Below are 223,445 nucleotides of genomic sequence, written 5' to 3' on the forward strand. Positions count from 1 at the left end.
TGAAACAGTTCTATCTCGAAACCTTCGGCTGCCAGATGAACGTGGTCGATTCGGAGCGCATCGTCGCTCTGCTCGAAGAGATCGGCTACCGGCAGACCGACAGCGCCGAACAGGCCGACCTGATCCTGCTCAACACCTGCTCGGTGCGCGACAAGGCCGAACGCAAGGTGATCGGCCATCTCGGCCGCTTCAAGCCGCTCAAGGATGCCCGTCCCGAGCTGATCATCGGCGTCGGCGGCTGCGTGGCCCAGCAGGAAGGGGCCGCCTTTCTCGACCGCATTCCCTACCTCGACCTGGTTTTCGGCACCCACAACATCCATCGGCTGCCGGAGATGGTGGCGAAGGTCGAGCGGGATCGCCAGCGCTGTCATGCCGTCGATTTTCTCGACCGCGAGACCCGGCTGCGCCTCTTTCCGAAGCGCAGCGACACCGACAGCGTCACCCGCTTCGTCACCGTCATGCAGGGCTGCGACAACTTCTGCTCCTACTGCATTGTTCCCCATGTCCGGGGACGGGAGGTCAGCCGTCCGAGCGGCGAGATACTGGCCGAAATCCGTGAGCTGGCGGCCGCCGGCGTACGCGAGGTGACCCTGATCGGGCAGAATGTCAATTCCTACGGTCTCGGGACAGAAGGCGAGGTCAGTTTCGCCGGTCTGTTGCGCCAGGTCGCCGCCGTCGAAGGAATCGAGCGGATCCGCTTCACCACTTCGCACCCCAAGGACCTGTCGGACGAGCTGATCGACTGCTTCGGCGAACTGGACAAGCTCTGCCACCACCTGCAGCTGCCGCTGCAGAGCGGTTCCGACCGCATCCTGCGCCGGATGAACCGCGGCTACAGCGCCGACGACTATCTGCGCCGGGTCGAGCGGCTGAAGAAGGTCTGCCCGGACATCCGGCTGACCACCGACATCATCGTCGGTTTTCCCGGCGAGACCGAGGAGGATTTTCGCGCCACGCTCGAAATGGTCGAGCGGGTGCGCTACGCCGATGCCTATACCTTTCTCTACTCGCCGCGGCCGGGGACGGCGGCGGCCGAGCTCGAGGATGACACCCCGGCCGAGGTCAAGCAGGAGCGTTTCGACCGGCTGCTCGAGGTGCAGAACGCGATCAGCGAGCAGACCTGGCAGGCCGATGTCGGGCGCGTACTGCCGGTTCTGGTCGAGGGACGCAGCAGGCAGGGGCGGGGCCAGCTTTTCGGCCGCACCACCTGGAACCGGATCGTCAATTTCGCCGGCGACGAGAGCCTGATCGGCCGCATCGTCGATGTCCGGGTGGTCCGTTCCTTCCGCAACAGCCAGCTGGGGGAACGGGTTGCCGGTGACGGCGACGCCGGGGCATCGGTCAGTTTCGGCTGATTTCTTCTCCCGACAGAGGGACGCCATGGCCAGGGGCCGCATCCTCACCATCGACAGCGAGGACTTCTACCGACGCTTCTATCACGATGTCCTTACCGACGAGGGCTACCTGGTCAGCGGTGCGTCCAGCCTTGACGAGGGGCTCGACTGGCTGCGGCGCGAAGAGTTCGATCTCGTCATCGTCGATCTCGGTCTGGCCGGCGGTGGTGCGGTAGCGGCGGCCATCCGGCAGTTCAATCCCGACCAGGAAATCATGGTCGTCACCGGTCGGGAGGAGGTTGCCCTGGCGGTCGAGGCGATGAAGCAGGGCGTGTCGGATTATCTGCTCAAGCCGATCAACCCCGAAGAGTTCCTCCTGGTGGTCAACCGCACCATGTTCCGTCTCAGTCTGGGGATGGAACACAAGCGGCTGATGAACGAAAACATCGAGTTCGTCTCGATGCTCGCCTGTTACCGCAAGTGCCTTGCCTTTCTGCGGGTCCACGATCTCGACCGCCTTGGCGATCTCGTCCTCGACACCCTGATGGAACTTCTGCGGGCCGAAGGCGGCCTGCTCTGGCTGGTTGGCTACGCCGGTCGCAGCTACCGTCTGCGCTGCCGGCGCGGCCTGGTCCGGTTGCAGCCGGGAGAGGAGGTGCTGGAGCCGGATGCCGCCCTGGAAAAGCTGCTGCACGGCGGATTGCCAGTGCTGCAGAACCGGGACAAGGCCATCCTGCTGCCGCTGCAGGTGGAGAGGCGGACGGTGGCGCTGGTGCGGCTGGAGGCGCCGACCGGGCGGGAAAGCTTCAACCGGCACGACCTCAAGGTGGCCGAACTGGTCGCCGAATTCGCGGCCGCGGCCCTGGACAACGTTCTGGCACGGCGCGCCCTGGAACACGACAGCCTGCGTCTGCCGGCAAGCCAGGCCTACAAGATGGCCTACTTTCGTGATCACGTCACCCGCGAGCTGTACAAGGCGCGCCGGTACGGCCGCAACCTCTCCTTCATCAAGCTCGACATCACCAACTATCGGCCGCTGGCCGACCGCGTGCGCGACCGCGACATGCAGGAGGCGGTGAACCGGCTGGTCGGGATCGTCAACACCGCCCTGCGCGATGCCGACATCATGGCCCAGGCCGCTCCGGGCAGTTACATCATCATGCTGCCGGAAACCGACTACTGGGGATCGCTGGTGGCGCAGCAGCGCATCCGGCGGGCGCTTGACGGTACGGTGGCGGTCAGCGACGGCAGGCGCAGCCAGGCCCTGCAGGTTCTCATGCGTTCGGCGTCCTTTCCGGTCGACGGCGACAGTTTCGACGACCTGGTCGCGGTGGCGGAGCGTCGGCAGGAACGGCTTCGGCAAAGCCTCTACCACCGCGCCGGCATGGAGCGGGAATCCTTCTGGGCCATCGTCGGCCGTCTGCTCGGAACGGCGGCCGATTACCGGCTCGAGGGGCGGACGCTGCGGGTCAGCGAGCGATTGCGCGGCTTCGAGGACCGGCGCAGCAGTCGTTATGTGCGCATGCCGGCCAGCCGGCGGGAGGAGTTGCTCACCTCCTTTTGCCGCGATCTGGTCGAATCCCGCAGAATCCGGGGTATCATCTACCTGGGAAGCGAGGATTTCCAGCGGGAGAGGGACAACCTGCCGCTGCTGGAGGAGATCGAGCACTCGGCCACCAACCTCTTTCTGCTCGGCGGCCGCCGCCGGGTCGGCTGGGATCTGCAGCGGGTGGTGCCGATCCATATCGATGACGAGCAGTTCCGCCGGCTGACCCTGCTCCTCTACCTGAACGAGGATTACGCCTACGCCCTGTTCGCCCGGCGCTTCGGGGAGGAACTGGTCGGTTTTCATACCTCCGATTTCTATTTCGTCGAAAACATGATCGCCAAGCTGCAGCAGCAGTACCGGCTGCAGCCGAAGATCTAGGAAGGTCCATGCAGCAGAGGAAGCATCGCATCGTCATCGCCAGCGGCCGGCACGACCTGGCGCAGCTGGTCCCGGCCCTCGAGGAGGAGGGTTACGAGGTCCTGGTCTGCGACGAGGGGGCGCGGGCCCTGGAACTGGCCCTGGCCAGGCCGCCGGTGATGATGGTTGTCGAAACCTCGCTCTCGCTGCTGCCGACGGAGAGGCTGGTGCAGATTCTGCGCGCCAATCCCCGGACCGAGAGGATCGCCTTCTGTTTCATCGGCCGCGAAGGGGAGGAGGTCGAAGGCTTCCGGCGTCATCGCGACCAGTTCTTTGTCCGTCCTTTCAACTGCGAGCAGCTGCTCGGCGACGTGCTCGGCTACCTGCACCGGCTCGAGCGAACTCGCCGGGTCGGGCGCCAGGACCGGGAGGTCGAGGGGGCGCTGGACCAGATTTCCCTGGTCGACCTGCTGCAGATCTTCAGTCTCAACCGCAAGGACGGATTGCTCACCCTGCGTCGCCGCGACGGGCAGACCGGCACCATCACCCTGCTCGGCGGGCTGGTGACCAATGCCCGCCTGGGGCAGATGCAGGGCGAAAAGGCCTTTTTCCGGCTGCTCGGCTGGAGCGAAGGGAGCTTCAGCTTCGTGCCCGGAGGCCGCCGGGAGGATGAGGCCCGCATCAGCCTGCCTACCGATCACCTGATCATGGAAGGGCTGCGCCAGCAGGACGAGCTGGCGGCGCTTTGCGGGCAACTGCCGGCGGCCGATGACGAACTGGTGCTGAGGGTGCCCCGCGACCATCTGCCGCCGGGGCTGCGTCCCGCCACCCAGGAAATTCTGCTGCTGCTGCAGTATTACCGGCGGGTGCGGGACATCCTCGATCACAGCAGTAGGCCCGACCTGGAGGTGCTGCAGATCCTGCAGGTGCTGCTCGACAAGGGGATTCTCGAGCTGGCGCCTGCGGCGGCCGAGTCGGCAGAGGGGAACGGTTCCCTGCTCGATTCGGAAGAGGTCATCGCCATCAAGGAGGCCTTCGGCGAGGGGGACAGCCTGTTCGAGGCGGCCTCGGTGAAGCTGGTTCTGCTGCCGGCCTCGCGGGCTGACCTGGATGCCTTCGTCGCCTGCCTGCAGGGGGTGCGCGAGTTCGAACCGGATGCCGGACTGCTGCGGACGGCGGAGGATTTTCCTCTTGGCGACGTCGGCCGGCTGAAGGTGGCCGACAGCTTTGCCATCCGCCTGTTCTGCCTGCCGACCACGCCGGACGCCGTTCCCCTGTGGCGGCCGTTCTGCCGCCGCCTGCTCGGCGTGTTGGTCCTGGGCGAGGGGGAGCATCTGGACGCGGCCGAAGAGTTTTTCCGGCTGAACAGCCGGACGCCCATCATTCCGCTGGCGGGGACCGGAAAACGCCCGGGATGCATCCCGCTGGCCCCCGGCGACCGCCAGGGGCTGAAGCAGCTGCTCAGCGCCCTGGCCGAGCCTTACCGGCGACCGGCGGAACTTGACCTGGAGACCTGAACCGCCATCACGGCCGGTTTGGAAGACCGCAACCGAAAGGTGAAAGAACGATGATCGATCTGCATACCCACACCATTTTCAGCGACGGAGAGCTGATTCCGGCCGAACTGGCCCGACGTGCGGCGGTGGCCGGGTACGAGGCCCTGGCCATGACCGACCATGGCGACCGTTCCAATCTCGACCTGATCATTCCCCGCCTGGCCCGGGTGGCCGCCGAGCTGGGTGAAGCCTGGGGGCTGACCGTCCTGCCGGGTATCGAGCTGACCCATGTGCCGCCGGCGCAGATTGCCGCCGCCGCGGCCGAGGCGCGGCAGCTGGGGGCGAAGATCATCATCGTTCACGGCGAGACCCTGGTCGAGCCGGTGGCTGTCGGCACCAACCGGGCGGCCCTGGAGGCCGATATCGACATTCTGGCCCATCCCGGCCTGATCGGCGAGGACGAGGCACGCCTGGCGGCGGAGCGGGGCATCTGCCTGGAGCTGACCACCCGCAAGGGACACAGCCTGAGCAACGGTCATGTTGCCCGCATGGCCCTCGTCGCCGGCGCCCGGCTGATCGTCAACAACGACGCCCATGCGCCGGGGGATCTGCTGTCGCCGGCGCTGATGCGGCAGGTGGTCCGCGGCGCCGGGCTGGACGAGGTGCAGGCCGACGCGGTGCTGGCCAATGCCAGGCATCTGGTGCAAAAGGCGCTGGCGGGGAGGGGCTGATGGACGCGAACGATTTCGCCTTTCTGCGCCAGCTGCTCGAAGCGCCGAGCCCGTCCGGTTACGAGGCGCCGGCGCGGCGGATTTTGCGGCAGAGACTTCAGGGGGTGGCCGACAGCATCGAGGTCGACATGCTCGGCAATCTCGTCGTCCGTCTTGAGGGGCGCGGCGAGCGACGGGCGCGGCTGATGCTGACTGCCCACTGCGACGAGATCGGTTTTATCATCCGGCATATCGACGAGAAGGGTTTTCTCTGGTTTGCCCCCATCGGCGGGGTTGACGCGCATCTTTCGCCGGGACAGCGGGTGAGCGTGCAGACCGCTTCCGGACCGGTTCCGGGCGTGGTCGGCAAGAAGCCGATCCATCAGCAGGACGGAGCGGAGAAGGAGCGGGTGGTCCCCTTTCACGAGCAGTTCATCGACATCGGTTGTTCCGACGGCGACGAGGCGCGCCGGTTGGTCGCCGTCGGCGACCCGGTGGTTTTTGCCGCCGGCCTGCAGCGTCTGCAGGGCAACCGCATCGCCTGTCGCGCCCTGGATGACAAAATGGGGGCCTTTCTCGTCAGCCATGTTTTCATCGAACTGGCCCGTAACGAGCGACCGCCCTGCGATATCGTCGCCGTCTTTTCGGTGCAGGAGGAGGTCGGACTGCGCGGCGCCGGACCGGCGGCTTTCGACGCTGATCCCGATGTCGCCCTGGTGGTGGAGATCGGACACGGTACCGATACGCCGGCCCACGACCCGCGGCGGACGGGCGAGGTGAAGCTGGGCGGCGGACCGCTGCTGTCGCGCGGTCCCAACATCAATCATGCCCTGTTCGACCTGCTCTGCCGGACCGCCGGCGAGCTGGACCTGCCGCTGCAGTTCATTGGCGAGCCGGGCGGAACGGGAACCGATGCCAGGGTGATCCAGCTCAGCCGCCGGGGAGTGGCGACAGCCCTGGTCCGGGTGCCGACCCGCTACGTGCACACGCCCTCCGAGGTGCTCGACCTGACGGATCTGGAACAGGCCCGGCGGCTGCTGGTGGCGACGGCGCGCAAGATCGTTTCGCGGTGCGATTTTCTGCCGTCCTGACGCCGGTGTTTGCGGGCGCTGGTTGCATCTTGACTCGCGCCTGCAGCTGCCCTAGTATTCCTGCTTATTTTTCCGTACCTTTCTTCCGCAGTAAGGAGTTCACCATGCTCGACGCCGAAATTCCCGAAGGATTGACATTCGATGACGTGCTGCTGGTCCCGGACCATTCCGCGGTGCTGCCCAAGGAGGCTGACATCAGCACCTGGCTGACGCCGGAGATACGACTCAACATGCCGTTGCTGTCGGCGGCCATGGACACCGTCACCGAGGCGCGGGCGGCCATCACCATGGCGCGCGAGGGGGGCATGGGCATCATCCACAAGAACATGACGCCCGAAGAGCAGGCTCTCGAGGTCGACCAGGTGAAGAAATCGGAAAGCGGCATGATCGTCGATCCGATCACCATGGAGCCGGAGCAGAAGATCTACGAGGCCCTGGCGCTGATGAAGAAATACCGCATCTCCGGGGTTCCCATCTGCCGGGAGGGGAAGCTGGTCGGCATTCTGACCAACCGGGACCTGCGCTTCGAGACCCAGCTCGACCAGCCGATCGCCAATGTCATGACCAAGGAGAACCTGGTGACGGTTCCTCCCGGCACCACCCTCGAGGAAGCCAAGAAACATCTGCACGAGCATCGCATCGAAAAGCTGCTGGTGGTCGATGACGGCGGGGCCCTGAAGGGACTGATCACCATCAAGGATATCGAAAAAGTTCGCAAGTATCCCAATGCCTGCAAGGACGATATCGGCCGGCTGCGGGTCGGCGCCGCCGTCGGCGTCGGACCCGACCGTGAGGCGAGGATCGAGGCGCTGGTCCGTGCTGGCGTCGATGTCATCGTCATCGACACCGCCCACGGGCATTCCCAGGGGGTGATCGACGCGGTGATCGACACCCGCCGGCAGTATCCCGATCTGCAGCTCATTGCCGGCAACATCGCCACCGGCGAGGCGGCAGAGGCCCTGATTCGGGCCGGAGCCAACGCCGTCAAGGTCGGCATCGGTCCCGGATCGATCTGCACCACCCGCGTGATCGCCGGCGTCGGTGTGCCGCAGATCACCGCCATCGCCAACGTTGCCCGGGTCGTTCGCAAACACGGCGTTCCCCTGATCGCCGACGGCGGCATCAAGTATTCGGGCGAGATCGCCAAGGCGATCGCCGCCGGCGCCGACGTGGTGATGATCGGTTCCCTCTTTGCCGGAACCGAGGAGTCGCCGGGCGAGACTATCCTTTACCAGGGCCGTACCTACAAGGCCTACCGCGGCATGGGCAGCCTCGGCGCCATGAAGCTGGGGAGCAAAGACCGCTATTTTCAGGCGGATGTCGACAGTGATGTCAAACTTGTTCCGGAAGGGATCGAGGGCCGGGTCCCTTACCGTGGTCCTCTATCCGACAATATTCACCAGCTGCTCGGCGGCCTCCGTTCCGGTATGGGCTATACTGGTTGCAAGACCATTCGCGACCTGCAGGAAAAAGCCCGCTTCATGCGCATCACCAATGCCGGTCTGCGCGAATCGCACGTCCACGATGTCAGCATCACCCATGAAGCCCCCAACTACCGGATCGAGCGGAACTGAGTCATGAGCGACATTCATCAGGAACGGATACTGATTCTCGATTTCGGTTCCCAGTACACCCAGCTGATCGCCCGCCGGGTGCGGGAGGCGCATGTCTACTGCGAGCTGCACCCCTTCGACATGGAGCTGGAGGCGATACGTTCCTTTCGCCCCAACGGCATCATCCTGTCGGGCGGTCCCAAGTCGGTCTACGAGGAGGGGGCGCCGTCGATTCCCGGCGAGCTGTTCGACCTGGGCATCCCGGTTCTCGGCATCTGCTACGGCATGCAGCTGATGTGCGACCATTTCGGCGGCCGGGTCGTGCCGGCCGGCAAGCGGGAATACGGTCATGCCGAACTGCACGCCAAGGGACGGCCCGGTCCTCTGTTCGAAGGTTTTTTCCTTGATGGCAAAAGCCCGGTCTGGATGAGCCACGGCGATCACGTCGAGCAGGTGCCGGACGGCTTCGAGGTGGTTGCCGGCACCGACAACGCGCCGGTCTGCGCCATTCAGGACGTGGCGCGAAACCTCTACGGGGTGCAGTTCCATCCGGAGGTGAACCACACCCCGCGCGGCGAAATCCTGATCGATATCTTCGTCCGTTCCATCTGTGGCTGCACCGGCCAGTGGACCCCCGGCCAGATCATCGAGGACGCCGTCGCCCGCATCCGGCGCCAGGTCGGCCGCGAGCATGTCATCCTCGGTCTTTCCGGCGGCGTCGATTCCTCCGTCGCCGCCAGCCTGATCCATCGCGCCATCGGCGACCAGCTGACCTGCGTCTTCGTCAACAACGGCCTGCTGCGCCTGGGCGAGCCGGAGCAGGTTCTTGCCACCTTCGCCGAGAACATGGGGGTGAAGGTGGTTTACGTCGACGCCGAGGACCGGTTTCTGAAGGCCCTGAAGGGGGTGGCCGATCCGGAACGGAAGCGCAAGATCATCGGCAACCTCTTTGTCGATATCTTCGAGGAGGAGGCGACCAAGCTGCCGGACGCCCGCTGGTTGGCCCAAGGGACCATCTACCCCGACGTCATCGAATCGGCCGGGGCCAAGACCGGCAAGGCGCACACCATCAAGAGCCACCACAATGTCGGCGGGCTGCCCGACTACATGAAGCTGAAGCTGCTTGAGCCGCTGCGCGAGCTGTTCAAGGACGAGGTGCGCGCCATCGGCGAGGAGTTGGGGCTGCCGCACCAGATGGTCTGGCGGCACCCCTTCCCGGGGCCCGGGCTGGGCGTCCGCATTCTCGGCGAGGTGAAAAAGGAGTATGCCGACATCTTGCGGCGCGCCGACGCCATCTACATCGAGGAGCTCTACAAGAGCGGCCATTACGACAAGATCAGCCAGGCTTTCGCCGTCTTTCTGCCGGTGAAGTCGGTCGGAGTCATGGGCGACGGCCGTACCTACGAGTACGTGATCGCCCTGCGGGCGGTCGAGACCCGCGATTTCATGACCGCCAGCTGGTATCCCATGCCCTACGAGGATCTGGCCCGCATCTCCAACCGCATCATCAACGAGGTGAAAGGCGTCAACCGGGTCACCTACGACATTTCGAGCAAGCCGCCCGCCACCATCGAGTGGGAGTAGATTCTACGGGCTGCAAGTGATCCAAACAGAAACGCCGCCGGTATTTTCCGGCGGCGTTTCTGTTTGGCGAAGTCAGCTTCTCTCTCTGCGCATGACCCAGAAGATGGCGGCCAGAAAGGATGAGCCGAGAAGGGCGAAGATGAAGCCGTGACGGAAGGTGTCCTGGAAGGCGTAGCTGGTGGCGTAGAGACGCTGCAGCCCGGTCAGCAGCAGCTGCGCCTTGACCTCGGCCGTTGCCGCGTCGGCGCCGATGCGCCCGGCCAGCTCCGGCAGCCGGTTCTGCAGATGGATGACATTCTGCATCACCCCGATCCCCTCATAGTGCACCGCCGCCGATTTCTCCAGGGTGTTGGTGGCGATCGCCGTGCCCAGGCTGCCGCCGACGAAGCGCAGATAGTGCATCAGGCTCACACCGAGGGCGGTATAGGGTCCCAGGTGACGCAGGGCCAGGGCCGACAGCGGCGCGAAGAAGGAGCCGAGGCTGATGCCGAGGGGGATGGTCAACAGGGCGGCGCGGGTCGCCGGCGTGAAATAGTTGAGGGACGGCAGCAGGAAATAGCTGGTCAGCAGGTAGGTCAGGGTGCTGACCACCAGCACCTTCTGCGCGCCTAAGCGGTCGCTGAGAATGCCTGCCAGCGGTGAGAAGATGGCGATGAAGATGGCGAAGACGAGCATGTGCAGGCCGGTGTCGAAGGTGCTCAGTTGCTTCAGGTTCTCATAGTAGAGGGGGAGCAGGTAGAAGACCTGGTAGATGGAAAGGCCCAGGACCAGAAAGTAGAATCCCATCGACAGGGTGTAGACCTTGTCCCGGAAGATCCGGGGGTCGATGAGCGGCCTGTCGCTGTACAGCTCGCTCAGCAGGTAGAGAACGAGGAGCAGCGCCGCGCCGTAGCCGAGCACGCCGATGAGAGTCGACTGCCCCCAGCCGAGCTGCTGCCCCTTGGAGAGCAGGACCAGCAGGCTGACGGTGAAGCCGCCGAGCAGCAGGTAGCTGCGGAAATTGAAGTGCAGCTTTCGGCTGCCGCCCGGCATTTTCGGCAGGTAGAAGGCAGCGGCGACCAGGTTGAGAACGCCGATCGGCAGGTTGATGTAGAAAACCCAGCGCCAGTCGAGGTGCTCGGTGATCCAGCCGCCGATGGTTGGTCCCAGCGAGGGGGCGAAACTGACGCCCATGGCGTAGATGCCCATGGCCAGGCCGCGTTTTTCCGGCGGATAGATCAGAAAGAGAATGGTCTGGGCGCTGGCCATGATGAAGGCCTCACCCGCCCCCTGCACCACCCGGGAGACGATCATCTGCGGCAGGGTGGCCGCCATGCCGCAGAAGGCGCTGGCGAGAGTGAAGACCGTCAGGCCGATGAGAAAAAGCCGTTTCAGACCGAGAACGGTGCCCAGGCTGTGGGTCAGCAGCAGGGCGACCGCCGCCGCCGTCATGTAGGCGGTGATCACCCATTGCACCCCGTACAGGTCGGTGGCCAGCGGCCCCATCATCTTGGGGACGATGACGTCGACCACGGTGGTGTCGAGGATGGCCATGAAGGAGCCGACCATCACCACCACCGTCAGCAGGGTGCGAAAGCCGACCGAGATGCTCGCGGCGATATCCTGCGGCTGCTGCGTCATGACTTTTTGCGCCTGATTTCCACCTCGCCGCCGAGACCGACCCGCAGCGGAGCGAGATCGCCTTCGTCGATGCGGATCCGCACCGGGATGCGCTGTGAGACCTTGGTGAACTCGCCGGCCGAGATGTCCCGGGGGGCCAGAGCGAAGGTGGCGGCGGAAGCGGGAAGGACCTGTTCCACCGTGCCGCGCCAGCTGCGTCCCGGGAAGGCGTCGATGCGAATGATGGCCTCGGCACCCGAGCCGACCCCGTCGAGCTTGTTCTCTTCGAGCAGGGCGATGATGTAGAGATCGGCGGGATCGACCAGGGCGAGCACGGGCCGACCGGGAGCGACGCTGGCGCCGGCGCTGACGAACTTTTTCGCTACCCGGCCATCGATGGGACTGGTCAGGGTGGTGCTGGCCAGATCCTTGCGGGCCTTGTCGAGACTGGCCTGCAGCCGGTCGACCTCGGCCTGGGCCGCTGCCAGGTTCTTTTGCAGTTCGAGTAGCTGATCCTGGCGGGTGGCGGCCAGGGTCCGCTGCAGCCGAGCCGCCTCCAGGGCCGCCTCCAGGGCCTGTCGCCGGCGCACCAGGGCATCCTGTTCAGCGCTGGCGGCGTCGAGTTCGGCGGTGAGTTTTTCCAGCCGCTGCCGGGGAACGACCTGCTGTTCGAACAGGCGCAGAACGCGGTCGCGATCGCGCCGCAGCTGGTCGATACGGGCCTGCAGGGCGGCGATGCGGGCGGCCAGGGCCTCCTTTTCCTGTCGGACCCGCCTGATCTCCTGTTCCGCCTGTGCCGTGGCCAGTGGAAGTTCCCTGGACAGGCGCCGGTAGCCGAGCTTAAGGCCGGCCTTTTTCTCCTTCGCCTTGCGCAGGGCGGCCTCGGCCTTTTCGACCTCGATGCGGTAGCGGTCGGTATCGAGCCGGGCGAGAATCTGCCCCTTGTGTACCGTCTCGCCCTCCCTGACTGTCAGTTCGGCGAGGACGCCGCCGACGCGATCGAAACCGACTTCGGTCAGGCTGTCGCTGGCGACGAAGACGGCGTTGGTGACGGCGTAGGCCAGGCGATGGCTGACGAAACGCACCAGGCCGACTGCCAGGACGACGATCAGCAGCAACAGGATGACAGTTGCCAGTTTGCGCTTGTTCACGGGACGTTTGCCGTTCTTTTCTGAACTCATGGGCGCTCAACCTCTTCGGTGAAAATCGGGCCTCGCTCCAGCATGGCCTGGAGATGACGGCTCAGGGTTTCGGGGTCGTCGTGTTCCGGCCGGTAGCCGGGCAGAAAGCGGCGCAGCGGCGCGGACTGGAACAGGTGCAGGGTCATGCCGATGATCGATCCTGCCAGCAGGGCCGGATCGTGTCCGGGGCTGAGCCGGGCACAGAGCCGGTTCAGTGCCTCGGTCACTTCGGCGAAGACGGTTTGCGCCAGCTGCTGCAACCGCCGTTCGTCGCCGTCGAGCAGTTCGCGCTGGATCAGGCGACAGAAGGTCTGGTCTTCGGCCAGCTGCCGGCAGAGCAGATCGACCGTGTCGAGCAGCCGCCGCCTGTCCGGCCGATCGCTGTTCAGCACGGCCAGCAGGCGTTCGGCGCGGCCGGAAAAGGCCTGCTGCATGGCCGCCAGGTAGAGCTCATCCTTGTCGCGGAAATGATGGTAGATGCTGCCGACGTTCAGCCCGCAGAAACGGGCGATGTCGCGCATGCTGACGCCGGCGTATCCGGCGTCGGCGAACAGGCCGATGGCGACCTCGAGTATCTCCTGTCGGCTGCTCTGCCTGGGCATGGCGCTCACCTTCACCTGCTTCTTGCCGGCTGCCGGCCGAGGGCGTAGTCGAGTTGCGCCGCAGCCAGAAGCTGGCCGTAACGGGCCGCCTGCAGGTTCGATTCGGCCCGGGTGAGGGTGGTGCGGGCCTCGATCAGGTCGCTGATCGAAATCAGGTTTTCGCGGAACTGCAGCACCGACATGCGGTGATTTTCCCGTGCCTGCTGCAAGGCTTTTTCGGCTGTTTCCCGGTTCTGCCGCGCCGTCTGCAGACGGCGCAGGGCCTGTTCCACCTGCAGACCGATCATGTCGCGCAGCTCTTTCAGCGCCTGGCGCTTTTCCTGCAGCCGGTGCCGCTCGGCGTTGAGCCGGGCCCGGTCGGCGCCGCCGGCGAACAGGTTCCATTGCAGGCGCAGGCCGATGGCGCTGTTTTCGTTATTGCGATAGATGTTGCGCGACGCGTTCAGGTTGTCGCCGTCGCGCCAGTAGCCGGCCACCAGGGCCAGCTCCGGATAGAAGGCGCTGCCGGCCAGTCGCAGCTTTTGCCGTGCCGCCTCCAGGGCGAGGGTGGCGGCATGCAGCTCCGGCCGCTTCGCCAGGGCTTCGTCGATCAGGCTGTCCAGTTCGCCGTCGCCTGCCGGCAACGACGGTTCGATCAGGTCGATGGCCGCCTGGCGCGGCCGCCCGAGCAGCAGGTTGAGTCGGCTGCGGGCCACCAGCACCCGGCTTTCGGCCGTCGCCAGCTGCTGTTCGGCCGCCGCCAGCGCCACTTCGGCCTTGAGCACATCGTTGCCCGCAATCATCCCCTGGGCGTTGAGGGCGCGCGCGTCCTGCAGGTGACGGTCGAACTGCTGCCTCTGCTCCGCGGCCAGACGGCGGTCAGCGCGGGCCAGCAGCAGTTCGATAGCGGCGGCGCGGACATCGAACGCCAGCTTGCGGCGGGCGGCCTCCAGATCCCAGGCGGCCAGGTCGGCGCCGATCGCGGCCAGCTTCTGCCGGGCACTAAGGGCAAAACCGGTGAACAGGGGCTGGGTCAGGGAGAGCTGGTAGTGCACCAGATCTTCGTCGTTGACGGTGAACGACAGGCCGTTGAAGCGCTCGAAAGGACGCTCGTCAAGCCGGTCGTAGCTGTAGGCGGCATCGATGCGGAACAAGCGCTCGGCTTTGGCCGCCCGTGCCTCCGCCCGGGCGGCCGCCAGGCGTTCCTTGGCCTGTTCGATCCTCTCGTGACTGGACAGGGCGATGCTCACCGCCTGGTCGATGTCGAGCCGGGCGGGGGCCTCCGCCCGGCCCCGGACGGGGAGCAGGCAGAGTATCAACAGTACGACAACGGGCAATCGGCTCATGGTCGGCCTCCGGATGGATTAAAACGAACGTTTGATACTATAGGAAGGTGCCGGCCCGGTGTCAAGGAGGCAGGTGATGTTTTTCCCTGTTGGCACGGTGCGGCTTGCGTCCGGCGTCCGAATTCTCTACCCTTGCTTCATGCGTAACCTGCTGGGATCCATCCTTGTTGTCATTCTGCTGCTCTGGCCGCTGGCATCCGCCGGCCCGGCGGCGATCAGCGCCTTTCAGTTCCAGTCCTTTGCCGAGCAGTGTTTCCGTCTGCTGAAGGCGGGCCGTTTCGAACAGCTGGCGCGGCTCTATCATCTTCCCGCCGGTTATCCGCCGGAACGGATCCGGCGGGAGCGAAGGGAAATCACTGCAGGGCTCGAGCGGTTGACGGAGGTATTTGGCGCGCCAGACGGCTGTGCCGAGGTGGAAGGGGAGGCGGCGATGCAACTTTTCGAACTGGAAGGGCTGGATGCCGGCTACTGGCGTGACCGGCCGCGTTCGAACCGGGTGGCCTGTCGGACCACCTTCGACCGCATGGGGTCGGGCCGCGTCGTCTTCCGCATCGTGGTCTACGACCGGCGGCTGCAGTTGCGCTCTGTCGGTTTTGCCCTGCCCGGTGGCAGCAAGCGGGCACAAAGGGCCGGGCGGGAGCTGGGGCGGCAGCCGACGGAATGAAGGAGGAAAAATGACCGACAGGGAGACGACCCTGGCCGAGCTGAAGGCGGCCATGGCCCGCTTTGTCGAGGAGCGCAACTGGCGGCAGTATCACACGCCCAAGAACCTGGCCATGTCCGTCGCCATCGAGGCGGCCGAACTGATGGAGCACTTCCAGTGGGACGGCGACATCGACCCCGGTGCGCTCGACGAGCGGCAGCGTCGCGAGATCGGCGCGGAGATGGCCGATGTCCTGCTCTATCTCTGCTCCCTGAGCACCTGTCTCGACATCGACCTGGCGGCGGCGACCGCCGACAAACTGGCCTGTAACCGGCGGCGATTCCCCGTCGAGCGGGTGAAGGGGCGCGCCCATCGTCATCAGTGGAAGGACGGAGGCTGAATGTCAGGGGCGAAACGCAGGCCGGGCAAGCCGGCCAAAAAGTACAGCCAGGCGGCGCGGCTGCATGATGTGATCCGCATTCTCGAGGCCCGCTACGGTGCCACGGTCGACGAGCTGGCAGAGGAATGCGGCGTTACCCGGCGCACCGTTTATCGCGACCTGCGGGCCATTGCCGACGCCGGCTATCCCCTGGTCAGCGAGCCGGGCGGGGACGGTCGGGTGGTCTACCGTTTTCTGACCGGCTTCAAGCAGGTACCGCCGGTCACCTTCTCCCTCGAGGAGCTGATGACCCTCTATCTGTGCCGCAACCAGCTGGCCTTTCTGCGCGGCACTCCCTTCCAGGACGATCTGGACGCCATTTTCGCCCGTATCAGGTCGTCGCTGCCACCGCGCAGCGTCGCCCATCTGGAGCGGATCGCCACGGCGATGGCGCCGAAATTTTCCGGCGTGCGCGACTATGCCTCCCGCCGGGAGCAGCTGGTTCTGCTGCGCCGTGCCCTGCTGTTCCAGTATCGTTGCCGGCTGCGCTACCGGCCGCCGCGGCGGGAGGTTGCGACCTATCTCTTCGACCCCTATACCCTCATTTTTCACCAGCAAGCCCTCTACCTGGCCGGCTACGCCCACAACCGCAAGGCGCTGCGGCTTTTTCTGGTCGACCGGATCGAGGCGGTCGAGCTGACCGACGAGAGGTTCGAGGTGCCGGAAGACTACCGGCCGCAGCAGCTGACCGACGGCAGTTTCGGCCTGATCAGCGAGGAGGAGATGGATGTCCGGGTCCGGTTCGGACCGGTTGTCGCCCATCTCGTTCGCGAGCGGCAATGGCATGAGAGCCAGAGCATCACCCGTCTCGAAGACGGTTCCCTCGAGCTGCGGATGCGGGTCGGGGGGCGCACCGAGCTGCTGGCCTGGCTCTATTCCTATCTGCCGCACGTGCAGGTTCTCGAGCCCGAAGAGCTGCGTCGTGCCTTTGTCGACGGCCTGCAACAGGCCCTGGCTGGCACAGTGTGACATATTGTGTCATAAGTGGTGTCTATCCTCAGGCTGCAGCAGAACACAACTTTCTGGCAGGAGGATGCACCATGATCTGGCTCGATCTGATGACGGAAGGCGGACAGGGGCTCTATTTCGAGGCCTGGAAACGGGAGCGGCAGCGGACGGGGAGCGGCGGCGAGCTGGTTTCCGGCCTGATCGGCGACGGCAGTTACGAGGGCGAGGTGCTGGTCGAGCTGGCTGACGACGGCTGCGACCTGACCTTTGTCGACAGCTTTCTCGCTCCAGCGGACCTGCGGGCGTTCCTCTCGCGCGTTTCCGTCGAGGAGCTGAAGGCCGCCCTGCGGGAGAGTCTCGCCGGTTCGATCGACGACTCGCCCCTGGCGTCGTCCCGGCGCCGCCGCGACGATGCGACCAGGTTTTTTTTGGCGGCCCCGGCCGCTGAACGGGGCCGTTTCGGCCGGCGCTGCGTGGCCTGAGCGCCGTCGGCGGGGAAAAGGCGGGCAGGGGGTTGGCAAGTTCCCGTCCCCTGCGCTACAAAAGGGGGCAAATCCTTCGGAGGAGCGTCATGCGCACCATCGTTCTTGCTTCGACAAGCCCCTATCGCCGGCGCCTGCTCGACCAGCTCGGCATTCCCTTTCTGACCGCCGCGCCGAAATTCGACGAGCAGCTGGAGCAGCATGTCGCTCCCGAACTGCTGGTCAAGCATCTGGCCGCCGGCAAGGCCCTGAGCCTGGCCCAGCGCTTTCCCGACGCACTGATCATCGGTTCCGACCAGATTTTCGTCGATCCACGCGGCCGGATTCACGGCAAGCCCGGAACCGCCCGCCAGGCCGAAAAGCAGCTTCGGGCCATGGCCGGTCGCAGCCATACCTTCTACACCGGTTTGTCGGTGCTCGACAGCGCCAGCGGGCAGGCCCTGACCGACTATGCCACCTTCACCGTCACCCTGCGCAAGCTTTCCGACGAAGAGATCCGCCACTATCTCGAGCGGGAGCGTCCCTTCGACTGCGCCGGCTCCTTCAAGGTGGAGGGGCTGGGCATCGCCCTGATGGAACGCATGGAGGGAGACGATTTCAACACTCTGATCGGCCTGCCGCTGATCCGCCTGGTCGACATGCTCGGCCAGTTCGGTGTCCGGGTACTGGCCCCGTAGGCGGCGGCCGCCGCTTTCGTTGACCCCTTCGCGGCGGCGGTGGTAGAATCCGGCCGCTTTCGCCAGACCGTCCTTTCTTCTTTCGATTCTGATGCTCAGGAGTGGGTCGGGCTATCCATGAACTGGCTGCAAATCCGGCTGTTTGGCCCAGTTTTCAGCTCCTTTTTGCCCCGTAGCTACGGCTATGCGGCTGCAAACGAGCCAAAATCTGGTCTCAAACATCCTTTTGCTTCAGCTCGCATAGTTCGACACCCTCCTAGTTCGTTTTTTGAAGCGCTACCGGAGCGGGAATGCAACACGCCAATTTCGTCCATCTTCATCTGCACAGCCAGTACAGCCTGCTTGACGGCGCCATCAAGATCGACGACCTGGTGAACCGGGTCCGCGATCTGAACATGCCCGCCGTGGCCATAACCGACCACGGCAACATGCACGGCGCCATCGAATTCTACAAGAAGGCGCATGCCGCCGGCATCAAGCCGATCATCGGCAGCGAGCTCTATGTCGCGCCCGATTCCCGTTTCAAGAAGAGCGACGCCCGTGGCTCCTCCGAGGCTTCCTACCACCTGGTTCTGCTCTGCATGAACCAGACCGGGTACCGCAACCTCTGCCATCTGGTGACGGCGGCCAACATCGAGGGGTTCTACTACCGGCCGCGCATCGACTGGGAGCTGCTCAAGGAATACAATGAGGGGCTGATCGCCATGACCGCCTGCCTCGGCGGCGAGATTCCGGTGCTGATCAATCTCGGCCAGATGGACGAAGCGAAAAAGCGCGCCCGGGCCATGGCCGAGATCTTCGACGACGGCCGTCTCTACCTCGAACTGCAGGAAAACCACATTCCCGAACAGGCGGTGGTCAACGCCGGCCTGAAGGAGATCGCCGCCGAGCTCGGTCTGCCCCTGGTCGCCACCAACGACTGCCACTACCTGAACCGGGAGGATGCCCAGGCGCACGAGGTGCTGCTCTGCATCCAGACCGGCAAGTCGATGGACGATCCCAACCGTTTCCGCTTTGCCAACGACCAGTTCTATCTCAAGACGCCGGAAGAGATGGCGGCCATGTTCGGCGACTGTCCCGAGTCGCTGGACAACACCGTCCGCATTGCCGAACGCTGCAACCTCGAACTCGACCTGAAGACCTATCATTTTCCGCAATACGAAAAACCGGCCGACAAGAGCCTCGACGAGGTGCTGGCCGAGATGGCGTGGCAGGGGCTGGAAGAGCGGCTGCGGGCCATCCGCCGTCTGCGTCCTGATTTCAGCGCCGAGGACGAGGAGCGCTACCGGGAGCGGCTGCAGACGGAGCTCGACTGCATCAGGCAGATGGGTTTTCCCGGCTACTTTCTGATCGTCGCCGACTTCATCAACTGGGCCAAGGATCACGACATTCCGGTCGGTCCGGGGCGCGGTTCGGCGGCCGGCTCGCTGGTCGCCTACGCCATCCGCATCACCGACATCGATCCGATGCCGTACAACCTGCTGTTCGAGCGCTTTCTCAACCCGGAGCGGATATCGATGCCGGATATCGACGTCGATTTCTGCATCTACGGCCGCGAGGAAGTGATCAACTACGTTCGGGAGAAATACGGCGAGAAAAACGTCGCCCAGATCATCACCTTCGGCACCATGCAGGCCAAGGGCGTGGTGCGCGATGTCGGCCGCGCCCTGGGCATGACCTACGCCGAGGTCGACAAGATCGCCAAGCTGATCCCCTCGGTGCTGGGCATGACCCTCGAGCAGGCGCTGAAGCAGGAGCCGAAGCTGGTCGAACTGCGGGAGAAGGATCCCAAGGTCAGGGAGCTGATCCGCATCGCCCTGGCGCTGGAGGGGCTGACCCGCCACGCCTCCACCCATGCCGCCGGCGTGGTGGTGACGCCGAAGCCGCTGCCCGAATACCTGCCGCTGTACAAGGACCAGAAGGCCAATTCGCTGGTCACCCAGTACTCGATGAGCTATGTCGAACAGATCGGCCTGGTCAAGTTCGACTTCCTCGGTCTGAAGACCCTGACCGTCATCAACAACGCCGTGCGCCTGATCCGCGAGGGGGTCAACCCCGATTTCGACCTGAAGACGGTGCCCGACGACGACGAGAAGACCTACCAGCTTCTCTCCCGCGGCGAGACCACCGGCGTCTTCCAGCTCGAATCGAGCGGCATGAAGGAGTATCTGGTCAAGCTGAAGCCGAACTGCTTCGAGGACCTGATCGCCATGGTCGCCCTCTACCGGCCGGGGCCCCTCGGCTCGGGCATGGTCGACTCCTTCATCAAGCGCAAGCACGGGCTGGAGGATTTCGACTACCCCTTTCCGCAGCTCGAGCCGATCCTGAAGGACACCTACGGCGTCATCGTCTACCAGGAACAGGTCATGCTGATCGCGCAGACCCTGGCCAACTACAGCCTTGGCGGCGCCGACCTGCTGCGGCGGGCGATGGGCAAGAAGAAGCCCGAGGAGATGGCCAAGCAGAAGGAGATCTTCCTCGCCGGCGCCAAGGAGAACAAGCTCGACCTGAAGAAGGCCGAGGCGGTCTTCGACCTGATGGAGAAGTTCGCCGCCTACGGCTTCAACAAGTCGCACTCGGCGGCCTACGCCCTGGTGGCCTACCAGACCGCCTACCTGAAGGCGCACTACCCGGTCGAGTTCATGGCGGCACTGCTCACCGAGGACATGGAAAACACCGACAAGGTGATCAAGAACATCAACGAAGTGCGCTCCATGGGCATCGAGGTTCTGCCGCCGGACATCAACGCCTCGGATCGCACCTTCACCGTGCATGACGGCCAGATCCGCTTCGGCCTCGGCGCGGTCAAGGGCGCCGGCAGCGCCGCCCTCGACGCCATTCTGGCGGCACGGCAGGAAGCGCCGTTCGCCTCGCTGCACGATTTCTGCGAGCGGGTCGATCTGCGCAAGGTCAACAAGAAGGTGGTCGAGGCGCTGATCAAGTGCGGCGCTTTCGACTCGCTGGGCGGACATCGCGCCCAGTACCTGGCGGCCCTGGAAGATGCCATGGAGACAGCCGCCCGCATCCAGCGCGAGCGCGAAATCGGCCAGGAATCCCTGTTCGGCAGCGAGGAGATCCACACCACCGCCAACGGCGACGGCTACGGTCGCCTGCCGGACGTTCCCGAGTGGGACGATAAGACCAAGCTCGGCTTCGAGAAGGAATCGCTCGGCTTCTACATCTCCGGTCATCCGCTGGCCCGGCACGCCGAATCGATCAGGCGCTTCGCCACCGTCGACACCGCCGGGCTCGCCGAATGCAGTGACAAGGAAGAGGTTCGTATCTGCGGTATCGTCAGCGGCCTGAAGGAGCTGACCACCAAGAAGGGCGACCGGATGGCGTTTGTCACCCTGGAGGATCTGAACGGCTTCGTCGAGATGGTTGTCTTTCCCGAGACCTATGCCGAATCGCGCGAGCTGCTGCAGAGCGAGGAGGCTCTGCTGATCACCGGCAACGTCGACGCCGGCGAAGAGAGCAACAAGCTGATGGTGAACAAGGTCCAGAACCTGAGCGAGGTTCAGGCCAGCGAAACCCGGCGGGTTCATTTCCGGCTGACCACGCCGGGGCTCGACGAAACCCGTCTGCGGCAACTGCGCGAGGTGATCGAGAAACACCGCGGCGAGTGCCAGGTCATGCTGCACATGGTCATTCCCGACCGCAGCGAGACGACCTTGCGGCTGCCGGACAATCTGAGGGTTGCGGCGACGGACCAAATGTTGGATGATGCCGAACGCCTTTTCGGCTATAATATCGTCACTTTTGAGTAGGACATGCTGTCGGCGGGAGCCTGCCATGGATGGTGGAGACGCCCGTCGGATACCGCAAGACAAACCGTTCGGGAGAGTCGAATGCACTATTACCTCGATTTTGAAAAGCCACTGGTCGAACTCGAGCAGAAGATCCGCGAGTTGCGGGACTACTCGACGGCCAACGTCGATTTTTCCAGCGATATCCGCAAACTGGAAAAGAAGGCGACCAAGTTGCGGGAAGAGATCTTCTCCAAACTGACTCGCTGGCAGCGCACCCAGCTGGCACGTCACCAGAACCGTCCCTACACCCTGGACTATATCGAACACATTTTCACCGACTGGTTCGAGGTGCACGGCGACCGCAATTTTCGCGACGATCCGGCCCTGGTCTGCGGCTTCGCCCGTCTCGACGGGGAACCCTGTGCCATCATCGGCCACCAGAAGGGGAGGGACACAAAGGAGAAGGTGCATCGCAATTTCGGCATGCCCAATCCCGAGGGCTACCGCAAGGCCCTGCGGGTGATGAAGATGGCCGAGCAGTTCGGTCTGCCGATCTTCACCTTCGTCGATACGCCGGGGGCCTTTCCCGGCATCGGCGCCGAGGAGCGCGGCCAGGCCGAAGCGATCGCCCGCAACCTGCGGGAGATGGCCGGTCTCAGGGTGCCGGTCATCGTCACGGTCACCGGCGAAGGCGGTTCGGGCGGTGCCCTGGCCATCGCTGTCGGCAACCGGGTGATGATGATGCAGTACTCGGTCTACGCCGTCATCTCCCCGGAGGGCTGCGCCGCCATTCTCTGGTCGGATGGCAGCCGTGGTCCGGAAGCGGCCGAGGCCCTCAAGCTGACCTCCACCGACATCGACGCTCTGGGATGTGTCATCGACGACATCATTCCCGAGCCACCGGGAGGCGCCCACACCGATCCCGTAGCGGCCGCAGCCAGCGTGAAGCAGTATCTGAAGAAACATCTCGAGGAGCTGAAGCAGCTTTCGCCCGACGAGCTGGTCGAGCAACGCTACCAGAAATTCCGCGCCATGACGCGGGTCAAGGAGTAGCTTCTGGCGTCAGGGGCCTGTTTCGAGGTGGTCGGTCTCGGCCAGTGCTGCTGGGACCAGGTCGGGTTGGTCGAACAATGGCCGCATCCCGACGCGAAAACCGAGCTGCTCGCCAGCTGCGAGCAGGCCGGTGGGCCGGTTGCGACTGCCCTGGTGACCCTGGCGCGGCTGGGTGTGCGGACGGCCTTTTTCGGTGCCGTCGGTGGCGACGAGGCCGGCCGTCTGATCCGGTGGAGTCTGGTGGCCGAGGGAGTTGACTGCCGCCTGCTGCAGGTCGATCCCGAAGGGGAGAGCCAGCGTGCCTGGGTGATTGCCGACCGGACGACCGGCAAGCGGAACATCTTCTGGAAGAGGGGCGCGAGGCGCCCCTTTCACTTGACGGACGAGACCGCGGAGCTGATTGCTGCGGCAAAAGTGCTGCTGCTGGACGATCTCGATTTCGACGCCGCTCTGGCCGCCGCCCGGGCGGCCCGCGAAGCCGGGGTGACGACGGTGCTGGACGGCGGGTCGTTGCGGCCGCGAACCGCCGAGCTGCTGCCCCTGATCGATCACCTGGTGGTCAGCGAAAAATTCGCCCGGCAGTGGACCGGACGGCCCGAGCCTCCGGCGGCGCTCGAGCCGCTGGCAGCCTTCGGCGGCACGGTGACGGTCACCGCCGGTGCCGAAGGCTGCTGGTCGCTGCTCGCCGGCGAGGTGATCCACCAGCCGGCTTTCGGCGTCGATGTGATCGATACCACGGGGTGCGGCGATGTCTTTCACGGCGGCTATGTTTTCGGGCTGCTGCAGGCCTGGCCGCTGCCGGCGGTGCTGGCCTTCGCCTCGGCCTGCGCCGCGCTCAAGGCGCGGGGCCTCGGCGGGCAGGCCGCCATCGCCGGACTGGATGAAACCCTGCGGTTTCTGGCCCGGGAAACCGGCGACATCCGCTGGACGACTCTCCGCATCACCGAGTGACGAGAATGCGCCTGTTCATTTTCTGCTGTCTGCTCTGCACGTTGCTGCTGACCGCCTGTGGCGGTCCCGCCTACCGGACCCGGGTGCTCGACACGCCCGAAAGCCGCCGGCTGAAGGGGTACGAGCGGCCCTACATGGTCAATGGCCGGCGCTACGATCCGCTGCCTGATCACCGTGGATTCGTGCAGGAGGGCATCGCCAGCTGGTATGGCCGCAAGTTTCACGGCCGCAAGACCAGCAACGGCGAGATCTACGACATGTACGCCATGACCGCCGCTCACAAGACCCTGCCGCTGGGCGTGTACGTGCGGGTGACCAACAGGCGCAACGGCCGGCAGGCGGTGGTGCGGATCAACGACCGCGGCCCCTTTGTCGCCGGCCGCATCATCGATCTTTCCTACGCCGCCGCCCGGCAGCTCGACATCGTCGAGACGGGGACCGCACCGGTGCGCATCGAGGCGCTCGGTTACCGCGCCGACGGGCGGGACGGCTACCGGCAACCGAAGAGCTACGACGCCGGAGTCTTCGCCGTCCAGGTCGGTGCCTTTTCCCTGGCGGACAATGCCTATCGCCTGGCCGCCAGGCTGCGCGGCCTTTTCGGCACGGCCAGTGTCGCCGAGGGCGTTGTCGCCGGCCGTCGTTTCTTCCGGGTGCGGGTCGGCCGTTTCGTCAGTCTGGCGGCCGCCGAGAAGGTTCGCGCCGAGCTGGCCGCCGGCGATTTTGCCGGCGCCTTCGTGGTGTCTCTGCAGTGAAGCCCGAAACTCTGCTGCAGCGGCTGGGCGATGAGGAGACGCTGGTCATCGATGTCCGGCTGCGCTTCGAATTCCGGGCCGGCCATATTCCGGGTGCGGTCAACATTCCCTGGTGGCGCGGCGGGTTGCTGGCGGAAGCGGTCGCCGGGGCAAAAGGGTCGGTGGTGCTGACCTGCGAGCACGGTCCGCGCGCATGGCTCGCGGCCGGGCTGCTGCTGTTGCGCGGGCAGACGGACGTGTCACTGCTTTCCGGACACATGCGGGGCTGGCGCCGGAAACGTCTGCCGCTGGTGAAGGAATGAACGCCAGACCAATACCGAGGTCGTCATGGTGAGTCGAGGCAAGAAAATCTACCGCATCTACTTCAACAGTATGGGAAAATCTTACGAACTCTACGCCCGCCAGGTGGAGCAGGCCGATCTCTACGGTTTTGTCGAGGTGCGGGATCTGCTCTTCGGCGAGAAATCGTCCATTGTCGTCGATCCGTCGGAAGAGAGCCTGAAGAAGGAGTTCAGCGGCGTCCGGCGGCTGCTCATCCCCTTTCAGGCGGTCAGTCGTATCGAAGAGGTGGAAAAGGAAGGTCCCGGCAAGGTGCTTCCCATGACCCCGACCGGGCAGCCGGGCGGCCCGGGTCTGCCTCCCTCCGCCCCCATGGTCAGGGACTGAGCCCGTCTTCATCCCCGCCGGTTCAGAAGATCCCTTATCCGCTGCCGTTTCTCCGCCGGAATGTTCCGGCTGTGCAGCAGCTCTTTCAGCTGTGTTCCCTTCAGTGCCGGCAGCCAGCAGACGTACCAGACCATCGGCGTTCGCGGATGCTTGAGGATCGCCATTTTCAGGTTCGGCCTGTGCTGCCAGCGCGGATGCCGGGCGATCTGCGAGATGGTTTCCGCCGTGGCGGCGCCTGTGCGCAGGAACTGGAGCAGGGCGACTTCCTTGAGGCGCGGGTTGTCGAGACAGGGCCCGACGATCTGCGGATGGCCCTCCTTGACCAGTTCCGCCAGGATGGCGTTGGTTCCGCGCCGCGCAAGGGTGATCTTCTGGCCGAGCGGGATTTCCGGCAGGCGGCGGATGATCTGCCGTTCGGCGGCCAGGCGCTGGTCGGGCGTCATGCCGGGCAGCAGGCAGAAGTCGAGCAGTTCGAACAGGTAGAGGTGCGGCAGCAGGCTCAGGGCGATGGCGGCGGGAAGGTCCGGGTTGCGGGCCATGGCCAGGATCAGCCGGTGGCTGGCGCCTTCCCGGAAGCGCTGGTGCAGGGCCTTGAGCAGGTCCTCGCCGAGATCGCGCCTCTTCAGCAGGACCAGCAGGTGGTCTTCGTTCAGGTGGGGATTCTTCAACAGGTTGCGCACGACCAGCGGGTCCGGGTCGTGGACCAGTCGGAACAGCTCCTCCGGCCCGGCCCGGAGCGCCAGCAGCAGGCGCCGGGCCTGATCGGTCGTTCCGGGAAGTGCCCCGTCGTTCATGCTCAGCCGCCCTTTTTGCTCTTTTCGTAAAAGCCGTATTCCTCGAGAAACGCCGTCTTGAACGCCCGGTAGCGTCCCTCTTCGATCGCCTTGCGCGCCTGCGCCACCATATCGAGGTAGAAGTGGACGTTGTGGATGGCGGCCAGGGTGGCCGAGAGCACCTCGTTGGCGTTGAACAGGTGGTGCAGATAGGCGCGGGAGAAGTTGCGGCAGCAGTAGCATTCGCAGCGGGTGTCGACCGGGTAGAAGTCGCGCCGGTATTTGCGCTGCGTCAGCCGCATGCGGCCGCGGCGGGTGAAGAGGGTGGCGCTGCGCGCATAGCGGGTCGGAATGACGCAGTCGAACATGTCCATGCCCCGCTCGATGCTTTCGAGAATGTCTTCCGGCAGGCCGACGCCCATCAGGTAGCGGGGTTTGTCCTGAGGCAGCCAGGGCTCGGTGAATTCGACTACCTGCTTCAGCAGTTCCAGCCCCTCCCCGACGCTGACCCCGCCGATGGCGTAGCCGGGAAAATCCATCTCCGTCAGCGCTTGGGCGCACTGGCGGCGCAGATCCTCGTAGACACTCCCCTGGACGATGCCGAACAGGGCCTGGTCGCTGCGGGCATGGGCCTTGCGGCAGGCTTCGGCCCAGCGGATGGTCTTGCGGATCGATTTCGCCGCGTAGTCGTGACTGGCCGGGTAGGGGATGCACTCGTCGAAGGCCATGATGATGTCGGCGCCGAGGGCGTTTTCGATGGCGATCGCCTCCCGCGGGCCGAGAAAGGTCGATTGGCCGGTCACCTCGTTGCGGAAGGTGACGCCGTCCTCGCCGATCTCCTTGTTGGGCAGGGAGAAGACCTGAAAGCCGCCGCTGTCGGTCAGGATCGGCCCCTGCCAGTTCATGAACCGGTGCAGTCCTCCCGCCTTTGCGACCAGACCTTCGCCCGGCCGCAGGTGGAGGTGGTAGGTGTTGGCGAGGATGATCTGTGCCCCTGCGGCCGCGACCTGGTCCGGCGTCATGGCCTTGAGGGCACCGTGGGTGCCGACTGGCATGAAAATGGGGGTCTCGATGGTTCCGTGCGGCGTGTGAATCCGGCCGCGCCGGGCGCAGGTGGTGCTGTCTTGTGCCAGAAGTTCGAAACGAAACATGAACGGCCTTTCTGCTGTGGTGTGGAGTATGGGTTCTTGTAACAGAAAACGGCCGGCGCAACAAGCCGTCGGTTGTCGCACGGAGGCTGGCAAAAGTGGTTGTCTCAAAGGTGGTTACGGCCCGTTTTCGTATCCGAACGGGGTTTGAAAAACTGTATACAGTGTGCATCTTTTCGGTTGACACGTATACAGGTTCGATGGTATCTAGTCCACGCTTGCAGGGCCCGTTTTCCGGGCGCTTTTTCCCTATTGACTGTGCCTTTAAAACTCTTGTTGAACAGGGGGTTTGCCGATGTCGTCAGATACCGAGTGGAGAGGACCACCAGCCCGCCGCAGTCTATCCGATCCAGATTGTAAGCACCGCTTTCCCCTGAACGTTCCGAACTTACATTTCGAGGGATTAAAAACATGAGTATGCTGAAAAGTTCCGTAGGTCGAAAGGTCATCATGGCCGTCACCGGCCTGATCCTGATTCTTTTCATTACCGGGCATGTTCTGGGTAACATGTCGCTCTATGCCGGACCTGACGGCATCAACGCCTATGCGGTCCATCTGCGCGATCTCGGTCCGCTGCTCTGGGTTGTGCGCCTGGTCATGCTGGTCGTGTTCGTGGCCCACATCTGGCTCGGCATCTCCCTGACCCTGGAGAACCGCTCGGCCCGCCCGGTCAGCTACACCCAGAAGGTGAACCAGAAGACCTCGTTCGCCGCCGAGACCATGATCGTCAGCGGTCTGGTGATTCTGGTCTTCGTGGTCTATCACCTTCTCAACTTCACCCTGCACGCCGTCGGTGTGCCGGCCGGGACCGGCGAACTGATGGACGCCGCCGGGCGTTTCGACGTCTACACCATGGTGGTGACCAGCTTCAAGCAGGTCAAGCTGAACGTCCTGCTCTACGTCGTCGGCATGGTGGCCCTCTTCCTCCATGTCAGCCACGGTTTCCAGAGCTGGATCCAGACCCTGGGCTGGAACAACACCAGAACCCTGCCGGCCTTCACCAAGGTCAGCAAGCTCTACGCCTTCGTCGTGGCGCTGGCCTATATCTCGATTCCGATTCTTGCTCTCGCGATTCTCAAAGCTTAGGGGGTACCGACTGTGATACTCGATGGAAAATGTCCGACCGGACCGATTCAGGAAAGCTGGGACAAGCACCGTTTTGAACTCAAACTGGTGAATCCCGCGAACAAGCGCAAATTCAAGATTCTCGTGGTTGGTACTGGCCTTGCCGGCGGCGCCGCCGCCGCGACTCTCGGCGAGCTTGGCTACAATGTCGAGGCCTTCTGTTATCAGGACAGTGCCCGCCGCGCCCATTCGATCGCCGCCCAGGGCGGCATCAACGCCGCCAAGAACTATCCGAACGACGGCGACAGCATCTTCCGCCTCTTCTACGACACCATGAAGGGCGGCGACTTCCGCGCCCGCGAGGCCGACGTCTGGCGTCTGGCCCAGGTTTCGAACAACATCATCGACCAGTGCGTCGCCCAGGGCGTGCCCTTCGCCCGCGATTACGCCGGTTATCTCGACAACCGCTCCTTCGGCGGCGCCCAGGTCTCCCGGACCTTCTACGCCCGCGGCCAGACGGGGCAGCAGCTGCTGCTCGGCGCCTACCAGGCGCTGTCGCGCCAGGTGAAGGCCGGTACGGTGAAGATTTTCGCCCGCCGCGAAATGCTTGATTTGGTCGTGGTCGACGGTGTCGCCAAGGGGATCACCTGCCGCAACCTGGTGACCGGCGAGATCGAATCCTACTGGGGTGATGCCGTGGTGCTGGCCACCGGCGGTTACGTCAACGTCTTCTACCTGTCGACCAACGCCATGGGCTGCAGCGTCACCGCCACCTGGAAGGCGGCGAAGAAGGGCGCGTTTTTCGCCAACCCCTGCTACACCCAGATTCATCCGACCTGCATCCCGCAGTCGGGCGACCATCAGTCGAAGCTGACCCTGATGTCCGAGTCGCTGCGTAACGACGGCCGCTGCTGGGTGCCGAAGAAGAAGGAGGACTGCGGCAAGGCTCCGGGCGAGATTCCGGACGAGGACCGCGACTACTACCTGGAGCGCAAATACCCCTCCTTCGGCAACCTGGCCCCGCGCGACATCGCCTCGCGTGCCGCCAAGGAGCAGTGCGACGACGGTCGCGGCATCGGCCCCGGCGGTCGTGGCGTCTACCTCGACTTCGCCGACGCCATCAAACGCTTCGGCAAGGACGTGATCGCCGCCCGCTACGGCAACCTGTTCCAGATGTACGAAAAGATCACCGACGAGGATGCCTACCAGGTGCCGATGCGCATCTATCCGGCGCCGCACTACGCCATGGGCGGTCTCTGGGTCGACTACAACCTGATGAGCAACATCCCCGGCCTGTTCGTGCTCGGTGAAGCCAACTTCTCGGTGCATGGAGCCAACCGTCTCGGTGCTTCGGCGCTGATGCAGGGTCTGGCCGACGGCTATTTCGTCATCCCCTACACCATCGCCGGCTACCTGGCCACTGTCACTCCCGGTACCGTCAAGACCGATGCTCCCGAATTCCGGGAGTCGGCCGAGCAGGTCAAGGCGCAGATCGACAAGCTGCTCTCCATCAAGGGCAAGAAGACCGTTGCTGAGCTGCACCGCGAGCTGGGCCGGGTCATGTGGGAAGACGTCGGCATGGCCCGCTCGAAGGAGAGCCTCGAGCACGCTCTGAAGCGGATTCCGGAAATCCGCAACGAGTTCTGGGAGAACGTCAACGTCACCGGCACCAACGAAGAGATCAACCAGCAGCTGGAGAACGCCGGCCGCCTGGCCGATTTCCTCGAATTTGCCGAACTCCTCGCCAAGGACGCCCTGCACCGCGAAGAATCCTGCGGCGGGCACTTCCGCGTCGAGCATCAGACCGAGGACGGCGAAGCCAAGCGCGATGACGAGAACTTCGCCTACGTGGCCGCCTGGGAGTTCAAGGGCACCGACAAGGAGCCCGAACTGCACAAGGAGCCGCTGAAATTCGAGAACGTCAAACTTGCTGTGAGGAGTTACAAATAATGGCTGAAAAAGGTATGAATCTGACACTGCACGTCTGGCGGCAGAAGAACGCCAGCGACCCCGGACGGTTGGAGCAGTACCAGGCAAAGAATATCAGCCCGGACAGCTCCTTTCTGGAAATGCTCGACCAGGTCAACGAAGAGCTGATCAAGGAGGGCAAGGAGCCGATCGTCTTCGATCACGACTGTCGCGAGGGCATCTGCGGCATGTGTTCGCAGGTCATCAACGGCATTCCTCACGGCCCCGAGAAGGAGGCGACCGTCTGCCAGCTGCACATGCGGCGCTTCAAGGATGGCGACGCCATCTTCATCGAGCCCTGGCGCTCGCGTGCCTTCCCGGTGATGAAGGACCTGATCGTCGACCGCAGCGCCCTGGACCGCATCATCCAGGCCTATGGCTACACCTCGGCTCATACCGGCGGTGTTCCCGACGGCAATGCCATTCCGGTGTCGAAGACCTACGCCGACGCCGCCATGGACGCCGCCGCCTGCATCGGTTGCGGTGCCTGCGTCGCGGCCTGCCCCAACGCTTCCGCCATGCTGTTCACCGCGGCCAAGGTGTCGCATCTCGCCCTGCTGCCTCAGGGCAAGGTCGAGGCCACCCGCCGGGTCAAGGCGATGGTCGCCCAGCATGACGAGGAAGGTTTCGGCAACTGCACCAATCATTACGAGTGCGAGGCTGCCTGCCCGAAGGGCATCAGCGTCAATTTCATTGCCCGGATGAACCGGGAGTATCTCAAGGCCCTGCCCAAGGCCGACTGATACAGTCGCATGTCCGACTCGGGGCGGATCTTCGGATCCGCCCTTTTTTTATCGGCGGCCATGGGGTAAAAGGGAGAAAAGCGCGACCGGCATGATGGGGGCGAGAGAATGGAATTGCGACCTGCCAGCGGCGACTGGAAGGATATCGACGCGGGATTGCTGCGTCTGCATCTGGAATTCGAGGAGGATTTTCGCCTCGACCTGCCGCAGCTGCTCCTTCTGCGCCGGGAGGTGAACCGGGCGGCAAAGGCCCTGGCGAAGATGCGCTCCGGCGACGAATGCCGCTCCCTGCGCCTGCTGACGGCGCCGCCACCATCGGACGATCCGCAGGTCAGGCGCTATCTCGCCAAGCCGCCGGTGCCCTACGTGCTCCGTCCCGTTCCCGGCCTGCCGCGGATCCTGACGGCAGGCGATTCTCTCGATCTCGACTTCTTTCTTTTCGGCGGCGGCAGGGAACTGGCGGCAACCCTGATCGATCTCTTCGTCTACATCGGCGAATGCGGTTTCTGCAACGGGGAGGGGAAATTTTCCCTAAGCCGGGTCAGTGTCGTCGACGAGCGAGGCGAAGCCGTTGCCGTCTGGTGTCCGGGACAGGTTTGGACCAGCCCGCAATGGCCGCTCTTCTTTTTCGATCGTGAGCCGCAGCTTTTGCCGGGCCAGCGTGGCGCGATCCGCTTCATCACGCCCGCCCGGCTGATGCGGAGGGGCAAACCCCTCTTCAGGCCGTCGCTGGCGCAGCTCTTCCCTTTTATTGTCCGTCGTGTCTGCGGTATGTGCCACTACTGGTGCGGCGTCGACCTGCTGGCCGATCCGGGCGATTTCTTTGCCAACCTTCCGCAAGAAGATATTCGGGGTGGCCTGCAATGGCGGGACTGGCGGACGCTGTCCGGTGACAGGGGGGAACAGCCGGTCGGCGGGCTCGTCGGCCGCATTGCCGTGCCGGCAGAATGGCTTGCGTACGGAGCTCCCTTCTTTATGCTCGGAGCGCGTCTCAATCTCGGCAAGGGAGCGGCCTGCGGTGCCGGGGCCTGGGAGCTGGTTCTGGAACCGTGATCTCCCTGATCGCTTGCGACCGCCGCCCTCTTGGTTATACTTTTGTAAAATCCTGTAAATACAGGGAGGTACTTTATGGCGGACATCTGGAAAGAGCGGGAACGGGCCCTGGAAAACGAATACATCTACCGTCGGGAGAGAGAGCTGATCCAGAAGATGCGCAAGGAAACGAAGGAGCGGCTGATCCGGGAGCTCTGCCGCAATCGCTGTCCCAAGTGCGGCGAAGAGATTCAGGCGATGACCTTTCGCGGCGTTCCGCTCGACAAGTGTCCCGGTTGCGGTGGTGTCTGGCTCGGTCCGCGCGATCTGCAGATCCTCTCCGAAAAGGATCACCGGACCTGGTTCGAAAAATGGTTCAAGGACGAGGAAGCCGCCGAGACGAGCCGGGCGGCCGGCGAATAGGCGCCAGGGGGGCAGCGTACGATGTCGTTTTTCGGTTTTTTGCTGCTTGCGGTCCTGATTCTCGCCGGAGCCTGGTTTTACCAGTGGTTGCGCCGGGTCGAGGAGGAGATCCGGGCCGAGCTCGGCACCGGTGACGAGCCGGCTGAAGGGTCGACAACAGACGCTGAAGATTCGGCCACGGATGGTGAGGAGATCGGCACTGCCAGAAGTGCGAATGCGTCCGGAGTAGATGGAGACGAGCTGGTTCGGGCTGTGCTGGCGGCGGTTGCCGCCGAGCCGGGCGTGAAACAGACCGCGCTGTACGACCGGTTTTCCGAACTGCCGAAGAAACGGCTGCAGGAGCTCTTTCGCCGACTGGAGAAGGACGGGCTGCTGACCAGGGAGAAGGAGAGGGGGACCTACCGGCTCTATCGCCGGAAGTGAAAGGCAAATACGACCGGAAAGATGATGGACAGAAGGCCCGCCGGAATTGCCGGCGGGCCTTGTTTTTTCATGGTGCGCAGCGTGAGCTACTTCAGGTTGTAGAAGACGCCCCGGCCGGCGAAGACGGCGACGGAATCGAGTTCGTCCTCGATGCGCAGAAGCTGGTTGTATTTGCAGATGCGGTCGGTGCGGCAGAGAGAGCCTGTCTTAATCTGACCGGCGTTGGTGGCCACGACCAGGTCGGCGATGGTGGTGTCTTCCGTTTCGCCGCTGCGGTGCGAAACGACGGCGGTGTAGCCGGCGCGCTTGGCCATCTCGATCGCTTCGAGGGTTTCGGTCAGGGTGCCGATCTGGTTGAGCTTGATCAGGATCGAGTTGGCGATTCCCCTGTCGATGCCCTCTTTCAGAATCCGGGTGTTGGTGACGAACAGGTCGTCGCCGACCAGCTGAATCCGTCCGGAAAGCCGCTCGGTCAGAAGTTTCCAGCCGTCCCAGTCGTTTTCCGCCATGCCGTCCTCGATGGAGATGATCGGATAGCGGTTGACCAGGTCTTCGTAGAAGTCGACCACCTGCTCGGCGCTCTTGAGCGCGTCTTTCTCGTTGGCGAAGTTGTACTTGCCGTTTTCGTAGAGTTCGGAGGCGGCGACATCGAGAGCCAGCAGAACCTGCTCCCCGGCCTTGTAGCCGGCGGCCTCGATCGCTTCCATGATCACCTGCAGGGCTTCTTCGTTGCTGCCGAGGTCGGGGGCGAAGCCGCCTTCGTCGCCGACGGCCGTGTTGTAGCCTTTCTCCTTGAGCACCTTCTTCAGGTGATGGAAGATCTCGGCGCCCATGCGCAGGGCTTCCTTGAAGGAATCGGCGCCGGCAGGCATGATCATGAACTCCTGGATGTCGACGTTGTTGTCGGCGTGGGCGCCGCCGTTGAGAATGTTCATCATCGGCAGCGGCAGTTCCTTGGCGTTGGCGCCGCCGATGTACTGGTACAGCGGCAGGCCGGCGTCCTCGGCGGCTGCCTTGGCGCAGGCGAGCGAGACGCCGAGGGTGGCGTTGGCGCCGAGGTTGCTCTTGAAGTCGGTGCCGTCGAGTTCGATCAGCTTCCGGTCGATGCCGGCCTGGTCGGAGGCTTCCCATCCGATGATGGCGTCGGCGATGACCTCGTTGACATTTTCCACCGCCTTGGTCACACCCTTGCCAAGGTAGCGGCCCTTGTCGCCGTCGCGCAACTCGATCGCTTCGCGCTCGCCGGTCGAAGCGCCGCTGGGAACGGCGGCACGACCCATGGCGCCGCTTTCGAGGAAGACTTCGACCTCGACGGTGGGATTGCCCCGCGAATCGAGGATTTCTCGAGCATAAACGTCAATGATTTCACTCATTTTATCCCCCTTGCCGGTTGTTGATGCAGCACTGGTTTCGCTGAAAACGTCCTATTTATAGCACAGAGCCGGTTGAATGGAAGCCTTTTCTGGAGCGCCGGCTGGCCATGCAATTGATTTTCCCTGGCCCTGGTGGTATTTTGTCGGTCTTAAACGCTTTCGCAGTGAAAGGTGCCCCATTTGAACGAGAGCGACAGTTCACACCTTCTTGATCTGTCCGATCCGGAGCTGACGGCCCGCCTTCTTGGCCGGCAGAACCGTCATCTCAAACAGGCTGAAAGACTTCTTGGGCTGAAGATCGGCTCCAAGGGGACCAGCCTCCATTTTCGCGGAGAACCTCACCAGGTCGCGCTTGCCCGACGGCTGTTCGAGGAGCTGGCCGACCTGCTCCGGGAAGGGTATCCGCTCTATCCACCGGACATCGATTACGCGGTGCGCATCCTCAGTGCTGATTCGCGGGCGCGTTTGCGCGACATCTTTCTCGATACCATCTATGTCTCCGCGCGCAAGAAGGTGATCACGCCGAAAAGTCTGGCCCAAAAAAACTATATTGACGCCATTCGCGAGCACGACGTGGTCTTCGGGGTGGGGCCGGCCGGTACGGGCAAGACCTATCTGGCCATGGCCATGGCAGTGGCCAGCCTGACGCGCAAGGAAGTGAGCCGCATCATTCTGGTCCGACCCGCGGTCGAGGCAGGGGAGAAACTCGGGTTTCTGCCCGGCGACATCGCCGAGAAGGTCAACCCCTACCTGCGGCCGCTCTACGATGCCCTCTACGACATGGTCGATCTGTCCAGGGGCCAGGAGATGATCGAGCAGGGGACGGTCGAAGTCGCGCCGCTGGCCTTCATGCGAGGACGAACTCTCAACGACGCCTTTGTGATTCTGGACGAGGCCCAGAATACCACCACCGAACAGATGAAGATGTTTCTGACCCGGCTCGGTTTCGGCAGCCGTGCCGTGGTGACCGGAGACGTGACGCAGATCGACCTGCCGGCCGGAAGGGCGTCCGGCCTGCTGGAGGCGATGGATGTGTTGCGTGGCGTGTCCGGCATCGCCATGGTCCGTTTTTCAGACCGCGACGTGGTCAGGCATCCCATCGTGCAGTCGATCGTGCAGGCTTACGAAAAACGTTCCCGCCGGACCAGGGGGCGGGAGCAGGGCGAACAACCATGAGCAGACCGGAAAAGAAAACCGATGCCGTGCCTCGCAAGCTGGCGCGCGGGGCGGCGGACAACGGCCGTTTCTGGGGGATCGACAAAAAATACCAGCCCTATCTGCTGCTCTGCCTGCTGGCGTTTGTCCTCACCCTGATCATCGTCCCCAAGGGGGGATTCACCCCGGCGCATTACGCGCCCGGCGATGTCGCGGCCATCGACATCAAGGCACCCCGGGATCTGCTGATTCCGGATGAGAAACTGACCGCGAAAAAGCGCCAGGAAGCGCAGCAGGCCGTGTTGCCGCTCTACGATTTCGATCCGGCGGTCGGCAGCGACCTGACCGACCGGCTGCGGCAGGTCTTCGGCATCCTGGCGCCGGAAAGGCTCGAGGAGGGGGATCTGCATCGTGTCGAGTCGGAAGTTGAGGGCGTGCTCGGGCTCGACGTCGATGAAGGGCAGTTCGCGATCCTGCGCCAGCTCGCTGCGAAAAGCGAGCTGCACCAGCCTCTGCTCGACGAGGTGACCCGTGCCCTGTCAGTGAAGGCGGTCGCCAACCTGCAGCTGTTCAAGCAGGACCGGGAAAAGGGCGTTGTCGTTCGCGACCTGGTCGCCGGAACGGAAGCGGAGCTGGCCGACCTTACCGAAGTTGTCGGCGTCGGTGAAATCCGAGATCGGTTACTTGCCGGTCTGAAGCGGGCCGGCCTCGATCGCCGGCAGCGCAAGGTGCTGCACGGTCTGCTGGTCCGGATGGTGCGTCCCAATCTGACCTTCAACAAGAACGAAACCGAAGAGCGGAAGCGGCGGGCGGCCGAGGCGGTGCAGCCCATCCTGATACAGGTCAAGAAAGGGGAGATGATCGTTCGCGAGGGGGCGAGGGTCACCGAGGAGCAGGTGCGCAAGCTCAAGGCGCTGCGCGATCTGAAGAAGGATCGTCGCAACCTGAGCGCGGCGGCCGGGATGCTGCTGGTTCTGCTGCTGGTTCTGCTGGTCAGTTTTCAGTTTGCCGGCAAAAACATCTCCAAGTTCCGGCTGCAGCCTCGCGACATGCTCTTTCTGGTTCTGACCTTCAGTGGTCTGTTCGTGCTGATCAAGCTGGCCATCTTTCTCGCCGCGGCGGTGGAAACGGCCTTTCCCTACATCGACTCGGCCAGCTTCTATTACCTGATTCCCTTTGCCGCCGGCGCCGTTCTGGTGCGCATCGTCCTCAATTCGGAAGTTGCCCTGGTCTTTTCCGCCCTGGTGGCGCTGGCGGTCGGCCTGCTCTTCAGCAACAGCCTCTTTCTCGCCCTTTACGTTCTGATCGGTTCGCTGACCGGCGCCCATTTCGTTCGCCACTGTGGAACCCGTTCCGCCCTCTACCGGGCTGGCTGGCAGGTCTCCCTGGTTAACATGGCGATGGTGTTCGGTCTGCACCTGATGGCCGGCCATTCTCTGTCGATCCAGCTGCTCTACAAACTCGGCTTTGCCATGGCCGGCGGTTTTTTCTGCGCCATCGTCGCCACGGCGGCGGTGCCGCTGATCGAGGCCGTTTTCAAGTACACCACCGATATCAAGCTGCTGGAGCTGGCCAACCTGAACACGCCGGTTCTGCGGCAGCTGATGGTGCAGGCGCCGGGGACCTATCATCACTCCATTGTTGTCGGCAACCTCGCCGAGGCCGGCGCCGAGGCCATCGGCGCCAATCCGCTGCTGGCCCGGGTGGCCGCCTACTATCACGACATCGGCAAGATCAAAAAGCCGCTCTACTTCGTCGAGAACCAGAGCGGCACGGAGAACAAGCACGACAAGTTGAGCCCCTCCATGAGCGCCCTGATCCTGATGGCCCATATCAAGGACGGGGTTGAACTCGCCCGGGAGAACAGGCTGGGTCGGGAGTTGATCGACATTCTGCGCCAGCACCACGGCACCGCCCTGATGAAATATTTCTACGACAAGGCAAAGAACCAGCAGGACCCCGAGGTGCAGCAGGTCGACGAACGGGACTACCGTTATCCGGGGCCCAAGCCGCAGACCCGGGAGGCGGCGCTCATCATGCTGGCCGACGCGGTCGAGGCCGCCGGACGCACCCTGACCGACCCGACCCCCGCCCGTATCCAGGGAATGGTGCAGAAGATCATCAACAACATTTTCATCGACGGTCAGCTCGACGAGTGTGAACTGACCCTGAAGGATCTGCACAAGATCGCACGCAGCTTCAACCGCATTCTTGCGGGCATATTCCACTACCGGATCGACTACCCCGAACCGGTACACAAGGAAAAGGAACCGACCAGGAAGAAGAATGGCGACCATACAGATCGAGAATCGGCAGGCGAGGCAGCAGATCGACCTGGACGAACTGGAAAAGGCGGCGCAGAAGATCTTAAACGTCTTGGGATGTCCTGAGGGTGAGCTTTCGGTTCTGCTGGTCGACGACGAGCGGATCCGGGAGATCAACCGCGACTATCTCGACCGCGATCGGCCGACCAACGTCATCTCTTTTTCGATGCGTGAGGGGGAGGGAGCAGATCTCTGTCCCGGATTGCTCGGGGATGTGGTGATTTCCACTGAAACGGCCGCCAGGGATGCTCTGGAAGCCGGACTCTCGTTTCGGCACGAGCTCTATTTTCTGCTTCTGCACGGCATTCTGCACCTGCTGGGCTATGACCACGAACGCAGCGGCGAGGATGAAGCGGCCCGCATGGAGGCAAAGGAACGGGAGGTTTTCGCCCTGCTTCGTCGGGAATTTCGGTTGTCGTGACCCGCGAACCCGTCAAACCCTCGACCTGGCTCGAGAGCGTCAACTGCGCCATCGAAGGCATTCTCTGGGCAGCGCGGACCCAGAGACACCTGCGCTGGCATTTTCTCGCCGCCATGGCGGTCTTCATGGCGGCGCTCTACCTTCGGATTCCGGTGGTCGAGCTGATTCTGCTGGCTTTCGCCGTCACCCTGGTGCTGTTCGCCGAACTGGTCAATACGGCCGTCGAAATCGTCGTCGACATGGTTTCGCCCGGTGCCAGCGAGAAGGCCAGGCTCGCCAAGGACGTCGCCGCCGGGGCGGTGCTCATGGCGACGGTCGGTGCGGCGGCGGTCGGCTATTTCGCCTTTTCCCGCTACGTATTTCCCGTTGTCAGGGAGGGGATCGCTCCTTTGCAGCGGGCGCCGGGGGAGGTGGCGGTCGTTGCCGTGATTGCCGTGACCATCATGGTGGTGCTGTTCAAGGCCCGGTTTGGCCGGGGAACACCCCTGCACGGCGGAATGCCGAGCGGGCATGCCGCCGTCGCTTTTTCCATCGCCACATCGATTGCGCTCTCCGATGTCGGTGTGGTCATCGTCGTACTGGCTCTGGCGTTGGCGGTTATGGTCAGCCACAGCCGGTTGCTGATGCGCATTCATGATGTCAGGGAAGTCGTCGCGGGAGCGGGGCTGGGCATTCTGCTGACACTGCTGGTGCATCTGCTGCTGTGACTCCAGGGACGTCAAGAGCGGCAGTCAGGATGAAGGGTGTTTTTCTCGGGAGGAACTGTTGGCTGACGAACAGAGACGACAACCGGATGAATCGCTACTGAGCAGGTTCGGGCGCCTGTTGCGTGGCCGGCGGCGGGCGCTGTCGGAAAGAGAGCTGCAGGCCATGATCGAGGAGTCGGAGGAAGAGGGGCTGATCAACGAGGAAGAGAGCGAAATGCTCGCTTCCATTTTCGAGTTCGGCGAAACCATCGTCCGGGAGGTGATGGTTCCCAGAACCGAGATGGTCTGCTGCCCGGTCGATGCTCCCATGGAGAAGCTTCTCGCCATCATCATCAATTCCGGCCATTCACGTTTTCCCATCTTCGAGGGAACGACGGACCGCATTGTCGGGGTTGTCTACGCCAAGGACCTGCTCCGCTACTGGGGGCGGTCTCCCGACGAGGTCAGCATCCGCCAGGTCATGCGGAAACCCTTCTTCGTTCCGGAAACCAAGAAGATCGAGGAACTGCTGAAGGACTTCAGGACCAGGCGGGTTCATCTCGCCATTGCCGTCGACGAATACGGCGGCACGTCGGGGCTGATCACCATCGAGGATCTGCTGGAGGAGATCGTCGGCGACATTCAGGACGAATATGACCTGGAGGACGTGCAGCTTCGTCAGGAAGCAGAAGGCGTCTTTGTCGTTGATGCGCGCATCGGCATGTCGGAGCTGGAAGAAAGCCTCGACATCGACATCGATTGCCCGGAGGATGTCGATACCCTGGGCGGCTATCTCTGCCATCTCTGCGGCTCGGTTCCCGCGCCCGGCCGGCAAGTCGAAGCCGGCCGGCTGCGGCTCGATGTACTCGAAGCCGATGAGCGGCGCATCAGCAGGGTGAGGGTCACCCTGCTGCCCGAGAGTACCGATGAAGACTGAAACGGCGGTGCGGCGGTTTTTCCGGCCGGATCTGGTCGCCGCGGCCGGCTCGGGTCTGCTGGTCGCCCTGGCCTTTCCCCGCCCGTCCCTCTACCCGCTGGCCTGGATCGGATTTGCTCCCCTGCTGGTGTCCGGCAGCCGCCGGCCCTTTCGCGCCGGCATGTTGGCCGGCACGGTCTTTTTCGGCCTGGTCCTCTACTGGCTGAATATCGTCATGACCACCTACGGTCGGCTCGCCCTGCCGCTGGCGCTGGCGGCCTGGCTTCTGCTTTCCGTCTATCTCGCCCTTTTCTGGGCCGTCCCTTTCTGGGGGGCGCTTCGGCTTCGGGCGGTTTGCCGTTTTCCTCTGACCCTGGTCTTTCCGGTTTTCTGGGTCGGTTGCGAATATCTGCGCGGCTGGCTGCTGACCGGTTTTCCCTGGGCCCTGCTCGGCTATTCGCAGCACCCCTTTTCGCTGGTGTTGCAGACGGCCGACCTGTTCGGAGTCTATGGCGTCAGCTTTCTCGTCGCCCTGGTCAATGCCCTGCTTGCCGAAATCGTCCTGGGCCGGAAGGACGGCCACCCGCTGCCGGTCAGGTCGCTTCTGGCTGTCGGCTGCCTGCTGGCCGCCGCCCTCGGCTACGGCGCCTGGCGGCTGGACACCCCTGCGGCTTCGCCGCAACAGGGATTTACGGTGGCGCTGGCGCAGGGGAACATCGACCAGGCGCAGAAGTGGGATGCCCGGTTTCTGTATGAAACCCTCGACATCTACCGCCGGCTGAGCCGGCAGGCGTCACGGGCGGGGGCCGAGCTGACGGTCTGGCCGGAAAGCGCGACCCCCTTCTATTTCCAGGAGCCGGGCAGACCCCGTTCGCTGGTGGTCGGGGCGGCCCGCGAGCTGGGCGGTTTCCTGCTGTTCGGCGCGCCGGCCTACGAAAGGGAAGGAGACAGAGTCAGGTTTTACAACAGTGCCTACCTGCTGAATGCCGCCGGCGAGGTTCTGGGCCGCAGCGATAAGATTCACCTGGTTCCCTTCGGCGAATACGTGCCGCTCAAGTGGCTGCTGCCGTTTGTCGACAAGCTGGTGGCCGGCATCGGGGATTTTTCTTCTGGGAGGGTCATGCCCCTGAAGATGAACGGTCAGGCTCTCGGCGTACTGGTTTGTTATGAGGCGATCTTTCCCGATATCGCCCGCAGTTATGTCCGCCGGGGCAGCGATCTTCTGGTCAATATCACCAACGACGCCTGGTTCGGCCGTTCTTCCGCGCCCTGGCAGCATCTGGAAATGGCAGCCTTTCGCGCCGTGGAGCAGCGCGTCTGGCTGGTGCGCGCCGCCAATACGGGGGTTTCGGCCCTGATCAGTCCGACAGGTAAAGTCGTCAGCCACTCAAGGCTGTTCGAACCGGCGCTGGTCGTCGGCCGGGTCGTGCCCGGAGCCGGTCCGTCCCTCTACCGGCGGATCGGTGACGTTCTGCCGTTTTTCTGCCTTTTGACGGCGGCAGGGTGGCTCTGGATCCTCTGGCGTCGGTCGTCGGGCAGGGCAGGCTGATTTTCCGGCAGGAGCGGCTTGCCCCATGCCTCCTCAGCGGGTATAATCGCGCACCCGATTCAAATCCAGATCACGAGGTTGCTGATGTTCAGAGAAGAGATAGACAAACTCCGGTCGCTGAAGGAAAAGCTCGTCGAGCTGAGGAGGTATCTTTGACCTCGACGGCAAGAAAGAGCGGATTCAGGAACTGGAGGCCGAAATAGCGCGTCCCGGTTTCTGGGACCGGGGAGACGAATCCCAGGATGTCCTGCGGGAACGGACCAGCCTGCAGAAAACGGTCGAGGGCTGGGAAGAAGCCTACGGCGAGCTGGAGGATCTGCTGGTTCTGTGCGAACTCGGCGAGGAGAGTGAGGACGAGGAAACCCTCGCCGAGGTGAAATCCCTGCTTCCCGAACTGGAAAAGAAGATCGGGAAGATGGAATTCGCCCGCATGCTCAATGGCGAGTATGACGCCAACAACGCCATCGTCAGCATCAATGCCGGTGCCGGCGGTACCGAGGCGCAGGACTGGGCGGAGATGCTGCTGCGCATGTATCTGCGGTTCTGTGAGCGGCGCGGATTCAAAACGGAAATCACAGATTACCAGCCCGGCGAGGAAGCGGGCGTCAAGAGTGTGACCTTTTCGGTCGGAGGCGACTACGCCTACGGCTGGTTGCGGGCGGAAAAGGGCATTCACCGGCTGGTGCGCATCTCGCCTTACGATTCGAGCGCCCGGCGCCATACCTCGTTCTGTTCGGTGTTCGTCTTTCCCGAGCTGAACGACGATGTTGAGATCGATATCCAGGAGAAGGATCTGAAGATCGATACCTATCGCGCCAGCGGCGCCGGCGGGCAGCACGTCAACAAGACCGATTCGGCCATCCGGATCACTCATGTCCCGACCGGCATCGTGGTCTCCTGCCAGAACGAGCGCTCCCAGCACAAGAACAAGGCGGTGGCGATGAAGCAGCTCAAGGCTCGGCTGTTCGAGCTCGAGCTGCGCAAGAAGGAGGAAGAGGCGGCGGCGCTGGCCGGCGACAAGAAGGAGATCGCCTGGGGCAGCCAGATCCGCTCCTACGTGCTGCATCCCTACCGGATGGTCAAGGATCACCGGACCGGCTACGAGGTCAGCAACACCGACGCGGTGCTCGACGGTGACCTTGACGGCTTCATCGAGGCCTATCTGCTGGGCGGACAGAACTGATTTCGGGGCCGGCCGTCCGGTTTTGCCGGCGCGGTCGGCGCGACTCGATCGAACGGGTTGAGGAAAGGCTTTTGAAGACGATGGAAGAGACAAGCGACATCCGGGGCCAGCGGCTGGCCAAGGTCGAAGAACTGCGGCAAAACGGCATCAACCCCTACGCCAACGGATTTGCTCCCACACATACGCTCGCCGAGGTGGCCGAGGCCCACGGCGGCCATGCGGCCGAGAAACTGGCGGAACTCGATGTCCGTTACGCGGTCGCGGGACGTATCATGGCCCGCCGCGATTTCGGCAAGGCCGCCTTCATCCAGCTGCAGGACCGCAGCGGCAGGCTTCAGGTCTACGTGAACAAGCAGCAGGTCGGTGCCGAGACGTTCGAGCTGTTTCGCAAGCTCGATATCGGCGATATCGTGGGGCTGGAGGGGAGGCCGTTCCGCACCAAGACCGACGAGCTGTCCCTGCGTGCCGAGACGCTGACGCTGCTGACCAAGTCGCTGCAGCCGTTGCCGGAGAAGTGGCACGGCCTGACCGATGTCGAAACCCGCTATCGTCAGCGCTATCTCGATTTGCTGGTCAATCCGGAAGTGTGCGAAACCTTCCGCAAGCGCAGCCGCATCATCGCCCTGATTCGCCAGTTCATGGTCGAACGGGATTTTCTCGAGGTGGAGACGCCGATGATGCAGCCGATCGCCGGCGGGGCGACGGCGAGGCCCTTCATCACCCACCACAATACCCTGAAGATGGATCTCTTCCTGCGCATTGCGCCGGAACTCTATCTGAAGCGGCTGGTGGTTGGCGGATTCGAACGGGTGTTCGAGATCAACCGCAATTTCCGCAACGAGGGGATTTCGATCCAGCACAACCCCGAATTCACCATGATGGAGTTCTATCAGGCCTACGCCACCTACCATGACCTGATGGATCTGACCGAGGAGTTGATCTGCAAGCTGGCGCGGGAAGTGTGTGGTTCGCTCAAGATCAGCTACGGCGGTCGCGAGGTCGACCTGACACCGCCCTGGGACCGGCTGACGGTGCGCGAGGCGATCTGCAGGTATGGCGAAGTCGATCCGGAGGTGCTGGAGGACCATGACCGCTGCCTCGCCTATGCCCGCAGCAGGGGGCTGGAGTTCGAGGGGCCCATCGGGCACGGCAAGCTGCTGACGGAAATTTTCGACGAGGTGGTTGAACCGCACCTGTGGAATCCGACTTTCATCACCGAATATCCGACAGAGGTTTCGCCGCTGTCGCGCAAGAACGATGACAACCCCGATGTCGTCGACCGTTTCGAGCTGTTCGTAGTGGGCCGGGAGCTGGCCAACGCCTTCTCCGAGCTGAACGATCCCGTCGATCAGCGGGAGCGTTTCGAGAAACAGCTGGCGGAAAAGGAGGCCGGTGACGAGGAGGCCCACGCCATGGACGAAGACTACATCCGCGCTCTCGAATACGGCTTGCCGCCCACCGCCGGCGAGGGGATCGGCATCGACCGGCTGGTCATGCTGCTGACCGACTCGCCGTCGATCCGGGACGTCATTCTCTTTCCGCAACTGCGTCGCGAAACCCGCTGATCACGGACCGGGAACCGGACCTGTCATGGGATACGAATGGTTTGTCAGCCTGCGCTATCTGCGGGCCAAGCGCAAGCAGACCTTCATATCGGTCATCTCCTTCATCTCCATCGCCGGGGTCACCCTCGGTGTCGCCGCCCTGATTCTGGTGCTGGCGGTGATGACCGGTTTTCATGACGGTGTCCGCAAGCAGATCCTCGGCAACATTCCGCACGTTCTGGTGCAGAAATACGGTGGCGCCCTGGAAGACTCGCCCGGTTTTCTCGACGATCTGCGTCAGGTTTCGCCACATGTCGTGGCCGTCACGCCATTCGTTGCCCGGGAGTCGATGCTGCTGGCGAACGGGAATGTCTCCGCCGTCAGTCTCAAGGGGATTCCCCGCAGCCACAAGGTGCTGAAAAAGGAATTTTTGAGCCTCGACAACCAGGATGTCGCCTCCCTGCTTTTCCGTGAAGATGACAACCACCTGCCCGGTATTCTCGTCGGCATCGACACGGCGACCGCCCTCGGTGTTTCCCTCGGAGACACCATCAATGTCATCCCGCCGATGTTCACCATGACCCCTTTCGGCATGATTCCGAAGATGAAGCCCTTCAGGGTGGTCGGCATCTTCAGGCAGGGTGGCGGTTTTCTCGATACCTTTTTCGCCTATGTCTCTCTGCCGCAGGCCCAGGCCTTTCTCGACAGCAGGGAGCAGCTGACCGGCATCGAGATCGATGTCGACCGTTATGACCATGCCGCCGGTGTTGCCGAGGCCCTGCGCGCCAGGTACGGATTTCCTTACGTGATCCGCTCCTGGGAGGATATGTTCGGCTCTTTCCTTTCGGCGCTGAAGCTGGAGAAGCTCGGACTGTTCATCGTGCTCGGCATCATCGTGCTGGTCGCCGCCTTCAACATCGCCTCCACCCTGATCATGGTGGTGATGGAAAAGAACAAGGATATCGCCATTCTGCGTTCGATGGGAGCGACCTCGCGCAGCATCATGAAGATCTTTCTGTTCGAGGGGCTGGTCATTGGCGTGGTCGGCACGTCGCTGGGGACGGTTTTCGGCCTGTTGCTGGCCTGGAATGCCGATCCGGTGATCAAGTGGGCCGAGAGGACTTTCGGCCTGAAGATCTTCGACCAGGCGGTCTACGGGATGGACCATTTCCCCTCGGTGGTCAACTCCGGAGATGTCCTCGCGGTGGTGGCCGTCTCCTTGGGCATTTCCCTGTTGGCAACCCTCTATCCTGCCTGGCATGCCGCCAGGACGGATCCTGCCGAGGCCCTGCGCTATGAGTGACGACAGAATCAGCGTCCGGAATCTGGTCAAGTCCTATCCGACCGCCGAGGGGACGGTCGAGGTCCTGCGTGGAATCGATCTCGACATCATGACCGGTGAGCGACTGGCCATTGTCGGCGCTTCCGGAGCCGGGAAGAGCACTCTTATGCATATCTTGGGCGGGCTGGACCGTCCCACCGATGGCCGGGTCTGCTATTCCGGTCAGAACATCTGGGCGTTGCCGGAGGCGGGGATCGATTCTTTTCGCAACCGGACCATCGGATTTGTTTTTCAGTTCCATCAGCTGTTGCCGGAGTTCACTGCGCTCGAAAATGTCATGATGCCGATGCTTGTCGGAGGAAGCGGTCGCAGGGAGGCGAGGGAAAACGCCGAGCGGCTGTTGCGGGAGGTCGGCCTCGGGCACCGGCTTGGACACAAGCCGGGGCAGCTTTCCGGCGGGGAGCAGCAACGGGTCGCCATCGCCCGTGCCCTGGTGATGGAGCCGAAAGTCCTGCTGGCCGACGAGCCGACAGGCAATCTTGATTCAACTACCAGCGAAAGCGTTTGGCGGCTATTGGAACAGGTTCACGAGCGGTACCAGCTGACCATGATCATCGTGACCCACAGCGAGACTCTGGCCGGGCGGATGGATCGGATTGTCCGCATGGCGGATGGCCGGATCCTGCCTTGAAAAAGGTTTACACTCTGGCATTCCATTCTCTATAATGACCCATTTTGTGGTCCCAGAACGCAGGAGATTGCCGGTTCCATGCTGAAATTTCGCCGTTTGGCCCTTGCCATTCTTCTTCTTGTTATTTGCAGCAGCATACCTGCCTGGTCGGTTACCTATCGTGTCGATGATGTCGTGGTCAGAGGAAACCGGCGGGTCGAGCTCGATTCCATCCTGCCGCTGCTAACGGTAAAACCGGGAACCACGGTTATGACAGAACAGATCGATGCCGATATCCGGGCCATCTACGGCCTGGGACGTTTCGAGGACATTTCGGCGGAAATCATCGAAGAGAACGGCGCGAAAATCCTGATCTACAACCTCAAGGAACGCCCCCTGGTTCGAAAGATCATTTTCGAGGGGAACGATGAATTCGATGAGAGCAAGCTGCAGACCCTGATTACCCTGCGCACTCCGGATATTTACGAACCGCGGGTGGTGGAGGAGAGCGTTCGGGCGATTCGCGACGAGTACGTCAAGGAAGGTTACTACGGTGTCGAGGTCAAGCCCGAGGTCAAGGTGAACGACCGGGCGGAAGCCGAGGTGACCTTCAGGATCAGGGAAGGGGAAAAGGTACTGGTCGATCACATCGTTTTTGACGGCAATACGGTCATTTCCGACCGAAAGCTGAAGAAGGTGATGCAGACCAAGGAGCGCTGGTTCCTCTCCTGGCTGACCGGCCGGGGTACGTTTCTCGAGGATGTCCTCAAAAACGACCTTCTGCTCATTGCCGATGAATACCTCAATCAGGGGTATCTGCAGGTGAAAGTCAAGGATCCGGTCATCCTGATCAGTGAGGATCGCAAGTCTCTTGATATCTATATCGAAATCGAGGAGGGGGACCAGTTTCGGATCGGCAAAATCGATGTCGATGGCGATCTGCTGCTGCCGCGTGAGGAACTGCTCGCAAAAATCACCCTGAAACCGGGCGACGTCTTCAGTCGCAGGCAGTTGCGGGAGAATGTCATCAGGCTCAGCGATCTCTATGCCGATCGTGGCTACGCCTTTGTCAATGTCGCTCCGCTGTCGCATCTCGACACGGAAAAAAGGCAGATCGACCTGAAGTTCGACATTGAAAAGGGTGACAAGGTTCATATTCATCGCATCAAAATTTCGGGGAACACCAAGACGCGCGACAAGGTGATTCGCCGGGAGATCAAGTTGGCCGAGGGAGATCTGTTCAGTGCCTCGAAAATCAAGGCCAGCCGGCGCAACATCAACAATCTCGGCTTTTTTGAGGAAGTCGAACTCAATACCCGTAAAATATCCGAAAAAGGCCTGATGGATATCGATGTCCAGGTCAAGGAACGCCCGACAGGAACCTTCAGTGTCGGAGCCGGTTATTCATCGGTGGACGGGTTGGTGGCGCAGGGGTCGGTGAGCCAGAGCAACTTTCTCGGCCTTGGATTGAAACTCGATGTCTCCGGTTCCTTCGGCGGCAAGTCGACCACCTACAACCTGGGCCTGCTCGATCCGCATTTTCTCGACACCCGTTTCGCTCTGGGCGGCGACCTGTACAAGACCGACCGTGAATATACCGATTACGACAAGGCGACGGTCGGCGGCGATGTCAAGCTTGGTTTCAGCATCGCGGAGGACAACCGGTTCTTCTTTGTCTATCGCTACGAAGAGAAAGAGATCACCAACGTCGATCCGACAGCTGCCATCGAAATACTGGAGGCGGCCGGGGTTTCGACCCTTTCGGCACTCACAGCCTCCTTCACGCGTGATCGAACCGATTACCGTCCCGATCCGACCCGGGGGTACATCGGGGAGATATCGGCCGAGTATGCCGGTCTGGGTGGCACTGAGAAGTACGCCAAGCTCATCCTCGACTACCGTCATTACATTCCGGCCATCTGGAAGACCTACTTCATGCTGCATGGCCAGATCGGCCACGCCTTCAAGGTGTCCGGCGACCCGATTCCCCTGGATGAAAAGTTCCGTCTTGGCGGCATCAGCACCCTGCGCGGTTTCGATTCGCGCGAGGTCGGCCCCCGTGTTCAGCAGGTCGACGAGTTCGGCGTGCCGATTCCCGGCGCCTATGACTATCCCGGCGGCAACAAGGAGGCCTTTGCCAACATCGAGTATCTCTTCCCGCTGTTCCCGGAAGTCAAGATGAAAGGCGTGGTCTTTTTCGATGTCGGCAATGCCTGGGCATCCGGCGAAAACTATTTCGACGATGTGCGATACAGTGCCGGAGCCGGCATCCGCTGGATGAGCCCGCTTGGACCGCTGCGGCTGGAGTGGGGGCGCAACCTCGATCCCCGCGACGGTGAGGAAACAAGCCGTTTCGATTTTTCCATGGGACGATTCTACTGAATAAACGGACAAAGTCAGTCAGATGGATGAAAGGATGATAAACATGAAAAGATGTGTACTGCTGTTGGCGCTTCTGGGCATGGTTTTTCTGGGGGTGAACGGAATGGCGGCCGACCTCAAGATCGGCTATGTCGATCTGCAGAAAGTTCTCAACGAGTCCGATGCCGGCAAGGCTGCCAAGCAGAAGATCGGTGAAAAGGTCAAGGAATACGAAATCCAGATCCAGGCCAGGCAGAAGGAGCTGCAGGCCGCCAAGGAGGAACTCGAGAAACAGGCTCTTCTGCTGTCGGACGAGGCGCGTTCCAAGAAGGAACGGGAATATCAGCAGAAGCTGAAGGAGCTGCAGCGCTTCACCAAGGATGTGAGGGAAGATCTGCAGATGCGGGATTCGGATGCTACCAAGAAGATTCTGGCCGAGATTCTGAAGATCGTTTCCAGTTATGGCGAAGAGCAGGGGTACACCCTCATCCTGGAAAAGAATGAGAGCTCCCTGATCTATGCCAGTGACAAGATCGATCTGACCGACGCCATTCTCGAGCGCTACAACCAGAGCAGAAAAAAGTAGAACGGGGACTCTCATGGCGCGATTGAAGGAACTGGCGGAGCTGGTTGGTGGCCGGGTGGTCGGTGATCCCGAGCTTGAAATCAGGCGTCTGGCCGACTTCGATGAAGCGGGGGAGGGGGATATCGCCTTCGTGAGCCGGGCCAGTTATGCCCGGCGACTGCACCAGCTCAAGGCCTCCGCGGTGATTCTCAGCGCCGAGGCGCCGATATCCTGCAGCCAGCTGATATGTGCCAACCCTTATCTGGCCTTTGCCCGTATCCTGGCTTTTCTCGAGGTCGAGAAACCCCGGCCGCTCGGCATCATGGACGGGGCCTGGGTCGACCCGTCGGCGGAAATCGGCGATGAGGTGACCATCTATCCCGGCTGCCATGTCGCTGCTGGTGCCCGTGTCGGTCGCGGGACCATCCTCTACCCCAACGTGGTGCTCTATCCGGATGTGGTGCTCGGTGAGGACTGTGTTTTGCACGCCGGCGTCATTGTCCGGGAGAAATGCCACCTCGGAGACCGGGTGATTGTGCAGCCCAATGCCGTTATCGGATCCGACGGATTCGGGTTCGCTCCCGACGGGGAACGTTACGAGAAGATTCCGCAGGTCGGTGTTGTCGTGATCGAAAATGATGTCGAGATCGGGGCCGGGACCTGTATCGATCGGGCCGCTCTTGGAGAAACCCGCATCGGCGAGGGATGCAAGCTCGACAACCTGGTGCAGATCGGCCACAACGTTCGGGTCGGTCCCCATACGGTCATGGCCGGTCAGACCGGTATCGCCGGTAGCACGATCATCGGCCGGCACTGTACCTTCGGCGGCCAGTCCGGGACCGCTGGTCATATCAAGGTCGGTGACAACGTTACGGTCGCCGGCAGGGGAGGTGTCGCCTCCGATACCGAAGGGGGCCAGGTTCTTTCCGGTGCTCCCGCCATGCCGCACAAGGAGTGGCTCAAGGCATCACTGACGTATGTCAAGTTGCCTGAAATGCGCCGGGAGTTGAACCGGTTGAAAAAGGAGGTTGCGGCGCTGACTGCCGCCATGAAAGAGTTGGGGGACGAGGTATGATGGATATCCGTAAAATCATGGAGCTGCTGCCGCACCGCTACCCGTTTTTGCTGGTTGACCGGATCATCGAGGTTGTTCCCGGCAAGAGGGTGGTCGGTTTGAAAAATGTCACTATCAATGAGCCCTGTTTTCAGGGGCATTTTCCTGAGCACCCCATTCTTCCCGGCGTGTTGATTGTCGAGGCCATGGCCCAGGTGGGAGGGGTGTTTGCTCTGACCAGTGACAATATCGGCGAGAACAAGGTGTCCTACTTTGTCGGGATCGACAAGGCACGCTTTCGCCGTCCGGTCCGTCCGGGCGACACCATCCGTATCGAAATGGAACAGGTCAGCGTCAAGCGGGGTATCTACACTTTTGCCGGCAAGGCCTATGTCGACGGCAAGGTGGTGGCTGAAGCGCAGCTGATGGCTACTTTTGCCGACAAATAAAAGAGGTTTGCACGATGATTCATCCGACAGCGCAGATTCATCCCGGAGCCGAGATCGCCGATGATGTCGAAGTCGGTCCCTACGCTGTGATCGGCGAGCATGTCCGTATCGGTTCCGGAACCCGCATTGGCGCCCATGCGGTTATCGACAACTACACCGAGATCGGATGCGACAACAAGATCTACCAGTTCGCATCGGTCGGGGCCGAGCCCCAGGATCTGAAGTTCGCCGGCGAAAAGTCCTGGTTGCGCATCGGCGACAGGAATAAGATTCGCGAATTCGCCACCCTGCATCGGGGGACGGCCGATGGCGGGGGCGAGACGGTGGTCGGCAACGACTGCCTGTTCATGGCCTATTCGCACGTGGCGCATGACTGCCGGGTCGGTGATCATGTGATTCTGGCCAACGCCGCAACCCTGGCCGGGCATGTCGTCGTCGAGGACCATGCCATTCTTGGTGGTCTGTCGGCCGTGCACCAGTTTACCCGTATCGGTGCGCATGTGATGCTCAGCGGCGGCACCATGGTGGTGCAGGATGTCGTCCCCTATGCCATGGCCCAGGGAGACCGGGCGCGGATTGCCGGCATCAATCTGGTCGGACTCAAACGGCGGGGATTTTCCGACGAGGCGCTGAAGCGGATCAAGGCGGCCTACAAACTGGTCTTCCGCAGCGATTTGCGGCTCGACGAGGCGCTGAAACGGCTCGAGAGCGAACTCGGAGGAAATCCGGAAATCGATCACATGCTCGCTTTTCTCCGGGGCAGCGAACGCGGCATCACCCGCTGAAGTCCGGGAGTGCGCTAGATGGTGGATCCGTCATCGGAACGCCACAGGGTTCTTGTTGTTGCCGGGGAAGCTTCCGGCGATCTGCACGGCGCCAATCTGATCAGGGCGGCCCGGGAGCATGCTCCCGGGCTCTCCTTTTTCGGTGTCGGCGGAAAGAAGATGGCCGCCGAAGGATGTGAAGTCCTGATTTCGGCCGACCATCTCGCGGTGATGGGGCTGTTCGAGGTCGCCGGCAAGTTTCCCGTCATCCGCAAGGCCTTTCGACGGCTGTCGCAGATATTGCGCGGGAACGACAGACCGGACCTGCTGATCCTGATCGACTACCCGGGTTTCAACCTGCGGCTGGCCAAGGTGGCGCACGAGGCGGGGGTGCCCGTTCTCTATTACATCTGTCCCAAGGTCTGGGCCTGGGGACGCAGGCGCATCAAGCTGCTTGCCGAACGGGTCGACCGTCTGGCCTGCATCTTTCCCTTCGAGCCGGAGCTGTTCGCGGGAACCGGTCTCGATGCCCGGTACGTGGGCAATCCGCTGCTCGACGAGTACCGGCCGGGACGGTCGCGTCAGGATTATCTCGAGGCTGTTGGCTTCGATCCCCGGCAGGCCGTTGTCGGCCTTTTCCCTGGCAGCCGGCGGTCGGAGATCCGTTATATCTTCGACACCATTCTGCAGACCGGCCGCAGGTTGCAGGCCGACGCCGGCATCCGTCAGTTCCTGATGCCGGTGGCGCCGTCTCTCGATCCGGCGGAGCTGCAGCGACGGGTCGATGCCTGTGGGTTGCCGGTCAGACTGGTGACTGGCGATATCTACGAGATTGCGGCGGCCTGCGACGCCGTTCTCTGCGTTTCCGGCACCGTGACCCTGCAGGTGGCGCTTGCCGGGACACCGATGGCCGTCATCTACCGTACCTCGCCGCTCAGCTACGCCATCGGCCGGCGGCTGGTCCGGATACCGCATTTCAGTCTGGTGAATATTGTCGGCGGTCGCGAAATCGTCCGTGAATTTCTCCAGGAGCAGGCCGAGCCGGTGGCGCTGGCGGCGGAGTTGCGCCGGTTGCTTGAGGATGTTGCCACCCGTGAATCGATGCGGGCCGAGCTGGCGGCTCTGCGCGAAAAGATGGGGAGTCCCGGCTGTTCGCGGCGCGTTGCGGCCATGGCCGTGGAACTTTTGCAGAAAAAATAGAAATGGAAACCGGTTTTGTCTGACACTGCCAAGAAAAACATCTATCTGCGGCTGGTAGCCTATGCCGCGCCCTACAAGTGGCGCATCGCCCTGTCGATGGTCGCCTCGCTGCTGGTCGGCGGTTCGGATGCCCTGATCGCCTATCTGGTCAAGCCCTTCATCGACGAGATGATCGTCGCCGGAAACATGCAGCTGGCGAAGCTGGTGCCGCTTCTGGTCGTCGGCCTGGCCGCCACCAAGGGGGCGGCGCGTTTCATCCAGATGTACTACATCCGCTATGCCGGCCAGGGGGCCATCCAGGACATTCGCAACCAGCTCTACGGCCACCTGGTCAGGCTGTCGATGCCTTTTTTCGTCCGCCATTCTTCCGGTACGGTGATGTCGCGGGTGCTGAATGACGTCAACCTGATGCAATCGGTCCTGTCGGACGTTTTGGTGACCCTGCTGCGGGAGTCGACCTCCATGATCGCCCTGGTCGCCTATGCCTTCTATGCCGACTGGAAGATGGCGCTGATGGCTTTCGTGGTGATTCCCGCCTCGGCCGGCCCGGCGGCGGCCATCGGCAGGAAGATCAAGACCTTTTCGCGTCGTGGCCAGAGCGCCATGGGCGAGGTGACCAAAAGCCTCGAGCAGACCCTGTCCGGCATCAAGGTGATCAAGGCGTTCGGTACCGAGCGGGAGGAAGAGGAGCAGTTCCGGCGCGAAAACGCCGGTTTCTTCCGCCTGATCTGCAAGACGTTCCGTTACGATGCGGCCTCGTCGCCGATCATTGAGGTGCTGACCTCGATCGGCGTGGCAACAGTGCTCTGGTACGGTCTCTACCGGGTCGGGTCCGGCGACATGACCAAGGGGGAGCTCTTTTCGATCCTGGCGGCCATCCTGCTCATGTACTCGCCGCTGAAGCGACTGACCCGGGTGAACAACGTCTTCCAGCAGGCGCTCGGCGCGGCGGAGCGGGTCTTCGAGATGCTCGACCACGAACCCGAGGTCGTCGATGCGCCCGACGCGATCGAGATGCCGCTGTGCCGGGGCGAGGTCCGGTTCGAGCAAGTCACCTTCGCCTACGAGGACGAGCCGGTGTTGCGGGACTTCTCCCTGGTCGCCCCGCCCGGCCAGGTGATCGCCCTGGTCGGTCCGAGTGGCGCCGGCAAGAGCACGGTCATCAGCCTGCTCAACCGGTTCTACGACCCGCAGCAGGGGCGGGTCCTGATCGACGGCTATGACATCCGGAAAGTGACCCAGGAAAGCCTGCATCGCAACCTCTCGCTGGTGGACCAGGAAACTTTCCTTTTTCATCGCAGCATTCGCGACAACATCCGCTACGGTCGTCCCGAGGCCACCGACGACGAAGTCGTCGAGGCCGCCCGCAAGGCCTGCGCCGACGAATTCATCCGCCAGCTGCCAAACGGCTACGACACCCAGATTGGCGATCGTGGCGTCCGGCTTTCCGGCGGCCAGCGACAGCGCATCTGCATCGCCCGGGCTATTCTGCGCAACGCGCCGATCCTGCTGCTCGACGAGGCGACCAGCGCCCTCGATACCGAAAGCGAATCGCTGGTGCAGCAGGCCCTGGTCAATCTGATGCAGGGAAGAACGACCTTCGTCATCGCCCATCGTCTGTCGACGGTCATGCACGCCGACCGGATCCTGGTGCTCGACCAGGGGAGGGTGGTCGAAGCGGGCAGTCATCAGGAACTGCTCGGCCGTGACGGGCTCTACCGGCGGCTGTACGACATGCAGTTCAAGGACGGGGAAGCATGAGCGGCTGGAAGGATCGTCTGCTGCTCGGTCTGGCGCCGCCGGCCGCCGCCCTGGTCATCCGCCTGCTTCATGCCAGCATGCGGACCGAGATCATCGGTGAGGAGCATCCTGCCCGGTTCTGGGAGCAGGGGAAGAATGTCATTCTCGCCTTCTGGCACGATCAGCTGCTGCTCATGGTGCTCGGCTATCGGGGACCCGGGGCGAAGATTCTCATCAGTGCCTCCAAGGACGGCGAACTGATCGCCCGCACCATGCGCTTTTTCGGCCAGGATGCAGTGCGCGGTTCTTCGAGCCGCGGCGGACGGGCCGCTTTTCGCGAAATGCTCAAGCTGGCCGAGGAGAAGGTCGATCTGGTCTTCACTCCTGACGGTCCGCGCGGCCCCAGGCACGAACTGAAGGACGGCGTGGTGCAGCTGGCCCGCATGACGGGCATGCCGGTGATCCCGATGGCTTTCGTCGCCAGCGCCGGGCACCGTTTCGGTTCCTGGGACAGATTTCTGTTGCCTCGCCCTTTTGCGCGCGGAGTCTACGCCTTCGGCGAACCGGTCCATTATTCGCGCGCAGAGGGGCCGGAAAAATTCCGCTTGCGTCTGGAATCGGCCATGAAGGAGAATCAGCGGCGGGCCGAGGCCAGGCTGGAGGACCATGGTTTATCTGCTGTATGATCTCATACTGCTGCTGGCGGCGATCGTCCTGACCCCCTACTACCTCTGGCGGGGGCTGAAGTACGGCAAGAGCCGGCGCGGCATCCGTGAACGTCTCGGGCGATTCGCCCCCGAAAGCCTGCGCCGGATCACCGGAAGGAAGGTGATCTGGGTGCACGCGGTTTCGGTGGGGGAAACCCGGGCAGTGGTGCCGCTGCTCAGGGAACTGAAAAAGGGATACCCGGAGCATGCCCTTGTCCTGACCAATGTCACTGAAACCGGTCGGTCGGTGGCAGCCGGCCTCGATTGCGTCGATCTCTGCCTCTTCTTCCCCTTCGATCTCTCCTGGGTTGTCCGAAGGGTGCTCAGGCGGCTCGATCCGGAGATCATCATTCTCGTCGAAACGGAGCTCTGGCCGAATCTGGTGCGGCAGGCTCATGCCAGAAATGTTCCGGTGGCGCTGGTCAACGGCAGAATCTCCGATCGTTCCTTTCCCCGCTATCGCAGGGTCCGGCCGCTGCTCGCCCCCCTGCTGAAAAAGATCGTCCTGTTCGGGATGCAGACCGAACTGGATGCCGAGCGGGTCCGCCGGCTCGGCGCTCCGCCGGAACGGATTCGGGTCACCGGCAACCTCAAGTTCGACATGGCCGTTCCCGAGATCGGCGACGGCGAGCTGGCCCGCTTCCGCTCTTTGCTGGGACTCGCTCCGGAGGCTCCGGTTCTGGTCGCCGGCAGCACCCACCAGGGCGAGGAAGAACTTCTGCTGCAGGCGTTCGAAGTCTGCCGGGCGGCCCATCCCGCCCTGCGCCTCGTTCTCGTGCCGCGGCATCCCGAAAGGGCCGCCGAGGTGGGCGAGCTTGTCCGGTCACGCGGATTTGTACCGGTGCTGCGGAGCCAGTGCCCGCAGAACGCCGCCGGCGAGGGAGTGCCGGTCGTCATTGGCGATACCCTCGGCGAGATGCTGCGCTTCTACGCCCTGGCCGACATCGTCTTTGTCGGTGGCAGTCTGGTTCCGATCGGGGGGCACAACATCCTCGAAGCCTCACTGCTGAAAAAGGCCGTTCTTTTCGGGCCTCACATGAACAACTTCAAGGAGATCGCCCAGCTGGTCCTGTTTGCCGCCGGTGGGCGTCAGGTCGACGATCTGGACGAACTGGTGGCGGCGCTGACGGATCTGTTCGGTGACCGCGAACAGCGTGAAAGGATGGGCCGGGCTGGGCACGCCCTGATCGAGCGGCATGCCGGCGCCACGGCGCGCACCCGGTCCTGTCTGGATGACCTGCTGGGAAGCGGACGATGAGTGCCACCGGCCGATATCGCCGTTTTGCCGTCGAAGGTCCGCGCGGTGCCGGGGAATGGCTGCTTTTTCTGCTTCTGCTTCCCCTGTCCGTCATTTACGACGGTATTACCCGGTTGCGGGCCCTGGCCTACCGTCGTGGGTGGTTGCCGGTTGTTCGACTGCCCGTTCCCGTGGTGTCAGTCGGCAATCTGACGGCGGGTGGTACGGGCAAGACGCCGATGACCGGCTGGCTCCTTTCGTGGTGCGCCGCCAACGACCTGAAGGCGGCTGTCATCTCGCGCGGCTACGGCGGCCGGCGGTCGGTCGAACCGCTGACGGTCTGCGCCGGCAAGGGGCCGATGGTGGGGCCGGAAGAGGCCGGCGACGAGCCTTTTCTGCTGGCGCGGCGTCACCCGGATGCGATCGTCGTCGTCGGTGCCGACCGGGTGCGGGCGGGCAGGATGGCGATCGAAGAGCACGGAGCGCAGATTCTGCTGCTGGATGACGGCTACCAGCATCTGAGGCTGGCGAGGGATCTGAACATTCTGCTGGCCGATGCCGGGCGCCCCTTCGGCAACGGCCGGGTGCTGCCCGCCGGTTACCTGCGGGAGGGACGGCAGGCCGCCGGCAGGGCCGATCTGCTCATTCTCACCAGGGCCGACGTGGCGGGCCGGCAAGAGCCCGTTCTCGACCTTGATCTTCCCGTGATCCGGACCGGGCACCGGCTGTCGCAGCGGGTCGTTCCCCTGCGGGGAACGTCTCTGGCTGTCGACCGGCTTCGCGGCCGAAAAGGCGTTGCCTTTTGCGGCATTGCCGACCCCGAGGCCTTTTTCGCCCAGCTTCGCGACCTGGGACTGACGTTGCGGGAGACGGTCGCCTTTCCCGATCACCACACCTATCCACCGCAGTCCCTGCAGGCTCTGAACAGGCTCGGGGAGGATGGCGATTATTTCATAACCACTGAAAAGGATGCTGTCAAACTGTCCGCCGATTCCCTTGTCCGTCCCTGCTACCGGATCGGACTGGACATCGTTTTTCTGCAGGGACGGGATATTCTCGAACAGAAGCTGAAGGTGATCAGAGAAAGGATACGCAAGCCGATGGCTGTACCGAAGGATCTGCTGGACATCCTGGCCTGTCCCCAGTGCAAGGGAAAGGTGCGTTTCGACGAGGACAATGCGGAAATTATCTGTGAATCCTGTCGACTCGCCTATCCCGTCAGGGACGAGATTCCGGTGATGCTGATCGATGAAGCCCGGACGATCTGAAAGCGACGGTCTGCCGCTGCTGATCCTGAGTGACGGCCGGCCCGGGCATGTCAACCAGTCCGTCGCCTTTGCCCGGCACCTGGGCAGGGACTATCGCCTGTGCCGGGTGCGGTTTCGCAGCCGTTGGGCGAAGGGGCTTTCCTATCTGCTTGACCGTTGCGGTATCGAGACGGCGGCGTTGTTTGACCACGACGAGGTGACCGGCCCCTTTGCCGCCGTTGTTTCCGCCGGGTCGGACACCTATTACGCCAACCGGGGGCTGGCCCGGCACCTGGGCTGCAAATCGGTGGCCATCATGCTGCCGCGCGGCTATCGGCTCGGGTTCGACCTGATTGTCGCCCAGGAACACGACAACCCGCCGCGGCGGTCGAATTTGATCTCTTTGCCGGTGAACCTGAGCTGGGTCGAGCCCGCCGGGCATGTGCGTCCCGACGGCGAAGGAGGAATCGTTTCGGTGATTGTCGGTGGCGTCAGCAAGCGCGGCCGGATCGACCCCGCGCGTCTCGAGGGGCAGGTCCGGAAGATCTTCGATCATTTTCCCGGGCAGACGATCTGGCTGACGACCTCCCGCCGCACCTCGCCCGCGGTGGAGGCCATGCTGCGCCGCTTTCCCTTCGCCTATGCCGTCTTCTATTCCGAAAGGCAGATCAATCCGATTCCCGATTTTCTGCTGCACAGCGACTATGTCTTTCTGACCGACGATTCGACCTCGATGATCAGCGAGGCGGTAAGCTGGGGACGCTCCAGGGTCGAGATTTTGCCGTCCGCCGACGGTCTGCCGGCCGGGAAGCCGGGGAGATTTCTGCGCCGTCTGCAACAGGGGGGCTATCTGCATCTGTTTGAGGGTGAACCGGGTTGTGCCGACCGGAAGGTCGATCTGCGGGCGATGCTGAGCGAGGTTGCGTTGTGAAGATTGTCCAGTTGTTGCCGGAGCTGAACGAAGGCGGTGTCGAGCGGGGCGTGGTCGAGCTGAACCGCGAACTGGTGCGGCGCGGCCACGAAAGTGTCGTCATCAGCGCCGGCGGCAGGCAGGCATCGCAGATCGAGGTCGACGGCGGCCGGCATGTCACTTTCGATGTCTGCAGCAAGAATCCGCTGACCGCTTTTCAGCGGGTGAGGGGACTGAGGCGTCTGCTGCGGGAACTGGCCCCCGACATTCTGCACGCCCGCAGTCGCGTCCCCGCCTGGCTGGCCTGGCTGGCCAACCGGCGGCTGCAGATCCCTTTCGTGACCACAGTGCACGGCTTCAACAGCGTCAACGCCTACAGCCGGGTGATGACCTTCGGCGACCGGGTCATCTGTGTCAGCGGTGCCATCCGCGACCATGTGCGCCGGCACTATGACGTTCCGGAGGAAAAGCTGGTGGTGATTCCCCGCGGCGTGGATCTGGATGCCTTCGATCCTAACCGGGTCGACCGGGAGTTCATGACCCGCTTCCGGGCAGAACACCGGCTCGAGGGCAGGTGGGTCGTCACCGCCGTCGGCCGCATTACCCAGCTCAAGGACTACGAGACCTTCATCCGCGCCATCGGAGAGCTCGGCCGGCAGCGGCCCGAGGCCGTTGGCCTGATCGTTGGCGGAGTACGGGAGGACAAACGCGACTATTTTGCCTCGTTGCAACGCCTGGTGACAGAGCTTGGCCTGGAGGACAGGATCGTTTTCGCCGGCAGCCAGCAGAGAATCGCCGAAATCTACGCCCTGAGCGACGTGGTGGTGTCGAGTTCGAAAAAGCCCGAGAGCTTCGGCCGGGCCGCAGCCGAGGCGCTGGCGATGAATGTGCCGGTCGTCGCCAGCAGGCACGGCGGTGTGCTCGACATCGTCAGGGAAGGGCAGACGGGCTTTTTGTTCGCTCCCGGCGACGATGCAGAGCTGGCGCGGCAGATCATGCGGGCGGCAGGCCTGGATCGTTCCGGGTTGCGAAAGATGGTGGAAGAGAATTTCAGTCTGGAAATGATGGTCGATCGCACCCGGGCCGTATATGCCGATCTCGGCTGCGGGCAAGGTTCCAGCTGATGTAAAGGTCCCCGAGGATTCGATGAAAAGATTTTCCATTATCACGGTATCGTTGAATGAGGAGGAGAGCATCAGAAGGACCTGTGAAAGCATCTGTTCACAGGAGTTTGACGATTACGAATGGATCGTGATCGATGGAGGTTCGACGGACAGAACACTCGATATCCTGAACGAATACGGACACAAGATAAGCCATATGTCATCCGAACCGGACGATGGCATTTACGATGCGATGAACAAGGGTGTGGAGAGGGCCTCCGGCGACTATCTGGTCTTCATGAACGCTGGCGATTCCTTCTACGACACCCGGGCGTTGGGGCTGGTCTCGGAAGCTCCGGAGAAGGATATCCTGTACGGAGATTTCATGTGCGTGGCCGTGGACGGAAGGAGTTTCGTCAAGAAGTTTCCGGACGTGCTGCCGAAGGATTTTCTGGTGGGCAACATGCTGCCGCATCAGGCTTCTTTTTTCAAAAGAGACCTCTTTGCCCGATATGGCGGTTATGATACGTCCTATCGAATCGCCGGAGACTATGAACTGTTCGTCCGCTTTCTCTACGCGAACGGGGCTTCGTCCTGGCATGTTCCGCATGTCGTTGCCGTTTTCGGTACCGATGGCATCAGCAGCGACCGGGCGTACAAGAAACTGCGGAGGATTGAAAACCACAGGGTCAGAAAAAGGTATTTCCCCTGGTCACTTTATGGCCTGAAACGCATAGAAAATGAACTGAAAATAAGATTTTTCAATAGATAAAGAATAAATTATGACCAAGCCTGTTTTTATTCTGTCCTTGCCGAGATCAGGGTCCACTTTATTGCAGCGCCTGCTTTTGATGAGCGGCCATTGTGCAACTTTGGGAGAGCCCAGTTTGCTGTTGCGATTTCTTGGGGAAGATGACGTTGTTGTCAGAAAAGCCACATATTGGGAATTTCTTGTTTCCATTGGAATGAAAGATATTCGCGAAAATTGGAGTGGCTTTGATGACGCGTATTATTCGGGTGTAAAGGATCTGATGCTGAAGATCTACACCGGCCTTGCTGGTGGAAAAGAATGGTTCGTTGATAAAACTCCCAGATATACACTTATTTGCGAGGAAATTCATAAGGTTTTTCCTGATGCAAAGATAATCGTATTGTGGCGACACCCCTTGGCCGTGGCTGCTTCAATGTATAAAACTGCCAATAAAGGGTTTTGGTATCCCGAGGAATTTTCAATAGACTTATATGAAGGGATGATGCGTTTGCACGCTTTCTCTCGCTCTCATGAGGACGAGATTTGTGAAGTGCGCTACGAAGATCTAGTTGTCAATCCTGCAGCTGAACTCAAGCGTATAGGTGAATACCTGGGCTGGGATGGCTTGGAAGAGGTTTTGCGGACCCCGCTGATATCGTCGGCTGGAGGGTCGCTAGGGGATCCGACAGGTGTGAAAAAATTTAAAACAGTTTCTTCCTCAAATCTGAACAAGTGGGAAGAACTGTATAATAATTGGTACCGGCGATGTTGGGCACGCCGGTATTTTAGAGGTGAGCGGCTGGCTGCTATGCGGCAGTATGGATATGAGCTGCCGGAAGGCATTTCTGGAATGCGATTCTGGAGGTGGAACCTGTTGGCAGGGATGAAAGATTGGATTTTGGCTGCGAGCCGAAACTCTCGTCGAATCAGGAACCCTGTATTGATTACCCGCTTTCTGCGAAAATTCAGAAAGAAATATGGGTATGGGGTCATGTTCCGATAGAATCACTCTCACTCTGTTTGTACAGAGATAGTTGTCACGTTGTAACTGGAATTTACCACGTCATCCTTTTCGGCTGTTTGTGTCAGAAGGAAGGGACACGGTCTGTCATGGTCTGACGATAGTATTTCCTTCGATGAAACCGCCGTTCGAGACGGGTCCGCAGGTGAAACAGGTGAAAGGTGGTCGCCCGAAACAGGCGGATGCGTTTCGCCTTGGGAATCTGGCCGGGGAATTCTTCTTCCAGCCGGATCGGCAGCGGCACGATGCAGGCGGTCCTGAAGCCGTAGTCCCATTCCCGGTCGAGAGCCACATCAAAGGGCAGGCACATCGGCAGCATTCTGTCGACGCAGCATTGTGCAGCATGCCGGTTGACAAAATAGGCGCCGGTGTTCTTCAGCACCCTGAGATTGTAGGCCAGCCGGTACCCTCCGGAAATCTCGGCGAAGGGCAGATACTCTCCCTCGCGCGAAGAGGTCAGGCGCAGCATGTCCCAGTAGGTTTCGTGTTCGCAGGCGCTTTGCAGGATGCCGGCTATGTTTTCCGGCAGGGTGACGTCGTCCTCAAGAATCAGGGCGTGGGAACACTCCGACTGCAGAAAGGTCCGCAGGGCCTTGATGTGACTCAGATAACATCCTATTTCACGCTTGTTCGTCTCTTTGCCGGTGAGGATGTGGTAGCGCCGCTCGTCGTATCCTTCGACCGGCTCCTGTAGCCTGTCGCCGTAGATGCCGTCGATCCGCTGAAAGGGGATCTGCAACGTTTCCAGCTGGCGGCGCATATGGTCCCAGCGCTGGGTGGCGTGTTCGAGATTGATGACGTATGCATGAAAATTCACGGGAGCACTACCTCTGCGTGTCTGAACATCAGTCCTGTGGCCGGGCCTGGCGGGCCAGTTTCCTGTCCTTGGCAAGCGTACTGAACCTAACATATTGCGTGCAACAATTCAGGTAGAATTTCCACAGGCCGCGGGTCAGCGGATAGAGCAGGCGCATGGTGCCTTCGAGCCGGACCGTTTTGTCCCAGCGCAGGTTGTCGTCGAGGGTGTCGATGCAGGACGGGGCCTGGTCGTTGGGCAGAACCGGCGAGGGGGTGACCGAAAAGGTTCGAAGTCCGGTCAGCCAGACGGCTCCGTGCAGGGTATCGACGGCGAGCCAGTTTTTCTGCATCAGCTTCTCGAGACGTTCGGCGGCCCGCAGGTTGAGCATGTACCCATAGGCGCCTCCCGGGATGCCCAGTTGCCGCGACAGCATGGCGCTCGTTCCTGGAAGGGGACGGATGGTTCGGGTGGAGCGGTAGTTCTTCTGCCGGCCTAGAAAGCGGACCAGATCCCAGCAGTCCCGTTCGTGACGAAGGGCTGCCAGGACTGCCGGCAGTTCGTCGGTGAGAATGGAGTCGTCCTCGAGTACGACCGCGCACTCGATTCGATGTTCGATCATGTGACGGTACACGTTGCGGTGCCCGAGGACACAGCCGAACTCCCCGTTGGAGAGGTCGCGTCCGTAAAAGAGGCGCCGCTTGACCGGTTCGTAGGCCGGGTGGGCCAGCAGGTCGAGTTTGCGGCCGTCGACGCCAGGGATGAACTGAAAGCTGAGGCCGAGTTCAGTCAGTCTCCTGCGGATGCTCTCCTGCCGGGATGTGGCGTCTTCCAGGGTGATGATGAAGATGGGACAGCCGTTGTCTGTCATGGTCCTCGATCGGGTTGTCGGATGGTTAGGGCCCGGTGCCGTCGAAGATCGCGGTCAGTACTTTTTTCGGCGCGGCAGAAACAGGCGCCAGAACCGTCGCCAGGCCCTGCGCATCTGCCGGTAGGCCTGCATCTGTGGTCGGTGGTACATGTCGTACAGCTGCCGTTCCCGTTTCAGTCCCCACCGGCTGCGGTTGCGGCGAAAGGCCAGCGGCAGGGGCTGGTCGAAGATGTTGGCGAGAAAGGTGGCGTAGGTCTGCGCCCGCAGAGATTCCGGCTCCCGGCCGTCCCGGAACCAGGGCTGAGCCAGCATGCTTTTGTAAAGCTCCTCGTCCTGGTCGATACGCCTGACTTCCTCGACCACGGCTTCCAGGGAAGCGAACTGGTGGCAGTTGACGAATGCCCGCGGGTTGAAGATGTTCGCGATGTCCGGGTCTCCCCAGTAGATGGGGATGGCGTCGACGGCCGCCGCCTGCGCGAACTTTTCCGTCAGGTAGCCTGGGTGGGAGCAGTTTTCGAAGGCGATGGCGAACTTGTGTCGGGCCTGAAAGGCATGCTTGTCTGTCACCGGACCGCCGACGTTGTTGCGCCAGCTGCCGCCTGAGTTAACCTGCCTGTACTGTGAGAGCAGCTCGAAGATGCGGACCCGCTCCTCGGCACTGTTGCGGGTATTGGACATGACGTAGGCGCAGAAGTCGGTTTTCTGTCGCGCCACTTCGTCGGGATTCTTGCGGGGGCGGAGCAGGGCGGCATAGTCCCGGCGGTAGAGCCTGATCAGCGGCAGCCAGACGTACCGGTCGGCAAAAGAGAGCTTTTCGAAGGCCATGGCATAGTCGCTGACGGCGAAGTCGGGAGTGACGTTTTCGCCGGTGACGAAGATCCGCACGCCGGGACATTTCAGTACATCATAACCGTCGATGGAGTGAAAGACATAGTCGGCCTTATGGCCGTCGGTCCACACGAAATCATAGCGGTCGTCGACGAACGCGAGAATGTTTTCGATAAAATCCCGTTGGGAATCGACGGCGGCTATGCATTTGACGGCTCTGGTCATGATCCGGTCCGGTGCGCCCCTTCGTGGAGGCCTCCCTCAGGATTCGCGCCAGTAATCCCTGATCCAGGGAGTGGGGCGGCAGGCCTTGTAGATCCGTTTCCATCCACGGGCCGCCTTGGGCGAATCCGGAGAGGACCATCGGCCGGCCATGGCGTCCCTGATGTCGGGGTGTCCGTGAAAGGCCAGCACCTTGGTTCCTGCCGGCGGCCGTGACGGCGTGACGAAGTGGCGCAGGACGGCCCAGGGCAGGCAATGGAACTTGAACGACCTGAACCAGGCTTCCGGCCAGAAGTTCAGCTTGCCGTATTTCCGGATCACCATGGCAGACAGGTATTCCTGGGAGGCGGTGCCGTACTGGCGGATGATCGGCTCCGGGTCCGCTTCGAATGTAGTGCGGACATATCCCAGGGTGCCGACAACGAACGAATAGCAGGTGGCCTGGCCGACATGGTCGCCCTTGGTGTTCCAGTCGTTGATGATGTAGAAACCGTCCCCTTGCGGATAGGCGAACAGCTCGTCGAGATTGTCCATGATCAGGACATCGAGATCGAAGAAGAAGACCCTTTGCCCCTGCAGCCCACCGAGGTCGTCGGCACACAGCCCGGCTTCCTTGCGGTAGGCGTAGCGGTTGTGCTCGGGTGCGATGTCCATTGCCGGTTCGGGATGCCGGATGATCTCCGGGTTGAGCCCTGGCAGCGGCTCGTCGGAGAAGAGATGGAAGGCGACCGGGAACGAAGTATTTCGCCTGATCATGGCGTAGAGGATGTTGACGTCCTCTTCGCCGTAGGCGTCGCCCCACAGGATGCTGATGATGTGAACGGGAGATTTCTCGGGCATGAATAATCCGTTGGTGCTCAGGGTCTGATTGATTCAACCAAGGAATGTTCGCACTTTTTTCAGCGCATTTCCAGTTTTCCAGCACGCAAAGGAGAGAAAGTCGGCTGGATGGCGCATCCGCATTACCCGTCGGCCGTAGATGACGCCTCCCGGCTTCTGGTCCGGCGAATCGTCGGTCGTTATGATGCGCTCGAGCATGGCGGGCAGGTTGTAGTCCTCGAGGACGCGCCTTCTCGCTTCCAGTACCGCGTCGAGGCGCCGCTCGTATTCGCCTTCGCGGGAAAGAACCGCGCGGATGGTCGCCAGGGCGCCGTCGAAATCATCGATATTGATCGGAATCAGGCTGTCTTCCGGAAAGTAGTCGAAGACATTCGGGCAGCCGCAGTAGATCGGAACCGAGCAGGCGAGAAAGGCGTCGGCGAGTTTCTCGGTCCACAGGTGCGGCGCGATGTGGTTTTCGATCACCAGGTGAAATTTGAAGGGATCGAGAGCCTCGTATTTCTTTTCGACGAACCTGACTCCGTGGCCGAAGATTTCGAGTTCGGGCAGTTCCTTTTTCAGCCGCCAGGTGAAATCAAAGCGCCGGGCGTGCATGGTGTGGGCCTGCCGTTTGGATGAGCAGACGGTCGAGATCAGCTCGGTTTTGGGAACCGTCGGTGCGTTCTTGATGTCGTCGTAGCTCTTGCCGTAGAACCAGATGTTGCCGGTCTGGGAGCGGATGGCGTTGGGATGGGGCAGGGCCCATTCTTCCTGGTTGGTCAACACCCTGGCGAACTGGCCCGCAAAGGCCTTGCCGTAGCGGGTGACGGCGGAAGGCTCAGAGGTGATCAGGATGGTGTTGCTCCGGGGACAGGCCAGCTCTTCCCGGCTGCCCGGCAGGATGCGCGGGAGGTCGTCCAGCACGACCAGCCAGTCGTAGTCGCGACAGAAGGGGTCGGAAGTGAATGCACACGCCCCCCATTCAGGACGACCGCCTGGGCATTGTCGTGCCCAGGGGAAGTCGGGTTTGCTGCCGCTTCGGAAGACAAGTTTGACTCGGATTTTGTTTTTTGGCTTTGCCATGGGATGGAATTTTGCTAAACCTGAACCGGCAAAAAAAGTGTAAGGGCTTGTTTGCCGGATTATTTGAAAGTTTTGGCTCGACGTTTGTAAAAACCACCTCTTTTATCCTCGTTTCATGCCTGTTGTCAAATCCAAAAGGGCTGAAGACGGGTCTCGTAGATCGGTCTCCCGACGCAAGAGAGTTTTTCATGGATCTTCCACTGCATTCCGTCTGTATCCCCGCCTATAATCACGAACGCTACATTCTCTCCTGTCTGGAAAGCATCAGGGCTCAGACCTATCCAAGGCTGGAACTGACCGTCATCAATGACGGCTCCCGGGACCGGACAGCCGAACTGCGGAAGCTTTTCTCGAGCGTTGCCGCCATCGTTTCGAGCGGGTCGAACTGGTGCGAAGCAGAACAGGGGGGGCTCAGACGTGTAACGGGTTGCTGGAATTGGAGCAAGGGGACGAGTTTCAAACGCCTGGCAGAGGCGACTCTGAAACGAGTCGTTGACAAGCTGAACACCCGGCCGAGAAAGTGCCTCTGCTACCGGACACCCCTGGAGGTCTTCAACGAGACTGTGGGTGGTGCACTTGCAACTTGAATCTGCTTTCTTTGAAAATTGATTGTCGGTGGGCAGTAGTAAGGTAGAGGTGCTTGTGGATATTTATAATGGATTCAGGGGTGTTCTCCTTGTATAGCAACTTTGTTTCGTGTCCGGAAAAGTATGTAACTGTCTGCATCATCCTGATGTATGTCGCCATTCTTTTTTGGTGCGTACCGTGGATGATGACGTCGTCGATTCCTGTTGTTCTGTTGATTGCTCTTTTCTTGCTGGAAAAGGAGGCCCTTTTTGCTGAATTGAGGTCTTATCGGACTGAAATTGTTCTTGTTCTGCTGATTCTTTGCCTTGGTGTCGTGTTCTCCTGGCTGCCGGAGAAATCGGTCAAAGGGGGCTATGACTTTGCACGCGGTATCGTGTTTTTTTTCCCTGCTTGTATTTTGGTGCGGCGATATCCTGAGAAGGTGAAAAGCTTGTTCTGGCCATTATTGATCACGGCCATTATTTTTTTCTTGGCAGCAGCGATCTGGGTTTATACGCAAAATTTTGCAGTTCCACGTGGTTTTCTCAAAGGTCTTATTTCCTGCTTTCGGCATTACAATGCCTTTGGTACCTGTACGGCGTTGCTGGCGGGGCTGAGTCTGGTCGGGTTGCTGTTTCATGATGGAGCCCTGGCGGTTCGCCGGCTGGCGTGGGCACTGCCTGTCGCCGGGATGGCACTGACCGTCGTCAGTGGTTCCCGTGGAAGCGTTGTCGCCCTGCTGGTTGCCATTGCCGTCACTGTCGGTTGCCGCCTGAAGCGCGGGCGCCTTGCGTGGTTTCTCGGTGGCAGTACCCTGTTGGCCTTTTTTCTGTACCTGCTGCAGTCCGGAATCCTTGGACGACTTCTTCCCGGCTGGTATCGGGGCGGTGATTTTACCAGCGGACGAGTACTGATCTTCCGGTCCATACTCGATGCCGTCTGGGAGCAGGGGCGGTGGTTCGGTTTTGGCATCAACAGCTACAGGTATCTCGACGTGGCTCAGCCACTCAGGTATCGCCTCATGCTGCCGCACAATGTTTTTCTCGAAGCCTGGTTTTCGCTGGGGATTGTCGGCTGTCTGCTGGCTGCGCTGCTGGTGGCAAGGCTTCTGTTCAGACTGCATCGTCGACCTGTGCACGGTATGCTTTACTATTCAGGGCTGGCAATTGTTGTTTTCTATCTGATGCGCGGGCTGGTGGACATGAAACTTTTCAGCCAGTATTATCCGGCGGCTCTGGCCTTCGGCTTCGGGTTGATGCAGGGGGCGGGGAGTCCGTCTTCGGGAAGGTTGGAACAATGAAGGACGTGGTTCAGGGCTATCTTCGGGCCCATCTCGACCTGATTGAACAGTTGCACCGGCATCCCGGGCCGATGCTGGATCTGGCGGCCCGACTGACACGGACCCTGTCATCGGGAGGGCGGGTCTTCGCCTTCGGCAACGGTGGCTCGGCGGCCGACGCCCAACACTTCTGCGCTGAACTGGTTGGTGGTTTTCGGCTGAAGAACGCTCATCGCGCCGCCGTTTCCCTGGTGGCGGATGCAGCTGTCCTGACAGCCCTGGGCAACGACTACGGCTACGACGAAATCTTTGCCGTACAGCTCAGGGCGCTGGCCGCTCCCGGTGATCTGGCCCTGGGGCTGACGACCAGTGGCCGCTCGCCGAATGTGCTGCGCGGGCTTGAAACCGCCCGCGAACTCGGAGCACAGACGGTCTGTCTCTGTGGCAACCATACCGAATTGGTCGGACCGCTTGCCGACCTGGTCCTTTCGATTCCCGCCGACGAGACATCGCTGATCCAGGAGGCGCACGGCATCGTTCTGCATCTTTGCGCCCTGCTGGTCGAGCGTGCGGAACAGGAGCGATGCCGATGACCGCCGTCGAGCACTTTCTGGCCGGTTGTGCCGATCTCGAGGTTCTGGTGGTCGGCGACCTGATGCTCGACCACTACCTGTTCGGTCAGACCGGACGCATTTCTCCGGAAGCGCCGGTACCGGTGGTCCGTTTTCTGTCCGAAGAATTCCGCCCCGGTGGTGCCGCCAATGTCGCCCTGAACCTGCGCCGACTGGGCTGCCGGGTTCACCTGGCGGGGGTGGTGGGGGATGATGCCGATGGCCGTTCGCTGCGGCGGCTGGTGGAACGGGAAGCCGTCTGCACCGCCGGCATTGAAACCGATGAGGGGCGTCGGACGACCCGCAAGACCCGGATCATCTCCCGCAATCAGCAGGTTCTGCGCATCGATCGCGAGGATGTGGTTCCCCTGGGAGCGGAATGGGTCGATCTGCTGCTGAACCGGCTGCTGCCCATGATCGAGACCTGCCGCCTGGTTCTCTGCTCCGACTATGGCAAGGGCAGCCTGCCGCCGGCGCTTCTTTCAGTGCTTGTCGACCGTTGTCGCCAGAGACAAGTGCCGGTGCTGATCGATCCCAAGGGAGTCGACTACACGCCGTACCGGGGTGCGTCGCTGCTGACGCCGAACAGAAGCGAACTCTGCCGGGCGGCGCGGCTCGATCCGGGCGACAGTGACGATGCACGCCTGTTTGCCGCCGCCCGGCGTCTGGTCGGCGAGCTCGACCTGGATGGGATGCTCGTCACGCGCAGTGAAGAGGGGATGACCCATGTCGACCGTGAGGGCCGTCTGCTGCACAGCAGCGCCCGGGTCAGGGAAGTTCACGATGTCGCCGGCGCCGGGGACACGGTGCTGGCGGTGGTCGGCGCTGCGGTCGCTCTCGGTCTGGAGATGCCGGAAGCCATGCGGCTGGCCAACCTGGCCGCCGGCATCGTGGTTGGAAAGCCGGGGGTAGCGGCGGTGTCCCCCGATGAGCTGAAAAATGCCGATCGTCCCCGTGACAAGCGCATCGCGGCGTCCCGGCTGGAGCAGATTGGAAACGAGGCGCGTGCTCTCGGGCGCCGCATCGTCTTCACCAACGGCTGTTTCGATCTGCTGCATGTCGGTCATGTCAGGTATCTGCAGAAGGCCAGGGAGTTCGGCGACCTGCTGGTGCTCGGCCTGAATTCGGATGCTTCCATCCGGCGGCTCAAAGGGGAGCGACGACCGCTGATCGGCCAGGAGGAGCGGGCGCAGATTCTGGCTGCTCTGGACAGTGTCGATTACATCGTCGTTTTTGACGAGGACACTCCCATCGAGCTGATCCGGGCCCTGCGGCCGGACATTCTGGTCAAGGGCGGTGACTACGCACCCGAAGAGGTGGTCGGCAGGGAATTCGTCGAAAGTTATGGCGGTCGTCTCGAGCTGGTGACCTTCGAGGCCGGCAAGTCGACCACGGCCATTGTCGAGAAGATTCTCGATACCTATCGCGACTGATGACGTCCGTGCCCGTAAGAGGACGCCCCGCGGTCTTTCTCGATCGTGACGGAACCCTGATCGAAGAGCGCGATTACCTGTGTCGTCCGGAAGATGTCGTTCTTCTGCCGGGGGCGGCCGAAGCGGTTTGCCGGCTCAACCGGGCCGGCATCGCCGTTGTTGTCGTGACCAACCAGTCGGGGGTGGCGCGTGGTTATTTCGATCTGGCAGTGGTTGGACGGATTCACAGGCATCTCGACCGTCAGCTGGCCTGTTCGGGGGCCCGTATCGATGGTTATTATGTCTGTCCGCACCATCCGACGGAGGGCGATACGCCCTGGCGTTGCGACTGTGAGTGTCGCAAGCCGAAGCCGGGGCTTCTGCTGCGGGCTGCCACCGAGATGGGGATCGACCTGTCCCGTTCCTTCATGATCGGTGACAAGATATCGGATTTGCAGGCCGGCGAGAAGGCGGGGTGTCTGTCCCTGCTCGTGCGCACCGGTTACGGCGAATGGGTGCTGACCAGCCATCCGCACCGGGCGGAGCGTGCCTTTTCCAGTCTTGCCGCCGCCGTCGATTTTGTCCTGCAGGACCAGGGACTGTGGCGGGGCAACGGCACTGGCCGGCGCATTGACCCTAAAGAGGATTAATGGTATGTTTCGAATCCTGAAAAAGGGCTGGAGATGACAGGTGCTCAATCGGCTCTGAACGATCTGTTCGGGGCTTTTTGACTTTTGGGGGACTTGGTGAATCTGGAAAAGGTTGTTCAGGATACAGGTATTGCCGTTGTCGGGCTCGGCTATGTCGGTTTGCCGCTGGCCGTGGCCTTCGCCCGGCATCTGAAGGTGACCGGGTTCGACATCGACGAGCGGAAACTCGGGCAGCTGCGGCGGGGTCAGGATGTCACCGGCGAGGTGGCGCCGGAAGATCTGAAGCGGGCCGACATCGTCTTTACCTCCGATCCGGCGAAGCTGAAGTCGGCGGCCGTGGTGATCGTCACCGTGCCGACCCCTATCGATTCGAACCGCAAGCCGGATTTGGGGCCGCTTCGGTCGGCCTGCAGGACCATCGGTCCGCACCTCGCCCCGGGCGCCGTGGTTGTCTTCGAATCGACGGTCTACCCGGGGGTGACCGAGGAGGAATGCGTTCCCTGGCTCGAAGAGGCCTCCGGCGGGAAATGCGGCGTCGATTTCAAGGTGGCCTATTCGCCCGAGCGGATCAACCCCGGCGACAAGGTGCATACCGTCGAGAATATCGTCAAGGTGGTGGCGGCCCAGGATGCCGAAAGCCTGGAACTGGTGGCCGGTCTGTACGGCCTGATCGTCAGGGCGGGAATTCATCGCGCTCCCTCGATCCGGGTTGCCGAGGCGGCCAAGGTAATCGAGAATACCCAGCGTGATCTCAACATCGCCCTGATGAACGAGCTGGCGCTGATCTTCAACCGGCTCGGCATCTCCACCCGTGACGTGCTGGCGGCTGCCGGTACCAAGTGGAACTTTCTGCCGTTCACGCCAGGCCTGGTCGGCGGCCACTGCATTGGGGTCGATCCCTATTATCTGACCTACAAGGCGGAGGCGATCGGTTACCATCCCGAGGTGATCCTGGCCGGCCGGCGCATCAACGACGGCATGGGTAAGTATGTCGCCGAGATGACGGTCAAGAAGCTGATTGAGGCCGATCTTCCGGTCAAGGGGAGCCGGGTGCTGGTGCTCGGCCTGACCTTCAAGGAGAACTGTCCCGATATCCGCAACAGCAAGGTGGTCGATATCCTGAACGAACTGCGCAGTTTCGGCGTCGAAACCCTGGTGTACGATCCGGTCGCCGATCCTGAAGATGCCCGTCGCGAATATGGTGTCGAGCTTCTGTCAAGCCTGGAGAGCGTCGGGGTCGATGCTGTCGTCTGGGCCGTCGCTCACGAAGCCTTTCGGAAACTGGCCGACACCCTTCCCGCGCTTTACCGTCACTCCGGGGGGCGGGTGCTGGTGGACGTCAAGCATCAACTCTCTGTCGAGGCAGCCCGGCGGCTCGGTCTGCTGTACTGGAGTCTCTGATCGTGACGGGCAAGCGACTGCTGGTTACCGGCGGAGCCGGTTTCATCGGTTCGAATTTCGTGCGCATGGCCCTGGCCGAGGCGGATATCGCTTGCCTGGTCAATCTCGACAAGCTGACCTATGCCGGCAACCTGCGGAGCCTGGCCGACGTCGAGGATGATGCGCGATACGTTTTCGTCCGGGGAGACATCTGTGACCGGCCGCTGGTCGAAAGGCTGCTGCGCGAGCATGATATCGGCACCATTGTTCATTTTGCGGCCGAGTCGCATGTCGACCGGAGTATCGTCGGGCCGGACGCGTTCGTGCGTACCAATGTCGTGGGTACCTTCACCCTGCTGGAAGCGGCGCGGACGGTCTGGGGGGACGATGTCGCAAACAGGCGCTTTTTGCATGTCAGCACCGACGAGGTGTATGGCTCTCTGGGAGAAACGGGCTACTTCAGCGAAACGACTCCCTACGATCCCCGCTCGCCCTATTCGGCGAGCAAGGCCGGCTCGGATCATCTGGCCAGCGCCTATTTTCACACCTACGGCCTGCCGGTTCTCATCACCAACTGCTCCAACAATTACGGCCCCTACCAGTTTCCCGAAAAACTGATCCCCCTGATCATCAACAACGCCCGCCAGGGCAAGGAGCTGCCGGTCTACGGCGACGGCAGGAACGTGCGCGACTGGCTTTATGTCGACGATCACTGCCGGGCGATCCTGGCCGTGCTCCAGGGGGGGCGGCCGGGGGAAACCTACAACATCGGTGGCAACAGCGAGAAGCAGAACATCGAGGTCGTTCAGACCATCTGCGACCTGCTCGACGTGAAGCTGGGGCTGCTCGACGGTCGGCCCCGGCGCAGTCTGATCCGTTTTGTCAAGGATCGGGCCGGGCACGACCGGCGCTATGCCATCGATGCCACCAAGATCAGAAACGAACTCGGCTGGAAGCCGCAGGTGCGATTCGAAGAAGGAATCCAAAAAACCATCGACTGGTACCTCGAGCACCAGGACTGGCTGGATGCGGTGCTCGACGGCAGCTATCAGGACTATTATGCCCGGATGTACGAAAATCGCTGAGATTGCCATGGAGCCGGCCCGCGTTGCGTTGATCGGCGCCAAGGGGATGCTGGCCCGGGCGGTTCGGTCCGTGCTCCCGCAAACGGCCGTGGTGCAGGGCTATGACCTGCCGGAATTCGACCTGACCGACCGGCGTCAGGTGCTTGATCGGCTTGCCGCCTTTGCTCCGACACTGATCATCAACTGCGCCGCCTATACCGATGTCGATGGTTGTGAGACAGCGGAAGAGCTCGCGACTTGCGTCAATGGCAAGGGGCCGGGTTTTTTAGCCGAGGCGGCGATGGATACCGGTGCCGTTCTGGTGCATATCTCCACTGATTACGTTTTCGACGGCCGGGCGGAGTGCCCCTGCCGCGAGGAGGATCCGACCGCGCCTCTTTCGGCCTACGGTCGAAGCAAGCTGGCCGGCGAGACGGCCATTAGAGATTCCGGCCTCGGGGATTACCTGATCGTTCGCACCAGCTGGCTGTACGGGCCGGGTGGCAGAAACTTCGTCGAGACCATGCTGCGCCTGATGGCCGAACGCGAAGAGTTGCGGGTGGTTGCCGACCAGGTCGGTTCTCCGACCCTGACCTTCGATCTGGCGGAGGCCATTCTGAGGCTGCTGGCTGCCGGGGGACGGGGAATCGTACATTTTTCCAACAGTGGTCAGTGCAGCTGGCACCAGTTCGCCGAGGCGATACGCGACGAGGCACTGGCAGCCGGCATGTCGCTGAAGGTGCGGCGGATCGATCCGATCGCGACAGTCGATTATCCGCTGCCGGCGCGCCGGCCGGCCTGGTCGGTTCTGGACAAGAGCCGGTACACGCAACTGACCGGCGTTTTTCCGCCCGACTGGCGGCAGAGCCTGAAGCGCTACATGAAAACGAGACAGGAGGGATGAACCCATGTCCGGGGTGAAAAAGGGGATTGTCCTGGCCGGCGGCGCCGGCACCAGGCTCTACCCCCTGACCAAGGTGGCCAGCAAGCAGTTGATGCCGGTCTACGACAAACCGATGATCTATTATCCCCTGTCGACCCTGATGCGGGCTGGCGTCCGGGATATTCTGCTGATCTCCACGCCGCAGGATATCCACCGTTTCGAGAACCTGCTCGGGGATGGTCGCCAGTGGGGGATTTCCATCACCTATGCCGTGCAGCCGGAGCCGAAGGGAATCGCCCAGGCGTTCCAGATTGGTGCCGACTTCATCGCCGGCGACAATGTCAGCCTCATTCTCGGGGACAACATTTTTTATGGACGGATGGGACTGGAGAGGATTTTTGCCGAATTTTGCGACGGAGCGCTGATTTTCGGCTACCCGGTGGTCGATCCCGAGCGTTACGGCGTGGTCGAGTTCGATGAGGACGGCCGCGCTGTCGGCATTGAGGAGAAACCGGCGAAGCCCAAGTCGCACTATGCCGTTCCCGGGCTCTACATCTACGACGGCCGGGTGGTCGAGCTGGCGGATGCCCTGAAACCCTCGGCGCGCGGCGAGCTGGAGATCACCGACCTCAACCTGGCCTATCTCGAGCGGGGACTGCTGCGGGTCGAGAAGCTGGAACGGGGGATCGCCTGGCTCGACACCGGCACCCATCAGAGCCTGCTCGAGGCGAGCCATTTTATCGGTACCCTGGAAGTCAGGCAGGGGCTGAAGATCGCCTGCCTGGAGGAAGTCGCCCTGAACAAGGGATATATCAGCCGCGAAGAGTTCTCCCGTCTGCTCGACGATGTTCCCAGATCGAGCTATCGCGACTATCTGCTGCAGGTACTCAGGGATTTCCGTGAACGATGAAGATCATTCCGACCGAAATACCGGACGTTCTGCTGATTGAGCCGCAGGTGTTCGGCGATGCCCGGGGATTCTTTCTCGAATCCTTCAACCAGCGTCGCTGGGAAGATATGACGGGGCAGTCGGTGGTTTTTGTCCAGGACAATCACTCGCGGTCGGTCAGGGGAGTGCTGCGGGGCCTGCATTACCAGTTGCCGCCGGCGGAACAGGGCAAGCTGGTGCGCTGTGTTGTCGGCCGGATTTTCGATGTCGCGGTCGACATCCGCAAGAATTCCCCCACCTTCGGTCGCTGGGTCGGGCGGTACCTTTCCGCGGACAATTTCCGCCAGCTGTGGATGCCGCCGGGATTCGCCCACGGTTTTCTGGTTCTTTCCGAGCGGGCCGAGGTGCTGTACAAGACGACAGCCTACTACGCGCCGGAACATGATCGCGCCATCCGCTGGGACGATCCCGAACTGGCAATTGACTGGCCGCTCGATGCTGCGCCGAAACTTTCGGAAAAGGATCGGCTCGCCCCCCCGATTGCCGAGGCGGAGTTGCCCTGATGCAGCTGGAAACCCGCACCCGCTCGATCCTCAAGGCCGTTTCCTGGCGTACCCTGGCAACCCTGACCACGGCGGTGATTGTCTTCCTCTTTACCGGCAGGGTGGCGCTGGCGCTGACCGTAGGCGTCCTGGAAGTGTTCGCCAAGATGGCGCTCTATTTCTTTCACGAGCGGCTCTGGCAGAAGATCCGCTTCGGCCGGCGGGACGTTCCGTCCTTCGTCGTCTGGTTTACGGGGTTGCCCGCCTCCGGCAAGAAGGATGTGGCGGACAGGGTCTACCGGAAGCTCGAACGCACCGGCATCAAGGTGGAACGACTGGACAGCCACGATGTCCGGCATCTCTTTCCGAAGCTCGGTTTCTCCCCCGAGGAGGTCGATCGGCATGTCAAAAGGGCCGGCCATCTCTGTTCGATGCTGGAGAAGAACGGAGTCAGTGTGGTCGCGTCCTTTGTATCACCCTACCGGGAAGGCCGCCAGTTCGCCCGGTCTCTGGCGCGCAATTTCGTCGAGGTCTACATGAAGAGCACGGTCGAGGCCTGTGAACGCCGCGACCGCAAGGGACACTACGCCAAAGCCCGGCGCGGGGAGTACCGTTTTTTCCCCGGTGTGGACGTGACCTACGAAGAGCCGGAATCCGCCGAAATCGTCATCGAGATCGACCGGATGACGGCGGACGAGGCCGCAGACCGGATCTATGGGTATCTGCGGCGGAATTATCTAAATGGTGTTTAGGAAAAAGCGGCTGGAGGCTGGAGGCTGGACGTGTCACGCGTCACGGGTGTTTACGCGTCACGCGTCACTCGTCACTCGTCACTGATTAGAAAAGGAAAAGCTCATGACCCATCTGGAACAACTCGAAGCCGAAAGCATTCACATCATGCGGGAAGTCGCCGCCGAGTTCGAGAACCCGGTGATGCTCTACTCGATCGGCAAGGACTCCTCGGTGATGCTGCACCTGGCCCGCAAGGCCTTCTACCCGGGAAAGATCCCCTTTCCGCTGCTGCACGTCGACACCACCTGGAAGTTCCGCGACATGATCGCCTTTCGCGACCGGATGGCGGCCGAGCACGGTTTCGAGCTGATCGTGCACGTCAACGAGGAGGGTGTCGCCCAGGGGATCAATCCCTTCACCCACGGCAGCGCCCTGTACACCGACGTGATGAAGACCGAGGGGCTGAAGCAGGCGCTGGACAAGTACGGTTTCGACGCCGCCTTCGGCGGCGCCCGCCGGGACGAGGAGAAGTCGCGGGCCAAGGAACGCATCTTCTCCTTCCGCAGCGCCAACCACCGCTGGGATCCGAAGAACCAGCGGCCCGAGCTGTGGAACCTGTACAACACCCGGGTGCGGCCGAAAGAGAGCATCCGCGTCTTCCCCCTGTCCAACTGGACCGAGCTCGACATCTGGCAATACATCTACCTGGAGAACATTCCCATCGTGCCGCTCTACTTCGCCGCCGAGCGGCCGGTGGTCGAGCGCGACGGCATGCTGATCATGGTCGACGACGACCGGCTCGAGCTGCTTCCCGGCGAGCAGGTGCAGAAAAAGATGGTGCGCTTCCGCACCCTGGGCTGCTATCCGCTGACCGGGGCCATCGAATCGACGGCCACCACGTTGCCGGAGATCATCCGCGAGATGCTGCTGACCCGCACTTCCGAGCGGCAGGGGAGGCTGATCGACCACGACCAGGCCGGCTCCATGGAGAAGAAGAAGGCGGAAGGATACTTTTGAAAAACGGTGTCGGCGAAGCCCCCCCTTCGCCCTTCGCCGAATCTGGAGCTTGTATGAACAGCCAATCGGAACTGATTGCCGAAGACATTCACGCCTACCTGAAGGAACAGGAAGAGAAGTCCCTGCTGCGCTTCATCACCTGCGGCAGCGTCGATGACGGCAAGTCGACCCTCATCGGCCGGCTGCTGTGGGACTCGAAGCTGATCTTCGAGGACCAGCTGGCAGCGCTGCAGGCCGACAGCCGCCGCATCGGCACCCAGGGGGACGACATCGACTACGCCCTGCTGCTCGACGGTCTGCAGGCCGAGCGCGAACAGGGGATCACCATCGACGTCGCCTACCGCTTCTTCAGCACCGACCGGCGCAAGTTCATCGTCGCCGACACCCCGGGCCACGAGCAGTACACCCGCAACATGGTGACCGGGGCCAGCACGGCGCAGGTGGCGGTGATCCTGGTCGACGCCCGCAAAGGCGTGCTGACCCAGACCCGGCGGCACAGCTACCTGGTGTCGCTGGTGGGCATCCGGCACGTGGTGCTGGCGGTGAACAAGATGGACCTGGTCGACTACCGGCAGGAGCGGTTCGAACAGATCCGGCGCGACTACGAACTGTTCGCCGGCAACCTCGGTTTCGACGAGATCGTCGCCATCCCCATCTCGGCACTGAAGGGTGACAACGTGCTCAAGGCGCGCGGGAACACCGAGTGGTATGACGGACCGAGCCTGATGAACTACCTGGAAACGGTTCAGGTGGAGGACGAGACGCGGAAGAAGCCGTTCCGCTTTGCCGTGCAGTGGGTCAACCGTCCGAACCTCGATTTTCGCGGCTTTTCCGGCACCGTCGCCTCGGGGCAGATCGCCGTGGGTGACGAGGTGGTAGTGGCCGCCTCGGGGCAAACCAGCCGCGTCAGCCGCATCGTCACCATGGACGGCGACCTGGAGCAGGCCCGCGCCGGTCAGGCGGTCACCCTCTGCCTGGCCGACGAAATCGACATCAGCCGGGGGGATGTCCTGTCCCGACCCGATGAACGACCGGCCTTCGCCGACCAGTTCGAGGCGCATCTGGTCTGGCTGCACGAGGATGCCATGCTGCCCGGCCGGACCTATCTGCTGAAGGCGGGATGCAAGACGGTGCCGGTCCAGATCGGCCAGCTCAAGTACCGGGTGGACGTGAACAGCATGGAACACCTGCCTGCCAGGTCCCTGCAGTTGAATGAGATCGGTGTTGCCAATCTGGCCACCGGGCAGCCCATCGCCTTTGATCCCTACCGGGAAAACCGTGCCACCGGCAGCTTCATCCTCATCGACCGGCTGACCAACGCCACCGTCGGCGCCGGCATGATCGATTTTCCGTTGCGCCGGGCGACCAACATCCACTGGCAGTCGGTCGATATCGACAAGATGGCGCGGGCGGTGATCAAGGGGCAGAAGCCCTGTGTCCTCTGGTTCACGGGGTTGTCAGGCGCCGGCAAGTCGACTCTGGCCAATCTCGTGGAGAAGAAGCTGCATTCCCTCGGATATCATACCTACCTGCTCGATGGTGACAACGTCCGGCACGGCCTGAACAGGGATCTGGGTTTTACCGACGCCGATCGGGTCGAGAATATTCGCCGGGTCGCGGAAGCCGCCAAGCTCTTTGTCGATGCCGGTCTCATCGTGCTGACGGCCTTCATCTCGCCGTTTCGCAGCGAGCGCAAGATGGCCAGAGACCTGCTGGAAGAAGGCGAGTTCATCGAGATCTACGTCAGCACTCCGCTCGAGGTCTGCGAGCGGAGAGATCCCAAAGGCCTTTATCGCAAGGCACGGGCCGGTGAACTGCCCAACTTTACCGGCATTGACTCCGAATACGAACCTCCGGAAGATCCCGAAATCGTCGTTGACGGGAGCCACGACAACCCGGAGGAGCTGGCGGAGCTGATCGTCGAAAAAGTTCTCGGCAAGAAAACAGATGATTTCAGAGATGGAACTCTTTGGCAGGAAGGGTTGTGAGTGTCAATCCGGTTGCGACGAAGAATGAACGCTGCCAGGGAAAGAGAAGGATTCAAGGTCAATTTTCTGCTCGCCGGAGTACAGAAGGGGGGGACCACGGCTTTGTCGACCTTTCTCGGACAACATCCGGACATCTGTATGGCTCCCTGCAAGGAGGTCCACTTTTTTGATCGTCCCGACTATGAACACCTTGCGGGTCAGGGAGAGCTTGACCGGACATATCGAAAGGCTTTCCCCAATTATGAGGGCCAGGTTGTTGTTGGTGAAGCTACGCCGATCTATATCTATTGGCCATGGGCTCCGGAAAGGATTTTCAGATACAATCCGAATATGAAGATACTGATTATTCTGCGCTCGCCCATGGAGCGAGCCATATCTCACTATCATATGGAGAGGTTCAGGGGAAACGAGAAGAAAAATATTTGTATGGCTTTTTTAATGGAGCCATTTGTTTTGCACAGATATCGCAAGGATCAGTCAAGCAATTCTCCTCTCAGAGTTTGCAGCTATCTCAGTCGAGGATTTTATGCACGACAGATTCGTCGACTACTCGAATATTTCCCTGAAAAAAATGTCAGGTTGGTGTGGAATAAGGACTTGAAAGAAAATCATGCAGCAACTCTTGACAAGATATTTGATTTTCTTGAGGTGCCAAAGAACGGAGCAGGTATTGAAAGGAAAAATATTTTCCAAGGTAAGTATTCAACGGGATTTATTGAAAATATAATTATCTTTATTGGCAGGTTTTTGTATTTTTATGATTGTTTTATTTTAAGAAAAAAATATGGGCATCTTGTTTTGTGAGTGATATATGAAGTTTGGAAGGTTTTTGACAGTAGTGTTTTTTTATGTCTATGCCCTTGAAAAAAAGGAGTGCAAAGATGGGTTTCTTGGCATTCTTTGGTGGGTTATAGACCCTTTGATTTATATGGTGGCTTTTTACGCTATCTTTGCGCTTGGTCTGCGAGGAAAGGGGACGGAGTTTGCTCCTTTTCTTTTGTGTGGTCTTGTTCCATGGAAATGGTTTGCAAGCTCGATAAACAGGGCTACTGTATCAATAAAGAAAAATTCTCAGCTGATAAAACAGGTTTACTTGCCAAAATATGTATTTCCAAGTGTTGAAATTGTTAGGGGTGGTTTTAAGTTTTTGATTTCTTTTTTTGTTCTTGTTTTGTTCCTGTTTTTTTATAAAGGTTGTTTGATTGACTTATTTTATATTGTGCCAGTATTTATTGCCCAGATGTTTTTTATTTTTTCTCTTGGAATGTTGCTTTCTTCATTTTATCCTTTTTTGCCGGATATTAAGCTTGTAGTGGAAAACATGATCATGTTTCTGTTTTTTGTTTCTGGAATTTTTTTTGACATAGACAAGTTCAGCCCCGAAGTCAGGCAGATTTTCATGCTCAATCCTATGGCAATATTGATCAAGGCTTTCAGAAGGGTTCTGCTCGACAACGATTTTCCGGATGTTGGGCAGCTGCTCTATGTCTTCCTGCTCTCTCTGATTCTGTTTATTGCCGCGCTCTGCATACTCAAGCGCTTTGATCGTTTCTATTCGAAGATTGTCTGATATGTCAGCTGTTTCCATAAGGGTCGAGGGTCTTGGCGTCTACTACCGGCGATGGTCGGGGTTCCTGCGGAAGGACAGGTTTTGGGCCCTTGAGGATGTGTCCTTCGAGGTGGCTCGGGGGGAAACCTTTGGCGTAATCGGCCGGAACGGGGCCGGCAAGAGCACGCTGCTGAGCGTTTTGTCGGGCATCTGTGCGCCTGACCGCGGGTCGGTTGAACTGTTCGGGGGGCGGGCGTCGCTGCTGTCCCTGCAGGTTGGGTTTGTCAAGGAACTTTCTGGACGCGACAATGCCCTGCTTGGGGCTCTTCTGATGGGGGTCGAGTTGAAAACAGCCAGAAAGCGTCTGAACGATGTGGTTCGCTTTGCAGGCCTCGAAGAGACTATCGATCAGCCGTTTGAAACCTATTCAGCCGGCATGAAAGCCAGACTGGGTTTTTCGGTGGCCTTTCATGCCCAGCCGGATATCATTCTCCTCGATGAAGTTCTCGGTGTTGGTGATGCTGCCTTCAAGAAGAAGTCCTCACAGGCCATGAAGGAGCTCATCTCCTCGCACCGAACCGTGGTGCTCGTATCCCATAACAGCGAGACGATTCTGGAACACTGTGACCGTGTTTTATGGCTGGAGCGGGGGCGTGTAAAGCAAGTGGGACGACCGGAAGATGTTGTTGCCGAATACGAACAGACAGTGAAGTGAGTATGTCTGATGAATTTGGCTTGTCTGCCGCCAAACCCATGGGGCTGTTAAACAATGACACTGGCAATATTCGATAAATTTATCCGAAGAGTCAACCGGGATCGAAGGTGTGTTATCGTACACGATCATCTCTTCAAAAATGCCGGTACGACCATCGATTGGGTTCTGAAAAAAAATTTCGGATCAACTTTCGTCGATCACCGCGATGATGTGTCGATGAAAAAGGGGGCCGAGTACCTTGGGCCCTATATCGTCAAAAACAGAAAAATCGTTGCCATCAGCTCGCATCATATTGTTCTTCCTCTTCCCTCTCTGCCTGGTGTCAATATCGAGCTGCTGAAAATGTTCAGACACCCTTTGGCGCGCGTCCTTTCTGTCTATTCTTTCGAGAAAAGACAGAAAGAGCAGACCTTGGGGGCGAAGGTTGCTCAAAGCTCCAGTTTCCGGGAGTATCTGGCATGGCGGTTGTCAAAGGACTCGCCAGGGGTCATTCGCAATTTTCATGTGCGCCGACTGCTCCCCGGCCTTATGCGCAACAAGGAGATCAGCGATCAGGAATTCAACATGGCGATCGAAACATTGGAGGGCATGAAATACTTCGGCCTTGTCGAAGAATTCGATGACAGCATGATTCTCTTTGAAACCAGATTGCGAGAATATTTTCCCGACCTGGATTTTGCCTACAAGGCCCAAAATGTTGGTCGTGGATTGCCTAAGGAGATTGATGAGGATGTGAGCCGTTTGCGCGCCATGGCCGGCGAAGAGCTGTATGCCCGCCTGGTTGAGGCAAACCGTTTCGACCTCGAACTGTACCGTTTGGCACGTGACCGGTTTTCCTGCTTTTTGAACGGGCTTTTCGAGCTTGACAAAAAGCGGGCCGATTTCCGTCGTCGCTGCCTTGCGCTGGTTTGATCGCCGATAGAAAGTTTTTTTATGGAAGATCGAGAAAAGAGTCTGCTTCTTGTTGCGGGAATGCACCGTAGCGGCACATCGGCCGTTGCTGGCGCGCTACGTTTTTACGGATTTGATCTCGGAGAGGATCTCCTGCCGGCCAAGAAGGACAATCCCAAGGGGTTTTGGGAGCATAAGGCCGTCGTTGCATTCAATGATGATTTGCTTTCTTCTCTGGATAGCCGTTGGAATGATCCGTTTATGTTGCCCGAGGATGGTTTTGATGAGGGGAGGGCGGACCAACTTGCCATGCTGCTGGAGAAGGAGTTCGGCCCGCTTGCCCGGCCATGTGTCAAGGATCCCCGGATCTGTCGTTTGCTTCCCCTGTGGCAGCAGGCGCTGGAAAGGCTTGGCTGGCAGGCCCAATATTTGGTTGTTTTCCGGCACCCCGGAAGTGTTGCGGCATCTCTTGCTCATCGTAACGGTATCCCCCCGAATGAGGGATTGGCATTGTGGCTCAGCTACACTCTTTCCTTGCTGAAATCGCTTCCTAACGAGGGTGTCGCCTTTGTCTATTATGATGATTTTCTGGACGATCCGGCCGCCATTCTGTCCGAAAGATTGGACCGGCTCTTTCCCGCCGAGTCGTTGTTGCCTGATACGGTAGGTCTGAAAAATTTCGTCGATCGTTCTCTTTGTCACCATTGGACAGAACATGCCCGAAATGGTGATGCTGACATGATCCGGCAGCTCTCGGTGGAGATATTTGACTTTCTGAAGTTTCTCGCCGCCGGTCGGACTCAGTGGAAAAGCCAAGAAATCGCTGATTTCGTGAGCAGGTTTCGTTCCCTGGAAACTGCCGGGAAGGCCTGGGGAAGGAGCGCGCTGATCGCGGATTTCGGTTCCCGGATCTCGTATCTGGAGGCCGAACTTCAGGACTCGAACAACAGGTGCCAAGAACTTCGTCGGGAGTTAAACAACCAGCTGCAGGAGCTGAATGCCAGACAGCAGGAGCTGAATGCCAAACAGCAGGAATTGAACGCCAAACAGCAGGAATTGAACGCCAAACAGCAGGAATTGAACGCCAAACAGCAGGAATTGAACGCCAAACAGCAGGAATTGAACGCCAAGCAGCGTCAACTGGATGAGATTTATTCTTCACGGTCCTGGAAAGTTGCCAGGGTTTTGAGCCGTGCTTGGCGAGCCTTGCCGAAGCCTGAACAGCTACAGGAACTCATCTTTCGTCTGGCCAAGCGGGCCTATCACCGCCTCCCGTTGAATATGCGGACAAAAAACAGGCTTCGCTCCGTTCTGCAGAGGGCTTTTCCCGTGCTCAACAGAGCCAGGGGCGGCAGCGGCAATCAGTCGGGGAATGTTGCGACCGGATTGGGGGCGCAGATCAGGGAGCTGGAAAGTGCGGTCGACGCCTTGGCTCTCGATGACCTTGATTTCCGGCCTCGGGAGGCAAATCCGCTGGTCTCTCTGATTGTGCCCGTCCACAACAACCTCGACTATACGGTTCGGTGTCTGAAGTCCATCTACAGATCCGGGAGCGATATCGATTACGAAGTCATCCTCGTTGACGATCTCTCTGGGGACAACACACCGAAGGTTGTACAGAAAATCACGGGGCTGGTCTATGTGCGAAACAGGGAAAACCTCGGTTTTCTCAGATCGTGCAACCTGGGTGCCCGAAAAGCGAAAGGTCGTTACCTTGTCTTTCTCAATAACGATACGCTGGTTTTTCCCGGCTGGCTCAGTGCCTTGCTCGAACCGTTTCAGCGGGACGACAAGGTTGGCCTTGTCGGTGCGAAGCTGATTTTTCCGGATGGCCGTCTGCAGGAAGCGGGAGGAATTGTCTGGCGGGATGGTAGTGCCTGGAATTTTGGCCGTCTTGAGGATCCTGAAGCACCTGAATACAATTACCTCAGGCAGGTTGACTATCTTTCTGCTGCCTGTATCTGTGTTCCGAAAATCCTTTTTGACCAGCTCGGGGGGTTTGATGAACGTTTCACTCCTGCTTATTACGAGGACACCGACCTGGCCTTCTCCGTTCGTAAGAAGGGGTTCAAGGTCCTGTATCAACCCCGCTGCCGGGTCGTGCACTATGAAGGAGTCAGTTGCGGAGCGGATCTCGGGCAGGGGGTCAAGCGCTACCAGCTGATCAACGCCGAGAAGTTTCGCGACAAGTGGCGGGACGTTCTGAAACACCATTCGCCCAATGGTCATTTTCCTGAAAGGGAAAAGGACCGCTACTGCAGGGCCCGGGTTCTGGTCGTCGATGCCCTTGTCCCCACCCCTGACCGGGATTCCGGTTCGCTGCGAATGTTCAATATATTGAAAATTCTGGTCGAAATGGGCTGCAAAGTTACCTTTGTTCCCGAAAACCTTCAGTATCTCGGGGGCTATGTTGAAACACTTCAGGAGATGGGGATAGAAGTTCTTTACGCCCCCTATGTGTGTCATCTGGGAAGCTACATGGAGCGAACGAGAGGGCTTTATGATGTGGTCGTTCTCAGTCGGCCTTACGTTGCCGGACTCTGGATGGACACGGCCCGGAAAAATTACCCGGACGCGACATTGATCTACGACACTGTCGACCTTCATTTCCTGCGGGAGAGGCGGCAGGCGGAAGTGGAACAGAACCACCGGCTGTTCAGGCAGGCCGAGGAGACCGAGGTTCTCGAAACTGGCCTCATGCGCAAGGCTGATACGACCTGGGTCGTCAGTCCGTACGAGCAGGACCTGTTGCGGGGCCGCTACCCGAAACTGCGTGTTGAAGTGCTGTCCAATGTTCACGAGGTTTTTGGCCGGGCGCGACCATTCGAAGACAGGCGGGATATTCTCTTTGTTGGTGGGTTCAATCACCCGCCGAATGTCGATGCCGTGAGGTTTTTTGTGTCCGAAATCTGGCCCGGTATCAGGGAGGATAATCCTGGACTGAAGTTTTATGTGGTGGGCAGTGACGTGCCGGATGAGATTCGATCGCTGGCGGATGACACCATTATCGTGACCGGATATGTAGAGGATTTAGCTCCCTATTTCAATCGCTGTCTCATGTCCGTGGCGCCTTTGCGTTACGGTGCCGGGGTCAAGGGGAAGATCAACATGAGCATGAGTTACGGCGTGCCTGTGGTGGCGACGAGTGTGGGGGTCGAGGGAATGTCGCTCGAGCACGGTGTGGATGTTCTTGTTGGTGACAGCCCGGATGAATTTGCCCGGTTGGTGACCAGGCTGTGCCGGGATAAAGAATTGTGGAACAGGCTGTCGGATAATGGAATGAGAAACTTGCAGAAGCATTTTTCGTTCGATGCGGCACGCACTGTCCTGGAAAAGATCCTGACGAACTGAGCCCTGGGCGATGCGGCAAGAATCAGAATTCGTAGCTGAAGCGCTTGATGTCCTCGGCATAGATTTCTCTCACCATGTCGGCCGTTTCCGGAGTGTACAGGGTTCGGTACGGAGGCTTGGCTGACGGTCCCAGGATTTTCAGCTTGACGCCTTGGGCCGCCTTTTCGCCCAGCAACTTGCCGACAGTCCTTTTCAGGTCCTCTTCAAGGTTTTCGTAGTGGCAGATAGCATGGGGGGCAATGTTTTTTGCCACGTTGTAAAGGTAAACCGACTGTGCAGGGTAAACCAGCCTGGGGAGGACGAAAGAGCGCTCCGTCTGCAGGAAGATATTGTCCTCCGGCCTTTTGTCTCTGTATTGCAGATAACTTTTGTAGAGAGCCTTGACGAAAGAGGAGAAATCCGGAGCCCAGGAAAGATGTGCCCTGTTCATGCCGGGAGCACCTTCGGGTTTGCTTTTGACCCAGAAGAAAGCTGATGCCAGTCTGTCCCAAGGGTTCCTGATGGTGGTAAATGTGAAATAGCCCTTCAGGTCTGGATAGCTGTCGAGCAGGGCCGGTAAACTGACGTGATTGTGGATTTCGTTTCCGTTCCATTCTCGAGTGAAAAATCGGACTCCAGATTTCTTGAGGATACCTCTAAGACAATGTTTGACAGCCTTGCCGGCGTTTTTGTGGATGTGGATATAGATAAATTTATAATCAGGACAGATTAACATAATTGCAATTCTTTCTACCGAGCAGGAGAGATAGATTTCGAATAAATTAGCTTTTTTTCGTGTAGCTTTGTATTAATGTTTCCGTTGATGGAATTTTTATATTTGGCAATATTTGAATTAATTTTTCGGTAAGTTCTTCAATTTTTTTCCTGTCAAGATTATCGATTGTTTCTGTTGGAAATGTCGATTGCTCCCTGAACTTTAATTCCATGCCATTTTTTAAGTAAATTTCTGATGTTCTTTTATTGCATTTTTTGTATTTGTTTATCATTACATTATATAGGTCGAGAGATAACATCGGGCTTCGATCTCCATTGTATGTTGTTGCCAACGTGCGAAACGCCTGATAGAGTTCTCTCGATGGGGGTACGCCACTCAGATTGAGCAAGCGTTTGTATTCGATCAGATCGCATCCCAGTGACGGATTCTGATCTTCTGTAGGGGGGGATATTCTTTCCAGCAGGGAAGCGTCAACGCGCAGAGCCTGTGTCATGAAGTCGGTAATGATGTCATTGCCTTCCAGCATGTTTCTGTCATAGACTCGAACAATCAGATTTCTGCGGCCAAACGCCTCTTCCCACTTTTCAAGAAACTGGTCGTAATGTGCACGGAAAATCTGCCTTTCATATTGTTCTATAGTGAGTGTGAGATCTGTATTCTGAATAGCTTGAGCGTATGACGATATAAGATAACCTGTTTGTTCACGAAGATAAACAATAATGATTGGATTGTAGATTCCTACAACCTTTTTGATTAGTTGTGGATCACAGTTCTGGAAGGCTTCGCTGCTCAGGATGACGTTATATTTTTCAATGCAACATTTAATTTCTTTAAGCAATGATTGTCTTGTCTTGTGTTCCTCTTGTGTTAATTGTTTTTTGTTTTTTAATCGTTTTGGAGTGAACTGTTCAGCGAACTGATGGTGACCAAACCCCTTGATGGCCAACCGTGGGTAATAAAAACCCATTTTTTTGAGATATTCAGTGTTTGTGTACAAAAACTTCTGAAGGGAACTCGTCCCGGTTTTATGCCTGCCAATGTGAATGAAAAGTTTTTTCATGGCTATGAAATTAAAGTGTGGATTATTCATTCCTGTCTGTGACGATAGTTATGTCGTAAGACAGGCTATGTCGGTCGCCGAACAGTGCCTCCAGCCCGATCGAATCCTGATAGTCGATTCTTCGGGTTCTCAGATGGATCTTTCGCCGTATCAGGTGCTAGATGCCGAAGTTGTGAAGATTCCCCGACAGGATTTTGATCATGGGGGAACGCGCAACCTTGCCCTTGACGTACTGAGCGGATGTGATGTCATCGTCTATTTGACGCAGGACGCCGTTTTTGCGTCTAGAACTTCTTTGAGGAATCTCATGTGTGCCTTTCGGGTTGGCGAGGTATCTGCTGCCTATGGTAGGCACGTGCCCTGGGCCCGGTCAAGTGCCATCGCACGTCATGCCAGACTTTACAATTATCCCGATCGTCCATCGTACAAAGTACTGGCAGATGCTTCCGAGCAGGGTATCAAGGCAATTTTTATGTCAAATGCATTTGCTGCCTATCGTCTGTCGGCCCTGAAAGAGATTGGTGGATTTCGAGCTCCGGTTATTATGGGGGAGGATATGGAAGCGGCGGCGCGCCTGTTGCTCGCAGGTTGCAAGATTGCCTATGTCGCCGAGGCCAGAGTGTATCACAGCCACGAGTATGGTTTGCGGGATGAATTCCGAAGGTATTTTGACATTGGAGTTTTTCACCGGGAGCAAGGCTGGATTCTGAAAAGGTTCGGAAGGGCCGAAGGAGAAGGCAGGCGTTTCGTTCGGTCAGAATTGAGTTACCTTCGCCAGCATGCTCCATGGCGCATTCCCGAGGCCCTCTTGCGCACCTGTCTTAAATATCTTGGCTATCGGGCAGGGAAAAACTATCATGTGCTGCCTGAATCTTTGCTGCCCAAGCTGAGCATGAATCGGAACTACTGGCCACGCCGGCGGGTTGCTTGACTGAAGGTCTTCATCATTTCATGTTTCACAGGAGCAACGTGTGCTGGTTTGGACCCTCTTTCTGATCATCGTCGACTTGGTGGCGCTTGTTGGTGCCTTTTTTGCCGGGGGGGAGATCCTTCTGGCTTGGCGCGACCTCGACAGTTATCCATCCTATCTCGGGACCTGGGTCCTTTGTTACTCCTCTGGAGTCCCCTTTCTTCTGGCCTGGTTCTGGGTGCGCAGCCACTATGTTCGCCGAAAGCCGTTCTGGGACGAACTGCGGGATCTGCTGCAGGGAGTATTTGTCTTTTCGATTCTCTGTGCGGCCTTCCTCTATCTGTCGAAAACGCCTTTTTCCCGTCTGTGGTTTCTTGGCAGCATGTCGTTTGCGGGCATTTTTCTTCCGCTGTTCCGCTCGCTTTACAAGGCGTCTCTTCTCTGGCTGGGGCATTGGAGGTTGCCGGTTGTGATCATTGGCAACGGCCCCAATGCCGTCGACGCAGCCATTGCCCTGAAAAGCGAACGTCTGATGGGGTTCCAGATCCGCAAATTCGTTGCTCTGCCCGAGCATGACGGTTACGAACAGGACAGAATAAAGGTGAATGGAGATGCCTATCCTGTCGAAAGAGCCGATGGCGATATCCTGGATCACCTTGGCGACCCCGGGATCAGCAATGTCGTTGTTGCACTCGAAGTAGGCGGGGTTGTGCGCGAGATTCGCACTATCGAGAAACTGACGCGAGCTGTCAGGAATGTCTACATCGTGCCGGCACTCAGGGGGCTGCCCCTGTATGGCATGGAAATCAACTATTTTTTTCGGCACGAGGTTCTCTTGTTGCGGTTGCGCAACAATCTTGCCCGGGTCACCTCGAAAATCGTCAAGCGCTCATTCGACCTCTTTGCAGCGTTGTCACTGATGATCGCCCTTGCTCCTCTCTTCTGGGTGCTGGTTTGGCTCATCCGCAGGGATGGTGCCCCTGCCATCTACGCGCATATGCGCATAGGCAGGGGGGGGGAGGAGTTCCCCTGTCTCAAGTTCCGGACCATGGTTCCGGATGCCGAAGCCGTGCTGGAGAAGATCCTTTCCGAGGATGAAGAAGCCCGCAGGGAGTGGGAAGCGAGCTACAAGCTGAAAAACGACCCGAGGATTACCCGCATCGGGCATTTTCTCAGAAAGACCAGTCTCGATGAACTGCCTCAGCTGTGGAACGTTCTGCGTGGCGAGATGAGCCTGGTCGGTCCGCGTCCCATCATCCGGGAAGAGATCGACAAGTACGGCGACGATTTTTACTTCTACAAGGTGGCGCGTCCCGGCATAACGGGCCTGTGGCAGGTGAGCGGCCGCAGCGACATCGACTATCCGAGCCGGGTCGCGCTGGATGTGTGGTATGTGAAAAACTGGTCGCTCTGGTATGATATTGCCATTCTGTTCAAAACCATCAGGGTGGTCGTGCAGCGCAGCGGTGCCTACTGATCGTACCGCGGAATTCGATTTTTCAAGGAAAGCAACATGGCACTCTACAGCATGACGGGCTTCGGCAAGGGCCAGGCCGCAAGTGAAACTTTGACCATCGGGGTCGAAATCAGGTCGGTCAATCATCGTTTCTGCGATGTCGGTATCAAGGGGCCCAAGGTCGTTGCCCCTCTTGAGGCGGCGCTGAAAAAACGGCTGTCAGAGCAGCTTTCCCGCGGCAAGGTCGATGTCTTTGTCAATCTGGACATCATCGGCGAGCAGGGCTACGAGGCCAGGGTCAACCTGCCGCTCGCCCAGGCCGTGGTCAGAGCCCTGACCGAGCTGCGGGAAACGTTTCAGCTGTCGGATGCCGTCACCCTCGACATGCTGTCCCGGCAGAAGGATATCCTGCTGCTCGAGGAGTCCCTTTCGCTCGACGAGCTCGAGCCCTGCCTCGATCGGGCGCTGCAGGAGGCGATCGACAACCTCGTGGTCATGCGGGCCAGGGAAGGGCAGGCGCTGCGGGAGGATTTCGAGCAGCGGCTCGCCACTCTGGCCGCGTTGCTCGACGAGATTGCCGGCAGGGCCGACCGGGTGCCGCAGGAGTGGCGGGAAAAGCTCGAACAGCGGCTTGCCAAATACGCCGACGATATCGAAATCGATCCCCAGCGCATGGCCCAGGAGCTGGCGGTCTATGCCGACCGCTGCGACATCAGCGAGGAGCTGACCCGTTTTCGCAGCCACCTCGAACAGTTTCGCCAGCTCCTCGATTCGGAAGAGCCGGTCGGCCGCAAACTCGACTTTCTGGTGCAGGAAATCAACCGGGAGGCCAACACCATCGGCAGCAAGGCCAATGACGCTCACATCTGCCGCCTGGTGGTCGATATCAAGGCTGAGCTGGAAAAGATCCGCGAACAGGTACAGAATGTGGTTTGAGGCAGGGACGGGTGACGGGTGACGAGGGACGGGTGACGAGGGACGGGTGACGAGGGACGGGTGACGAGGGACGGGTGACGAGGAGGGGGACCGTTGAAAAGCCATAAGGATCTGTTGGTCTGGCAGAAGAGTGTGGATTTTGTTGCTGCCATTTACGCGGCGACCAAAAGTTGGCCGAGCGAGGAAATCTATGGTTTGACGTCCCAGATTCGTCGGGCGGCAGTTTCTGTTCCTTGCAACATTGCTGAAGGGGCAGGTCGGGGAGGACGAAGAGAATACACCCGGTTTCTTGCCATTGCCCTGGGATCTTTGGCTGAAGTTGAGACCCAGCTTGTGATAGCGGATCGTCTGGGATATATGAGGGACTGCTCTGAGCTGAATGAGAGTCTTCAGGAAATAAGGCGTATGCTGGTCGGTTTGAACAAAAGTCTGGAGGTTGCATGTTGACTCGCCCCCCGTCACTCGTCCCTCGTCACTTGTCCCTCTCCGTGCCCCGAAACGGAATTCTGTTTGTTGTATCCGCGCCGTCCGGGGCCGGAAAAACGACGCTCTGTCGTTACCTTGTTGACATGTTTCCCGAAATTCGGCAATCTATTTCGTTCACGACCCGCACTCCCCGCGAGGGAGAGGTCGACGGCGTGGACTACCATTTTGTCGGGCGCGAGACGTTCGAACGGATGGTCGCCGAGGGGGCCTTCGCCGAATGGGCCGAGGTTCACGGCAATCTCTACGGCACCTCGCTGCGGACCCTGCAGCAGGCCCGGGAAGCCGGTGAGGACATTCTGCTCGACATCGACTGCCAGGGTGCCGCCCAGTTGCGGGACAGGCTGGACGATGCCGTCTTTGTCTTCATCCTGCCACCGTCGCTGAAAGAGCTGGAGCGGCGGTTGCGCGGCCGGCAGACCGACGCCGAGGATGTCATCGCCCGCCGGCTGGCCAATGCCCGCCGGGAGATCGCTCAGGCGCACTGGTACGATTATCTTCTGGTCAATGCCGATCTGGAAGAGTCGGCCGCACAGCTCAGGGCCATTGTCATGGCCGAACGGTGCCGGACCCGGCGCTTCCGGGATGCGCCGGCCCGCTGGTACGGCATTGACGAACCGGATTGCTGAACAAACACACTGCTGGAGAGGATACTTATGGCGCGCGTAACTGTTGAAGACTGCCTTACCCAGATTTCCAACCGTTTTCTGCTCTGCATGGTGGCGGCCAAACGGTCCAAGCAGCTTTACAAGGGGGCGACGCCCCTGATCGAGAACAAGTCCGGAAACAAGAAGGTGGTTCTGGCCCTGCGGGAGATCGCCGCCGGCAAGGTCGCCTTCGAAGTGCCGGGAAAGAAAGCCTGATCACTGCAGAGTCGTGCGGAAGCGGTACGGACAGGCTGCTTCCGCATCCTGCCGCCGATCCACGCCCATGACCAGGCCGGACGAAGTCATCGAACGGGTGAGCCGTTACCACCCGGAAGCCGATACCGATCTTCTTCACCGGGCCTTCACCTTCTGCCGCCAGGTCTGTCTCGACCGTTCTTCCGGCCCCGGCAAGGCCGTCTGGCAGCATTCCGTCGAAGTCGCCTCCCTGCTCGCCCAATTGCAGCTCGACATTCCCAGCATCGTCGCCGGCATCCTGCACGATACCATCCGTGACGGCGGTCCCACGCTCGACGAGATCGCCCGGGATTTCGGCGCCGATATCGCCGAACTGGTCGAAGGCGTCAACAAGATCGGGCGCATTGCCTTCAAGAAGCGGGCGAGGGAGCAGGCGGAAAGCTTTCGCAAGATGTTGCTGGCCATGGCCAGGGATATCCGGGTCATTCTGGTCAAGCTGGCCGACCGGCTGCACACCATGCGGACACTGGACAGCCGGCCGCCAGAGCAGCAGCTGCTGCTGGCCCAGGAAACCATGGAGGTGTTCGCTCCTCTGGCCAACCGCATGGGTATCGGCTGGATCAAGAATGAACTGGAGAATCTGTCCTTCCGTTATCTGTATCCCGCCGAATACCGGGAGCTGTCCCGCAGGCTGGCCAGGCGCAAGCGGGAGCATGCCCGCTACATCGAGGAAATCAAGCGCAAGCTGGAAAATCTCCTGGCGGAAAACCGCATTGACGGGCAGGTTTCCGGCCGGGCCAAGCACCTCTACTCGATTTTCATGAAGATGAAGCGTCAGGGGATCGAGTTCGATCAGGTGCATGACCTGATCGCCTTCCGGATCATTCTCAAGACCGTGCAGGAGTGTTACGCGGTGCTGGGGATGGTGCATGCCCTCTGGAAGCCGATTCCCGGCCGGTTCAAGGACTATATCGCCATGCCCAAGGCCAACATGTACCAGTCGCTGCACACGACGGTCATGGGGCCGCACGGCGAGCGCATGGAAATCCAGTTGCGCACCGAAGAGATGCATCGTATCGCCGAGGAGGGGATAGCCGCGCACTGGAAGTACAAGGAGGGCGGCGGTCCGGTGGCGGCTACGGCGCAGCACGACCGGCGCTTTGCCTGGCTGCGGCAGATTCTCGAATGGCAGAAGGACCTGAGCGATTCGCGGGAATTTCTTTCCGTCGTCAAGGTCGATCTCTTTCCCGAAGAGGTTTACGTCTTTACCCCCAACGGCGATGTCAAGGAGCTGCCGCGCGGCTCCACCCCGATCGATTTCGCCTACGCGATCCATTCCGACATCGGCCATCACTGCGTCGGGGCCCGGGTCAACGGCAAGCTGGTGCCGCTGAAGACCGAGCTGCAGAACGGCGACATCGTCGAGGTGGTGACTTCTCCCCACCAGGCCCCGAGCAAAGACTGGCTCAAGTTCGTCCGCACCTCCAAGGCCCGCAACAAGATCCGGCACTGGATCAAGACCGAACAGCGGCAAAAGAGTATCGAACTCGGACGCGAGCTGCTGGAGAAGAAGCTGCGAAAGTACGGGATGGGGCTGAAGAAGGTCCAGCAGTCGGAAGCTTTTGAGAAGGCCTGGCGGGAGCTCGGTTTCACCCAGGGCGACGACATGCTGGCCGCTCTCGGTTACGGCAAGGTTTCGCTGGGGCAGGTCGTTTCCCGCATCGTGCCGCGCGAAAAGCTTGACGAAGAAGGCAGCAGGCCGACAACGCCTCTCGGCAAGGTCGTTGAAAAGATTCGCCGCAAGCCGTCGAGCGCCATCAGGTTGCAGGGGGTCGAAGACATCCTGGTCCGGTTTGCGCGCTGCTGCAGTCCGTTGCCCGGAGACGAGGTGGTCGGTTTCATCACCCGCGGCAGGGGGATTACCGTTCACACCGCCGACTGCACCCAGGTGCAGGTGGCCGATCCGGAGCGGCGCGTCAGCGTCGAGTGGGACATGAAGAAAAAGTCCTCGCGGCCGGTCAAGATTCGCGTCTTCTGCGAAGATCAGAAGGGAATGCTGGCTGGCATCACCGCCGCCATCACCAATTGCGAGGCCAACATCATCAGCGCCACGGTCCGCGCCGAACGCGGCAGGAAGGGGATCAACACCTTCGAGATTGACGTGCAGGACCTGGCCCATCTCAACCGGGTCAGGCAGGCGGTGCTCAACGTCAAGGGGGTTTACCGGGTCGATCGAATCCGAGGGCAGTGAGTCGTATCAGCATGGGAGGTTGAAGACATGGGCAAGGAGATCTTTTCGACGGCATCGGCGCCGGCGGCCATCGGCCCCTATTCGCAGGCGGTCAGGGTGGGGGATCTGCTCTTCTGTTCCGGACAGATTCCCCTGGTGCCGGAAACGGGGGAGGTTGTCGGTGAGGATTTGGAGGCGCAGGCCGAACAGGTGATGAAGAACATGGGCGCGGTTCTGGCCGCGGCCGGGCTCGATTACCGACATGTGGTCAAGACGACCATCTACATGACCGACCTGTCGCGTTTTGCCGAGGTCAACGCCATCTACGGGCGGTATTTCCCGCAGCAGCCGCCGGCCCGGGCCACGGTCGAGGTCAGTCGCCTGCCGAAGGACGTGCAGATCGAAATCGAGTGGGTTGCCAGTTTTCAGGCCGGTTGAACCGGTTGGGAGAGGGGGCTGGCGCCGATATTTCGGGTGTCTTTCGGATGTGTCCGGCAAGCAAAGAGGGCGGGCCCGCAAGGGCCCGCCCTCTTTGTGAATGTGGTGTCCTGTCCGGCTGTCAGCCCGCCTTGACGACGGCCCCCGAACGAATGCAGCGGGTGCAGACCTTCATCGAGCGGACCTGTCCGTTGTTCTGAACCGCCCTGACCTTCTGCAGGTTGGGGTACCAGATCTTACGGGTCTTGTTATGGGCATGACTGACATTGTTGCCAGTGGTTGGTTTCTTTCCGCAAACTTCGCAAACCTTGGCCATGGTCGGTTACCTCCTCGAGAATCAGAACGCAATCTTCTAGCATGCTTCCATCAAGATTGCAAGATTTTTTATCACCGGCGCCGTTTGCGGCCGGCGACGGCGAGAAGCTCCAGGGCGGTGAGGGCCTCGCCCGCCAGTCCGAGTTTCGGGTAGAGCAGCGCGCCGGAGGCCAGGTGGAGGTTTCTTCGGCCCAGCCCGGGGTTGCCCAGACGGCCGCAGAAACCGGCCGCCGCGGCGGGGGGGTGGGGAGTTTCGATCAGCAGCGGCAGGTAGTCGGTAAAGGGGAAGAGCCTGTCGAGCCGGGCCTTCAGCTCCGGGGTTTCGCTCAGGCCGCAGGCCGTACGGAGCCAGATGTCAGGCCGGCCTTTTCGGCTGCCAATGGCGATCTGCAGCGGACCGATGTCGCTGGCGAACAGAATCCTCGAGGCATGAACGGCGGCGACCCTGCCGACGAAACGGTCCAGGCGCCAGAGGCCGGAGCGCGGCTTCTGCAGGGTGGCCGCATCCAACCCCTCGATCGGCCAGCCGGGCTGCCCGGCCAGGGCGACGAGTCCCGCCTGGATTTCTTCTTCGCCGAATCGGCAGCTCCACCGTCCCGCCACCTGTTTCAGCGCCGTCAGGGTGAAGGCATCGCGATGGGGCACTCCCGCCTCGTTCAGGCGGCGGGAGAGCAGCGAATCGAGAACGGCCGGCGCCACGCCGTGTTCATTGCGCAGCTGGGCCACGGCGAGGGCAGCCTCGATGACGGTGATGGTGTCGGCCGGCTCGAGGGTTGCGGTTGAAAGCAGCCCGGAGATCACCCGGGTCGCGGTTGCGGAAGCCCTGGCCGCCTGCAGCCAGTCGGTCAGCAGTTGTCGGTGCAGGCGTGGCGACAGGCCGTGCTTGATGGCAAGAAACGGCCAGCGCAAGCGGTCTGACCAGCCGCCGGCGGGGGAAAACTTCTCCTGAAGCAGCACCGCCTGCACTTGCCCTCCCAGGCCGTTCAGCCGGTCGAGCAGGTCGAGAATCTCCGCTGCCTGCCGCGGGTATTCGCGCTGCAGCTCGTCGCGCAGGGGGGCTTCTCCGTGCAGCAGCAGGCAGGCATCATCCTGACGGAAGTGAATCGGCAGGGGAGGGGCGAGGCAGGTTCGGCCGCCGATTTGTTCGAGCAGGTGTTCCAGCAGAATCGAGGAGGACCAGAGCAGGGAGGACGGCCAGCCGAAGCCGTTCAGGTGCAGGATGCGCATCCCGTCACGGGCCAGGATGGCGGCGGCGATCCGGCCGGCGGGAGCGTCGCCGATAACGATCAGGTCGTAGTACTGTCCCGCCATGCGTCTATTCCCGTGCAAGATCTTCTTCCGACATCAGCCGCAGGCCGTTCTGTTCGAGCAGGGCGGCGGTGACTCCCATTCCGGAGACGATCTGTCCCCGGCGGTAGATCTGGCGGACGCCGCAGGAGGGGCTGCGTTCCTTGAGCAGGGCGCAGGTGCAGGCGCAGATTTGTGCGACCTTGAGGGTCTCCCGGGCGCCCTGGATGAAGCGGCGGCTCATGTCCGTGCCGTGGATGCTGGTGACGCGCCCGCGGTTGGCGAGCAGTGCGGCGCCGTCCCCCTCGCTGAATTCCGTTTGCGGGCGGGGGGTCGGCAGGCCGGCGAGCTGTTCGGGACAGACCGGAACGGCGACCAGGGCGTGCTCGCGCAGATGGGCGATGACGCCGTCGTGGCGCTTTTCGCCACCGTCGTAGCGGCAGTTCACCCCCAGTAGACAGGCGCTGACCAGAATCCTGTCGCCAGGGCGCGGCGTCATCTCAGCCTTCCAGCGGCGGATTGACCAGGGCGCTCTCGCCTGGATCGAGGGGAGGATCGATCAGGACCCGGCGGCCCTCGATGCGCAGGCGTCCCTGGGCGAAGAGCTCGATGGCCCGGGGATAGATGCGGTGTTCCTGCTGCAGAATACGACGGGAGAGGGTCTCCTCGGTGTCGTCCTGCAGCACCGGCACCACTGCCTGCAGAATGATGGGGCCGGTATCGACGCCGTTGTCGACGAAGTGCACGGTGCAGCCGGCAAAGCGTACTCCGTATTCGAGGGCCTTTTTCTGGGCGTGCAGTCCGGGAAAGGCGGGCAGCAGTGCCGGATGGATGTTCATGATGCGCCCGGGAAAGGCGTCGAGCAGAACCTCGGTGAGCAGGCGCATGAACCCGGCCAGCACCACCAGTTCGACGCCGGACTCCCGCAGGGCGGCGACCAGTGCCCGGTCGTAGTCCTCGCGGCTGGTGAAGGGCCTGTGATCAATGCAGCGGGCCGGAATGCCGGCCTTGCGCGCCCGTTCGAGGGCACCGGCATCGGGATTGTTGCTGATGACGACGGCAATCTCGGCCGGCAGGCTGCCGTCGGCGCAGCGGTCGATGATCGCCTGCAGATTGGTTCCCCCGCCCGAGGCGAGGATGCCGAGTCGCAGTTTGCCGCTCATGCTTTCCTCCGCTCGAGTCCGCTGAGCACCACCTGCTCTTCGTCCTCTTCACAGGTGGTGACCTCGCCGATGCGCCAGGCCGTTTCGCCCAGGCCGTTGAGGCGGAGAAGAATCTCTTCGTCCGTTCCTGCCGGCACGATCAGCACCATGCCGATGCCGTAGTTGAAGGTGCGATACATTTCCGCGGGCGCAATGTTGCCGCCTTCGCGCAGGATTTCGAACAGCGCCGGCTTGGGCCACGACCGGGTGTCGATCACGACCCGGCAGTGGCGCGGCAGCACCCGGGGGATGTTTTCGACCAGGCCGCCGCCGGTGATGTGGGCCATCCCCTTGATGGTGAAGTCGCGCAGCAGATTGAAGATGGTGCGCACGTAGATGCGGGTCGGCTTCAGCAGGGCTTCGCCGAGGGGCTGTTCCAGTCCGGCCGGCCTGTCGGTCAGGTCGAGTCCCATCACCTCCAGCAGCACCTTGCGCGCCAGGGAGTAGCCGTTGGAGTGCAGGCCGTTCGAGGCGATGCCGATGACGACGTCGCCGACGGTGATGTCCGAGCCGTCGATGATGCTGCTGTTATCGACCACGCCGACCGTGAAACCGGCCAGGTCGTATTCGCCATCGGCATACATGCCGGGCATTTCGGCCGTTTCGCCGCCGATCAGGGCACATCCTGCCTGCACACAGCCTTCGGAGATGCCGGCGACGATATCGGCCATCTTTTCCGGGGCCAGCTTGCCGGTGGCCAGGTAGTCGAGAAAGAAGAGGGGCTCGGCGCCCTGGACGACGATGTCGTTGACGCACATGGCGACCAGGTCGATGCCGACCGTGTCGTGCCTGTCCATCATGAAGGCCAGCTTCAGCTTGGTGCCGACGCCGTCGGTGGAGGAGACCAGGACCGGGTTGCGGTACTTGTCGGCGTGGAAGGAGAAAAGCCCGCCGAAGCCGCCGATGTCGGTCAGTACCTCTGGGCGGCTCGCCCTTTTGACCAGCGGCTTGATCAGGTCGACGAACCGGTTGCCGGCGTCGATGTCGACCCCGGCGTCCTTGTAGGTCAGCTCTTTTTTGTCGGACAAGGTGCCCTCCTGGGAGAAAAGTGGACCTTTTTGTAAATCAACGGCGTTCAGGTGTCAATGGTTGCCTCGAACGGGGCTGTCGACGGGTGGCGAAGTTCTTTACAGGCCGGTTGGCCTCATCTATCATACGCTGGACCCGGTTCCGGCGCCCAGTGCCCATGAACGCGGGGCGATGACAGCGGTGGAGCGATGTCTATGCCGGTCGCCATCAGGCCGATGACCAGAAGCGATATCGAACAGGTTACCCTGATCGAGCGTGCTTGTCAGCCCCATCCCTGGGACGCCGGAATTTTTCGCCGCGAACTGGACAACCCCGACGCCAGGCTGGTCGTCGCCGAAACGGCTGGCTGCGTCGCCGCCTTTCTGGTGAGCTGGCAGGTGCTGGACGAGGTTGAGATTCACAATGTCTGTGTCGCTCCGGCTTTCCGCCGGCAGGGGCTGGCGCGCGCCCTGCTGACGGACCTGTTCACTGCCACGGAGGGAGCGCGTCATTTTCTCGAAGTCAGAGTCGGCAACCTGCCTGCCGTCAGGCTCTACGAAAGCCTCGGCTTCGTCCGGCAGGCGGTCCGCCGACGCTATTATCATGACGGCGAAGACGCCCTGGTCATGGTCCGCGAGGCCGGGGCCGCCGGAATTCGACCCTGAATGCTGGAGAGATTCGACCCATGCCCAATTTCAAGACCCGCATCCTGGCCAACCAGGAAATCGCGCCGGGATACTGGCGCATGCGCATCCAGGCCCCGGGAGCCGTCGCCGCCTGCCGGCCGGGCCAGTTCCTGATGTTTCGGGTGCAGCTGTCCCTGCTGCCGCTTCTGCGTCGCCCCTTCGGCATTTTCCGCACCGGGTTCCAGCCGTCCGATGTCGACGGCCTTCCTCCCGTCGAATATCTCGAAATTCTCTACAAGGTGGTCGGCCAGGGAACGGCGATGATGAGCGAACTGCACCAGGGCGACCGGGTGGAGATCCTGTCGCCGCTGGGCCGCGGCTTCGATCCCGGGCAGCCGGGCAGGGAGAAGATTCTGGTTGGTGGCGGCATCGGGCTGGTGCCGCTGTTCATGCTCGCCGAACAGCTGGTTGCCGACAGCAAGGTGCGTCTGCTCATGGGCGGCCGCACACGCGACGACATCATCGCCATCACCGAGTTCGAGCGTCTCGGGGTCGAAACCTACACCTCGACAGAGGACGGCAGCCTCGGCGAGCAGGGACTGGTGACCGACGTGCTAGAGAAGAAGCTGGACCAGGTCGCCGACGCTGAAGTCTTTGCCTGCGGTCCGATGCCGATGCTGGAAGCGGTGCACCGGATTTGCAGCCGCCACGGCGTGCCGCTGCAGGTTTCCCTCGAGGCCCTGATGGCCTGCGGGGTCGGCGCCTGTCTTGGCTGCGTGGTCAAGGGAGCCGGCCATTCCGACGAAAATCCCCGCTACCTCTGTACCTGCAAGGAGGGGCCGGTGTTCCGCTCGGAACAGCTCGACTGGAGCCGCCTGGAAAAGACCGACAGTTTCTGCGAGGGGTGCAAGCAATGAGCGAGGCAAAAGAAATGAAGGTTTCCCTGGCCGTCGAGGTGGCCGGCATCCAGATGAAAAACCCGGTCATGCCGGCTTCAGGCACCTTCGGCTACGGCGAGGAATACGCACCCTATATCGACCTGAACAACCTGGGGGCCATCGTCACCAAGGGTCTGTCCCTGCGCCCCAAGGCGGGCAATCCGACGCCGCGCATCACCGAGACGGTCAGCGGCATGCTCAACGCCATCGGCCTGCAGAATGTCGGCGTCGACGCTTTCATCGAGCACAAAATGCCCTTTCTGCGCGAGCTCAACACGCCGGTCATCGCCAATTTCTTCGGCAACACCCTGGACGAGTACGGCGAGGTGGCGAGGCGGCTCGATGCCATTCCAGAGCTGGCTGGCGTCGAGCTGAACATCTCCTGTCCCAACGTCAAGCAGGGCGGGATTGTCTTTGGCACCGACCCCAAGGCGGCCTTCGACGCCGTCAACGTGGTGCGGAAAAATCTGCGGAAGCCGCTCATTGTCAAGCTCACGCCCAACGTGACCGATATCACCGAAATCGCCCGGGCGGCCGAGGATGCCGGTGCCGACGCCCTGAGCTGCATCAACACCATCACCGGCATGGCCATCGATGTCCGGACCCGCCGGCCGAAGATAGCCAACCGTACCGGCGGTCTGTCGGGGCCGGCCATCCGCCCGGTCGCGGTGCGCATGGTGCATCAGGTCGTGCAGGCGGTGAAGATTCCGGTCATCGGCGTCGGCGGCATCAGTACGGCCGAGGATGCGCTCGAATTTCTCATCGCCGGTGCCAGCGCGGTTCAGGTCGGCACGGCCAATTTTGTTGATCCCGACGCCATGCAGAAGGTGATCGACGGCCTGGAGCGTTTCTGCCTGGAGGAAGGTATCGGGGACATTCGCACGCTGATCGGCAGTCTGGAAGGGCAGTGACAAGTGCCCGGGTGACGAGTAACGCGTAAAACCCGTCGCTTGTCACCCGTCACTCGTCACCGATTTTACATGGAGATCATCACCACCCACGTCAACGCCGATTTCGACTGTCTCGGCGCCATGATCGCCGCCCGGAAGCTCTATCCGGAAGCGGAGATGGTCTTTCCCGGTTCGCGGGAGAGAAACCTGCGCGAGTTCTTTTTGCGCAGTACCGCCTACGCCTTCGATTTCAAGCGCCTGCGCGATATCGATCTGGCGGCGGTCGATCGCCTGATCCTGGTCGATGTCAGCCAGTCGGAGCGCATCGGTCCTTTCGGCGACCTTGCCCGCAATCCGCAGATACAGGTCCATATCTACGATCATCATCCCGCCGAATCCTCCGACCTTGAGGCCGAGCTGGCCGACATCCGCCCGGTCGGCTCGACGGTCACCGTCTTCTGCCAGATTTTCATGGAGCGCGGCATCCGGCCCGATCCGGAAGAAGCCACCCTGATGATGCTCGGACTCTACGAGGATACGGGCAGCCTGCAGTTCAGCAACATCACCCGCGCCGATTTCGAGGCGGCCGCCTTTCTGCACGAGTGCGGTGCCGTGATGCAGACGGTGAGCGAATTTCTCACCCAGGAGCTGACCGCCGAACAGGTCGATGTTCTGCACCAGCTGATCAAGAACCGCCAGGTGCTGAGCGTCAACGGCGTCGACATCTCCATCAGCCATGCGACCACCGCTCACTATGTCGGTGACCTGGCGGTGCTGGCGCACAAGCTCAAGGACATGGAAAACCTCGACGCCCTGATCATCGCCGCCCGGATGGAGGATCGGGTGTTCATGGTCGGCCGCTCGCGCATTCCCGAGGTGCATGTCGGCTCCATTCTCGAGGAATTCGGCGGCGGCGGGCATTCCTTCGCCGCTTCCGGCACCGTCAAGGGGCAGACCCTGGTGCAGATCCTCGACCGTCTGCCGGGTGTGCTGCAGCGGCAGGTCAATCCCCGCTGGCGGGCCGCGCAGCTGATGTCCTCGCCGGCCAAGACCATCGCCCCGACGCAGACCATCGCCGAGGCGCGCGATCTGCTCACCCGTTATCACATCAACGTGCTGCCGGTGGTCGAGCAGGGACGGGTCGTGGGGCTGATCAGCCGGCAGACCGCCGAAAGGGCGGCTTTTCACGGCCTGGAGCGCCGTCCGGTGGGCGATTACATGGAATCGGATTTTTCCGTCGCCGCGCCGGACAGTTCGCTGCAGTATCTGCAGGAGCTGATCGTCGACCGCAACCAGCGGCTGGTTCCCATCGTCGATGAAAGCGGACTGGTCGGGGTGCTGACCCGCACCGACCTGCTGCGCAAGCTGATCGAAATGGGTCGCATCGCCTCGAGCGGGCAGGACGCCGCCCGGGATCTTCCTGATACCTGGCTGAAGAAGAAGCAGCTTGCCCGCTTTCTGCGGGAAAGGCTGCCGAAACGGATTCACGATCTGCTGAGGGATTTCGGGCAGGTTGCCGACGATCTCGGTCTGAATCTTTTCGTCGTCGGCGGTTTTGTCCGTGACCTGTTGCTGCGTCAGGAGAATTTCGATATCGATCTGGTCGTCGAAGGGGACGGCATCGCCTTTGCCCGCCGCTGCGCCGAGCGCTTCGCCTGCCGTTTTCGCAGCCACGAAAAGTTCGGCACCGCCGTGATCATCTTCGAGGACGGCTTCAAGGTCGATGTCGCATCGGCGCGCATGGAATACTACAGTCGGCCGGCGGCTTTGCCGACGGTCGAATACGCCTCCATCAAGCTCGATCTGTTTCGGCGTGACTTCACCATCAACACCCTGGCCATCGCCCTGAACAGGGGTCGCTACGGCGAGCTGCTCGATTTTTTCGGCGGCCAGCGCGATCTCAAGGACAAGGCGATCCGCGTGCTGCACAATCTCAGTTTCGTCGAGGATCCGACCCGGGTTTTCCGTGCCGTCCGCTTCGAGCAGCGCCTTGGATTCCGCATCGGCCGGCCGACCGAACATCTGCTGCGCGGCGCCGTGCGCCAGGGTTTCGTCGAGCGGGTGGGGGGGAGCAGGCTCTTCCGTGAACTCGAACTGATCCTGCGCGAGCCGGATCCCTGGCCGGCGGTCGAAAGGCTGGCCTCTTTCGACCTGCTCAGGTTCGTTCATCCGCAACTGAAGCTGGACAAGACGCTCGCCCGCGTTTTTGCCGAGGCGAGCCGGGTCGTCCACTGGTACCAGCTTCTTTTTCTCGAGCGTCCCTGCCGCCCCTGGCTGATCTATTTTCTCTGCCTGACCTCGGCCCTGGGCAGAGAGGCGATGGCGGAGGCCTGCCGCCGACTCAACGTTCCCCCGCGGATTGCGCGGCTCGTCACCGAGGGCCGGGAAGAGGCCCTGGCCGTCCGGCAGCGGATGAGGCGATGGCGGCACAGAAAGAAGCCGCCGGCCGCCAGCGAAATCTACCGGCTTCTGCATCCTTTGGAACGGGATCTGGTGCTCTTTGTCATGTCGCTGGCCGAGGACGAGAGGATCAAGCAGTGGATCAGTCACTATTTCAACCACCTGGCCCAGGTGAAATGCGAGCTGGACGGGGACGATCTTCGCCAGCTCGGCATCCCGCCGGGCCCGGTCTACCGAGCGATTCTGGATGACCTGCTCAACGCCCGTCTCGACGGCCGTGTGACCGGCCGGGACGAGGAGCTGGCCTACGTCCGCAGGCGGCATCTTTCGTGACGGCACAATCGTTTCCCTTCATTGACTCGCCCTGACCCATCTGTTAAATAGGTGCGAATCCCTTGCTGGAAAGGTCTCAGGTGGAAACGCTTCTCGCCAAAATCTCCATTATGCTCGCCCCGGCGCTCTTTGCCGTTACCATGCACGAGGTCGGGCATGGCTGGGTGGCTGAAAAGATGGGGGACCCGACCGCCCGTCTGCTCGGCAGACTGACCCTGAATCCCTTCCGCCATCTCGACCCGATCGGTACCCTGGCCCTGTTCCTTTTCGGATTCGGCTGGGCCAGGCCGGTGCCGGTCAATTTCGGCAACATGCGCAACCCCCGCCAGGGCATGATCTGGGTGGCGCTGGCCGGACCGGCCGTCAATCTGCTGCTCGCCTGCCTGTCGGCGCTGCTGCTGCGCGGGCTGTTCATCGTCGGCAGCGAGCTGGTCGATGCCGGCACCCTGGTCGACAGGGTGCTGCAACCGCTGGCCCTGATGGTGGCCTCGAGCCTCTTCATCAACGTTCTGCTTGGCACCTTCAACCTGCTTCCGGTTCCTCCGCTCGACGGCGGCCGGGTTTTGTCCGGGCTGCTTCCCGAAAGGCAGGCGGCCTTTCTGGCCAAAATAGAGCCCTTTGGGTTCGTCATCGTTCTGCTGCTCATCTTCTATACCGATATCTGGAGACTGGTGCTCGGTCCCCTGATCTGGGGGATCGTGGCGGGACTTTCCGGGCCGGCAGCTCCCCTGGTGCACCAGATGGCGGGGATACTGGTCGGTCACTGAGGCCGTATGAAGCTCGACATCAAGCTGGAAAACTTCGAGGGTCCGCTCGATCTCCTGCTGCACCTGATCAAGCAGAACGAGATGGATATCTGGGATATCCAGATCACCCGGATAACCGAGCAGTACCTGGCGATTCTCGACGCCATGCAGAGTCTCAATCTCGATGTTGCCGGCGAGTTTCTGGTCATGGCCGCCACCCTGCTGCACATCAAGTCGAAGCTGTTGTTGCCCCAGTCCGAGTACGAGGAAGGGGAGGAAGAAGAGGAGGATCCGCGGGCCGAACTCGTCCGCCGCCTGCTCGAGTACCAGAAATACCGTGAGGCGGCTTTCGATCTGGACGACCGGGAGATCCTCGGTCGGGACGTCTTCGCCCGCAAGTTTACCCCGCCCGACCTGGACGGCGAGGAGGAGGACGAATTTTTCGAAGTCAGCCTCTACGACCTGGTGGAAGCGCTGCAGGACGTGCTGGCCAGGATGCCGAAGGAGGTGGTGCACGAGATCGGCTTCGAGACGATTTCCATCGCCGACCGGATCAATCACATCCTGGGACGGCTCAGCGGTCGGGAAAGCCTCGCTTTCATCGACCTTTTTTCCGAACGTCCGGCCCGCAACGATGTCATCGCCACCTTTCTGGCCATGCTCGAACTGGTCCGGCTCCGGACTATCCGGCTGATGCAGACCAGCAGGTGCGGAGAGATCTGGATTTTTCCCGTCGCCGATCCTGCCGAGGCGCTTTCGGTTCCCCTGGAGGATGAAAGTCTTGGATACCACTGAACTGACATCGCTGCTCGAGGCGCTGGTCTTCGTCTCCGACGTGCCGGTGCAGGCCGACAAGCTGGCCGAGACGCTTGAGCTGGACAAGGGCGTTGTCCGGTCCCGGCTCGAAGCTCTGGTCGAAGAGTACGACCGGCGCGATGGCGGCATCCGCTTGGTCTGTGTTGCCGGCGGTTACCAGTTCAGAACCGATGCCCGCTGGGCCGACTGGATCCGCCGGGCGAACAGGAACCGGCCGTTCCGCTTTTCGCGCGCCGCACTGGAATGTCTGGCGATCATCGCCTACCGGCAGCCGGTTACCCGCGGCGATGTCGAATACCTGCGCGGAGTCGATTCCGGCGGGGTGATCAAGACCCTGCTCGACAAGCGCCTCATCCGCATCCTGGGCAAGAAGGACGTGGCCGGCCGGCCGCTGATCTACGGCACCACCAGGGAGTTTCTCGAGGTTTTTGGTCTGCACAGCCTGAATGATCTGCCCACCCTGAAGGAGTTCAGCGAACTCGACCTCGATCTCGCCGATGCCACCGAGGCACCGGCGGGCGACGATGAAAGTGCGGGCGAGGACGATGCTGCCGGCTGAAAGACGCATGCGGGTTGCCGACGGGTGAAGCAACGGCTGCAGAAACTGATCGCCGCCGCCGGGTTGGCGTCGCGCCGGCAGGCGGAAAGCTGGATAGCCGCCGGGCGGGTTCGGGTCAACGGCCGGGTCGCCCGTCTGGGCGAACAGGCCGATCCCAGTCGGGATTGCATCGAAATCGACGGCCGGCCCCTGCCGCGCCGGGAACCGCCGATCTGCATCCTGCTCAACAAGCCCGCCGGCTGCCTGACGACGCGGCGTGATCCGCAGGGCAGACCGACGGTTTTCGATCTGGTCCGCGATGTACCGGTCCGGCTCTTCGCGGTGGGCCGGCTCGACTACAACACCGAGGGGTTGCTGCTGTTGACCAACGACGGCGCCCTGGCCCATCATCTCGCCCATCCCCGCCATGAAGTCGACAAGACCTACCTGGTCAGGGTGCGCGGCCGTCTGACGCCGCAGAAGATTCGCCAGCTGGAAAGCGGTGTCCGTCTGGAGGACGGCATGACCGCGCCGGCGCGCGTCCGCCCCGGGGCGCAAAGCGGCAGCCACCAGTGGTTCGAAATTACCATTCACGAGGGCCGCAACCGCCAGGTGCGACGGATGTGCCAGGCGGTCGGGCTGCCGGTCAGCCGCCTGCGCCGCATCCGCTTCGCCTTTCTCGACCTGGGCGATCTCGCGCCCGGACGCTGGCGCAAGCTTTCTCCCCAGGAGCTGGTCCGGTTGAAAAGTCTTTGAGTCTTGGCATACTTGCATGGATTGAAATCATTCCACCTGCTGGAGGGAATCCCATGACCATCCGTTTTGATTACACCTGCATGATGGCCGATGTTGTCGGCGAACGTTGCGGCATTGACCCGTCCGAGCTGGCGGCGCTTGAGGAGCGGGCCGCCGCCATCCATCGCGACCTGATGGCTCGCAAGGAAGGGGGCGAACTGCCGTTTTACGACCTGCCGTTCCAGGATCAGGTCGCCGGCGAGGTTCGGCGCCTGGCCGACGAGGTGGCCGAACGCTTCGATCACCTGGTGGTGCTCGGCATCGGCGGTTCGGCGTTGGGGACGCAGGCGCTGTTTCGGGCGCTGGCCCCCCTCTATCACAACCATCTGTCGCGCGAGCAGCGCCGCGGCAGGCCGACGCTGCACGTGCTTGACAATGTCGACCCCTGCGGCTTCGGCGAGGCGCTCGATCTGCTTGCGCCGGACAAGACCCTTTTCTGCGTCATCTCCAAATCGGGGTCTACGGTAGAGACCAGCGGCCAGTTTCTGGTCGCCCGACAGTGGTTGGCTCGGGCGGTCGGCGAACGCTGGAAGGAGCATGTCGTCGTCATCACCGATCCGGAAAAGGGAGGGCTTCGGGCGATGGCGAACGAGCAGGGCATCCGCTCCCTGTCGATTCCGCCGGGCGTCGGCGGCCGTTTTTCCGTTCTGACCCCGGTCGGTCTTTTCCCCCTGGCGGTTGCCGGTGTCGACATCGAGGCGCTGCTGGCCGGGGCGGCGCAGATGTCGGCGCGGGTGACCCGCCCCGGCCTGATGGACAATCCCGCCTATCTGAACGCGGCGCTGCAGTATCTCGCCTACCAGAAGGGGATGCGGATTTCGGTGATGATGCCCTACAGCGACCGCCTGAGGGATGTGGCCGACTGGTTCCGCCAGATCTGGGCGGAGAGCCTGGGCAAGAAAACCGCCCTGGACGGCCGCGAGGTTCATGTCGGGCCGACGCCGGTCAAGGCGCTGGGGACCACCGATCAGCACTCGCAGGTGCAGCTCTATATCGAGGGGCCTTTCGACAAGGTCATCACATTTCTGGTGGTGGAAGATTACGGACGCGATCTGCGCTTCGAACGCTGTGTCGAGGCGCCGCATCTCGATTTTCTGCATGGCAAGAGCATGGCCGAACTGATCCGGGCCGAACAGCAGGCGACCGCCGTGGCGCTGGTCAGGGCGGGGAGGCCGAACTGTTCCTTTATTCTTGACCGGATCAGTGCAGAGAACCTGGGCGGGCTGCTCTACCTGTTCGAGGTGCAGACCCTTTTCGCTGGTGGCCTGTTTGCCATCGACCCTCTCGACCAACCGGGGGTCGAGGCGGGCAAGGAGTACACCTACGGCCTGATGGAACGGCCCGGTTTTGCCGAGCGGAAAGAGGAGGTCGAAGCCTGGCTGTCCGGTGTAAACAGGCGTCAACTCTAACAAATCCTCCCGGTTCAGTCCTTGACAGTCCCGGCTGTGCTGGTTTAGATTCAAACTTTACTGAATATGTCCGTTTGCCATCCGGGTGAGTACCGTGTCCAATAAAGCCAAACTTCTTGCTTCCGCACAGAAAAACCTCCAGAAGGGTCAGTTGACCAAGGCGATCAGGGACTACCAGAAGATCGTCGAAATCGACCCCAAGGACATCCGCAACCGGCAGAAGCTGGCCGAGCTGCTCAGTCGGGCCAAACTGACCGAGGAGGCGCTGCAGGAGTATGAGGCGGTCGCCAAGTATTACGCCGAAAACGGTTTCTACCTGAAGGCGATCGCCGTCTACAAGCAGATGCAGCGCCTCGATCCGGCTCAGGTCCGCATCTATTACCGTCTGGCCGAGCTGAATGAAAAACAGGGCCTGATCGGCAACGCCTTGGCCGAGTACAAAAGTCTGGTCAGCTATTACGAGCAGAACCAGATGCCATCCGAGGCGATCAACGTCCTGCAGAAGATGAAGGACCTCGAGCCGGAGAACCTCAATGTGCTGGTCAAGATCGCCGAGGCCTATGCCCGCACGGGCATGAAGGACAAGTCGAGGGAAGAATTCCTCGAAGTCGTCAGCCGACTCAGAGAGAAGGGGGAATACCCCAAGATCCTCAAGCTCTGCGAGCTGCTTCTGCCCTTCTTTCCCGAAGATCCCGAAGCTTTGGCGGCCAGGGCCGAGGCCCTGATCCGGACCGGCGACCATGCCGGTGCCATCGAGATTCTCCAGCGGGTCACGGCCGGCAGCCCGGAACTGCCCTATTTCAAGCTTCTTGCCGAAGGATACAGGCAGGCGCAGGATTACGACCGGGAAGGCGAAGTCTGGCAGCGCGTTCTGGAGCTCGATCCCGAAGATCTGGAACATCGCCTGGCCCGGATTAGGGCCTGCATCGATGGCGGTCGTTACGAGGCCGCTCTCGACGAGCTGGAAGAATGGAAGGACAACTTCGTGCAGGCCGACATGACAGGCCAGGTCAAGAGTTGTTACGAGCGGCTGCACGAGGTGTTGCCCGAGGACGAGCGAATCGCCCGTACCCTGCGCGCCATCTACGAAATGACGGGCGAGGGGGACAAGCTCTTCGAGCTGATGGCCGACAGTGAGCAGACTGAAGGTTCGGCGACCTTCGGTGCCGATCTGGAAATACTCGAGGACGAACCGGTCGACGAGGCCTTGGCCGACCTCGAAGAGCTTGCCGCTGATGAGCTTGAGGAGATCGGCGAATCCGCCGGAGTGGATGCCGGGGGTGGTGCTGATGACGAACCGGCAGAGAGTCCAGAATCGGATGAAACGTCAGGGGAAGCGGGTCTTCAGACTTCGGAAGGCGAGGGCTCGGTGCCTGATGGCGATGCTGCCGGAGAGAGGATAGCCGATGCGGAGCCTGCCGGGGAGGCCGACGAGGTACCCCTGGAGTTTCTCGAGGAGGTGGCCGAAGAAGAACCCGAAGAGGCCGAGTCGGCAGCGGCCGAGTCTTTCAGCCTCGACGATTTGGCTGCCGACGGTGAGGAGATCGAGTTGGAACTCGAGCTGGAGCTGGAGCTCGATCTCGATGACGAGCCGGAGGCTGTCGCCTCTCCCCCCATGGCGGATGCCGCGGAAAATGCGGACGCCGGGCTGCAGTCGGCAACCGGGGCCGATGAAGACGCGGAAGCCCTCGTCGAGGCCGGTGTCGGTGAAGAAGAAGGGGGGGATGTGGCGGAGATTGCCGGTGAACAGAGTTTTGCGGACGAAACGGTCCGTTCCGAGCCGGCCGTCGAGGGCGAACCCGAACTTGTGGTCGAACCGGATGAAGAGTTCGACCCTGCTGCCATGCTCGAGGAAGCGGCCTTCTACCTGCAGCAGAAACTGTTCGACGAAGCCGAGAAGCTGTGCCGCAGCATCCTTGAAACCGATCCCGAAAATGCCGCCGCCCGGGCGCGTCTGGACGAAATCGGCGCTGCCCGGAGGGCGGCGGAAGAACCCGAGGCGGCTGCCGAGTCCGAACCGGAAGAAAGCTTCGACTGGGACGACGCCCTGAAGGAGATTCTTGGCGACAGCATTGGCACCATCGATGCGGAAGATGCCGAGTCGCACTACAACCTCGGCATTGCCTACAAGGAGATGGGGCTGATGGACGACGCCATCAAGGAATTCGATACCGCCATGGGCCATCCCTCGCGCCGGCTGTCGTCCCTTGCCCTGAAGGCTCTCTGTCTGGTAGAAAAAGGGGACTATCCGGCCGCCGAACAGACGCTCAGCTTCGGTCTGGCCTGCCCCGACCTGAACCGGGAAGAGCGGCTGAACCTGCTCTTCGAGATGGGCCAGCTCAAGGAACAGGTTGGGTCTTATGAAGAGGCTTTGGACTGGTTTCTCAAGGTAGCCGACGAGGACCATTTCTACCGGGATGTCGGGATCAAAATCCGCGGTCTTCGCCAGCGTCTTGGGCTTCCCGACAAAGGGCTTGAAGAGAATGCCGGCGTCGGCAGGCGTGGCAAAGTGACCTATCTCTAGCACAGCGGGATGAGGCCGCAGCAATCATGAGTTACCTGGAACACTTCGGTCTGGAAAGGGAGCCTTTTTCCAACGCCCCAGACGCCAAGTTCTATTTCAACTCCGAACAGCACAGTCAGGCGCTGCTGCGGTTGATGTACGCGGTCGACTCCAACAAGGGGTTGGCCGTGCTGGTCGGCGGCGTCGGTACGGGGAAGACCACCCTGGCCCGGCGCATGCTCGAGAATCTGCCGGAGGACAGATACGAGTCCTCGCTGCTGGTCATGGTCCATTCCGGCATCACCCAGGAATGGATTCTGACGCGCATCGCCATGCAGCTCGGGGTGCAGAATCCGGCCGACGATCGTCTCAGCCTGCTGAAACAGCTGTACGAGCGGCTGCTCGATATCGAAGCCGGCGGTCGCAAGGCGGTGGTTCTCATCGACGAGGCGCAGATGCTGGAATCGCGGGAGCTGATGGAGGAATTTCGCGGCCTGCTCAATCTCGAGATTCCCGGCAAGAAGCTGCTGAACATCATTTTCTTCGGGCTGCCCGAGGTCGAGGACTGCCTGCGGCTCGATGAACCGCTGGCGCAGCGGGTGGCGGTGAAGTACCACCTGAAATCGATGACCGTCGAAACGACGGCCGCCTACATCAAGCACCGTCTGCATGTGGCCAAGGCCCCGCGCATGCTCTTCGACGAGGAGATCATTCCGGAGATCTATCGCTATGCCGGCGGTGTGCCGAGGCTGATCAATACCATCTGCGACAACTGTCTGTTCGAAGCCTTTATGCGCAAGCTGCCCCGGGTCAACGGCCAGGTGCTGCAGTCGGTGGTGGGCGATCTCGGTCTGTTGCAGCAGTCGCTGATTCAGGCGTCCGCGCAAACAGTCGACGACGATCTGGACGAAATCGAAAGCATGCTTGACCGCCTCGAACAGAAATAGGCAACCGTCGAACGATTCGCGGCCGGGCCTCCGGCCGTTTCTTTTTTGCAGGGACAGCCATGTCCAGTCAGATTCGCATTCTCCCCGAACACCTCTGCAACAAGATCGCCGCCGGCGAGGTCATCGAGAGGCCGGCCTCCGTGGTCAAGGAGCTGGTGGAGAATTCCCTCGATGCCGGGGCGTCGGAAATCACGATCGAGGTGGAGAAAGGCGGCCGCAGGCTCATCCGCGTTATTGACGACGGCTGCGGCATGGGCCGGGAGGATGTCTTTCTCTGCCTGGAGCGTCATGCCACCAGCAAGATAGCCAGTGATGCCGACCTGTTCAGCCTGCGCACCCTCGGTTTTCGCGGTGAGGCCCTGCCGTCCATCGCTTCGGTCTCCCGCATGACTTTGCGATCGCGTCCGGCCGACAGCGAGGCGGGCATGGAGCTCGTCATCGAGGGAGGCGACATCAGAAGGGCCGAAGCCTGCGGCATGGCCGTGGGCACCTCCATCGAAGTCCGGGATCTCTTCTTCCGGATGCCAGCCCGGCGAAAATTCCTGCGCCGCGACGAAACCGAACTGTCGCACATCGGTGACGTGGTGACCAAGATCGCCCTGGCGCATCCCGCGGTGCAGTTCCGTCTTCTGCACCAGGGACGCAAGCTGGTCGATGTCCGCCGCAACGAGGATCTGCGTAGCCGGGTGACCGGCCTGCTGGGCCGCTCCCTGGCGGGGGAGTTGCTCGCGGTCGACTGCAGCGGCGCCGAGGGCAGGGTTCATGGTCTGGTTGGTCCGCCGCAGACCAGCCGCGCCACGACCGGCGCCATCTACACTTTCGTCAACGGGCGCACCATCCGTGACCGGGTGGTGCAGCATGCCGTCATGGAGGCCTACCGGACGCTGTTGCCCAAGGGACGCTACCCGGTGGTTGTCCTCTTTGTCGAGATCGATCCTGCCGAAGTCGACGTCAACGTTCATCCGACCAAGCACGAAGTGCGGTTTCGGCACCAGGCGCAGGTTCATGATTTCATCGCAGACGCCATCCGGAAGGTGCTGGGCGATTCGAGCTGGCTGCTGCAGGAGTCGCCGTCGCAGAACGAATCGTCTCCCTTGAATCCCCAGGGGCCGCCCTGGCGGACGCCGGCAGGAGGCGAGGTTGCCGAGCGCTGCCGGGAAGGTGTTCGCGAGTCGCTCGACCGTTACATGCAGCGGCGGACCGATGTCGCTCCGTCGGTGCCGGGATGCTCCCTGATCCGGATGCCGGAGAAGGAACCGGCAGACAATACGGCGGAAGCCGCCAACGGATTCTTTTCCGGTCTGCGCTATATCGGCCAGTATCATGACAGCTATCTGCTCTGCCAGGATGGAGACGACCTGATCCTGATCGATCAGCACGCCGCTCACGAAAGGGTCGGCTACGAACGGCTCAGGCAAGGGTGGCGGCGGGGAGAAATCGAGCGGCAGCAACTGCTTTTCCCACCAGTAATGGAATTCAGCCATGCCGAAGCCGACCTGGTCAAAAGTCACCTGGGACATTTTTCCGAGCTCGGTTTCGAGCTTGAACATTTCGGTGGCAACAGCTATGTGCTGAAAGCCATTCCCCAGATCCTGGCCCGGGACGACGCCGAGACGCTGGTGCGTGACGTCGTCGACGAACTCGGCCGTCTCGGCAGAAGCAGCCTGATCGACGAGGCCGTCGACCGGGTGTTGATTCGCATGGCCTGCCACAGCATGGTCAGGGCCAACCAGGCCCTGACGCCCGAACAGGTCAGGGCGCTGATGCGGCAGCTCGACAGCATCGACTTCAACGCCCAGTGCCCCCATGGGCGGCCGGTGATGCACCGGTTATCGCTGGCCGAGGTCGAGAAATTCTTTCATCGCAGCTGATGGACATGGCCGCAATCCTGCAACCATTGATCGTTGTCTGCGGTCCGACCGCCTGCGGCAAGACCGATCTCTGCCTGCGTCTGGCCGGGCATTTCGATCTGGAGATCGTCTCCGCCGATTCACGCCAGGTCTACCGGACGATGGATATCGGCACGGCGAAACCCGAGCCGGCAGTTCTGGAGCGGGTGCGGCATCACCTGGTCGATGTCGTCGATCCGGACGAGGACTTCACCGTGGCGCATTTTGTCGAGCAGGGAAGGCGGGCGATCGAAGGCATCCGTGCCGCGTCCAGGCTCCCCGTGCTGGCGGGGGGGACCGGGCTCTACATTCAGGCCCTGACCGAAGGTCTGGCCGACGTGCCGCCGGCCGATCCGGCGTTTCGGCAGAAGATGAAACGGCTGGCGCAGGAGCACGGAAACGAATGGCTTCTCGAACGGCTGAAGAGGGTCGATCCTGTGCTCGGGGCCAGGTTGCGGTCGGGGGATCAGGTGAGAATCATCCGCGCCCTCGAGGTTTTCGAACAGTGCGGCCGGCCCCTTTCGGAGATTCAGCGCCGGCACGGCTTTTCCGACCGGCCCTACCGGCTGCTCAAAATCGGGCTCGCCGTCGAGCGCGAGGAACTCTACCGACGAATTGAGCTTCGCACAGAGGCGATGTTCGCCGCCGGACTGGTCGACGAGGTGCGGGCTTTGCTCGATCGCGGCTATGATCCTGCGCTCAAGGCCCTGAATACCATTGGTTATCGGGAGGTGATCGGTTATCTGCAAGGCAGGCACAGCCTGCAGGAGGCGATCGAACGGGTCAAGCGCAACACCCGCCGCTATGCCAAACGACAGCTGACCTGGTTTCGCAGGGATGAATCGATAAATTGGGTTGACCCCGACCGAGAGTTTGCTAAAATCACAGAGTTAATTGCCAAATTCAATGTTCCCTAAAAAGGAGTGGACATGCCTAAGACACCGTTCAACATCCAGGATCAGTATCTCAACCAGGCGCGCAAGGAGCGGGTTCGGGTCGAGGTTTGCATGATGTCCGGCGACAAACTCGAAGGTTTCATCAAATCCTTCGACAGCTTCTGCGTCCTGGTCGACAGTGGCGGCGATATCCTGCTCTACAAGCACGCCATCTCGTCCATCACCTCGGCGGACGGCAGCTTCCGGCTGCATGGCGGCCGGGACTAGACCGTCTTTCCAGTCAAGATTCGCATGACAGCAGGTCCCCGGGGCGATCCCGTCCGGGGACCTGTTTGTTTTTTGCGCGGATGCCTTCAGCCGGGCAGAGAGTGTCAGACATTGGCGGCCGGTGCTGGCCGCCGTGAAGGGGGAGGTAACGATGAAGGAAGATGTCGGCAGATTGCGGGAACAGGGCCAGTTGGCGCTGGAACAGGGGCAGGCCGGAAAAGCGGTCGCCTGTCTGGAAAAGGCCAGGGAACTGGCGCCGGACGACCTGGAGGTCAGGCATCTTTTGATCGAGGCTCTGCAGGAGGCGGGGCGGTTCGATTGGGCCGAGGCCGAAATCGAGCAGACGCTGTCTTTGGCCCCCGGCGATTTTTCGCTGCTGTTGAGCAAGGGAGATCTGCTGTTCGCCCGCGGGCGGATCGACGAGGCACGCGACTGCTACCGGCAGGCGGTCGAAGGCGGCGAACAGGCCGCGGACGCCTGGGTCAGCCTGGCCCTGACCTGGTATCACCAGGGAGATATCGGCCAGGCGCGCGACTGTTGCCAAAAGGCGCTCGAGCTCGAGCCGGATTCGGTTTTCGCCCTTAACTGCATGGGGGACATTCTGGCGGCCGAGGGGGATGTCGACGGCGCGCGCCGTTCCTACGAGCGGGTGGTCGATCTCGAGCCGGACGACCCGCAGGCGCACTACAGCCTCGCCGAACTGATGTACGACCAGGGGGAGCTGCAGGCGGCCGAGAGGAAATGCCGGCAGGTTCTCGGACTCGATCCGGCGTTCGCTTTCGCCTGGCTGACGCTCGGCAATATCTATCTCGACCAGGAACAGCCGCGCGAGGCGATTCACGCTTTCAGCAAGTTTCTCGAGCTGGAAAAGGGCGAGCAGGCCGCCCAGGCCCGGGATGAGGTCAAGGCGGTGATCGAGGGGCTCAGGGCCGAACTCTGACTGCGGGAGGAAAGCATGGTTAGAGGTCTGGCGTTGCTGCTCGGATTTCAGCTGCTTGGTGAGCTGATCAGCCGGCTGACCGGCATTCCCATTCCCGGCAATGTCATCGGCATGGCACTGATGCTGGCGGCGCTCGGTTCCGGTCTGGTGCGCCTGGCCTGGGTCGAAGAGGCTGCCGAGCTGCTGTTGTCGCACCTGGCCCTGTTCTTCATTCCCGCCGGTGTCGGCGTCATGGTCTACGGCAAGCTGATCGCCAGGGAGTGGTTGCCGATTTCGGTGGCCACCGTCGTCAGCACCTTTGTCGTCATGGCGGTGACCGGAAAGGTGGCGCAGCGACTCGAAAAGGGGGAGAGGCAGGATGCTGAATGAGCTGATCGCGACCCCCCTGTTCGGGGTCTTTCTCACCCTGGCGGCCTATGCGCTGGCCCAGATTCTCTACCGGCGGACCGGCAGTATCTTCTTCAATCCGGTGGCCCTGTCGATCTCGGGCATCATCCTCTTTCTGCTTGCGAGCGGCATTCCCTATGACGCCTACGCTGTCGGCGGTCGTTACGTTCTCTTTCTGCTAGGACCGTCGGTGGTCGCTCTCGCCGTGCCCCTTTATGTCCGTCGACAGGAGATCTGGAAACGCCGGGGGCCGATTTCGGTCGGCATCTTCGCTGGCGCGGTCAGTTCGGTGGTTTCGGCCTCGGGGCTGGCCTGGCTGCTGGGCGGAAGCCGGGATGTCGTGCTTTCGCTGGCCCCCAAGTCGGTGACCACGCCGATCGCCATCAGCATCGTCGAAAAGATCGGCGGCATCGCCCCTCTGACCGCGGCGCTGGTGGTTCTCACCGGTTGCCTCGGAGCGATCTGCGGTCCGGAATTCTGTCGCTTCATCGGCATCCGTAGCGAGGTGGCGACCGGGCTGGCGGTCGGTACCGCGTCGCATGGCATCGGTACCGCCCGGATGCTCGAGGTCAGCGAACTGGGCGGCGCCGTGGCGGGGCTGGCGATCGGCCTGAACGGGCTGGTGACTGCCTTTCTGCTGCCGCTGCTCTTCGTTCTGGCACGCTAGGAGGGGGTCGGTGTTTTTTGATGCCGGCAAAGAAAAAGGCAGAAGCCCTGCGGCTTCTGCCTTTTGGTCGATGGGAATTTTTCCGGAACTTATCTGCCGCCGCGCTTGGACGCCTTGAGCGGGTTGATGCGCTGTTCGACCAGCTTCTTCTCCACCTTCTTGTGGGTCGCGAAATTGCAGATGTTGACAGCCCACTTCTGGGCGGGAGAAGGAGCGACGGAGCAGACCTTGCCGATCTTGCTTTCGACGATACGCTCACAACCTTCGCATTGCTCGACGATCGGCTGGCATGAGTTCCCTTCGAAGGTGCAGCCGTTCTTTCTCCAGAAGGTGCACTCGACACCGGGCTGAACTGTCTGACACTGCATGGTGGCAAATCTCCTTGAACGTTCTGTTGGGATCGTTGTCATTAACTCAAAGACGGTATTAAATAACCGAACCGGCAGCCGATGTCAATGTATTTTCGCATTTTTTGCCTTGACCCTCATGTCGGCCGGGACTAATCTGCCCGCGTCATGAAAGAACGTCCCGCTCCGCAATCACCCGTCTGGGAAGCGCTCTGCGAGCGTTGCGGCCGCTGCTGCTTCGAAAAGATCGAATATGAAGGGGAGGTCTACTATACCGATCGCCCCTGTCCCCACCTCGATCCCGAAACCCGGCTTTGCAGGGTCTATGACCAGCGGCACCGGATTCATCCCGAATGCGTTCCCCTCGATGAAACGATTCTCGATATGGGCGTCCTGCCCGGCGACTGTCCCTACGTCCGCGGACGCACCGGCGTCAAGCATCCCCGGCTGTGGGACGAGGACTGAAGCCGTCCGTCGCGTTCTGTTTGCTGCCGTCGAGGCTTTCATATTTTCTGTCAGCTGGTATTGTTTTTGGCGCAGGGCATGAACTGATTGTTGCCAGCGTCATGTCCCTGCAGGGTGTTGCAAATGAATCCCAGGAGGAAAATCATGTCGCAGATCAAGTTTGGAACTTCCGGCTGGAGAGGCGTCATCGCCGAGGATTTCACCTTTGAACGGGCACGTGTCGTTTGCCAGGCCATCGCCGACTACCTGCACGACGAAGGGGTGGCGGAGGGCGGTGTCGTCATCGGTTACGACACGCGGTTTCTCGGCAGGCGTTTTGCCGAAGAAGCGGCGCGGGTACTCACCGGTTCGGGGATCCGGGTTTTTCTCTGCGACCGGGATACGCCGACTCCGGTCATCGCCCACGAGATTCTCAGGCGCCGGGCGGCCGGCGCCATCAATTTCACCGCCAGCCACAACCCGGGAGAATACAACGGGCTCAAGTTCTCTACGGCCTGGGGCGGTCCGGCTCTGCCGGAAACGACACGCGACATCGAGCAGCGGGCCAACAGTATGCTTGGCGAGATGACCTATCGCGAGCTGACCTTCGGCCAGGCGCGCCAGCAGGGACTGCTGAAGGATATCGACCCGGGGGAGAGCTACCGCGATAAGCTGCGCGATCTCATCGATTTTCGCGCCATCCACAGCGCCGGCATGCGTGTGGCGGTCAACCCGCTGTACGGGACCGGCCGCGGTTATCTCGACCGTCTGCTGCTTGAGGCCGGCGTCGCCGTGGCCACGGTCAACGGTCAGCCCGATCCCTGTTTCGGCGGCTTTCCTCCCGAACCGGCGGAAGAGAACATCCAGGATTTCATTCAGCTGGTCAGGGACGACGAGGGTATCACCCTCGGTCTGGCAACCGACGGTGACGCCGACCGCTTCGGTATTCTCGACGCTGACGGCAGCTATATCCAGCCCAACTACGTTCTGGCGCTGCTGGCCGATTATCTGTTGTCCGTCAGAGAGGAGAAGGGAGCGCTGGCGCGTTCGGTGGCGACTTCGCATTTTCTCGACGCAGTCGCCGCCTGTCACGGTCAGGAGCTGCTCGAAACCCCGGTCGGGTTCAAATATATCGGCGAATACATCCGGGACGACCGCATCCTCATCGGCGGCGAGGAGAGCGCCGGTCTCTCCATTCGCGGCCACGTCCCGGACAAGGACGGGATTCTGGCCTGCCTGCTGGTGGCGGAGATGGTGGCACGCACCGGCAAGTCGCTCAAGCAGCTTCTTGACGCGCTGTACCGCAAGGTCGGGACCTTTCATACCCGACGGATCAACCTGCAGCTGACCTCCGGTCTCGAGGCCGCCTATGCCGACAAGGTGGCTGCGACTCCGGACAGCATCGCCGGCCGCCGGATTACGGACGTGGTGACGGTCGACGGCACCAAGTTTCTGCTTGAAAACGGTTGCTGGGTGCTGTTCCGCAAGTCGGGCACCGAGCCGGTTGTCCGGGTCTACGCCGAAGCGTCGACTGAAGATGAGCTGAACGAAATCCTTCAGGCGGCAAAAGGGTTTATCCTCGAAAACTGAATGTGGATTGCAAAAGGCAACGAAGAAAAGGGGCGCCGTCGGCGCCCCTTCGATTTTTCATGACCGACGCACGGCCGGTCCGAGTCAGGCTCAGGTAAAGCCTGTGCTGCCGCCCCCGCAGGAGTTGCCGCCGCCGGCGCCGCCCAGCGCGGCCGCCGGCACGGACACCGCGCGGGTCGCGGTTTCGCCGCAGATCGGGCAGGGATGCTCGAGTGCGCCGCTTCGGCTCAGTTTCTCGAATTTTTCTCGGCATTTGGCACAGTAGAATTCGTAGATCGGCATCGTGATTCCTCCCGTTTTCGTGTTTGACGGCGAAAGTCGTCTGTCTGTTTTTCTCTTCGCGTCTTGGCTGCCTGCGTTTGCAGCTTCCGTCCTTTCCGCCGTCTCTGGGCTGTCGAACATGCTCTTTTGCCCTTGAATTCCTTTGGGTTTCTGCCCCCAAGGATGGGCCTGCTTTTTCTTATTCAATAATTGCAATTCTTGGATAAGTGAGGGGACAAGTCAAGGGGGCTGTTCTGGTGCAGGATCGTGTTGGGGATGGTGCTTGACATTTTTTGAAAAAGTCAAATAATGTCCAAAATTGTCCAATCAAGAGTAAAAAGCGGGGAATTTAATGAATCTGTCGGTCAAGGATGCCTCGGCACTGCTGACGGTATCGGAAAAAACCATCTATCGCTGGATTCAGCAGGGCGCAATACCGGTTTACAAGGTCCGTGGCAGTTACAGGTTCAACCGGGCCGAGCTTATCGAATGGGCGACCTCCCGTCGCATCGGCATTTCCGCCGACGCCCATGCCGAACCGGAAGAAGATGCCCGCCCCTTGCCTCAACTGCGGGATGCGCTGGAAGCCGGCGGCATTATCTACCGGCTGGAGGGCCGGAACCGGGACGAGGTCTTGCGATCCCTGGTGAGAGATTTGCGGCTGCCGGAAGAGGTCGACCGCCATTACCTGCAGCAGGTTCTGATCGCCCGTGAAAACCTGGCTTCAACGGCATGCGGCGATGGCGTGGCCCTGCCGCATCCGCGCAGTCCCGGCCTGCTCAACCTGAATCGGCCGACCCTGACCCTGGCCTTTCTCGAACATCCGGTCGATTTCGGTGCGCTCGACGGGTTGCCGGTCAGGGTTCTTTTCGTGCCGCTTGCGCCGACACTGCGTGCTCATCTGCATCTTTTGCGTCAGGTGGCGCATGTGCTGCACGATCCGCAGGTTCGTGAAGTCCTTGGGCGGCAGGGGAGCAGGGAAGAAATATTCGCGGTTCTGGAACGAAGCGCCGGGACGCGAACCGAAACGCGATAGGGTCTTGCCGGCGCATTTTTCCTCTCAGGGAGGTTATGGAGATCATGTCAATGTCTTATGCCTATGTTGCCGTTGTCGCCGCCCTGTTGTCGGGACTGTTGCCGCTGCTCTGGCCACGCAACGGCATGGCCGTCAAAATGACGGCTTTTCCTCTGTTGGGCATCTCTGGCCTTGCTGGTGTCATCAGCGGGGTCACTGCGCTGGCCGGAGGAAAGGGGGGGCGTGACATTCTTCCGGTCGGGCTGCCCTGGCTGAATTGTCACCTGCGCCTCGACGCGCTTTCCGGGTTTTTTCTGGCCGTGGTCAGTCTGGTTGCCCTGGTGGCGGCCATTTACGGACCAGCCTATGTCCGGGAGTATGAGGAGGGGCCGCAGCCGTTGCTGCCGCTGACCCTCTTCACCGGGCTGTTTGTTGCCGGCATGGATATCGTGTTGCTGGCAGCCGATGCCTTTTCTTTCATGATCGGCTGGGAAATGATGTCGGTGACCAGCTATTTTCTGGTCGCCTACCAGCATCAGCATGAGGTCAACCGGCAGGCTGCCTTCATCTATCTGCTGATGGCACAGGTCGGCGGGCTGTTCATCCTGCTTGGCTACGGGGTGCTGGCGGGATTCGGGCAGGGGTTCGACTTCACCCACATGGCCCGAGCCCAGCTCTCGGACGGCTGGAGTACAGTTGCCTTTCTGTTGGCCTTCATCGGTTTCGGCATGAAGGCCGGCGTGGTGCCACTGCATGTCTGGCTGCCCCAGGCCCATCCGGTTGCGCCGAGTCACGTTTCGGCGCTGATGTCCGGCGTCATGCTCAAGGTGGCGGTCTACGGTTTTATCCGCTTCACCTACCATCTGCTCGGCGGCATTCACTGGCAATGGGGGGCGCTGGCTCTGTTTGTCGGCAGCTCTTCGGCGGTGCTCGGCGTTCTTTACGCCCTGATGCAGCACGACCTGAAGCGCCTGCTCGCCTACCATAGCGTCGAGAACATCGGCATCATCTACATTGGCCTTGGTCTGTCGATGATTTTTGCCGGGACCGGCCATCCGGCCCTGGCGGCACTGGGTCTGGTCGCGGCGCTCTACCACTGCCTCAATCATGCGTTGTTCAAAAGCCTGCTCTTCTTTGGCGCCGGTGTCATTTTGCAGCAGAGCCATGAACATGATCTGGAAAAGATGGGCGGTCTGATTCGCCGATTGCCGGTCACCGCAACCTGTTTTCTGATCGGTTGCATCAGTATATCGGCACTGCCGCCATTCAACGGCTTCGTCTCCGAGTGGCTGACCTTTCAGACTGCATTGCAGGGGCCGGTTTTGACCAACAACATTCTGGCGGCCCTGATTCCTGTGGCCGCCGCGGTTCTCGCCCTGACAGGCGCCCTGGCGGCCGCCTGCTTTGTCAAGGTGTACGGCGTCTGTTTTCTTGGCCTGCCCCGCAGTGAAAACTGTGCCTCGGCCCGGGAAACCGGACAAGGTCCGCTGCTGGGACAGATCCTTCTGGCACTGCTCTGTCTGTTTTTCGGCGTGTTGCCCTCCTGGACCGTTGGCCGGCTGGAGCATGTTGCGCGGCTCTTCTTTCCCGGCGGCATGCCGGAGACCACCGCTCACGGCTGGCTCTGGCTGACACCGGTTGCTCCACATGTAGCGTCCTATGGTGCGCCGATGGTGCTGCTGGGGGTAGGTCTGGCCTGGCTGCTGTCCTGGCTCTGGGTGCATCCGCGGCGGCGGAAAACGCCAGTGCGGATCGGCTCTGCCTGGGATTGCGGCTTCGGCCCGCTGAATGCCCGCATGCAGTACACGGCGACGGCCTTCACCATGCCGATACGTCGCATCTTCCGGCCGGTGTGGCCGATCGAGGAATCATTCCAGGAATCCGCGACGGGATCGCCCGGTGGGCGTTACCGGCTGAAGATCGGCGACTGGGCCTGGCTGAAATTCTATGAACCGATCGGTCGCCTGCTGCTGGCCGGCGCACGGCGGCTGGCGATGATTCAGGGAGGCAATATCCGCACCTATCTCGCCTATTCCTTTTTTACCTTGCTCGTTCTGTTGCTGGTGGTGTCGTTATGAAAGGCTGGGTGCTCGCCATCATCCAGACCGGTCTGCTGGTTTTCGGCGCTCCTTTTCTGACCGGCTGGGTCAAGTGGATCAAGTGCAAGCTGCAGTCCCGGCAGGGACCGCCTCCCTGGCAGCCCTATCGCGATCTGGTGCGTCTGTTCGGCAAGGAAGTGGTGGTTGCGGAGAGCGCCAGTCCGATCTTTCGCATCGCGCCCTACGTGGTCTTTAGCATCACCGCGCTGGCCTGCTCGGTGGTGCCGATGGTGGCAATCGGCTTGCCGACCGCGGCCATTGCCGACGTCATCGTCCTGGTCGGCTTTTTCGCGCTTGGACGTTTCTTTCTGGCCCTGGCCGGGATGGATGTCGGCACCGCCTTCGGCGGCATGGGATCGTCGCGCGAGATGACCATTGCCTCGCTGGCCGAACCGGCGATGCTGATGGGGGTCTTTACCCTGGCGATGACCGTGCACAGCACCAACCTGGCCACGATGATCGGCTACCTGATCGCGCAACCCTTTCAGCTCTATCCTTCGTTCGTATTTGCCGCCATGGGCCTGGTGCTGGTGGCGGTGGCCGAAACCGGCCGTATCCCGGTCGACAACCCCGCCACCCATCTGGAACTGACCATGGTCCACGAGGCGATGATTCTCGAATACAGCGGTCGCCACCTGGCGCTGATGGAGTGGGGGGCGATGCTGAAGCTGATGATCTACAGCGTTCTGCTGGTCAACCTCTTCTGCCCCTGGGGCGTGGCGAACGACTTCACGCCACTGCCGTTGCTGCTGGGTCTGGCGGTGATCACCGGCAAGCTTCTGCTGCTGGGGACGGCTTTGGCCGTGGCCGAAACCGGGCTGGCCAAGATGCGCCTCTTCCGGGTGCCGCAATACCTCGGCCTGGCTTTCATTCTCTGCCTGCTCGGCATGCTCAGCCACGTGATTCTGGAGGTGAACTGATCATGTCCCTGACCCAGCTTCCCCTGGCGGAACAGGCCGTTCTGACACTGGCGGCTCTGGTTCTCTTTACGTCCTTTCTGCTGCTGGCGCAGAATCGCATCGTCAGCCTGATTCACACCTTTGCTTGGCAGGGGGGACTGCTCTTCGTTGCCACCTGTCTCATGGCCCTGACTTCCGGGCGGCATCATCTCTTCATTTCCGCGTTCATGACCTTGGCATTGAAGGTCGTTTTCATCCCCTGGCAGCTCAGGCGGCTGGTGGTAAAACTCGACATCCGCCGCGAGGTCGAGACGGTTGGCGGTCCGTCGCTGATCATGATCGGCGGCGGGGCGCTGGTGCTGTTCAGTTACTATGTGGTGCTGCCGATCCGCGAACTTTCCTTTCTCGCCACCCGCAACACCATAGCGGTGTCCCTGGCGGTGGTGCTGGTCGGCATGCTGATGATCATCACCCGGCGCAAGGCGGTCGCCCAGGTGATCGGTTTCATGTCGATGGAAAACGGTCTTTTTTTCGCGGCCGTCTCGGCCACCTACGGCATGCCGATGGTGGTGGAGCTCGGCATCGCCTTCGACGTGCTGGTTGCGGCCATTCTGTTCGGTATTTTCTTCTTCCAGCTGCGTTCAGGCATCGGTTCGCTGGATGTGGATCACCTGAACCGGCTGCACGAGGTGGATCGATGATCGCTCTCTATCTGACCCTGCTCATCCCCCTGACGGCAACACTGGTTTTTGCCGTCATCGGCCACTGGAAATTTGCCGGCACGCTCAACCTGCTGGTCTGCATCGCCACCTTTGTCACCTCTTTGCTCTGCGCCATCAACGTTTTCGATCATGGCCCCCTGATGTCGCCGGGCAAGCTCTTCTATGTGGATGCCTTCAACGTCTATCTGATTCTGGTCAACGCCCTGGTCGGCCTGACAACGGCCATCTTTTCGCGTCCCTACATGGCGCACGAGGTCGAGATCGGCCGGGTCGACGATGCCCGCATGCGCCTCTACCATTCGATGTACCAGGGTTTCTTGCTGACCATGCTGGTCGCGCTGACCACCAACAATCTCGGGCTGCTCTGGGTGGCTGTCGAGGGGGCGACGCTGGCGACGGTGCTGCTGGTATCCCTCTACCGCACTCCCGAATCGATCGAGGCCGGCTGGAAATATTTCATCCTCTGCGGGGTTGGCATTGCCCAGGCCCTGTTCGGTACGGTGCTGGTCTATTTCGCCGCCGAACGGGTGTTGCCCGGGGTCGAGGAGGCCCTTTTGTGGAGTGTGCTGAAAGAGCATGCCGCGCAGCTTGAGCCGACGGTTCTCACCCTGGCATTCGTCTTTCTGCTGGTCGGTTACGGCACCAAGATCGGACTGGTGCCGCTGCACAACTGGTTGCCGGACGCACATTCGGAGGGCCCGACGCCGATGTCGGCGATCCTTTCCGGACTGCTGCTCAACGTCGCTCTCTATGCTGTCGTGCGCTACAAGATGCTGATCGAGCCGGCTCTTGGCAATCACCTGCCCGGCTACCTGATGATGGGTTTCGGCATGCTCTCCTTTACCGTTGCCGGTATCCTGTTGCACCGGCAGCGGGACATCAAACGGATGTTTTCCTACTCGTCGATCGAACACATGGGGCTGATGACCCTGGCGTTCGGTATCGGCGGTCCGCTGGCTACCTTCGGAGGCCTGCTGCACATGATCGTTCATTCGCTCACCAAGTCGGCCATTTTTGTCACGGTTGGCCATGCCGCCCATGTCGCCGGCACCCAGAGCATCGACAGAATCCGCGGCCTGATTCGCACCCAGCCAGCCATCGGCTGGAGTCTTCTGCTCGGTACGGTGGCCATTGCCGGATTCCCTCCTTTCGGGGTGTTTACCAGCGAATTTTTGCTCTTCTCGGCGACCATGAAGAGCTGGCCCTGGCTGGTCATTCCGCTGTTGCTCGGGCTTGCTGTCGCCTTTGCCGGACTGTTCCGCCATCTGCAGCCGATGGTATTCGGTGAGCCGCCGCAGGGACAGAGGCCGGTCAGGGCCAACCTGCTGCCGGTGCTGTTGCACCTGCTGCTGGTGCTGTGGCTGGGGATCTCGATTCCCGACGTCCTTTCACGCTGGCTCGATCAGGCGACCATCATGGTGGTCGGAAAGGGGGTGCTATGAGTTGCGTGCAAGCCGCCGATATCACCGGCGCAAAGGTTGGCGACCTGGCCGCGCGGCTGATCGACGCCGGTCTTGCCGAGGCGCTTGGCGCGCTTCCCGGTTTGCGGGGCCGGCTGCGGATCGCTGCCGGGGACTGGGGGCGTGCCGCCGCGATCGCCGCGCAGCAGGGAGTACGCTGGTCGGCGATCTGGGGCGACCATCGGCCGCCGGAAATAGTCATCCGTTCGCTCCTTTTCGGTTGCGACGGCTATCTGCTGCTGGTGACCGCGGTCAGCGATGAACAGCCGGAACTGCCTTCGCAGACGCCGTTTTTTGTTGCTGCCAATCGTCCGGAGCGAACCCTGAGCGACATGTTCGGGGTGCGTTTTGTCGACCATCCCGACTCTCGCCGCTGGCTGCGGCATCGGGCCTGGGCCGGGGACGATTTCCCTCTGCGCCGGGAGTTTCCGCTTTCCGGCAGTAGCAAGGACGCGACGCCGGCCGACAGTGATTATCCCTTCCCATCCGTCGATGGCGAGGGGGTCTATGAAATTCCGGTCGGGCCGGTGCATGCCGGCATCATCGAGCCCGGACATTTTCGGTTTCAGGCGGTCGGCGAGACGATCCTGCGCATGGAGGAACGTCTCGGCTACGTTCACAAGGGGGTCGAGAAGCTTGCCGAGGGGCGCGACCTGACCGGGTTGGCGCGTCTGGCCTGCCGGGTGTCCGGCGACAGCGCTGTGGCTCACGGCTGGGCAGCCTGCCAGGCCGTGGAACGCGCTCTGGGCGTCGAGGTTCCGGCACGGGCCCTGGTCCTGCGGGCAATTCTGGCCGAGCGGGAGCGAATAGCCAATCATCTCGGCGACATCGGAGCGATTTGCAATGACGTCGGTTTTGCCTTCGCCCAGGTCCAGATGAGCCGGCTGCGCGAGCTGGTGTTGCGCCAGAACCTGGAACTGTTCGGCCATCGGCTGCTGTTCGACCGGGTGGTTCCGGGGGGCGTGGCGGTCGATCTCGATTCCAGCGGCGTGAAGGCCATGCGTGAAGCGCTGGCTGAGCTGCGCGCCGATGTCGAAGAGCTGCTGCCGTTGCTGCTCGAATACCCGAGTCTGCAGGACAGGCTGCGCGGGACCGGGGTCCTTACTCCACAGACGGCGAGGCGTCTCGGTGTTACCGGGTATGTCGGCCGGGCTTCCAACCTGCAGGACGATCTGCGCCGCGATGCTCCCTACGCCCCCTACGATCAACTTCGGGTCGAGGTGCCGGCCTATCCGGATGGGGATGTCGCCAGGCGTGTCCGTGTTCGTGGCGAGGAAGTGCTGGTCGCCGTCGGTCTGATCGAACAGCTGCTGGCCAGGCTTCCGGAGGGTGCTTTGTGTGTCGACTGTCCCGCTCCCGGACGTGATGTCGAGGGGATCGGCCTGATCGAAGGCTGGCGCGGCGAGACGGTCGCCTTTGTCCGGTTGTCGCCCGAAGGGAGGGTGGAGCGTTACTTTCCGCGCGATCCGAGCTGGCTGTCATGGCCGGCGTTGGAAGTGCTGCTTGCGGATGTGATCGTGCCTGATTTTCCGGTGAACAACAAGTCGGTGAATGGCTCCTATTCGGGGCACGATTTATAGTTTTCAGTCAGAAACGGCCCTTTTTCGCAATCTCGGCGTCACCCTGTGCGTTTGCTTGTGCGGCGTAGCCGACTACCCCTCCGCGCAGATGCCCGGGTTCCTTGACCTTGCGAAAAATTGCTCGTTTCTGCTCTGAAAACATGGACTGGGTTTCTGACTTCTGAAGTCTTTTAAGGGTTTCAATCATGCTTCGCATTTTTGATCGAATCCGTCGTACCGGTAAATTGACTGAACCTCTGCCTGAAGTCGATTCCCGAATCGCGGAACTGGGAGCTGCCTGCCAGAGGGAGATTGCCCGCAGCTTCGGGCGATCGCTGGCCATTCGCATGGTCGATGCCGGTTCGTGCAATGGCTGCGAACTGGAAATGCACGCGGTCAACAACAGTTTCTACGATATCGAGCAGTTCGGCATTCATTTTGTCGCTTCGCCGCGCCATGCCGATCTGTTGCTGGTGACAGGCGTTGTCTCCCGCCACATGGAAGAGGCTCTGCGGCGCACCTATGCCGCCACTCCGGCGCCGAAACTGGTGGTCGCCATGGGTGACTGTGCCGGTTGCGGCGGCGAGTTCGGCAGCTCCTACGCCAGTTGCGGCGCTGTTGCCAATGTGATTCCGGTCGATGCGGTCATTCCCGGTTGCCCGCCGGGTCCGGCGCAGTTGTTGCGTGGATTGCTCGAGTTGCTGCAGCGGACGGCCTGAGCGGGCCAGCCTGACAGGTTGCTCAAAAAGGATCGGATGCAAGGCATCTAATTGCGGAGCATGAGGTGTGCTTGACTCTGTACGTCGAATAGCGCGTGCGTAAGTCAAGCTGCAGAGTTTTTTAAGCAGACTGAAAAAAGGGGCCACCTTGCGGCGACCCCTTTTTTTCGTTTCAGAGCCCGGCTGGGTTCAGCCGAGAATCTGCTTCAGGTCCTCTTCTGCGGTGCTGATCGGAGCGATGTTGTAGTTTTCGACCAAAAAGTTCAGCACGTTGGGCGTGATGAAGGCCGGCAGCGAGGGACCGAGCTTGATGTTCTTGATCCCCAGGTGGAGCAGGGTCAGCAGAATGGCGACCGCTTTCTGCTCGTACCAGGAGAGGATCATCGACAGCGGCAGGTCGTTGACGCCGCAGTCGAAGGCGTCGGCCAGGGCCAGGGCGATTTGCACCGCCGAATAGGCGTCGTTGCACTGACCGACGTCGAGCAGGCGCGGAATGCCGCCGATGTCGCCGAAATCCATCTTGTTGAAGCGGTACTTGCCGCAGGCCAGGGTGAGGATGACCGTATCCTTGGGGGCTTTTTCGGCGAACTCGGTGTAGTAGTTGCGGCCCGACTTGGCGCCGTCGCAGCCGCCGACCAGGAAGAAGTGCTTGATGGCGCCGGACTTGACCGCCTCGATCACCTTGTCGGCGACGCCGAGCACTGCGTTGTGGCCGAAGCCGACCAGGATCTCCTTGCCGGGGTTGTCCTCGAAGCCGTCACAGGCCAGGGCGCATTCGATCACCTCGGAGAAATCCCAGCCGTCGATGTGACGAACGTCGGGATACTGCACACGCCCCCAGGTAAAGAGCCGGTCCTTGTAGTTGTCGGCCGGACGCTGGATGCAGTTGGTGTTGAAGATGATGGCACCGGGAAAGTCCTGGAACTCCTTGTACTGATCCTGCCAGGCGCCGCCGAAGTTGCCGACCAGGTGGGCATATTTTTTCAGACCGGGATAACCGTGGGCCGGCAGCATTTCGCCGTGGGTGTAGATGTTGATGCCCTTGCCTTCGGTCTGCTTGAGCAGTTCTTCGAGGAAACGCAGATCGTGGCCGGAGACCAGGATCGCCTTGCCGGCCTTGGTGCCGAGCTGGACGGGGGTTGGTACCGGATGGCCGTAGCGGTCGGTATGGGCCTTGTTGAGCAGCTCCATGGCCAACAGGTTGATGCGGCCGGTTTCCAGTGCGAGTTCGACATAGTCCATCAGCCCGAGGCTGTCGTCGAGCAGCTTGCTCAGGGCCTTGTGGGTGAAGGCGTAGATCTCATCGCTTTCGCGCTCGAGGATGATAGCGTGGTCGGCGTAGGCGGCGTAGCCCTTGACGCCGAACAGGATGGTGCTGCGAATCGACTGGATGTCGGCGTCGACATTCGGATCCTTGACGCCGTGCAGCTGGGCCAAGGCGAGCTGGGCGGCGCGATCGGCGGGGAACTCCCAGTTCTGGGCGGCTTCCGGGATCTGGCCGGTGTAGGCGCCGCCATTTGCTTTTTCGAACAGGGCGCGCGCCTGCTCGCGGTAGCCGACAGCTTCGGCGATGACCTTGGCGACCGAATCGTCGTCGAAATCGACATTGGTGACGGTGGTGAAGAGGGCCTCGATGACGAAGCGGTCGATGGCGTTGTCGCTGGCCCCCTTTTCACGGGCCAGGTCGGCCCAGAAGCCGATCCCCTTCAGGGCATGGACCAGCAGGTCCTGCAGGTCGGAGGTGGTGGGCTGCTTGCCGCAGACCCCGACCTTGTCGCACCCGATTCCCTTTGCCGCGGTTTCACACTGGTAACAGAACATGGGCATTCTCCTTTTTCTCAGGTTTTTGCAGGATATCGAGCGATACGGCGCCGAAAACGGTTCCGCCGGCTCACGCGCCGTTTCCCGACATCCCGTCTGTCGGCCTTATGTGCTCTTAACAAAAAATACTCTTTTGTCAAACTGGCAGGTCGCCCCGACGCACATTGCGCTATAATTGATTTCGGCTGTTCGACCTTGATGCGCACCTTAGCGCAGCAGGTTCTGTTCAGCCTTGACGCAAATCAAAGATGCGGAATTTCAGTAGGAGTTTTCAAAAATGGCTTCTGGCCGCAACTGCTGGCTGATGAAATCGGATCCGGACTATTTCAGTCTCGACGATCTGAAGAACGCTCCGGGCGGGACGACCTGCCGGGACGGTGTGCGCAACCATCAGGCGCGCAACCTGCTGCGCGACCGGATCCGGGGCGGCGACGGAGTTCTTTTCCAACACAGCAATATCCGGTGGTCGGCTATTGGCGGCATCGCGCAGGTGGGCAGAGGCGGGTAACCCGACCACACCGCTCTCGATCCGGAATCCGACCATTTCGATCCCCTGCCCAGGACGGGGAAGAAGCATGATGGAGGTTTTGGAGCAAGAACGGATGGCCTGTTGGCGTGGCCCCGTCGCTTGCCGTTTTGACAAAATCGGTCGGCTCGGTTATAAAATCCGATTCATGAAATGATTTTTCTGCCTTGTGAAGGAAGGGACGCTGCATGGCGGACAACAGAACACAGCCGAGACATCGCAAGCGGATTCAGGTGCGTTACGGGGTCGAGCATCCGAGCCGCATTGCGTTTACCGAAGACGTATCCGACGAGGGATTTTTCATCAGGTCCGCCCTGGTGCAGAAACCGGGCACCATCCTGCAGGTGGAGATGATCACCCCCGAGGGTGAGGTCGTGCTTCTCGAAGGAAGAATTCGCTGGGCGAAGAAGGTGCCGCCCAATCTCCTGGCCCGGGTGAAGGGGGGGATGGGCATCAAGATCCGCTCCTTCCACCAGGGAGAGGAAGCCTACCGCAGGCTCTGTCAGACGTTGCGCGAACGGCTCGCCTGAGCGCCTGATGGACCGGCGAACCGTTCCTTCGGGCTCAGACAGGCCTCAGCCCACTTCGTTGTACTCCCTTTGCCGAAAGGTGACGCCCAGTTGCCTGGCCAAGGCGCGGCAGGCGTCGATGTCGATGCCGGGCAGGGTGACCGCGGTCGCCGTCACTTCCGGAATGCAGGCGGCGGCCTGGCGCAGAAACTCCTGCACGGCGGCGAACGCTTTCTCGCCGAATCTGGACTGGCACCACTGCTGGTAGGTCGCCGCGTCGGCGGCGTTGAGCGAAACCGAGATCGCGTCGACCAGTCCGGCAAGCTCGGGCAGGATGTTGCGCCCATGGACCAGGTTGGCCTGGCCGTCGGTGTTGATGCGGACCTTTACGCCGCGCTCTTTCAACCAGCAGGCCACTTCCCTGACCAGGTCGAGCCGCAACAGGGGCTCGCCATAGCCGCAGAAGACGACTTCGTCGTAGGCGGTCGGGTCGCCGATGGCGGCGACCACCTCGTCGAAGGTCGGTTCGCGGTCGAGTCGCAGCTGGTGCCCCTTGACCTGAAAATCCCTGAATTTAGCGCAGAAACGGCAGGCGTTGGTGCAGCGGTTGGTAATGTTGAGGTACAGGGAGTTGCGAATCGCGTAGGCGATGCGCGCCTTCTGGTCGACCTGGCCGATACCGAACAGCCGGTGGGCGTTGACGCTGGTGATGCGGGCGATATCCTCCAGGCTCAGACCCTTGACCTCGGCGATGGTTTCGGCCGTCATGCGCATGTGGGCCGGCTCGTTGCGTCTGCCTCTGCAGGGCTGCGGGCTGAGGTAGGGACAGTCGGTTTCGATCAGCAGATGTTCGGTCGGGACCATGCGCGCCACCTCGCGCAAGGCCTCGTTTTTCGGATAGGTCACCGGACCGGCGAAGGAGATGTAGAAGCCGAGGTCGATGCAGGCCCGCGCCAGTGCCTGGTCGCCGCTGAAACAGTGCATCACCCCGCCGATACTGCCGGCGTCTTCCTCTTCGAGGATGGCGATGACGTCCTCGTGCGCGTCGCGGTCGTGGACGATGACCGGCAGGCCCAGCTCCCTGGCCAGCCGCAGCTGCCGGCGGAAGGCACGGCGCTGGCTGTCGCGCGGTGACCGGTCGCGGTAGTAGTCGAGGCCGATTTCGCCGATGGCGACCACTCCCGGTTTTGCTGCCAGCTGGCGCAGGGTGGCGATGGCAGCGTCGTCCAGGGAGGCCGCGTCGTGCGGATGGATGCCGACGGCGGCGGAAAGCCGGCTGTTGTTTTCCGCCAGCCGGCAGTTGATGCGGGAACTTTCCAGGTCGCAGCCGATGGTGATGATGTGCTGGATGCCGTTGTCCGACGCGCGCTGCAGCACCTCGTTCAGATCGTCGCGGAACTGGCCGCTGTCGAGGTGGGCGTGGGTATCAATCAGCGGGGGCAGGGACATGAACAACTCCGTCAAGAGGAAGGGGCGTCCTGCTTGCGACGCCCCTTCGGTCTGATGCATTACCTGGTTTCAGTCTAGTCGGTTTCGATGCGCGGGAACAAGGGGGGGGCCTTGACGATCGCCGTACCCGGCTCGAGCAGTCCCCAGCTGTCCCGTCCCTCGAGGGTCGTGTCGGCGGACTCGTCGCCCAGGGTCCTGAGGATGGTAGCTGCGGTGTCGGGCATGAAGGGCGCCAGCAGCAGGGCGACCAGCCGCTGCAGCTCCATCAGGTTGTACATGACGGTCCCCAGCCGCTGTCTCCGGTTTTCGTCCTTGGCCAGGGTCCAGGGCGTGGTTTCGTCGATGTATTTGTTGCCGGCGCTGATCAGCTCCCAGATGGCGATCAGCGCCTTGTTGAAGGCGAGATCGTTCATGTGCCGGTCGACATCGGCGATGACCGCCGGCACTGTCTGCTCCACCAGCTTGCGGTCGATCTGTTCGGGAGCTTCCGGGGCGGGGAGGGTGCCGCCGAAGTACTTGTGCACCATCGAGGTGGTGCGGCTGAGCAGGTTGCCCAGATCGTTGGCCAGATCGGAATTGATGCGGTGTATCAGGGCGGCGTGGGAGAAGTCGCCGTCCAGTCCGAAGGGCACCTCGCGCAGCAGGAAATAGCGGATGGGGTCGACGCCGTACTTGTCGACCAGCATGTTCGGCTCGACAACGTTGCGCAGGCTCTTGCTCATCTTCTGCCCCTCGACCGTCCACCAGCCGTGGGCGAAGACCTTCTTCGGCAGCGGCACCCCTGCCGCCAGCAGGAAGGTGGGCCAGTAGACGGTATGGAAGCGGAGGATGTCCTTGCCGATGACATGGACGTCGACCGGCCAGAAGCGGGCGAAATTGCCGTCGGGGTCGTCCGGATAGCCGATGGCGGTGATGTAGTTGGTCAGGGCGTCGAACCAGACGTAGATGACATGCCGGTCGTTGCCGGGGACGGGGATGCCCCAGCTGAAGGTGGTGCGGGAGATCGAAAGGTCGCGCAGTCCCTCCTTGATGAAGCTGATGATTTCGTTGCGCCGGGTCCTGGGCTGGATGAAGTCGGGATGCTTTTCGATGTGCTCCAGCAGGGCGTCCTGGTATTTGCTCATGCGGAAGAAGTACGATTCTTCCTTCAGCTTTTCCGTCGGCCGGCCGCAGTCCGGGCAGTTACCGTCAATCAGTTGGGTTTCGGTCCAGAAGGTTTCGCAGGGGGTGCAGTACCAGTCCTCGTATTCGCCGAGGTAGATGTCGCCCTTGGCCTTGATGATCTCGAAAAGGCGCCGCACGCCCTTCTTGTGCCGTTCCTGGGAGGTGCGGATGAAGTCGGTGTTGGCGATGTTCAGTTTTTCCCACAGGCTCTGGAACCGCTGCATGACGCGGTCGGCCAGTTCGAGCGGGGTTTCGCCCTGGGCGATGGCCGCCTTCTCCACCTTCTGGCCGTGCTCGTCGGTTCCGGTCAGGTAGAAGACCTGGTAGCCGCGGGCCTTCTTGTAGCGGGCGAGCACGTCGCAGGCGACGGTGGTGTAGGCGTGACCGATGTGGGGGACATCATTCACGTAGTAGATCGGTGTCGTGATGTAGAAGGTCTTTTCCATGAGAATCGTCACTCCCTATTCGCTGGCCTTCGGCTGGCGGCGTCTGCGACGGCTTCGCCGCCTCGGTTTTTTCTTGTTGTCGCCTTCGCTGCGGACGGTATTGCGGCTTTCGTCGCTCTCCGGCGTCTGCGGCTGTCGGGGCGCGGCCTGCTTGGCCTGCGTTTCCGGGGGGTCGCCGCCGTCTGTCTTCTTCTTGCGCTTGCGCGGCCGCCGCCGGCGCTTCGGTTTGTCGCCTCCGTCCGTCTCCTCCGGCTGCTTGCGCGATGTTTCGCCGGGGGAGGGGGCGGACTCCGGCGCCTGTTCCCTGGTCTGGGCGGCCTGCGGCTGCGGCGCGGTGATCTCTCCCTTTTCGAACTGTTCGGCGGTCAGCTTGATCCGCTGGCCGTCCGGCATGGCCAGGGTCATTTCGCGGCGCAGGATGTTGACGTCGATCACCTGCACCCGCTGGCCGTTGAATTCGATCTTCTTGCCGCACTTGGGCAGCCCCTTGCGATGTTCGCAATAGGTTTCGAATTCGTAGGAAAGGCAGCAGAGCAACCGGCCGCACTGGCCGGAAATCTTGTTCGGGTTCAGGGCCAGCCCCTGCTCCTTGGCCATCTTGACCGACACCGGGGCGAATTCGGTCAGAAATGTGCAGCAGCACAGTTCGCGGCCGCAGACGCCGAGACCGCCGACCAGCTTGGCCTCGTCGCGAACGCCGATCTGGCGCATCTCGATGCGGGTGTGGAAATGATGGGCGAGATCCTTGACCAGCTCGCGAAAATCGACCCGGCCGTCGGCGGTGAAAAAGAAGATGATTTTCGAACCGTCGAACTGGTATTCCGCCTTGACCAGTTTCATCGGCATCTGCCGCTCTTCGATACGGCGCAGGCAGAACCTGTAGGCCTCGTCTTCGCGGGCAGCGTTGACTTCGGCCATTTTCAGATCCTCTTCGGTGGCCAGGCGGATAATGTTTTTCAGCTCCTTGGGCGATTCGCTTTCCTCGACCTCCCTGACCGGCAGAACGACGGTACCCAGGGCCCGGCCGCGGTCCGTCTCGACCACGACCCGGTCACCGACGGCGAGCTCGAACTGCTGGGCGTTGAAATCGTAGCGTTTGCCGGCAGGGCGAAACTTTATGGTGACAACACGCATGTCTTTAGTGTCTTTCCTTCCTTCTTATGCCGCCAGCTTCTGGATCAGAACGTTCATGGCCAGGTGACGATTGATGTTGCGTTCGAGCTGGCTGCGGGCTTCGACCAGGGCCGTCAGCTTGTCCAGCAGCCCCTGCAGAGATTCGCGACGGGCCATCGCGTCGATTTCGTCCAGGTGGTCGAGATTGACGATTTCCTCCTCGGGCCGACCGAGACGGCGGTGGAGTACGTCGCGCAAAAACGACTGAACGATTTCGAGAATGTCGTCGAGCTCGTCCTTTCTGGCGTCCAGATATTCGGCCAGTTTCAGCCGCTCCAGGGCGTCGGTCATGTTGCCGGACGTCAGACGTTGCAGAGCTTCCCGGCGCAGGGCCTCGAAGGCTTCCCGGTTGCGGCCGAAGGCCCTGGTGAAACTGCCGTCCGACAGGGCGGCGTGAATGTGGGCCTCGGTTTCGTCCAGCCCGAGCTTGTCGACGAGAACATCGCGGATCTGTTCCCGGGAGAGCCGGCGGAACGGCAGCCGCTGGCAGCGGGAGCGGATGGTCGTCAGCAGCCGTTCGGGCCGGGAGGCCAGCAGGATCAGCATCGCTTCACCGGGTGGCTCCTCGAGGGTTTTCAGCAGGGCGTTGCCGGCGGCCGGGTTGAGGGTGTCCGCCTGGTCGATGATGCAGATCTTCTTTGTTCCTTCCAGCGGACGGTAGGCCAGTTCCCGCTGCAACTCGCGGATCTGGTCGATCTTGACGCCCGCGCCCGCCGGTTCGACCATGTGCAGATCGGGATGGTTGTTGTGGTCGACCTTGCGGCAGGCGGAGCAGGTTCCGCAACCCGTCTTTCTGTGACAGTAGACGGCTCTGGCGACAGCCAGGGCGACCAGCTTCTTTCCGACTCCCTCCGGCCCTTCGAACAGATAGGCGTGCGCCAGCCTGCCGGAGGCAATGGCGCGGCGAAGAATGTCTTTCTGGCGGTTGTGGCCAATGATCTGGTCGAAGGTCATGTCGAAGTCTGTATCCCTGACCCTTCGCCGTGCGCACGTGCGATGCGAAAAGGGCGCGAACAATCAGTCGGATAACGGAATGGAACATTATAGAAAACCGCCCGGCAAAGAATCAAGCAGAAAGCCCGGGCGGCGTTGCCAGCGGGAGGCAAAAGGGCTATACTTCCCCCCGCCCGGCGGGGATATCGACACAAGCGCAAGAGGGATGTTCTTGATCAGCGACAATCTGGAAGGTTTTCAGCAGCGTCTCGGCTACGTTTTTCGTGACGAGGGACTTCTCGTCAAGGCTCTGACCCACAAGTCGTACGCCAACGAGCATCGGGAAGAGGGCGCGATGGACAATGAGCGCCTCGAGTTTCTCGGCGATGCCGTTCTCGATCTGGCGGTCAGCCAGATCATCTTTCACCGGCAGCCGCGTCTGGCCGAGGGGGAAATGACCCGTGTCAGGGCCGAAGTGGTCAGCGAAAGGAGTCTTGCCGCTGTCGCCCGCAGACTGGGGATCGGCGAGCATATCCGGCTCGGCCGCGGCGAAGAGCTGACCGGCGGCCGGGAGAAGGACAGCCTGCTAGCCGATGCCGTCGAGGCGGTTCTCGGCGCGATCTTTCTCGATGGCGGCTTCGACCACGCCGACCGGGCGGTGCGCCGCTGGATGGCCGGACAGATCCTGGAGGCCTCGAAGGAGAAGAGCGGTCTCGACGCCAAGACCCGTTTGCAGGAGCTGCTGCAGGCCAGGGAGGGGCGTCTGCCCCGCTATGTTCTCAAGGGCACCGAGGGGCCGGACCACGCCCGCCTCTACCATGTCGAGGTGCAGTTTGACGGCGAGCCGATTGGGGAGGGGCGGGGGCGCACCAAGAAGCAGGCCGAGCAGCGGGCCGCCAGGCAGGCCCTGGAGAAGCTGGCCGACGCCTAGGTGAAGATCTACCCGTTTTTCATCCCGGGGCAGGGCTGCCCCTCGCGTTGCGTCTACTGTCGGCAGGAGCTCTTTGCCGGCGCTGGCGCGCCGCCTTCTCCGGCAGAGGTCGCCGCCACCCTGGAGCGCTGGCTTCCGCGGCGGGGAGAGGGAGAAATCGCCTATTTCGGCGGCAGCTTCAGCCTGTTGCCGCCGGAAAGACAGCAGGCCTACCTGGAGGTCGCCGCCGCCTTTGTCGACGCCGGCCGGTGCTCCGGCATCAGGATCTCGACGCACCCGCTGGGACTCGGGGCGGAAACCCTCCGCCTTCTTCGCCGATTCCGGGTGACCACGGTTGAAGTCGGCTGCCAGAGTTTCGACGATGAGGTGCTGAGGCAGGCGAGGCGTGGTCATGATGCCGCGACTGCCATCGACGGGCTTTCCCGTCTTGGCCGCTCTGGTTTCAGGGTCGGTGTGCAGCTCATGCCGGGGCTGCCGGGCGGCAGTTCGGCGGAGGCGCTCGATTCTCTGCGCACGGCGCTCGATTTGCCGGTGGATTTCTTTCGCTTCTATCCGACGGTGGTGCTTCCCGGCACGCCGCTGGCGCAGCGGTGGCGGCAGGGAGAGTACCGCCCCTGGGATCTGGACGAGGCGGTCGACTGCTGTGCCCGCATGTACCTGCTCTGCCTGCGGGCGGGGGTTCCGGTCATCCGCATGGGGGTGCCGCCGCTCGATCTCTCTCCTCTTGCCGGTCCTTGGCATCCGGCCTTCGGGCAGCTGGTCAAAAGCCGCCTGTGGTACCATGTTCTGGCGGCGGTGCTGCCCCGGCACGCCGAACGGCAGGTCGCCGTCAGCCCGGACGAGCTGAGTGACGCTCAGGGGCATGGCAGAAGCAATCTGAGCGCCCTGGAGCGACGTTGCGGATTGTGGCGCCTGGTGACGGATGCGGCGGTGCCGGCCGGCCGTTTCCGGATCGGGTCGCGTATTTACAACCTTGCAGACGTGGAGACGGACTGGTCATGAACGAATATGATAGCGGGGGCTTTCGCAGTGGTTTTGCCGCCCTGGTCGGCAGGCCAAATGTCGGCAAGTCGACCCTGCTCAATCGCATCCTCGGCCAGAAGATCGCCATCACCTCGCCGAAGCCGCAGACCACCCGCAACCGGATACTGGGCATTCACCACATGCCGCAGGCCCAGATCCTGTTTCTCGACACGCCGGGGGTGCATCGTTCCTTCGGCAACAAGCTCAACCGCTACATGGTGGAGCAGGCGCTGTCGGCGCTGGATGAGGTCGATGTGGTGCTGCTGCTGGTCGAGGCGGACCGGCCGGCAGAACTCGAGCCGCAGATCCGCCGTTCACTCGAAACGGCGAAAAAGCCGGTGCTGCTGGTTCTGAACAAGATCGACCGGGTGGCGCCGCCGGAGCTGCTTCTGCTGATCGACGACTGGCAAAAGCTTTATTCCTTCGCCGAGATCGTCCCCGTCTCAGCCCTGACCGGGGAGAATGTCGACCGGCTGGTTTCGGTGGTGACCGGCTATCTGCCGGAAGGGCCGCCGCTCTATCCCGAGGACATGGTGACCGATCTGCCCGAGCGGTTTCTGGTGGCCGAGATGGTCCGTGAACAGGTGCTGAAGAAGCTTCAGCAGGAGATTCCTTATGGCGTCGCGGTACGGGTCGAAAGCTTTGAGGAAGAGCCCGACCGCGACCTGGTCGTCATTCACGCCGTCATCCACGTGGAGCGGGATTCGCACAAGCGGATCGTTGTCGGCAAGGGCGGGGCGATGATTCGCGAAATCGGCCGCAACGCCCGTCGGGACATCGAGCGGCTGCTGGGGACCAGGGTCTTTCTGCAGCTTTTCGTCCGGGTTGACCGGAACTGGACGCAGTCGGACCGGTTGTTGCGCGAATTCGGGTACGAATGAAGAATCAGCCAGCCGCAAGTCGTTAGCTGTAAAACACTGGAGTTCTTTTCGCATGTTGCCTGTTGTTGCCATCGTTGGCCGGCCGAATGTCGGCAAATCGACCCTGTTCAATCGTCTGCTCGGCAAGCGCAAGGCGATTGTCGAGGATATTCCCGGGGTGACCCGCGACCGCAACTATGCCCGCGTCGACCGGTTTGGCCGCCCCTTCCTGCTGGTCGATACCGGCGGTTTCGAACCGGCCAGCGAGGACCGGCTGCTGGCCCAGATGCGCGAACAGTCGCAGCTGGCCATCGAGGAGGCCGATATCATCCTGCTGGTGCTTGACGGCAAGGAGGGGCTGACACCTTCCGATGTCGAGGTGGTCGAGCTGCTGCGGCGCCACGACAAGCCGCTGCTCTGTCTGGTCAACAAGATCGACGGCCCCAGGGACGAGGCCAACACGGCCGAGTTCTATGCCCTGGGGCTGGACGAGATCCTGCCGCTGTCCGCCGCCCATGGTCATGGCGTCTCCGATCTGATCGTCCGGCTGGAGGAGCTTTTGCCGCCGGTCCGCGAAAGGGAGCGCGCCGGGGACGAAACCCGCCTCGCCATCATCGGTCGCCCCAATGTCGGCAAGAGCTCGCTGGTCAACCGCATTCTCGGCTACGAGCGGGTCGTCGCCAACCCGATCGCCGGCACCACGCGGGACTCGGTCGACACTCCTTTCACCTACAACCACCGCAGCTATCTGATGATCGACACCGCCGGCATCCGGCGCAAGGGGCGCGTCAGCCAGAAGCTGGAAAAATTCAGCGTCATTCAGGCGCTCAAGGCGATGGAACGCGCCCATGTCGTGCTGGTGGTTATCGATGCGGCCGAGGGGGTGACCGACCAGGATCTCACCGTTGCCGGCTATGCCGAGGAGAAGGGGCGGGCGGTGATGCTGGTGGTCAACAAGTGGGATCTGGTAGAGAAGGATCACACCACCATGGGCAGCTACGTCAAGGATCTGCGCGCCCGCTTCAAGTTTCTGCCCCATGCGCCGGTTCTGTTCGTTTCGGCGCTGACCGGACAGCGCGTCGCCAAAATCATGGCCGAGGTTGAGAAACTGGCCGATGAGTTCAACAGGCGGCTGCCGACATCGGCCCTCAACAAGGTGCTGCGCGAAGCGGTCGAGGCGCACCAGCCGAGCATGTTTCGGGGCAAGCGGCTGAAGTTCTTCTATGCCACCCAGACGGCGGTCAGGCCGCCGACCATCACCGTCTTCGTCAGCCGGGCCGATGGTGTCCATTTCAGCTACCAGCGCTACCTGGCCAACAGATTCCGTGAAGCGCTCGGTCTGACCGGTTCTCCGTTGCGGGTGCGTTATCAGAGCCGCGAACATTGACGGAGAAAGCGCCGGTGAATGTGCTTTACTTGTCGCCAAGGCTGGGATATATTTATTTTCATTTAAATTTTCGCCCCTTATGGCGTTTTCCGGGGGATTCCCTCTGCCGGTTTCTGCAAAGGCTGATTGTCCATGAGTCTGGTCGGTAATCTCGAAGATCTGGGGCTGGGCGATATCCTGCAGATCGTCAGTCTCAGTCGCAAGTCGGGTGTGCTGCGTCTACGCAGCCACGACCGGGAGGGGACGATCGTCTTTTTCAACGGCCAGGTCATTCGTGCCACTTCCAGTCAGCACCGTGAAAACCTGGGTCATCTGCTGCTTCAGCGAGGGATGGTCGACGCCGACACCCTGCGTCAGGCTTTGACGCTGCAGAAGCGGATGGCCGATCCGCCGCGGCTCGGCGTCATTCTCGCCGAGCACTTTCAGGTTGATTCCGAACTGGTCGAACAGGCGGTCAAGGAACAGATCGAGAAGGTCGTCTACAGCTTCTTCAGCTGGAACGAAGGCACCTTCGCTTTCGAGCTGTGCGAGCCGGAAGAGATGACGGATGCCCAGGCCCCTCTCGCCTACATGCTCGACAAGGGGCTCAACCCGCAGTGGCTGGCCATGGAGGGGAGCCGGATCCTCGACGAGAGGCGGCATCGCGGCGAGGACCTGGAGGATGTCGCCGCCGCGGAGGTCGCCGACATCGACGGTCTGCTGGGTGAGCTGGCCGAGGAAGATACTGAGTCTTCACCGGTTGTCGAGGCTGCGGTCGGCGATGCGGCAGCGAGGGCGGAAATTCCGGGGACGCAGCTGTTGCTTGTTGACGATGACTCCCTGACCCGCAATCTGCTGGCCGGCGAGCTGGATCGCCAGGGATTCCGGGTTGAAACCTTCGCCGATGGCCGTCCCTTTCTCGAGGCGCTGGAGGCGACGCGCCAGCGAGGGGGAAATCCGGTCCTGGTAATCGACCTGATCATGCCGCGCATGGACGGCAGCGGCATTCTCGGCGGTCTGGAGCTCGCCGAGAAGATAGCTGCCGGGGGGGATGTCTCTTCCGTACTGATTCTGACCGATCACGCCAACCCTGACGCCGAAAAGATGCTGCGCAACAAGGGGGTGCCGGCGGTTTTGCGCAAACCGAAAAAGGACGAGCTGCAATCGGCATCGGGACTGGACCGGTTGCGGGAACTGGCCGAAGAGATCGTCCTTTTTACCGGAAAATCACCGGCGGGCCCTGCCAAATCACAGCATGGGCTGGTCGATTTCGGTCATGAACTGCTCGAAGAGCTTGGCGAATCCCCGGCGTCGCGTCCGGAAAAGCGCGAGGAATCACCGGGGCTGCGGCTGCTCAAGGGGATGCTGCAGGAGCTGAACAACCCTTCGCTGGGGGGAGGCATCATCCTGCTGGTTCTGCGTTTCGCCAGCGAGCTGATGAACAGGGCGGTGATTTTTCTGGTGCGCGGGGACGCCATCGTCGGTCTGGGCCAGTTCGGTCTTGACAACGGCGTCGAGGCGGCCGACCAGAAGGTGTGTCGCATGCGCATCCCACTCGACCAGCCCTCGGTGCTGACCCGGGCGTTGCGTGAGATGGTCCCGATCAAGACGGCACCGGGAGGTGAACATTGGGACCGTTATTTGCAGGATCAGCTCGGCGGTGAAGCGCCGCAGGAAATTTTCCTCGGTCCCATTCTCAGTGAAGGCCGGGCCGTGGCGTTGCTGTACGGCGACAATCTGCCCGAACGTCGTCCCATCGGCGACACCGAAACACTGGAAATTTTCCTTTCCCAGGCCGGATTGGCGATGGAAAAGGCCCTGCTGGAAAGGCGGCTGAAAATGAAGGAATCGGGAGAATTCTGACGGAAACGGTTTTTTTGCCATGAGGGGAAGTTGTGGCTCATAAAATTCTCATCGCCGAAGATTCGCCGACCATGCGCGCCCTCATCGTTTCGACCATTGCGGCCATGGGCGATTTCGACATCGTCGAGGCGGCCAATGGCTTCGAAGCCCTTCGCGTTTTGCCGCGTGAGCAGGTCGATCTGGTCATTACCGATATCAACATGCCCGACATCAACGGGCTCGAACTCGTCAGTTTCGTCAAGAACAACCCCCGTTACCGCCATACCCCCCTGTTCATCATCTCGACCGAAGGGAGTAAAAAAGACCGCGAAAAGGGCATCGCCCTTGGCGCAGATGCCTATCTGGTCAAACCTTTCGCCCCCGAGGAGCTGCAGGCACTGATTCGTCGACACCTGTACGGGGAGGACGCCGGTGACGCGTAAGTCTTCCCAGGCCCTGCACGACTTTCTCGCCGAGGCCGAAGAGATTCTCGAGCAGCTCAACGTCGATGTCGCCCTGTTGAGCGAACAGGCCGAAAGGGGGGATATCGACCCCGATCTGGTCAACGCCATTTTTCGCGGCGCGCATTCGCTCAAGGGGTTGTCGGGCATGTTCGGTTTCGCCGACATTTCCGATCTTTCCCACGAACTCGAAAACCTGCTCGACCGGCTGCGCCTGGGCAAGATCACTCCGGACGCCCGGCTGTTCGAGATCCTGTTCCAGGGACTCGAGCTGTTGACGTCGCTGGTGGCGGGCAAGGGAGAGGACGAGCACTTCACCCTCGACCTGGAGCCGCTGCGCGGCCGCATCGGCGCGCTGCTCGAAGGCGGCGCGCAGGCGCAGGACGATCCGCTGGCGGGCCTGGACCTGTCGACCGACATCCTGAACGTGCTGACCGAGTACGAGGAACACCGCCTGCGGGAGAATCTGGCCCGGGGACGGCATCTCTACCTAGTGAAGGCAAGCTTCAGTCTGGCCAGTTTCGACCAGGAGCTCGAGGAACTGACCGCAAGACTCAAGGAGAACGGCGAAGTCATCAGCACGCTGCCGGGACCGGGGGACGGCCTCGACCAGATCGGCTTCCAGCTGTTGACCGGCAGCGACCTCGATGCCGAACAGCTTGCCCGGTCGATCGACCGGGATCCGGAGGAGATCCGGCCGGTTTCCCGTCCTGCCGGCGGGGTGCGGCATTCCGTCGAGACCGGTGACTCCAAACCTGTCGTCGGCGGCGAACCGTCTCCTTCGGCGGGAGCCGACGAACCGGCCGAATCCATCGACGGCGGCGGTACGCTCCGCTCCTTCAGCAGGACCGTCCGGGTCGATATCGAAAAGCTCGACAATCTGATGAACATCGTCGGCGAGATGGTCCTGTCCAAAGGCGCCATCAGCCGAATTGCCGATGAAATCCGGCACAGCGTCCCGGCAACGCTGGCGACCGATCTGCAAAAGGCGGTGAAGGGGCTCGAGCGCCGTCTGGGCGAACTGCAGGCGGCGGTGATGGAGGTCCGCATGGTGCCGGTCGCCCAGCTGTTCGACAAGATGAACCGCATTGTCCGGCGGGTGGCCAGTGAGCACCGGAAGCTGGTTTCGCTCAAGATCAGCGGCGCCGAAACCGAACTGGACAAGCTGATCGTCGAGGATCTGACCGATCCGCTGATGCACATTATCCGCAACGCCATCGATCACGGCATCGAGCCGCCCGAGGAACGTGCCGCCGCCGGCAAGCCGGAGCGGGCAACCATCGAACTGCGGGCGTCCCAGAAGGGCAACCATGTCGTGATCGAGGTGCAGGATGACGGCAAGGGGATCGATCCCGAGCTGGTACGGGAAAAGGCCGTCGCCAAAGGATTGGTCAGTCCGGGGGCTGATCTGGGCCGCGAAGAGATCTACGATCTGCTTTTTACTCCCGGATTCTCCACCCGGGACGAAGTGACCGACCTGTCCGGTCGCGGCGTCGGCATGGACGTGGTAAAGAACAACATCGCCGCCCTTTCCGGCATGGTGGAGATCGACAGCGAAAAGGGGAAGGGGACCTGTATCACCATCACCCTGCCCATCACCCTGGCCATCATCAAGGCGCTGATCGTCCAGGTCTGCGGCCGGACCTACGCCATCCCCATCAATTCGGTGCTCGAGACCCTGATGATCGAACCGGACGCGATCGAAACCATCGAGGGCCGCGAGGTGATCGAACTGCGCAACACCACCCTGCCGCTGATGCGTCTGAGCGAGGTTTTCGGCCTCGAGCTGCGGTGCGAAAACGACGACCGCCTCTTCGTGGCTGTGGTCGGCATGGCGGAGAAGCGGATGGGGATCGTCGTCGATGAGCTGGCCGGGCAGCAGGACGTGGTCATCAAGTCGCTCGGCGCGGCCCTTTCTTTCGTCCGGGGGATCGCCGGAGCGGCGGATCTCGGCAACCAGAAGACCATTCTCGTCCTTGATGTCGGCGGACTGATGAACGAAGCGCTCAGGGGTGAGGCGACGGCCCATGTATAAGGAGTTTTACGGATTATCGGAACGTCCGTTCAGCAAGACGCCCGATCCGCGCTTCCTCTATCTGAGTCGCGGGCACCGGGAGGCTCTGGCTCGTTTGCTCTATGCCGTCGAAGAGCGGGATCTGATCCTGCTGACCGGCGAGATCGGCTGCGGCAAGACCACCCTGTCGCGTGCCCTGATCGACGAGCTGGACGAGAATCACCAGGTCATCCTGTTCATCAATCCCAGGCTGACGCCGATGGAGTTTCTCCGCATCCTCGCCACACGCCTGGGGGTGAAGAAGCCGGCCCGGACCAAGGCCGATCTTCTGGGGCAGATCGAAAGGGAACTCTACCGGTGTCACGAGGCGGGTCGCTGCCCCGTTCTGGTGATCGACGAGGCGCAGCTGGTGCCGCACAAGGAGCTGTTCGACGAGATCAGGCTGCTGACCAATTTCCAGCTCGATGACCAGAACATGATCTGCGTCGTGCTGATGGGACAGCCGGAACTGCGCCAGCGCCTGAAGCATCGGGCCTATGAAGCCCTGCGGCAAAGGATCGGACTGCAGTACAACCTGACGCCCCTCGACCGGGAGGAGACGGCCGCCTATCTGCGCTACCGCCTCGAGGTGGCGGGAGGGTTCCCCGAGCTGTTTGATGCCGACGCCGTCGACATGATCCATGAATATTCCGGCGGCATACCGCGCAAGATCAACCATATCGCCTCTCTGGCCCTGCTCGAGGGATTCGGCCGTGAAGCCGGAACCATTGACCGTGAGGTCATGCTCGCGGTCAGGCAGGAGCTGGATGCGGCCATTTAAAAAAAAGAGAACCGAGCGAAAGCGGTTGCGTGATGGATCTGGTCGAAATTCGCAAGAAGGCCAAGAAAAAGAAACAGGCGACATCAGGCAGGAAGACGGCAAAAGAGCGTTCCGAAATTCCTGCCACCGATGTCGCGCCAGTCGGCGGGCCGTCTGACACTGCTGATGCCGGCAAGCCGGAGGCCACCCCTGCTGTTGTCGACGACGGGGGGGCGGCCGGGGCCGATCATCCGTCCACAGCATCGGCACCGCTATCACCGGCGTCGACGCCCGAACCTGATACGCCGGCCGCCGCGAGCGGTCAGGACATGCTCGATCGGCTGTTCAGCGCGCAGAACGATTTCTCCCTGGCGACCGAGGAAGCCTACCTCAAGGCTTTCGAGGGGACGAACGCCGAGGAAACGGGTCCCAGAGCCCGCTGGCTCGCTTTCGTTCTCGGCCGGGAGCACTACGCGGTCAGCATCGATCATGTCAGGGAGATCATCAAGCCGCGGGAGGTGACCGACATTCCCCGGGTTCCGGACTACCTGCTCGGGGTCATTTCGCTGCGCGGTGTCATCGTTCCCATTTTCGATCTCTGCCGGCGGTTGCGGCTGGGAGAGAGCGGGCTGAGCGAGCATACGCGCATCATTGTCTGCGAACTGGGAGATCGCGTCGCCGGACTGCTGGTCGACAGCATTTCCCAGGTGGTTGATATGAGCGAAGAGCATATTGAGCCGCCACCGGCCATTCTGACCGGTCTTGACCGGGAAATGGTGGAGGGGGTCGGGCGCGTTCAGGGCCGGATGATCATCCTGCTCAATCTTGAACAGGTCCTGAACATCGAAGCGGAGACGGCATGATTGTCTGATTCCGCCTGCTGCCGGAAAACAGCCAAGGAAAGGAGTGGGCCGTGGACAGAAAAAAAATCCTGATCGTCGAAGATGAAGAGAGCCTGCTGAAGCTCGAGAGCATCCTCCTCACCTCCAAGGGCTACGACGTCCAGGGGGTTTCCAACGGGGCGGCGGCTCTGCGGGTGATTGATGAAGAGCCGCCGGATCTGGTGCTGCTCGACATCATGCTGCCCGAAATGGACGGTTTCGAGGTCTGCAGGCGGATCAAGCAGAACGAAGCGACCAGGCACATTCCCGTGATCATGCTGACCGCGAAAAAGAGCCGGGAAGACATGGCCCGGGGCGAAGAGGTCGGTGCCGACTGGTATATCACCAAGCCGTTCAAGTCTGCCATGGTCATCGAAACCATCCAGAGGTTTCTCGCAAGGTGAGCGTCCCGATGCACAGGGATCAATCCGAAGAACGCCATACCGGTGGCCGTGTCGAGGTCCAGCTTGCCTGCTTTCGGGTGGGGCACCTTTACTACGGGCTGGACATCATGCGCATCAGGGAGGTGATCCGGCCGATGAAGATCACCCCGATACCGAAATCGCCGGCTTTTGTCGAAGGCGTGATCAACCTGCGCGGTGCCGTCATTCCGGTTGTCGACATGCGCCGGCGCTTCGATCTCGAAATTCCTCCCGATGGCCGCAAGACCCGCATCATGATCTGTGCCGTGTCCGGCCGGGTCATCGGGCTGAAAGTCGACGAGGTCGCCGAGGTTCGCTCCTATGGCCGCGGCGACATTCAGCCGGCTCCCCACTACATCAAGGGGCCGGAAGCGGAATTCTTTCTCGGCGTATGCCGCCGTGATGATGATCTGGTAATGATACTCGATCTGGAAAAGATCCTTTCCTCGGAAGAAAAGATAGATCTTGAAACACTGGGCGCCGAAGCCGAATCGACCGTCTGAGGCGGTGATCGTGGGGCCTGCTGACCCGGAAAAGACAGATGATAGTGAACTGTCCCTCCTGTGCGAGCCGTATCCGGCTTGACGCCGCCAGGCACGCCGGCAAGCGGCTTCGTGTTCGTTGCCCTCGCTGCCGGTCGCAGCAGACAATCGACGTTCCTGCTGCCGCTGTCGGCTGTGGCGTCCTGGATGTCGTCGTTGCCCACAGCGATGCCGAACTGTGCGCGACCATCCAGCAGATTCTCGAGCAGGATGCCATCGCCTGCCGCATCTGCTACAGCGGCAGCCAGGCGCTGGCCCTGATGGAAGATAAGCCGCCGCGGGTGGCGGTTATGGATGTCGCCCTGCCGGACCTGTTCGCCTTCCAGGTGGTGGAGCAGGTTCGTGAGCGACCGGGGCTGCGGGATGTCAGGATCATCCTGCTGTCATCCGTCTACAACCGGACGGCCTACAAACGGCGGCCGACCTCCCTGTACGGTGCCGACGATTACATCGAGAAGCATCATATCCCCGACGATCTGGTTCCCAAGATCAGGGCGCTGGCGGCCGGATTGCCAACCCCCGGCATTCGCCCGCCGGAAAATGAACAGCAGAAGCTGCAGTGGGATGCCGTGAGCAGGAAAATCCGTCTCGCCGAACAGAAAGAGACGGAGGTCAGCCTCGGGGACCCGGAGATGGAAAAGGCCCGGCGCCTGGCGCGGATCATCGCCTCCGACATCGCCCTCTACCATCAGGACAAGGTCGAGCGGGGGCTGCGGGAAGGGAATCTGGATGCACTGTTTCAGCAGGAGCTGCAGGAAGGGGAGCGCATCTTTCTCGAACGGTTCGGTGGTAGCGAGAACCTGGCCAGAAAGCTGATTCTCGGCGCCTTTCTCGAACTGCTCCGGATGCATTCCCTCGAAAAGGGGACCTGATCGACCATGACCGAAATCAATGCGCAGCAACTGACCGAACTTTTTGCCTCGGAGCGTGAAGAGGAAAGACTGCGCGCCCTGCGCGGCCTGGCTGACCTGGGGGTCGAAAAACACCTGTCGCTTCTCTATCGGGCCTTCGGTGACGAAAGCTGGCGTCTTCGCAAGGAAGCGACCGATCTCTTTCTTGCCATGCCGGCAGCAGGCGAGCTGGCCGGTGAAATAGTCGAGCTTCTCCACGCGCACGACAATGCCGGTCTTCGCAACACGGCAGTCGACATCCTGATCCGTCTTGGTCGGCAGGCCGTTCCGCGGCTGCTCGAGGAGCTGCGCTGTCCGGATCACGACGTGCGCAAGTTCGTGCTCGACATTCTTGGTGCGATCGGAGATCCGGAAACGGGCGAGGCGATGATTGCCTGTCTGGCCGATGCGGACAGCAATGTGCGGGCGGCGGCGGCGGAAAATCTCGGCCGGCTGAAGCTGGTCGAGGCGGTGCCGCGCCTTCTCGCCGCCATGGAAGAAGCCGACCTGATGTTCCGCTTCACCATCCTTGAGGCGTTGGCGCAGATAGGCGCCGAGGTTCCTGTCGAACGGCTTCTCGCCTATCGGGATGAACCCCTTTTGCGCAAGGCGCTGTTTGACTGTCTGGGACATGTCGGCAACGATGCCGCGGTGCCGGTACTGCTCGAAGGTCTGTCCGATCCGATGAGCAACGTGCGCGAGGCTGCGGCTGTCGCGCTCGAGCGGATCGCAGGTCGCAACGTGGAGGCGGTTGGCGCCTGTCTCGGCGACGGCCGGGATCTCGGTCCCCTGCTGGCCGGTCTTCTCGAAAGCCGCAACGAATCGGTCCGCAGGGCGGCCATCCGACTGCTGGGCTGGATCGGGGACGAAAAGACGGCGGCTCAACTGCTTGAACTTGCGAGGGAGGACGCCTTTACCCGCGACGCAGTACAGGCACTGATTGCCATTGCCAACCGTTCCGCCTGCGCCCTGACCCGCCTGTGGACCGAAATCGATGCCCGCAGCCGTGCCTTTCTGGCCTATGTTCTCGGTGAGGCCGGCTGCGAGGAGAGCCGGCCGCTGTTGCTCGATGCCTTGCAGCAACCGGTGCCCGAACTGCAGCAGGCGGCGGGGCATGCTCTGGGCAAGGTCGGGGGGGCGGAGGCTCCACGCGCCCTTGCGGGTTGCCTGGCTGATTGCGAGCCGGAGATCATGGACACCCTGGTCCGGGCGTTGATTTCACTGGCCGGTCGCTACCCGCACGAGGTCGTCGGTGCCGCGACCGTTCTGTTTCAGGCCGAGGATGAACGGATCCGAACCGAGGCGGTGAACATTCTCGCCGGCATCAACGACGGGGAGATCGTGCCCTTGGTCGTCATGGCGCTGAAGGACGAGAGTCCTTCGGTGCGTGCCGCTGCCGTTCGTGCCTGCTCGGGGCGGGACGAAGGCGAGCTCTGGCAGGCGCTTGTTCTGGCGCTGACAGACGAGGTCGGTGATGTGCGGCGTCTGGCGGCCGAGGCGATCGGCGGCAGCGGCCATCCGGATGCATGTGACGCACTGCGGCTGGCGGTGCAGGACGAGGATATCTGGGTACGGGCTTCGGCGGTGCGGGCCCTCGGGAGAATTGCTTCGGAGGAGGCGCTGGCGCTGGTCAGGGAAAAGCTCGCCGATCCGGTCGGCCTGGTGGTCATCGCCGGCCTGGAGACTCTGGTCGAAGCCGCACCGCAAAGCGCCGGCGAAGCCTTGGTCGAAGCTCTCGATCACGATGATGCCGAGGTGGTCATCGCCGCCCTGAAACAGCTGGCCCTGTCCGGCTGCAGCGACTGGGTCGCCGGCCGAGGCGAGGCGCTGCTCAATCATGGCAACTGGGAAGTCAGGCTGACAGCTGCGCGTACCCTGGTTGAGGTCGGGGCGGAACAGGTTGCGTCCCTGCTGGAGAACCGTCTGCTGATCGAGGGCGAAGATCTCGTCCGGCAGCAACTGGTCGAATTGTTGGAGGCCCTGCGGGCGGCCCGGGAGTTCTGATTCATGCTCATTTTCTCCCCCGAAATTCCCATGAGCCTGGAGGAATTCCGCCTGCTGCGCGACTTCGTCTATCAGTATTGCGGCCTGCATTTCTCCGAGGATTCCAGATACATTCTGGAAAAGCGTCTCGGCCGTCGGCTGCAGCATCTTCGCCTGAACAATTACAAGGATTATTACTATTATCTGCGTTACAACGCGGCCCGGGACCAGGAACTGACCGAGCTGATCAACCTGCTGACCACCAACGAAACCTACTTTTTTCGTGAGGAATTCCAGCTCAGAAGTTTCAGTGAAGAGATCGTTCCCGAAATCTGCCGCCGCAAGCAGGAAAAGGGTGAGCGGCGCATCCGCATCTGGAGCGCCGGCTGTTCCACCGGCGAAGAACCCTACACAATCGCCATGCTGCTGCTGGAGAACCGGGCGGTTCAGGGCTGGCAGATCGAGATCATCGGTACCGACATCAGCCAGAGGGTGCTGCAGGTCGCCCGCAAGGGGCTGTACGGCGAAAGTTCTTTCCGCTCGACTCCCGAACGCTACCGCCAGCGTCACTTCCGTCCCCAGGACGGCAAGTGGCTGATCGACGACAGTGTGAAGCGGCTGGTCACCATCAGCCATCTCAATCTCTTCGACCGACCGCGGGTGGCGCTGCTCGGTCGCATGGACATCATCTTCTGTCGCAATGTCATTATCTACTTCGATCTTCCAGCCAAGAAGAGGGTTGTCGAAACCTTCTACCAGCGCCTCAATCCAGGTGGATACCTGTTGCTGGGACACTCCGAATCACTGATGAACATCACCACTCTCTACGAACTCAAACATCTGCAGCATGACATGGTCTACCAGAAACCGCTCGACGACCTGCCGGGAGGGCTGAAGCCATGAAGAACGGCAAGGTCAGGGTGCTGGTGGTCGACGACTCGGCCTACAACCGGCGTACCATCATCCGGTTTTTACAGGAGATGGAGGGAGTCGAGGTTGTCGGTTACGCCGTCAACGGAGAGGAGGGTTTGCGCAAGGTCTTCGATCTGAAGCCGGATCTCATCACCCTCGATCTCGAGATGCCCCGCATGGACGGCTTCTCTTTTCTGCGCATCCTGATGCAGAACCGGCCGACGCCGGTCATCGTCGTCTCGGCTCGGGCCGACGACCAGAACGTTTTTCGGGCGCTTGAGTTCGGGGCCGTCGAGTTCGTCGCCAAGCCGAGCGCCCAGATCTCTCCGGAACTGTTCAATATACGCGACGACCTGGTTCGCAAGGTCTGCGAGGTGGCCGGTGCCGACATGAAGAAGGTGCTGGGCCGGGCCGCCGGGACGGCGGGCGGAGCTGCCGGCGAGTACAAAGGCGTCGTTCGCAAGGGGCAACGCCTGGCGGGCAAAAAGGGCGCTCCACCGCGCTTCGAGGCGGTGGTGATCGGCGCTTCGACAGGAGGTCCCCCGGCGCTGCAGGCCATCTTTTCCGCCATCCAGCATCGGCCCGGTATCCGGTTCGCCGTTTCGCAGCACATGCCGCCGGGATTTACCCACGCTTTCGCCGAGCGGCTGAACAAGTTCACCGCTCTTGATGTCAAGGAGGCGGAAAACGGCGATCTGTTTGCCCCTGACCGGGTTCTGATCGCTCCCGGCGGCAAGAATCTCGTCTTTCGCCGGCTCGGTGAGGATATCGTGGCCCAGGTCGTCGATCCATCCCCCGATCAGCGTTACACGCCTTCGGTCGACGTGATGTTTCGCTCTGCCAGTGAAATCTTCGGTTCGTCACTGCTCGGCGTGGTCCTGACCGGCATGGGCAATGATGGAGCCCGCGGTGCGCGCCTGATCAATGACCGTGGCGGCTGCGTCATCGCCGAATCCGAAGAGACCAGCGTCGTTTTCGGCATGCCCAAGGAAGCCATTGCCACCGGGTCCATCGACAGGGTCGTTCCTTTGAATGGAATATGCCGGGAAATTTTTCGCCGCTGTGGGGTATAGACCTGGAAAATGTGGATATTTTTGCGATTGGTTGTTAAGATGACGACCGATGTTTCAATCAGATGAAATTGTCGAGGTGAGTGACATGTCGATGAATGAAGACGAACATCGAAGGGCGAGCAGTCGGGCCGAGGAGTTTCTCCAGGTCTTCAAGAAGGGCGCCGAGTTCACCCAGGAGCTGCTCAAGGAGAACGAGCGGCTCAGGTTTCAGGTGCTGAAACTGCAGGAGGAACGAAAGAAGGGGGTGCCGGTCGGCAGCGACAACGAGATTATCGCCAAGCTGCAGAAACGGATCGAGGAGCTGGAAAAGGAGAAGGCCGAAATTCTTGACCGCATCAAGGAGGTTGAGGCGGAAAATCTCGATTTCGCCAATCGCTATGTCGATATCGAGAACGAAAACAACATGCTGGCCAATCTCTACATCGCCTCTTACCAGCTGCACTCGACCCTTGACTTCAACGAGGTTCTGCAGATCATTCTCGAGATCATCATCAACCTGATCGGCGGTGAGCAGTTCGCCGTCATGCTGCTCGACGAAAAAACCAACACCCTGCGGGCGGTTGCCTCCGAGGGCTTCGAGAAGGAGGAGTTGCCGGTCGTTTCGCTGGGTGATGGCATCATCGGCACCATGGCCAAGACCGGTGAAAACTACTTTGTCGACGAACTTGAGTCCTACCAGAAGGATCTGCACAGCCCGATGGTCTGTATTCCGCTCAAGATCAAGGAACATGTCATCGGCGTTATTGTCATCTACTCGCTGCTAGAACAGAAAAGCCGGTTCGCTGAGGTCGATTACGAATTGTTCACCCTGCTGGCCGGACATGCGGCCACGGCCATCTTCTCGTCGAAGCTCTACTCCGAGTCGGAACGGAAGTTGACCACCATCCAGGGCTTCATCGATCTGATGACCAAGTAGGGGGGAGAGGATAATGGCGACCTACAAAGTTCTCATCGTTGAAGATTCACCGACCATGCGGCAGCTGATCGTCTTTGCGCTCAAGCGATTGCGGGGATTGCAAATCGTCGAGGCCAACGACGGTGTCGACGGCCTGAAGAAGCTGTCGACCGAAAAGTTCGATCTGATTCTGACCGACATCAACATGCCGATCATGGACGGACTGAAACTGGTTTCCCTGGTCCGCAACGATCCCGGATACAAGGATGTCCCGATTGTCATCATCACCACCGAAGGGGCGAACGAGGATCGCGAGCGGGCCCTGGCGCTGGGAGCCAATGAATACATCACCAAACCGATTCAGACCACCAAGATTCTCGAGTCGGCGCGCCGGCTTCTCAACCTGCCGGGCTGACCGGCCTGATCGGGGGCGCCGCCAGCGCGCTTGACAAGAAGCGTCGGTGTCAAGTTAAATAGCCGCGACGCGCGGAAAAAGGAACTCGACGTAAAGAAGGAGGAAAGGTTGGCCAAGGAAGAAGCAATCGAAGTCGAAGGGGAAGTTATCGAGCCGCTTCCCAATGCCATGTTTCGGGTCAAGCTCGACAACGGGCATGTGGTTCTCGCCCACATTTCGGGCAAGATGCGCAAGTATTACATCCGCATTCTCCCCGGTGACCGGGTTACGGTGGAACTTTCACCCTACGATCTGACGCGCGGTCGCATCACCTACCGGGAAAAATAGCCCCCGGTTCGTGACAAGTGACAGCTTCGCCACCTTGCGGTGGCCAAGTCTTGTTCAGCAACCAATCGGAAAAGCCGGCATCTGCCGGTTTTCCTGTTTCAAGTCATGTACATTGTGAGACAACGTCCGGTGGGACCGGACGTCGGTCGCACGGTTTTCGGGGTCAGCCCCGCTGACAGGAGGCAGTATGCAGGAGCGCTATGACGCCAGCGCCATTGAGAGCAAATGGCAGAAGATATGGGAGGAGAGGAAGGCTTTCCGGGCCGATGCCGATCCCTCCCGCAAAAAATACTATCTGCTCGAGATGTTTCCCTATCCCTCCGGGCGCATCCACATGGGCCATGTCCGCAACTATTCCATCGGTGATGTGATTGCCCGTTTCAAGGCTCTGCAGGGGTACAACGTCCTGCACCCCATGGGATGGGACGCCTTCGGCATGCCGGCGGAAAATGCCGCCATCCAGAACAAGATCCATCCGGCGGTCTGGACCCGGGAAAACATCGCCAACATGCGTTCCCAGCTGAAGAAGATGGGGCTTTCCTACGACTGGGACCGGGAGTTTGCCACCTGCGACCCCGAGTACTACCGCTGGGAACAGCTGATCTTTCTGCGCATGCTGGAGAAGGGGCTGGCCTACAAGAAGAGTTCGACGGTCAACTGGTGTCCCGACTGCCAGACGGTTCTGGCCAACGAGCAGGTCGAGGACAACTGCTGCTGGCGCTGCGGCAACGAAGTCGACGAAAAGGAACTCGAGCAGTGGTTCTTCAAGATCACCGACTATGCCCAGGAGCTGCTCGACGAGATGGAAAATCTCAGGGGCTGGCCCGAACCGGTGCTGACCATGCAGCGCAACTGGATCGGCCGCAGCGTCGGTTGCGAGATCGATTTTCCCGTCGAGGGAAGCGACCGCAAGATCCGGGTGTTCACCACCCGCCAGGACACCCTGTTCGGCGCCACCTTCATGTCCCTGGCGCCGGAACATCCCATGGCCCGCCAGCTGACCACGGACGAGAGACGCGACGAGGTCGAGGCCTTCATCGCCAGGGTCAGGAAGATGGATCGCATCGTCCGCAGCGCCGGTGACTATGAAAAGGAAGGGGTGTTCACCGGCAGTTACTGCATCAATCCCGCCACCGGCGCTCGCATGCCGGTCTTTCTGGCCAATTTCGTGCTCATGGATTACGGAACCGGTGCGGTCATGGCCGTTCCCAGCCACGACCAGCGGGATTTCGAATTCGCCCGCAAATACGACCTGCCCCTGGTTGTGGTCATCCAGCCGGACGGGGAGGTTCTCGACCCGGCCACCATGACCGAGGCCTGGACCGGTTCCGGCAGGCTGGTCAATTCCGGTCCCTTCGACGGTCTGGACAACGAGGCGGCCAAGGAGGAGATCGCCGCATGGCTGGCCGAAAAGGGCCTTGGCGCGCAAACGGTCAACTATCGCCTGCGCGACTGGGGCGTGTCCCGCCAGCGCTACTGGGGAACGCCGATCCCGGTCATCTACTGTGACAGTTGCGGCATCGTTCCCGTGCCGGAAGAGCAGCTTCCGGTTCTGCTGCCCACCGATGTCGAGTTTACCGGGGAAGGGGGCAGTCCCCTGGCCCGGGTCGAAAGCTTCGTTAGGACGACCTGTCCCCGTTGCGGTCAGGCCGCGCGGCGCGAGACCGATACTTTCGACACCTTCGTCGAGAGCTCCTGGTACTTCGCCCGTTACGCCTCGCCGCATGAGGAAGGCGCGCCGGTCGACCGGGAGCAGGTCCGTTACTGGCTGCCCGTGGACCAGTACATCGGTGGTATCGAGCACGCGGTCATGCATCTGCTCTATGCGCGCTTCTTCACCAAGGTGATGCGTGACCTCGGTTTCGTCGATGGCGACCTGAACGAGCCGTTCACCAATCTGCTCACCCAGGGTATGGTCTGTATGGAGACCTGCTCCTGTCCCGAACATGGCTGGCTCTATCCGGAAGAGGTCAGGGACGGCCGCTGTGCCACCTGCGGCGCCGAGATCCGCACCGGGCGCACAGAGAAGATGAGCAAGTCGAAGAAGAACGTGGTCGATCCCGACCATCTGATTGCCACCTACGGCGCCGATACCGCTCGGCTCTTCTCCCTGTTCGCGGCGCCGCCGGAAAAGGACCTCGAATGGAACGAGCAGGGGGTCGAGGGATGTTACCGCTTCCTGAACCGGGTCTGGCGGGCGGTTCACGACAACCTCGAGCTGGTCGGACAGGCCGGTGCCGTACCGGAGAAGCTCGACTCCGCTGCCCGGTCTCTGCGCCGACAGACCCACAAGACGATCAGGAAGGTGACGGAAGACATCGAAGGCCGCTTCCATTTCAATACCGCCATTTCCGCTGTCATGGAGCTGGTCAACGCCATCTACGGCTTCGAGGAGCGGCAGCGGCATCCGGAGGTGCTGCGCGAAGCGCTGGAGACGGTCGTCCGTTTGCTGAATCCTTTCGTGCCCCACATCGCCGCAGAACTCTGGGAGCGCCTCGGCCATGGCGAATCCCTGGAATCCCTCGGCTGGCCGCAGTATGACCGGGAGGCGCTGGTCGAGGATGAAATCCTCATCGTCGTCCAGGTCAACGGCAAGGTTCGCGGCAAGATTTCCGTTGCCGCCGATGCCGAACAGAAAGCGATCGAGGAAAAGGCCCTGACCGAACCGAACGTCGCCCGCTTCATCGAGGGCAAGACCGTGCGCAAGGTCATCGTCGTTCCCGGACGGCTGGTCAACGTGGTGGCCAACTGATGCGTCCTTCCCGGTCCTTCCTTCTCGGGACTCTGTTGCTTGCCGGCCTGCTTCTGGTTGCCGGCTGCGGTTACCGCCTGGCCGGGCAGGGCACTTCCCTGCCCGGCGGCGTCAAGTCTCTCTACATCGCTTCCTTCGCCAACAAGACCGCCGAACCTTTCCTCGACACCGCCATCTCCAATGCCCTGAGCCGGCGCTTCAATCGCAGTCGCAACCTGCGTGTGGTGGCCGAAGAGAACCAGGCCGAAGCGGTCCTTTCCGGGGCGGTAGTCGGTTATTCGAGTCGGCCGCTTTCCTACGACCGGCAGGACCGGGTTCGGGAATACAGGTCGAAAATGAAGGTCGAGGGCCGGCTGACGAGTGTTTCCGACGGTCGCATCCTCTGGCAGGGATCGGTCGGCTGGCAGGAAGACTATGCCGCCAGCGACAATCTCGCCCTGCAGGAGGATCGTGAGCGGGCGGCTGTCGAAGTCCTTGTCGAACGGCTGGCGGACGAACTCTACTACCGGCTGATGGACGATTTCTAGGTGGCGATGTGAAACCGGCTGAACTCAGGCAGCAGATTCTGGCCGACAGGATCCCGCCGCTGATCTGTCTGTATGGCGAGGAGCACTACCATCGCGATCAGCTGCTCGACCTGATTCTGGCAAAGGTTGTTCCGCCCGAGGCTCGCGATTTCAACCTGGATATCTTTCACGGCAAGCAGGTCGGCGGCCGGCAGTTGCTGGAACAGCTGCAGACCCTGCCGGTCTTTGCCCCCAGGCGTCTGGTCGTCGTCCGGGAATTCGACGCCCTGCCCGCATCGGAAAGCGAAATGCTCATCCCATGTCTGAAAAATCCGGTTCCCGAGAACGTTTTCGTCATTGTCGCCGACAAGATCGACAAGCGCCGGCGATTTTTTCAGGAATTCGGCAAAAAGGGGGTGCTGGTCGAATTCCGTCCCCTCTATGCCAACCAGATTCCCGCTTTTGTCAGGGAGCTGGTCGCCAGCCAGGGCTGGCGACTGACGCCGGAGGCCCTGGAGCTGTTCTGCCGGCGGGTCGGCACCAACCTGCAGGAGATCGAGGGCGAACTGGAGAAGCTGCGGACCTTCATCGGCGACCGCAACAGTGCCGATGTCGACGACGTGCGCACGGTCGTCACCGATATCCATGAAGAGAGCGTGTTCGATCTGGCCAACGCGGTCGGTCGCGGACGGACAGGGGAGGCGATTCATCTGCTGGGCCGGCTTCTGGAGGATGGACTGGCCCCGGTATTGATCCTGACGATGCTGGTCCGCCATTACCGCCAGCTGTGGAAGACGAGCCTGCTGCTCGAAAGAGGCGTGCGGCGCAACGCGCTGGCCGGCGAGCTGAAGATCAAGCCCTTTTTTGTGGATGGACTGGTGGCGCAGGCGCGGCAGTTCGATCCGGGCCGGTTCCCGCATTTTTTCGAGCTGTTTCTGAAGACGGATCTGCTGCTGAAGACAGGAGGCGGTAATCCGCGAACGATTCTCGAACAGCTGATCATGCGGCTTGCCGCATCCTGAGGTGGATAAAAAAACGGGCCCGTTCGCGGGCCCGTTTCGGTTTGCTCAGTCGAGCGCGTTGACCAGTTTGGTCAGGCGGGAGATCTTGCGGCTGGCGGTTGCCTTGTGAATTACTCCCTTGGAGGCCGCCTTGTCGATATAGGGGACGGCCCTGGCCATGGTTGCCGCCGCCGCTTCCTTGTCACCGGCCGCGACAGCCTGGCGAACCTGCTTGACATAAGTGCGCATGGTCGAGCGGATGTGGGTGTTGCGCGCGTTGCGCAGTTTGTTCTGGCGATAGCGTTTTTCAGCGGACTTGTGGTTGGCCAATGTTTTGTTCCTCCGTTGCGTTCTTTTTGCAGCTCTTTATAGCACCGCACTATGTGGCGGTCAAGATAAAATGCATCAAATGTAAAATAAAAAGTGACGTAAAACCAATATGTTGCGGTTTGGTATCTGTGGATTAAAAGAAAATAATCCCATGTGCCTGCCCCGGTGTTGCCAACAGGCGGCCCGCCATCGCCGGAAAGGGTTTGTCAGGTCTCGTCAGCTGTGATAATCCTGTCGCAATGTCCGAACGTCGTGAAATAACCCGGTCGACATCGATTCTCGGCTTCGCCACCGGCCTGAGCCGTATCGGCGGGCTGGTTCGCGACATGGTCGTGGCCTGGTTTTTCGGCGCCGGATTCGCCACTGACGCCTTTTTCGTCGCGTTTACCATCCCTAATCTGTTGCGTCGTTTCTTTGCCGAGGGCTCGCTGACGGCGGCGTTCGTCCCCGTTTTCACCGAAATCTGCCAGCTGCGGGGCGAGGACGAGGCGAGGCGGGTGGCCAACATCTGCTGGACCCTGCTGACGTTGGTGATGGTCGCCGTGACTGCCATCGGCATCCTTTCTTCTCCGCTGCTGGTGCGGAGCATCGGTTTCGGATTCGGGGCTGTCGAGGGGAAGCTGGCTCTGACCGACGGGCTGAACCGTCTCATGTTTCCCTACATCTTCTTTGCCAGCCTTCTGGCGCTGGCGACCGGCATCCTCAATGTCAGAGGACATTTTTTCGTGCCGGCGCTGTCGCCACTGATGCTCAACCTGTCGATGATCCTTTCGGCCGTCGCCCTTTCGGCCGTCTTCGATCCCCCCATCTACGCCCTGGCCGCCGGTGTTCTGCTCGGTGGCCTGTTGCAGCTTCTGATGCAGTTTCCGGTGCTGGCCCGGCACGGGTTCCTGCCGAAGCCGGACTTCGCCTTTGCTGATCTCACCGTGCGGCGCATCGCAGGCCTGATGGTGCCAGGCATCTTCGGGGTCGCCATCTATCAGATCAACGTCATTCTCACCCGCCTGCTCGCGTCTTTCCTGCCGCAGGGGAGTGTCAGCTATCTCTACTATGGCCAGCGCCTGTTTGAGTTTCCGCAGGGCGTCTTCATCGTCTCCCTGGCGCAGGCGGTGCTGCCGAGCATGAGCCGGCAGGCGGCGGCGCAGGATCTGGAGGAATTGCGCCATTCGCTCGATTTCGCCTTGTCCCTGATGCTGCTGGTCATTCTGCCGGCGACCGTCGGTCTGCTGCTGTGCGCCGAACCGGTCTATGCCCTCTTTTTCATGCGCGGTTCGTTCGACGCAACCGATGTCCGGCAGACGGCACTGGCGCTGGCCGCCTACGCGCCGGGACTGCTTTTCGTCGGGTTCAGCCGCATTCTGGCGCCGACGTTCTATGCCCTCAAGGATACCCGCACACCGGTTCGGGTCTCCTTCTGGACTCTGCTGGTCAACGCGGGGCTGGGATTGCTGCTCATGGTGCCCCTGCGGCATGTCGGCCTGGCGCTTGCCCTGAGTCTGGCGAGCATGTTCAACGCCGCCTTTCTCTGGTGGCGGCTGAAGCGGAAGCTGCCTGGACTGGGAGCGAAGAGGCTCGGCCTGCTGGCGCTTCGGCTTCTGTTGCCGGTGACGGTCATGGCGCTGACCGTGGCGCTGATGCTACGGCGGATCGACTGGCTGCAGGGCGGGCAGATGCTGACGAAAACAGCCCTGCTGGCCGCTGCCGTCGTGGCCGGTACCGTCGTTTACGGCCTGGCCTGTCTGCTGTTCAGGGTTCCCGAGGTTGCCGAGGCCTGGCGTCTGGTTCGGAGAAAATTCGGCGGAGGAAGAGATGGCGGATCTGGCTCACAGTGAAAGCTGTGCCGTCCCCTGTGGACACCTGGCGCTGGTCGCCGAGCGGGACTTGTTGGTGCAGGTGGTCTTCTGCCCGGACCGGGCGGCGGTCGAAGCGGTGCTCGCCAAGGAATTTCCAGGGGCCGTGCAGGCTGAAACGCCGCTGCTACGCCAGGGAAGGCGGCAGATGGAGGACTGGTTTGCCGGTCGACTTACGGAATTCACTCTGCCCCTTGCCTGGCACAGGGTGTCGGGGTTTGCCCTGCGCTGCCTGAGGGAGCTGGCGAAGGTACCTTATGGCGAGGTGATCAGCTATGGCGAGCTGGCGCAGAGGGCCGGCTCGCCCCGTGGTGCCCGCGCTGTCGGCGGGGTCATGGCGGGCAATCCCTGGCCCATCGTCATCCCCTGCCACCGGGTGCTTGCCGCCGGTGGCGGTTATGGCGGCTACAGCGGCGGTTACGGTCTGGAAAGCAAGCGCTGGCTGCTGAGCTTTGAGGCTAGTGTAAAAGCCCGATCTGCCGCAGCGCCTCGTAGCTGACGATGCCGACGGCCGTCGACAGATTGAGGCTGCGGACTTTTCCCGTCGGGATGGGGATGCGCAGGGTTCGTTCGCTGTGGGCGGCGAGCAGCTCGTCCGGCAACCCCAGGGTTTCCTTGCCGAAGACCAGAAAATCACCGATGGCGAAGTCGGCCTTCGTGTAGCAGCGTTCGGCCTTTTTCGAGGCAAACCAGAACCGAGCCCCGGGATGGGCGCGGCACAGCTCTTCGAAGCATGGCCAGACGTTGAGGTTGACCGCCGGCCAGTAGTCGAGCCCCGCCCGTTTGAGGTGCCTGTCGTCGAGGGAAAAGCCGAGCGGTTCGACCAGGTGAAGGGCGATGCCGGTGGCGGCGCACAGGCGGGCGATGTTGCCGGTGTTGGGCGGAATTTCGGGTTCGATCAGAACGATGTGCAGCGGCGGATTGTTCATGGTGGGGGACTATAGCACAGGGCAGGGGACGGTAGAGTGAGAAAAAAGGGGGCCCATTCGGGCCCCCTTGTTGTTGACGCTACCAGCTTTTGCCGCCGTGGCACTGGATGTTGCTGCAGTTTTTGCCGTCATAGCTGCCAACCCGGGTCGAGCCGCCACCGATAGTGGCGGCGGGGTCGGTTTCGAAGGCCGGCGTGGTCAGGTCGCCGAAGTGATTGCCCATCTTGGCTGTGTTGTGGCAATCGGTGCAGGCGTAGCCCTTGCTGATGTGCTTGGTGTGCTTGCCCGAGTTGTAGCTGTTGTACTGGCTGGTGCCGGCAGCGTGGCAGCTCGTGCACTGGCTGTCAACGTTGATGCTGCCGCTCCACCAGTCGGGCGTCGTCCTGCCGCCATGGCAGATGATGTTGCTGCAGGTTCCGTTCAGGTTGTCGGTGGCGACTCCCCCCTGGGCGTCGTAGGCGGCGGGGAAGCCGAGGTCGACCTGGCCGTTGTGATTGGCGCCGGTATGACAGACGGCACAGTCCGTCCCCACGCCCGGCAGGGCCTTGTGGGCCGCATGGGCGCCGGCGGTGTTCGGGGACGTGTTGCCGTTCGGCGGCTGGCCGTGGCAGGCGGTGCAATCACTGTAGTTGCCGCCGGTGTTGCCACCCGAGCCGGCGGGCAGGGCATCGGCGATCGCCTGCACCTCGGCCGCGGTCAGGGTGCTCAGGTAGCCCATGCCGCCGATATTGCCATCGATGGCGCTCTGGATCTGGCTGGCGGTACGTCCCGCCTTGCTGCTGCTGGCCAGGCTGCCGTGGCAGGAGGCGCAGTTGTTGGCGTAGAGAGTGGCGCCGTCCGGCTGGGTTGTGCCGCCACCGTTTCCGCCGCCGGTGTTGCCACCCGAGCCGGCGGGCAGGGCATCGGCGATCGCCTGCACCTCGGCCGCGGTCAGGGTGCTCAGGTAGCCCATGCCGCCGACGTTGCCGTCGATGGCGCTCTGGATCTGGCTGGCGGTACGTCCCGCCTTGCTGCTGTTGGCCAGATTGCCGTGGCAGCCGGCGCATTCACTGTTGTAAAGAGCGATTCCATCCGGTGGCGTGTTGCTGTTTCCACCGCCGGCGTTGCCACCCGAGCCGGCGGGCAGGGCGTCAGCGATTGCCTGCACCTCGGCCGCGGTCAGGGTGCTCAGGTAGCCCATGCCGCCGATATTGCCGTCGATGGCGCTCTGGATCTGGCTGGCGGTTCTTCCGGGCTTGCCGGTGCTGGCCAGGTTGCCGTGACAGGCGGCGCAGTTGCTGGCGTAGAGGGTGGCGCCGTCCGGCTGGGTTGTGCCGCTGCCGGCATTGTCCCCGCCGCCGGAATTACCGCCGATGCCTGTCTGCAGGCTGTCGGCGATCGCCTGCACCTCGGCCGCGGTCAGGGTGCTCAGGTAGCCCATGCCGCCGATATTGCCGTCGATGGCGCTCTGGATCTGGCTGGCGGTTCTTCCGGGCTTGCCGGTGCTGGCCAGGCTGCCGTGACAGGCGGCGCAGTTGCTGGCGTAGAGAGCCGCACCGTCTGGCTGCATGCCGCCGCCCTGCCTCTGCATGGCAATGTCTTTGACGGTTTGCGGCAACTGGTTCATGACCGTCTGCATCTGGCCGGTCAGATCGCCTGGCTGAATGCCGCCGTTCTGCATGCCCGTTTTGGCCTGGTTCACCAGAGTATGGGTCTGCTCGACCATGGCCAGGATGATGTCGTCGAGGAGAACCGGGCCGGTCAGGTTGGGGTCGCTGGCGAGAGAAGAAGCCAGCTGGTCGATTTGCCGGGCATTGAGCATGGTCCTGATGGCATCGGCCATCTCCGTGACCAGGCTCTGGTCGGTGCCGGTCGTCAGGTCGGCCGGAGTCAGATCAAAGTTGTTTTTCGCTTCCAGCACGGCATTGACCGTCATGCTGGCCTGCAGCAGGGCGAGCTGGGTGTCGCTGACGCTGCCGGTACCGGCAAGGGGAGCCATGGGATCGTCGTTGATCTGGTTCGCCGTGATGGCGATGCCGGCATTCCGGCAGAGCTGGACCACCTCGTCTTCGCTGGCACCGTTGGCCACCAGGGTGGTCAGGGGTGAGACGACCAGGTCGCCGTTGGCCCCCTGAGGGACTCTGGCCTTGACCATCCCGGTGTAGGGCGTCAGGCCGTGGTTGCCGCGTTGCGAGACCTTGATACGCACGATCGAGCCTGCGGTCAGGGGACGTGCGAAGGAGAAGCGGCCCTGTTCGTCGGAAGGCGTGGAAGCGCGTTGCAGAACCGTTACGCCGTCGTCGGCGATTTCTTCGAAGACGGCGCCGACGATGTAGGGATCGACAGCGATGCCGCTGGTCGATGCCGTCAGGCCGGTCGTGCCCGAGGACGTCGAACTGCCGCCACCGCCGCAGGCTGCCAGAACGAGCAGCAGCCCGGCTGTCATCAGCCAGCTGATCAGGTGTTTGAACATAGAGAGAACTCCTTTCGTTCCGTTTGCTCGGACAGGCCCGCAGGACAGATGCCTGGAAAGGGGGCGGAATTTGTCCGGCGCAATTCTGTTTCGGAAACAGAGCAAAGGGCCAGCCCAAAAACATGCCCCAGGGATTTTCGTGCGGCCAGACACAGGTGCCCTGAAACGGAATGTGCGTGTGTCGACTGTGCGCATGTGCAGCCCGCGGCGCGGCATTCGGTTGAGCGGAACCAGAATGATGACTCAACAGGTAATGATTGCTGGTGTTTGGCGGCGTCCGGCAGAAAAGAGCGATCGTTTCACTCGGCTATGGATGAACGATGTCCCGAACGTGAACGGTTGAAGGATGAACGGATGAACAGGGGAAAAGTTGTTGTCGGACGGTGATTTAGCCAGCAATATTTTGGCTATTTGACAACATTTTGACTCAATCTGTCCGGGGGATCGGTTGCCCGGGACGACTGTGTCTGGCCGGTGTGGCCAGGCAGAAGGCGTCCGGGAGTTAACCTGGAGGCACCACAACAAAGGAGGGGGGGATGATTTCAATCCGCATTGGCGACGATCTCCCCAAAAGTTAGGGAGCGGTGCAGTCAAGAGTGGGGCAGGAACTACCGGATGGTCGAATCCTGCATCAACAGACAAAATGAAGCGAAACAAGCGATAAAGTGGTTGCGTCCACCGCCGGAGATCAAGGCCTATTGTCAAGACGAGTGGAGGACGGATTATGCCATGGTAAAATACTGCATCGAGTGGCAAAGCCAAGCAAAGCGGAACCTGGGGTACAAATACTAGAGCCAAAAGAGGTAGGGGGGGCATGAACGCACAGTGCAGATCATCGTGGCAACCGGCAAAAAATGGAAACTGACGCAACTGGTCGGCTTTTTGGGGGCTGGCCATTGGAGTCGTGATGGTCGTCGGCAGTATGTCGACGGACTCAGCAACGGCGGGAAACGTGAACTATGAAAGAGGGGAAATATTTCGTTGTCAAGACGCTTTCTGGCCACGGCGACAGCCTAGGCCTGGCCGGGTACAACACATTCGACGAGGCTAAGAAAGAGGTCGAAAAATGCAAGCATTGGCTGGGGTCGGTGAGAATTTACAAGAAAATCCCGGGTGGTTTTGAGTTAGTCAAATACTATCAAAACGGAGTGCTGCACAACCTGGACGGGACAACTAGCCAGCCCAAGGCGTGACCAGACTGAAGGCGTACGGGAGTTAACTTGGGGGCATCACAACAAAAAGGAGGGGGGAAATGATTTTAATCCGTATTGGCGACGATTTTCCAAGAGAGTATGGCTCTTCCCACCAAATCGAAGAAGGCTGGGTTCTTCAGAAAATCACAGAGTGTCGGCTAGAGATGGCCCCCTGCGGAATCCAGATCAAAATTTGTCAAGACCCGATAAATTTCATCTTTGAGTCCCCCATAGCTACAATCGGTGGAAAAGAGCGTGACTGACCGCCATCTCAGTAAGAAATGCCAGGCTCTTGAACTCGACGTGAGTGCGGCTTGGACGATGACCAATTTGAGCCTTGTCGGCTGTATCGAATTCCTGAAAAAGGTGGCGAAACTTCTCAGGTGAGGAGAGGGGAAAGCCCCGCATAGAGATATGGCGGCTTGGTAGGAGAGTTGTCAAACCACAAAACGGTTGAAGGGAGGGGGCAGTGGCAACGATACCGAGAAAAACGTGCGACAGATTTGTCAAGGAACTTGGAAAATATCAGACGGCCATCCAATCTGCTAAAGACCGAGAAATCAACGAAGCCGATACTATCTCGATCATAAAAGACATTCTGGCCGACATTTTCGGCTTTGACAAATGCGCTGAAATCACCAGCGAGTTCGCCAACTACAACACCTATTGCGACCTTGCCGTCAAGATCGATGGAAAGATCCAATACCTCATTGAGGCAAAAGCCGCAGGGCTCAATCTCAAAGAAAATCATCTTTGGCAGACCGTACATTACGGGGCTGCCGAGGGTATTCGGTGGGTCGTCCTTACCAACGGCCACCTCTGGGAAATCTACAAAATTAGCTTCGTACGACCAGCCAAGGCAAACCTGGTCTGCTCCATCGATCTGCTCGAATTGACACCTTGCGCAAAAAAAGACCAGGAAAAGCTGTTTTTGCTGTGCCGTGAGGGGGTCAGAAAGGGGGCGATGGATAAGTTTGTTGAGCGCGCCCAAAGTGTGAACTGTTTTGTGGTCGCTGCCATCGTCACTAGCGCTCCGGTCACGAACGTCATCAGGCGTGAGTTGAAAAAACTGACCCCTGCTCTCAAGATTGACACTGTCGAGATCGAAGATATTCTGCGCTCAGAAGTCATAAGAAAATATGTCCTCGAGAGCGACGAGGCCAAAAAAGCATCAAGCAAAATCAAAAAGGGCTTGGCCAAAGCAAATAAAAATCAGAGTCAAAAGGAGACGGAGAACCCATGGCCTGCTCAGGGCGAGCTGATTCTGTTGCTTTACAACGAGTATTCCGCCGGTACTACAGATCCCTATGGAGGGGATTAGCTTCTTCAGAGTTGAGACGATAAAAAAGCCGGCATGATCAGCGTGGCCAGGCAAGCAGCGTCCGGGAAAAGAACAACACAACCAAAAGGGGAGGGGGGCATGGCGTTAAAAAAGTGCAAAGAATGCGGTGGAAAGATCAGTAGCAAAGCCGAATATTGTCCGCACTGTGGAGCCAAGAACAGGCGCAAGGGGATTGGGCCCTGGTAAACTCTACCGCCCGACGATCAGGGAAAAAACCAACCAGAAAATAAGCCGGCGCCCCGGCCCAAATGACTACACTCCCCCAAAGCCGGCAAAATGTAGTCATTTGTAGTCAATTCCGAAAAACAAAAGGGGTTAGCGAAATCTCGCTAACCCCTTGTACTTTCTGGTGCCGAAGGGGAGACTCGAACTCCCACGGCCCTACGGCCACTAGACCCTGAACCTAGCGTGTCTACCAATTCCACCACTTCGGCGTTGAAGCGAGGCAATTTATAGCAAACCCCTTGCCCCATTGCAACAAAAAATTTCGCGCCGGAGCATCAGTCATTTTCAAGGGTTGTCGCCTCGGGCTGAAGCCGCAGGGGAGACACCCGCAAAGTCCGAAAACGGCGCACTGTCACCTGTCCCGGTCGGGCTCCTTTTGTCTTGCCGATATCGCGTGTCAGGGCGCACATGACCTCGACGGATTTTTCGTCCCGGGCCCGCGACCAGCCGGCGGCGACGGCGGCGGCATACTCGAGATCGGCCTTTGGCACGTCGATGTCGCGGCTGTCCCGCCGCAGCACCAGGTGACAGCCCGGTACTCCCTTGGCGTGGAACCAGAAGTCGTGCGGTGCGGCGATCCGGGTGGTCAGGGCGTCGTTGCCGCGGCTGCTGCGCCCCCAGAGCAGGGTGAAGCCGGAAGGCGTTTTCGCCCGGTTCAGCGCCGGGGTGCCAGTGGGACGCCTGCGGGAGGCGGGTTCCCGGCAACTTGCTGCCAGCAGTCCCGCCGCCAGCAGCTCCGCCCGGATTTCGGTCAGATCCGCCGGTGTCGCGGCCTGCTCGAAATAAAGCCGGATTTCTTCCAGCCAGTCCAGTTCGTCGAGGGTTTCCCTTTGCCGGCGTTCAATGTGTTCGAGACTCAACTGGTACTTGCGGGCGAGCCGGAAGTACTTTTCGGCGTTCTGCTGCGGCGTCAGGGAGGGGTCGAGAGGAATGGCGACCGGTCCCGGCGGTTGTCGGTAGTAATCGGTAAGCCGCACCGAGGTCATCCCCTTTTTCACCCGGTGCAGCTGGGCAAGGAGCAGTTCCCCCTGCTGGCGGACAAGCACGTGACCTTCTTTCTGAATTTTTTCCGCCTCGATTCTGACCAGCCGACGACGCAACTTCTTTTCCTGTTTGCGCAACGCCCGGTCGATTTCGCGTCGGGCATCCTCGACCGGTTCCGTACCGTTCGGGGGGGAACTCTTTTCATCGAGCAGGTGCGACAGTGAGCGGGCTTTCTTGTCGCGTTTGGCCGCAGGCGGCAGAACGACGATACGCTCGCGGCCGTCGGCCATCATGCGCACCGGGTGGAACTGCCCTGCCAGCAGTTGCCGGCGAAAGGTTTCGAGCACCTCCTGTGCAGTTTGGCCGGCCTCGACTTCCGCGGCCATCACCGCCGCCTGTGCGCCGGACATGGGCCAGAGCGTCGTTGTCAGCCAGTTCCGGAAGCTGTCGGCATCACGGCACGAAGCGGGAATTTCCGGCAAACGTTCGAAAAGGGAGATCATCTGCCGCGCATTGGGCAGGTGATAGGGACGGCCGGGCAGCAACAGGCGGTTCTCCGTGCCTTTTCGCTGCCGTTTGAGGGCATCGATGATGCGGTCTTCGGCATCGGCCAGAACCAGGTTGCCGACCGGGCCGAACAGTTCGCAATAGAGCCGGACATCGCCTTTGGGACCGGCACAGTCGATACGAACGATCCGTTCCCGCCCCGCGCGGGCGAAACCCTGGATGCGGGCGATTCGTGCCCGCAACAGCCGGCAGAAGCCGGGAGGATGAAAGGGATTGGCGAAGGTGCGCTCGCTCAGGTGCAGCTTCGGATTTTGCCCGAGGGCCAGCAACAGGCGCAGGTTCCGCCCGCCGGTCCACAGCCGCATCACCACCAGGTCATCGGCGGGCTGGTGAATCTTTCCGACCGCGCAACCGGCGAGGGGGCTCAATTCGTGAAGCATCGCTTCTATCTGCAGGTCATCCATGGTCGTCAAACAGCCGGCCGCCACCTGTTGCGGTCGCGCCGGCTCTGCTATAGTCTGAACATGGTCCGGTTTGGATCATTTCACACCATAAAACTGTAGAATTGCGGCATTTTTCTTGACTTTGTTTGTATTGTTTGCTTGATTCTTCAACTATCGAATTTCACACGAGGGAGAGATTGCCATGTCAGAAGAAACCAGCTACAGACTCGGCACCAAGGCCCTGCACGCCGGACAGGTCCCCGATCCGACCACCAACGCCCGCGCCGTGCCCATCTACCAGACGACTTCATACACCTTCGATTCGTCGGAACACGCCGCCAACCTCTTCGCCCTGAAGGAAATGGGCAACATCTACACCCGGCTGATGAACCCGACCACGGACGTACTCGAAAAACGCCTGGCCGAACTCGACGGCGGCGTGGGAGCCCTGGCCGTCGCCTCCGGCTCGGCCGCCATCACCCTGGCCATTCTCAACCTGGCCAAGGCGGGCGACAATATCGTCTCCAGCAGCTATCTCTATGGCGGCACCTACAATCTGTTCCACCACACCTTCGCCCGGATGGGGATCGAGGTCAAGTTCGTCGACACCTCCAACCTGGCCGAGGTTGCCGCCGCCATCGACGACAACACCAAGGCGATCTATACCGAATCGATCGGCAATCCGAAGAACAACGTCGACGATTTCGAGGCTCTGGCCCGTATCGCCCACGACAACGGCCTGCCTTTCATCGTCGACAACACGGTCACCACGCCGGTCCTGTTCCGGCCGATCGACCACGGCGCCGACATCGTCTGCTATTCGCTGACCAAGTTCATTGGCGGCCACGGCACCAGCATCGGCGGCGCGGTGGTTGACAGCGGCAGGTTCGACTGGTCGAGCGGCCGCTTCCCCGAATACACCACGCCCGACCCGAGCTACCACGGGCTGGTTTTTCACGAGGCCCTGGGCGAGCTCGCCTACATCCTGAAGATGCGCCTTACCCTGTTGCGCGACATGGGCCCCTGCCTTTCCCCGTTCAACGCCTTCCAGTTCCTCCAGGGGCTGGAAACCCTGCATGTGCGCATGCCGCGCCATTGCGAAAACGCCCTGGCGGTGGCGAAGTTCCTCGAAGGGCATCCCTGCGTCAGCTGGGTCAACTATCCCGGTCTCGAAAACCATCCCGACTACGAGCGGGCCCGCAAGTACCTGCCCAAAGGGCAGGGCGCCATCCTCGGCTTCGGCATCAAGGGCGGCGCCGAAGCGGGCGCAAAGTTCATCGACAACGTCAAGCTGGCCAGCCACCTGGCCAATATCGGCGACGCCAAGACCCTGGTCATCCATCCGGCGACCACCACGCATCAGCAGCTCTCGGCCGAAGAGCAGCTGGCTGCCGGTGTCACTCCCGACTTCGTCAGGGTTTCGGTCGGCATCGAGGATATCGAGGACATCATCGCCGATCTCGACCAGGCTCTCAAGGCCAGCCAGGGGTGAGACGGCAATTCCCGATTTCGACCCGAGCCCGGTTACGAAAGTAGCCGGGCTCGTTTATTTTTGTAGTCTGGGAGAGGTTCGAGCGCAGATCCTTTTTACCTGCCACAGCAGATCCCCAGCGCCTCGGCGGTGGCGACGAGCTGGCCGTCGGGATCGACCAGCCGCAGGTGGTTGATGGCGTCTTTGACCGGGACGGAGACGATCTGCTGCCCCCTGAGGGCGACCATTTTGCCGAATTCCTTGCGCCGGATCAGTTCGACCGCCCCGACGCCGAAACGGGATCCGAGGATCCGGTCGGTATGGGTCGGTGTGCCGCCGCGCTGGACATGGCCGAGCACCACGGTCCGGGTTTCGATGCCCAGTCCCTGTTCGATCTGGTGCGCCACCATGGCCCCGACGCCGCCAAGGCGTTCGACGCCGGCGTTCTGCTCGGCGCTGACGGCGACGACGCGGCTTCCTTCCTTCGGCAGGGCGCCTTCGGCGACGACAACGACCGAGAAGTTGCGCCCCAGTTTCTTGCGGGTTTCCAGTTTGTGAAAGACGGCGTCGAGGTCGTAGGGGATCTCCGGCAGCAGAATGACGTCGGCGGAGCCGGCGATGCCGGCCTCGAGAGCGATCCAGCCGGCGTAACGCCCCATGACTTCGACCACCATGGCGCGACGGTGGCTTTCGGCGGTCGTGTGCAGCCGGTCGAGGGCCTCGGTGACGATGTGGACGGCGGTGTGGTAGCCGAAGGTGGTGTCAGTGGCCGCCACGTCGCAGTCGATGGTCTTGGGGACGAAGACGCAGGGGATGCCGAGCTCCATCAGCCGCTTGCCGATGCCGAGGGTACCGTCGCCGCCGACCATGACCAGGGCGTCGGCCCCGGTCTTGCGGAAATTCTCCACCACCCGGGCCGAGAGATCCCGCACCACCTTGCGCCCGTTCTCCTCCAGCTCGTAACAGAAGGGATTGCCCTTGTTGGTGGTGCCGATGATGGTGCCGCCGCGCGACAGGATGCCCTTGACCTGGTCCAGCCCGAGGGGGATCGGATCCCAGCCGTGCACCAGCCCGTCGAGGCCGTCGCGGATGCCGATGACCTCCCAGCCGTACTGGTAGATGGCCGAGCGGACGACGCCGCGGATGACGGCGTTGAGGCCGGGGCAGTCGCCGCCGCCGGTGGAAATGGCGATTTTCATCTCATGACCTCCGTTGTCGGTTGGTTTGAACCTGCATCTGAAAAATATCAGTATAACTTTTCGACCGGATGCGGGCGAAAATTGAGCCCCGCCGAATAATCCGGATTTCTTGAAGTCGCCAGACGATGCTGATAAGCTGCTGCAACCGGACCTGTGGCCGTGCGGTCGGCTCGGAGAGAGGATTCTGGCCGAGGGACGCCCGTTCTACCCGGTACCGAAACCTTGACTTTCTCGATTTGCCCTGGTTTCAAGGAGAGACAGAGATGGAAAAACGCTTCATCATGACCGCCTTCGGGCGTGACCGTGTCGGCATCGTCGCCGATGTCACCCGCATCCTTTTCGAGAACGGCTGCAATCTCGAGGAGACCAGCATGAACCAGCTGGCGGACGAGTTTGCCCTGATCTTGCTGTTCAACAGCCGGCAGGAGGATGTTGAGGCGTTGCTCGAGCGCGAGACGCGACGGCTCGAGCGGGAAAAGGGGATTTCCGCCTTCGTCCGGCCGCTGAGCAAAAGGAGCCCGGTTGCCGGCCGGGGTGGCGCGGCGGCGGTCGTTCATGTCGAAGGGGTCGATCAAGCGGGCATAGTCTACAAGGTGAGCCGTTTTCTCGCGGACAACGGTGTCAATATCGTCGATCTGAAATCGAACGTGGTTGCCTCACCCGGCAGCGGCACGACGCTCTATCTGATGGACATCCATGTGCAGCTTCCCGAGGGCGCTGACAGCTCCAGGCTTGACGAGGGCCTGCAGCGGGTTGCCGATGAACTGAATGTCGATATCGGCCTGGAGGTCTGAGAGTTGCCGTTGAATTCTGGTGAAGGCAATCTTTTCGGCGGCATTGGGAATGATTATCTTGCTGTTGCGAGATTCCGCCCGGAGGTTGAGAGATGGATGCAGCGATGGAACGAGACTGGCGGTTGAAGGAAAATGACCGGATTCTGACCGGTCTCTGGCTCGATCTGGGCAGCCGGATGGAGAAGGACGCGACCTGGCAGCGGATTCTCTGGTTGACCAGCGACTATCTGCAGCCCGTGGCGCAGGATGACGAGCGGCGGACCATCCTTTACCGGGATCCCGCCGATGGGCGCTACTGGGAGCTGCTTTTTCCCCGTCCCGAGCTGCCCGAAGGCGGCCCGCCGACCCTGCGGGTACTGGACGAGGAGGCTGCCAGGGAGGGATACCAGTTGAGAGAATAGACGGTTTTGCCGATGCGAACAGAAGGGCCCTCACCGCAAGGTGAGGGCCCTTCTTGTTACATCAGGATTTACGGCTCAGGCGATCCATTGCCATCTTCAGGCTGATGCGCAGCCGTTCGAGCACGTCGGCCAGCTGGGCGATTTCGTCTTTGCCCTTGGCCTCGATCTTCTGGTCGACCTTGCCGTCGGCCAGTTGTGAGGCGATCCGGGTGAACCGGGTCAGGGGCTTCATGGTGCCGTTGACCACGACGAAGACGGCGATGATGGAGACGGCCAGGATGCCGGCCATGATCATCAGCAGGGTGGCCTTGAGCCTGGCCTGGGCCATGCGGGTCTTGTTGAGCGAAAAGCCGATGCGAAAAGCTCCCCAGTGCTTGCCCTTGACATAGATGGGAGCCGAGATGTCCCACATGGTTTCGCCGGTGTCGCGATGATAGACCTGAAGCAGGGTTTCCCGGGTGTTCTTGGCCGCTTTGATGCCAACGGGGTCGTTGAAGATCCTCTTGGTTCGGTTGCCGACCAGGTCTTTCTTCTTGTCGCCGGTGATCGGTTGCTGATAGCGGGTGTTGTGGGTTGGCAGATAGCCGTTGATGTCGACGGCGACGGCGAAGACGACACTCTCGTCCTTGAGGAATTCGTCCTCCAGGGCAAGGATGGCCTTGTCCATGTAGGAGTCATAGACCGTATGGTATTTTGGCGGGTCGAATCCCGGAATGGGAACGTAATTGGTGTCGAACGCCTCCCTGACGGTGAAGACGCCGTTGTCGATGGCTTCTTCGAGCACCCTGCCCACCATCCTGGCGCCGACCAGGGCCTCGATCCGTCCGCGTTCGAGGAGCTGGTCCTCGAGGCTCTGGCTCTGCTGGGTGATGACGTAGAAGGAACCGGCGGCCATCACCACGAAAATGACCAGGTTGACCAGAACGGCGACCCTGGTGCCTACCCGATTGAACATTGCATTGACCTCCTTGAAATGAAATGAAGCCGGCCCTGACAGAGGGTGAAAAAACTTATATCCGGCAGTCTACTTCTTGTAACCGATGCGCAGGGCCCCCCAGTGCCGGCCGCGAACGAAGATGGGCACTGACAGGTCGGCCATCGTTTCGCCCGTGTCACGGCTGTAGTGCTGCACCAGGTAGGGTTTGATGTTGCGCGCCGCCGCCAGGCCGGTGCGGTCGTTGAAGATCCGTTTGGTCCGGTTGCGCCTGGTGTCGACGTCCGGATCGCCGGTCAGCGGCTGTGAATACTTCGCATTGTGGGTCGGCAGATAGCCGTTGCGATCGACGGCCACGACGAAAATGTATCGTTTTTCCCGGGCCAGGCAGTCGTCGAGAATCGGCCGCAGGATGCCGTCCAGTTTCTGGTCGTACTGGGTGTGAAACTTCTGCGGATTGGTATTGGGGATGGGGATGTAGAAGGTGTCGAAGAGCTGCGCCATCGTCAGCTGCCCCGATGTGAGCAGCAGTTCGAACTGGTCGATGATCTGCGCCGAGCACTCGCGGGCGTCCCGCAGGGCCTTTTGGTCGAAAGAGCTCAGGTTGTCGGCCGCCGGCGCCGCCGGCGGCGACAGAATCAGATAGAGCGCAATCACGGAATGAATGATAATCCTGCCGGGAACGGACATCGGTTTGGCCTCCTTCAGTTCCTGGGGGTCCGGGGTTTGAGGGTGGCGAGAAAGCTGCGGACATCCTGCGCCAGTTTCTCACTGTCGCTGTCAGGCCGTTGGATGATGCCGAGAAAGTATCTGTCGAGCTTGAACAGGGCGAGATGCTCCTTTTCCTTGCGTCTGAGCATGAGGGTGTCGATTTGGCTGAAGCCGAGGGCCCGGGCGATGCTGTCGGCCTGCAACCCGCAGAGGGTGGTCAGGGCCGCCAGGTCGTCCGGATCGTCCAGATTGTGGGTGATGACCCGGCCGTCCCGCCGTACCAGAACAAAGGAGGCGACGCCGTCGATCTGGCTGATGCGGCGGGCGAAGCGCTCACTTGCCGAAGCTTTCCGCGTGTCCATCTCAGCTCTTTCCCTTCAGTTCCGCGGTGACCAGCTCGCGGTAGCGGGCCGCCATCTCCTCGTCTCCGATCTCCCGCACGATGACGCTCAGCAGGCCGTTCAGCAGGTTGTCGCCGCCGGCACCGGTTCGTCTGACTTCGGTCAAGGCTTCGTCAAACATGATGCTGGCCATGGGACCGACGACCTTGGCCAGCAGCCGGCGCATTGTTTCCGCCGCTTCGGGCAGCGGCTCGTCGGGGAGCAGGGCATCGGTTCTGGCCGCTGCCGTCTGGCTTCCGGAAACTGCCGGCTGAAAGTTTTCCATCGCCAGGTTGAGGGACATGCCCAGCAGGTTCATGTTGATCGCCGGATCACAGAGGATGGCCAGGCAGGTATTCTGATCGATGGGCCGGCAGACGATGGCGGTTTCCTCATACTGGAGGGTCAGGTCGGACAGATCGGGAAAGTTGAGTCGTCCGGCGGCCAGAATCTTGGCCAGCAGGCGGCCGATTTCGTTCAGTCGATCCGTCTTGAACAACCCGGGTAGACTGTTGGCGACCAGCCCCTTTCGGGAATGGTAGCAGCAGGCGCCGATGACGCCCGGGATGGACTTGATTTCGGTTACGAGCTGCTGCATGGTGTGCCTCCTGCCCAGATCAGGCCTCGTGGGCCAGCGTTGATTTCAGTTCGGCGAAGACTCGGGCCGGTTTGGCCCCGGGCTGCAGACTGGTCGCCACCCTGTAGGGCGGGTGGGCGAAAAGGATGGTCTTGCCGCCGTCGCCTTGGATGAGCATGTAACGCAGGTTGCCGCAGGCGAAGAGATTTTTCATCTCCGAGCAGATGCTCAGGTAGTAGGACGGATCGAGATGGGTGATGGAGCAGGGGGGCGAACTGTGCCGTTCGAGAAAGTTGTGCCCGTCGAAAACGGCGTATTCCCTGATGCCCGGATGCTCCTGCAGTGCCCGGGTCAACGCATCGAGCCGACGGGTTTCGTTGCTGGCGTCTTGCGTTGGGCTCTCGGGCGTTTCTCCGCCGGTTTCTGCGGCATTCCTTGCCGCCTCGTCCTTCAGGCGGAAGGCTTCCATGAGGATGAACTCGAGTGACGCATCGACCCGTTTCTGCTGCCTCCGGCAGATGTCGTCCATCTCGATTTCGGCCTCGTCCCAGGCCACGATCTGCAGTGCCGCCTGTTCCCCGCTCCGGTCTTTCGTATCGGCGTCGATCAGTTCGCCGCCGCGCAGATAGAGATAGCCGGCACGTCCGCGGCTGTGGACCTTGAGGGTACAGGTCTTCTTCTCCATGTGGATGAGCTGGAGAAAGGTCGACAGCGAGATGCCCTTGATGTAGCTCCGGCCGGTTGCGGTCAGCGCCCGGTCGATGGTTTCGGCCAGCAGGTCGATGTCGAGGGGTTTCTCCAGGTAGTGCAGGCTCGAATGGCTGGAGAGGCGCTCCTCGATTTCCGGCGTGCCGAAAGCGGTCATGACGATGACCGGCAAGGTCGGATAGCTTCGGGAAACATGGGCCAGAAGCTGAAAGCCGTCCATCACCGGCAGCTTGAGGTCGGTGACCAGCAGATCGATCTTTTCGCCGCTCAATATCTGCAGGGCTTCCCGCCCGTTGCCGGCCAGAAACAGCCGGTAGCCCTTTCCCGTGGCCAGCAGACCGTCTTTGAGACTGAGCAGAAAGGGTTTTTCGTCGTCGACCAGCAGTATGTGCTTCATGTGAGTCCCGATGTCTCCATGTCGTGCGCAGGAAGGGTGGACGGTTCGTTCCTGTCGTGAAGAGGCAGGGCGATGACGGCACGGGTGCCGATCCCTTCGCGGCTGGTGATCTCCAGGCTGCCGTTCATCTTGGCCAACAGCTTCTGGGTGATGACCAGCCCGAGGCCGTTCCCTTCCGGCTTGCTGGTGCAGAAAGGCTGAAAGAGCTGTGTCAGCTGTTCTTCGTTCATGCCGCAGCCGTTGTCTTCGACTGTCAGCCAGGCGAGGCTGCCGTTGCCCTGGGCCTCGATGCGGATGCATGGAGACGGCCGGCCGGCCAGGGCATCGGCTGCATTGGTCACGATATTGAGCAGGGCGTGGTGCAGGGCCTGCGGATCCATCAGTACCAGGATCTCTTTGGGGGGAAGGACGGTCAGCAGGCGGATGTTTTTGGCCTCGAGATCACGACGGATAAGCGACGAGAAGTGTACGATGAATTCTTTGAGCGGCTGAGGCCGGTTGTCGACCTTTTCAAACATGCTGAAGCTTTTGAGCGACTTCAGCAGGTATTCCATGCGCAGGATTTCGTGGTAGATTCGGTCGATGTACTCGGTAATGTTTTCGCGGCTGAAATGATCCAGGTTCTTGCGCAGGACCGATGCGGTCATCTTGATGGAGTTGAGCGGGTTGCCGATCTCATGCCTTATGCCCGAAAAGATGAAACCCAGATTGTCCATGGTGTTGACCGCCTGGGCGATCGATTCCAGCCGGGTCTTGCGGGTGATGTCGCGGACGAGCAGGCAGAGATGTTTTTCCGCCACGGGGTAGATGGTGTAGCCGAGAATCTGCCTGCCGTGGTTGATGGTGCCGGGTTTGGCGCCGTGGCGGCTGGCGTCATCGATGCCCGGGAAGAAACCGGCGACGGTGTTGAAGCTGGGGGCGTCTCCCAGGTCGGGCAGGATCTTGCCGAGGGCCGGGTTGGCGAACAGCATACGGCGTTGCTGCGGGTCGAGAATGAGAATGCCCATGTCGAGGTTGCGCAGAACCTCGGCGTAGGTCCAGTCTTTCTCGACCGTTCCGGAAACGGCGGATTCATCGCTGTGGGTGTGGTTGCGGATAATCATATAACTGGTGTCGCGCGGCAAGCAAAACAAACGCCATTATAATGATTAAAACAACATGGGCAAGAAAAAATCGCCTAATCTGTTGGAATAAAAATAAAATTCATTTCGCGGTGCGATGGACGATAAATTTTAATCGTAATTTGTCGTTCATTGTTGAAAAAAATAATCCGGAGTTTCATTTTGCTGTCTGGCGGCAGGGTGGACGTTCCGGCGACAAACGGAGGTGACTGCTCATGCGTTACAGGCTGGTTTTGGGGGATATCACCCGGCTGAAGGTCGATGCGATCGTCAATGCCGCCAACCGGACGCTGCTGGGAGGCGGCGGTGTTGACGGCGCCATCCATCGGGCCGCCGGACCGGAGCTGCGCGAGACTTGCCGTCGTCTGGGGGGCTGCGAGACCGGCGATGCCAAGATGACACCCGGCTTTGCGCTGCCGGCCGCCCATGTCATTCATACCGTCGGTCCGGTGTGGAAAGGGGGCGGTCGCGACGAAGAGGGGCTGCTGGCGTCCTGCTACCGCAATTGCCTGAGGCTCGCCCTGGAGAACGGTTTGCGAAGCGTCGCTTTTCCGTCAATCAGCACCGGCGCCTACGGATTTCCCGTCGAGAAGGCATGCCGGATTGCGCTGAACGAGGTCGCGGCTTTTGTCGATGTTCACGCCGACGCATTCGACGAAATCGTTTTCTGCTGCTTTTCGGCCTCCGATCGCGACGTTTATCGCGTGCTCATGCAGGAGTTGGGGCTGGCTTTCGATCAGGCCTGAGGAGATTCCGTGCTGTCGGCGAAGCACCGGTTGAGGCGGTAGACAAAGGCGAGAACTTCGGCGACCGCCTGGTAGAGATCTTCCGGGATTTCCGTATCGAGGGGCATTCTGGCCAGCACTTCGACCAGATCGCCGTCGGCGACGATGGGGACGCCGGCATTTTCCGCCGCCTGGATGATCCGGCGGGCCAGTTCGCCTCTGCCGGTGGCGACGATTTTCGGTGCCCTGTCTTTCTTCGGGTCGTAACGCAGCGCGGTCGCCAGGTGTTCGTTCGCCTGTCCGGTCATCGTCAGATCCTCGTGTCGAGAACGCCGCGGGTTCCGCCAGTCAACAGATGCAGCAGATGTCGTTCCGGCTGCACCCTTCCCCGGGTCAGATGCATGGAGCGCAGTCCCAGGGGGGTCAGGGCGTCCTGCAGTTCCTGCCGGAACTCTTTCACGGCGGCCAGAACCTCTTCCCGCTCTACTTCCAGGCGCAGATCGAGTCCGGATTCGTCTTTCAGCAGCTTGATGTCGACCGTGCCGATGGCGCTCATGCTGAGCAGAATGCGCAGTCGGTCCGTTTTCTGTCCGTCTTTGTCCTTCGGCCGCCCCTCTTCGTACAGCAGGTAGCCGTAGTCGATGAAGGGGAGGGGAAGCGGGAGAAAAAAGAGCCCGTCCCGGGCCAGTCTGGCATGAAAAAGCTGCATCGATTCAAGCAGTTGCATTGAAAGCCTGACCTCTTCTCGAGGGTGTTCCGAACCCTCTGCCTGCAACCTGAGCAGCAGTCCTTTCAGGCAACCCAGTGCTTCGTCCGTTTTGCCATCTGCCAACTGTCGTTCGAAGTCGAGCCCCAGAGACTCGAGGATGGTGCGCAGGATCCGGCCGTCAACTCTTTCCGGCTCTTCCAGGGCGCGGTGCATGGCCGCCAGGAAAGCCCGGGCAGTGTCCGGTACCTTGTCCGGCGAGAATCCGTTTTTTTCCGATAGCAAACCGAGCAGATGTTCAACCTGCAACTGGCGGCCGACCAGGTGCAGCACCCGTCGTATGTGGTCGTCCATGGACGGAAAGAGCAGTTTGAGTACGAGCCCTTCACCATTTTCGGCCAGCTGCAGGTCGAGTTTCTGCCCCTTGGCGAGGGGGACTTCCGTCTCGACCCAGTACGTTTTGCTGTCGACCTGCAGCAGCACCCTTTCCAGACCGCCCTCGACGACCGATGCCCGGACGATCTGGTCACGGCGCAGATTCTGCTCCCGGCTTTCTCTGGACAGCACGGCGCCGGGATTGGCGGTGGGGGCCGCGGGCGCGGCCAGCGGATTGATCAGACTCATGACTTTCGTATCGGCTGCCTTGCGGCAAAGGTTTACCCGGAGGATGAAAAGGTCAGGTTTTCCCGCCGTTTTCTTTTTCGGTCAGGCTCGGGCTCAGGGCTTCGCCGAGCAGCCTGATGCGATCGGTCATGACGCGAAACTGTTCGCGGATGAAGAATGTTTCGATGATATCGGAATCTTCGCTGGAGAGATTGAGAAAGGCGACGGCTATTTCCTGTTTGCCGGCACCCTTGGGAAGGGCCCTGATGATCTGGCCCGTAACCTGAACCGGGCGAAAAGCATGACCGGGGAGGCTGATCTCGAGATTGACTTTTTGGCCGGGATGAAAATGATCGTCGGTCAGAAAGCAGATGCCGCTCGTGCTCAACGTCACCTGACGCGGTTTGGCCTTGCGCAGGCGGGACCAGGCGCTGTGGCCGGTCCATTCCCGAATGCGGACCCGGGCCTGGATGCGGCATGATTTTCGGGTCGATTTGTGGGTCTGCCTGTCCCTGAGGGTCAGCGCATAGCGGCGGGGACCGAGAATCCGTACCAGTCCGGCATGGTAGAGGTGAACCCTGTCACCGAGCTCCTGGGTCAGAACCCATTCCTGGTGGTCGTCGATGGCCGGTTCGTTCTCGTCGGTTTTCTGTATTCGGATGATCAGGGGATCGGCTGTCTCTTCCACTGCTCCGTCGAGGGTGACCCTGTTCCCCCTGGCGATGGGAATGGTGACGCTCAACAGGCTGCCTTCTTGCAGGTCGGAAGCAAGATCCTTCATCATCCGGCTCCATGTCTGTCATCCTTGACCCGGACTCTTTTGCGCAGCTGTTCGCGCTGGCGGGCGAAACAGTAGGAGATGATCTTGTCGCGATCCTTGGGGGAGATGTCGAGAAAGGCGACGGCTACCTCCATGTGTCCTCCCCGTTTTTCGTCGATGCGGACGACCTGGCCAACGCATTCGGCGTCGATTTCCGTCAGGTCACCGAAACAGAGCTTGACCATGATCTTGTCGCGCAGGCGCAAATGGGTACTGGCAGGAAAGCGGATGCCGCCGCCGCTCAGGTTGACCCTGGTCTTTTCGGCGGCGTGTTCCTCGTCCTGGTCGACGGGGCGGTAGAGCAGGGAGAGCTCGGTGTCGATACGGAAATATTCCCGTTTCTGCCCGCTCGAAAAGCTCTCGACATTGATCAGGCGCAGTTTGCCGGATGCCGACAGGCTGTCGATGCGGGCCCTGACGATATAAACCATGTCGCTGACATCGAAGGAGAGGGTGCATTGACCTTCGAGGTCGAGCTCTTCGGCCGGAAGCTGGTCGGGGAAGAAGGAGACGTCAAAAAAGCCGTTCTCGACGCGTTCGGGGATGCAGTCGAGACTCAGGGTGCGGCGTCCGATAAGGGGAACGTTGATGCGCACCACCTGGTTGTCGGCCAACAGTTCGATCGTCTCCATGATTCAGACCTGCCGGAATTTCCGGCGTATGGCATGAGCGAGAGTCAGAAATTGACGTGGACAACCTGTCCTCTCCGGGGGCCGGCGCTGCGATAGCCGGTCATGGCCGCACGTCCCAGACGGTTTTGGCGCAGTTCATTGTCGAGTACGACGATCTTACCTTCGATCCGGTCGACCAGCAAGCTGTTGACCCTGGCCACATCGGCAAGCAGCTCCCGGCGTATGGCAAGAAGATCTTCCGGCAGACTTTCCAGTCCGGTCTGCTGCACCAGACGCCTCAGCTCGCCGTCGAGCTGTTTTGCCCGGTTCTGCATCTGTCCGAGACTGCGCAGCGACTCTCTGACGGCGAATGTGGTGGTTTTCGGCATGTCGGCGTAGAGTTCTTCCATGAAGCGCAACATGTGCCGGTAGTGTTCGTTGCAAACTTTCATCAGTTCGTAGAGGCTCTGTTCCTGTTTCATGGACGCTTGCTCCTAGGGCATCATCTGCGCGTATCCGGCCGCGGCATTCTTGCCTGCACGTTCGGCCCGTTTTTCGGCCTGCTGTTGCTGGTAGGCCTCGATGGCTTCGGTCCAGGTGGCTCGCAGTTCGCGCAGCAGGGATTCGACATTTTTCAGCGGTGCCGGATCGTTGTTCAGGTTGGCCCTTGACAGCTCGCGCACCATGAAATTGTACAGGGCATCGAGATTCTCGGCGATTTCGCCGCCGATCTGGTGGTCGAGGGTGTCGGAGAAGGTGGTGATGATATGCATGGCCTTGCTGATACCTTCGGCCTTGGCCACCATGTCGCGGTTGGCCAATCCCTTGATGGCGCGGACCGTGTGACGGATGGCGGCGTCGTAGAGCATGATCAGAATCTGCTCGGGGGGTGCCTGATTGACCTGATTCTGCTGATACTGGTTCCAGAAGGCATTCATTATTTTTTACTCCACATGTTTTGCAGCATGGTCATCTGTTGGGTCAGGTAATCGCCCTGCGCGTTGAGGGCGCTCACCAGGGTTTCCATGGCGTTGAACTGGTCGAGCAGACGCTGTTCCCGTTTGTCGAGGCGGTCCTGAATGCGCTCGATATTGGCATTGATCCGTTCGATGGTGCGGTTGATGCTTTCCTCGCGCGAGGTGAGAAAACCGGTGCTGTCATCGGTCAGGGATTCGAGCGTCGTTTCGAATTTGGTCGCTATGCCCTCGGTGGTGTCGTTGCCGGCAAGCAGGCTGACGATGCTGTCGAGGTCACGGTCGATGGCGTCGGACAGCTGGGTGTCGTCGACTACCAGGGTTCCGTCCCGCTGGGTCTCCAGCCCGAGGTCGGCCAGGCTCTGGAAACTGCCGCCGGTATCGACTACGGTGGTGAGCAGGTTCTGCAGACGACGCTTGATGCTGTTCATGCCGGCATCGCCCGCCAGCACTCCGGCGTTTTGGCCGTCCTTTGCCGACTGGCTGGAGACGAACGTCATGATCTTGTTGTAACTGTCGACAAAGGACTTGATCTTGTTCTTGGTGGCGTCCCGATCGATTGTCACGGTCAGGGTTGCCGTGGTGGCGCCGCCGTCGGCCTGGTCGACGCTGAAGGTGACGCCCGGAATGGCGTCGGTGAAGACATTGCTGTTGCTGTAGATGTCGACACCGTCAACCTGAACGTGCGCCTGGCTCGCCTGTTGCGTTTCGGTCAGAACGGGATTGGCGTAGCTGCCGCCGGTCAATCCCGAAAAGTCAATGTCGAAGCCGACGTCGGCGGGATCGCCTGCCGTCTTGCCTGAGACCACCAGCCGGTACGGGCTGGTGGTCCCGTCGTTGATGATGGCGGCCATGATCCCGAGATTGGCGTCGTTGATGGCGCCCACGATCCCTTCCAGGGAGTTGTTGGTGCTGTCGATGGTGATGTCGTGACTTACGCCGCCGACAGTGACGGTGATGGTGCCGGTACCGAACGACGCGGCGGTCTTGTCGGCATAGCCCTGGGAGATATCCTTCTCCACCTGGGCGAAGCTGAACGACTTGATCTGGTAGCTCCCCTCCATGGCGGAGGATGTGGTCGTGCTGACCGAAACCAGGGGCTCACCGGTTACCTGGCTTTTTCGTCCCTGTAGGTCGTCCGCCTTGGCAAGATCCCTGACCTTGCCGAGCAGTTCCGTCAGCGCGTTGCCCAGAGTTTTGTAGGCGTCGAGACGGGCGTTCTGGTAGTCACGGTCGAGCTTGAGGGTCTCGACCGGTTTGCGTTCGACCTCCATCAGCCCGTCGATGAGGGACGCGGTGTCGATACCAGTTGCCAGACCGTTGAAGTTGATCGTCATGTTGTGATGCCTCTTCGCCTTCTTCAGCTTTCCATGTCGACCATCAGGCCGCGCAGATCCTGCAGGGCCTTGATCGACTTGAGCAGCTCTTCGTTCGGTATCTGGCGAATGACTTCGCCTGTTTGGCGATCGACAACCCGGATGACCAGGGCGTTGACATCTTCGTTCATTTCAAACCGGACGCTGTACTGGCCGTCTTGGGAGAGTTCCTTGATCCTGTCGAACAGTTCCTCGGAATTGACTTTCTTTTCCGCTTTTTCGGGGTCAGGGAGATCCTGTACCGGCAACCGGTCCTGACGGACCTGCTCCGCCGGTTCCTGGGTTTTGGGAGGACCGAGCCCCCCTCCCGGTGTAATTGCCGTGATGCTCATGCCAGCCTCCCTTCGCTAACCATCCGTCTGTTCAGGAAAGGGCGGGGGCCGCCGATCCGGCCCCCGTACCCAGCTTCCCGGTTACTGCAGCAGAGACAGGGCCAGCTGCGGAGCCTGGTTGGCCTGAGCCAGAACCGCGACACCGGCCTGCTGCAGAATGTTGCTCTTGGTCATCGATGCCGTTTCCTGAGCGATGTCGGCATCGAGAATACGCGAACGGGCGGCCGAGAGATTCTCGGCAACGTTCTGCAGGTTGGCGATGGTGGTTTCGAAGCGGTTCTGCACCGCACCGAGGTCGCCGCGGATCGAGTCGATGGAGCCGAGAGCGGAGTCGATGCGCTTGATCGCCTCCTGGGCGCCGCTGGCGGTGGAAATATCGACCGAGTCAAGGCCTTGGGTATCCTTAGCGATGCCGGCGGCGGTGAAGCCGATGTCGGCCTGGGTACCGCCGATGGCGATGGTGTCGAGGGCCGAGAGTTCGATCTTGCCGCGCAGGGTGTCGCTGGCGGCGGCCGCGAAGTCGCCACTGCCGTTGTTGATACCGTCGGTGCCTGTGGTGAAGCCGGTGCCGCTCTCCTCGACCACAATGTTGCGGCCATCGGCAGCGGTCAGGGTCAGGGTGCTGCCGTCAGAGCTGGCGATGACGCCGGTCTGGCCGGAAACGGCGTTGATGGCATCGCGAACATCGGTGACGCTGAGGGCGGTCGACACGTCGGCGTTGTTGTAGACCGTCACGCCGTTCACCTTCAGGGTGTAGGTGTCACCGCTGGTGCCGCCGACGGCGGCGAAGGTCGTGTTGCCGCTGGTGGACGCCGTGGCGGTAAGACCGGCGATACCGGCGTCATTGATGGCTGCGGCCTTGGCGTAGGCCGAGTCGCCGCCACGGTAGGTCGTGTCGGTGCTGTGGGCGAAGTTGGCACTGTTGGCGATGTTGTAAGTAGCGCCGCCGCCGACGGAGATGGTGATGTCGGTAGCGTTGTTGGCGCTGACCTCGCTGCCGGTCCCCTTGGCGATGAAGCCTATGCTGGCGGCCTTGGCGCTGCCGATGGTGAAGGAGATGGTTTCACCGGCGTTGGCACCGACCTGGAAGGTCGCCCCGGAGAAGGAACCGTCGAGAACCCGGCGGCCGTTGAAGGTGGTGGTGGTGGCGATGCGGTCGAGTTCGCTCACCAGCTGGCTCACCTCGGCCTGCAGGGACTTGCGGTCGGAGCTGCTGTTGGTTTCATTTGCCGACTGCAGGGCCAGTTCACGCATGCGCTGCAGAATGTTGGTGCTCTCCTGCAGGGCACCTTCCGCCGTCTGGGCCAGGGAAATACCGTCGTTGGCATTGCGGGCGGCCTGGTTCAGGCCGCGGATCTGGGCCGTCATCCGGTTGGCGATGGCCAGGCCGGCGGCGTCGTCCTTGGCGCTGTTGATGCGCAGACCCGAAGAGAGGCGCTGCATCGATTTGGCCAAGGCTCCCTGAGACTTGTTGAGGTTACGCTGGGCGTTGAGAGAAGAGATGTTGGTGTTGATTGTCAGTGCCATTGTCCATTTCCTCCGTGAAGTGTTTTTTGGCGGGCTTCCGTGCCCGCTTTGGAACAGTGTGTCGAACCTCCATGGGGCGGCCACAATCCACGTTAGATGGTCAACCTCCTTGGCCAGGTATTCCCCGCGTTCACCGTCACGTATCGGTTGTTGCCGGAAATGGCTTTAGTTTTTTCTGGAGACAGGGGTAGGAAAGAAGCGGGTCAGTGCCTGGGAAATGGTGCAGAACAGTGAAGAGGGGGAGGCGTATTGGCTGGAACGGCGGAACAGGCGCAGGGAATCGTACCAGGGGGACGTTTCCAATGGCGAGAACCAGCGCCAGTCGTGAGCTTTGGGGAGAAGAACCCAGCAGGGGGTGCCGACGGCACCGGAAAGGTGTACCGTGGAATTGTCGATGGAGATGACCAGATCGAGTCTTTGCACCAGAGCGGCGAAGCTTTCGAGGTCGGCCATGGGGTCGATGCCGGGCAGCTGTACGATTGGCAGCCCGCTTGCTTCGAGCTCGGCTTGGCAGTCGCCATATTGCAGGTTGATCCAGTGTGCCTCGAATCCTTTCAGCAATGGGGCCCATTGCGACAGAGGGATGGAACGGGTCGCCCGGACCCTTGGTTCCCGCCCCCCACGCCATGACAGCCCGATGAGGGGTTTGTCCTTCGCGACCAGGGTGGCGAGCTGCCGGTCAATTTGCTCGGCCAGCTTCGGGTCGACCATCAGTCGGGGGGACGGTGTCGGAAAATGCTGCAGGTTTGTCCGGAAAAGTGAAGGAAGGTCCCCGGCAAACAGGGCCAGATCGATGTCGGTCTTTGCCGGAAGGGGATCGTTGGCGGTACAGATGTGAATCCCGGGGAAAGAGCGTCGCAACAGTCCGGATAGGCGGGGGTCGCATTCCACTGTGCAATGCCGGGCCACGGCCATCAGATCGGGCAGGCAGGTAGCGAACATGATCTCGTCGCCGATCCCCTGCTCGCGCCGGATGAATAGTCTTTTCCCGGCCAGGTTCTCTCCCTGCCACATGGGGTAGGGAACAGGTCTGACCGGATTGGCAGCCATGAATGCCTGAGAACGCCAGCGCCAGCTGTATTCCCGCCAGCCAGGTTCCAGCTTTCCGGTCACCAGCAGGCTGCCGGCCAGGTTGAAATGCAATTCTGCATCCTCTGGAGTTATTGCCAGGGCCTTGCGATAGATGGGGATGGAGTCTTCGAAATCTCCTCTGGTTTTGACCAGGGTTGCCAGGTTGTTCAGTAGCTCTGGGTGGTCAGGTTCCTGTTCGACGGCTTTGCGCAACAGGGTGATGGCTTCGTCGAGCCGGTCGAGGTCGCGCAGGACAATGGCCAGATTGGCGCGGGCATCGTTGCGTTTCGGAGCGAGTTTCAGCGTTGTGCGGTAGTGTCGTTCGGCTTGCTGCAGATTGCCCAGATGTTGCAGACAGACCGCAAGGTTGAAATGCGCGTTTTGGTCATCGGGTGCCAGCTGCAGGGCCTTGCTAATGAGTTCGGAGGCTTCCTCGAAGTGTCCGGTTTGGCTGGCGACAACCCCAAGCATGTGCAAAGCCTGGGCGCAGGACGGTTTTTGACGCAGGATGTCGCGGTAGATGCGTTCCGCCGTGACCAGGTTTCCCTGCTCGTGACAGGTTATGGCCAGGTTCAGGGCGGCTTGAATTTCGGGCGGGTGTGCGGTCGGCCTTTTGCTTTTGGCCGATTTTTTTCTCACTTTGGCAGCCATGTGCAAAAGCAGATCGCTCAGCCGTCGGCAAACCTGAGCTGTGGGCAGAATTGAGGATAGGTTTGTAGATTTTTTGACTCAATATTGGCCGGCACCTGGATTGCGGGCCGCGGCAGAATGTAGCAGCCAGGATCACCCCAGTTGAACATGGCTTCTGTAATTTCACGACCCTGGGTTGCCGGAAAGGGAAAGTAGTCCTGAATTCCGGCGAACTCGTACCCGGCATCGGCACCATGAGCCGATGATTTGCCTCTTTCCGGATGGATGGCTTCCTTTTTTCGGACGATGAGACTGGTTTCGAAAGTTCCCAGAATCTGCGCTTTGCTGCAGTCGAAACCGGCCATGATCAGATGATAGCAGAGCAGGGGGATGCTGAAATTGTTGATGTGTCCCGAAATCAGGCGTTCGCGTGGGTGGTAGGGGACGGTGAGAGCCAAAATGCCCCTTTCGGGAAGCAGGCTGAAGACCTTGTCGAGAAACAGGCCGACATTGCGTTGATGCTCGAGAACGTGCGAACACCAGATGACGTCGAAGCGACGATCGAAGTCGATTTCGAGAAAATCACCGCAGTAATCGGCCTGGTGGAACAGGTCAACACTGTACACCTGTTTGCCGAAATACTCGAAAAACCGCTTGTGTTCACCAGAACCCGAGCCGATGTCGAGTACCGTCTGGAACCGGTAGGAACTGAGCAGTCGAAAAATGGTGTGCACGCCCCAGTCGAGACGAAAGTTGAGGGGGGCCGAGTCGGCTCCCGCTTCCATGCGGGATTTTTTCGTCCTGCTCTTTTGGCACATGGTTGTGTCAGACGGTCGGCAGCGGGGTGCGGGTGTTGTAGGGGGCGCCTTCGAGTATGACCTGCAGGCAGCGGTTGGTTTCCGGGGCAAAGAGAAGCGGCGCAGCCAGGTTGAGGGTGACCGATTTGTCAGGGTGGATGGTGACAATGGCGAGGGCATGGGCCTGCTCGGGGCGCGCAATGTTCAGCTTGGCCATTTCGGTCTTGTCGGGAACGACCTTGTAGTCGAGGAAGAAGTTGCCCGGTTCGGTGAGCAGAAAGGCGATGTCCTTGTCCTCGACACTCTGGATCCAGAAGAGGAGATTTCCTTCCCGGTTGGGCATGACGACGAAGTCGCGCAGTTGTTCGAAGCCGATCAGGCCCTCGGGAAAGTGGATAAGGTTGGCTTCCTGGTATTCGATATCCCCGAATCGGGTGCCGGTGATTTTCATGGCCGCGGTTGTTTTTTGTTTGTGTCGAGTTTTCGGCTCAGGGCTTGCAGATCCACAGGTTCCCATTGCGTCGCCTTCCGGTTTTCGTTGGTGATCCGTTCGTAGACCTCGAGACGATGGATCTTCTTCGAACGCGGCGCGTCGATGCCCAGTCTGATGCTGTTGCCGCGCACTTCGACGACGGTGATCCTGATATCGTCTCCGATGATGATTCCTTCTCCGCTTTTGCGAGTCAGTACGAGCATCCTTGCCCTCCATGGCTCTTATCGGCCATATCGTTCGTTTCGTTTAGCAGGATGTTGGAGAAAATCGGTTGTGGCAGGCGATGCGATTTTTCCAGTTCCATGTCAGGTGATCCGTTTCCGGTCCGACCAGGACGGGCACCGGTGTCCCGTGTTGGCTCCGGCCGGTTTCAGAGGTAGTTGAGTATCGACAGTTCCGAGATTCTGCCGGTGACGGCGAGGGCGGCCTGCAGGGCCGATTCCTGCTTCTTCAGGTTGGCGATGGTTTCGACCAGATCGGCGTCCTCGTAGCGGGAGAGAATCTCGCGCATGCGGATTTCCATGTTTTCCATCCGTCCCAGCGCTTCTTCGAGTCGGCTGCCGTTGTTCCCCATGATGCTGCGATGCCGCCGCACCTGTTCCATGCTCGACTCGAGACCGGACATTTCCGCTTCGATTGCCGCCGAATCGTTATTGCGCAGGGCATCCTCGAGGCGTTTCATAACCCCGAAGACGTCGGTGCCGTCGGGGTCGGTGACACCGTCATTGTCGGCATCGCCCAGCAGCAGGGCATTGCCGGTGATATTGACGCGGGTTACCTCGCCGGGCCCGGTCGCCAGGTTGAAGGCTCCGTTGTCACCGTTGTACAGGACCGGGCGTGGATCGTTGACCGGATCGTAGGCCGGGTTTTCGACAAAGGGTCTGGTATGGATCTGGTGCCCCGAAAAGAGGTACTTGCCGTCGAACTGGGCGTTGCCCATGTCGAACAGTTCCTTGCGCAGCTGGGCCACCTCGTTGGCATAGGTCAGACGGTCTTCGGCGTTGAGGCTGTCGTTGACCGCCGCGATGGAGATTTCCTTGGCCCGCACCAGGATGTTCTCCATGTTGTCGAGATAGTAGTCCTGGTTGTCGATCCGATCGATGCCGGCGTTGATGGTGCGGGTAAAGCGGTTGGCGCTGACGATATCGGCGCGGGCGTAGAGGGTCGGCCGGATGGCCGAGGGATCGTTCGAGGGGCGCTGCAGCTTCTTGCCGCTGGCCGTCTGCACGCGCAATTCCTCGAGACGGGAGTTGATCCGGTTCAGGTTCCCGAGCAGGCTGCGGTAGGTTGTTCCCATGGTAGCGCGCATGGTTTACCTCTTGATCATCAGAACGCTGTCCATCATTTCGTCGACCGTGCTCAGAAACTTGGCCGAGGCCTCGAACGCCTTCTGGTACTGCAGCAGGTTGATCATCTCTTCTTCGATGGAGACGCCGACCGTGGACTCGCGCAGGTTCTCCAGTTGATCGAGGCTGTCCTGCAGTCCGCTGACCGCCAGTCTGTTCTGGCTGGCTTCGATGCCTATCGTGGAGGTGATTTTGCCGTACCATTCGGTATAGGTATCGGTGCCGTTGACAAAGCTGGTGTCCTTGAGAGTGGCCAGCTGCAAGGCGTTGCCGTTGTCTCCGGGGGCGCTGCTGACACCGGCGGCCACTTCGGTGGTGCTGGTGACAGCGACCGCCATCAGGGTGGCGGCGCCGCTGACAGCGGCTGGCTGGACGAAGAAATCGCGGCCGCTGACGCCATCCAGTCCGCTGCCTGCCCGGTGCAGGCCGTTGACCTGGGTGGCGAGATCGTAGGCCAGCTGGTCGAGGCGTCCCTGCAGGTCCGGAATCAACTGGTCACGGGTGTCGAGCAGGCCGCGGAATTCACCGCCCCAGCCGCTGCGTGGAACCTTGAGGGAAGCCGAACTGGTGTTGACGTTGATCTGCACGCCACCGGTGGTGTGAACCGTTTCCAGCTGCAGGGCGATCCCCCCCTCGACCAGGGGGAGTCCACCGGGAAGTTGCAGGGAGATCATGCCGACCTTGTCCTCGACGGCGGAGACGCCGATCTCCCCGGCCAGTTCCTTGATCAGCTGGTCGCGCTGGTCGCGTTCGGCATTGGCCGCGTGGCCGGCGTATTCGACGGTTGAAATCCTCTTGTTCAGATCGGCGACCTGCCGCAGTTTCAGGTTGATGGTGTTGACCTTGCTGACGAGCGTGTTGTCGATGTTGCCGCGAATGTCTTCCAGGCGATTCCAGGCCGTGTCGAACGATTGCGACAGACGCTGTCCGTACTGGATGACCAGTTCACGTTCGACGCTGCCGTCCGGGTTGGTCGAGAGTTCCTGCCAGGCGTCGAAAAAGCGGTCGATGTCGGCGACCAGGCCGGTGTCGTCGATGGGCAGGGAACCCTCGATTTCGGCAAGCGGCGAGGTCTTGGCCTTTTCCTGCCCGAAATCGGCGTTTTTCTGGCGGATTTCGCCGGTGAGAAAGGCGTCGTGGGCGCGTTCGATGGAGCCGACCCGCACTCCCTGGCCGATGAAGAAATCACCGAAGGCGAGAGTCGGGTAGGGGGTCAGGTTGGGGGTCTGTCGCGAATAGCCGGGGGTGTTGACGTTGGCGATGTTGTTGCCGACGACCTCGATGGCCTTCTGCTGGGTGGTGATGGAGGTTTTGGCCGCGTTCAGAGCGTTGACGATACCACCCATGTCAGACCTTCCCGGAAAGGAGTTTTCCGCCGCCGGTGATTTCGACTCTCTGGCCGGCCGGGTTGTAGGCGGGTTCGGTCATCTGGCGGCTGTAGAAATTGAGCATGTCCCGCACCCAGTTCAGCGAAGACCAGAAGAGGTAGGCGTTGCGGCGGTTCTCCTCACGGATGGTTTCCGCCAGCGCCTGTTCTTCGGGATCCTGGCTGCCGAGGTCGAGTTCGCGCAGTTCGGCCAGCAGCCTGTTTTTTGCTTCGGCCAGACGGACAAGTTCATCGGTATCGAGATCGATGGCGCACTGGCGCTCCTCGAGGATGAGCCCGTGGAGCTGTTCCATCTTTTCCCTGGCTGTGGCATTCATCGGATCAACGGTCCTCGAAGATATACTTGAGCAGACTTTTGGCGACCTTTTCCGGATCGGGATCGTAGCTGCCATCGGCCACCTGCTGTTTCAGCCTGGCCACTTTTTCGGCTCGGGCGGCGTCGTTGGCCGGTTCCGACCGATCCAGCCGGGCGGCCTCGCGGGCGAAGGAAGATATTTTGACTTTGTCGACCGCGGGTGTGGTTTCGCCGGCAACCTTGTTCTCCTTGCGATCCGGTTGCGTGTTCGGTTCCCCCATCCTGCCCGTGTTGATCAATGGTTTTCCGGTGTGAATCTTGACAGTCATGATGTCCACCTTTGTTGGCAATGCCTTCGGGGCAACGGCTCCATCGGGAGCAGTGGTAAAGAGTTGGCAATGGCAGTTGATTCTTTACCTGATCCTCGTATCGACGCAAGACGGCGTCAAGTTTAGCAAAAAATCACAGAAAAGAGCAGGGGCATTCCCGGGGGGGCTGCTGTCCCTAGGGAATCCTGTTTTTGGTCTGTTGACGGCTCAGCCGTTCGTACAGGGTCCGGCCGATGCCGAGGCCGTTGCCCCGACCGGCGATTTGCCGGGCGATTTCGATATCCATCATCTCCCGGTAGATGTCTCTGCCGGCGTCCTTGTCCAGCAGGCCGCTGTCGGGCACGGTCGCGTGCATGCCCTTGAGCATCGACTGGATGAACAGGGCCTCGAATTCGCGGCAGGCCTGACGCAGTTCGGCGTTTTTGTCCGATGTTTTTTCCCCTTTTCCGAATGAAAGTTCAGTCGGAAGAAGACCGGGGATCTTCATGCTTTACTCCCGTCAGAGAATGACCAGTTCGGCATGCAGGGCGCCCGATGCCTTGATCGCCTGCAGAATGGCGATCAGGTCGCGTGGCGAGGCGCCGATGGCATTGAGTGCCCGGGCGATTTCGGCGATCGATACCCCCATGGGCAGAACGACCAGCTCACCGCTGCCTTCACTGACTTCGATGTCCGTTTTCGGGCTGGCGACGGTCTTGCCTCCGGGAGCCAGCGCCTGAGCCTGGGAGACCTCGGTTTGTTCGTTGATGACCAGGCTGAGGTTGCCGTGCGAAACGGCGACGGTATCGATACGGACATCCCTGCCCATGACAATGGTGCCGGTCTTTTCGTTGACCACGATCCGGGCGGGAGCGTCCGGCTGGATCTCGAGGTTTTCGACTTCGCTCAGGAAACCGACGAGCCGTCCCCGGTAGGATTCCGGCAGGCGGATGCTGACGCTGGCGCCGTCCCTCGGACGGCATATGTCGGATCCGAAATGTCTGTTGATCGCCTGCGCGATGCGGGCGACGGTGGTGAAATCGTTGTCGTCCATCCGGTAGGTCAGCAGGCCGTCTGCCGGCAAGTCAATCCGGACGCCCTGTTCGACTATGCCGCCTGCCGGTATGCGTCCCACCGTCGGGTGGTTTTTCTGCACCTTGGCGGCCTTGCCGCCGAAGGAGAGGGAACCGACGACCACCGGCCCCTGGGCGACGGCGTAGATTTTTCCGTCCGGTCCCTGCAGGGGAGTGAGCAGCAGGGTGCCGCCGGCGAGGGATTTGGCATCGCCGATCGACGAAATGGTGACGTCGACTCTGTTGCCGGGACTGGCGAAGGGAGGCAGCTGCGCCGTCACCATGACCGCGGCGACGTTGGAAATCTTGACGTCGTTCCGGTTGACGGTAATGCCCATGCGGTCGAGCATGTTGACCAGGGACTGAATGGTGAACTGGGTGCTTTTGCTGTCGCCGGTTCCGTTGAGACCCACGACCAGTCCGTAGCCGACCAGCTGGTTGGAACGGACACCGTCGAGATGGGCGACGTCCTTGAGGCGTACCGCCTGGGCGGGAAGGGCGAAGATGAGTGTCAGAATGATGATGCTCAGATACCGCATGGACGAAGCCTCCCGAGCCTCAGAAGGGCCAGATGTTGTCGAGAACCCGGGTCATCCAGCCAGGCTTCTGCTTGTCGCTGACCACACCCTTGCCGGTGTAGGCGATGCGGGCGTCGAGAATGTATTTCGAATCGACGATGTTGCCGGAGGTAATGTCGGTCGGCCGCACCAGTCCTGTCAGCTGGATGTACTGGGTTTCGTTGTTGACCGTGACCGCCTTGTTCCCTTCGATGCGCAGGTTGCCGTTGGGCAGCACTTCGACCACCTGGGTGGTCAGGGTGGCGACCAGGTCTTCCTTGCGGGTGGTCTTGCCGCCGCCCTGGAAATCGTTCTTGTAGCTGGCCGACAGGAGCTTGGCCGGGTCGATGCCGCTGGCCAGGTGAGCCAGGTCCTTCTCGAAACGGAAGAATTTGGTGATGTCGGCCGAGATCGAACTCGAACGGTCCGTTTCTGTCGTGGCCTCCTTGCTTGCGCTTGCCCGTTCGTAGATGGCGACGGTCACGATGTCGCCCACCCGCCGCGCTTTCAGGTCAGTAAACAGGTCGCCGCCGCGATCGGCCCAGATCGAGCCGGCCGGCCGGTCTGGTGGGGGCGGGGACGGCGGAGCCGGAATGGCGCCCCGAAGCTGTGGGGGCGGTGCCTGCGGCGGTGGAGCGCAGGCCGCGAGCGGAAGGACAAGAGCTATCATCAGCCAGGTTCTCTTCATGGTCAGAACTCCACCCTGACCTGCCCGGGTCCGGTGACCCGGCAGAGTATGATCTTCTGTGATCCGATGTTGCGTACCGGGATGGTTTCGCCCGGTTTGCCGTCCCGTTTGGCGATGCCCTTGGCGGACAGACTGAGGGCACCGCTTCTGAGAACGATGGTGACCGGTTGGCCACGCCTGACGACGGGCGGTGTTGCGACCACGCCGTGGGTGAGGACGTCGCCACGGCGCAGGGAGCGTTTCAGTTTCTTGCCCGGCAGCTCTTCCATCTGAAAAAACGGCTGGTGAAGACGGTTGATCTCGCGTTCGGCCAGGGTTACGTCGTCGGCGCCGAGCAGCGTTCCCCTGGGCAGATCCCGGGTCAGAACGGCAACCCTGGCCCGGCCGACGACCTCCCCCCGAACGGTCAGGTTGCGTTCGACCCGGCCGTTGACCCGGAAGATCAGGTTGAAGCTGCGGGTCTTGAGCAGGTCGGGATCGGACGGACGCACCTCGCTGCGCAGCTCTCCCCTCGGCAGAACGAAGGGGGGCGGGAACTGCAGGTTTTGGAACGAGAGCCGGACGCCGGGGTAGTTCCGGCTCTGTTTGACAAGGTAGTCGTCGAGGATCCGGCGCAGGCGTTCCGTTCCGACGCGGATGCCGCCTCTTTTCACGACAACGACATCGGCACCGGTAAATACGCTGCCGGACAGGTCCGGATCGATCTGGAGAAGCCGCTGGCGCAGTTCAAGGCTGTCGATTCTGACTTCCTGCCCCGGTCGCGGAGCCGGTCCCAGGCGCAGGTTCTCCAGGTAGGCTTTCATGTTCCGGTCCGCCTCGATGTCGGCGATCTCTCCCAGGGTCAGTTCGCTGCCATCGATGATAGCACGCTGGCGCCAGTCGATGGTCAGCGCCTGCGCGGCGCCGGTCGAGAACAGAAGGAGCAGGATGCATGAAAGCCAGGATTTCATCGTTGCGATCCGTCAGGCCAGGTTGTTGGTCATCTGCAGCATTTCGTCGGCGGTCTTGATCGCCTTGGAATTGATCTCGTACGCCCGCTGGCCGGCGATCATGGCCACCATTTCCTCCATGACGCTGACGTTGCTCCCTTCGAGATAGCCCTGGGAGATGGTGCCCAGACCGAGTTCTCCGGGAATGCCCGTTGTCGGTGCGCCGGAGGCCGGGGTTTCCTTGAGCAGGTTGCGGCCGATGCTGAACAGGCCGGCCGGGTTGCTGAAGGTGGCCAACTCGAGCTGGCCGATCTGGCTGCCGGCCGAGCTTCCGTCGAGGAAGGCTTCAACGGTTCCGTCTTCGTGGATGGCTACCCGGGTGGCATTCTCGGGGATGGTGATCTCGGGGATGACGGGATAGCCGTCGGAGGTGACCAGGCGGCCGGTGCTGTCCTTCTTCAATGCGCCGGCGCGGGTGTAGACCGTTTCACCGTTGGGCAGCTGCACCTGGAAGAAACCGTCGCCTTCGATCGCCAGGTCGAGCTCGTTGCCGGTCTGAATGATGTCGCCCGGGGTGAAGATCTTCTGCACGGCTGCAGTCCGGGTTCCGAGCCCGATCTGAATGCCGGTTGGAACTTCCGTTCCGGTGCTGCTGGTGCCGCCGGCATTGCGAATGGTCTGATAGAGCAGGTCCTGAAAATCGGCCCGGCTCTTCTTGAAGCCGGTGGTGTTGACGTTGGCCAGGTTGTTGGCGATGACGTCCATGTTGAGCTGCTGGGCTTCCATGCCGGATGCCGCGATGGAAAGCGCCTTGATCATGGTTCCACTCCTTTGCCTAGAAAGCGCCTATCTCCGCCGCCTTGGTGGCGAGCTGGCCGTAGGCCTTGATCAGTTTCTGGTAGGCTTCGAAATCCCGTTCGTATGACACCATCCGGGTCATTTCCGTCAGGGGACTGACGTTGGCCGTCTCGATCCACCCCTGCAACAGCTTTGGATTGTCCATCGGCAGGGGGGACGTTCCCTGCGGGGCGGCCAGCAGCCCGCGCCCTTTGCGCGTCAGGGTGACATCGTCCGGAAAGTCGACCAGCTGCAGCCGTCCCACCTGCTGGCCGTCGCGCAGTATCGTTCCGTCGGGATCGATCTCGATCCGTCCGCCTGCCGGCAGGGTGATGGGGCCGCCTTCACCGAGAACCGGATAGCCCGCGCCGGTGAGCAGAACGCCATCCGGCGAGCGGGAAAAATTACCCTGGCGGGTATAGAACTCGCCGCCGGTCTTCGGATCCTGCACCCGGAAATAGCCGCGTCCGATGATGGCGACATCGAGGGGATTGCCGCTCTTTTTCAGCTCGCCCGGGGTGTTGTCCCGGGAAACCCGCTGCAATCTGGCGGTGGTGACCAGGTCTCCCCCCTGTTGCGCACGAACCAGCGCGGCGTCGAAGCCGGGAACATCCCGTCTGAAGCCGGGCGTGTTGGTGTTGGCCAGGTTGTTGGTAATGATGTCGATGGCCCGCAGGCGGCTCATGGCGCCCGAGGCCGCCGAAACCAGGCCGGCGTTGTAGGCCGTATCCGTCATGCCGCGATCTCCTCCGGATCGGAAGCGAGCGGCCGCAGGCTGGCCAGTTTGACCAGCTGCTCCGCTTCGCCCTTGCCGATTTCGAGTATCTGGGCGATCTGGGCCGGGTCGAGCCCGTGCGACGCCAGCGAATTGATGTAGCGATACCGGTCCGACATGTTGCCGGCCGTCACCTGCTGGCGGATCATCGCTTTCATGTTGGCGGCCAGCAGATCGGTATCGAAAGCGGCCTTTTCCACAGCCGGTTTTGCTTCTTCATTTTCAGAGATCCTGCTGCTGACCCTGACCAGTTGCCGGCTGAGCCGGTTGAGCTTCAGAAAGAGAAGGATGAAGCAGGCCAGACTGACCAGGGTTGTGCCGGCGAGAAGCATGAAGGTGTATTCGGGCCTGAACATGGAACTCATTCTCCCTTCGCCTTTTTCGGGAGCGGCGGCATCGTCGTGCGGCGGCTCAGCTTGACCTTCAGCTTCAGCAGGGCCTGGCTGTGAATCTGCGACACCCGGCCTTCGGAGATGCCGAGAACCTCGGCGATTTCCTTCTGCGTCAGTTCCTCGTGATAGTAGAGCGCCACCACCAGCCGTTCCTTTTCGGACAGCTTGCTGATATGTTCCGCCATCTCCCGGGTCAGATCCGCCGCCTCCAGTTCGTCGAGCGGGCTCTTGCCGTTTTCGTCCTCGAGGTTTTCGATGATGGTCCGTCCGCCTCCATGGTCGTCGAGGGATTCGTTGAGGCTGATGCAGCCCAGGTAGGAGACTTCGCCGAGCAGCGACTGGTATTCTTCCAGGGGCATGTCGAGTTCGGCGGCGATCTCCTCTTCTTCCGGCGCCCGTCCGAGCTTGCGTTCGAGGCGTTCGATGGTACGGGCCAGTCGGGCGTGTTTTTCGCGCAGGCTGCGCGAGAACCAGTCCATGCGACGGACCTCGTCCAGCACCGCTCCGCGGATGCGCCGTTCGGCGAAGGTCTTGAACTGGACGCCCTTGGACGGATCGTAGCGGTTGGCGGCGTCGACCAGTCCCAGCATGGCGGCGCTGCAGATCTCGTCCTTGTTGACGAAGGTCGGCACCTGGGTGACCATGCGTTCGACAAGGAAGTTGACCAGCGGCAGGTGAGCGCGGATCAGCTGGTCCCGGTCGAGCAGCCCGGTTTCGGTGTAGGTGGCGGTTTCGTTCATGATTCACCTCCCTGATTCAGGGTGAAAAAGCGTTTCCAGAAAAATTGCACGGTCCCCTTGGGGGCCTGTTCCGTCGGTGTCGCCAGGGCGCGGGCCAGGGCCTCGAAGGCGGAACTCGTTTTCTGGTTGGGGAAGAGTTCCACCACCGGTTTCTGCCGACGGACGGCTTCCTGCATTCGGGGGTTTTGCGGAATGCAGCCGAGATAGTCGATGGAGATGTCAAGGTAGCGGTTGGAGACGATGGTCAGCTTCTGGTAGACATCCAACCCCTCGTCGATCTGCTGCACCTGATTCACCACCAGGTGAAACGACTTCTGGTGATAACGGGTCGAAAGGAGTTTCATCAGGGCGTAGGCATCGGTGATGGCGGTCGGTTCGGGCGTGGTGACCACCAGGATATCCTGTGCCGCGACGTTGAAGTAGGTGACGTTCTCCGAGATGCCCGCTTCGGTGTCGATCAGCACCAGGTCGAATCGTCCGTGCAGGCTGTCGAGATCGTCGAGAAAGCGCCGTTTCTGGTCGGTGTTCAGGTGGGTCAGGTGCTGCAGGCCCGACCCGGCCGGAAGGATGCTGATGCCGGCGGGCCCGCTGGTCATGATCTCGGTCAGGGAGCGTTCGCCGGCGAAATAGTGGTTCAGGTTGTAGCGGGGGGTCAGGCCGCACATGACATCGATGTTGGCCAGACCCAGATCGGCGTCGATGACCAGAACCCTCTTGCCCATGCGCGCCAGGACGACGGCGACGTTGGTGGCGATGGAGGTTTTGCCGACGCCGCCCTTGCCGCTGGTGATGGAGATCACCCGCGCCGCAGGGGCTGAGGCCGTGCCGCTGTCGACGGCGGTGAGCCGGTGCTGGCGGCTGCGCAGGGTTCCCGCCTGATCAAAGCGTCCGTGGATGACGTTCATCGAATTCACCTCTACTGCTGTCCCAGAATGCATTCGGCAACCACCTTCGGTTCGGCGGCCAGAATGTCTTCGGGAACTCTCTGGCCGTTGGTCAGACAGGATATCGGCAGGTTCTGTCGCAAAGGGATGTCGAGCAGGGCGCCGCGCTGCGCTGTTTCGTCCACCTTGCTGAAGATCAGGCTGGCCAGTGGAATGCGGCGGAAACTGCCGACGATGTCGACCAGGTCGCGGCCGCGGGTTCCGGTGGCCAGCACGAGATGGTTTTCGGTTCTGGCTTCGGGGCCGAGAAAGGCGGCGATTTCGGCCATGCCGGCCTCGTCGCGATGACAGCGGCCGCTGGTATCGATCAGGATCAGGTCCTTGTCGCTGTGGCGGGCGAAAGCCGTCTGCAGCTGTTCCGGAGAGTAGATCACCTCGACCGGCAGGTTCATGATCTCGCCGTAGACGCGCAGCTGCTCGGCCGCCGCGATGCGGTAGGTGTCGATGGTGAACAGGGCGAGCCGGCCCGAATGCCGCTGCAGGTAGCTGGCCGCCAGTTTGGCGATGGTGGTGGTCTTGCCGACGCCGGTCGGTCCGACCAGGGCGAGCCGTTTCTGCCCCTGTCCGCCGGCGAAGGGATGGGTGAACTGCACCAGGTCGCTGATGGTGTCGAGGAAGAACTGGTTGAGATAGGACGGGTCGGCCAGCTGCTGCGGATGGAGCCGCTCGCCGGCGTAGCGGGCCAGGGTCTCGGCGGTGGCGTCTTCGAGGTCGTGCGCCTTGAGGCTGGCGACCAGCTGTTCGATGACGGCGTCCTTGGCGGGCTTTTGCTGCCAGGGCGGCTGCGGCTGCACCGGCGCTGCCGGTTGCGGTGCCGGCTGTTGCACCGGCCGGTTGAGTTCGCGAATGGCCGCCTTGAGTTCTTCCAGTTCCGAACGCAGGGCCGAAACATCCTGGCGGGCGAGCTGCTCTCGCAGGCTCTGGATCTCCGCCTCGACCGGATCGATGACTTTCCGCTGCCGCCAGATGTCCCGGTAGTCGATGCGATCGGCGACGGCGGCTCTTGTCGTCGCCTTGCCGCCCCGGCGGCCTTTGCCGGCAGGAGCTTCGACCGGCCGGGTTTCAGTTGCGGCGCCGCTGTCGTCTTCCTCGATGGCCGCGGTGATTTCGATCCGGGGGCGGCCGAGAAGACCGAGACCGTTTTTGCGGATGGTCCGGGTCGAGAGGATCAGGGCGTCCGGTCCGAAGGTCTCCTTGACCTTCTTCAGGGCCGCGGCCATGCTGTCGGCTTCGAACACTTTAACCTGCATGGAGGCTCACCGTTCCCAGGGACCGCACCATCATGTCGGGCGCGATCTCGTTGTGCGAAAGAACGACCAGGTGCGGCAGGTACCGCTCGGTCAACCTTTTGACATGGGGTCGGATTGTTGGCGCGGTCAGCAGCACCGGCGGTGTGCCTCCGGACATGTTGCCAATGGTCTGGCTGAGGCGGTCGATGATCCGGTGGGCGATGTTCGGATCGAGAGCCAGGTAGCTGCCTTCGGTCGAATTCTGGATCGAGTTGTGGATTGTTTCCTCGATCTCGCGGTCGAGGGTGATCAGGTTCAGGTTCTGCCCGTCTTCGGCGTAACGGCCGCTGATCAGGCGCCCCAGGGCGGCCCGGACCTGCTCGGTCAGGTAGGTGGGATCCTGGGACACGCCGACGTAGTCGGCCATGGTTTCCAGGATGGTCCGGATGTCCCTGATGCTGACCTGTTCTCTGAGCAGATTCTGCATGACGCGCATGATCAGTCCTGTGTTCAGAATGTCGGGAACCAGTTCCTCGACCAGTTTCGGATAGGTCTTTGCCAGGGAGTTGAGCAAGTTCTGTACCTCTTGCCGCCCGAGCAGTTCGTGCGCGTGCTTTTTGATGATTTCGCTCAGGTGGGTGCTGACCACTGTGGCGCAGTCAACCACTGTATATCCGGCTATTTGCGCGCGATCCTTCTTGTCTTCGGTGATCCAGATGGCGGGCAGTCCGAAGGCCGGTTCGGTGGTTTCGATGCCGGTGATCTGCTCGGTGGCTGTGCCCGGATCCATGGCGAGATATTGACCCGGGAACACTTCTCCGACACCCACCTTCACCCCCTTGAGCAGAATGCTGTACTGGTTGGGGGCGAGCTGCAGATTGTCCTTGATGTGTATCGGCGGAATGATGAAGCCCATGTCCATGGCGAACTGTTTGCGGATCGCCTGGATCCGCGGCAGCAGGTCGCCCTCCTGGTTGGCGTCGACCAGGGGAATGAGTCCGTAGCCGACCTCGAGTTCGAGCAGGTCGACATGCAGCAGCTCGTCGAAGTCGATCTCGGCTGGTTCTTCCTCGGCGACGTCGACGGCCTCCGCTTCTTTCGCCTCGCGGGCGGTCTGGGCCTTCTGGATCTGCCAGGCCGACAGCCCGATGAGGGCGGACAGGACGACGAAGGGGATGGTCGGCAGCCCGGGGATGATGGCGAAGACGAGCAGGATGCCCGACACCAGCCAGAGGGCGCGCGGATGCATGGTCATCTGCCCCTTGAGGGTGGTGCCGAAATCGCTGCCGCCGGCGGCGCGGGTGACCAGGATGCCGGCCGCCGTCGAGATGATCAGGGCCGGAATCTGCCCGACCAGGCCGTCGCCGACGGTCAGGATGGTGTAGGTGCGGGCGGCCTCCATGGCCGGCATGCCGTTCTGCAGCACGCCGATGACGAAACCGGCGCCGATGTTGACCAGGGTGATGATGATGCCGGCGATGGCATCGCCGCGGACGAACTTGCTGGCACCGTCCATCGCCCCGTAGAAATCGGCTTCCTCGGCGATCTCCTGACGTCGGTTGCGGGCGGTTTCCTCGTTGATCAGGCCGGCGTTGAGATCGGCGTCGATGGCCATCTGCTTGCCGGGCATGGCGTCGAGGGTGAACCGGGCCGCCACCTCGGCGACGCGGCCGGCGCCCTTGGTGATGACCATGAAATTGATGACCACCAGGATGCAGAAGATGACGATGCCGACCACGTAGTTGCCGCCGACCACGAACTGGCCGAAAGCGCGGATGACGGTTCCCGCCGCCGAGACGCCCTCCTGGCCGTGCAGCAGGATCAGCCGGGTCGAGGCGACGTTGAGCGACAGCCGGAACAGGGTTGTCGCCAGCAGCAGCGACGGAAAGCTCGAAAAGTCGAGGGTGCGCGTGGTGTAGAGGGTGATGATCAGAATCACCAGCGAAATGGTGATGTTCAGAGTGAGAAAGAGGTCGAGCAGAAGGGGCGGCAGGGGGATGATCATCACCATCAGCACCAGGACCAGCCCCAGTCCGACGATGATATCGGTCCGCATCATGGTTTTCGCCCAGTTGTGGCGTTCGGCAAGCGCTATCATTCATGCCTCCTTCAGAACGACTTCTTCTTGACGCTGTAGACGTAGGCCAGAATCTCGGCCACGGCGGTGAACATCTCTTCCGGGATGGTCTGGCCGACCTCCAGCTGGTAGAGCGCCCGCGCCACGGGAACGTTTTCCACCATCACCACCTTGTGCTCGCGGGCGATCTCGCGGATTTTCATCGCCAGATGATCCGCCCCCTTGGCGACCACCTGCGGTGCCAGCATGGTTTCGCGGTCGTACTTGAGAGCCACCGACAGATGGGTCGGGTTGGTCACCACCACGTCGGCTTTTGGCACCTCGGCCATCATCCGCTTGCGCGCCATCTCCTGCTGGATGGAACGGACGCGGGCCTTGAGGTGCGGATCCCCCTCGGTCTCCTTGAATTCTTCCTTGATCTCCTGCTTGGTCATCTTCATCCGCTGCTCCATCTCCCAGCGGACGAAGAGATAGTCGAACAGTGCAAGCACGACCAGCACGCCGCAGCTTTTGAACAGCACCAGCCCGGCGATGCGGCCGAGAAAGCGGACGGTTTCCCCCAGGGGAGCGTCGACCAGCAGCACGCTTTCGGCGAAAGAGGCATGGACCGTCTTGAAGGCGACGAAACCTACCAGGCCGACCTTGGCCAGTGACTTGACCACCTCGACGGCGCTGCGCTTGGAAAAGAATTTCTTCGCCCCCTGGATCGGGTTGAGCTTGCTCAGGTCGGGTTCGAGCGGCTTGGTGGTCAGCAGAAAGCCGATCTGCATGATGCTGCCCAGGGCGCCGACGACGAGCACCATCAGCAGCAGCGGGGCCAGCAGCATGCCGACCTGCTGCAGCAGGGCCAGGGCGAGATCGTAGACCGAGTCTCCAGTCACGTCGATTTCGCCGGCTCGGCGCCAGATGTCGGCGACCAGAAACTGCAGCCTGGGCCAGAAGAAGGGCAGATAGAAGTACCAGAGCAGCAGGGCCGAGGTCAGCAGAAGGGCGGTGTGCACCTCCTTGCTCTGGGCGACCTGGCCCTTCTTGCGAAAGTCTTCCCGGCGTTTCTGTGTCGCCTGTTCCGTTCTTTCCTGATCCTGTTCTTCCGCCATGACTCACCCCTGCAGGGCCGAAAAGAGCAGGGCGAAACGCTGCCCCAGGTCGTTGAATTCCTGGTTGAGCAGGGCAACCAGCAGATTGAGGGTCAGCCCGATCAGCAGAAAACTGATGCCGATGTTCAGCGGAAAAGAGAGCAGAAAGACGTTCAGCTGCGGAAAGACCCGCGCCATGATGCCGAGAACCAGGCCGGACAGCAGCAGGACGGCCAGCACCGGCGCGCTCAGCTGGACGCCAAGGGTGAACATGCGGCCGGCCAGCTCTAGCAGGTAGGGGATGGCCCCGCCGGAAAAATTCCACCGGCCGGGCGGCAGCAGGCGGAAGGAGGAAATCAGGGCCTCGATGAAGTAGTAATGAATGTTGAGCGACAGAAAGATCAGAATGGCCAGAATGTTCTGGAACTGCGAGATCAGCGACACCTGCCGCTGGTTCTGGGGATCGAAGACGTTGGCGGCTGCGAAGCCCATCTGGTAGCCGATGACGGTGCCACCGAGCTCGACGGCGGTGAAGATAAAGCGGGCGATATAGCCGACCATCAGCCCCAGGAGTCCCTCGCCGGCCAGCAGCACGGCCAGCGCGACCGGCGCGAACGTCATCTGCGGAATCAGATCCCGGACCAGGGGGAAGACCACCAGGGTCAGCATCACCGTCAGGGCGACGCGGATCCGCATCGGAGCCTGGCTGCTGCCGTAGATGGGCAGGGTGCCCATCAGGGCGCCGATGCGCACCAGGCAGATCAGCAGCGCCTGGATGGTGGCGGTAGAGAGGACCGGCAGTTCCACGGGCGTCAGCCTCCGAGATGTCCGATCTGGCCGTACAGATCGCGAGTGAAGGCGACCATGACCCGGATCATCCAGGGGGCGGTGATTACCAGCGCTACCAGCACGGCGACGATCTTGGGGATGAAGGTCATGGTCTGTTCGTTGATCTGGGTGGCGGCCTGAAAGATGCTGATGACCAGGCCGACCACGACGGCGCAGACCAGCATGGGGCCGGAGAGCATCAGCACCATTTCCACGGCGCGGCGGCCGACATCGATGACCATTTCGGGTGGCATGGGCAACTCCTCTGGCGTTTGGGCCTAGGCTTCCGGGCGATGGTTGTCACCGCGGGTCCGGCCCGCAATCAGTGAAAACTCTGGACCAGCGATCCGACCACCAGCCCCCAGCCGTCGACCAGTACGAAGAGCAGCAGCTTGAAAGGGAGCGAAATGATCGGCGGTGGCAGCATCATCATCCCCATGGCCATCAGCACCGAGGCGACCACCATGTCGATGACCAGGAAGGGGACATAGATGAGGAAGCCGATCTGAAAGGCCCGCTTCAGTTCCGAAAGCATGAAGGCCGGTATCAGGGTCATGGTCGGCACATCGTCCAGATCCTCCGGTTGTTCATCGCCGGTCATGGCGACGAGCAGGGCGAGATCCTTTTCGTCGGTCTGGCCGAACATGAATGCGCGCATCGGTTCCACAGCCTTCTCGAGCGCCTGTTTCTGTGGCAGTTTGCCGTCGAGGTAGGGCTTGATGGCCTGCTCGTTGATCTGGCTGAAGACCGGTGCCATGACGAAGAAGGTCAGAAAGAGCGACAGCCCGATAATGACCTGGTTCGGCGGCATCTGCTGGGTACCCATCGCCTGGCGGACGAAGGAGAGGACGACGACGATGCGGGTGAAGGCCGTTGTCATCAGCAGGATGGCTGGCGCTACCGAAAGGACGGTCAGCAGCACCAGGATCTGCAGGGCCGTCGAAACCTCGCCGGGGCTCTTCGCCTCACCGATGCCGACGGTCAGGGTCGGTAGGCCCTGCGCCAGGGCGTGGTGCGCCGTAAACAGGCAGAGCAGAAAGAAGATGCAGGCCGCCAGTCGCTTCACTCGCCCACCTCCAGTTGCCGGTCGAGCGCGTCGGCGAAGCTTTTATCCGTCGGCAGTTCACACAGCAGGCTGACGCTGTCCTGTCCGATGCCGACCAGCAGTTCACGGCCTCTGACCTCGATCAGGGCCACGGCCTTCTTCGGGGCCAGGGCGCGGGTTTCGATGACCCGGATGGCGCCTTTCTTCTGACCGGGAAGAAGCTGCAGCCGTTTTTTTGCCAGGGCCAGGACGAGCAGGGCCAGGCCGATCACCAGCACCAGCGAGCCGACGACCCGCAGTCCGCCGGTCAGCAGCCCGGGGGGGCTGTAGTTTTCGGCGGCCAGGACGGGCCAGGCCTGGGCGAGCAGTCCTATGAACAGAAAGGTCCGCAGCATCAGCCCAGATTCTCGATCCGTTCGGCGGGGCTGATGACATCGGTCAGCCGCAGGCCGAACTTGTCGCCGGCCAGCACCGCTTCGCCGCGGGCGATCAGCTTCGAGTTGACATACAGGTCGAGGGGTTCGCCGGCCAGCTTGTCCAGTTCGATGACATAGCCCTCGCGCATCTGCAGCAGGTCCTTGACCAGGATGCGGGAGCGGCCGACCTCGACCGAGACGTTGAGCGGAATGTCGAGCAGAAAATCGATGCCGCGCGAACCGCTTTCCGCGGTGTTTTCGCCGGCACCGGTGTTGACCGTTTCGTTAGCTGTTTCCATGGTTCGCTCCTTCGGTGTAGATGTCTGTGATGCGCACCGCCTTGTTGCCGTTTCTCACCCCGACCTGGGCGACGTATTTCGGCCGGCCTTCGACCTTGATGACCAGGGGGTCATTGGGGTTCCAGGGCAGATCGATGATGTCGCCTTCGCGGAAGTTGATGAAATCGCGCATCTGCAGGGTGATGGTTCCCAGTTCGGCCGCGATCTCGACCGAAATGGTCGGCAGTTCGGCCAGCAGCTGCCGCCGCCAGGCCTCGTTGCCGCCGTCCTCCCGGCTCTGCTGCATGCTCTCCCGGATCGGATCGAGAATTGAATTGGGAAAAATCAGTTCAAGCAGCCCCTTGGTGGCGCCGATCTCGATTTCGAGAGAGGCGACCACAGTCATGGCGTCGCCGGGAATCAGGTTGACCAGGCGCGGGTTGCTTTGCAGCCTCTGCAGGGAGATGCTGACCCCGTCCAGGGAACTCAGGACTTTCGCCAGGTCGAGAGCGATGTCGCTGAACATGCTCTTGAGTATGTTCATCTCGATCGCCGTCAGCGGACGGTTCGGGACGCTGGCCGGCTTGGTCGGATCCCCGCCGAGCTGAATTTCGACCAGGGCGCAGGCGAGTGACGGCGAGAGGACGGCCAGAACACCGTGCCGCAGCGGATCGAAACGATACAGGCCGATGGCGACGCCGCTCTGCAGGCGATGCAGAAAGGTTTCGCATTCGACCGGACGGATGCCTGTGCGGCGGATGTTGGCTGACTGCTGCACCCGGTTGGTGATCGAAATGGCGTAGTTTCTGGCAAAGGAATCGATCAGCAGATCGAAGTTGTTCAGTTTCAGGTCGCTCGACGCGTGCGCCCGAACCAGGTTCAGCGGACTGATTTGCCTGCCGTCTTCGACCGTTTCGATATTCGGTTCCGCAGGAATTTCTCCCTGGTGGACCGCCGACAGCAGCTCGCTGATCTCTTCCTGGGTGAGAATGCGTTCCACGACGCCTCCTACTGGACCACGAAATCGGTGAAGTAGATCCGCTTGATCTTGCCGGTCTTGAGAAAACTGTTCAGTTTCGCCGTCAACTCGGCCCGCAGCTGCATCTTGCCCTGCAGGTCCTGCAGCTCGTTGAAGGACTTGTTGCCGATCAGCATGATGACGGCGTCGCGGATCTGCGGCATGCGCTGGTTGACTTCGTCGACAGCCTGTTCGTTGGTCAGCTCCAGGGTCATGGCCGCCTTCAGGTAGCGGGTTCCCGATTCGTCGAGAATGTTGACGATGAACGATTCGATGTTGACCATGGGGCCGACATCGGAACTTTCGAGCGCCGCCGCTTCCTGGGCGGCCTTCCCCTTTTTCGCCTCCTCGTCACTGCCGCCGAGCAGCAGGAAGGCGGCGACCCCGCCGCCGATCAGGACCACCAGGGCGATGGCGATGATCAGGATGAGCTTCTTCTTGCCGCCCCCCTCCGGGGCTTTTTCGGTCTTTTCTGCCATGCGTCGACCTCGTTCGTCAGAAAGGTAGCTGTTCGGTTGCGTCGATCAGATAGGGGAGTTCTTCCCGGTAGTTGCCGAGATTTTCCAGCACGAATTCCACCCGCCGGTTCATGGCGCGGTGTTCGGGCGTGTCATTGTCGATCACGGGATGCAGCGAGCCGTAGCCGACCGCCGACATGCGGTCGAGGGGCATCAGCTTGTTGGCCGCCATGAACTTCAGAACGTTCACTGCCCTCTGCACCGAGATGTCCCAGTTGCTCAGCCCGGAACGGCGGCTGCGGGTATTGTCGGTATGCCCCTCGATGCGCAGGCTCATCGGCAGTGGGCGGACCAGCTCGGCGACCTTGCGCAGGATCGGTTCGGCCTCCGGCTTGATGGTGGTTTTCCCGGAGTCGAAGAGGATTGCGCTGTTAACCCGCAGGACGACGGCCCCCCGATCCTTGACCAGCTCGATGTCGCGATCGATGCGCAGCCGCTGCATGTGCGACTGGATGCGCTTGTAGACCCGGGTGACCAGGTCGTCGAAGATGGGCGCCACGTCGACGATCTTCGGTTTGGTCACCTCGGCCTTGTCCGAAGAGCCGAGCACGCCGAAGGCGCCGCGCAGGGAGCCTGCCGCATCCATGAACTTCATCTTGTCGAGGCGTGCCATGGAAAGCATGAGCACGAAGAAGGTCAGCAGCAGGGTGACCATGTCGCTGAAGGTGACCATCCAGGCCGGCGCGCCGGCCGGTTCTTTTTTCGGTTTTCTCGCCATCTGAAGATCCGTATCAATTCTTGAAGTTGCTTTCCCGTTCCTTGGGGGCGAGGAAGGCGTGCAGTTTTTGCTCGATGATGCGCGGATTCTCGCCCTTCAGGATGAGCTTGAGGCCTTCGGCGATCAGCGATTTGTCGAGGACTTCCGAGGCCGAACGGTTCTTCAGCTTGCCGGCGACCGGCAGGCAGATGACATTGGCGATGATGGCGCCGTAGAAGGTTGTCAGCAGGGCGACGGCCATGGCCGGACCGATCGATGACGGATCGTTCAGCGACTGCAGCATCTTGACCAGACCGATCAGGGTTCCAATCATTCCCATTGCCGGCGCGTAGGTACCGAAGGCGACGAAGATGTCGGCGCCGTTTTCGTGCCGTTCCTGGATGTAGTCGATTTCCCGGTCGAGCAGCTCCTTCAGGGTTTCCGGCTCCTGGCCGTCGACCGCCATCTGCAGGCCCTTGGCGAGAAATTCGTCGTCGACGTCGTTCAATACCGATTGCAGGGAGAGTACCCCCTCCTTGCGCGCCTTGCCGGCGTACTCGACCAGGGTCTTGACCCGGTCCTTCGGATTGGTGGTCTTGTGCAGAATGGTCTTCTTGAAAATGCTGATCGAGCGGAAAACATCGCCGAAAGGATAGTGGATCAGGACCGCACCGATGGTTCCGCCGACCACGATCAGCGCCGAAGGGATGTCGATGAAGATCAGCAGACTGCTGCCGCTGGCCATCGCCATGATCATCAGGGTGAAGGCGCTAATGATGCCGACAATGGTCGAAAGGTCCATTGGTTACCTCTTGGATGCAGAATAATGGTTTTTCTTTTGACGCAATGGCTGCTGCCCCAGGGTTTATCAAGAGATGTGCCACCGTGAAAAAGCAGAAAAATTGACACGGTGGCAAGGTTGAAAGTTGTTGAAAAACAAGAATAAAAAAAATTCGGTGGGTAAACAAAAAGGGCGGACCGCCCGTGGAAGAAAAGGGCGGTCCGCCTTTGAGTCATGATTTTGACCCGGGCCGGAATTCCGGCCACCTGGGCTAGCGCTTGAGGTTGATCAGTTCGTTGAGCATCTCGTCGGTGGTGGTGATGATCTTGGAGTTGGCCTGGAAGCCGCGCTGGGTGGTGATCATCTTGACGAATTCCTGGGCCAGATCGACGTTCGACTGCTCCAGGGAGTTGGTGAAGATTTTGCCGACGCCGGAACCGACGGTGCCGATGATCGGCGGACCCGACTTGTCGGAGGTGGAGAAGAGGTTGGCGCCTTCCTTGGTCAGACCGCCGGGGTTGGAGAACTTGGCCAGGGCGATCTGGGCCAGTTTGCGGGGCTGGCCGTTGCTGAAGTTGCCGATGACGTAGCCGTCGTTGTCGATGCTCAGCTTGACCAGGGTGCCGGTGCCGAAACCGTCCTGTTCCTGGGCCACCACCACCGAATCACTGGAGAACTGGGTGGTCTGGAAGTCGATGGCGATCTGCTGGTTCTGGTCGGCGGCGTTGGTCCAGGTCAGGGCGCCCGGGTTGGTGACGCCGATCACCGGGGCGGTCAGCTGGCCGGTGTTGTCGAACTGCATGGTCCCCTGGCCGACGATGGTCAGGGTGCCGGGTGTGCCGCCGATCTCGCTGCTGTCGACGGTGGTGTACCAGCCCCATTCCAGCGGGTTGGTCGCCGGGTCGAGCTTGGTGAAATAGGTGGTCAGCAGATGGGTCTGCCCCAGCGAGTCGTAGATCTGGATCGAGGCCGCGTAGTTGGAGGTGTTGGCCGGATCGTTGATGTCGAAGGGACCGACATAGGGTGCGTTGGAGTTGAGGTTGGTGTTGAGGGTGATGTTGGCGGTGGCGTTGGCCGGGCTGAAGGAGCGGGTGTTGGCCTTGATGTCGGTCAGGTCGCCGATGGTATTGCCGTCCATGTCGAGCATGTAGCCCTGGACCTTGAATCCTTCCGGATTGACCAGGTAGCCGTCGGCGTCAAAGCGGAAGGCGCCGGCGCGGGTGAAGCGCAGCTCGGAAGTGACCGGGTCGGCGACCATGAAAAAGCCGGGGCCCTCGATGGCGAGGTCAGAGTTGAGTTCGGTGTTCTGGAAGGTGCCCTGGCTGAAAATGTTGTCGACGACCGAAAGACCGGAGCCGCGGCCGATCTGGGAAGTGCCGCCGGAGCCGGAGACGCTGCTCGAGAGCAGGTCGGCGAAGAGAGCCCGGCTGGTCTTGAAGCCGATGGTGTTGCTGTTGGCGATGTTGTTGCCGATAACGCTCATGGCGTGACTGTTGGTGGTCAGACCGGAGACGCCACTGTAGAGACTGCTTGCGATGCCCATGGTTTGTTTCCTCCTCGATGGGCCGCCTCAATCGGTCGGCGGCCCGCGAACCTCCTCGATGAGGACCGGTTCGGCTGGGGGTGATCAGGCGATCACCGCACTGTCGATGTTGGTAAAGACGTTTTCCTTCAGGTTGCGGCTGTCGGCCACCGTGACGATCGTGCCGTTGCGGACGCTGACGACCAGCGCCAGGTTGTCGAGCAGCACCAGGGCGTCTCTGCCCCCCTTGCCGCCGACTCTGGCCACGGCGTCCTCCAGGCGCCTGGTCTGGGCCGCGTCGAGGCGGATGCCCCGCTGGTCCATCCGCTCGGTCGCGTGGCGCGAGAAGCGCAGTGCCGAATGCTCGACAGTTCGCTTCAGCACCTGGTCGAAGGATGTCGCCGGGCGGCTGTTCGTGCCGCTTCGTTCCGGTTGCCGGCCGATGCCGGGGCCGCCGAGCGGCCGCGGAACGATGGTGACCGGCGTGTTCACGGTGTGCCTCCCTTCACGTTCTGCAGCTGGCTCAGGGCGAACGCGCCGCTGGTTGTTTCGACCCGCGTGCCGGCGGCATCGAGCTGCACACCGTCGACAGTCGCCCGCACCAGCGTGGTGGCTTCGATCTTCCTGTCGTCCATGTCCCTGGCGACCACCGCGATCCGGTAATCACCGGGTGGCAGGGGAGTCCCCGCGTCGTTGCGGCCGTCCCAGCTGAGGAAATGCTCCCCGGCCGAGGTCCCCGGTGCCGTCAGGGTCGCCACCGTCTGGTTGTTGGTGTTGAGAATGTGGACCGACACCTCGCTGGCGGACACCGGCAGGTGATAGCCGAATTCGACCGGCGTGTCCTGATAGCGGAAAATGTCCGATTCCGCCACGACTTCCCGACCGATCAGTCCCAGCGCCGAAAGCCGCTCCATGTCGCCGCTGAGCGATCCGAGCCCTTCCAGGGTCTTGTTCATGTTGAACATCTGCTCCAGCGCGCTGAACTGGGCGAGCTGGGCGGTGAACTCGGTCGGGTCGGCCGGATTGAGCGGATCCTGATTCTCCAGCTGGGCTACCAGAAGCTGCAGAAAATCCTCTTTGCCGAGGGTCTGCGTGGTCAGGGACGTGCCGGTTGCCGCCGGAGTTGTCTGGCTGCCTATGCCGTTGATGGCTGACATGCGGCCTCCTTGTCGTCAGGCGCGTCTAGACGCGCAGGCTCAGGCCCGCACGTTGCGGTGCGGGACGGTTGACGATGGGTTCGGGTTTGACCGGATTCTCCGGCAGCGTATCGTGTGGCCAGCCGCCGAAGTCCTGTTGCCAGGCCTGGTGACCGGAGCGCTGGAAGAACTGGCCGGAGAAGTGGCCCGCAGACTGCTGACCGGAGAAGTGGCCGGAAAAGGGCTGTTCCTGGCCGCCGGCGTGCGGGCTTTCCGCCGCCACCCTGACCTCGATCCGGTCGACACGCAGGCCCTGGTGTTCGAGGGCGTGCCGCAGACTGTCGAGATGACGGTTCAGGACGTCCTGAACCTGGTGCGACTGGGTCTGCAGGGTGGCGGAGATCCGGTTGTCCCGGATGTCGATGTCGAGACGGACCTCGCCCAGTTCTTCCGGATAGAGGCGCAGACTGGCCTGGCCGCTTTCCAGCCTGCCGGAACGGCCGAAGTGGCTGACCACCTGATCGACGACCACCCGTTCGGCGATTCGGTCGCCCGAGGCGAGATGCAGGCTCCTTTCGGGGGGGGCTGCCGGAGCCGCCGGCGCCGGTTGCGGCGTTTCGGAACGGCCGGTTGCCGGCGCGATGACGAACGGGGGGGCTCCCGGGTCGGCGGCGGTTTCGCTTCCCCCCGCCTTCGGAACCGGGTCGTGCGCGGGGAGCGGTCCGGTTTTCGTCGCCGTCGGCGACGGTGCGGTCCGCTCGGGCTGTCCGGTTGCCCGGGTCGCTTCCGCGCCTTGCGCCGGCTGCCGCCCACGATCGCCCAGCAGGTGGGCGAAGCGCTTCTCGGCCAGGCTCATCACCGGTTCGGATTGTTTTCCGTCCTTATCGGCGAGTGGTTGCGGCAGGGGTTGTCCGACAATCGGTTCGACGGTGCTGGCCGTCAGGCCAGGCTGTGCCTGTCCGGTACCCTTTGCCGTTATGGCGCCGATGTCGATACGGATGCCCCTGCTTGTCCGGTGCGTCGGCAGCGAACGCCCGACAGGTGCGGTCTGTTGGAGTTGCCCGACGCGATCAGGCGGCAGACTGTCGTTGCCTGTCGTCAGGTCCGTCATCGCGACCTCGGTCGGCATTCTCTGCGGCAGTTGCGGCACCAGCAGGTTTTCGACAGCGGTTTCGGTTGCGCCGACAGCCGGTTTCGCACCAAGCTCGTTTCCGCCCGGAGCGGTATCTTCGGCGGGGACGGGTATCTGTTGCGGCATGGCCGTCTGCCGTCCGTCCGCCAGCAGCACCATCAGCAGCGCCATGGCGTTCGGATCCGGGCCGGGTCCGCTGCTGTTGCGGAGACTGCCGTCGAGCAGGGCGGCAAAGGGACCTTCACCGACGGCGTTTCCGGTAGGGGCTGCGGCCGGCGGCTGTCCGGGTACCGGCAGGTCGCCGATGGCCACCAGGGGAATTGCCATCATGTTCATGCTTTTTCACCTCCTTTCTTCGTGGAATGGTTGTCCCTGTATGTGAGCCGTCCCGTGCCGTCAGTTCCGCTCCAGGGTCGAGTAGGCCCTGGTGAAGCGAATGGCGTAGGACGGGGGCATCTGCGTGAGAATTTTTCCACGGATCTTGGTCTTGATCCGGGCCAGGATGGCCTGGGAAAGATCCCAGTCCATCTTTTCGAGCAGCCGGGCCGCCTTGGCCTTGTCCATCTTTTCGTACATCCTGGCCAGCTCGGCGAGGCGCTCCTGTTCGGCGGCGTCCTTCTGCTTCAGCATCCGGGCGATCTCGTCGCGCAGGCTTTCGAGTCTGGCCAGGCGTTGCTCCAGCTCGCGCTGCAGGCTGTCGAGTTCGATTTCCCGCTCGCGCAGGGCTTCCTCTTTCTGTTTCAAGGCCTGGCGGTGCTTTTCGATTTCGGCCAGCAGCCGGCGTTCCTCGACACTGGTCGGTCCGGGCTGCGCCGGGCTGTCAGTCGCCTGACTGTCTGCAGCCTGTCCGCCTGCTGCCGGACTGTCCACCGCCCCGGCAATCCCGGCCGGGGTGGTCAGGCAGAGCAGGGCAAGGATGGCCAACAGGTTTTTTTTCATGCCAGTCCTCCGTTCTGTCGCCGCAGGGCGATTTCGTCCAGGCTCCGGTTTTCGATCTGCCGGGCAAGCCGCTGTTGCTCCTGCAGGTGCCGGTCCTTGAGCTTTTCGACCGATTTCTTGTCCTGACTGGCCTTGAGCAGTCTTTCGCGGGCCAGGGCAACCTCCCGGTTGCACTGCTGCAGGTTCTCTTCCATGGCGGCGAGTTCCTGCTGCCGAAGCTGGATGTTGGACTGGAACAGGCGCATGTCAGTCGCCGACATTCCCGTGGCCTGCCGCTGAACGAAATCCCGACAGAGAAATTCGAGTTCGGCGCGTTGCCGGTTGATTTCGGCCAGCAGGGCTTCCTGGGTCCTGATGCGGCCGGCCAGCTCCTGCCTGGCTTCGCGCTCGAGAATATTCCGGTAATTCAGCAGTGCCTCGAGTTTGAATCTCTTGCCCATGGCTCTAGCCTTTCTCGGTTGTCTCCGGCGGCACGGTATTGACGAACAGCTTTCAGCCGTCCGGTTGCGGCCTTATGCGCCGTCTGTTCTCATGTCGCCGCCGTCTGCTGGTAGACGGCCGCCGGCTGAGGCTGGTGCGCGACGATTTTCGGCTCCTGTGCCGGCGTCGGGGTCGAAAGCGCCAGGATTCTCTGGCGTGTCGTTTCGAAGTCGGTCTCGTCGTCCAGGGCCTGACGCAGAAAGTCGTTGATGTCGTCGATTTTGCCAATGGCTTGGTCGATCTTGGGGTTGTTCCCCTTGACGTAGGCACCGATGTTGATCAGGTCTTCCGCCTCCCGGTAAGTGGCCAGCATCTCCCGCAGCCAGCCGGCGGCCCGCTGGTGTTCAGTGTCGGTAATCTCGCGCATCACCCGGCTGGCCGAGGTCAGGATGTCGATGGCCGGGTAGTGGTTGCGCGCGGCCAGCTCGCGCGACAGCACGATGTGACCGTCGAGGATGGAGCGTACGGCGTCGGCCACCGGGTCGTTCATGTCGTCCCCTTCGACCAGGACGGTGTAGAGTCCGGTGATGCTCCCCTGGCCCTTGAAGTTACCTGCCCTCTCCAGCAGCTTGGGCAGGGTGGCGAAGACCGAGGGGGTGTAGCCCTTGGTCGTCGGCGGTTCGCCGATGGCCAGCCCGACCTCGCGCATCCCCATGGCGAAACGGGTCACCGAATCCATCATCAGCAGCACGTTCTTGCCCTGCCGGCAGAAGTATTCGGCGATGGTGGTGGCGACAAAGGCGCCGCGCATGCGCAGTAGCGGTGACTGGTCCGAGGTCGCCACCACCACGACCGAGCGGGCCAGGCCCTCGGGGCCGAGATCACGTTCGATGAATTCGCGTACCTCCCGGCCGCGTTCGCCGATCAGGGCGATGACGTTGACATCGGCGCGCGTATGCTGAGCCATCATGCCGAGCAGCACGCTCTTGCCGACGCCCGAACCGGCCATGATGCCCATGCGCTGGCCGATGCCGCAGGTCAGCAGGCCGTCGATGGCGCGGATGCCAAGCTCGAGGGGACGGTCGATCTTCTCCCGGTCGAGGGGGCCGGCGGGCAGGGCGTAGATCGGCATTTCCTGCTCGCTGCCGGGATCGGGAAGCCTGTCGATCGGCTGTCCCATGGCATCGACGACCCGGCCGAGCAACTCCTCGCCGACCGCCAGGGTGGCGCTGTCGCGCAGAACCCGGATGAGACTGCCCGGTCCCAGCCCTCTCAGTTCGCCCAGCGGCATCAGCAGGGCGCGATCGCCACGGAACCCGACCACCTCGGCCAGAACCGGCTCCTCGCCGTTGAGGGGCTGAAGCTGGCAGAGGGTGCCGACGGTGGCGGTCGGGCAGTAGCCTTCGACCACCAGGCCGACGATCTGCGCCACCTTGCCGCAGACCTTCATCGGGTTGAAACCGGAGAGTTTTTCCAGCAGCCGTTCCATCAGTCCTCTTTGAGGGCTTCCAGCAGGGTTTTTCTGACCTCTTCCAACTGGCCTTCGATGGTGGCGTCGACCTGGCCGAGGTCCGATTCGACCAGACAGCCGCCCCGCTCGATCGTCTCGTCGGCCTTGAAGTAGATGTTTTCCAACCCCTTGATGCTGGCCAGAAAGAGCGGTTTGCGCTCCTCGACCAGTTCGAGATCGGCGGGATTGACGTGAATGACGTAGGAATCCGAGCTGACCGCAGCCTGCAGGGCCATGTTGATGGTCGACAGGACGATTTCCGGATCGACGGTCACTTCGCGGTGAATGACCTGCCGGGCGATGGTCAGAACCAGCCGCAGCATGTCCTGGCTGCTGTTCCTGAGAATCGATTCGCGCAGCCGGCTGATCTCCTCCAGTCCCCTGGCCAGGGCGGAAACGGTCTTTTCAAACTGCTCTTCCGCTTCCTTGCGGCCGTCCCGACGACCACGGCTGTAGGCTTCTTCCTGGCTGAGAAGCTCGGGTGGAGGAGGTGATGCCTGGGCGGCGGCCGGTTCGCTGAAGACGGGATCGGCCGGCTGCGGCGGATCCGGCTGGGGTTCGTCGAAGTTGACGAACTGGACCTGCTGCAGGTTGGCGAACTCCTGGGCGCGGTGAATTCTAGACAAGGACATCGCCACCTCCGCGGCCGGCTATCACGATCTGGCCTTCTTCTTCCAGTTTCAGGGCGATTTCGACGATCGCCTGCTGCATGGCCTCGACTTCGGAGAGGCGGACCGGTCCCATGGCTTCGAGATCCTCCTCGATCATGGCCGCGGCCCGTTCCGAGATGTTGCTGAAGATCTTCTCCTTGACCGAGTCGGAGCAGCTCTTCAGGGCCATGGTCAGCTGATCGTTGTTGACCTCGCGCAGAATGGTCTGCAGGGCTCGGTTGTCGAGTTCGGCCAGGTCCTCGAAGGTGAACATGCGTCGTTTGATCTCCTCGGCCAGTTCCGAATCGGTTTCGTCGATGGCGTCGAGGATGTCCTTGTCGAGGCCGCCTTCGAGCCGGGCGAGAATCTCCACCGCCTTGTCGACGCCGCCGACGGTCTGCTGTTCGTTGCCGGTGACGACGCCGATCTCCCGCTGCAGGGCTTCTTCGATTTGGGCGATGACCTCGTGCGACACCTTGTCGATGTTGGCGATGCGGTACATGATGTCGGCCCGCATCTCCTCGGGCAGAAAGGAGATGATCCGGCTGGCGTGTTCCGGTTTCTGGGTCGAGAGGATCAGGGCCACGGTCTGCGGGTGCTCCGCCTGCAGCAGGCTGGCCACCATGCGCGGCTGCATCAGCGAGATGGTTTCCAGCGGCCGTTCGTCGGTGGTGTTCTCCACCTGTTCGATCAGGCTGCTGGCCCGCTCGGGGTCGCCGGCCGAGGAGATCGCCTTGCGGACGAATTCCCGGCCCTGGACGAACAGGCCGGTGTACTCGGACGAATCTTTCTTGAAGGCCTCGATCACATCCTTGGCCAAGTTGGCCGGAACGTGACTGATGTTCATCATGCAGCGGCTCAGAATCCGGACATCGTCGTCCGGCAGTTCCTCGAAGACCCGGGTCGTAGTCTCTTCACCAAGGCAGAGGAGCAGAATGGCCGCTTTCTCGACTCCGGTCAGTTTGGCGAAGCTCTTGTCGGTGATCATGCTCTCAGTTCTCCTGCATCCATGCCTTGACCACCTGGGTTGGCGACGATTGCGACTGCATCAGCTGCCGGCGCAGGCGTTCCGCCGGGTCCTTGGCCGAGAGCAGGGCGGCCTCGCCCCCCTCGAGCATTTCCTGCTCCAGCTCTTCGACCGTCTTGTACTGCGGCACCGGCTCGGGCCGCAGGCTGCGGATCAGCGGTCTGACCAGCAGGAAGTAGGCGAGCAGGCCGGCGATGGCGATCAGCAGGTAGCGGATCAGGGGGAGGTAGTCGTTGATCCTGTCCATGGCGTCCGGCTCGGGGATCGGTTCAGCCAGGATGTCGGTTTCGAACGGCATGGAGACGACGCTGATCACGTCGCCGCGCTTGTCGCTGATGCCGAGAGCGCTGCGCACCATCTGTTCGATGGCAGCCAGCTCCTTGGCATCGCGCGGCTGGAAGGTCGTCTCTCCCGATTCGGTCTGCACCTGCCGGTCGGCCACCAGCACGGCGACGGAAAGACTCTTCAGTTTGCCAACCGGTTCGACGTACTTGCTGACGATCTTGCTGACCTCATAGTTGGTCGTCTCTTCGGTGCGGCTGGAGGGCGTCGCCGCCACCGCTGGCTGGCTGCCGCTCAGGGTGCTGTCGATGCCGACGGTGCCGCCGGTCGACACCGAACCGGTCTTTTCTTCCGTCACCTGTTCGCTGACCACGGCGGTGCGCTTCGGATCGTAGATCTCCTCCATCCGTTCCGTCTTGGTGAAATCGATCTGCGCAGTGACCTGAACCAGGGAGTTTCCGGCCCCCAGGGCCCGGTCAAGCAGGGCCTGGGCCCGCTGTTCCAGCCGCGACTCGAGGGCCGCCTGGTGTGACAGCATGGCCGGGGCGGTGTTGTCGTCGGCCAGGCCGGCCTCCGGCTTGTTCAGAATCTTGCCGCTGGCGTCGACCACGGTGACCTTTTCCGGCTCCAGACCTTCGACGCTGCCGGCGACCAGGTGGACGATGCCGTTGATCTGCGACCGGCTCAGGCGCCGGCCGGCGGCGAGCTTGACGATGACCGAGGCGGTCGGCTCCTGCTGCTGCGACCGGAGCAGCCGTTTTTCCGGCAGGGCGAGATGAACGCGGGCGCCCTGGACGGGGGAGAGCGAGGCGATGGTGCGGGCGAGTTCCCCCTGCAGGGCGCGGCGGAAATTGATCTTCTGGGCAAAATCGGTCATGCCGAAGCTCTGCCGGTCGAAGATCTCGAAGCCGACGCCGCCGCCCTGCGGCAGACCCTCGCCGGCGAGCTGCAGCCGGCTTTCGTGCACCTTGTCGGCGGGAATGTAGATGGCCTGACCGTCGTTCTTCAACTGGTAGGGAATCTTGCGATCCTTGAGCCATTCCACCACCGCCGCGGCGTCGGTCGGGGTCAGGTTGGCGAACAGCAGGCTGTAGTCGGCCACCCGCGCCTGAATGATCAGAACGGCAAAGAAGATCAGGCAGATCAGGGTGACCCCGACCAGACTCAGTTTGCGTGAAAGCGGCCAGTCCTGCAGCATGCCGATGGCTGATTTCTGTTCGGTCTTTTCCGTAGCCATGTGTCGTCAACCTCCTTCGACTAAACCTGCATCCGCATGATTTCCTGGTAGGCCTCGATCACCTTGTTGCGCATCTGTACCAGCAGCCGCATGGAGATGTCCGCCTTCTCCATGGTAAGCACCACGTCCGGCAGGCTGACGTTTTCGCCGCTCTGCAGTTTGCCGATGGCCTGGTCGGCCTGCTGTTGAATACTGTTGGTTTTTTCGATGATCTCTCCCAGCGCCTTGCCGAAATCGGCCGCCAGGCCGCCGGCGCTTCCTGCGGGTTTGGCGATCGGCGCCGGAAATCGGGTGTTGAGCTGGATTCTGTCCATCATCTGACCTCCGTTCCGTATCAGCGGCCGATTTCAAGGGCCTTGAGCGCCATGCGCTTGGCCGCCTTGATGACGTTGGCGTTTGCTTCGTAGGCCTTGGTCGCCGACAGCATGTCGGTCATCTCCTCGACCGGATTGATGTCCGGCTTTGCGACGTAGCCGTTTTCGTCGGCATCGGGATGTCCCGGCTCGTACACCATGCGGGGCGGACGGGAGTTGACGACGATGGCTGGCACCTCGACGCCCTGGACGGCCTGCCGGGTCACCCGGTCGAGCCGTCGACCGAAATCGAGGGGGGTCGAGCGGAAGACGACGTTGCGCTTGCGGTAGGGGCCGCCTTCCGGGGTGCGGGTCGTCTCGACGTTGGCCAAGTTGGCGCTGATGACGTTGAGCCGGATGCGTTGCGCCTTCAGTGCAGAGGCGCCGATTTTCATGGTGTCGAAAACATTCATTCTGTCACTCCCTGTCAACGGCCGTCTTGGGCGACGTATTTGAGCAGTCCGATCTTCTTGTTCAGCATCTGTACCGCCGCCTCGTAGAGAATCTGGTTTTCGGCCAGGGTGACCATCTCCTGGTCGACGTTGACCGCGTCCATCTCGGTACGGACCCTGCCGGTGACGCTGGAGACATCTCCGCCCGAACCGAGATGGCGGGGACGGGTTCTTTTGATCCCTCCTTTGGTAGTCAGGGCGCTTTGCAGTTCGGATTCGAATTCCAGTCGGCGCGGATGGTACCCGGGCGTTTCGGCATTGGCGATGTTGCTGGCGATCACCTGCTGCCGTTTCTGCCGCAACTCGAGAACCTTCTGCAGGGTGGCGAAACTCTTGTCGAACAGTAGCGGTCCCGGCATGGTTTTCTCCTACAGGGTCAGTTCACGCAGCCTTTCCGCTGCCAGTTTCTTCCACAGGTTTGTCGACGAGGCCGATTCGGCCACCTGCCGCAACAGCCGGCTGCCCTCGTCGATCCGGTCCTGACGGAGCAGGAGGCAGCCGATCCGGTAGTTGGCCTGGCCGGTGAAGAGCTTCTGCTTCACCAGCTGCCGGAAATGTTTCAGTGCCAGCTTGATCCGGCCGGCCCGATAGCAGGCTTCAGCGAGACGCAGCTTTTCGGCAGGAGCGAGTTCTTCCCTGTTTTCGAGCGTCTGCAGCAGTTCGGCGGCACGTTCATAGTTGCCGGTCTGCCAGTAGAGATCGGCGGCCGCGCGCAGACCCTCGGTGTTGTCCGGAAGGTCGGTCCGTTTTTCCAGCCAGGTCAGGGCCGCCTCGGCCGATTCGAGCCGGCTGCGCGCCACGAGTTCCAAAGTGATAGCCCGGTTTCGATCACGGTGTCCTTTCAGCAGTTTGGCTGCCCTTTGCGCATATTCGACGGTCAGCTCCGGTTCACCGAGGCGCTGATAATTTTGCGCCAGAGCCAGGCAGGCCTCTCCCTTGCGCTGCCGGTTTTCGACCCGGTCGTAGAGAAAGAGAAAAATGCGGTTGGCGCGCTCGAGCAGTTCGAGATCGTTGAAGGCCCTGGCGATGGTGGAGAGAAAATCCCACGACATGTACTGCTGGATCAGCAGGTTGCGGTGACGCTCGACCAGGGCCAGGGCCTTGACGGCCTTCCCGTCGGCCAGATAGCCGTTGATGGTATCCGGCAAAATCTCGGTCAGCAGGGCGACCGCGTCTTCACGCAGGCGCCCGCGGTGGAACTGCCGGAGAATCTTTTCCAGCTGCTCGACCGCCGCCCGGTCGTTTTTGGTCAGGTGCAGCAGGACGGCGGCCTTCAGGGCCGCCTCGAGCCGCAGGTCGAACCGGGTCGCCTGCTCGGCGATTTCGAGATAGTCGGCGAGCTGGTTCTCAAGTCCGGTCGGATTGTCGGCCGGAGCCATGATGTCAGTCAGGCGCAGGACAACGCGCCGGGCGGCTTCGGAATCGGGTTCCAGCCAGCGGATCTGCTGCAGTTCGTCGAAGGCGGTGATGATCTGTTGTGGCGTCCTGTTGATGGTCAGAGCGGCGAAACGGGCCAAAAGCTTTTGGTCGCGCGGCAGATCTGGCAGTCGCGAGAGCTTGTCGAAGGCCATTCCGGCGACGTCGGGCCGGTGAGCCCGCTGCGCAGCCGCGGCCAGCAGGGCCAGGCTGAAGGGCGACCGATCAAGTTCGGGGCCGAGCTTCTGGTAGGCGGCAACGGCTTCTTCGTTCTTGCCGGCCAGGACCAGGGTGTCGATCCGCCGCAGTTCCAATTTTTGCGCCAGTCCCCGGGTGAGGGGGACGTCGATCGTCTGCAGAATGCCGGTTGCTTCCTGCGGGCGATCAAGGGCCAGAGCTGTCTCCGCTTTCAGCAGGGTGGCCAGGAGCCGTAGATCCTCTGTCGGATTCTCCATTCGGTCGAGGCTGACCCGGGCATCGAAGATCCGTGCGGTGCGCAGCTGCAGCTGCGCCTGCAGATAGAGGCGGCGGTTGGGGTCGTTCAGTTGTTCATGTTGCTGCAGAACCAGGTTTTCCCGCTCGGCGTCCTCATAGCGGCCCAGACGGATGAAGGCTTCGAAAAGCGCAAGCTGTTCTGCTTCGCCGAGGTCCTTTTGCGGCAGGGTGCTCAGGCCCTGCCAGTCGGCTTTGGCGTAGGCGTTTCGCCAGCTGTCGTCCAGGGATGTCGGCGGCGACAGATAGGGGAAGGTCCATGCCGGTTGTACTTCGATGAAGACCGGCGTGTGGGAGGCTCGCAGAAATCCGCGCCAGTTGCCGCTCCAGACCGAATGGGCGGCGCCCGTCGGTTTCAGCTCGACCCCCTTCTTTCGGAAGCGGGGCATCCCGGGCAGATCGAAAACGATTGCGGGACGGACGCCGGATTCCTGTTCCCAGCGGATGTCGATGTAGAGCCTGTGCAGCCGGATGTCCGGGGTCGCGACCACGTTTCCGGGCATTCGTCGCAACAGACAGGAAACGACCAGGCTCTTTCGATCACGCGCCAGCAGCACCTTGACGATCTTGTCGTCTTCGGGCAGGCGCCTGATGCCGGCGCCGTAAGTTGTGTCGAAAAGCCGTATCTCCACTTTCTGTCCCAGGGTTTTCAGGCGGTAGTTGGGGATGCGGTTGAAATCGAGTATCAGTCGGGTCGAAGCGGGGGTTCCACTTGCCTCGATGTCGGTCAGGGTCGGCGCCGCCTCGGCAGCCAGGGCCGAACCGGACATCAGCGACATGGCCGTGATCAGTAGCGCCGTCAACCGGGCGAATCTTTGAAGGGCAGGCGTGAGTCTCATGGCTGACAAATCTCCCGGGACTGGTGAATGCCATTCATGTGCCAAATTGCAAGACATTGAAATTAAATGACAAATTCTCTTGATGTCTGATCTGTGCCCTGGATGGTCGAACTTTTGACAGCCCTGACGGCGCATTTGCATCGGTCAAGGGAAAATGGCTCCGGCCGGGTGAAAACTGTAAAGCTCGCGGTTTTTGAACCGATATGAGACGTGACAGGCTATCACCCGTATGGGGCTTCGGTTGCAATTGTCCGGGAAAAGGCCTGGTCGCGAACAAAAGCACCAGTCCTCCATTACATTCAAAGAGGAACGGAAAGAGTGTGGAGCCATGAGCCAGCTAACCGACGACCAGATCGAAATCATTAATGACTTTATCCAGGAAAGCCGTGACATGCTCGACAATCTCGAGCCGACCATCATCGAGTTGGGACAGAGCTGTCAAAATGTCGACTGCTGGTCGGTTCTGGACTGTTCCAACGAAGCCTGTTCCCGGCACGGCAAATCACTGAAGACGGCCTGCTGGCTTGACGAAGGCTATATCGGCGATGGCGCCAGAAGGTGCGTCTTTGCCGAAAGCGAAAGCGACTGCCGGAGTTGCCAGGTCTTCACGCTGACCAATGGCGATCCCGAAACCATGAACGCCATTTTTCGCCTTTTCCATTCGATGAAGGGGAGCGCCGGTTTCCTCGAGTTCGAAAACGTTTCCCATGTCGCCCATCAGGCCGAAAATCTGCTCGATCTGATCCGCTCGGGCAAGATCATGCTCGAGGAAGAGCATGTCGATCTGCTCTGCAAAACCTGCGATTTTGCGCGCGAGGCGCTCGATTACATCGAATCGAACTACGACGATGAAGGTATGGCCGAAGCTGGTCAGGCGATCGGCGAGGAGTTGGGGAGGGTCATCGAGTCGGCGAAGAAAAAGGCGGCCAAGACGTCGGATCAAACCGATGATGCCAATCCGGCCACGGCGGATGGCGAGGCTTCCGTTGCGAGTGTTTTTTGTGGTGACGAATTTCTCGGCAAGTTTGTCGAGGAGGGCGAGGAACTGCTCAATGCCATAGAAGAACTGGTGCTGGCCTGGGAGAAGGCCCCCGATGACGCGGACCTTGTCGGGGAATTGTTCCGCAGTATTCACAGTTTCAAGGGCAACTGCGGATTTGCCGGTTACCGGCAGATGGAACATCTGGCGCATCAGATGGAATCGGTGCTCGATGCTGCCCGCCAGGGGCGCTCTTTCACCGGTGGGCCGCCAGCCGAGGTTCTGCTTCAGTGCGTCGATGCCCTGAGCAAATCGATGGCGTTGGTGGCGGCCGGTGAAAAGGAAGACGTTTCCTGCATGGAAGAGCTCGGACAGGCACTGGAAGCGGTACTGACTGAAAAGAAACAACCTGAAGCCAGACAGGCGGAAGCACCGTTGCCCGATCCGGAAGAGTTGCGCCTGGCCGATATCCTCGTTCGTCGCGGGGTGGTCGCCATGGGGACCATGGCCACCCTGATGCGAACCAAGACCCGCCCGCTGGTTGATGCGCTGATCGGCTGCGAGATCGCCACCAAAGAGCAGATCGACAAAGCCATTGCCGAGGAGGAGAAGGAGCGCAGGAAGGCCGAGGACGAGGCCAGGAAGGCGCAAAAGACCGAGAAGAAGGAGATGCCCGGGGCCAAGAATGTCGGCAAGGTGCAGCCTGCCAAACCGGTTCAGGCGGTGAAGAAACCCCCTGTTCAGGCCAAGCGTCAGGACATTCGTGTCGATCTGGAAAAGCTGGACAAGCTGATCAACCTGATCGGCGAGATGGTCATCGCCGAAAACATGCTGGTGCACAGCCCCGACCTGGAAGGTCTGGAACTGGAGAATTTCAGCAAGGCCAGCCAGCAGATGAGCAAGATTGTGCGCGAATTGCAGGAGATGGCGATGGTTATCCGGATGATCCCGGTTTCCGGCCTGTTCCGGCGCATGATCCGGCTGGTGCACGATCTGTCGAACAAGACCGGCAAGAAGGTCGAGTTCGAACTCGAAGGCGAGGAGACCGAGGTCGACAAGACGGTGATCGAACAGATCTCCGATCCGCTGGTCCACCTGCTGCGCAATTCGCTCGACCATGGCCTCGAGTCGCCGGAAGAACGTCTCGCTGCCGGCAAACCCGAGAAGGGACTGCTCAAGCTGAGTGCCCGGCACGAAGAAGGGGAGGTCTGGATCACTGTCGAGGATGACGGCCGCGGGCTCGACCGGGAGAAGATTCTGGCCAAGGCCATCGACAAGGGGCTGATCGAGGGAGACGGCAGCGAAATGAGCGACCGGGCCGTCTACAACCTGATCTTCCAGCCGGGATTTTCCACCGCCGAAAAGATCACCGACATTTCCGGCCGCGGCGTCGGCATGGACGTGGTGCGGCAGAACCTGGAAAAGATCCGCGGCAAGATCGAGGTCTACAGCAAACCGGGAGAAGGTACGACCATCAAGCTGCGCATTCCCTTGACCCTGGCCATCATCGACGGGCTGATGGTGCGCGTCGGCGAGACCCGCTGCATCCTTCCCCTGCTGGCGGTGCGCGAAATCTTCCGTCCTCTGCTCGAGAATCTCACCCACACGCCGGACGGCCAGGAGCTGGTCAGGGTGCGGGAGAATTTCATTCCCATTCTGCGTCTGCACCGGGTACTCGACGTCGAGCCCGAATCACGGTGTCTCGAGGATGGCGTTCTGGTCGTGCTCGAACACCAGGGAGATCGCATCTGTCTGCTGGTTGACGAGATTCTGGGGCAGCAGCAGACGGTGATCAAGGGGCTGTCCGACTATCTCGGCAATGTCGATGTCGCCGCCGGCTGCACCATTCTCGGCAACGGCGATGTCTGTCTGATTCTCGATGTCGGCAGCATGATCGATCTGGTCGAGGAAGGAAACTGCGTTGAACTCGAGCCGGAGCAGGTCTATTTCAGGGCCGGCTGAAACATATCCAGTGAACAAAGGAGTTGAAGTATGGAAAACGCGGTTGTTCCGATGGAGCTTGAAGCCTCGGAAGAGGTTGTCGACGGACTGAAGGGAAAGTATCTGACCTTTCACATCGCCGACGAGGACTACGGCATCGAAATCCGGCACGTGACCGAAATCATCGGCATTCAGGCGATAACCGACGTGCCGGACCTGCCCGAATTTATCCGCGGGGTGATCAATCTGCGTGGCAATGTGATTCCGGTGATGGATGTGCGTCTGCGCTTCCGGCTGCCGGAAAAGCCCTATGAAGAGCGCACCTGCATCGTCGTGGTCAATGTCGACGACAAGACGGTGGGGTTGGTCGTAGACCGGGTGAACGAAGTGGTCGACATCTCCGACAAGGATATCGAACCCCCGCCGCGGACCAAGTCGGAAAGCAGTCAGTATATTCTCGGCATGGGGAAGATTGGTGATCAGGTGAAGATTTTACTCGATGTACGTCGGTTGCTCTACAGCGAGGAGATGGAAAAGTTCAGGCAGAAAAAAGGTGAATGAACGCGATACTGCCGGGACAGGAGGACGTCATGATCTCTGGTTCGACACAGATCAGCACCTCCCCCGAGGCTGTCAGCGCAACCGGCGGTTTGCTGACCATCACCGACGAGGAATTCCAGGCCATACGGACTCTGGTCCATGAG

At 61.3% G+C, this 223,445-nt stretch carries 225 protein-coding genes and 1 tRNA gene (2 of these 226 running past the window's edge); 135 read left to right on the plus strand and 91 right to left on the minus strand.

Features of this window, described 5'->3' with window-relative positions:
* From miaB to guaA, 7 genes are all read left to right on the plus strand, one after another.
* Window positions 1-1,355, plus strand: the 3' portion of a protein-coding gene (gene miaB / locus EDC39_RS00790) for a tRNA (N6-isopentenyl adenosine(37)-C2)-methylthiotransferase MiaB (RefSeq protein ID WP_148894188.1). 1 nt of this gene lie to the left of the window's left edge; 1,355 of the gene's 1,356 nt are visible here — the last part of the coding sequence; its start codon straddles the left edge of the window (only 2 of its three bases are visible, at window positions 1-2); the stop codon is at window positions 1,353-1,355.
* Between the two features lie 25 nt (window positions 1,356-1,380).
* The gene (locus tag EDC39_RS00795) at window positions 1,381-3,261 is read left to right on the plus strand and encodes a response regulator (RefSeq protein ID WP_187426577.1); all 1,881 of its coding nucleotides are present in this window, start codon (window positions 1,381-1,383) and stop codon (window positions 3,259-3,261) included.
* Between the two features lie 8 nt (window positions 3,262-3,269).
* Window positions 3,270-4,757: a DUF4388 domain-containing protein gene (locus tag EDC39_RS00800; RefSeq protein ID WP_148894190.1), complete on the plus strand. Its 1,488-nt coding sequence runs from the start codon at window positions 3,270-3,272 to the stop codon at window positions 4,755-4,757.
* A gap of 50 nt (window positions 4,758-4,807) precedes the next feature.
* Window positions 4,808-5,467, plus strand: coding sequence for a histidinol phosphate phosphatase domain-containing protein (locus EDC39_RS00805; RefSeq protein ID WP_148894191.1), 660 nt, complete (start codon window positions 4,808-4,810; stop codon window positions 5,465-5,467).
* Window positions 5,467-6,537, plus strand: a complete 1,071-nt coding sequence (locus EDC39_RS00810; protein WP_148894192.1) for a M42 family metallopeptidase — start codon at window positions 5,467-5,469, stop codon at window positions 6,535-6,537. The genes EDC39_RS00805 and EDC39_RS00810 overlap by 1 nt, the downstream gene beginning before the upstream one ends.
* Before the next feature lie 104 nt (window positions 6,538-6,641).
* Complete coding sequence (gene guaB, locus EDC39_RS00815; RefSeq protein WP_148894193.1) at window positions 6,642-8,111, plus strand: IMP dehydrogenase; 1,470 nt, start codon at window positions 6,642-6,644, stop codon at window positions 8,109-8,111.
* A 3-nt stretch (window positions 8,112-8,114) separates the two neighbouring features.
* Complete coding sequence (gene guaA, locus EDC39_RS00820; protein WP_148894194.1) at window positions 8,115-9,674, plus strand: glutamine-hydrolyzing GMP synthase; 1,560 nt, start codon at window positions 8,115-8,117, stop codon at window positions 9,672-9,674.
* Window positions 9,675-9,746: 72 nt separating this feature from the next.
* On the opposite strand, the gene EDC39_RS00825 is transcribed toward guaA, so the two are convergent.
* Genes EDC39_RS00825 through EDC39_RS00840 form a run of 4 tightly spaced genes read right to left on the minus strand, consistent with a single transcriptional unit; the run spans window position 9,747 to window position 14,381 of the window.
* Complete coding sequence (locus EDC39_RS00825; protein ID WP_148894195.1) at window positions 9,747-11,294, minus strand: DHA2 family efflux MFS transporter permease subunit; 1,548 nt, start codon at window positions 11,292-11,294, stop codon at window positions 9,747-9,749.
* Window positions 11,291-12,454 (minus strand): HlyD family secretion protein, encoded by a 1,164-nt coding sequence (locus EDC39_RS00830; protein WP_148894196.1) that lies wholly within the window; start codon window positions 12,452-12,454, stop codon window positions 11,291-11,293. The genes EDC39_RS00825 and EDC39_RS00830 overlap by 4 nt, the downstream gene beginning before the upstream one ends.
* Entirely contained in the window at window positions 12,451-13,056 is a 606-nt protein-coding gene (locus EDC39_RS00835) for a TetR/AcrR family transcriptional regulator (RefSeq protein WP_148894197.1), read from the minus strand. The genes EDC39_RS00830 and EDC39_RS00835 overlap by 4 nt, the downstream gene beginning before the upstream one ends.
* 11 nt (window positions 13,057-13,067) lie before the next feature.
* Window positions 13,068-14,381: a TolC family protein gene (locus EDC39_RS00840; protein WP_148894198.1), complete on the minus strand. Its 1,314-nt coding sequence runs from the start codon at window positions 14,379-14,381 to the stop codon at window positions 13,068-13,070.
* Window positions 14,382-14,457: 76 nt separating this feature from the next.
* On the opposite strand from EDC39_RS00840, the gene EDC39_RS00845 reads away from it, so the two are divergent.
* The 11 genes from EDC39_RS00845 (at window position 14,458) to EDC39_RS00895 (ending at window position 24,741) form a co-directional block, all read left to right on the plus strand.
* Entirely contained in the window at window positions 14,458-15,045 is a 588-nt protein-coding gene (locus EDC39_RS00845) for a hypothetical protein (RefSeq protein WP_187426578.1), read from the plus strand.
* 10 nt (window positions 15,046-15,055) lie between these two features.
* Window positions 15,056-15,424, plus strand: a complete 369-nt coding sequence (locus EDC39_RS00850) for a nucleotide pyrophosphohydrolase (RefSeq protein ID WP_148894200.1) — start codon at window positions 15,056-15,058, stop codon at window positions 15,422-15,424.
* Window positions 15,425-16,432 (plus strand): helix-turn-helix transcriptional regulator, encoded by a 1,008-nt coding sequence (locus tag EDC39_RS00855; RefSeq protein WP_148894201.1) that lies wholly within the window; start codon window positions 15,425-15,427, stop codon window positions 16,430-16,432.
* A gap of 71 nt (window positions 16,433-16,503) precedes the next feature.
* The gene (locus tag EDC39_RS00860) at window positions 16,504-16,893 is read left to right on the plus strand and encodes a hypothetical protein (protein ID WP_148894202.1); all 390 of its coding nucleotides are present in this window, start codon (window positions 16,504-16,506) and stop codon (window positions 16,891-16,893) included.
* A gap of 89 nt (window positions 16,894-16,982) precedes the next feature.
* Window positions 16,983-17,570 (plus strand): Maf family protein, encoded by a 588-nt coding sequence (locus tag EDC39_RS00865; RefSeq protein WP_148894203.1) that lies wholly within the window; start codon window positions 16,983-16,985, stop codon window positions 17,568-17,570.
* A 290-nt stretch (window positions 17,571-17,860) separates the two neighbouring features.
* Entirely contained in the window at window positions 17,861-21,337 is a 3,477-nt protein-coding gene (gene dnaE / locus EDC39_RS00870; protein WP_148894204.1) for a DNA polymerase III subunit alpha, read from the plus strand.
* 81 nt (window positions 21,338-21,418) lie between these two features.
* A complete protein-coding gene (locus tag EDC39_RS00875) occupies window positions 21,419-22,372 on the plus strand; it encodes an acetyl-CoA carboxylase carboxyltransferase subunit alpha (RefSeq protein ID WP_148894205.1) in 954 nt (317 codons plus the stop codon).
* A gap of 27 nt (window positions 22,373-22,399) precedes the next feature.
* Complete coding sequence (locus tag EDC39_RS00880) at window positions 22,400-23,323, plus strand: PfkB family carbohydrate kinase (protein WP_187426579.1); 924 nt, start codon at window positions 22,400-22,402, stop codon at window positions 23,321-23,323.
* Between the two features lie 5 nt (window positions 23,324-23,328).
* Window positions 23,329-24,075, plus strand: coding sequence for a septal ring lytic transglycosylase RlpA family protein (locus EDC39_RS00885; RefSeq protein WP_148894207.1), 747 nt, complete (start codon window positions 23,329-23,331; stop codon window positions 24,073-24,075).
* The gene (locus EDC39_RS00890; protein ID WP_148894208.1) at window positions 24,072-24,377 is read left to right on the plus strand and encodes a rhodanese-like domain-containing protein; all 306 of its coding nucleotides are present in this window, start codon (window positions 24,072-24,074) and stop codon (window positions 24,375-24,377) included. The genes EDC39_RS00885 and EDC39_RS00890 overlap by 4 nt, the downstream gene beginning before the upstream one ends.
* Before the next feature lie 25 nt (window positions 24,378-24,402).
* A complete protein-coding gene (locus EDC39_RS00895; protein ID WP_148894209.1) occupies window positions 24,403-24,741 on the plus strand; it encodes a DUF1820 family protein in 339 nt (112 codons plus the stop codon).
* Window positions 24,742-24,749: 8 nt separating this feature from the next.
* Here the strand turns inward: EDC39_RS00895 and EDC39_RS00900 are convergent, their stop codons facing one another.
* Entirely contained in the window at window positions 24,750-25,535 is a 786-nt protein-coding gene (locus EDC39_RS00900) for a hypothetical protein (protein WP_148894210.1), read from the minus strand.
* 2 nt (window positions 25,536-25,537) lie between these two features.
* Window positions 25,538-26,665 (minus strand): tRNA guanosine(34) transglycosylase Tgt, encoded by a 1,128-nt coding sequence (tgt, locus tag EDC39_RS00905; RefSeq protein WP_148894211.1) that lies wholly within the window; start codon window positions 26,663-26,665, stop codon window positions 25,538-25,540.
* A gap of 408 nt (window positions 26,666-27,073) precedes the next feature.
* Here tgt and EDC39_RS00910 point away from each other — a divergent pair, with 408 nt between their 5' ends.
* The 6 genes from EDC39_RS00910 (at window position 27,074) to EDC39_RS00935 (ending at window position 32,316) form a co-directional block, all read left to right on the plus strand.
* Window positions 27,074-27,748, plus strand: a complete 675-nt coding sequence (locus EDC39_RS00910; protein WP_148894212.1) for a succinate dehydrogenase cytochrome b subunit — start codon at window positions 27,074-27,076, stop codon at window positions 27,746-27,748.
* A gap of 12 nt (window positions 27,749-27,760) precedes the next feature.
* Entirely contained in the window at window positions 27,761-29,677 is a 1,917-nt protein-coding gene (locus EDC39_RS00915) for a fumarate reductase/succinate dehydrogenase flavoprotein subunit (protein WP_148894213.1), read from the plus strand.
* A 14-nt stretch (window positions 29,678-29,691) separates the two neighbouring features.
* Window positions 29,692-30,438, plus strand: a complete 747-nt coding sequence (locus EDC39_RS00920) for a succinate dehydrogenase/fumarate reductase iron-sulfur subunit (RefSeq protein ID WP_148894597.1) — start codon at window positions 29,692-29,694, stop codon at window positions 30,436-30,438.
* Between the two features lie 108 nt (window positions 30,439-30,546).
* Window positions 30,547-31,491 (plus strand): CRISPR system precrRNA processing endoribonuclease RAMP protein Cas6, encoded by a 945-nt coding sequence (cas6, locus tag EDC39_RS00925; RefSeq protein WP_148894214.1) that lies wholly within the window; start codon window positions 30,547-30,549, stop codon window positions 31,489-31,491.
* 75 nt (window positions 31,492-31,566) lie between these two features.
* Complete coding sequence (locus EDC39_RS00930; protein WP_148894215.1) at window positions 31,567-31,893, plus strand: TFIIB-type zinc ribbon-containing protein; 327 nt, start codon at window positions 31,567-31,569, stop codon at window positions 31,891-31,893.
* Window positions 31,894-31,914: 21 nt separating this feature from the next.
* Window positions 31,915-32,316, plus strand: a complete 402-nt coding sequence (locus EDC39_RS00935; protein WP_148894216.1) for a hypothetical protein — start codon at window positions 31,915-31,917, stop codon at window positions 32,314-32,316.
* Window positions 32,317-32,402: 86 nt separating this feature from the next.
* On the opposite strand, the gene eno is transcribed toward EDC39_RS00935, so the two are convergent.
* The gene (gene eno, locus EDC39_RS00940) at window positions 32,403-33,689 is read right to left on the minus strand and encodes a phosphopyruvate hydratase (protein ID WP_148894217.1); all 1,287 of its coding nucleotides are present in this window, start codon (window positions 33,687-33,689) and stop codon (window positions 32,403-32,405) included.
* Between the two features lie 180 nt (window positions 33,690-33,869).
* Between eno and EDC39_RS00945 the strand changes: the two genes are divergently transcribed.
* From EDC39_RS00945 to EDC39_RS01060, 24 genes are all read left to right on the plus strand, one after another.
* Window positions 33,870-34,865: a PhoH family protein gene (locus tag EDC39_RS00945; protein ID WP_148894599.1), complete on the plus strand. Its 996-nt coding sequence runs from the start codon at window positions 33,870-33,872 to the stop codon at window positions 34,863-34,865.
* Window positions 34,862-37,234 (plus strand): HD family phosphohydrolase, encoded by a 2,373-nt coding sequence (locus EDC39_RS00950; protein ID WP_148894218.1) that lies wholly within the window; start codon window positions 34,862-34,864, stop codon window positions 37,232-37,234. The genes EDC39_RS00945 and EDC39_RS00950 overlap by 4 nt, the downstream gene beginning before the upstream one ends.
* On the plus strand, window positions 37,131-37,589 hold the full coding sequence (ybeY, locus tag EDC39_RS00955; protein ID WP_148894219.1) for an rRNA maturation RNase YbeY: 459 nt from the start codon (window positions 37,131-37,133) through the stop codon (window positions 37,587-37,589). The genes EDC39_RS00950 and ybeY overlap by 104 nt, the downstream gene beginning before the upstream one ends.
* A complete protein-coding gene (locus EDC39_RS00960) occupies window positions 37,586-38,296 on the plus strand; it encodes a diacylglycerol kinase (protein WP_148894220.1) in 711 nt (236 codons plus the stop codon). The genes ybeY and EDC39_RS00960 overlap by 4 nt, the downstream gene beginning before the upstream one ends.
* A gap of 58 nt (window positions 38,297-38,354) precedes the next feature.
* A complete protein-coding gene (locus EDC39_RS00965) occupies window positions 38,355-39,212 on the plus strand; it encodes a hemolysin family protein (protein WP_246140146.1) in 858 nt (285 codons plus the stop codon).
* Complete coding sequence (gene lnt / locus EDC39_RS00970; RefSeq protein ID WP_148894221.1) at window positions 39,202-40,740, plus strand: apolipoprotein N-acyltransferase; 1,539 nt, start codon at window positions 39,202-39,204, stop codon at window positions 40,738-40,740. Before EDC39_RS00965 ends, lnt begins: the two co-directional genes overlap by 11 nt.
* 84 nt (window positions 40,741-40,824) lie before the next feature.
* Window positions 40,825-41,923, plus strand: a protein-coding gene (gene prfB / locus EDC39_RS00975; protein ID WP_148894222.1) for a peptide chain release factor 2 whose coding sequence is annotated in 2 segments (ribosomal slippage) — window positions 40,825-40,893 and window positions 40,895-41,923 — 1,098 coding nt in all. Because the reading frame shifts where the segments join, the coding sequence is not laid out codon by codon here.
* Between the two features lie 80 nt (window positions 41,924-42,003).
* The gene (lysS, locus tag EDC39_RS00980) at window positions 42,004-43,488 is read left to right on the plus strand and encodes a lysine--tRNA ligase (RefSeq protein ID WP_148894223.1); all 1,485 of its coding nucleotides are present in this window, start codon (window positions 42,004-42,006) and stop codon (window positions 43,486-43,488) included.
* 25 nt (window positions 43,489-43,513) lie between these two features.
* Window positions 43,514-44,770 carry a lipoprotein-releasing ABC transporter permease subunit gene (locus EDC39_RS00985; RefSeq protein ID WP_148894224.1) on the plus strand — a complete coding sequence of 419 codons (1,257 nt, stop codon included), beginning with the start codon at window positions 43,514-43,516 and terminating at the stop codon, window positions 44,768-44,770.
* Window positions 44,763-45,440 carry an ABC transporter ATP-binding protein gene (locus EDC39_RS00990; RefSeq protein ID WP_148894225.1) on the plus strand — a complete coding sequence of 226 codons (678 nt, stop codon included), beginning with the start codon at window positions 44,763-44,765 and terminating at the stop codon, window positions 45,438-45,440. The genes EDC39_RS00985 and EDC39_RS00990 overlap by 8 nt, the downstream gene beginning before the upstream one ends.
* 78 nt (window positions 45,441-45,518) lie before the next feature.
* The gene (gene bamA, locus EDC39_RS00995; protein WP_148894226.1) at window positions 45,519-47,801 is read left to right on the plus strand and encodes an outer membrane protein assembly factor BamA; all 2,283 of its coding nucleotides are present in this window, start codon (window positions 45,519-45,521) and stop codon (window positions 47,799-47,801) included.
* Between the two features lie 43 nt (window positions 47,802-47,844).
* Window positions 47,845-48,366 (plus strand): OmpH family outer membrane protein, encoded by a 522-nt coding sequence (locus EDC39_RS01000; RefSeq protein WP_148894227.1) that lies wholly within the window; start codon window positions 47,845-47,847, stop codon window positions 48,364-48,366.
* Window positions 48,367-48,379: 13 nt separating this feature from the next.
* Window positions 48,380-49,420, plus strand: a complete 1,041-nt coding sequence (lpxD, locus tag EDC39_RS01005; RefSeq protein WP_148894228.1) for a UDP-3-O-(3-hydroxymyristoyl)glucosamine N-acyltransferase — start codon at window positions 48,380-48,382, stop codon at window positions 49,418-49,420.
* Window positions 49,417-49,848 (plus strand): 3-hydroxyacyl-ACP dehydratase FabZ, encoded by a 432-nt coding sequence (gene fabZ, locus EDC39_RS01010; RefSeq protein ID WP_148894229.1) that lies wholly within the window; start codon window positions 49,417-49,419, stop codon window positions 49,846-49,848. The genes lpxD and fabZ overlap by 4 nt, the downstream gene beginning before the upstream one ends.
* A 14-nt stretch (window positions 49,849-49,862) precedes the next feature.
* Window positions 49,863-50,633 (plus strand): acyl-ACP--UDP-N-acetylglucosamine O-acyltransferase, encoded by a 771-nt coding sequence (gene lpxA, locus EDC39_RS01015; RefSeq protein ID WP_148894230.1) that lies wholly within the window; start codon window positions 49,863-49,865, stop codon window positions 50,631-50,633.
* 18 nt (window positions 50,634-50,651) lie between these two features.
* Window positions 50,652-51,812, plus strand: a complete 1,161-nt coding sequence (lpxB, locus tag EDC39_RS01020) for a lipid-A-disaccharide synthase (protein WP_148894231.1) — start codon at window positions 50,652-50,654, stop codon at window positions 51,810-51,812.
* 15 nt (window positions 51,813-51,827) lie between these two features.
* On the plus strand, window positions 51,828-53,573 hold the full coding sequence (msbA, locus tag EDC39_RS01025) for a lipid A export permease/ATP-binding protein MsbA (RefSeq protein WP_148894232.1): 1,746 nt from the start codon (window positions 51,828-51,830) through the stop codon (window positions 53,571-53,573).
* Window positions 53,570-54,238: a lysophospholipid acyltransferase family protein gene (locus EDC39_RS01030; protein WP_148894233.1), complete on the plus strand. Its 669-nt coding sequence runs from the start codon at window positions 53,570-53,572 to the stop codon at window positions 54,236-54,238. Before msbA ends, EDC39_RS01030 begins: the two co-directional genes overlap by 4 nt.
* On the plus strand, window positions 54,219-55,517 hold the full coding sequence (locus EDC39_RS01035; RefSeq protein ID WP_148894234.1) for a 3-deoxy-D-manno-octulosonic acid transferase: 1,299 nt from the start codon (window positions 54,219-54,221) through the stop codon (window positions 55,515-55,517). The genes EDC39_RS01030 and EDC39_RS01035 overlap by 20 nt, the downstream gene beginning before the upstream one ends.
* Window positions 55,514-56,764, plus strand: a complete 1,251-nt coding sequence (gene lpxK / locus EDC39_RS01040; protein WP_148894235.1) for a tetraacyldisaccharide 4'-kinase — start codon at window positions 55,514-55,516, stop codon at window positions 56,762-56,764. Before EDC39_RS01035 ends, lpxK begins: the two co-directional genes overlap by 4 nt.
* Window positions 56,745-57,674 (plus strand): ELM1/GtrOC1 family putative glycosyltransferase, encoded by a 930-nt coding sequence (locus EDC39_RS01045; RefSeq protein ID WP_148894236.1) that lies wholly within the window; start codon window positions 56,745-56,747, stop codon window positions 57,672-57,674. Before lpxK ends, EDC39_RS01045 begins: the two co-directional genes overlap by 20 nt.
* Window positions 57,671-58,777, plus strand: coding sequence for a glycosyltransferase family 4 protein (locus EDC39_RS01050; protein ID WP_148894237.1), 1,107 nt, complete (start codon window positions 57,671-57,673; stop codon window positions 58,775-58,777). Before EDC39_RS01045 ends, EDC39_RS01050 begins: the two co-directional genes overlap by 4 nt.
* Window positions 58,778-58,799: 22 nt before the next feature.
* Window positions 58,800-59,528 carry a glycosyltransferase family 2 protein gene (locus EDC39_RS01055; protein WP_187426580.1) on the plus strand — a complete coding sequence of 243 codons (729 nt, stop codon included), beginning with the start codon at window positions 58,800-58,802 and terminating at the stop codon, window positions 59,526-59,528.
* Between the two features lie 10 nt (window positions 59,529-59,538).
* The gene (locus EDC39_RS01060; protein ID WP_148894239.1) at window positions 59,539-60,510 is read left to right on the plus strand and encodes a sulfotransferase family protein; all 972 of its coding nucleotides are present in this window, start codon (window positions 59,539-59,541) and stop codon (window positions 60,508-60,510) included.
* An 82-nt stretch (window positions 60,511-60,592) separates the two neighbouring features.
* Here EDC39_RS01060 and EDC39_RS01065 read toward each other — a convergent pair whose 3' ends face one another.
* From EDC39_RS01065 to EDC39_RS01085, 5 genes are read right to left on the minus strand one after another with little or no spacing between them, the layout of a single operon-like run.
* Complete coding sequence (locus tag EDC39_RS01065) at window positions 60,593-61,345, minus strand: glycosyltransferase family 25 protein (RefSeq protein ID WP_187426581.1); 753 nt, start codon at window positions 61,343-61,345, stop codon at window positions 60,593-60,595.
* Window positions 61,346-61,373: 28 nt separating this feature from the next.
* Window positions 61,374-62,195, minus strand: a complete 822-nt coding sequence (locus tag EDC39_RS01070) for a glycosyltransferase family 25 protein (RefSeq protein ID WP_148894241.1) — start codon at window positions 62,193-62,195, stop codon at window positions 61,374-61,376.
* Window positions 62,196-62,249: 54 nt separating this feature from the next.
* On the minus strand, window positions 62,250-63,248 hold the full coding sequence (locus EDC39_RS01075) for a glycosyltransferase family 10 domain-containing protein (RefSeq protein WP_148894242.1): 999 nt from the start codon (window positions 63,246-63,248) through the stop codon (window positions 62,250-62,252).
* A 36-nt stretch (window positions 63,249-63,284) separates the two neighbouring features.
* Window positions 63,285-64,085 (minus strand): hypothetical protein, encoded by an 801-nt coding sequence (locus EDC39_RS01080; RefSeq protein WP_148894243.1) that lies wholly within the window; start codon window positions 64,083-64,085, stop codon window positions 63,285-63,287.
* A gap of 33 nt (window positions 64,086-64,118) precedes the next feature.
* Window positions 64,119-64,988 carry a glycosyltransferase family 10 domain-containing protein gene (locus EDC39_RS01085; protein WP_187426582.1) on the minus strand — a complete coding sequence of 290 codons (870 nt, stop codon included), beginning with the start codon at window positions 64,986-64,988 and terminating at the stop codon, window positions 64,119-64,121.
* 170 nt (window positions 64,989-65,158) lie between these two features.
* On the opposite strand from EDC39_RS01085, the gene EDC39_RS15425 reads away from it, so the two are divergent.
* From EDC39_RS15425 to EDC39_RS01185, 18 genes are all read left to right on the plus strand, one after another.
* Complete coding sequence (locus tag EDC39_RS15425; RefSeq protein ID WP_222862820.1) at window positions 65,159-65,734, plus strand: glycosyltransferase family 2 protein; 576 nt, start codon at window positions 65,159-65,161, stop codon at window positions 65,732-65,734.
* A 68-nt stretch (window positions 65,735-65,802) separates the two neighbouring features.
* Entirely contained in the window at window positions 65,803-67,014 is a 1,212-nt protein-coding gene (locus EDC39_RS01095; protein ID WP_148894245.1) for an O-antigen ligase family protein, read from the plus strand.
* The gene (locus EDC39_RS01100) at window positions 67,011-67,586 is read left to right on the plus strand and encodes a D-sedoheptulose-7-phosphate isomerase (protein WP_148894246.1); all 576 of its coding nucleotides are present in this window, start codon (window positions 67,011-67,013) and stop codon (window positions 67,584-67,586) included. Before EDC39_RS01095 ends, EDC39_RS01100 begins: the two co-directional genes overlap by 4 nt.
* Entirely contained in the window at window positions 67,577-69,037 is a 1,461-nt protein-coding gene (rfaE1, locus tag EDC39_RS01105; protein ID WP_148894247.1) for a D-glycero-beta-D-manno-heptose-7-phosphate kinase, read from the plus strand. The genes EDC39_RS01100 and rfaE1 overlap by 10 nt, the downstream gene beginning before the upstream one ends.
* Entirely contained in the window at window positions 69,037-69,666 is a 630-nt protein-coding gene (locus tag EDC39_RS01110; protein WP_148894248.1) for a D-glycero-alpha-D-manno-heptose-1,7-bisphosphate 7-phosphatase, read from the plus strand. The genes rfaE1 and EDC39_RS01110 overlap by 1 nt, the downstream gene beginning before the upstream one ends.
* Before the next feature lie 93 nt (window positions 69,667-69,759).
* Window positions 69,760-71,067, plus strand: coding sequence for a nucleotide sugar dehydrogenase (locus EDC39_RS01115; RefSeq protein WP_148894249.1), 1,308 nt, complete (start codon window positions 69,760-69,762; stop codon window positions 71,065-71,067).
* A complete protein-coding gene (rfbB, locus tag EDC39_RS01120; protein WP_187426608.1) occupies window positions 71,067-72,131 on the plus strand; it encodes a dTDP-glucose 4,6-dehydratase in 1,065 nt (354 codons plus the stop codon). The genes EDC39_RS01115 and rfbB overlap by 1 nt, the downstream gene beginning before the upstream one ends.
* Window positions 72,132-72,138: 7 nt before the next feature.
* Window positions 72,139-73,014 (plus strand): dTDP-4-dehydrorhamnose reductase, encoded by an 876-nt coding sequence (gene rfbD, locus EDC39_RS01125; RefSeq protein ID WP_148894251.1) that lies wholly within the window; start codon window positions 72,139-72,141, stop codon window positions 73,012-73,014.
* Between the two features lie 4 nt (window positions 73,015-73,018).
* The gene (gene rfbA / locus EDC39_RS01130; RefSeq protein WP_148894252.1) at window positions 73,019-73,903 is read left to right on the plus strand and encodes a glucose-1-phosphate thymidylyltransferase RfbA; all 885 of its coding nucleotides are present in this window, start codon (window positions 73,019-73,021) and stop codon (window positions 73,901-73,903) included.
* The gene (gene rfbC, locus EDC39_RS01135) at window positions 73,900-74,445 is read left to right on the plus strand and encodes a dTDP-4-dehydrorhamnose 3,5-epimerase (protein WP_148894253.1); all 546 of its coding nucleotides are present in this window, start codon (window positions 73,900-73,902) and stop codon (window positions 74,443-74,445) included. Before rfbA ends, rfbC begins: the two co-directional genes overlap by 4 nt.
* Complete coding sequence (gene cysC, locus EDC39_RS01140; protein WP_148894254.1) at window positions 74,445-75,176, plus strand: adenylyl-sulfate kinase; 732 nt, start codon at window positions 74,445-74,447, stop codon at window positions 75,174-75,176. The genes rfbC and cysC overlap by 1 nt, the downstream gene beginning before the upstream one ends.
* Before the next feature lie 103 nt (window positions 75,177-75,279).
* Window positions 75,280-76,173 (plus strand): sulfate adenylyltransferase subunit CysD, encoded by an 894-nt coding sequence (cysD, locus tag EDC39_RS01145; RefSeq protein WP_148894255.1) that lies wholly within the window; start codon window positions 75,280-75,282, stop codon window positions 76,171-76,173.
* Window positions 76,174-76,226: 53 nt separating this feature from the next.
* A complete protein-coding gene (cysN, locus tag EDC39_RS01150; protein WP_148894256.1) occupies window positions 76,227-78,161 on the plus strand; it encodes a sulfate adenylyltransferase subunit CysN in 1,935 nt (644 codons plus the stop codon).
* A gap of 24 nt (window positions 78,162-78,185) precedes the next feature.
* Window positions 78,186-78,965, plus strand: a complete 780-nt coding sequence (locus EDC39_RS01155; protein ID WP_148894257.1) for a sulfotransferase domain-containing protein — start codon at window positions 78,186-78,188, stop codon at window positions 78,963-78,965.
* 34 nt (window positions 78,966-78,999) lie between these two features.
* Window positions 79,000-79,731 (plus strand): ABC transporter permease, encoded by a 732-nt coding sequence (locus tag EDC39_RS01160; RefSeq protein ID WP_246140159.1) that lies wholly within the window; start codon window positions 79,000-79,002, stop codon window positions 79,729-79,731.
* A gap of 1 nt (window position 79,732) precedes the next feature.
* Entirely contained in the window at window positions 79,733-80,425 is a 693-nt protein-coding gene (locus EDC39_RS01165; RefSeq protein ID WP_148894259.1) for an ABC transporter ATP-binding protein, read from the plus strand.
* Window positions 80,426-80,479: 54 nt separating this feature from the next.
* A complete protein-coding gene (locus tag EDC39_RS01170) occupies window positions 80,480-81,337 on the plus strand; it encodes a hypothetical protein (protein ID WP_148894260.1) in 858 nt (285 codons plus the stop codon).
* Window positions 81,338-81,358: 21 nt separating this feature from the next.
* A complete protein-coding gene (locus EDC39_RS01185) occupies window positions 81,359-84,667 on the plus strand; it encodes a glycosyltransferase (RefSeq protein WP_187426584.1) in 3,309 nt (1,102 codons plus the stop codon).
* 22 nt (window positions 84,668-84,689) lie between these two features.
* On the opposite strand, the gene EDC39_RS01190 is transcribed toward EDC39_RS01185, so the two are convergent.
* Window positions 84,690-85,382, minus strand: coding sequence for a sulfotransferase family 2 domain-containing protein (locus EDC39_RS01190; protein WP_148894264.1), 693 nt, complete (start codon window positions 85,380-85,382; stop codon window positions 84,690-84,692).
* A 46-nt stretch (window positions 85,383-85,428) separates the two neighbouring features.
* On the minus strand, window positions 85,429-86,349 hold the full coding sequence (locus EDC39_RS01195; RefSeq protein ID WP_148894265.1) for a hypothetical protein: 921 nt from the start codon (window positions 86,347-86,349) through the stop codon (window positions 85,429-85,431).
* A gap of 160 nt (window positions 86,350-86,509) precedes the next feature.
* Between EDC39_RS01195 and EDC39_RS01200 the strand changes: the two genes are divergently transcribed.
* The 8 genes from EDC39_RS01200 (at window position 86,510) to EDC39_RS01235 (ending at window position 93,737) form a co-directional block, all read left to right on the plus strand.
* The gene (locus EDC39_RS01200; RefSeq protein ID WP_187426585.1) at window positions 86,510-87,373 is read left to right on the plus strand and encodes a glycosyltransferase family 2 protein; all 864 of its coding nucleotides are present in this window, start codon (window positions 86,510-86,512) and stop codon (window positions 87,371-87,373) included.
* A gap of 40 nt (window positions 87,374-87,413) precedes the next feature.
* On the plus strand, window positions 87,414-88,829 hold the full coding sequence (gene wbaP / locus EDC39_RS01205; protein ID WP_148894267.1) for an undecaprenyl-phosphate galactose phosphotransferase WbaP: 1,416 nt from the start codon (window positions 87,414-87,416) through the stop codon (window positions 88,827-88,829).
* Window positions 88,830-88,865: 36 nt separating this feature from the next.
* Window positions 88,866-89,744 carry a YicC/YloC family endoribonuclease gene (locus tag EDC39_RS01210; RefSeq protein WP_148894268.1) on the plus strand — a complete coding sequence of 293 codons (879 nt, stop codon included), beginning with the start codon at window positions 88,866-88,868 and terminating at the stop codon, window positions 89,742-89,744.
* 93 nt (window positions 89,745-89,837) lie between these two features.
* A complete protein-coding gene (locus tag EDC39_RS01215) occupies window positions 89,838-90,191 on the plus strand; it encodes a four helix bundle protein (protein WP_148894269.1) in 354 nt (117 codons plus the stop codon).
* Between the two features lie 41 nt (window positions 90,192-90,232).
* Window positions 90,233-90,856, plus strand: coding sequence for a guanylate kinase (gene gmk, locus EDC39_RS01220; protein WP_148894270.1), 624 nt, complete (start codon window positions 90,233-90,235; stop codon window positions 90,854-90,856).
* A gap of 27 nt (window positions 90,857-90,883) precedes the next feature.
* A complete protein-coding gene (gene rpoZ / locus EDC39_RS01225) occupies window positions 90,884-91,090 on the plus strand; it encodes a DNA-directed RNA polymerase subunit omega (RefSeq protein WP_148894271.1) in 207 nt (68 codons plus the stop codon).
* 67 nt (window positions 91,091-91,157) lie between these two features.
* Entirely contained in the window at window positions 91,158-93,320 is a 2,163-nt protein-coding gene (locus EDC39_RS01230) for a RelA/SpoT family protein (RefSeq protein ID WP_148894272.1), read from the plus strand.
* A gap of 27 nt (window positions 93,321-93,347) precedes the next feature.
* Window positions 93,348-93,737 carry a RidA family protein gene (locus tag EDC39_RS01235; protein ID WP_148894273.1) on the plus strand — a complete coding sequence of 130 codons (390 nt, stop codon included), beginning with the start codon at window positions 93,348-93,350 and terminating at the stop codon, window positions 93,735-93,737.
* A 121-nt stretch (window positions 93,738-93,858) separates the two neighbouring features.
* Here the strand turns inward: EDC39_RS01235 and rpmB are convergent, their stop codons facing one another.
* The 5 genes from rpmB to purM all read right to left on the minus strand — a co-directional run bounded on the left by rpmB (window position 93,859) and on the right by purM (window position 97,569).
* A complete protein-coding gene (rpmB, locus tag EDC39_RS01240) occupies window positions 93,859-94,053 on the minus strand; it encodes a 50S ribosomal protein L28 (RefSeq protein ID WP_148894274.1) in 195 nt (64 codons plus the stop codon).
* Window positions 94,054-94,124: 71 nt separating this feature from the next.
* Entirely contained in the window at window positions 94,125-95,363 is a 1,239-nt protein-coding gene (locus tag EDC39_RS01245) for a hypothetical protein (RefSeq protein ID WP_148894275.1), read from the minus strand.
* 4 nt (window positions 95,364-95,367) lie between these two features.
* Entirely contained in the window at window positions 95,368-95,838 is a 471-nt protein-coding gene (locus EDC39_RS01250) for a DUF523 domain-containing protein (RefSeq protein ID WP_148894276.1), read from the minus strand.
* Between the two features lies 1 nt (window position 95,839).
* Entirely contained in the window at window positions 95,840-96,502 is a 663-nt protein-coding gene (gene purN / locus EDC39_RS01255; RefSeq protein WP_148894277.1) for a phosphoribosylglycinamide formyltransferase, read from the minus strand.
* Window positions 96,499-97,569: a phosphoribosylformylglycinamidine cyclo-ligase gene (gene purM / locus EDC39_RS01260; RefSeq protein WP_148894278.1), complete on the minus strand. Its 1,071-nt coding sequence runs from the start codon at window positions 97,567-97,569 to the stop codon at window positions 96,499-96,501. Before purM ends, purN begins: the two co-directional genes overlap by 4 nt.
* A 189-nt stretch (window positions 97,570-97,758) precedes the next feature.
* Here purM and rimI point away from each other — a divergent pair, with 189 nt between their 5' ends.
* The 17 genes from rimI to EDC39_RS01345 all read left to right on the plus strand — a co-directional run bounded on the left by rimI (window position 97,759) and on the right by EDC39_RS01345 (window position 115,536).
* The gene (gene rimI, locus EDC39_RS01265; protein ID WP_148894279.1) at window positions 97,759-98,214 is read left to right on the plus strand and encodes a ribosomal protein S18-alanine N-acetyltransferase; all 456 of its coding nucleotides are present in this window, start codon (window positions 97,759-97,761) and stop codon (window positions 98,212-98,214) included.
* A gap of 20 nt (window positions 98,215-98,234) precedes the next feature.
* Window positions 98,235-99,092, plus strand: coding sequence for a dihydroorotate dehydrogenase electron transfer subunit (locus EDC39_RS01270; protein WP_148894280.1), 858 nt, complete (start codon window positions 98,235-98,237; stop codon window positions 99,090-99,092).
* 14 nt (window positions 99,093-99,106) lie between these two features.
* Window positions 99,107-100,024, plus strand: a complete 918-nt coding sequence (locus tag EDC39_RS01275; RefSeq protein WP_148894603.1) for a dihydroorotate dehydrogenase — start codon at window positions 99,107-99,109, stop codon at window positions 100,022-100,024.
* A gap of 69 nt (window positions 100,025-100,093) precedes the next feature.
* Window positions 100,094-102,736, plus strand: coding sequence for a CBS domain-containing protein (locus tag EDC39_RS01280; protein WP_148894281.1), 2,643 nt, complete (start codon window positions 100,094-100,096; stop codon window positions 102,734-102,736).
* A gap of 80 nt (window positions 102,737-102,816) precedes the next feature.
* Window positions 102,817-103,503 (plus strand): site-2 protease family protein, encoded by a 687-nt coding sequence (locus EDC39_RS01285; RefSeq protein WP_246140148.1) that lies wholly within the window; start codon window positions 102,817-102,819, stop codon window positions 103,501-103,503.
* Window positions 103,504-103,509: 6 nt separating this feature from the next.
* Complete coding sequence (locus EDC39_RS01290) at window positions 103,510-104,277, plus strand: segregation and condensation protein A (RefSeq protein ID WP_148894282.1); 768 nt, start codon at window positions 103,510-103,512, stop codon at window positions 104,275-104,277.
* Window positions 104,264-104,857, plus strand: a complete 594-nt coding sequence (scpB, locus tag EDC39_RS01295) for an SMC-Scp complex subunit ScpB (RefSeq protein ID WP_148894283.1) — start codon at window positions 104,264-104,266, stop codon at window positions 104,855-104,857. The genes EDC39_RS01290 and scpB overlap by 14 nt, the downstream gene beginning before the upstream one ends.
* A gap of 24 nt (window positions 104,858-104,881) precedes the next feature.
* A complete protein-coding gene (locus tag EDC39_RS01300) occupies window positions 104,882-105,592 on the plus strand; it encodes a pseudouridine synthase (protein WP_148894284.1) in 711 nt (236 codons plus the stop codon).
* A 53-nt stretch (window positions 105,593-105,645) separates the two neighbouring features.
* The gene (locus EDC39_RS01305) at window positions 105,646-107,040 is read left to right on the plus strand and encodes a glucose-6-phosphate isomerase (protein ID WP_148894285.1); all 1,395 of its coding nucleotides are present in this window, start codon (window positions 105,646-105,648) and stop codon (window positions 107,038-107,040) included.
* Between the two features lie 151 nt (window positions 107,041-107,191).
* Complete coding sequence (locus EDC39_RS01310) at window positions 107,192-109,564, plus strand: tetratricopeptide repeat protein (protein WP_187426586.1); 2,373 nt, start codon at window positions 107,192-107,194, stop codon at window positions 109,562-109,564.
* A 26-nt stretch (window positions 109,565-109,590) separates the two neighbouring features.
* A complete protein-coding gene (locus EDC39_RS01315; protein WP_187426587.1) occupies window positions 109,591-110,490 on the plus strand; it encodes an ExeA family protein in 900 nt (299 codons plus the stop codon).
* A gap of 59 nt (window positions 110,491-110,549) precedes the next feature.
* The gene (gene mutL, locus EDC39_RS01320; protein WP_148894288.1) at window positions 110,550-112,361 is read left to right on the plus strand and encodes a DNA mismatch repair endonuclease MutL; all 1,812 of its coding nucleotides are present in this window, start codon (window positions 110,550-110,552) and stop codon (window positions 112,359-112,361) included.
* A 5-nt stretch (window positions 112,362-112,366) separates the two neighbouring features.
* Window positions 112,367-113,296, plus strand: coding sequence for a tRNA (adenosine(37)-N6)-dimethylallyltransferase MiaA (gene miaA / locus EDC39_RS01325; RefSeq protein WP_148894289.1), 930 nt, complete (start codon window positions 112,367-112,369; stop codon window positions 113,294-113,296).
* Between the two features lie 12 nt (window positions 113,297-113,308).
* Window positions 113,309-113,542, plus strand: coding sequence for an RNA chaperone Hfq (gene hfq / locus EDC39_RS01330; RefSeq protein WP_148894290.1), 234 nt, complete (start codon window positions 113,309-113,311; stop codon window positions 113,540-113,542).
* Window positions 113,543-113,693: 151 nt separating this feature from the next.
* Window positions 113,694-114,482, plus strand: a complete 789-nt coding sequence (locus EDC39_RS01335; protein WP_148894291.1) for a tetratricopeptide repeat protein — start codon at window positions 113,694-113,696, stop codon at window positions 114,480-114,482.
* Window positions 114,483-114,497: 15 nt separating this feature from the next.
* Window positions 114,498-114,851, plus strand: coding sequence for a CidA/LrgA family protein (locus EDC39_RS01340; RefSeq protein ID WP_148894292.1), 354 nt, complete (start codon window positions 114,498-114,500; stop codon window positions 114,849-114,851).
* Window positions 114,841-115,536, plus strand: a complete 696-nt coding sequence (locus EDC39_RS01345) for an LrgB family protein (protein WP_148894293.1) — start codon at window positions 114,841-114,843, stop codon at window positions 115,534-115,536. Before EDC39_RS01340 ends, EDC39_RS01345 begins: the two co-directional genes overlap by 11 nt.
* Before the next feature lie 89 nt (window positions 115,537-115,625).
* On the opposite strand, the gene EDC39_RS01350 is transcribed toward EDC39_RS01345, so the two are convergent.
* The gene (locus tag EDC39_RS01350) at window positions 115,626-115,904 is read right to left on the minus strand and encodes a PxxKW family cysteine-rich protein (protein WP_148894294.1); all 279 of its coding nucleotides are present in this window, start codon (window positions 115,902-115,904) and stop codon (window positions 115,626-115,628) included.
* A 147-nt stretch (window positions 115,905-116,051) separates the two neighbouring features.
* On the opposite strand from EDC39_RS01350, the gene EDC39_RS01355 reads away from it, so the two are divergent.
* The gene (locus EDC39_RS01355) at window positions 116,052-116,348 is read left to right on the plus strand and encodes a CxxCxxCC domain-containing protein (RefSeq protein ID WP_148894295.1); all 297 of its coding nucleotides are present in this window, start codon (window positions 116,052-116,054) and stop codon (window positions 116,346-116,348) included.
* 144 nt (window positions 116,349-116,492) lie between these two features.
* Entirely contained in the window at window positions 116,493-117,917 is a 1,425-nt protein-coding gene (locus EDC39_RS01360) for a phosphoglucomutase/phosphomannomutase family protein (protein ID WP_148894296.1), read from the plus strand.
* A gap of 90 nt (window positions 117,918-118,007) precedes the next feature.
* On the opposite strand, the gene EDC39_RS01365 is transcribed toward EDC39_RS01360, so the two are convergent.
* Window positions 118,008-118,199 carry an FmdB family zinc ribbon protein gene (locus EDC39_RS01365; RefSeq protein WP_148894297.1) on the minus strand — a complete coding sequence of 64 codons (192 nt, stop codon included), beginning with the start codon at window positions 118,197-118,199 and terminating at the stop codon, window positions 118,008-118,010.
* A 331-nt stretch (window positions 118,200-118,530) separates the two neighbouring features.
* Here EDC39_RS01365 and EDC39_RS01370 point away from each other — a divergent pair, with 331 nt between their 5' ends.
* From EDC39_RS01370 to EDC39_RS01395, 6 genes are read left to right on the plus strand one after another with little or no spacing between them, the layout of a single operon-like run.
* The gene (locus EDC39_RS01370; protein ID WP_148894298.1) at window positions 118,531-119,214 is read left to right on the plus strand and encodes a PTS sugar transporter subunit IIA; all 684 of its coding nucleotides are present in this window, start codon (window positions 118,531-118,533) and stop codon (window positions 119,212-119,214) included.
* A 44-nt stretch (window positions 119,215-119,258) separates the two neighbouring features.
* The gene (gene hyfB / locus EDC39_RS01375; RefSeq protein ID WP_148894299.1) at window positions 119,259-121,271 is read left to right on the plus strand and encodes a hydrogenase 4 subunit B; all 2,013 of its coding nucleotides are present in this window, start codon (window positions 119,259-119,261) and stop codon (window positions 121,269-121,271) included.
* The gene (locus EDC39_RS01380) at window positions 121,268-122,212 is read left to right on the plus strand and encodes a respiratory chain complex I subunit 1 family protein (RefSeq protein ID WP_148894300.1); all 945 of its coding nucleotides are present in this window, start codon (window positions 121,268-121,270) and stop codon (window positions 122,210-122,212) included. Before hyfB ends, EDC39_RS01380 begins: the two co-directional genes overlap by 4 nt.
* Window positions 122,213-122,214: 2 nt before the next feature.
* The gene (locus EDC39_RS01385; protein WP_148894301.1) at window positions 122,215-122,892 is read left to right on the plus strand and encodes a formate hydrogenlyase; all 678 of its coding nucleotides are present in this window, start codon (window positions 122,215-122,217) and stop codon (window positions 122,890-122,892) included.
* Window positions 122,889-124,355, plus strand: a complete 1,467-nt coding sequence (locus EDC39_RS01390; RefSeq protein ID WP_148894302.1) for a hydrogenase 4 subunit F — start codon at window positions 122,889-122,891, stop codon at window positions 124,353-124,355. Before EDC39_RS01385 ends, EDC39_RS01390 begins: the two co-directional genes overlap by 4 nt.
* Entirely contained in the window at window positions 124,352-125,953 is a 1,602-nt protein-coding gene (locus EDC39_RS01395) for a hydrogenase large subunit (RefSeq protein WP_148894303.1), read from the plus strand. Before EDC39_RS01390 ends, EDC39_RS01395 begins: the two co-directional genes overlap by 4 nt.
* Window positions 125,954-125,960: 7 nt before the next feature.
* On the opposite strand, the gene EDC39_RS01400 is transcribed toward EDC39_RS01395, so the two are convergent.
* The gene (locus EDC39_RS01400) at window positions 125,961-126,140 is read right to left on the minus strand and encodes a hypothetical protein (RefSeq protein WP_148894304.1); all 180 of its coding nucleotides are present in this window, start codon (window positions 126,138-126,140) and stop codon (window positions 125,961-125,963) included.
* On the opposite strand from EDC39_RS01400, the gene EDC39_RS01405 reads away from it, so the two are divergent.
* The gene (locus tag EDC39_RS01405; protein ID WP_148894305.1) at window positions 126,139-126,651 is read left to right on the plus strand and encodes an NADH-quinone oxidoreductase subunit B family protein; all 513 of its coding nucleotides are present in this window, start codon (window positions 126,139-126,141) and stop codon (window positions 126,649-126,651) included. The two genes, EDC39_RS01400 and EDC39_RS01405, sit on opposite strands and share 2 nt — an antisense overlap.
* Before the next feature lie 189 nt (window positions 126,652-126,840).
* Here the strand turns inward: EDC39_RS01405 and hcp are convergent, their stop codons facing one another.
* Window positions 126,841-128,472, minus strand: coding sequence for a hydroxylamine reductase (gene hcp / locus EDC39_RS01410; RefSeq protein WP_281289704.1), 1,632 nt, complete (start codon window positions 128,470-128,472; stop codon window positions 126,841-126,843).
* Window positions 128,473-128,749: 277 nt separating this feature from the next.
* Here hcp and EDC39_RS15500 point away from each other — a divergent pair, with 277 nt between their 5' ends.
* The gene (locus EDC39_RS15500; RefSeq protein WP_246140149.1) at window positions 128,750-128,980 is read left to right on the plus strand and encodes an EVE domain-containing protein; all 231 of its coding nucleotides are present in this window, start codon (window positions 128,750-128,752) and stop codon (window positions 128,978-128,980) included.
* Window positions 128,981-129,186: 206 nt separating this feature from the next.
* A complete protein-coding gene (locus EDC39_RS01420) occupies window positions 129,187-129,528 on the plus strand; it encodes a PilZ domain-containing protein (protein ID WP_148894307.1) in 342 nt (113 codons plus the stop codon).
* A 45-nt stretch (window positions 129,529-129,573) separates the two neighbouring features.
* Here EDC39_RS01420 and EDC39_RS01425 read toward each other — a convergent pair whose 3' ends face one another.
* The 4 genes from EDC39_RS01425 to holB form a co-directional block, all read right to left on the minus strand.
* On the minus strand, window positions 129,574-130,956 hold the full coding sequence (locus EDC39_RS01425; RefSeq protein WP_148894308.1) for a TatD family nuclease-associated radical SAM protein: 1,383 nt from the start codon (window positions 130,954-130,956) through the stop codon (window positions 129,574-129,576).
* A 74-nt stretch (window positions 130,957-131,030) separates the two neighbouring features.
* Window positions 131,031-132,566: a methionine--tRNA ligase gene (metG, locus tag EDC39_RS01430; protein WP_148894309.1), complete on the minus strand. Its 1,536-nt coding sequence runs from the start codon at window positions 132,564-132,566 to the stop codon at window positions 131,031-131,033.
* A gap of 15 nt (window positions 132,567-132,581) precedes the next feature.
* Entirely contained in the window at window positions 132,582-133,700 is a 1,119-nt protein-coding gene (locus EDC39_RS01435) for a PSP1 domain-containing protein (RefSeq protein WP_148894310.1), read from the minus strand.
* A gap of 24 nt (window positions 133,701-133,724) precedes the next feature.
* Entirely contained in the window at window positions 133,725-134,693 is a 969-nt protein-coding gene (gene holB / locus EDC39_RS01440) for a DNA polymerase III subunit delta' (protein WP_148894311.1), read from the minus strand.
* A gap of 211 nt (window positions 134,694-134,904) precedes the next feature.
* Between holB and rnc the strand changes: the two genes are divergently transcribed.
* From rnc to holA, 21 genes are all read left to right on the plus strand, one after another.
* A complete protein-coding gene (rnc, locus tag EDC39_RS01445; protein WP_246140150.1) occupies window positions 134,905-135,603 on the plus strand; it encodes a ribonuclease III in 699 nt (232 codons plus the stop codon).
* Window positions 135,604-136,605: an elongator complex protein 3 gene (locus tag EDC39_RS01450; protein ID WP_148894312.1), complete on the plus strand. Its 1,002-nt coding sequence runs from the start codon at window positions 135,604-135,606 to the stop codon at window positions 136,603-136,605.
* Window positions 136,602-137,507 carry a GTPase Era gene (gene era / locus EDC39_RS01455; protein ID WP_148894313.1) on the plus strand — a complete coding sequence of 302 codons (906 nt, stop codon included), beginning with the start codon at window positions 136,602-136,604 and terminating at the stop codon, window positions 137,505-137,507. The genes EDC39_RS01450 and era overlap by 4 nt, the downstream gene beginning before the upstream one ends.
* A gap of 52 nt (window positions 137,508-137,559) precedes the next feature.
* Window positions 137,560-138,873: a ribosome biogenesis GTPase Der gene (der, locus tag EDC39_RS01460; protein ID WP_148894314.1), complete on the plus strand. Its 1,314-nt coding sequence runs from the start codon at window positions 137,560-137,562 to the stop codon at window positions 138,871-138,873.
* 132 nt (window positions 138,874-139,005) lie between these two features.
* On the plus strand, window positions 139,006-140,715 hold the full coding sequence (locus EDC39_RS01465) for a response regulator (protein ID WP_148894315.1): 1,710 nt from the start codon (window positions 139,006-139,008) through the stop codon (window positions 140,713-140,715).
* 32 nt (window positions 140,716-140,747) lie between these two features.
* On the plus strand, window positions 140,748-141,137 hold the full coding sequence (locus EDC39_RS01470) for a response regulator (protein ID WP_148894316.1): 390 nt from the start codon (window positions 140,748-140,750) through the stop codon (window positions 141,135-141,137).
* The gene (locus EDC39_RS01475; protein ID WP_148894317.1) at window positions 141,127-143,190 is read left to right on the plus strand and encodes a chemotaxis protein CheA; all 2,064 of its coding nucleotides are present in this window, start codon (window positions 141,127-141,129) and stop codon (window positions 143,188-143,190) included. The genes EDC39_RS01470 and EDC39_RS01475 overlap by 11 nt, the downstream gene beginning before the upstream one ends.
* Window positions 143,183-143,989, plus strand: coding sequence for an ExeA family protein (locus EDC39_RS01480; protein ID WP_148894318.1), 807 nt, complete (start codon window positions 143,183-143,185; stop codon window positions 143,987-143,989). Before EDC39_RS01475 ends, EDC39_RS01480 begins: the two co-directional genes overlap by 8 nt.
* 32 nt (window positions 143,990-144,021) lie before the next feature.
* Window positions 144,022-144,831, plus strand: a complete 810-nt coding sequence (locus tag EDC39_RS01485) for a chemotaxis protein CheW (protein ID WP_148894319.1) — start codon at window positions 144,022-144,024, stop codon at window positions 144,829-144,831.
* Window positions 144,832-144,881: 50 nt separating this feature from the next.
* Window positions 144,882-145,253 (plus strand): response regulator, encoded by a 372-nt coding sequence (locus tag EDC39_RS01490; RefSeq protein ID WP_148894320.1) that lies wholly within the window; start codon window positions 144,882-144,884, stop codon window positions 145,251-145,253.
* A gap of 8 nt (window positions 145,254-145,261) precedes the next feature.
* A complete protein-coding gene (locus tag EDC39_RS01495) occupies window positions 145,262-145,774 on the plus strand; it encodes a chemotaxis protein CheW (RefSeq protein WP_148894321.1) in 513 nt (170 codons plus the stop codon).
* Window positions 145,775-145,812: 38 nt separating this feature from the next.
* Window positions 145,813-146,685 (plus strand): response regulator, encoded by an 873-nt coding sequence (locus tag EDC39_RS01500; protein ID WP_148894608.1) that lies wholly within the window; start codon window positions 145,813-145,815, stop codon window positions 146,683-146,685.
* A 6-nt stretch (window positions 146,686-146,691) separates the two neighbouring features.
* Complete coding sequence (locus EDC39_RS01505) at window positions 146,692-148,707, plus strand: HEAT repeat domain-containing protein (protein WP_148894322.1); 2,016 nt, start codon at window positions 146,692-146,694, stop codon at window positions 148,705-148,707.
* 3 nt (window positions 148,708-148,710) lie between these two features.
* On the plus strand, window positions 148,711-149,589 hold the full coding sequence (locus tag EDC39_RS01510; protein WP_148894323.1) for a CheR family methyltransferase: 879 nt from the start codon (window positions 148,711-148,713) through the stop codon (window positions 149,587-149,589).
* Window positions 149,586-150,671, plus strand: a complete 1,086-nt coding sequence (cheB, locus tag EDC39_RS01515) for a chemotaxis-specific protein-glutamate methyltransferase CheB (RefSeq protein ID WP_148894324.1) — start codon at window positions 149,586-149,588, stop codon at window positions 150,669-150,671. The genes EDC39_RS01510 and cheB overlap by 4 nt, the downstream gene beginning before the upstream one ends.
* 91 nt (window positions 150,672-150,762) lie before the next feature.
* Complete coding sequence (locus EDC39_RS01520) at window positions 150,763-151,587, plus strand: GAF domain-containing protein (protein ID WP_148894610.1); 825 nt, start codon at window positions 150,763-150,765, stop codon at window positions 151,585-151,587.
* 13 nt (window positions 151,588-151,600) lie between these two features.
* A complete protein-coding gene (locus tag EDC39_RS01525) occupies window positions 151,601-151,981 on the plus strand; it encodes a response regulator (protein ID WP_148894325.1) in 381 nt (126 codons plus the stop codon).
* Window positions 151,982-152,089: 108 nt separating this feature from the next.
* Window positions 152,090-152,308, plus strand: a complete 219-nt coding sequence (infA, locus tag EDC39_RS01530) for a translation initiation factor IF-1 (protein WP_148894326.1) — start codon at window positions 152,090-152,092, stop codon at window positions 152,306-152,308.
* A gap of 187 nt (window positions 152,309-152,495) precedes the next feature.
* Window positions 152,496-155,060, plus strand: coding sequence for a leucine--tRNA ligase (gene leuS, locus EDC39_RS01535; RefSeq protein WP_148894327.1), 2,565 nt, complete (start codon window positions 152,496-152,498; stop codon window positions 155,058-155,060).
* Window positions 155,060-155,587, plus strand: coding sequence for an LPS-assembly lipoprotein LptE (locus tag EDC39_RS01540; protein WP_148894328.1), 528 nt, complete (start codon window positions 155,060-155,062; stop codon window positions 155,585-155,587). The genes leuS and EDC39_RS01540 overlap by 1 nt, the downstream gene beginning before the upstream one ends.
* Window positions 155,588-155,595: 8 nt before the next feature.
* Window positions 155,596-156,588 (plus strand): DNA polymerase III subunit delta, encoded by a 993-nt coding sequence (gene holA / locus EDC39_RS01545; RefSeq protein WP_148894329.1) that lies wholly within the window; start codon window positions 155,596-155,598, stop codon window positions 156,586-156,588.
* Window positions 156,589-156,633: 45 nt separating this feature from the next.
* Here holA and rpsT read toward each other — a convergent pair whose 3' ends face one another.
* Entirely contained in the window at window positions 156,634-156,897 is a 264-nt protein-coding gene (gene rpsT / locus EDC39_RS01550) for a 30S ribosomal protein S20 (protein ID WP_148894330.1), read from the minus strand.
* Window positions 156,898-157,136: 239 nt separating this feature from the next.
* Here rpsT and murJ point away from each other — a divergent pair, with 239 nt between their 5' ends.
* Both murJ and EDC39_RS01560 read left to right on the plus strand, forming a co-directional pair.
* A complete protein-coding gene (murJ, locus tag EDC39_RS01555) occupies window positions 157,137-158,729 on the plus strand; it encodes a murein biosynthesis integral membrane protein MurJ (RefSeq protein WP_148894331.1) in 1,593 nt (530 codons plus the stop codon).
* Entirely contained in the window at window positions 158,707-159,246 is a 540-nt protein-coding gene (locus EDC39_RS01560) for a methylated-DNA--[protein]-cysteine S-methyltransferase (protein WP_148894332.1), read from the plus strand. The genes murJ and EDC39_RS01560 overlap by 23 nt, the downstream gene beginning before the upstream one ends.
* On the opposite strand, the gene EDC39_RS01565 is transcribed toward EDC39_RS01560, so the two are convergent.
* Window positions 159,206-159,676, minus strand: a complete 471-nt coding sequence (locus tag EDC39_RS01565; protein WP_148894333.1) for a tRNA (cytidine(34)-2'-O)-methyltransferase — start codon at window positions 159,674-159,676, stop codon at window positions 159,206-159,208. The genes EDC39_RS01560 and EDC39_RS01565 overlap by 41 nt on opposite strands.
* 79 nt (window positions 159,677-159,755) lie before the next feature.
* Window positions 159,756-162,128 carry a c-type cytochrome gene (locus EDC39_RS01570; protein ID WP_246140151.1) on the minus strand — a complete coding sequence of 791 codons (2,373 nt, stop codon included), beginning with the start codon at window positions 162,126-162,128 and terminating at the stop codon, window positions 159,756-159,758.
* A 959-nt stretch (window positions 162,129-163,087) separates the two neighbouring features.
* Here EDC39_RS01570 and EDC39_RS01575 point away from each other — a divergent pair.
* From EDC39_RS01575 to EDC39_RS01585, 3 genes are all read left to right on the plus strand, one after another.
* A complete protein-coding gene (locus tag EDC39_RS01575; protein ID WP_148894335.1) occupies window positions 163,088-163,321 on the plus strand; it encodes a hypothetical protein in 234 nt (77 codons plus the stop codon).
* Between the two features lie 59 nt (window positions 163,322-163,380).
* A complete protein-coding gene (locus EDC39_RS15430; protein ID WP_148894336.1) occupies window positions 163,381-163,584 on the plus strand; it encodes a hypothetical protein in 204 nt (67 codons plus the stop codon).
* A 206-nt stretch (window positions 163,585-163,790) separates the two neighbouring features.
* A complete protein-coding gene (locus EDC39_RS01585; protein ID WP_148894337.1) occupies window positions 163,791-164,642 on the plus strand; it encodes a type I restriction enzyme HsdR N-terminal domain-containing protein in 852 nt (283 codons plus the stop codon).
* Between the two features lie 368 nt (window positions 164,643-165,010).
* Here the strand turns inward: EDC39_RS01585 and EDC39_RS01595 are convergent.
* Together EDC39_RS01595 and EDC39_RS01600 are read right to left on the minus strand one after the other, a co-directional pair.
* Window positions 165,011-165,097, minus strand: a tRNA-Leu gene (locus EDC39_RS01595).
* Between the two features lie 66 nt (window positions 165,098-165,163).
* A complete protein-coding gene (locus tag EDC39_RS01600; protein WP_148894338.1) occupies window positions 165,164-166,843 on the minus strand; it encodes an Rqc2 family fibronectin-binding protein in 1,680 nt (559 codons plus the stop codon).
* 181 nt (window positions 166,844-167,024) lie between these two features.
* On the opposite strand from EDC39_RS01600, the gene EDC39_RS01605 reads away from it, so the two are divergent.
* Window positions 167,025-168,314, plus strand: coding sequence for a homocysteine synthase (locus EDC39_RS01605; protein ID WP_148894339.1), 1,290 nt, complete (start codon window positions 167,025-167,027; stop codon window positions 168,312-168,314).
* 95 nt (window positions 168,315-168,409) lie between these two features.
* Here the strand turns inward: EDC39_RS01605 and EDC39_RS01610 are convergent, their stop codons facing one another.
* Complete coding sequence (locus EDC39_RS01610) at window positions 168,410-169,492, minus strand: 6-phosphofructokinase (protein ID WP_148894340.1); 1,083 nt, start codon at window positions 169,490-169,492, stop codon at window positions 168,410-168,412.
* 263 nt (window positions 169,493-169,755) lie between these two features.
* Between EDC39_RS01610 and EDC39_RS01615 the strand changes: the two genes are divergently transcribed.
* Window positions 169,756-170,286, plus strand: a complete 531-nt coding sequence (locus EDC39_RS01615; RefSeq protein WP_187426590.1) for a glycine cleavage system protein R — start codon at window positions 169,756-169,758, stop codon at window positions 170,284-170,286.
* Window positions 170,287-170,390: 104 nt separating this feature from the next.
* Window positions 170,391-170,687, plus strand: coding sequence for an Imm27 family immunity protein (locus EDC39_RS01620; RefSeq protein WP_187426591.1), 297 nt, complete (start codon window positions 170,391-170,393; stop codon window positions 170,685-170,687).
* 61 nt (window positions 170,688-170,748) lie between these two features.
* Here the strand turns inward: EDC39_RS01620 and EDC39_RS01625 are convergent, their stop codons facing one another.
* From EDC39_RS01625 to EDC39_RS01650, 6 genes are all read right to left on the minus strand, one after another.
* Window positions 170,749-171,642: a HAMP domain-containing protein gene (locus EDC39_RS01625; RefSeq protein WP_148894343.1), complete on the minus strand. Its 894-nt coding sequence runs from the start codon at window positions 171,640-171,642 to the stop codon at window positions 170,749-170,751.
* Between the two features lie 69 nt (window positions 171,643-171,711).
* The gene (locus EDC39_RS01630) at window positions 171,712-172,311 is read right to left on the minus strand and encodes a chemotaxis protein (RefSeq protein WP_148894344.1); all 600 of its coding nucleotides are present in this window, start codon (window positions 172,309-172,311) and stop codon (window positions 171,712-171,714) included.
* Between the two features lie 14 nt (window positions 172,312-172,325).
* On the minus strand, window positions 172,326-172,694 hold the full coding sequence (locus EDC39_RS01635) for a roadblock/LC7 domain-containing protein (RefSeq protein ID WP_148894345.1): 369 nt from the start codon (window positions 172,692-172,694) through the stop codon (window positions 172,326-172,328).
* Between the two features lies 1 nt (window position 172,695).
* The gene (locus EDC39_RS01640; protein WP_148894346.1) at window positions 172,696-173,310 is read right to left on the minus strand and encodes a hypothetical protein; all 615 of its coding nucleotides are present in this window, start codon (window positions 173,308-173,310) and stop codon (window positions 172,696-172,698) included.
* Window positions 173,311-173,329: 19 nt separating this feature from the next.
* The gene (locus tag EDC39_RS01645) at window positions 173,330-174,394 is read right to left on the minus strand and encodes a DUF4388 domain-containing protein (RefSeq protein ID WP_148894347.1); all 1,065 of its coding nucleotides are present in this window, start codon (window positions 174,392-174,394) and stop codon (window positions 173,330-173,332) included.
* The gene (locus EDC39_RS01650; protein ID WP_148894348.1) at window positions 174,391-175,497 is read right to left on the minus strand and encodes a two-component system sensor histidine kinase NtrB; all 1,107 of its coding nucleotides are present in this window, start codon (window positions 175,495-175,497) and stop codon (window positions 174,391-174,393) included. Before EDC39_RS01650 ends, EDC39_RS01645 begins: the two co-directional genes overlap by 4 nt.
* 233 nt (window positions 175,498-175,730) lie before the next feature.
* Between EDC39_RS01650 and EDC39_RS01655 the strand changes: the two genes are divergently transcribed.
* On the plus strand, window positions 175,731-176,261 hold the full coding sequence (locus tag EDC39_RS01655) for an O-acetyl-ADP-ribose deacetylase (RefSeq protein WP_148894349.1): 531 nt from the start codon (window positions 175,731-175,733) through the stop codon (window positions 176,259-176,261).
* Here EDC39_RS01655 and EDC39_RS01660 read toward each other — a convergent pair.
* From EDC39_RS01660 to EDC39_RS01915, 52 genes are all read right to left on the minus strand, one after another.
* A complete protein-coding gene (locus EDC39_RS01660; RefSeq protein WP_148894350.1) occupies window positions 176,252-176,548 on the minus strand; it encodes an EscU/YscU/HrcU family type III secretion system export apparatus switch protein in 297 nt (98 codons plus the stop codon). The two genes, EDC39_RS01655 and EDC39_RS01660, sit on opposite strands and share 10 nt — an antisense overlap.
* A gap of 2 nt (window positions 176,549-176,550) precedes the next feature.
* Entirely contained in the window at window positions 176,551-177,570 is a 1,020-nt protein-coding gene (locus EDC39_RS01665; RefSeq protein WP_148894351.1) for a flagellar hook-length control protein FliK, read from the minus strand.
* Window positions 177,571-177,622: 52 nt separating this feature from the next.
* Window positions 177,623-178,330, minus strand: a complete 708-nt coding sequence (locus EDC39_RS01670) for a PilZ domain-containing protein (RefSeq protein WP_187426592.1) — start codon at window positions 178,328-178,330, stop codon at window positions 177,623-177,625.
* Window positions 178,330-179,001: a flagellar brake protein gene (locus EDC39_RS01675; RefSeq protein ID WP_148894353.1), complete on the minus strand. Its 672-nt coding sequence runs from the start codon at window positions 178,999-179,001 to the stop codon at window positions 178,330-178,332. Before EDC39_RS01675 ends, EDC39_RS01670 begins: the two co-directional genes overlap by 1 nt.
* Before the next feature lie 44 nt (window positions 179,002-179,045).
* Window positions 179,046-179,462 carry a hypothetical protein gene (locus tag EDC39_RS01680; RefSeq protein WP_148894354.1) on the minus strand — a complete coding sequence of 139 codons (417 nt, stop codon included), beginning with the start codon at window positions 179,460-179,462 and terminating at the stop codon, window positions 179,046-179,048.
* A 12-nt stretch (window positions 179,463-179,474) separates the two neighbouring features.
* A complete protein-coding gene (gene fliS, locus EDC39_RS01685; RefSeq protein ID WP_148894355.1) occupies window positions 179,475-179,918 on the minus strand; it encodes a flagellar export chaperone FliS in 444 nt (147 codons plus the stop codon).
* Window positions 179,918-181,291 carry a flagellar filament capping protein FliD gene (gene fliD / locus EDC39_RS01690; protein ID WP_148894356.1) on the minus strand — a complete coding sequence of 458 codons (1,374 nt, stop codon included), beginning with the start codon at window positions 181,289-181,291 and terminating at the stop codon, window positions 179,918-179,920. Before fliD ends, fliS begins: the two co-directional genes overlap by 1 nt.
* Before the next feature lie 23 nt (window positions 181,292-181,314).
* On the minus strand, window positions 181,315-181,662 hold the full coding sequence (locus EDC39_RS01695) for a flagellar protein FlaG (RefSeq protein WP_148894357.1): 348 nt from the start codon (window positions 181,660-181,662) through the stop codon (window positions 181,315-181,317).
* A gap of 81 nt (window positions 181,663-181,743) precedes the next feature.
* Entirely contained in the window at window positions 181,744-183,189 is a 1,446-nt protein-coding gene (locus EDC39_RS01700; RefSeq protein ID WP_148894358.1) for a flagellin N-terminal helical domain-containing protein, read from the minus strand.
* A 165-nt stretch (window positions 183,190-183,354) separates the two neighbouring features.
* Window positions 183,355-184,911, minus strand: coding sequence for a tetratricopeptide repeat protein (locus EDC39_RS01705; protein ID WP_148894359.1), 1,557 nt, complete (start codon window positions 184,909-184,911; stop codon window positions 183,355-183,357).
* A 17-nt stretch (window positions 184,912-184,928) separates the two neighbouring features.
* Entirely contained in the window at window positions 184,929-185,675 is a 747-nt protein-coding gene (locus EDC39_RS01710) for a class I SAM-dependent methyltransferase (RefSeq protein WP_187426593.1), read from the minus strand.
* 40 nt (window positions 185,676-185,715) lie between these two features.
* Entirely contained in the window at window positions 185,716-186,138 is a 423-nt protein-coding gene (locus EDC39_RS01715) for a flagellar assembly protein FliW (protein ID WP_148894361.1), read from the minus strand.
* Window positions 186,135-186,383: a carbon storage regulator CsrA gene (gene csrA / locus EDC39_RS01720; RefSeq protein ID WP_148894362.1), complete on the minus strand. Its 249-nt coding sequence runs from the start codon at window positions 186,381-186,383 to the stop codon at window positions 186,135-186,137. Before csrA ends, EDC39_RS01715 begins: the two co-directional genes overlap by 4 nt.
* A gap of 167 nt (window positions 186,384-186,550) precedes the next feature.
* Entirely contained in the window at window positions 186,551-187,489 is a 939-nt protein-coding gene (gene flgL / locus EDC39_RS01725) for a flagellar hook-associated protein FlgL (RefSeq protein WP_148894363.1), read from the minus strand.
* 3 nt (window positions 187,490-187,492) lie between these two features.
* Window positions 187,493-188,872 carry a flagellar hook-associated protein FlgK gene (gene flgK, locus EDC39_RS01730; RefSeq protein ID WP_148894364.1) on the minus strand — a complete coding sequence of 460 codons (1,380 nt, stop codon included), beginning with the start codon at window positions 188,870-188,872 and terminating at the stop codon, window positions 187,493-187,495.
* 1 nt (window position 188,873) lies between these two features.
* Window positions 188,874-189,230, minus strand: a complete 357-nt coding sequence (locus EDC39_RS01735) for a hypothetical protein (RefSeq protein WP_148894365.1) — start codon at window positions 189,228-189,230, stop codon at window positions 188,874-188,876.
* A 4-nt stretch (window positions 189,231-189,234) separates the two neighbouring features.
* A complete protein-coding gene (gene flgM, locus EDC39_RS01740; RefSeq protein ID WP_148894366.1) occupies window positions 189,235-189,537 on the minus strand; it encodes a flagellar biosynthesis anti-sigma factor FlgM in 303 nt (100 codons plus the stop codon).
* 175 nt (window positions 189,538-189,712) lie between these two features.
* Window positions 189,713-190,024, minus strand: a complete 312-nt coding sequence (locus EDC39_RS01745; protein ID WP_148894367.1) for a rod-binding protein — start codon at window positions 190,022-190,024, stop codon at window positions 189,713-189,715.
* A gap of 12 nt (window positions 190,025-190,036) precedes the next feature.
* Window positions 190,037-191,128 (minus strand): flagellar basal body P-ring protein FlgI, encoded by a 1,092-nt coding sequence (locus tag EDC39_RS01750; protein WP_148894368.1) that lies wholly within the window; start codon window positions 191,126-191,128, stop codon window positions 190,037-190,039.
* A gap of 19 nt (window positions 191,129-191,147) precedes the next feature.
* Entirely contained in the window at window positions 191,148-191,834 is a 687-nt protein-coding gene (locus EDC39_RS01755) for a flagellar basal body L-ring protein FlgH (RefSeq protein ID WP_148894369.1), read from the minus strand.
* Window positions 191,835-191,836: 2 nt separating this feature from the next.
* The gene (gene flgA / locus EDC39_RS01760) at window positions 191,837-192,784 is read right to left on the minus strand and encodes a flagellar basal body P-ring formation chaperone FlgA (protein WP_148894370.1); all 948 of its coding nucleotides are present in this window, start codon (window positions 192,782-192,784) and stop codon (window positions 191,837-191,839) included.
* A 12-nt stretch (window positions 192,785-192,796) separates the two neighbouring features.
* Window positions 192,797-193,582: a flagellar basal-body rod protein FlgG gene (gene flgG / locus EDC39_RS01765; RefSeq protein WP_148894371.1), complete on the minus strand. Its 786-nt coding sequence runs from the start codon at window positions 193,580-193,582 to the stop codon at window positions 192,797-192,799.
* 16 nt (window positions 193,583-193,598) lie between these two features.
* On the minus strand, window positions 193,599-194,336 hold the full coding sequence (flgF, locus tag EDC39_RS01770; RefSeq protein WP_148894372.1) for a flagellar basal-body rod protein FlgF: 738 nt from the start codon (window positions 194,334-194,336) through the stop codon (window positions 193,599-193,601).
* Window positions 194,333-194,731, minus strand: coding sequence for a hypothetical protein (locus EDC39_RS01775; protein ID WP_148894373.1), 399 nt, complete (start codon window positions 194,729-194,731; stop codon window positions 194,333-194,335). The genes flgF and EDC39_RS01775 overlap by 4 nt, the downstream gene beginning before the upstream one ends.
* Window positions 194,732-194,736: 5 nt before the next feature.
* Complete coding sequence (locus EDC39_RS01780; RefSeq protein ID WP_148894374.1) at window positions 194,737-195,507, minus strand: FliA/WhiG family RNA polymerase sigma factor; 771 nt, start codon at window positions 195,505-195,507, stop codon at window positions 194,737-194,739.
* Complete coding sequence (locus EDC39_RS01785) at window positions 195,504-196,412, minus strand: MinD/ParA family protein (RefSeq protein ID WP_148894375.1); 909 nt, start codon at window positions 196,410-196,412, stop codon at window positions 195,504-195,506. Before EDC39_RS01785 ends, EDC39_RS01780 begins: the two co-directional genes overlap by 4 nt.
* An 11-nt stretch (window positions 196,413-196,423) precedes the next feature.
* Window positions 196,424-197,701 (minus strand): flagellar biosynthesis protein FlhF, encoded by a 1,278-nt coding sequence (gene flhF / locus EDC39_RS01790; RefSeq protein ID WP_148894376.1) that lies wholly within the window; start codon window positions 197,699-197,701, stop codon window positions 196,424-196,426.
* Entirely contained in the window at window positions 197,691-199,778 is a 2,088-nt protein-coding gene (gene flhA, locus EDC39_RS01795; RefSeq protein ID WP_148894377.1) for a flagellar biosynthesis protein FlhA, read from the minus strand. The genes flhF and flhA overlap by 11 nt, the downstream gene beginning before the upstream one ends.
* Before the next feature lie 11 nt (window positions 199,779-199,789).
* Window positions 199,790-200,854 carry a flagellar biosynthesis protein FlhB gene (flhB, locus tag EDC39_RS01800; RefSeq protein WP_148894378.1) on the minus strand — a complete coding sequence of 355 codons (1,065 nt, stop codon included), beginning with the start codon at window positions 200,852-200,854 and terminating at the stop codon, window positions 199,790-199,792.
* Window positions 200,855-200,857: 3 nt separating this feature from the next.
* The gene (gene fliR, locus EDC39_RS01805) at window positions 200,858-201,640 is read right to left on the minus strand and encodes a flagellar biosynthetic protein FliR (RefSeq protein WP_148894379.1); all 783 of its coding nucleotides are present in this window, start codon (window positions 201,638-201,640) and stop codon (window positions 200,858-200,860) included.
* Window positions 201,641-201,645: 5 nt separating this feature from the next.
* Entirely contained in the window at window positions 201,646-201,915 is a 270-nt protein-coding gene (gene fliQ / locus EDC39_RS01810) for a flagellar biosynthesis protein FliQ (RefSeq protein WP_148894380.1), read from the minus strand.
* A 68-nt stretch (window positions 201,916-201,983) separates the two neighbouring features.
* Complete coding sequence (gene fliP, locus EDC39_RS01815) at window positions 201,984-202,706, minus strand: flagellar type III secretion system pore protein FliP (RefSeq protein WP_246140160.1); 723 nt, start codon at window positions 202,704-202,706, stop codon at window positions 201,984-201,986.
* Between the two features lie 17 nt (window positions 202,707-202,723).
* Window positions 202,724-203,101 carry a FliO/MopB family protein gene (locus EDC39_RS01820; protein WP_148894381.1) on the minus strand — a complete coding sequence of 126 codons (378 nt, stop codon included), beginning with the start codon at window positions 203,099-203,101 and terminating at the stop codon, window positions 202,724-202,726.
* Window positions 203,101-203,421 (minus strand): flagellar motor switch protein FliN, encoded by a 321-nt coding sequence (gene fliN, locus EDC39_RS01825; RefSeq protein ID WP_148894382.1) that lies wholly within the window; start codon window positions 203,419-203,421, stop codon window positions 203,101-203,103. The genes EDC39_RS01820 and fliN overlap by 1 nt, the downstream gene beginning before the upstream one ends.
* Entirely contained in the window at window positions 203,408-204,400 is a 993-nt protein-coding gene (locus EDC39_RS01830; protein ID WP_148894383.1) for a flagellar motor switch protein FliM, read from the minus strand. The genes fliN and EDC39_RS01830 overlap by 14 nt, the downstream gene beginning before the upstream one ends.
* An 8-nt stretch (window positions 204,401-204,408) precedes the next feature.
* On the minus strand, window positions 204,409-204,897 hold the full coding sequence (locus tag EDC39_RS01835; protein WP_148894384.1) for a flagellar basal body-associated FliL family protein: 489 nt from the start codon (window positions 204,895-204,897) through the stop codon (window positions 204,409-204,411).
* A gap of 16 nt (window positions 204,898-204,913) precedes the next feature.
* Entirely contained in the window at window positions 204,914-205,654 is a 741-nt protein-coding gene (locus EDC39_RS01840) for an OmpA/MotB family protein (protein ID WP_148894385.1), read from the minus strand.
* Between the two features lie 13 nt (window positions 205,655-205,667).
* Window positions 205,668-206,435, minus strand: a complete 768-nt coding sequence (locus EDC39_RS01845) for a motility protein A (protein WP_148894386.1) — start codon at window positions 206,433-206,435, stop codon at window positions 205,668-205,670.
* 250 nt (window positions 206,436-206,685) lie between these two features.
* Window positions 206,686-207,957 carry a flagellar hook protein FlgE gene (locus EDC39_RS01850; protein ID WP_148894387.1) on the minus strand — a complete coding sequence of 424 codons (1,272 nt, stop codon included), beginning with the start codon at window positions 207,955-207,957 and terminating at the stop codon, window positions 206,686-206,688.
* An 84-nt stretch (window positions 207,958-208,041) separates the two neighbouring features.
* Window positions 208,042-208,428 (minus strand): TIGR02530 family flagellar biosynthesis protein, encoded by a 387-nt coding sequence (locus EDC39_RS01855; protein WP_148894388.1) that lies wholly within the window; start codon window positions 208,426-208,428, stop codon window positions 208,042-208,044.
* On the minus strand, window positions 208,425-209,093 hold the full coding sequence (locus EDC39_RS01860) for a flagellar hook assembly protein FlgD (protein ID WP_148894389.1): 669 nt from the start codon (window positions 209,091-209,093) through the stop codon (window positions 208,425-208,427). Before EDC39_RS01860 ends, EDC39_RS01855 begins: the two co-directional genes overlap by 4 nt.
* 25 nt (window positions 209,094-209,118) lie before the next feature.
* Window positions 209,119-210,540, minus strand: a complete 1,422-nt coding sequence (locus EDC39_RS01865) for a flagellar hook-length control protein FliK (protein ID WP_148894390.1) — start codon at window positions 210,538-210,540, stop codon at window positions 209,119-209,121.
* Window positions 210,541-210,600: 60 nt separating this feature from the next.
* Window positions 210,601-211,143, minus strand: a complete 543-nt coding sequence (locus tag EDC39_RS01870) for a MotE family protein (protein ID WP_148894391.1) — start codon at window positions 211,141-211,143, stop codon at window positions 210,601-210,603.
* Complete coding sequence (gene fliJ / locus EDC39_RS01875; protein WP_148894392.1) at window positions 211,140-211,583, minus strand: flagellar export protein FliJ; 444 nt, start codon at window positions 211,581-211,583, stop codon at window positions 211,140-211,142. The genes EDC39_RS01870 and fliJ overlap by 4 nt, the downstream gene beginning before the upstream one ends.
* Before the next feature lie 89 nt (window positions 211,584-211,672).
* Window positions 211,673-213,052 (minus strand): FliI/YscN family ATPase, encoded by a 1,380-nt coding sequence (locus EDC39_RS01880; protein WP_148894393.1) that lies wholly within the window; start codon window positions 213,050-213,052, stop codon window positions 211,673-211,675.
* Window positions 213,052-213,705 (minus strand): FliH/SctL family protein, encoded by a 654-nt coding sequence (locus EDC39_RS01885; RefSeq protein WP_148894394.1) that lies wholly within the window; start codon window positions 213,703-213,705, stop codon window positions 213,052-213,054. Before EDC39_RS01885 ends, EDC39_RS01880 begins: the two co-directional genes overlap by 1 nt.
* Complete coding sequence (gene fliG, locus EDC39_RS01890) at window positions 213,692-214,711, minus strand: flagellar motor switch protein FliG (RefSeq protein ID WP_148894395.1); 1,020 nt, start codon at window positions 214,709-214,711, stop codon at window positions 213,692-213,694. The genes EDC39_RS01885 and fliG overlap by 14 nt, the downstream gene beginning before the upstream one ends.
* A gap of 4 nt (window positions 214,712-214,715) precedes the next feature.
* A complete protein-coding gene (fliF, locus tag EDC39_RS01895) occupies window positions 214,716-216,269 on the minus strand; it encodes a flagellar basal-body MS-ring/collar protein FliF (protein WP_148894396.1) in 1,554 nt (517 codons plus the stop codon).
* A 20-nt stretch (window positions 216,270-216,289) separates the two neighbouring features.
* Window positions 216,290-216,586: a flagellar hook-basal body complex protein FliE gene (gene fliE / locus EDC39_RS01900; protein WP_148894397.1), complete on the minus strand. Its 297-nt coding sequence runs from the start codon at window positions 216,584-216,586 to the stop codon at window positions 216,290-216,292.
* A 17-nt stretch (window positions 216,587-216,603) separates the two neighbouring features.
* Window positions 216,604-217,035: a flagellar basal body rod protein FlgC gene (gene flgC, locus EDC39_RS01905; protein ID WP_148894398.1), complete on the minus strand. Its 432-nt coding sequence runs from the start codon at window positions 217,033-217,035 to the stop codon at window positions 216,604-216,606.
* A 14-nt stretch (window positions 217,036-217,049) separates the two neighbouring features.
* Window positions 217,050-217,433 (minus strand): flagellar basal body rod protein FlgB, encoded by a 384-nt coding sequence (gene flgB / locus EDC39_RS01910; protein ID WP_148894400.1) that lies wholly within the window; start codon window positions 217,431-217,433, stop codon window positions 217,050-217,052.
* Window positions 217,434-217,442: 9 nt separating this feature from the next.
* The gene (locus EDC39_RS01915) at window positions 217,443-219,821 is read right to left on the minus strand and encodes a tetratricopeptide repeat protein (RefSeq protein ID WP_148894401.1); all 2,379 of its coding nucleotides are present in this window, start codon (window positions 219,819-219,821) and stop codon (window positions 217,443-217,445) included.
* Window positions 219,822-220,149: 328 nt separating this feature from the next.
* Here EDC39_RS01915 and EDC39_RS01920 point away from each other — a divergent pair, with 328 nt between their 5' ends.
* The 3 genes in view from EDC39_RS01920 to EDC39_RS01930 are tightly spaced (at most 30 nt apart) and all read left to right on the plus strand, a layout consistent with a single transcriptional unit that may run on beyond the window.
* Window positions 220,150-222,762, plus strand: a complete 2,613-nt coding sequence (locus EDC39_RS01920; RefSeq protein ID WP_148894403.1) for a chemotaxis protein CheA — start codon at window positions 220,150-220,152, stop codon at window positions 222,760-222,762.
* Window positions 222,763-222,792: 30 nt separating this feature from the next.
* Window positions 222,793-223,302 carry a chemotaxis protein CheW gene (locus EDC39_RS01925; protein WP_148894404.1) on the plus strand — a complete coding sequence of 170 codons (510 nt, stop codon included), beginning with the start codon at window positions 222,793-222,795 and terminating at the stop codon, window positions 223,300-223,302.
* On the plus strand, window positions 223,299-223,445 hold the 5' portion of the coding sequence (locus tag EDC39_RS01930; protein WP_246140152.1) for a CheR family methyltransferase. 777 nt of this gene lie beyond the right edge of the window; 147 of the gene's 924 nt are visible here — the first part of the coding sequence; its start codon is at window positions 223,299-223,301; its stop codon lies off the right edge, out of view. The genes EDC39_RS01925 and EDC39_RS01930 overlap by 4 nt, the downstream gene beginning before the upstream one ends.

The sequence above is a fragment of the Geothermobacter ehrlichii genome (assembly GCF_008124615.1).
In the GTDB taxonomy this organism is placed as follows: domain Bacteria; phylum Desulfobacterota; class Desulfuromonadia; order Desulfuromonadales; family Geothermobacteraceae; genus Geothermobacter; species Geothermobacter ehrlichii.

What these genes read in the sequence shown, in the direction of transcription:
- EDC39_RS00795 (WP_187426577.1), top strand. Translation starts at nt 1,381, where the DNA reads ATGGCCAGGGGCCGCATCCTCACCATCGACAGCGAGGACTTCTACCGA.
- EDC39_RS00800 (WP_148894190.1), top strand. Translation starts at nt 3,270, where the DNA reads ATGCAGCAGAGGAAGCATCGCATCGTCATCGCCAGCGGCCGGCACGAC.
- EDC39_RS00805 (WP_148894191.1), top strand. Translation starts at nt 4,808, where the DNA reads ATGATCGATCTGCATACCCACACCATTTTCAGCGACGGAGAGCTGATT.
- EDC39_RS00810 (WP_148894192.1), top strand. Translation starts at nt 5,467, where the DNA reads ATGGACGCGAACGATTTCGCCTTTCTGCGCCAGCTGCTCGAAGCGCCG.
- guaB (WP_148894193.1), top strand. Translation starts at nt 6,642, where the DNA reads ATGCTCGACGCCGAAATTCCCGAAGGATTGACATTCGATGACGTGCTG.
- guaA (WP_148894194.1), top strand. Translation starts at nt 8,115, where the DNA reads ATGAGCGACATTCATCAGGAACGGATACTGATTCTCGATTTCGGTTCC.
- EDC39_RS00825 (WP_148894195.1), bottom strand. Translation starts at nt 11,294, where the DNA reads ATGACGCAGCAGCCGCAGGATATCGCCGCGAGCATCTCGGTCGGCTTT.
- EDC39_RS00830 (WP_148894196.1), bottom strand. Translation starts at nt 12,454, where the DNA reads ATGAGTTCAGAAAAGAACGGCAAACGTCCCGTGAACAAGCGCAAACTG.
- EDC39_RS00835 (WP_148894197.1), bottom strand. Translation starts at nt 13,056, where the DNA reads ATGCCCAGGCAGAGCAGCCGACAGGAGATACTCGAGGTCGCCATCGGC.
- EDC39_RS00840 (WP_148894198.1), bottom strand. Translation starts at nt 14,381, where the DNA reads ATGAGCCGATTGCCCGTTGTCGTACTGTTGATACTCTGCCTGCTCCCC.
- EDC39_RS00845 (WP_187426578.1), top strand. Translation starts at nt 14,458, where the DNA reads ATGTTTTTCCCTGTTGGCACGGTGCGGCTTGCGTCCGGCGTCCGAATT.
- EDC39_RS00850 (WP_148894200.1), top strand. Translation starts at nt 15,056, where the DNA reads ATGACCGACAGGGAGACGACCCTGGCCGAGCTGAAGGCGGCCATGGCC.
- EDC39_RS00855 (WP_148894201.1), top strand. Translation starts at nt 15,425, where the DNA reads ATGTCAGGGGCGAAACGCAGGCCGGGCAAGCCGGCCAAAAAGTACAGC.
- EDC39_RS00860 (WP_148894202.1), top strand. Translation starts at nt 16,504, where the DNA reads ATGATCTGGCTCGATCTGATGACGGAAGGCGGACAGGGGCTCTATTTC.
- EDC39_RS00865 (WP_148894203.1), top strand. Translation starts at nt 16,983, where the DNA reads ATGCGCACCATCGTTCTTGCTTCGACAAGCCCCTATCGCCGGCGCCTG.
- dnaE (WP_148894204.1), top strand. Translation starts at nt 17,861, where the DNA reads ATGCAACACGCCAATTTCGTCCATCTTCATCTGCACAGCCAGTACAGC.
- EDC39_RS00875 (WP_148894205.1), top strand. Translation starts at nt 21,419, where the DNA reads ATGCACTATTACCTCGATTTTGAAAAGCCACTGGTCGAACTCGAGCAG.
- EDC39_RS00885 (WP_148894207.1), top strand. Translation starts at nt 23,329, where the DNA reads ATGCGCCTGTTCATTTTCTGCTGTCTGCTCTGCACGTTGCTGCTGACC.
- EDC39_RS00895 (WP_148894209.1), top strand. Translation starts at nt 24,403, where the DNA reads ATGGTGAGTCGAGGCAAGAAAATCTACCGCATCTACTTCAACAGTATG.
- EDC39_RS00900 (WP_148894210.1), bottom strand. Translation starts at nt 25,535, where the DNA reads ATGAACGACGGGGCACTTCCCGGAACGACCGATCAGGCCCGGCGCCTG.
- tgt (WP_148894211.1), bottom strand. Translation starts at nt 26,665, where the DNA reads ATGTTTCGTTTCGAACTTCTGGCACAAGACAGCACCACCTGCGCCCGG.
- EDC39_RS00910 (WP_148894212.1), top strand. Translation starts at nt 27,074, where the DNA reads ATGAGTATGCTGAAAAGTTCCGTAGGTCGAAAGGTCATCATGGCCGTC.
- EDC39_RS00920 (WP_148894597.1), top strand. Translation starts at nt 29,692, where the DNA reads ATGAATCTGACACTGCACGTCTGGCGGCAGAAGAACGCCAGCGACCCC.
- cas6 (WP_148894214.1), top strand. Translation starts at nt 30,547, where the DNA reads ATGGAATTGCGACCTGCCAGCGGCGACTGGAAGGATATCGACGCGGGA.
- EDC39_RS00930 (WP_148894215.1), top strand. Translation starts at nt 31,567, where the DNA reads ATGGCGGACATCTGGAAAGAGCGGGAACGGGCCCTGGAAAACGAATAC.
- EDC39_RS00935 (WP_148894216.1), top strand. Translation starts at nt 31,915, where the DNA reads ATGTCGTTTTTCGGTTTTTTGCTGCTTGCGGTCCTGATTCTCGCCGGA.
- eno (WP_148894217.1), bottom strand. Translation starts at nt 33,689, where the DNA reads ATGAGTGAAATCATTGACGTTTATGCTCGAGAAATCCTCGATTCGCGG.
- EDC39_RS00950 (WP_148894218.1), top strand. Translation starts at nt 34,862, where the DNA reads ATGAGCAGACCGGAAAAGAAAACCGATGCCGTGCCTCGCAAGCTGGCG.
- ybeY (WP_148894219.1), top strand. Translation starts at nt 37,131, where the DNA reads ATGGCGACCATACAGATCGAGAATCGGCAGGCGAGGCAGCAGATCGAC.
- lnt (WP_148894221.1), top strand. Translation starts at nt 39,202, where the DNA reads ATGAAGACTGAAACGGCGGTGCGGCGGTTTTTCCGGCCGGATCTGGTC.
- lysS (WP_148894223.1), top strand. Translation starts at nt 42,004, where the DNA reads ATGGAAGAGACAAGCGACATCCGGGGCCAGCGGCTGGCCAAGGTCGAA.
- EDC39_RS00985 (WP_148894224.1), top strand. Translation starts at nt 43,514, where the DNA reads ATGGGATACGAATGGTTTGTCAGCCTGCGCTATCTGCGGGCCAAGCGC.
- EDC39_RS00990 (WP_148894225.1), top strand. Translation starts at nt 44,763, where the DNA reads ATGAGTGACGACAGAATCAGCGTCCGGAATCTGGTCAAGTCCTATCCG.
- bamA (WP_148894226.1), top strand. Translation starts at nt 45,519, where the DNA reads ATGCTGAAATTTCGCCGTTTGGCCCTTGCCATTCTTCTTCTTGTTATT.
- EDC39_RS01000 (WP_148894227.1), top strand. Translation starts at nt 47,845, where the DNA reads ATGAAAAGATGTGTACTGCTGTTGGCGCTTCTGGGCATGGTTTTTCTG.
- lpxD (WP_148894228.1), top strand. Translation starts at nt 48,380, where the DNA reads ATGGCGCGATTGAAGGAACTGGCGGAGCTGGTTGGTGGCCGGGTGGTC.
- fabZ (WP_148894229.1), top strand. Translation starts at nt 49,417, where the DNA reads ATGATGGATATCCGTAAAATCATGGAGCTGCTGCCGCACCGCTACCCG.
- lpxA (WP_148894230.1), top strand. Translation starts at nt 49,863, where the DNA reads ATGATTCATCCGACAGCGCAGATTCATCCCGGAGCCGAGATCGCCGAT.
- lpxB (WP_148894231.1), top strand. Translation starts at nt 50,652, where the DNA reads ATGGTGGATCCGTCATCGGAACGCCACAGGGTTCTTGTTGTTGCCGGG.
- EDC39_RS01030 (WP_148894233.1), top strand. Translation starts at nt 53,570, where the DNA reads ATGAGCGGCTGGAAGGATCGTCTGCTGCTCGGTCTGGCGCCGCCGGCC.
- EDC39_RS01035 (WP_148894234.1), top strand. Translation starts at nt 54,219, where the DNA reads ATGGTTTATCTGCTGTATGATCTCATACTGCTGCTGGCGGCGATCGTC.
- lpxK (WP_148894235.1), top strand. Translation starts at nt 55,514, where the DNA reads ATGAGTGCCACCGGCCGATATCGCCGTTTTGCCGTCGAAGGTCCGCGC.
- EDC39_RS01045 (WP_148894236.1), top strand. Translation starts at nt 56,745, where the DNA reads ATGAAGCCCGGACGATCTGAAAGCGACGGTCTGCCGCTGCTGATCCTG.
- EDC39_RS01055 (WP_187426580.1), top strand. Translation starts at nt 58,800, where the DNA reads ATGAAAAGATTTTCCATTATCACGGTATCGTTGAATGAGGAGGAGAGC.
- EDC39_RS01060 (WP_148894239.1), top strand. Translation starts at nt 59,539, where the DNA reads ATGACCAAGCCTGTTTTTATTCTGTCCTTGCCGAGATCAGGGTCCACT.
- EDC39_RS01070 (WP_148894241.1), bottom strand. Translation starts at nt 62,195, where the DNA reads ATGACAGACAACGGCTGTCCCATCTTCATCATCACCCTGGAAGACGCC.
- EDC39_RS01075 (WP_148894242.1), bottom strand. Translation starts at nt 63,248, where the DNA reads ATGACCAGAGCCGTCAAATGCATAGCCGCCGTCGATTCCCAACGGGAT.
- EDC39_RS01080 (WP_148894243.1), bottom strand. Translation starts at nt 64,085, where the DNA reads ATGCCCGAGAAATCTCCCGTTCACATCATCAGCATCCTGTGGGGCGAC.
- EDC39_RS01095 (WP_148894245.1), top strand. Translation starts at nt 65,803, where the DNA reads ATGGATTCAGGGGTGTTCTCCTTGTATAGCAACTTTGTTTCGTGTCCG.
- EDC39_RS01100 (WP_148894246.1), top strand. Translation starts at nt 67,011, where the DNA reads ATGAAGGACGTGGTTCAGGGCTATCTTCGGGCCCATCTCGACCTGATT.
- rfaE1 (WP_148894247.1), top strand. Translation starts at nt 67,577, where the DNA reads ATGCCGATGACCGCCGTCGAGCACTTTCTGGCCGGTTGTGCCGATCTC.
- EDC39_RS01110 (WP_148894248.1), top strand. Translation starts at nt 69,037, where the DNA reads ATGACGTCCGTGCCCGTAAGAGGACGCCCCGCGGTCTTTCTCGATCGT.
- rfbD (WP_148894251.1), top strand. Translation starts at nt 72,139, where the DNA reads ATGGAGCCGGCCCGCGTTGCGTTGATCGGCGCCAAGGGGATGCTGGCC.
- rfbA (WP_148894252.1), top strand. Translation starts at nt 73,019, where the DNA reads ATGTCCGGGGTGAAAAAGGGGATTGTCCTGGCCGGCGGCGCCGGCACC.
- rfbC (WP_148894253.1), top strand. Translation starts at nt 73,900, where the DNA reads ATGAAGATCATTCCGACCGAAATACCGGACGTTCTGCTGATTGAGCCG.
- cysC (WP_148894254.1), top strand. Translation starts at nt 74,445, where the DNA reads ATGCAGCTGGAAACCCGCACCCGCTCGATCCTCAAGGCCGTTTCCTGG.
- cysD (WP_148894255.1), top strand. Translation starts at nt 75,280, where the DNA reads ATGACCCATCTGGAACAACTCGAAGCCGAAAGCATTCACATCATGCGG.
- cysN (WP_148894256.1), top strand. Translation starts at nt 76,227, where the DNA reads ATGAACAGCCAATCGGAACTGATTGCCGAAGACATTCACGCCTACCTG.
- EDC39_RS01155 (WP_148894257.1), top strand. Translation starts at nt 78,186, where the DNA reads ATGAACGCTGCCAGGGAAAGAGAAGGATTCAAGGTCAATTTTCTGCTC.
- EDC39_RS01165 (WP_148894259.1), top strand. Translation starts at nt 79,733, where the DNA reads ATGTCAGCTGTTTCCATAAGGGTCGAGGGTCTTGGCGTCTACTACCGG.
- EDC39_RS01170 (WP_148894260.1), top strand. Translation starts at nt 80,480, where the DNA reads ATGACACTGGCAATATTCGATAAATTTATCCGAAGAGTCAACCGGGAT.
- EDC39_RS01185 (WP_187426584.1), top strand. Translation starts at nt 81,359, where the DNA reads ATGGAAGATCGAGAAAAGAGTCTGCTTCTTGTTGCGGGAATGCACCGT.
- EDC39_RS01190 (WP_148894264.1), bottom strand. Translation starts at nt 85,382, where the DNA reads ATGTTAATCTGTCCTGATTATAAATTTATCTATATCCACATCCACAAA.
- EDC39_RS01195 (WP_148894265.1), bottom strand. Translation starts at nt 86,349, where the DNA reads ATGGGTTTTTATTACCCACGGTTGGCCATCAAGGGGTTTGGTCACCAT.
- EDC39_RS01200 (WP_187426585.1), top strand. Translation starts at nt 86,510, where the DNA reads ATGTCGGTCGCCGAACAGTGCCTCCAGCCCGATCGAATCCTGATAGTC.
- EDC39_RS01210 (WP_148894268.1), top strand. Translation starts at nt 88,866, where the DNA reads ATGGCACTCTACAGCATGACGGGCTTCGGCAAGGGCCAGGCCGCAAGT.
- rpoZ (WP_148894271.1), top strand. Translation starts at nt 90,884, where the DNA reads ATGGCGCGCGTAACTGTTGAAGACTGCCTTACCCAGATTTCCAACCGT.
- EDC39_RS01230 (WP_148894272.1), top strand. Translation starts at nt 91,158, where the DNA reads ATGACCAGGCCGGACGAAGTCATCGAACGGGTGAGCCGTTACCACCCG.
- EDC39_RS01235 (WP_148894273.1), top strand. Translation starts at nt 93,348, where the DNA reads ATGGGCAAGGAGATCTTTTCGACGGCATCGGCGCCGGCGGCCATCGGC.
- rpmB (WP_148894274.1), bottom strand. Translation starts at nt 94,053, where the DNA reads ATGGCCAAGGTTTGCGAAGTTTGCGGAAAGAAACCAACCACTGGCAAC.
- EDC39_RS01245 (WP_148894275.1), bottom strand. Translation starts at nt 95,363, where the DNA reads ATGGCGGGACAGTACTACGACCTGATCGTTATCGGCGACGCTCCCGCC.
- EDC39_RS01250 (WP_148894276.1), bottom strand. Translation starts at nt 95,838, where the DNA reads ATGACGCCGCGCCCTGGCGACAGGATTCTGGTCAGCGCCTGTCTACTG.
- purN (WP_148894277.1), bottom strand. Translation starts at nt 96,502, where the DNA reads ATGAGCGGCAAACTGCGACTCGGCATCCTCGCCTCGGGCGGGGGAACC.
- rimI (WP_148894279.1), top strand. Translation starts at nt 97,759, where the DNA reads ATGTCTATGCCGGTCGCCATCAGGCCGATGACCAGAAGCGATATCGAA.
- EDC39_RS01270 (WP_148894280.1), top strand. Translation starts at nt 98,235, where the DNA reads ATGCCCAATTTCAAGACCCGCATCCTGGCCAACCAGGAAATCGCGCCG.
- EDC39_RS01275 (WP_148894603.1), top strand. Translation starts at nt 99,107, where the DNA reads ATGAAGGTTTCCCTGGCCGTCGAGGTGGCCGGCATCCAGATGAAAAAC.
- EDC39_RS01280 (WP_148894281.1), top strand. Translation starts at nt 100,094, where the DNA reads ATGGAGATCATCACCACCCACGTCAACGCCGATTTCGACTGTCTCGGC.
- EDC39_RS01290 (WP_148894282.1), top strand. Translation starts at nt 103,510, where the DNA reads ATGAAGCTCGACATCAAGCTGGAAAACTTCGAGGGTCCGCTCGATCTC.
- EDC39_RS01305 (WP_148894285.1), top strand. Translation starts at nt 105,646, where the DNA reads ATGACCATCCGTTTTGATTACACCTGCATGATGGCCGATGTTGTCGGC.
- EDC39_RS01315 (WP_187426587.1), top strand. Translation starts at nt 109,591, where the DNA reads ATGAGTTACCTGGAACACTTCGGTCTGGAAAGGGAGCCTTTTTCCAAC.
- mutL (WP_148894288.1), top strand. Translation starts at nt 110,550, where the DNA reads ATGTCCAGTCAGATTCGCATTCTCCCCGAACACCTCTGCAACAAGATC.
- miaA (WP_148894289.1), top strand. Translation starts at nt 112,367, where the DNA reads ATGGCCGCAATCCTGCAACCATTGATCGTTGTCTGCGGTCCGACCGCC.
- hfq (WP_148894290.1), top strand. Translation starts at nt 113,309, where the DNA reads ATGCCTAAGACACCGTTCAACATCCAGGATCAGTATCTCAACCAGGCG.
- EDC39_RS01335 (WP_148894291.1), top strand. Translation starts at nt 113,694, where the DNA reads ATGAAGGAAGATGTCGGCAGATTGCGGGAACAGGGCCAGTTGGCGCTG.
- EDC39_RS01340 (WP_148894292.1), top strand. Translation starts at nt 114,498, where the DNA reads ATGGTTAGAGGTCTGGCGTTGCTGCTCGGATTTCAGCTGCTTGGTGAG.
- EDC39_RS01345 (WP_148894293.1), top strand. Translation starts at nt 114,841, where the DNA reads ATGCTGAATGAGCTGATCGCGACCCCCCTGTTCGGGGTCTTTCTCACC.
- EDC39_RS01350 (WP_148894294.1), bottom strand. Translation starts at nt 115,904, where the DNA reads ATGCAGTGTCAGACAGTTCAGCCCGGTGTCGAGTGCACCTTCTGGAGA.
- EDC39_RS01355 (WP_148894295.1), top strand. Translation starts at nt 116,052, where the DNA reads ATGAAAGAACGTCCCGCTCCGCAATCACCCGTCTGGGAAGCGCTCTGC.
- EDC39_RS01360 (WP_148894296.1), top strand. Translation starts at nt 116,493, where the DNA reads ATGTCGCAGATCAAGTTTGGAACTTCCGGCTGGAGAGGCGTCATCGCC.
- EDC39_RS01365 (WP_148894297.1), bottom strand. Translation starts at nt 118,199, where the DNA reads ATGCCGATCTACGAATTCTACTGTGCCAAATGCCGAGAAAAATTCGAG.
- EDC39_RS01370 (WP_148894298.1), top strand. Translation starts at nt 118,531, where the DNA reads ATGAATCTGTCGGTCAAGGATGCCTCGGCACTGCTGACGGTATCGGAA.
- hyfB (WP_148894299.1), top strand. Translation starts at nt 119,259, where the DNA reads ATGTCAATGTCTTATGCCTATGTTGCCGTTGTCGCCGCCCTGTTGTCG.
- EDC39_RS01380 (WP_148894300.1), top strand. Translation starts at nt 121,268, where the DNA reads ATGAAAGGCTGGGTGCTCGCCATCATCCAGACCGGTCTGCTGGTTTTC.
- EDC39_RS01385 (WP_148894301.1), top strand. Translation starts at nt 122,215, where the DNA reads ATGTCCCTGACCCAGCTTCCCCTGGCGGAACAGGCCGTTCTGACACTG.
- EDC39_RS01390 (WP_148894302.1), top strand. Translation starts at nt 122,889, where the DNA reads ATGATCGCTCTCTATCTGACCCTGCTCATCCCCCTGACGGCAACACTG.
- EDC39_RS01395 (WP_148894303.1), top strand. Translation starts at nt 124,352, where the DNA reads ATGAGTTGCGTGCAAGCCGCCGATATCACCGGCGCAAAGGTTGGCGAC.
- EDC39_RS01405 (WP_148894305.1), top strand. Translation starts at nt 126,139, where the DNA reads ATGCTTCGCATTTTTGATCGAATCCGTCGTACCGGTAAATTGACTGAA.
- EDC39_RS01400 (WP_148894304.1), bottom strand. Translation starts at nt 126,140, where the DNA reads ATGATTGAAACCCTTAAAAGACTTCAGAAGTCAGAAACCCAGTCCATG.
- hcp (WP_281289704.1), bottom strand. Translation starts at nt 128,472, where the DNA reads ATGTTCTGTTACCAGTGTGAAACCGCGGCAAAGGGAATCGGGTGCGAC.
- EDC39_RS15500 (WP_246140149.1), top strand. Translation starts at nt 128,750, where the DNA reads ATGGCTTCTGGCCGCAACTGCTGGCTGATGAAATCGGATCCGGACTAT.
- EDC39_RS01420 (WP_148894307.1), top strand. Translation starts at nt 129,187, where the DNA reads ATGGCGGACAACAGAACACAGCCGAGACATCGCAAGCGGATTCAGGTG.
- EDC39_RS01425 (WP_148894308.1), bottom strand. Translation starts at nt 130,956, where the DNA reads ATGTCCCTGCCCCCGCTGATTGATACCCACGCCCACCTCGACAGCGGC.
- metG (WP_148894309.1), bottom strand. Translation starts at nt 132,566, where the DNA reads ATGGAAAAGACCTTCTACATCACGACACCGATCTACTACGTGAATGAT.
- EDC39_RS01435 (WP_148894310.1), bottom strand. Translation starts at nt 133,700, where the DNA reads ATGCGTGTTGTCACCATAAAGTTTCGCCCTGCCGGCAAACGCTACGAT.
- holB (WP_148894311.1), bottom strand. Translation starts at nt 134,693, where the DNA reads ATGACCTTCGACCAGATCATTGGCCACAACCGCCAGAAAGACATTCTT.
- era (WP_148894313.1), top strand. Translation starts at nt 136,602, where the DNA reads ATGAACGAATATGATAGCGGGGGCTTTCGCAGTGGTTTTGCCGCCCTG.
- der (WP_148894314.1), top strand. Translation starts at nt 137,560, where the DNA reads ATGTTGCCTGTTGTTGCCATCGTTGGCCGGCCGAATGTCGGCAAATCG.
- EDC39_RS01465 (WP_148894315.1), top strand. Translation starts at nt 139,006, where the DNA reads ATGAGTCTGGTCGGTAATCTCGAAGATCTGGGGCTGGGCGATATCCTG.
- EDC39_RS01480 (WP_148894318.1), top strand. Translation starts at nt 143,183, where the DNA reads ATGTATAAGGAGTTTTACGGATTATCGGAACGTCCGTTCAGCAAGACG.
- EDC39_RS01485 (WP_148894319.1), top strand. Translation starts at nt 144,022, where the DNA reads ATGGATCTGGTCGAAATTCGCAAGAAGGCCAAGAAAAAGAAACAGGCG.
- EDC39_RS01495 (WP_148894321.1), top strand. Translation starts at nt 145,262, where the DNA reads ATGCACAGGGATCAATCCGAAGAACGCCATACCGGTGGCCGTGTCGAG.
- EDC39_RS01500 (WP_148894608.1), top strand. Translation starts at nt 145,813, where the DNA reads ATGATAGTGAACTGTCCCTCCTGTGCGAGCCGTATCCGGCTTGACGCC.
- EDC39_RS01505 (WP_148894322.1), top strand. Translation starts at nt 146,692, where the DNA reads ATGACCGAAATCAATGCGCAGCAACTGACCGAACTTTTTGCCTCGGAG.
- EDC39_RS01510 (WP_148894323.1), top strand. Translation starts at nt 148,711, where the DNA reads ATGCTCATTTTCTCCCCCGAAATTCCCATGAGCCTGGAGGAATTCCGC.
- cheB (WP_148894324.1), top strand. Translation starts at nt 149,586, where the DNA reads ATGAAGAACGGCAAGGTCAGGGTGCTGGTGGTCGACGACTCGGCCTAC.
- EDC39_RS01520 (WP_148894610.1), top strand. Translation starts at nt 150,763, where the DNA reads ATGAATGAAGACGAACATCGAAGGGCGAGCAGTCGGGCCGAGGAGTTT.
- EDC39_RS01525 (WP_148894325.1), top strand. Translation starts at nt 151,601, where the DNA reads ATGGCGACCTACAAAGTTCTCATCGTTGAAGATTCACCGACCATGCGG.
- leuS (WP_148894327.1), top strand. Translation starts at nt 152,496, where the DNA reads ATGCAGGAGCGCTATGACGCCAGCGCCATTGAGAGCAAATGGCAGAAG.
- EDC39_RS01540 (WP_148894328.1), top strand. Translation starts at nt 155,060, where the DNA reads ATGCGTCCTTCCCGGTCCTTCCTTCTCGGGACTCTGTTGCTTGCCGGC.
- murJ (WP_148894331.1), top strand. Translation starts at nt 157,137, where the DNA reads ATGTCCGAACGTCGTGAAATAACCCGGTCGACATCGATTCTCGGCTTC.
- EDC39_RS01560 (WP_148894332.1), top strand. Translation starts at nt 158,707, where the DNA reads ATGGCGGATCTGGCTCACAGTGAAAGCTGTGCCGTCCCCTGTGGACAC.
- EDC39_RS01565 (WP_148894333.1), bottom strand. Translation starts at nt 159,676, where the DNA reads ATGAACAATCCGCCGCTGCACATCGTTCTGATCGAACCCGAAATTCCG.
- EDC39_RS01570 (WP_246140151.1), bottom strand. Translation starts at nt 162,128, where the DNA reads ATGTTCAAACACCTGATCAGCTGGCTGATGACAGCCGGGCTGCTGCTC.
- EDC39_RS01575 (WP_148894335.1), top strand. Translation starts at nt 163,088, where the DNA reads ATGAAAGAGGGGAAATATTTCGTTGTCAAGACGCTTTCTGGCCACGGC.
- EDC39_RS15430 (WP_148894336.1), top strand. Translation starts at nt 163,381, where the DNA reads ATGATTTTAATCCGTATTGGCGACGATTTTCCAAGAGAGTATGGCTCT.
- EDC39_RS01600 (WP_148894338.1), bottom strand. Translation starts at nt 166,843, where the DNA reads ATGGATGACCTGCAGATAGAAGCGATGCTTCACGAATTGAGCCCCCTC.
- EDC39_RS01605 (WP_148894339.1), top strand. Translation starts at nt 167,025, where the DNA reads ATGTCAGAAGAAACCAGCTACAGACTCGGCACCAAGGCCCTGCACGCC.
- EDC39_RS01610 (WP_148894340.1), bottom strand. Translation starts at nt 169,492, where the DNA reads ATGAAAATCGCCATTTCCACCGGCGGCGGCGACTGCCCCGGCCTCAAC.
- EDC39_RS01615 (WP_187426590.1), top strand. Translation starts at nt 169,756, where the DNA reads ATGGAAAAACGCTTCATCATGACCGCCTTCGGGCGTGACCGTGTCGGC.
- EDC39_RS01620 (WP_187426591.1), top strand. Translation starts at nt 170,391, where the DNA reads ATGGAACGAGACTGGCGGTTGAAGGAAAATGACCGGATTCTGACCGGT.
- EDC39_RS01625 (WP_148894343.1), bottom strand. Translation starts at nt 171,642, where the DNA reads ATGTTCAATCGGGTAGGCACCAGGGTCGCCGTTCTGGTCAACCTGGTC.
- EDC39_RS01630 (WP_148894344.1), bottom strand. Translation starts at nt 172,311, where the DNA reads ATGTCCGTTCCCGGCAGGATTATCATTCATTCCGTGATTGCGCTCTAT.
- EDC39_RS01635 (WP_148894345.1), bottom strand. Translation starts at nt 172,694, where the DNA reads ATGGACACGCGGAAAGCTTCGGCAAGTGAGCGCTTCGCCCGCCGCATC.
- EDC39_RS01640 (WP_148894346.1), bottom strand. Translation starts at nt 173,310, where the DNA reads ATGCAGCAGCTCGTAACCGAAATCAAGTCCATCCCGGGCGTCATCGGC.
- EDC39_RS01645 (WP_148894347.1), bottom strand. Translation starts at nt 174,394, where the DNA reads ATGAAGCACATACTGCTGGTCGACGACGAAAAACCCTTTCTGCTCAGT.
- EDC39_RS01650 (WP_148894348.1), bottom strand. Translation starts at nt 175,497, where the DNA reads ATGATTATCCGCAACCACACCCACAGCGATGAATCCGCCGTTTCCGGA.
- EDC39_RS01655 (WP_148894349.1), top strand. Translation starts at nt 175,731, where the DNA reads ATGCGTTACAGGCTGGTTTTGGGGGATATCACCCGGCTGAAGGTCGAT.
- EDC39_RS01660 (WP_148894350.1), bottom strand. Translation starts at nt 176,548, where the DNA reads ATGACCGGACAGGCGAACGAACACCTGGCGACCGCGCTGCGTTACGAC.
- EDC39_RS01665 (WP_148894351.1), bottom strand. Translation starts at nt 177,570, where the DNA reads ATGAGTCTGATCAATCCGCTGGCCGCGCCCGCGGCCCCCACCGCCAAT.
- EDC39_RS01670 (WP_187426592.1), bottom strand. Translation starts at nt 178,330, where the DNA reads ATGAAGGATCTTGCTTCCGACCTGCAAGAAGGCAGCCTGTTGAGCGTC.
- EDC39_RS01675 (WP_148894353.1), bottom strand. Translation starts at nt 179,001, where the DNA reads ATGGAGACGATCGAACTGTTGGCCGACAACCAGGTGGTGCGCATCAAC.
- EDC39_RS01680 (WP_148894354.1), bottom strand. Translation starts at nt 179,462, where the DNA reads ATGAAACAGGAACAGAGCCTCTACGAACTGATGAAAGTTTGCAACGAA.
- fliS (WP_148894355.1), bottom strand. Translation starts at nt 179,918, where the DNA reads ATGAATGCCTTCTGGAACCAGTATCAGCAGAATCAGGTCAATCAGGCA.
- fliD (WP_148894356.1), bottom strand. Translation starts at nt 181,291, where the DNA reads ATGACGATCAACTTCAACGGTCTGGCAACTGGTATCGACACCGCGTCC.
- EDC39_RS01695 (WP_148894357.1), bottom strand. Translation starts at nt 181,662, where the DNA reads ATGAGCATCACGGCAATTACACCGGGAGGGGGGCTCGGTCCTCCCAAA.
- EDC39_RS01700 (WP_148894358.1), bottom strand. Translation starts at nt 183,189, where the DNA reads ATGGCACTGACAATCAACACCAACATCTCTTCTCTCAACGCCCAGCGT.
- EDC39_RS01705 (WP_148894359.1), bottom strand. Translation starts at nt 184,911, where the DNA reads ATGGCTGCCAAAGTGAGAAAAAAATCGGCCAAAAGCAAAAGGCCGACC.
- EDC39_RS01710 (WP_187426593.1), bottom strand. Translation starts at nt 185,675, where the DNA reads ATGGAAGCGGGAGCCGACTCGGCCCCCCTCAACTTTCGTCTCGACTGG.
- EDC39_RS01715 (WP_148894361.1), bottom strand. Translation starts at nt 186,138, where the DNA reads ATGAAAATCACCGGCACCCGATTCGGGGATATCGAATACCAGGAAGCC.
- csrA (WP_148894362.1), bottom strand. Translation starts at nt 186,383, where the DNA reads ATGCTCGTACTGACTCGCAAAAGCGGAGAAGGAATCATCATCGGAGAC.
- flgL (WP_148894363.1), bottom strand. Translation starts at nt 187,489, where the DNA reads ATGCGCGCTACCATGGGAACAACCTACCGCAGCCTGCTCGGGAACCTG.
- flgK (WP_148894364.1), bottom strand. Translation starts at nt 188,872, where the DNA reads ATGGGTGGTATCGTCAACGCTCTGAACGCGGCCAAAACCTCCATCACC.
- EDC39_RS01735 (WP_148894365.1), bottom strand. Translation starts at nt 189,230, where the DNA reads ATGAATGCCACAGCCAGGGAAAAGATGGAACAGCTCCACGGGCTCATC.
- flgM (WP_148894366.1), bottom strand. Translation starts at nt 189,537, where the DNA reads ATGACTGTCAAGATTCACACCGGAAAACCATTGATCAACACGGGCAGG.
- EDC39_RS01745 (WP_148894367.1), bottom strand. Translation starts at nt 190,024, where the DNA reads ATGAAGATCCCCGGTCTTCTTCCGACTGAACTTTCATTCGGAAAAGGG.
- EDC39_RS01750 (WP_148894368.1), bottom strand. Translation starts at nt 191,128, where the DNA reads ATGCGGTATCTGAGCATCATCATTCTGACACTCATCTTCGCCCTTCCC.
- EDC39_RS01755 (WP_148894369.1), bottom strand. Translation starts at nt 191,834, where the DNA reads ATGAAGAGAACCTGGCTGATGATAGCTCTTGTCCTTCCGCTCGCGGCC.
- flgA (WP_148894370.1), bottom strand. Translation starts at nt 192,784, where the DNA reads ATGAAATCCTGGCTTTCATGCATCCTGCTCCTTCTGTTCTCGACCGGC.
- flgG (WP_148894371.1), bottom strand. Translation starts at nt 193,582, where the DNA reads ATGATCAAGGCGCTTTCCATCGCGGCATCCGGCATGGAAGCCCAGCAG.
- flgF (WP_148894372.1), bottom strand. Translation starts at nt 194,336, where the DNA reads ATGACGGATACGGCCTACAACGCCGGCCTGGTTTCGGCGGCCTCGGGC.
- EDC39_RS01775 (WP_148894373.1), bottom strand. Translation starts at nt 194,731, where the DNA reads ATGTTCAGGCCCGAATACACCTTCATGCTTCTCGCCGGCACAACCCTG.
- EDC39_RS01780 (WP_148894374.1), bottom strand. Translation starts at nt 195,507, where the DNA reads ATGAACGAAACCGCCACCTACACCGAAACCGGGCTGCTCGACCGGGAC.
- EDC39_RS01785 (WP_148894375.1), bottom strand. Translation starts at nt 196,412, where the DNA reads ATGAACGTCATCCACGGACGCTTTGATCAGGCGGGAACCCTGCGCAGC.
- flhF (WP_148894376.1), bottom strand. Translation starts at nt 197,701, where the DNA reads ATGCAGGTTAAAGTGTTCGAAGCCGACAGCATGGCCGCGGCCCTGAAG.
- flhA (WP_148894377.1), bottom strand. Translation starts at nt 199,778, where the DNA reads ATGATAGCGCTTGCCGAACGCCACAACTGGGCGAAAACCATGATGCGG.
- flhB (WP_148894378.1), bottom strand. Translation starts at nt 200,854, where the DNA reads ATGGCGGAAGAACAGGATCAGGAAAGAACGGAACAGGCGACACAGAAA.
- fliQ (WP_148894380.1), bottom strand. Translation starts at nt 201,915, where the DNA reads ATGCCACCCGAAATGGTCATCGATGTCGGCCGCCGCGCCGTGGAAATG.
- EDC39_RS01820 (WP_148894381.1), bottom strand. Translation starts at nt 203,101, where the DNA reads ATGCTGCGGACCTTTCTGTTCATAGGACTGCTCGCCCAGGCCTGGCCC.
- fliN (WP_148894382.1), bottom strand. Translation starts at nt 203,421, where the DNA reads ATGGAAACAGCTAACGAAACGGTCAACACCGGTGCCGGCGAAAACACC.
- EDC39_RS01835 (WP_148894384.1), bottom strand. Translation starts at nt 204,897, where the DNA reads ATGGCAGAAAAGACCGAAAAAGCCCCGGAGGGGGGCGGCAAGAAGAAG.
- EDC39_RS01840 (WP_148894385.1), bottom strand. Translation starts at nt 205,654, where the DNA reads ATGGCGAGAAAACCGAAAAAAGAACCGGCCGGCGCGCCGGCCTGGATG.
- EDC39_RS01845 (WP_148894386.1), bottom strand. Translation starts at nt 206,435, where the DNA reads ATGGACCTTTCGACCATTGTCGGCATCATTAGCGCCTTCACCCTGATG.
- EDC39_RS01850 (WP_148894387.1), bottom strand. Translation starts at nt 207,957, where the DNA reads ATGGGCATCGCAAGCAGTCTCTACAGTGGCGTCTCCGGTCTGACCACC.
- EDC39_RS01860 (WP_148894389.1), bottom strand. Translation starts at nt 209,093, where the DNA reads ATGTCAGCCATCAACGGCATAGGCAGCCAGACAACTCCGGCGGCAACC.
- EDC39_RS01865 (WP_148894390.1), bottom strand. Translation starts at nt 210,540, where the DNA reads ATGAACATGATGGCAATTCCCCTGGTGGCCATCGGCGACCTGCCGGTA.
- EDC39_RS01870 (WP_148894391.1), bottom strand. Translation starts at nt 211,143, where the DNA reads ATGAAAAAAAACCTGTTGGCCATCCTTGCCCTGCTCTGCCTGACCACC.
- fliJ (WP_148894392.1), bottom strand. Translation starts at nt 211,583, where the DNA reads ATGGGCAAGAGATTCAAACTCGAGGCACTGCTGAATTACCGGAATATT.
- EDC39_RS01880 (WP_148894393.1), bottom strand. Translation starts at nt 213,052, where the DNA reads ATGGAACGGCTGCTGGAAAAACTCTCCGGTTTCAACCCGATGAAGGTC.
- EDC39_RS01885 (WP_148894394.1), bottom strand. Translation starts at nt 213,705, where the DNA reads ATGTCCTTGTCTAGAATTCACCGCGCCCAGGAGTTCGCCAACCTGCAG.
- fliG (WP_148894395.1), bottom strand. Translation starts at nt 214,711, where the DNA reads ATGATCACCGACAAGAGCTTCGCCAAACTGACCGGAGTCGAGAAAGCG.
- fliF (WP_148894396.1), bottom strand. Translation starts at nt 216,269, where the DNA reads ATGGCTACGGAAAAGACCGAACAGAAATCAGCCATCGGCATGCTGCAG.
- fliE (WP_148894397.1), bottom strand. Translation starts at nt 216,586, where the DNA reads ATGATGGACAGAATCCAGCTCAACACCCGATTTCCGGCGCCGATCGCC.
- flgC (WP_148894398.1), bottom strand. Translation starts at nt 217,035, where the DNA reads ATGAATGTTTTCGACACCATGAAAATCGGCGCCTCTGCACTGAAGGCG.
- flgB (WP_148894400.1), bottom strand. Translation starts at nt 217,433, where the DNA reads ATGCCGGGACCGCTACTGTTCGACAAGAGTTTCGCCACCCTGCAGAAG.
- EDC39_RS01915 (WP_148894401.1), bottom strand. Translation starts at nt 219,821, where the DNA reads ATGAGACTCACGCCTGCCCTTCAAAGATTCGCCCGGTTGACGGCGCTA.
- EDC39_RS01920 (WP_148894403.1), top strand. Translation starts at nt 220,150, where the DNA reads ATGAGCCAGCTAACCGACGACCAGATCGAAATCATTAATGACTTTATC.
- EDC39_RS01925 (WP_148894404.1), top strand. Translation starts at nt 222,793, where the DNA reads ATGGAAAACGCGGTTGTTCCGATGGAGCTTGAAGCCTCGGAAGAGGTT.